Source organism: Burkholderiales bacterium, from assembly GCA_015075645.1.
GTDB lineage: Bacteria > Pseudomonadota > Gammaproteobacteria > Burkholderiales > Casimicrobiaceae > VBCG01.
Window position 1 is genome coordinate 56,010 of sequence record JABTUF010000004.1, and the last position, 230,686, is coordinate 286,695.

General features: G+C 70.7%; 206 protein-coding genes, 3 pseudogenes and 2 riboswitches (2 of these 211 only partly in view). Of the genes and pseudogenes, 114 read left to right on the plus strand and 95 right to left on the minus strand.

What is annotated here, in order from left to right; genetic code table 11:
* The 3 genes from HS109_10615 to HS109_10625 form a co-directional block, all read right to left on the minus strand.
* Positions 1–412: the 5' portion of an anaerobic ribonucleoside-triphosphate reductase activating protein gene (locus HS109_10615; protein ID MBE7522822.1), read on the minus strand. The gene continues 278 nt to the left of window position 1, outside the view; only the first 412 of its 690 coding nucleotides appear in the window; its start codon is at positions 410–412; its stop codon lies off the left edge, out of view.
* Positions 413–519: 107 nt separating this feature from the next.
* Positions 520–705, minus strand: a complete 186-nt coding sequence (locus HS109_10620; GenBank protein ID MBE7522823.1) for a hypothetical protein — start codon at positions 703–705, stop codon at positions 520–522.
* A gap of 81 nt (positions 706–786) precedes the next feature.
* Positions 787–2,817, minus strand: coding sequence for a ribonucleoside triphosphate reductase (locus HS109_10625; GenBank protein ID MBE7522824.1), 2,031 nt, complete (start codon positions 2,815–2,817; stop codon positions 787–789).
* A 219-nt stretch (positions 2,818–3,036) separates the two neighbouring features.
* On the opposite strand from HS109_10625, the gene HS109_10630 reads away from it, so the two are divergent.
* Positions 3,037–3,513, plus strand: a complete 477-nt coding sequence (locus HS109_10630; GenBank protein ID MBE7522825.1) for a copper chaperone PCu(A)C — start codon at positions 3,037–3,039, stop codon at positions 3,511–3,513.
* Between the two features lie 192 nt (positions 3,514–3,705).
* On the opposite strand, the gene HS109_10635 is transcribed toward HS109_10630, so the two are convergent.
* Positions 3,706–4,020 (minus strand): cupin domain-containing protein, encoded by a 315-nt coding sequence (locus tag HS109_10635; protein ID MBE7522826.1) that lies wholly within the window; start codon positions 4,018–4,020, stop codon positions 3,706–3,708.
* A gap of 365 nt (positions 4,021–4,385) precedes the next feature.
* Here HS109_10635 and HS109_10640 point away from each other — a divergent pair, with 365 nt between their 5' ends.
* Positions 4,386–5,579, plus strand: coding sequence for a mandelate racemase (locus HS109_10640; GenBank protein ID MBE7522827.1), 1,194 nt, complete (start codon positions 4,386–4,388; stop codon positions 5,577–5,579).
* Between the two features lie 31 nt (positions 5,580–5,610).
* Here HS109_10640 and HS109_10645 read toward each other — a convergent pair whose 3' ends face one another.
* Positions 5,611–6,276 carry a hypothetical protein gene (locus HS109_10645; protein ID MBE7522828.1) on the minus strand — a complete coding sequence of 222 codons (666 nt, stop codon included), beginning with the start codon at positions 6,274–6,276 and terminating at the stop codon, positions 5,611–5,613.
* 285 nt (positions 6,277–6,561) lie between these two features.
* On the opposite strand from HS109_10645, the gene HS109_10650 reads away from it, so the two are divergent.
* Complete coding sequence (locus tag HS109_10650; GenBank protein ID MBE7522829.1) at positions 6,562–7,209, plus strand: hypothetical protein; 648 nt, start codon at positions 6,562–6,564, stop codon at positions 7,207–7,209.
* Positions 7,210–7,378: 169 nt separating this feature from the next.
* Here the strand turns inward: HS109_10650 and HS109_10655 are convergent, their stop codons facing one another.
* From HS109_10655 to HS109_10680, 6 genes are all read right to left on the minus strand, one after another.
* Positions 7,379–8,554: a VWA domain-containing protein gene (locus HS109_10655; protein ID MBE7522830.1), complete on the minus strand. Its 1,176-nt coding sequence runs from the start codon at positions 8,552–8,554 to the stop codon at positions 7,379–7,381.
* A 48-nt stretch (positions 8,555–8,602) separates the two neighbouring features.
* Positions 8,603–9,496: a prenyltransferase gene (locus HS109_10660; protein ID MBE7522831.1), complete on the minus strand. Its 894-nt coding sequence runs from the start codon at positions 9,494–9,496 to the stop codon at positions 8,603–8,605.
* 31 nt (positions 9,497–9,527) lie between these two features.
* Positions 9,528–10,121 (minus strand): GNAT family N-acetyltransferase, encoded by a 594-nt coding sequence (locus HS109_10665; GenBank protein ID MBE7522832.1) that lies wholly within the window; start codon positions 10,119–10,121, stop codon positions 9,528–9,530.
* Between the two features lie 180 nt (positions 10,122–10,301).
* A complete protein-coding gene (locus HS109_10670) occupies positions 10,302–11,144 on the minus strand; it encodes a MoxR family ATPase (GenBank protein MBE7522833.1) in 843 nt (280 codons plus the stop codon).
* Positions 11,145–11,199: 55 nt separating this feature from the next.
* A complete protein-coding gene (locus HS109_10675; GenBank protein MBE7522834.1) occupies positions 11,200–11,529 on the minus strand; it encodes an AzlD domain-containing protein in 330 nt (109 codons plus the stop codon).
* The gene (locus tag HS109_10680) at positions 11,514–12,221 is read right to left on the minus strand and encodes an AzlC family ABC transporter permease (GenBank protein MBE7522835.1); all 708 of its coding nucleotides are present in this window, start codon (positions 12,219–12,221) and stop codon (positions 11,514–11,516) included. The genes HS109_10675 and HS109_10680 overlap by 16 nt, the downstream gene beginning before the upstream one ends.
* Before the next feature lie 295 nt (positions 12,222–12,516).
* Between HS109_10680 and HS109_10685 the strand changes: the two genes are divergently transcribed.
* From HS109_10685 to rsmA, 7 genes are read left to right on the plus strand one after another with little or no spacing between them, the layout of a single operon-like run.
* Entirely contained in the window at positions 12,517–12,888 is a 372-nt protein-coding gene (locus HS109_10685) for a hypothetical protein (protein ID MBE7522836.1), read from the plus strand.
* Between the two features lie 11 nt (positions 12,889–12,899).
* Positions 12,900–13,703 carry an HpcH/HpaI aldolase/citrate lyase family protein gene (locus HS109_10690; protein ID MBE7522837.1) on the plus strand — a complete coding sequence of 268 codons (804 nt, stop codon included), beginning with the start codon at positions 12,900–12,902 and terminating at the stop codon, positions 13,701–13,703.
* A gap of 19 nt (positions 13,704–13,722) precedes the next feature.
* A complete protein-coding gene (locus HS109_10695; GenBank protein ID MBE7522838.1) occupies positions 13,723–14,661 on the plus strand; it encodes an aldose 1-epimerase in 939 nt (312 codons plus the stop codon).
* Positions 14,658–15,536, plus strand: coding sequence for an SMP-30/gluconolactonase/LRE family protein (locus HS109_10700; protein ID MBE7522839.1), 879 nt, complete (start codon positions 14,658–14,660; stop codon positions 15,534–15,536). The genes HS109_10695 and HS109_10700 overlap by 4 nt, the downstream gene beginning before the upstream one ends.
* Complete coding sequence (locus HS109_10705) at positions 15,536–17,740, plus strand: glycoside hydrolase family 31 protein (protein MBE7522840.1); 2,205 nt, start codon at positions 15,536–15,538, stop codon at positions 17,738–17,740. The genes HS109_10700 and HS109_10705 overlap by 1 nt, the downstream gene beginning before the upstream one ends.
* Before the next feature lie 16 nt (positions 17,741–17,756).
* Positions 17,757–18,776, plus strand: coding sequence for a 4-hydroxythreonine-4-phosphate dehydrogenase PdxA (gene pdxA / locus HS109_10710; protein MBE7522841.1), 1,020 nt, complete (start codon positions 17,757–17,759; stop codon positions 18,774–18,776).
* A 20-nt stretch (positions 18,777–18,796) separates the two neighbouring features.
* Positions 18,797–19,600, plus strand: coding sequence for a 16S rRNA (adenine(1518)-N(6)/adenine(1519)-N(6))-dimethyltransferase RsmA (gene rsmA / locus HS109_10715; GenBank protein ID MBE7522842.1), 804 nt, complete (start codon positions 18,797–18,799; stop codon positions 19,598–19,600).
* 139 nt (positions 19,601–19,739) lie between these two features.
* Here rsmA and HS109_10720 read toward each other — a convergent pair whose 3' ends face one another.
* From HS109_10720 to HS109_10735, 4 genes are all read right to left on the minus strand, one after another.
* Positions 19,740–20,039, minus strand: a complete 300-nt coding sequence (locus tag HS109_10720) for a YggU family protein (protein MBE7522843.1) — start codon at positions 20,037–20,039, stop codon at positions 19,740–19,742.
* A gap of 2 nt (positions 20,040–20,041) precedes the next feature.
* Complete coding sequence (locus tag HS109_10725; GenBank protein ID MBE7522844.1) at positions 20,042–20,623, minus strand: YggT family protein; 582 nt, start codon at positions 20,621–20,623, stop codon at positions 20,042–20,044.
* A 9-nt stretch (positions 20,624–20,632) separates the two neighbouring features.
* A complete protein-coding gene (locus HS109_10730; protein ID MBE7522845.1) occupies positions 20,633–21,454 on the minus strand; it encodes a pyrroline-5-carboxylate reductase in 822 nt (273 codons plus the stop codon).
* A gap of 126 nt (positions 21,455–21,580) precedes the next feature.
* Positions 21,581–22,288, minus strand: a complete 708-nt coding sequence (locus tag HS109_10735) for a YggS family pyridoxal phosphate-dependent enzyme (GenBank protein ID MBE7522846.1) — start codon at positions 22,286–22,288, stop codon at positions 21,581–21,583.
* A 141-nt stretch (positions 22,289–22,429) separates the two neighbouring features.
* Here HS109_10735 and HS109_10740 point away from each other — a divergent pair, with 141 nt between their 5' ends.
* From HS109_10740 to HS109_10755, 4 genes and pseudogenes are all read left to right on the plus strand, one after another.
* Positions 22,430–23,473, plus strand: coding sequence for a type IV pilus twitching motility protein PilT (locus HS109_10740; protein ID MBE7522847.1), 1,044 nt, complete (start codon positions 22,430–22,432; stop codon positions 23,471–23,473).
* 19 nt (positions 23,474–23,492) lie between these two features.
* A complete protein-coding gene (locus HS109_10745) occupies positions 23,493–24,668 on the plus strand; it encodes a PilT/PilU family type 4a pilus ATPase (protein MBE7522848.1) in 1,176 nt (391 codons plus the stop codon).
* A gap of 42 nt (positions 24,669–24,710) precedes the next feature.
* Positions 24,711–25,056 (plus strand): annotated as a pseudogene (locus tag HS109_10750) (DDE-type integrase/transposase/recombinase).
* 35 nt (positions 25,057–25,091) lie between these two features.
* Positions 25,092–26,126, plus strand: a complete 1,035-nt coding sequence (locus HS109_10755; protein MBE7522849.1) for an IS66 family transposase — start codon at positions 25,092–25,094, stop codon at positions 26,124–26,126.
* A 109-nt stretch (positions 26,127–26,235) separates the two neighbouring features.
* Here HS109_10755 and HS109_10760 read toward each other — a convergent pair whose 3' ends face one another.
* From HS109_10760 to HS109_10800, 9 genes are read right to left on the minus strand one after another with little or no spacing between them, the layout of a single operon-like run.
* Entirely contained in the window at positions 26,236–27,492 is a 1,257-nt protein-coding gene (locus HS109_10760) for a radical SAM protein (GenBank protein MBE7522850.1), read from the minus strand.
* A gap of 38 nt (positions 27,493–27,530) precedes the next feature.
* The gene (locus HS109_10765) at positions 27,531–28,556 is read right to left on the minus strand and encodes a hypothetical protein (protein ID MBE7522851.1); all 1,026 of its coding nucleotides are present in this window, start codon (positions 28,554–28,556) and stop codon (positions 27,531–27,533) included.
* Positions 28,543–29,295, minus strand: coding sequence for a molecular chaperone TorD family protein (locus tag HS109_10770; protein ID MBE7522852.1), 753 nt, complete (start codon positions 29,293–29,295; stop codon positions 28,543–28,545). The genes HS109_10765 and HS109_10770 overlap by 14 nt, the downstream gene beginning before the upstream one ends.
* Positions 29,292–30,566 (minus strand): nitrate oxidoreductase subunit beta, encoded by a 1,275-nt coding sequence (locus HS109_10775; GenBank protein MBE7522853.1) that lies wholly within the window; start codon positions 30,564–30,566, stop codon positions 29,292–29,294. Before HS109_10775 ends, HS109_10770 begins: the two co-directional genes overlap by 4 nt.
* Positions 30,559–30,813 carry a hypothetical protein gene (locus HS109_10780; protein MBE7522854.1) on the minus strand — a complete coding sequence of 85 codons (255 nt, stop codon included), beginning with the start codon at positions 30,811–30,813 and terminating at the stop codon, positions 30,559–30,561. The genes HS109_10775 and HS109_10780 overlap by 8 nt, the downstream gene beginning before the upstream one ends.
* Entirely contained in the window at positions 30,810–34,343 is a 3,534-nt protein-coding gene (locus tag HS109_10785; protein MBE7522855.1) for a molybdopterin-dependent oxidoreductase, read from the minus strand. The genes HS109_10780 and HS109_10785 overlap by 4 nt, the downstream gene beginning before the upstream one ends.
* 5 nt (positions 34,344–34,348) lie before the next feature.
* Positions 34,349–35,122: a cytochrome c gene (locus HS109_10790; GenBank protein MBE7522856.1), complete on the minus strand. Its 774-nt coding sequence runs from the start codon at positions 35,120–35,122 to the stop codon at positions 34,349–34,351.
* On the minus strand, positions 35,119–35,937 hold the full coding sequence (locus HS109_10795) for a c-type cytochrome (protein MBE7522857.1): 819 nt from the start codon (positions 35,935–35,937) through the stop codon (positions 35,119–35,121). The genes HS109_10790 and HS109_10795 overlap by 4 nt, the downstream gene beginning before the upstream one ends.
* Positions 35,934–37,616 (minus strand): cytochrome ubiquinol oxidase subunit I, encoded by a 1,683-nt coding sequence (locus HS109_10800; protein ID MBE7522858.1) that lies wholly within the window; start codon positions 37,614–37,616, stop codon positions 35,934–35,936. The genes HS109_10795 and HS109_10800 overlap by 4 nt, the downstream gene beginning before the upstream one ends.
* A gap of 394 nt (positions 37,617–38,010) precedes the next feature.
* On the opposite strand from HS109_10800, the gene HS109_10805 reads away from it, so the two are divergent.
* The 3 genes from HS109_10805 (at position 38,011) to HS109_10815 (ending at position 44,309) form a co-directional block, all read left to right on the plus strand.
* The gene (locus HS109_10805) at positions 38,011–39,276 is read left to right on the plus strand and encodes a universal stress protein (protein ID MBE7522859.1); all 1,266 of its coding nucleotides are present in this window, start codon (positions 38,011–38,013) and stop codon (positions 39,274–39,276) included.
* 1,240 nt (positions 39,277–40,516) lie between these two features.
* Entirely contained in the window at positions 40,517–42,823 is a 2,307-nt protein-coding gene (locus HS109_10810; protein ID MBE7522860.1) for a PAS domain S-box protein, read from the plus strand.
* 43 nt (positions 42,824–42,866) lie between these two features.
* Positions 42,867–44,309, plus strand: a complete 1,443-nt coding sequence (locus tag HS109_10815; protein ID MBE7522861.1) for a sigma-54-dependent Fis family transcriptional regulator — start codon at positions 42,867–42,869, stop codon at positions 44,307–44,309.
* Positions 44,310–44,432: 123 nt separating this feature from the next.
* Here HS109_10815 and HS109_10820 read toward each other — a convergent pair whose 3' ends face one another.
* A complete protein-coding gene (locus HS109_10820; protein MBE7522862.1) occupies positions 44,433–44,630 on the minus strand; it encodes a hypothetical protein in 198 nt (65 codons plus the stop codon).
* Between HS109_10820 and HS109_10825 the strand changes: the two genes are divergently transcribed.
* The 3 genes and pseudogenes from HS109_10825 to HS109_10835 all read left to right on the plus strand — a co-directional run bounded on the left by HS109_10825 (position 44,620) and on the right by HS109_10835 (position 46,326).
* Positions 44,620–45,765 (plus strand): hypothetical protein, encoded by a 1,146-nt coding sequence (locus HS109_10825; protein MBE7522863.1) that lies wholly within the window; start codon positions 44,620–44,622, stop codon positions 45,763–45,765. The genes HS109_10820 and HS109_10825 overlap by 11 nt on opposite strands.
* A gap of 18 nt (positions 45,766–45,783) precedes the next feature.
* A pseudogene (locus HS109_10830) lies at positions 45,784–46,082 on the plus strand (IS5/IS1182 family transposase).
* A gap of 43 nt (positions 46,083–46,125) precedes the next feature.
* The gene (locus HS109_10835; GenBank protein ID MBE7522864.1) at positions 46,126–46,326 is read left to right on the plus strand and encodes a hypothetical protein; all 201 of its coding nucleotides are present in this window, start codon (positions 46,126–46,128) and stop codon (positions 46,324–46,326) included.
* 500 nt (positions 46,327–46,826) lie between these two features.
* Here HS109_10835 and HS109_10840 read toward each other — a convergent pair whose 3' ends face one another.
* The gene (locus tag HS109_10840; GenBank protein MBE7522865.1) at positions 46,827–48,422 is read right to left on the minus strand and encodes an MFS transporter; all 1,596 of its coding nucleotides are present in this window, start codon (positions 48,420–48,422) and stop codon (positions 46,827–46,829) included.
* Positions 48,423–48,517: 95 nt separating this feature from the next.
* Between HS109_10840 and HS109_10845 the strand changes: the two genes are divergently transcribed.
* The 9 genes from HS109_10845 to ubiB all read left to right on the plus strand — a co-directional run bounded on the left by HS109_10845 (position 48,518) and on the right by ubiB (position 58,304).
* Positions 48,518–48,895 (plus strand): DUF971 domain-containing protein, encoded by a 378-nt coding sequence (locus HS109_10845; protein ID MBE7522866.1) that lies wholly within the window; start codon positions 48,518–48,520, stop codon positions 48,893–48,895.
* 66 nt (positions 48,896–48,961) lie between these two features.
* On the plus strand, positions 48,962–49,696 hold the full coding sequence (ubiE, locus tag HS109_10850; GenBank protein MBE7522867.1) for a bifunctional demethylmenaquinone methyltransferase/2-methoxy-6-polyprenyl-1,4-benzoquinol methylase UbiE: 735 nt from the start codon (positions 48,962–48,964) through the stop codon (positions 49,694–49,696).
* A gap of 47 nt (positions 49,697–49,743) precedes the next feature.
* The gene (locus tag HS109_10855; GenBank protein ID MBE7522868.1) at positions 49,744–50,766 is read left to right on the plus strand and encodes a Tim44 domain-containing protein; all 1,023 of its coding nucleotides are present in this window, start codon (positions 49,744–49,746) and stop codon (positions 50,764–50,766) included.
* Between the two features lie 8 nt (positions 50,767–50,774).
* Positions 50,775–51,383, plus strand: coding sequence for a hypothetical protein (locus HS109_10860; GenBank protein MBE7522869.1), 609 nt, complete (start codon positions 50,775–50,777; stop codon positions 51,381–51,383).
* A gap of 43 nt (positions 51,384–51,426) precedes the next feature.
* Complete coding sequence (locus HS109_10865; protein MBE7522870.1) at positions 51,427–54,621, plus strand: hypothetical protein; 3,195 nt, start codon at positions 51,427–51,429, stop codon at positions 54,619–54,621.
* A gap of 341 nt (positions 54,622–54,962) precedes the next feature.
* The gene (locus HS109_10870; protein ID MBE7522871.1) at positions 54,963–55,787 is read left to right on the plus strand and encodes a hypothetical protein; all 825 of its coding nucleotides are present in this window, start codon (positions 54,963–54,965) and stop codon (positions 55,785–55,787) included.
* Positions 55,788–55,809: 22 nt separating this feature from the next.
* Positions 55,810–55,959, plus strand: a complete 150-nt coding sequence (locus tag HS109_10875; protein ID MBE7522872.1) for a hypothetical protein — start codon at positions 55,810–55,812, stop codon at positions 55,957–55,959.
* A 115-nt stretch (positions 55,960–56,074) separates the two neighbouring features.
* A complete protein-coding gene (locus HS109_10880; protein MBE7522873.1) occupies positions 56,075–56,527 on the plus strand; it encodes a cytochrome C in 453 nt (150 codons plus the stop codon).
* Between the two features lie 232 nt (positions 56,528–56,759).
* Entirely contained in the window at positions 56,760–58,304 is a 1,545-nt protein-coding gene (gene ubiB, locus HS109_10885) for a ubiquinone biosynthesis regulatory protein kinase UbiB (protein MBE7522874.1), read from the plus strand.
* 46 nt (positions 58,305–58,350) lie between these two features.
* On the opposite strand, the gene HS109_10890 is transcribed toward ubiB, so the two are convergent.
* Positions 58,351–59,091, minus strand: a complete 741-nt coding sequence (locus tag HS109_10890; GenBank protein MBE7522875.1) for a hypothetical protein — start codon at positions 59,089–59,091, stop codon at positions 58,351–58,353.
* A 187-nt stretch (positions 59,092–59,278) separates the two neighbouring features.
* Between HS109_10890 and HS109_10895 the strand changes: the two genes are divergently transcribed.
* From HS109_10895 to HS109_10980, 18 genes and pseudogenes are all read left to right on the plus strand, one after another.
* The gene (locus tag HS109_10895) at positions 59,279–60,364 is read left to right on the plus strand and encodes an ABC transporter ATP-binding protein (protein MBE7522876.1); all 1,086 of its coding nucleotides are present in this window, start codon (positions 59,279–59,281) and stop codon (positions 60,362–60,364) included.
* Between the two features lie 11 nt (positions 60,365–60,375).
* Positions 60,376–61,275, plus strand: a complete 900-nt coding sequence (locus HS109_10900) for an ABC transporter permease (GenBank protein ID MBE7522877.1) — start codon at positions 60,376–60,378, stop codon at positions 61,273–61,275.
* A gap of 19 nt (positions 61,276–61,294) precedes the next feature.
* The gene (locus tag HS109_10905; protein MBE7522878.1) at positions 61,295–62,053 is read left to right on the plus strand and encodes an ABC transporter permease; all 759 of its coding nucleotides are present in this window, start codon (positions 61,295–61,297) and stop codon (positions 62,051–62,053) included.
* Positions 62,054–62,057: 4 nt separating this feature from the next.
* Entirely contained in the window at positions 62,058–63,140 is a 1,083-nt protein-coding gene (locus HS109_10910; protein ID MBE7522879.1) for a spermidine/putrescine ABC transporter substrate-binding protein, read from the plus strand.
* A gap of 55 nt (positions 63,141–63,195) precedes the next feature.
* Entirely contained in the window at positions 63,196–63,825 is a 630-nt protein-coding gene (locus HS109_10915; protein ID MBE7522880.1) for a GNAT family N-acetyltransferase, read from the plus strand.
* A complete protein-coding gene (locus HS109_10920) occupies positions 63,822–64,946 on the plus strand; it encodes a VanZ family protein (GenBank protein MBE7522881.1) in 1,125 nt (374 codons plus the stop codon). The genes HS109_10915 and HS109_10920 overlap by 4 nt, the downstream gene beginning before the upstream one ends.
* A gap of 64 nt (positions 64,947–65,010) precedes the next feature.
* A complete protein-coding gene (locus tag HS109_10925; GenBank protein ID MBE7522882.1) occupies positions 65,011–65,319 on the plus strand; it encodes a (2Fe-2S) ferredoxin domain-containing protein in 309 nt (102 codons plus the stop codon).
* Entirely contained in the window at positions 65,316–65,960 is a 645-nt protein-coding gene (locus tag HS109_10930; protein MBE7522883.1) for an alpha/beta hydrolase, read from the plus strand. The genes HS109_10925 and HS109_10930 overlap by 4 nt, the downstream gene beginning before the upstream one ends.
* Entirely contained in the window at positions 65,960–66,922 is a 963-nt protein-coding gene (locus tag HS109_10935) for an ATP-binding cassette domain-containing protein (protein MBE7522884.1), read from the plus strand. The genes HS109_10930 and HS109_10935 overlap by 1 nt, the downstream gene beginning before the upstream one ends.
* Positions 66,919–67,731 (plus strand): ABC transporter permease, encoded by an 813-nt coding sequence (locus tag HS109_10940; protein ID MBE7522885.1) that lies wholly within the window; start codon positions 66,919–66,921, stop codon positions 67,729–67,731. Before HS109_10935 ends, HS109_10940 begins: the two co-directional genes overlap by 4 nt.
* A gap of 73 nt (positions 67,732–67,804) precedes the next feature.
* Positions 67,805–68,227 (plus strand): CopD family protein, encoded by a 423-nt coding sequence (locus HS109_10945; GenBank protein MBE7522886.1) that lies wholly within the window; start codon positions 67,805–67,807, stop codon positions 68,225–68,227.
* 4 nt (positions 68,228–68,231) lie between these two features.
* On the plus strand, positions 68,232–69,374 hold the full coding sequence (locus HS109_10950; protein MBE7522887.1) for a class I SAM-dependent RNA methyltransferase: 1,143 nt from the start codon (positions 68,232–68,234) through the stop codon (positions 69,372–69,374).
* Positions 69,375–69,454: 80 nt separating this feature from the next.
* Positions 69,455–69,631, plus strand: a pseudogene (locus HS109_10955) (type II toxin-antitoxin system HicA family toxin).
* A gap of 19 nt (positions 69,632–69,650) precedes the next feature.
* Positions 69,651–69,863, plus strand: a complete 213-nt coding sequence (locus HS109_10960; GenBank protein MBE7522888.1) for a type II toxin-antitoxin system HicB family antitoxin — start codon at positions 69,651–69,653, stop codon at positions 69,861–69,863.
* Between the two features lie 62 nt (positions 69,864–69,925).
* On the plus strand, positions 69,926–70,129 hold the full coding sequence (locus tag HS109_10965; protein MBE7522889.1) for a DUF3460 family protein: 204 nt from the start codon (positions 69,926–69,928) through the stop codon (positions 70,127–70,129).
* 8 nt (positions 70,130–70,137) lie between these two features.
* A complete protein-coding gene (locus tag HS109_10970; protein MBE7522890.1) occupies positions 70,138–70,617 on the plus strand; it encodes a GNAT family N-acetyltransferase in 480 nt (159 codons plus the stop codon).
* 226 nt (positions 70,618–70,843) lie between these two features.
* A complete protein-coding gene (locus HS109_10975; GenBank protein ID MBE7522891.1) occupies positions 70,844–73,318 on the plus strand; it encodes a hypothetical protein in 2,475 nt (824 codons plus the stop codon).
* Complete coding sequence (locus tag HS109_10980; GenBank protein MBE7522892.1) at positions 73,315–74,541, plus strand: acyltransferase; 1,227 nt, start codon at positions 73,315–73,317, stop codon at positions 74,539–74,541. The genes HS109_10975 and HS109_10980 overlap by 4 nt, the downstream gene beginning before the upstream one ends.
* Positions 74,542–74,816: 275 nt before the next feature.
* Here the strand turns inward: HS109_10980 and HS109_10985 are convergent, their stop codons facing one another.
* The 3 genes from HS109_10985 to HS109_10995 all read right to left on the minus strand — a co-directional run bounded on the left by HS109_10985 (position 74,817) and on the right by HS109_10995 (position 81,155).
* Entirely contained in the window at positions 74,817–76,985 is a 2,169-nt protein-coding gene (locus HS109_10985; GenBank protein MBE7522893.1) for a beta-galactosidase, read from the minus strand.
* A gap of 394 nt (positions 76,986–77,379) precedes the next feature.
* Complete coding sequence (locus HS109_10990; protein ID MBE7522894.1) at positions 77,380–78,783, minus strand: peptidylprolyl isomerase; 1,404 nt, start codon at positions 78,781–78,783, stop codon at positions 77,380–77,382.
* A gap of 8 nt (positions 78,784–78,791) precedes the next feature.
* The gene (locus HS109_10995) at positions 78,792–81,155 is read right to left on the minus strand and encodes an LPS-assembly protein LptD (protein MBE7522895.1); all 2,364 of its coding nucleotides are present in this window, start codon (positions 81,153–81,155) and stop codon (positions 78,792–78,794) included.
* 132 nt (positions 81,156–81,287) lie between these two features.
* On the opposite strand from HS109_10995, the gene HS109_11000 reads away from it, so the two are divergent.
* Genes HS109_11000 through HS109_11015 form a run of 4 tightly spaced genes read left to right on the plus strand, consistent with a single transcriptional unit; the run spans position 81,288 to position 85,802 of the window.
* Positions 81,288–82,334, plus strand: a complete 1,047-nt coding sequence (locus HS109_11000) for a phosphotransferase (protein ID MBE7522896.1) — start codon at positions 81,288–81,290, stop codon at positions 82,332–82,334.
* A gap of 20 nt (positions 82,335–82,354) precedes the next feature.
* A complete protein-coding gene (locus HS109_11005; GenBank protein MBE7522897.1) occupies positions 82,355–83,080 on the plus strand; it encodes an NTP transferase domain-containing protein in 726 nt (241 codons plus the stop codon).
* Positions 83,081–83,131: 51 nt separating this feature from the next.
* On the plus strand, positions 83,132–85,186 hold the full coding sequence (locus HS109_11010) for a M3 family metallopeptidase (GenBank protein MBE7522898.1): 2,055 nt from the start codon (positions 83,132–83,134) through the stop codon (positions 85,184–85,186).
* Positions 85,187–85,196: 10 nt separating this feature from the next.
* Complete coding sequence (locus HS109_11015) at positions 85,197–85,802, plus strand: glutaredoxin family protein (GenBank protein ID MBE7522899.1); 606 nt, start codon at positions 85,197–85,199, stop codon at positions 85,800–85,802.
* Between the two features lie 2 nt (positions 85,803–85,804).
* Here HS109_11015 and HS109_11020 read toward each other — a convergent pair whose 3' ends face one another.
* The gene (locus HS109_11020; GenBank protein ID MBE7522900.1) at positions 85,805–86,635 is read right to left on the minus strand and encodes a c-type cytochrome; all 831 of its coding nucleotides are present in this window, start codon (positions 86,633–86,635) and stop codon (positions 85,805–85,807) included.
* A gap of 146 nt (positions 86,636–86,781) precedes the next feature.
* Between HS109_11020 and xth the strand changes: the two genes are divergently transcribed.
* On the plus strand, positions 86,782–87,552 hold the full coding sequence (gene xth / locus HS109_11025) for an exodeoxyribonuclease III (GenBank protein MBE7522901.1): 771 nt from the start codon (positions 86,782–86,784) through the stop codon (positions 87,550–87,552).
* On the plus strand, positions 87,549–89,246 hold the full coding sequence (locus HS109_11030) for a hypothetical protein (protein ID MBE7522902.1): 1,698 nt from the start codon (positions 87,549–87,551) through the stop codon (positions 89,244–89,246). Before xth ends, HS109_11030 begins: the two co-directional genes overlap by 4 nt.
* An 86-nt stretch (positions 89,247–89,332) precedes the next feature.
* Here HS109_11030 and ntrC read toward each other — a convergent pair whose 3' ends face one another.
* From ntrC to glnA, 4 genes are all read right to left on the minus strand, one after another.
* Positions 89,333–90,787 (minus strand): nitrogen regulation protein NR(I), encoded by a 1,455-nt coding sequence (ntrC, locus tag HS109_11035; GenBank protein MBE7522903.1) that lies wholly within the window; start codon positions 90,785–90,787, stop codon positions 89,333–89,335.
* The gene (locus HS109_11040) at positions 90,774–91,892 is read right to left on the minus strand and encodes a PAS domain-containing protein (protein ID MBE7522904.1); all 1,119 of its coding nucleotides are present in this window, start codon (positions 91,890–91,892) and stop codon (positions 90,774–90,776) included. Before HS109_11040 ends, ntrC begins: the two co-directional genes overlap by 14 nt.
* Before the next feature lie 97 nt (positions 91,893–91,989).
* On the minus strand, positions 91,990–92,517 hold the full coding sequence (locus tag HS109_11045; GenBank protein MBE7522905.1) for a DUF4124 domain-containing protein: 528 nt from the start codon (positions 92,515–92,517) through the stop codon (positions 91,990–91,992).
* 98 nt (positions 92,518–92,615) lie between these two features.
* On the minus strand, positions 92,616–94,028 hold the full coding sequence (gene glnA / locus HS109_11050; protein ID MBE7522906.1) for a type I glutamate--ammonia ligase: 1,413 nt from the start codon (positions 94,026–94,028) through the stop codon (positions 92,616–92,618).
* Positions 94,029–94,496: 468 nt separating this feature from the next.
* Between glnA and HS109_11055 the strand changes: the two genes are divergently transcribed.
* Positions 94,497–95,147, plus strand: a complete 651-nt coding sequence (locus HS109_11055) for a transposase (GenBank protein ID MBE7522907.1) — start codon at positions 94,497–94,499, stop codon at positions 95,145–95,147.
* Here the strand turns inward: HS109_11055 and HS109_11060 are convergent.
* Together HS109_11060 and HS109_11065 are read right to left on the minus strand one after the other, a co-directional pair.
* Complete coding sequence (locus tag HS109_11060) at positions 95,123–95,911, minus strand: hypothetical protein (GenBank protein MBE7522908.1); 789 nt, start codon at positions 95,909–95,911, stop codon at positions 95,123–95,125. The two genes, HS109_11055 and HS109_11060, sit on opposite strands and share 25 nt — an antisense overlap.
* A gap of 44 nt (positions 95,912–95,955) precedes the next feature.
* Positions 95,956–98,007 carry a M13 family metallopeptidase gene (locus HS109_11065; protein MBE7522909.1) on the minus strand — a complete coding sequence of 684 codons (2,052 nt, stop codon included), beginning with the start codon at positions 98,005–98,007 and terminating at the stop codon, positions 95,956–95,958.
* A gap of 182 nt (positions 98,008–98,189) precedes the next feature.
* On the opposite strand from HS109_11065, the gene HS109_11070 reads away from it, so the two are divergent.
* From HS109_11070 to HS109_11100, 7 genes are all read left to right on the plus strand, one after another.
* Positions 98,190–99,170 carry an AraC family transcriptional regulator gene (locus HS109_11070; GenBank protein MBE7522910.1) on the plus strand — a complete coding sequence of 327 codons (981 nt, stop codon included), beginning with the start codon at positions 98,190–98,192 and terminating at the stop codon, positions 99,168–99,170.
* Positions 99,171–99,462: 292 nt separating this feature from the next.
* A complete protein-coding gene (locus tag HS109_11075) occupies positions 99,463–100,170 on the plus strand; it encodes a beta/gamma crystallin family protein (protein ID MBE7522911.1) in 708 nt (235 codons plus the stop codon).
* A 103-nt stretch (positions 100,171–100,273) separates the two neighbouring features.
* Positions 100,274–100,729, plus strand: a complete 456-nt coding sequence (locus HS109_11080) for a hypothetical protein (protein MBE7522912.1) — start codon at positions 100,274–100,276, stop codon at positions 100,727–100,729.
* Positions 100,730–101,001: 272 nt separating this feature from the next.
* Positions 101,002–101,709 carry a hypothetical protein gene (locus HS109_11085; GenBank protein ID MBE7522913.1) on the plus strand — a complete coding sequence of 236 codons (708 nt, stop codon included), beginning with the start codon at positions 101,002–101,004 and terminating at the stop codon, positions 101,707–101,709.
* Positions 101,710–101,797: 88 nt separating this feature from the next.
* Positions 101,798–103,906, plus strand: coding sequence for a M13 family metallopeptidase (locus HS109_11090; protein ID MBE7522914.1), 2,109 nt, complete (start codon positions 101,798–101,800; stop codon positions 103,904–103,906).
* 49 nt (positions 103,907–103,955) lie between these two features.
* Positions 103,956–104,702 carry a hypothetical protein gene (locus tag HS109_11095; GenBank protein MBE7522915.1) on the plus strand — a complete coding sequence of 249 codons (747 nt, stop codon included), beginning with the start codon at positions 103,956–103,958 and terminating at the stop codon, positions 104,700–104,702.
* Between the two features lie 50 nt (positions 104,703–104,752).
* Entirely contained in the window at positions 104,753–106,210 is a 1,458-nt protein-coding gene (locus HS109_11100) for a transposase (GenBank protein ID MBE7522916.1), read from the plus strand.
* A gap of 123 nt (positions 106,211–106,333) precedes the next feature.
* Here HS109_11100 and HS109_11105 read toward each other — a convergent pair whose 3' ends face one another.
* From HS109_11105 to HS109_11135, 7 genes are all read right to left on the minus strand, one after another.
* On the minus strand, positions 106,334–107,182 hold the full coding sequence (locus HS109_11105; GenBank protein MBE7522917.1) for a DUF3426 domain-containing protein: 849 nt from the start codon (positions 107,180–107,182) through the stop codon (positions 106,334–106,336).
* Positions 107,183–108,076 carry a 50S ribosomal protein L11 methyltransferase gene (gene prmA, locus HS109_11110; GenBank protein MBE7522918.1) on the minus strand — a complete coding sequence of 298 codons (894 nt, stop codon included), beginning with the start codon at positions 108,074–108,076 and terminating at the stop codon, positions 107,183–107,185.
* A gap of 24 nt (positions 108,077–108,100) precedes the next feature.
* Entirely contained in the window at positions 108,101–109,480 is a 1,380-nt protein-coding gene (gene accC / locus HS109_11115) for an acetyl-CoA carboxylase biotin carboxylase subunit (GenBank protein MBE7522919.1), read from the minus strand.
* 113 nt (positions 109,481–109,593) lie between these two features.
* Positions 109,594–110,055, minus strand: coding sequence for an acetyl-CoA carboxylase biotin carboxyl carrier protein (locus HS109_11120; protein MBE7522920.1), 462 nt, complete (start codon positions 110,053–110,055; stop codon positions 109,594–109,596).
* A 369-nt stretch (positions 110,056–110,424) separates the two neighbouring features.
* Positions 110,425–110,958 carry a TlpA family protein disulfide reductase gene (locus HS109_11125; protein ID MBE7522921.1) on the minus strand — a complete coding sequence of 178 codons (534 nt, stop codon included), beginning with the start codon at positions 110,956–110,958 and terminating at the stop codon, positions 110,425–110,427.
* A 38-nt stretch (positions 110,959–110,996) separates the two neighbouring features.
* Positions 110,997–111,491: a hypothetical protein gene (locus tag HS109_11130; GenBank protein MBE7522922.1), complete on the minus strand. Its 495-nt coding sequence runs from the start codon at positions 111,489–111,491 to the stop codon at positions 110,997–110,999.
* A 4-nt stretch (positions 111,492–111,495) separates the two neighbouring features.
* Positions 111,496–111,822 carry a divalent-cation tolerance protein CutA gene (locus tag HS109_11135; protein MBE7522923.1) on the minus strand — a complete coding sequence of 109 codons (327 nt, stop codon included), beginning with the start codon at positions 111,820–111,822 and terminating at the stop codon, positions 111,496–111,498.
* Positions 111,823–111,831: 9 nt separating this feature from the next.
* Here HS109_11135 and HS109_11140 point away from each other — a divergent pair, with 9 nt between their 5' ends.
* A complete protein-coding gene (locus HS109_11140; GenBank protein ID MBE7522924.1) occupies positions 111,832–112,212 on the plus strand; it encodes an FxsA family protein in 381 nt (126 codons plus the stop codon).
* A 295-nt stretch (positions 112,213–112,507) separates the two neighbouring features.
* Here HS109_11140 and HS109_11145 read toward each other — a convergent pair whose 3' ends face one another.
* Positions 112,508–113,326: a prolipoprotein diacylglyceryl transferase gene (locus HS109_11145; protein ID MBE7522925.1), complete on the minus strand. Its 819-nt coding sequence runs from the start codon at positions 113,324–113,326 to the stop codon at positions 112,508–112,510.
* Entirely contained in the window at positions 113,323–114,213 is an 891-nt protein-coding gene (locus HS109_11150; GenBank protein ID MBE7522926.1) for a LysR family transcriptional regulator, read from the minus strand. Before HS109_11150 ends, HS109_11145 begins: the two co-directional genes overlap by 4 nt.
* A gap of 89 nt (positions 114,214–114,302) precedes the next feature.
* Between HS109_11150 and HS109_11155 the strand changes: the two genes are divergently transcribed.
* The 5 genes from HS109_11155 to HS109_11175 are packed head-to-tail and all read left to right on the plus strand — an operon-like array spanning position 114,303 to position 118,844.
* The gene (locus HS109_11155) at positions 114,303–115,292 is read left to right on the plus strand and encodes a DMT family transporter (GenBank protein MBE7522927.1); all 990 of its coding nucleotides are present in this window, start codon (positions 114,303–114,305) and stop codon (positions 115,290–115,292) included.
* A gap of 44 nt (positions 115,293–115,336) precedes the next feature.
* Complete coding sequence (gene ilvD / locus HS109_11160; protein ID MBE7522928.1) at positions 115,337–117,016, plus strand: dihydroxy-acid dehydratase; 1,680 nt, start codon at positions 115,337–115,339, stop codon at positions 117,014–117,016.
* 4 nt (positions 117,017–117,020) lie between these two features.
* On the plus strand, positions 117,021–117,575 hold the full coding sequence (locus HS109_11165; protein ID MBE7522929.1) for a hypothetical protein: 555 nt from the start codon (positions 117,021–117,023) through the stop codon (positions 117,573–117,575).
* Positions 117,572–118,060 (plus strand): YbaK/EbsC family protein, encoded by a 489-nt coding sequence (locus tag HS109_11170; GenBank protein ID MBE7522930.1) that lies wholly within the window; start codon positions 117,572–117,574, stop codon positions 118,058–118,060. The genes HS109_11165 and HS109_11170 overlap by 4 nt, the downstream gene beginning before the upstream one ends.
* Before the next feature lie 55 nt (positions 118,061–118,115).
* The gene (locus HS109_11175; protein MBE7522931.1) at positions 118,116–118,844 is read left to right on the plus strand and encodes a hypothetical protein; all 729 of its coding nucleotides are present in this window, start codon (positions 118,116–118,118) and stop codon (positions 118,842–118,844) included.
* A gap of 7 nt (positions 118,845–118,851) precedes the next feature.
* Here HS109_11175 and metF read toward each other — a convergent pair whose 3' ends face one another.
* From metF to HS109_11195, 4 genes are all read right to left on the minus strand, one after another.
* Entirely contained in the window at positions 118,852–119,694 is an 843-nt protein-coding gene (gene metF, locus HS109_11180) for a methylenetetrahydrofolate reductase [NAD(P)H] (protein MBE7522932.1), read from the minus strand.
* A complete protein-coding gene (locus HS109_11185; protein MBE7522933.1) occupies positions 119,691–120,068 on the minus strand; it encodes a phage holin family protein in 378 nt (125 codons plus the stop codon). The genes metF and HS109_11185 overlap by 4 nt, the downstream gene beginning before the upstream one ends.
* Before the next feature lie 73 nt (positions 120,069–120,141).
* Positions 120,142–121,581 (minus strand): adenosylhomocysteinase, encoded by a 1,440-nt coding sequence (locus HS109_11190; GenBank protein MBE7522934.1) that lies wholly within the window; start codon positions 121,579–121,581, stop codon positions 120,142–120,144.
* Between the two features lie 73 nt (positions 121,582–121,654).
* Positions 121,655–121,739: riboswitch (S-adenosyl-L-homocysteine riboswitch) on the minus strand.
* A 237-nt stretch (positions 121,740–121,976) separates the two neighbouring features.
* On the minus strand, positions 121,977–122,516 hold the full coding sequence (locus tag HS109_11195; protein ID MBE7522935.1) for a hypothetical protein: 540 nt from the start codon (positions 122,514–122,516) through the stop codon (positions 121,977–121,979).
* Positions 122,517–122,922: 406 nt separating this feature from the next.
* Here HS109_11195 and HS109_11200 point away from each other — a divergent pair, with 406 nt between their 5' ends.
* Positions 122,923–124,089 (plus strand): FAD-binding oxidoreductase, encoded by a 1,167-nt coding sequence (locus tag HS109_11200; protein ID MBE7522936.1) that lies wholly within the window; start codon positions 122,923–122,925, stop codon positions 124,087–124,089.
* Positions 124,090–124,098: 9 nt separating this feature from the next.
* Here HS109_11200 and HS109_11205 read toward each other — a convergent pair whose 3' ends face one another.
* The 6 genes from HS109_11205 to HS109_11230 form a co-directional block, all read right to left on the minus strand.
* The gene (locus HS109_11205) at positions 124,099–124,947 is read right to left on the minus strand and encodes a DUF429 domain-containing protein (protein ID MBE7522937.1); all 849 of its coding nucleotides are present in this window, start codon (positions 124,945–124,947) and stop codon (positions 124,099–124,101) included.
* Positions 124,948–125,040: 93 nt separating this feature from the next.
* Positions 125,041–125,250 carry a BrnA antitoxin family protein gene (locus HS109_11210; GenBank protein ID MBE7522938.1) on the minus strand — a complete coding sequence of 70 codons (210 nt, stop codon included), beginning with the start codon at positions 125,248–125,250 and terminating at the stop codon, positions 125,041–125,043.
* 8 nt (positions 125,251–125,258) lie between these two features.
* The gene (locus HS109_11215; GenBank protein MBE7522939.1) at positions 125,259–125,537 is read right to left on the minus strand and encodes a BrnT family toxin; all 279 of its coding nucleotides are present in this window, start codon (positions 125,535–125,537) and stop codon (positions 125,259–125,261) included.
* A 120-nt stretch (positions 125,538–125,657) separates the two neighbouring features.
* Entirely contained in the window at positions 125,658–126,728 is a 1,071-nt protein-coding gene (locus HS109_11220) for an NADH:flavin oxidoreductase/NADH oxidase (protein MBE7522940.1), read from the minus strand.
* Positions 126,729–126,805: 77 nt separating this feature from the next.
* On the minus strand, positions 126,806–127,234 hold the full coding sequence (locus tag HS109_11225; GenBank protein ID MBE7522941.1) for a protease inhibitor I42 family protein: 429 nt from the start codon (positions 127,232–127,234) through the stop codon (positions 126,806–126,808).
* Between the two features lie 48 nt (positions 127,235–127,282).
* Positions 127,283–128,449 carry a methionine adenosyltransferase gene (locus HS109_11230; protein ID MBE7522942.1) on the minus strand — a complete coding sequence of 389 codons (1,167 nt, stop codon included), beginning with the start codon at positions 128,447–128,449 and terminating at the stop codon, positions 127,283–127,285.
* 107 nt (positions 128,450–128,556) lie between these two features.
* Here HS109_11230 and HS109_11235 point away from each other — a divergent pair, with 107 nt between their 5' ends.
* The gene (locus HS109_11235) at positions 128,557–129,549 is read left to right on the plus strand and encodes a threonylcarbamoyl-AMP synthase (protein ID MBE7522943.1); all 993 of its coding nucleotides are present in this window, start codon (positions 128,557–128,559) and stop codon (positions 129,547–129,549) included.
* Positions 129,550–129,562: 13 nt separating this feature from the next.
* Positions 129,563–130,717 carry a glycerate kinase gene (locus HS109_11240; GenBank protein MBE7522944.1) on the plus strand — a complete coding sequence of 385 codons (1,155 nt, stop codon included), beginning with the start codon at positions 129,563–129,565 and terminating at the stop codon, positions 130,715–130,717.
* A 16-nt stretch (positions 130,718–130,733) separates the two neighbouring features.
* Here the strand turns inward: HS109_11240 and HS109_11245 are convergent, their stop codons facing one another.
* Complete coding sequence (locus HS109_11245) at positions 130,734–132,005, minus strand: hypothetical protein (protein MBE7522945.1); 1,272 nt, start codon at positions 132,003–132,005, stop codon at positions 130,734–130,736.
* A gap of 93 nt (positions 132,006–132,098) precedes the next feature.
* Here HS109_11245 and HS109_11250 point away from each other — a divergent pair, with 93 nt between their 5' ends.
* Positions 132,099–133,589 (plus strand): malonyl-CoA synthase, encoded by a 1,491-nt coding sequence (locus HS109_11250; protein ID MBE7522946.1) that lies wholly within the window; start codon positions 132,099–132,101, stop codon positions 133,587–133,589.
* Between the two features lie 37 nt (positions 133,590–133,626).
* Here the strand turns inward: HS109_11250 and HS109_11255 are convergent, their stop codons facing one another.
* A complete protein-coding gene (locus tag HS109_11255; GenBank protein MBE7522947.1) occupies positions 133,627–134,169 on the minus strand; it encodes a cytochrome b in 543 nt (180 codons plus the stop codon).
* Between the two features lie 136 nt (positions 134,170–134,305).
* On the opposite strand from HS109_11255, the gene HS109_11260 reads away from it, so the two are divergent.
* From HS109_11260 to HS109_11275, 4 genes are all read left to right on the plus strand, one after another.
* Positions 134,306–135,310: an NAD(P)H-quinone oxidoreductase gene (locus HS109_11260; GenBank protein ID MBE7522948.1), complete on the plus strand. Its 1,005-nt coding sequence runs from the start codon at positions 134,306–134,308 to the stop codon at positions 135,308–135,310.
* Positions 135,311–135,734: 424 nt separating this feature from the next.
* Positions 135,735–136,736, plus strand: a complete 1,002-nt coding sequence (gene dctP, locus HS109_11265) for a TRAP transporter substrate-binding protein DctP (protein MBE7522949.1) — start codon at positions 135,735–135,737, stop codon at positions 136,734–136,736.
* Positions 136,737–136,893: 157 nt separating this feature from the next.
* Complete coding sequence (locus tag HS109_11270) at positions 136,894–137,313, plus strand: TRAP transporter small permease (GenBank protein MBE7522950.1); 420 nt, start codon at positions 136,894–136,896, stop codon at positions 137,311–137,313.
* On the plus strand, positions 137,310–138,626 hold the full coding sequence (locus HS109_11275; GenBank protein ID MBE7522951.1) for a TRAP transporter large permease: 1,317 nt from the start codon (positions 137,310–137,312) through the stop codon (positions 138,624–138,626). The genes HS109_11270 and HS109_11275 overlap by 4 nt, the downstream gene beginning before the upstream one ends.
* Before the next feature lie 30 nt (positions 138,627–138,656).
* Here the strand turns inward: HS109_11275 and HS109_11280 are convergent, their stop codons facing one another.
* A complete protein-coding gene (locus HS109_11280) occupies positions 138,657–139,367 on the minus strand; it encodes a GntR family transcriptional regulator (GenBank protein ID MBE7522952.1) in 711 nt (236 codons plus the stop codon).
* 295 nt (positions 139,368–139,662) lie between these two features.
* Positions 139,663–139,959 carry a hypothetical protein gene (locus HS109_11285; GenBank protein ID MBE7522953.1) on the minus strand — a complete coding sequence of 99 codons (297 nt, stop codon included), beginning with the start codon at positions 139,957–139,959 and terminating at the stop codon, positions 139,663–139,665.
* A 183-nt stretch (positions 139,960–140,142) separates the two neighbouring features.
* On the opposite strand from HS109_11285, the gene HS109_11290 reads away from it, so the two are divergent.
* From HS109_11290 to fdhF, 9 genes are all read left to right on the plus strand, one after another.
* Positions 140,143–141,090, plus strand: coding sequence for a LysR family transcriptional regulator (locus tag HS109_11290; GenBank protein MBE7522954.1), 948 nt, complete (start codon positions 140,143–140,145; stop codon positions 141,088–141,090).
* 301 nt (positions 141,091–141,391) lie between these two features.
* The gene (gene oxc, locus HS109_11295; protein MBE7522955.1) at positions 141,392–143,164 is read left to right on the plus strand and encodes an oxalyl-CoA decarboxylase; all 1,773 of its coding nucleotides are present in this window, start codon (positions 141,392–141,394) and stop codon (positions 143,162–143,164) included.
* Between the two features lie 52 nt (positions 143,165–143,216).
* A complete protein-coding gene (gene frc / locus HS109_11300) occupies positions 143,217–144,464 on the plus strand; it encodes a formyl-CoA transferase (GenBank protein ID MBE7522956.1) in 1,248 nt (415 codons plus the stop codon).
* A gap of 13 nt (positions 144,465–144,477) precedes the next feature.
* Entirely contained in the window at positions 144,478–146,610 is a 2,133-nt protein-coding gene (locus tag HS109_11305; protein MBE7522957.1) for an acetate--CoA ligase family protein, read from the plus strand.
* A 119-nt stretch (positions 146,611–146,729) separates the two neighbouring features.
* Entirely contained in the window at positions 146,730–147,737 is a 1,008-nt protein-coding gene (locus tag HS109_11310) for a tripartite tricarboxylate transporter substrate binding protein (GenBank protein ID MBE7522958.1), read from the plus strand.
* A gap of 146 nt (positions 147,738–147,883) precedes the next feature.
* Positions 147,884–148,357, plus strand: a complete 474-nt coding sequence (locus tag HS109_11315) for a tripartite tricarboxylate transporter TctB family protein (GenBank protein MBE7522959.1) — start codon at positions 147,884–147,886, stop codon at positions 148,355–148,357.
* Between the two features lie 159 nt (positions 148,358–148,516).
* Positions 148,517–150,043, plus strand: coding sequence for a tripartite tricarboxylate transporter permease (locus HS109_11320; GenBank protein MBE7522960.1), 1,527 nt, complete (start codon positions 148,517–148,519; stop codon positions 150,041–150,043).
* Positions 150,044–150,068: 25 nt separating this feature from the next.
* On the plus strand, positions 150,069–151,769 hold the full coding sequence (locus HS109_11325) for an NAD(P)H-dependent oxidoreductase subunit E (GenBank protein ID MBE7522961.1): 1,701 nt from the start codon (positions 150,069–150,071) through the stop codon (positions 151,767–151,769).
* 10 nt (positions 151,770–151,779) lie between these two features.
* Positions 151,780–154,575, plus strand: a complete 2,796-nt coding sequence (fdhF, locus tag HS109_11330) for a formate dehydrogenase subunit alpha (GenBank protein MBE7522962.1) — start codon at positions 151,780–151,782, stop codon at positions 154,573–154,575.
* A gap of 20 nt (positions 154,576–154,595) precedes the next feature.
* Here fdhF and HS109_11335 read toward each other — a convergent pair whose 3' ends face one another.
* The 8 genes from HS109_11335 to HS109_11370 all read right to left on the minus strand — a co-directional run bounded on the left by HS109_11335 (position 154,596) and on the right by HS109_11370 (position 162,327).
* A complete protein-coding gene (locus tag HS109_11335) occupies positions 154,596–155,399 on the minus strand; it encodes a sulfite exporter TauE/SafE family protein (GenBank protein MBE7522963.1) in 804 nt (267 codons plus the stop codon).
* Positions 155,400–155,472: 73 nt separating this feature from the next.
* Entirely contained in the window at positions 155,473–155,955 is a 483-nt protein-coding gene (locus HS109_11340) for an EVE domain-containing protein (GenBank protein MBE7522964.1), read from the minus strand.
* A gap of 327 nt (positions 155,956–156,282) precedes the next feature.
* Positions 156,283–156,639 (minus strand): cell division protein ZapA, encoded by a 357-nt coding sequence (locus HS109_11345; protein MBE7522965.1) that lies wholly within the window; start codon positions 156,637–156,639, stop codon positions 156,283–156,285.
* Positions 156,636–156,830: a hypothetical protein gene (locus HS109_11350; GenBank protein ID MBE7522966.1), complete on the minus strand. Its 195-nt coding sequence runs from the start codon at positions 156,828–156,830 to the stop codon at positions 156,636–156,638. The genes HS109_11345 and HS109_11350 overlap by 4 nt, the downstream gene beginning before the upstream one ends.
* A gap of 15 nt (positions 156,831–156,845) precedes the next feature.
* The gene (gene greB / locus HS109_11355; protein MBE7522967.1) at positions 156,846–157,472 is read right to left on the minus strand and encodes a transcription elongation factor GreB; all 627 of its coding nucleotides are present in this window, start codon (positions 157,470–157,472) and stop codon (positions 156,846–156,848) included.
* Between the two features lie 526 nt (positions 157,473–157,998).
* On the minus strand, positions 157,999–158,910 hold the full coding sequence (locus tag HS109_11360) for a cobalamin-binding protein (GenBank protein ID MBE7522968.1): 912 nt from the start codon (positions 158,908–158,910) through the stop codon (positions 157,999–158,001).
* Positions 158,911–158,987: 77 nt separating this feature from the next.
* Entirely contained in the window at positions 158,988–160,862 is a 1,875-nt protein-coding gene (locus HS109_11365; GenBank protein ID MBE7522969.1) for a TonB-dependent receptor, read from the minus strand.
* Between the two features lie 165 nt (positions 160,863–161,027).
* A riboswitch (cobalamin riboswitch) is annotated at positions 161,028–161,246 on the minus strand.
* 124 nt (positions 161,247–161,370) lie between these two features.
* A complete protein-coding gene (locus tag HS109_11370) occupies positions 161,371–162,327 on the minus strand; it encodes a tripartite tricarboxylate transporter substrate binding protein (protein ID MBE7522970.1) in 957 nt (318 codons plus the stop codon).
* 428 nt (positions 162,328–162,755) lie between these two features.
* Here HS109_11370 and HS109_11375 point away from each other — a divergent pair, with 428 nt between their 5' ends.
* The 7 genes from HS109_11375 (at position 162,756) to lnt (ending at position 171,860) form a co-directional block, all read left to right on the plus strand.
* Entirely contained in the window at positions 162,756–163,697 is a 942-nt protein-coding gene (locus HS109_11375) for a transposase (protein ID MBE7522971.1), read from the plus strand.
* Positions 163,698–163,853: 156 nt separating this feature from the next.
* On the plus strand, positions 163,854–165,182 hold the full coding sequence (miaB, locus tag HS109_11380; GenBank protein ID MBE7522972.1) for a tRNA (N6-isopentenyl adenosine(37)-C2)-methylthiotransferase MiaB: 1,329 nt from the start codon (positions 163,854–163,856) through the stop codon (positions 165,180–165,182).
* 31 nt (positions 165,183–165,213) lie between these two features.
* On the plus strand, positions 165,214–167,979 hold the full coding sequence (locus HS109_11385) for a zinc-dependent metalloprotease (GenBank protein MBE7522973.1): 2,766 nt from the start codon (positions 165,214–165,216) through the stop codon (positions 167,977–167,979).
* Positions 167,980–167,995: 16 nt separating this feature from the next.
* Positions 167,996–168,964, plus strand: coding sequence for a PhoH family protein (locus HS109_11390; GenBank protein ID MBE7522974.1), 969 nt, complete (start codon positions 167,996–167,998; stop codon positions 168,962–168,964).
* On the plus strand, positions 168,936–169,418 hold the full coding sequence (gene ybeY, locus HS109_11395) for an rRNA maturation RNase YbeY (protein ID MBE7522975.1): 483 nt from the start codon (positions 168,936–168,938) through the stop codon (positions 169,416–169,418). Before HS109_11390 ends, ybeY begins: the two co-directional genes overlap by 29 nt.
* A 5-nt stretch (positions 169,419–169,423) precedes the next feature.
* Positions 169,424–170,296 carry a CBS domain-containing protein gene (locus tag HS109_11400; protein ID MBE7522976.1) on the plus strand — a complete coding sequence of 291 codons (873 nt, stop codon included), beginning with the start codon at positions 169,424–169,426 and terminating at the stop codon, positions 170,294–170,296.
* Between the two features lie 37 nt (positions 170,297–170,333).
* Positions 170,334–171,860, plus strand: a complete 1,527-nt coding sequence (gene lnt / locus HS109_11405) for an apolipoprotein N-acyltransferase (GenBank protein ID MBE7522977.1) — start codon at positions 170,334–170,336, stop codon at positions 171,858–171,860.
* A 31-nt stretch (positions 171,861–171,891) separates the two neighbouring features.
* On the opposite strand, the gene HS109_11410 is transcribed toward lnt, so the two are convergent.
* Entirely contained in the window at positions 171,892–173,469 is a 1,578-nt protein-coding gene (locus HS109_11410; protein ID MBE7522978.1) for an NAD(P)/FAD-dependent oxidoreductase, read from the minus strand.
* Positions 173,470–173,595: 126 nt separating this feature from the next.
* Here HS109_11410 and HS109_11415 point away from each other — a divergent pair, with 126 nt between their 5' ends.
* Both HS109_11415 and HS109_11420 read left to right on the plus strand, forming a co-directional pair.
* Entirely contained in the window at positions 173,596–174,804 is a 1,209-nt protein-coding gene (locus HS109_11415; protein ID MBE7522979.1) for a hypothetical protein, read from the plus strand.
* On the plus strand, positions 174,801–176,204 hold the full coding sequence (locus tag HS109_11420) for a hypothetical protein (protein ID MBE7522980.1): 1,404 nt from the start codon (positions 174,801–174,803) through the stop codon (positions 176,202–176,204). Before HS109_11415 ends, HS109_11420 begins: the two co-directional genes overlap by 4 nt.
* Here the strand turns inward: HS109_11420 and HS109_11425 are convergent.
* Positions 176,120–177,181 carry a glycosyltransferase gene (locus tag HS109_11425; protein MBE7522981.1) on the minus strand — a complete coding sequence of 354 codons (1,062 nt, stop codon included), beginning with the start codon at positions 177,179–177,181 and terminating at the stop codon, positions 176,120–176,122. The genes HS109_11420 and HS109_11425 overlap by 85 nt on opposite strands.
* A 204-nt stretch (positions 177,182–177,385) precedes the next feature.
* On the opposite strand from HS109_11425, the gene HS109_11430 reads away from it, so the two are divergent.
* The 6 genes from HS109_11430 (at position 177,386) to HS109_11455 (ending at position 184,229) form a co-directional block, all read left to right on the plus strand.
* Entirely contained in the window at positions 177,386–178,951 is a 1,566-nt protein-coding gene (locus HS109_11430; protein MBE7522982.1) for a cytochrome P450, read from the plus strand.
* An 85-nt stretch (positions 178,952–179,036) separates the two neighbouring features.
* A complete protein-coding gene (locus tag HS109_11435; GenBank protein ID MBE7522983.1) occupies positions 179,037–179,957 on the plus strand; it encodes a glycine--tRNA ligase subunit alpha in 921 nt (306 codons plus the stop codon).
* A complete protein-coding gene (locus HS109_11440; protein MBE7522984.1) occupies positions 179,954–182,044 on the plus strand; it encodes a glycine--tRNA ligase subunit beta in 2,091 nt (696 codons plus the stop codon). Before HS109_11435 ends, HS109_11440 begins: the two co-directional genes overlap by 4 nt.
* 114 nt (positions 182,045–182,158) lie before the next feature.
* Positions 182,159–182,740 carry a D-glycero-beta-D-manno-heptose 1,7-bisphosphate 7-phosphatase gene (gene gmhB / locus HS109_11445; GenBank protein MBE7522985.1) on the plus strand — a complete coding sequence of 194 codons (582 nt, stop codon included), beginning with the start codon at positions 182,159–182,161 and terminating at the stop codon, positions 182,738–182,740.
* A gap of 98 nt (positions 182,741–182,838) precedes the next feature.
* Complete coding sequence (locus HS109_11450) at positions 182,839–183,483, plus strand: 1-acyl-sn-glycerol-3-phosphate acyltransferase (GenBank protein MBE7522986.1); 645 nt, start codon at positions 182,839–182,841, stop codon at positions 183,481–183,483.
* Positions 183,441–184,229, plus strand: coding sequence for a M48 family metallopeptidase (locus tag HS109_11455; GenBank protein MBE7522987.1), 789 nt, complete (start codon positions 183,441–183,443; stop codon positions 184,227–184,229). The genes HS109_11450 and HS109_11455 overlap by 43 nt, the downstream gene beginning before the upstream one ends.
* 49 nt (positions 184,230–184,278) lie before the next feature.
* Here the strand turns inward: HS109_11455 and cyaY are convergent, their stop codons facing one another.
* Positions 184,279–184,617 (minus strand): iron donor protein CyaY, encoded by a 339-nt coding sequence (gene cyaY, locus HS109_11460; GenBank protein MBE7522988.1) that lies wholly within the window; start codon positions 184,615–184,617, stop codon positions 184,279–184,281.
* A 43-nt stretch (positions 184,618–184,660) separates the two neighbouring features.
* Between cyaY and HS109_11465 the strand changes: the two genes are divergently transcribed.
* The 3 genes from HS109_11465 (at position 184,661) to HS109_11475 (ending at position 186,653) form a co-directional block, all read left to right on the plus strand.
* Positions 184,661–184,903, plus strand: a complete 243-nt coding sequence (locus HS109_11465; GenBank protein ID MBE7522989.1) for a hypothetical protein — start codon at positions 184,661–184,663, stop codon at positions 184,901–184,903.
* Positions 184,900–186,147 carry a diaminopimelate decarboxylase gene (gene lysA, locus HS109_11470; GenBank protein ID MBE7522990.1) on the plus strand — a complete coding sequence of 416 codons (1,248 nt, stop codon included), beginning with the start codon at positions 184,900–184,902 and terminating at the stop codon, positions 186,145–186,147. The genes HS109_11465 and lysA overlap by 4 nt, the downstream gene beginning before the upstream one ends.
* Before the next feature lie 200 nt (positions 186,148–186,347).
* Positions 186,348–186,653 (plus strand): hypothetical protein, encoded by a 306-nt coding sequence (locus tag HS109_11475; GenBank protein ID MBE7522991.1) that lies wholly within the window; start codon positions 186,348–186,350, stop codon positions 186,651–186,653.
* Between the two features lie 111 nt (positions 186,654–186,764).
* On the opposite strand, the gene HS109_11480 is transcribed toward HS109_11475, so the two are convergent.
* Both HS109_11480 and gloB read right to left on the minus strand, forming a co-directional pair.
* On the minus strand, positions 186,765–188,291 hold the full coding sequence (locus HS109_11480) for a transglycosylase SLT domain-containing protein (protein MBE7522992.1): 1,527 nt from the start codon (positions 188,289–188,291) through the stop codon (positions 186,765–186,767).
* 100 nt (positions 188,292–188,391) lie between these two features.
* On the minus strand, positions 188,392–189,174 hold the full coding sequence (gene gloB, locus HS109_11485) for a hydroxyacylglutathione hydrolase (GenBank protein ID MBE7522993.1): 783 nt from the start codon (positions 189,172–189,174) through the stop codon (positions 188,392–188,394).
* Between the two features lie 28 nt (positions 189,175–189,202).
* Between gloB and HS109_11490 the strand changes: the two genes are divergently transcribed.
* Together HS109_11490 and rnhA are read left to right on the plus strand one after the other, a co-directional pair.
* Positions 189,203–189,934, plus strand: a complete 732-nt coding sequence (locus HS109_11490) for a class I SAM-dependent methyltransferase (protein MBE7522994.1) — start codon at positions 189,203–189,205, stop codon at positions 189,932–189,934.
* A complete protein-coding gene (gene rnhA / locus HS109_11495) occupies positions 189,931–190,371 on the plus strand; it encodes a ribonuclease HI (GenBank protein MBE7522995.1) in 441 nt (146 codons plus the stop codon). Before HS109_11490 ends, rnhA begins: the two co-directional genes overlap by 4 nt.
* A gap of 21 nt (positions 190,372–190,392) precedes the next feature.
* On the opposite strand, the gene HS109_11500 is transcribed toward rnhA, so the two are convergent.
* The 14 genes from HS109_11500 to HS109_11565 form a co-directional block, all read right to left on the minus strand.
* Positions 190,393–190,854, minus strand: a complete 462-nt coding sequence (locus HS109_11500) for a hypothetical protein (protein MBE7522996.1) — start codon at positions 190,852–190,854, stop codon at positions 190,393–190,395.
* Between the two features lie 263 nt (positions 190,855–191,117).
* A complete protein-coding gene (locus HS109_11505; GenBank protein ID MBE7522997.1) occupies positions 191,118–192,158 on the minus strand; it encodes a hypothetical protein in 1,041 nt (346 codons plus the stop codon).
* On the minus strand, positions 192,151–192,717 hold the full coding sequence (locus HS109_11510; protein ID MBE7522998.1) for a chalcone isomerase family protein: 567 nt from the start codon (positions 192,715–192,717) through the stop codon (positions 192,151–192,153). Before HS109_11510 ends, HS109_11505 begins: the two co-directional genes overlap by 8 nt.
* Positions 192,718–192,744: 27 nt before the next feature.
* Positions 192,745–193,938 (minus strand): acetyl-CoA C-acyltransferase, encoded by a 1,194-nt coding sequence (locus HS109_11515; protein ID MBE7522999.1) that lies wholly within the window; start codon positions 193,936–193,938, stop codon positions 192,745–192,747.
* Positions 193,939–193,942: 4 nt separating this feature from the next.
* The gene (locus tag HS109_11520) at positions 193,943–196,351 is read right to left on the minus strand and encodes a 3-hydroxyacyl-CoA dehydrogenase/enoyl-CoA hydratase family protein (GenBank protein MBE7523000.1); all 2,409 of its coding nucleotides are present in this window, start codon (positions 196,349–196,351) and stop codon (positions 193,943–193,945) included.
* 104 nt (positions 196,352–196,455) lie between these two features.
* Positions 196,456–197,865 carry an outer membrane protein transport protein gene (locus HS109_11525; GenBank protein ID MBE7523001.1) on the minus strand — a complete coding sequence of 470 codons (1,410 nt, stop codon included), beginning with the start codon at positions 197,863–197,865 and terminating at the stop codon, positions 196,456–196,458.
* A gap of 174 nt (positions 197,866–198,039) precedes the next feature.
* Positions 198,040–198,375, minus strand: coding sequence for an acyl-CoA thioesterase (locus HS109_11530; protein ID MBE7523002.1), 336 nt, complete (start codon positions 198,373–198,375; stop codon positions 198,040–198,042).
* Positions 198,376–198,439: 64 nt separating this feature from the next.
* Entirely contained in the window at positions 198,440–200,116 is a 1,677-nt protein-coding gene (locus HS109_11535) for a long-chain-fatty-acid--CoA ligase (GenBank protein ID MBE7523003.1), read from the minus strand.
* Positions 200,117–200,245: 129 nt separating this feature from the next.
* Positions 200,246–202,207 carry an enoyl-CoA hydratase/isomerase family protein gene (locus tag HS109_11540; protein ID MBE7523004.1) on the minus strand — a complete coding sequence of 654 codons (1,962 nt, stop codon included), beginning with the start codon at positions 202,205–202,207 and terminating at the stop codon, positions 200,246–200,248.
* 41 nt (positions 202,208–202,248) lie between these two features.
* Positions 202,249–203,574 (minus strand): acetyl-CoA C-acetyltransferase, encoded by a 1,326-nt coding sequence (locus HS109_11545; protein ID MBE7523005.1) that lies wholly within the window; start codon positions 203,572–203,574, stop codon positions 202,249–202,251.
* 1 nt (position 203,575) lies between these two features.
* Positions 203,576–206,119: an acyl-CoA dehydrogenase gene (locus tag HS109_11550; protein ID MBE7523006.1), complete on the minus strand. Its 2,544-nt coding sequence runs from the start codon at positions 206,117–206,119 to the stop codon at positions 203,576–203,578.
* 31 nt (positions 206,120–206,150) lie between these two features.
* Positions 206,151–206,879 carry a TetR/AcrR family transcriptional regulator gene (locus tag HS109_11555; GenBank protein ID MBE7523007.1) on the minus strand — a complete coding sequence of 243 codons (729 nt, stop codon included), beginning with the start codon at positions 206,877–206,879 and terminating at the stop codon, positions 206,151–206,153.
* A 248-nt stretch (positions 206,880–207,127) separates the two neighbouring features.
* Positions 207,128–207,874, minus strand: coding sequence for a hypothetical protein (locus HS109_11560; protein ID MBE7523008.1), 747 nt, complete (start codon positions 207,872–207,874; stop codon positions 207,128–207,130).
* A gap of 185 nt (positions 207,875–208,059) precedes the next feature.
* Positions 208,060–210,837 (minus strand): AAA family ATPase, encoded by a 2,778-nt coding sequence (locus HS109_11565; GenBank protein ID MBE7523009.1) that lies wholly within the window; start codon positions 210,835–210,837, stop codon positions 208,060–208,062.
* Between the two features lie 370 nt (positions 210,838–211,207).
* Between HS109_11565 and HS109_11570 the strand changes: the two genes are divergently transcribed.
* The 3 genes from HS109_11570 to HS109_11580 all read left to right on the plus strand — a co-directional run bounded on the left by HS109_11570 (position 211,208) and on the right by HS109_11580 (position 214,728).
* On the plus strand, positions 211,208–211,441 hold the full coding sequence (locus HS109_11570) for a hypothetical protein (GenBank protein MBE7523010.1): 234 nt from the start codon (positions 211,208–211,210) through the stop codon (positions 211,439–211,441).
* A gap of 38 nt (positions 211,442–211,479) precedes the next feature.
* Complete coding sequence (locus tag HS109_11575) at positions 211,480–212,043, plus strand: hypothetical protein (GenBank protein ID MBE7523011.1); 564 nt, start codon at positions 211,480–211,482, stop codon at positions 212,041–212,043.
* Positions 212,044–212,172: 129 nt separating this feature from the next.
* Positions 212,173–214,728, plus strand: a complete 2,556-nt coding sequence (locus HS109_11580) for a hypothetical protein (GenBank protein ID MBE7523012.1) — start codon at positions 212,173–212,175, stop codon at positions 214,726–214,728.
* Between the two features lie 115 nt (positions 214,729–214,843).
* Here the strand turns inward: HS109_11580 and HS109_11585 are convergent, their stop codons facing one another.
* The 6 genes from HS109_11585 to HS109_11610 form a co-directional block, all read right to left on the minus strand.
* Positions 214,844–216,757, minus strand: a complete 1,914-nt coding sequence (locus HS109_11585) for a TRAP transporter fused permease subunit (protein ID MBE7523013.1) — start codon at positions 216,755–216,757, stop codon at positions 214,844–214,846.
* 75 nt (positions 216,758–216,832) lie between these two features.
* Complete coding sequence (locus tag HS109_11590) at positions 216,833–217,822, minus strand: TAXI family TRAP transporter solute-binding subunit (GenBank protein MBE7523014.1); 990 nt, start codon at positions 217,820–217,822, stop codon at positions 216,833–216,835.
* 46 nt (positions 217,823–217,868) lie between these two features.
* On the minus strand, positions 217,869–219,146 hold the full coding sequence (locus HS109_11595; protein MBE7523015.1) for a CoA transferase: 1,278 nt from the start codon (positions 219,144–219,146) through the stop codon (positions 217,869–217,871).
* Positions 219,089–220,276, minus strand: a complete 1,188-nt coding sequence (locus tag HS109_11600) for a CoA transferase (GenBank protein MBE7523016.1) — start codon at positions 220,274–220,276, stop codon at positions 219,089–219,091. Before HS109_11600 ends, HS109_11595 begins: the two co-directional genes overlap by 58 nt.
* Positions 220,277–220,292: 16 nt before the next feature.
* Positions 220,293–221,867 carry a UbiD family decarboxylase gene (locus HS109_11605; protein MBE7523017.1) on the minus strand — a complete coding sequence of 525 codons (1,575 nt, stop codon included), beginning with the start codon at positions 221,865–221,867 and terminating at the stop codon, positions 220,293–220,295.
* Positions 221,868–221,935: 68 nt separating this feature from the next.
* A complete protein-coding gene (locus HS109_11610) occupies positions 221,936–222,529 on the minus strand; it encodes a UbiX family flavin prenyltransferase (protein ID MBE7523018.1) in 594 nt (197 codons plus the stop codon).
* Positions 222,530–222,685: 156 nt separating this feature from the next.
* Here HS109_11610 and HS109_11615 point away from each other — a divergent pair, with 156 nt between their 5' ends.
* Entirely contained in the window at positions 222,686–223,501 is an 816-nt protein-coding gene (locus HS109_11615) for an IclR family transcriptional regulator (protein MBE7523019.1), read from the plus strand.
* A 56-nt stretch (positions 223,502–223,557) separates the two neighbouring features.
* Positions 223,558–223,959 (plus strand): pyridoxamine 5'-phosphate oxidase family protein, encoded by a 402-nt coding sequence (locus tag HS109_11620; GenBank protein ID MBE7523020.1) that lies wholly within the window; start codon positions 223,558–223,560, stop codon positions 223,957–223,959.
* A 159-nt stretch (positions 223,960–224,118) separates the two neighbouring features.
* Here HS109_11620 and HS109_11625 read toward each other — a convergent pair whose 3' ends face one another.
* The gene (locus HS109_11625) at positions 224,119–225,789 is read right to left on the minus strand and encodes an AMP-binding protein (protein ID MBE7523021.1); all 1,671 of its coding nucleotides are present in this window, start codon (positions 225,787–225,789) and stop codon (positions 224,119–224,121) included.
* A gap of 113 nt (positions 225,790–225,902) precedes the next feature.
* Between HS109_11625 and HS109_11630 the strand changes: the two genes are divergently transcribed.
* Positions 225,903–226,259, plus strand: a complete 357-nt coding sequence (locus HS109_11630; GenBank protein MBE7523022.1) for a polyhydroxyalkanoic acid system family protein — start codon at positions 225,903–225,905, stop codon at positions 226,257–226,259.
* Between the two features lie 12 nt (positions 226,260–226,271).
* Here the strand turns inward: HS109_11630 and HS109_11635 are convergent, their stop codons facing one another.
* Positions 226,272–227,012, minus strand: a complete 741-nt coding sequence (locus tag HS109_11635) for a hypothetical protein (GenBank protein MBE7523023.1) — start codon at positions 227,010–227,012, stop codon at positions 226,272–226,274.
* Between the two features lie 150 nt (positions 227,013–227,162).
* On the opposite strand from HS109_11635, the gene HS109_11640 reads away from it, so the two are divergent.
* From HS109_11640 to HS109_11655, 4 genes are all read left to right on the plus strand, one after another.
* Positions 227,163–227,687 carry a hypothetical protein gene (locus tag HS109_11640; protein ID MBE7523024.1) on the plus strand — a complete coding sequence of 175 codons (525 nt, stop codon included), beginning with the start codon at positions 227,163–227,165 and terminating at the stop codon, positions 227,685–227,687.
* A 4-nt stretch (positions 227,688–227,691) separates the two neighbouring features.
* The gene (locus HS109_11645) at positions 227,692–229,317 is read left to right on the plus strand and encodes a GMC family oxidoreductase (protein MBE7523025.1); all 1,626 of its coding nucleotides are present in this window, start codon (positions 227,692–227,694) and stop codon (positions 229,315–229,317) included.
* Positions 229,318–229,455: 138 nt separating this feature from the next.
* Positions 229,456–229,917 (plus strand): phasin family protein, encoded by a 462-nt coding sequence (locus HS109_11650; GenBank protein MBE7523026.1) that lies wholly within the window; start codon positions 229,456–229,458, stop codon positions 229,915–229,917.
* Between the two features lie 58 nt (positions 229,918–229,975).
* A protein-coding gene (locus HS109_11655) for a patatin-like phospholipase family protein (GenBank protein ID MBE7523027.1) crosses the window boundary here: on the plus strand, positions 229,976–230,686 show its 5' portion. Its footprint extends 585 nt past the window's final position; 711 of the gene's 1,296 nt are visible here — the first part of the coding sequence; it begins with the start codon at positions 229,976–229,978; its stop codon lies off the right edge, out of view.

Below are 230,686 nucleotides of genomic sequence, written 5' to 3' on the forward strand. Positions count from 1 at the left end.
CATCGCTGCCGGCGACGCCGGTGACCGCCGCGTATCCGCCCGAAGGCGCCTTCGCATCGAAGCCGATCCAGTCGACGAGCGGCAGGACCTCGGCCAGCCGGCGCGGGTACGCTCCGCCGGTGTGCAGCCCGATCGCGAATCCCCGATCGCGCACCTCGCCGATCGCGTCGTGCAGGCCAGCGTGCGCCGTCGGTTCGCCGCCCGAGAACACGACCGCATCGAGGAGGCCCCGTCGCCCGTCGAGCCAGCGCAGGATCGCGTCGAAGGCGATCTCGTGTTCGCCGCGCGAAGGCTGCAGGTGCGGGTTGTGGCAGTACCCGCAGCGCCACGGACATCCCTGCAGAAAGAGAACGGCCGAAAGCTTTCCAGGGAAATCGACCGCCGTGAACGGCACGAGCCCGCCGACCGGCAGCCGCGGCGAATCGCCGGCCGAAGAGCGTCGGCCTGAAGGCCGACCCACGAACGCACCGCCCGCGCGAGGCTCGGCCACCGCGTCGCGCGGGACCGGCGCCGCAACGGTCACAGGTGGCGCGTCGCGCACGACTCGCGGAAGAACCGCCGCTCCGCGTGCTCGCCCTTCTTGCCGATGTTGAACGACGCCACCGGTCGGTGGTAGCCCATCACGCGCGTCCACACCTCGCAGCGCTGCCGCTCGTCGTCGGTCAGCGTGATGCTCGCTTGCGCGATGCGGTGGAGTTCGGTCATGTCGTTCATCGTGTCCTCCTGTCGGGTCGCGCCGGCGTCGGCCGGCTTCCTGTCGTGCCGCGGGCGACCGCGGCCTGTGGTTCACGCGGCGAGCCGCCGCCGCTTCTCCTCGAGCCGCTCGTCGTCGCAGCTCGGGCAGAATTCGTGCTCGCCGGCGAGATAGCCGTGGGTCGGGCAGATCGAGAACGTCGGCGTCACGGTCAGGTACGGCAGCCGGAAGCGCTCGAGCGCCCGGCGCACCAGCGCCTTGCACGCGGCGGCCGACGAGATCCGCTCGTTCATGTACAGGTGCAGCACGGTGCCGCCGGTGTACTTGCGCTGCAGTTCGTCCTGGCGCGCGAGCGCCTCGAACGGGTCGTCGGTGAAGCCGACCGGAAGCTGCGAGCTGTTCGTGTAGTAGGGCGTCGCCGGCGTGCCCGCCTGCAGGATGTCCGGCCAGCGCTTGCGGTCCTCCTTCGCGAACCGGTAGGTCGTCCCCTCGGCCGGCGTCGCCTCGAGGTTGTACATGTGGCCGGTCTCCTCCTGGAAGCCGCGGATGCGCTCGCGCAGGTGGTCGAGCAGGCGCAGCGCGAACGCGGTGCCCGCCTCGGTCGTGATGTCCTCGGCGTCGCGCGTGAAGTTGCGGATCATCTCGTTGATGCCGTTCACGCCGATGGTCGAGAAGTGGTTGCGCAGCGTCCCGAGCCAGCGCTTCGTGTACGGGAAGAGCCCCTGGTCGATCAGCCGCTGGATCAGCTTGCGCTTGACTTCCAGGCTGTCGCGCGCCCAGCCGAGCAACTCGTCGAGGCGGGCGTAGAGCGCCGCCTCGTCGCCGGCGTGGAGGTAGCCCAGGCGCGCGCAGTTGACGGTCACGACGCCGAGCGAACCGGTCTGCTCCGCGCTGCCGAAGAGCCCGTTGCCGCGCTTCAGGAGCTCGGTCAGGTCGAGCTGCAGCCGGCAGCACATCGAGCGGATCATGTTCGGCTTCAGCTCGGAGTTCAGGAAGTTCTGGAAGTACGGCAGCCCGTACTTGGCGGTCATCGCGAACAGCAGTTCGGCGTTCGGGTGGTCCCAGTCGAAGTCCGGCGTGACGTTGTAGGTCGGGATCGGGAAGGTGAACACGCGCCCCTTCGCGTCGCCCTCGGTCATCACCTCGATGTAGGCGCGGTTGATCATGTCCATCTCGGCCTGGAGGTCGCCGTAGGTGAACGGCATCTCGCGGCCGGCGATCACCGGCACCTGCTCGCGCAGGTCGTCGGGACAGGTCCAGTCGAAGGTCAGGTTGGTGAACGGCGTCTGCGTGCCCCAGCGCGACGGCACGTTCAGGTTGTAGATCAACTCCTGGATGCACTGCTTGACTTCGTCGTAGGCCATCGCGTCGGCGCGGATGTAGGGCGCCATGTAGGTGTCGAACGAGCTGAACGCCTGCGCGCCGGCCCACTCGTTCTGCAGCGTGCCGAGGAAGTTCACGATCTGCCCGACCGCGCTCGACATGTGCTTCGGGGGGCCCGCCTCGACCTTGCCCGGCACGCCGTTCAGCCCCTCGAACAGGAGCCGGCGCAGCGACCAGCCGGCGCAGTAGCCGGCGAGCATGTCGAGGTCGTGGATGTGGACGTCGCCCTCGCGGTGCGCGCGTCCGATCTCCGGCGAGTAGACGTGCGAGAGCCAGTAGTTCGCGACGACCTTCCCCGACACGTTGAGGATCAGCCCGCCGAGCGAGTAGCCCTGGTTGGCGTTCGCGTTGACGCGCCAGTCGCGCTGCTCGAGGTACTCGTCGATCGACGCCGCGACGTCGACGATCGTGCGCTTGTCCTCGCGCAGGCGCGCGTGGCGCTCGCGGTGGACGATGTAGGCGCGAGCGGTCTCGAACCAGCCTTCGGCGACGAGCGTCCGTTCGACGGCGTCCTGGATCGTCTCGATGCCGGGCGTGCCGCCGGCATCGTGCGCCGTGACGGCCCGAACGACGAGCGTGGTCAGCCGGGCCGCCTCGTCGGCGCGAAACTGCCCGGTCGCGGCGCCCGCGCGCTCGATCGCCGAGGCGATCTTCGAGGCGTCGAACGCCACGCGGCGCCCGTCGCGCTTGACGATGGCCTGCGGTGACGCGGCCGCTGCGGCCCCGGTCGGTGCGCTCATCCTGCTTCCCCCTTGCCGGCGTCCGGCGGCGACAATCCCCGCCGGACCACCATCCCTTGTGGTCCGGGTCGAGCCTAGCCCCACGATGTTGGGGCGGCAACCGGGCCTCGGCGCCAACCCCCGAATTCTTGATCCGGGTCAAGACTGCGCGGGACCGGACCATCATGGTTCTCGTTCGGCGCGGATCCGGCGGAAGTCCGGGTCCGATAGAATCGGCCGATGCATCGCGCTACCGCCACCCGACTCTTCCCCCGCCTCGCGTTCGCCGCGCTGGCTTTCGCGTTCGCGCAGCCTGCACTGGCCCAGGTCGCGGTCCACGACCCCTGGGTCCGGGGCACCGTCCCGGCGCAGAAGTCGACCGGCGCGTTCATGCGGCTCGAGGCGTCCACCGACGCAGCGCTCGTCGGCGCGTCGTCGCCCGCCGCGGCCGTCGTCGAACTCCACGAGATGAAGCACGAGGGCGGAGTGATGCGCATGTCCGCCGTGAAGCGCCTCGACCTTCCCGCCGGCCGGAGCGTCGTGCTGGAACCGGGGGGCTACCACGTGATGCTGATGGGACTGAAGGCGCAGGCGCGCGAAGGCGACAGGATCCCGGTCACGCTCACGTTCGAGGACAAGGCCGGCAAGCGCTTCACGATCGACGTGCAGGCGCCGGTGCGCGCGCTCACCGCCGGCGCGCCGCCGGCGAAGCACTGATCGCATCAAAGGGGTCAGACTCGATTGTTCGACCCCCGCGATCGCTCCGATCAATTGCGATCGATCGAGTCTGACCCCTTTGCCCTTTTCCGCAAGAACCGCACGTCGCCGGCCGCACCGACGCAGCAGGATCGATGAGGCCGGAAACGATCGAGGCATCCCGCGGCCGATCCGTACCCGGCCGAAGCCGCTTCAGTCGACCGGGGACGCGAGGGGCTGTCCCTTCTCCACGACGTAGGTCGCGATGACCCGGGCGCCCTCCGGCCCGGCCTTGGCGTCGTGCACCGTACGCGCCGGAATGACGTAGGAGTCGCCCGCCTCGAGGAGCCTCGGCGGCTGGCCGTCGATCAGCATTTCTGCGCTGCCCTCGATCACGTAGCCCGACTCCACCCCCGGATGGACGTGGCGGCCGATCGACACGTTGGGGGCGATCACCGCCATGCCGATCACCGTCTCGTAGGCGGTGCCCGGGACGTCGAAGCGCTGCAGCGGGATCCGCTGTGTCAAAGGGGTCAGACTCGATTGTTCGACCTCGCGCGATCGCTCGGATCAATCGAGTCTGACCCCTTTACTCCTCGACGACAGCGTCCCCGCCGGCTACGAATCGATCTGGGTCGCCATGGACATCGAAAGAGACTGCAGCGACGAGGATTTGGCGGAACTCATCGCGTTCGCCCAACGGCACTCGCCGGTGTGCAACACGATCTGCCGCCCCGTGCCCGTGACGGTCGAGCGCGTCGTTGCCCGGCGAGGGCAGGCCGAGGCGTGCGCGGCATGACCCGCCTCCCCGATCCGGCGAGTCCCGCAGGTCGGCGAGGCTTGCCATGTGCCGATCATCGAATTGCGTGGATCCTCACTCCACTTGTCCTATCATGACCCGCGCGTTGCGTTTGTCCGCGCGCCGGCCGGCGCGAACGCGGCGTGGCGCCGCACATGAGCGCGGTTCTTCCCCGGCAGAGGAGGCCATCGTGGGTGCAGCAGGCAGGTTGACCATCCGCAATCTCGCCGTGCGCGCCGTGGACGTGCCGATGCGGCGGCCGCTGCAGACGAGCAACGGCTCCGTCCGCACCGCGCCGCTCGCGCTGATCGACCTGCACACCGACGAAGGCATCACGGGACGGACCTACCTGTTCTGCTACACGCCGCTCGTGCTGAAGCCGGTGTGCGACCTGCTCGCCAACCTTGGGCCGGTGCTCGCCGGGTGTTCCGCGGCGCCGCTCGAGATCAGCCGGCTGCTCGGCGCGCGATTCCGCCTGCTGGGCACGACCGGCGTCGTCGGCATGGCGCTCGCCGGCATCGACATGGCGGCGTGGGACGCGCTCGCGAAGGCCGGGCAACAGCCGCTGGCGCGCGCGCTCGGCGCCGATCCGGTGCCCGTTCCGGCCTACAACAGTTGCGGCCTGGGACTCATCGGCGCCGACGCCGCGCCCGCCGAGGCCGAGGCACTGGCCGGCGCGGGGTTCGCGGCGATCAAGGTGCGCCTTGGGTACCCCGACCTCGCCACTGATCTCGCGGTCGTTCGCGCCGTCCGGTCCGCGATCGGTGGCGGAGTTCGCCTGATGTCGGACTACAACCAGGCGTTGTCGGTCGCCGAGGCCGAACTTCGCGTGCGCGCGCTCGCGGACGAGGGACTCGAATGGATCGAGGAACCGTGCCTCGCGCACGACTACCGCGGCTACGCCCGGGTCCGCGCGCGATCGACCTGTCCGATCCAGATGGGCGAGAACTGGTGGGGGCCGGGCGAGATGGCGGCGAGCCTCGACGCCGGTGCCTCGGATCTCGGCATGCCCGACGCGATGAAGATCGGCGGCGTCAGCGGCTGGATGCAGGCGGCGTCGCTCGCGGACGCCGCGGGCATGCCGATCTCGACGCATTTGTTCCCGGAGGTCAGCGTGCACCTGATGGCCGCGACGCCGACCCGGCACTGGCTGGAGTTCGTCGACTGGGCGTCGCCGATCCTCGCGGAGCCGCTGGAGATCCGCGACGGCATGGCCCGCGCGCGCGAGATCGCGGGGACGGGCATCGAGTGGAACGAAGCCGCCGTCAGAGGGTTGCTCGCGCACTGACGGCCGGTCGCTTCCCCGCGCGCGAGCGACGTCAGCGCGCGGTGGAGCCCGGCGGCTTCGCCTTGTCGGGGAAGAACATCCGGTTCGCGCGCTCCGGGAACATCCGGAACCACACGGTCGCGCCGCAGTAGACGATCACGATCAGCGCGCCGCCGAACCGCTCGCCGAGGAAGCTCGCGACGCCGAGGAACACGACGCCCAGCACGACGACCCAGCGCGCGACGAGGAACTGGAACTCGCGCTTCAGCACCGCGTCGTCGTCGCTGCGCTCGCCCAGCATGCGGTGCATCGAGACCAGCGACCAGGCCGATCCGGCGGCCTGCGCCGCGAGCGCGCCCTGGAAGCCGCGGTCGAGCCACGGCTTCGAGAGCGCCCACGCACCCTCGCCCAGCATCAGCACCATCGGGCCGACGAGGATCGCCGTGAGGAGCGTGCCCAGGAAGAGCGCGGCGAAGCCGAGCTTGGCGACGCGCACGACGCCGCGATCCGGCGAGTTGGCCTCGGTGATGTGCTCCATCACCAGCCACACCAGCGCGAAGGTCGCGAGCGCGGTGTCGACCGCGTAGAGCGCGACCAGCGAGGGCGGCGACCAGCCGAGGAACAGCATCCCGGCGATCGGCGCCACGTTCGCCGCGATGAGTGGCAGCAGGTCGACGCGCTCGGGCTTCGTCGGAGCAACCACCGCGGGTTCGGTCATCGCCGGCAGTTCCGTCGAAGCATCGGCGCGACGATACGCCGGCTCGGCCGCGGGGTCGATACCCGGTCCGACCGCGTTCGGGTCATTCCGGTGGATGAACTGCATTGCCGCCGATGTCCGCTGGATCGCGACCAGGCGGCGCAACCCCGAAGGTCGCCAGCCTCAGGCAGCCTCCGGACCGTCTCGCGATCGGAGCCAGCCCTCAGGTACGCCGCTGGCGAAACCGGTTGCAATCCTCGCCGCCGCCGGGACAATCCAGTCCACCCCTCCTCCCGCGCCGCTTCGATGACTCCTGCCGTCGTCCTCGGTGTCGTCCTGCTCGCGATCTACTGGGCGTGGATCGCGCTCTTCTTCGCCCGCGTGCGGCCCTGGCTGATGGCGCGCCTCGGCAGCCGGCTGGGCGTGCGCGTGCGCGAATCGTTGAACCCGCTCGACGCCGGCACCTGGGGCGCGTCCGGCCGCGGCGCGTCGCTGCCGAAGTCCGGCATCGTGATGGCCGCGGACCTCGCGATCCTGCTCGTCGGCGTGGTGGGCGTCGCCGCGCTGCTCTTCATCCCGGCGTTCCTCGTGGCCGACAGCGGCGCGCTGCTGCCCCTCGAGGCGCGACTCACCGGGCGCGGTGTGGAACTGCGCGTGTCAGGCACGGCCGAGATGACCTCGGCGCATCCGGTGGCGCCGTTGCCGGTCGAGGTCGCGAACAGTGGTGTCGAACCGCTGCGCGACTGCTACGCGATGGTCGACGGGTATTCGGCGCAGAACGGCTACCTGCACGGCCGCTCCGCACGCTTCGATCTCGCGGTCGGCGGGCGGATTCGCGTGCCGCTCGCGCTGGAGGCGATGCGGCCGTCAGCGGGTTCGTACGACTTCCGGCTCAAGCTCGAATGCGCGAACGAACGGCTCGCGACGGCGGGGGCAACGCTTCGCGTGCGCTGACGCGATTCCGTGGGTCGGCCTTCAGGCCGACACCGCATCCCGTAGGTCGGCCTTCAGGCCGACGCCTTTCGCTGCCATGCGCACGAACTCCGTCGGGCTGAAGCCCGACCCACCCCTCCCCGTGGGTCGGCCTTCAGGCCGACGCCTTGCCTTCAAACCGAGCCCTTCGCTACTTGCGCAACGCGTCGATGCCTTCCGCGACGCCGGAGAGCGTCAGCGGGAACATCCGCGGCCCGAGCGTCTTCAGCACGATCTGCGTCGAGCGCGTGTACTCCCACGCGCGCGGCGGCTCCGGATTGAGCCAGATGCGGTGCCGGAAGTGCTCGAACAGGCGCGTGAGCCACGCGAGTCCCGGCTCGTCGTTGTCGTACTCGACGCTGCCGTGCGTCTCGAGGAGTTCGTAGGGACTCATCGCCGCGTCGCCGACGATGACGACGCGCCAGTCGGGGCCGTAGGTGCGGATCAACTCCAGCGTCGAGGTGCGCTCGCTGCGGCGGCGCTGGTTGTCGCGCCACACGTGGTCGTAGATGCAGTTGTGGAAGTAGAAGTGCTCGAGGTGGCGGAACTCGCTCTTCGCCGCCGAGAAGAGCTGCTCGCAGGCCTCGACGTGCGGATCCATCGACCCGCCGACGTCGAGGAACAGCAGCACCTTCACCCGGTTGCGCCGCTCGGGCTGGAGCTTCAAGTCGAGCCAGCCGGCGTTGCGCGCGGTGCCCTCGATCGTGCCGTCGAGGTCGAGCTCCTCCGGCACGCCCTCGCGCGCGAACTTGCGCAGGCGCCGCAGCGCGACCTTGAGGTTGCGCGTGTTGAGCTCGACGTCGCCGTCGAGGTTCGCGAACTCGCGCGCGTCCCACACCTTGACCGCGCGGCGCGAGCCGCCCTCCGACTGCCCGATGCGGATGCCTTCCGGGTGGTAGCCGTAGGCGCCGAACGGGCTCGTGCCGCCGGTGCCGATCCACTTGCTGCCGCCGGCGTGACGCTTGCGCTGCTCGGCGAGCCGCTCCTTGAAGCGCTCCATCAGCTTGTCGAGGCCGCCCAGCGCCTCGACCATGCGCTTGTCCTCCTCGGAGAGCGTGCGCATGAACTCGCGCTTCAGCCACTCCTCGGGGATCTTCGCGCGGATGTCGAAGATCGCGTCCACGCCCTTGAAGTAGCTGCCGAACGCGAGGTCGAAGCGGTCGAAGTGCTGCTCGTCCTTCACCAGCGTCGCGCGCGCGAGCGTGTGGAAGTCGTCGATCGACAGCGAGACGACGCGCGCCTCGAGCGCCTCGAGCAGCGTCAGGAATTCCCGCGTGCTGACCGGCAGCCGGAACGACTTGAGGTGCAGGAAAAAGTCGACGAGCACGATGCGCATGGTGCGGAAGGGCGCGAGCGATTGTACGCCGGGGGGGCGTCAGAGGACGAGGCCGAGCGCCACCAGGGCCGGCGTCGAGAGGCACACGATCGCGTTGCGGCCCAGGGCCGGCGCGAGCGCCGCCGGATCGTCGGCGTGCTTCACGGCGTCACGCGTCACCAGGAGCGCGAGCGGAGAGGTGAGCAACCCCAGCAGGCACGGCAAGGGCAAAGCGTTCCAGACGACGGCGGCGGCGAGTATCGTCGCGTAGGCGAGCGCGTACAGCGCCGCGAGCACCCGCGCGGCGCGTGGCCGACCCCACGCGATCGGCGCGTGGCGCCGGCCGGCGATGCGGTCCGCCTCGACGTCGGGAAACTGGTTGAGCAGCAGCAGCGCGTCGACCAGGAAGAACGGTACGAGCGCGGCGACGCCGGCGATCGCGTCGTAGCGCTCCGCGGCCGCGATGTGCGTTCCGACGACGACGAGCGGCCCGAATCCCAGGCCGGGCGCGATCAGGCAGGCGACCGGGTGGCGCGTGAGCCAGGTCGTGTACGCGAGCACGAGCGCGACTCCCATGACGCCGAGCGGAACGAGTGCCCGCCCCCGCTCGGCCACCAGCCACAGGCCGCTCGAGACCGCCACGACGAGCGCGAGCACCGCGACCGCCAGCGCGATCGGCGCGGCCGAAGGATCGGCGGGAAGCGTGCCGCTCCCGCCCGAGTACGGCGTGCGCGCAGTGCGAAGGTCGAGCCCGCTGCGGAAGTCGAGGTACTCGTTCAGCGCGTTGACGCTGACATGTGCCGCGAGCGCGGCGATCAATGCCAGGGCGGCGTGGCGCCACGCGACCTCCCCGGTCGCCTGATGGGCGGTCGCGATGCCGAGCCCGACGCACACGACGGTGAGCGCGAGGAACGGCACGCGCATCGGACCGAACAGACGCCTGGTCGCGTTCATCGCGGCGCGCCGCCTGCGCCCGGGCCCCGGTTCAGCGCGGCTTGTCGAGCTGGAAGCTGAGGTGCCGCTTCACCGCCGGCCACTCGCCGTCGATGATCGAGAACACCACGGTGTCGCGCCTCGACCCGTCGGCGAGGAGCTGGTGGTTGCGCAGCACGCCGTCCTGCTTCGCGCCGAGCCGCGCGATCGCCTCGCGGCTCGCGAAGTTGAACCAGTGCGTGCGGAACTCGACCGCGATGCAGCCGAGCGTCTCGAACGCGTGCGTGAGCAGCATCAGCTTGCACTCGGTGTTCACCGCGGTGCGCTGGACGCGCTTCGCGTACCAGGTGTGCCCGATCTCGAGGCGGCGGTTCGCGGCGTCGACGTTGAAGTAGCGCGTGCACCCCGAGACGGCGCCGGACGCGTCGCGCACCACGAACGGCATCGCGCCCAGGCGCTCGCGCATGTCGAGCGCCGCCGCCACGTACTGCGTCATCCGGTCCGGCGCGGCGACGCCGGTGTACCAGAGCCGCCACAGCTCGCCGTCGGAGGCCGCCGCCGCGAGCGAATCGGCGTGCGTTGCCGCAAGCGGCTCGAGCGTCGCATGGCGCCCCTTCAACGTGACCGGCTCGATGAAACGCGCCATTCCTTCTCCCCGTGGGCCGGCGTTCAGGCCGGCATTGCCTCGTCCCGTCGGGCTGAAGCCCGACCCACCGCCCCATCCTGTGGGTCGGCCTTCAGGCCGACACTGCGTCGCGCCGTCGGGCTGAAGCCCGACCCACAACGGCCAATTGCGTCGGGCTGAAGCCCGACCCACAGCAGCGTCCTACCGCCCCGCCCGCGCCATGAACGCGACCCGCTCGAACAGGTGGACGTCCTGCTCGTTCTTGAGGAGTGCGCCGTGCAGCGGCGGGATGACCGCGCGGCGGTCGGCGCTGTGCAGCGCCTCGGGCGGGATGTCCTCGGCGAGCAGCAGCTTCAGCCAGTCGAGGAGCTCGGAGGTCGACGGCTTCTTCTTGAGCCCCGGCACCTCGCGCAGCCCGAAGAACACCTCCAGCGCCTCGGCGAGCAGCGCCTTCTTCAGCCCCGGGTAGTGGACGTCGACGATCTTCGTCATCGTCTCGCGGTCGGGGAAGCGGATGTAATGGAAGAAGCAGCGGCGCAGGAACGCGTCTGGCAGCTCCTTCTCGTTGTTCGACGTGATGACGACGAGCGGCCGGTGGCGCGCCTCGATCGTGCGGTGGAGTTCGTAGACGTAGAACTCCATCCGGTCCAACTCGCGCAGCAGGTCGTTGGGGAACTCGATGTCGGCCTTGTCGATCTCGTCGATCAGCACGACGGCGGGCGTCTCGCACTCGAACGCCTCCCACAGCACGCCCTTCTTCACGTAGTTCGCGATGTCGGCGACCTTCGACTCGCCCAACTGCGAATCGCGCAGCCGCGACACCGCGTCGTACTCGTAGAGCCCCTGCTGCGCCTTGGTGGTCGACTTGACGTGCCACTGGTAGAGCGGGCGCCCGAGACTGCGCGCCACCTCGATCGCGAGGAGCGTCTTGCCGGTGCCCGGCTCGCCCTTGACGAGGAGCGGGCGCTCGAGCGCGATCGCCGCGTTCACCGCGAGCTTCAAGTCGTCGGTGGCGACGTAGGAATCGGTGCCTTCGAAGCGCATGGCGGAAACGATCGCGGGGGAAACGCCGATGATACCGCGCCGTCGATCTCGCGCTTCAGCCGGCGACGGCCTGGAGGAGCCAGAGCGTCGCCATGCCGGCCGCGAGCGTCTTCAGCGTGCTGTGCGTGAAATACGCGACGACGGCTGCGAGGATCGCCGCGGGGATGCGCGGATTCATCCCCGCCAATGCACCGGCCGCCGAAGGTGTCAGCACCATCGGCAGCACCAGCGCGGTGAGCATCGCCGCCGGCACGTAGCGCAGGGCACGCGCGAGCAATGGCGGCATCTCGCGGTTCGCGAAGAACGCGATGAACGACAGGCGCGACAGGTAGTTGAGCGCGCCCACCGCGAGGATCACGATCCAGAGCGTCAGCGAGTCTTGCATCGTTCCGCCGAGAGGTCGACGAGCGTGCCCGCGACGATGCCGATCAGTCCCGCCGCGACCAGGTTGAGACGCATCGGGAGCCCGGCGAGCGCGAGCACCGCCGCACCGGCCACGGCCGCGGCGATGATCGACGGCACGCTGCGGAAGAGCGGCGCGACCAGCGCGATGAAGCACAACGGCACCGCGAAGTCGAGCGACCACGACGCGGGGATCGACGCTCCGGCGAAGTACCCGGTCATGTTGGTCACGATCCAGTTCAGGTAGATCGCGACGCCGCTGCCGAGGAAATGGAGCCCGCCGCCGCGCGGGTCGTCCTTCGCGTGGAACCGCCGGATCGCCGCCGCGAACGCCTGGTCGGTGAGCAGGAACGCGAGCCCGCGCTGCCACGATTTCGGCAACGGTCGCAGGTACGGCGCCATCGACGCGCTGTACATCAGGAAGCGCAGGCCCAGCACGAAGCAGGTGAGCACGATGATCGCGACCGGCGCGTTCGCCGCGTAGAGCTGCGCCGCGAGGATCTGCGCCGCGCCCGAGAAGATGACGAGCGCCATGCCCAGCGCGACGAGCCAGTCCGCGCCCGCCGACGCCGCGCCGACCCCGCACACGACGCCGAACGGGGCGAGCCCGACGCAGGCGGGCAGCATGTCGACGAAGCCCTCGCGGAAGTCCTTGGTGGCGACGAGGTGGCGCATGGGAAGAGAACGCGAGGATCGCGAGAGGGTGGAGCCGCACCCTCCGCGCGTCGGGAAGTCGAATGTTACGTGAGCCCCGCCTCGCGGCGGCCGTCGGCCGACCATCGACCGCCAGCCCGCCTTCGGCCACGTCTCGCACTCGCCGACGCCGAACGCGGACGCGATCGGCGAACGCCTGCTCGGCGTGCCGTTCCATCCCGGGCTCTCCGACGATGCGGTCGGTGAGATCGCCGCGGCGCTCGCAAGCGCCTTCGGCTGATATGCTGCGGGGCTTCGCATCCCGCGTGCCCGCGCCATGGCAACGAGCCCCGATTCCGGCCAGATCCGCTTCGAACTGAACGAGACGCGCGAGCGCGTCGTCCTGCAATTGCCCGGCGGCCCGATCACCCTGGGCGCCGCCGAGGTCGAGCGCCTCGCGCTGCAGTTGGGCGATCTTCGCGCGACGATGAACCCGGGGGTCGGCCCGAATCCGACCGAAGGTTCGTGCCCCGCGCTCGACACGCCGCTCTTCGCCGCGCAGATCACGCCCGACCAGACGCGCGTCGCGCTCGGCGTGCGCACGCCGACGTTCGGCTGGATCGCGCTCATGCTCGACCGCGGACAGGTCGAGGGGCTCGGCAAGTTCCTCTCCGACACCGCGCCGACGATGGCGCCGCGTCCCCACTGACGGAGGCCGCGATGGACCTGCCGCGCAACGCCTTCAAGCACGCGATCGCCGCCGGACGCACGATTTACGGCGCCTGGCTCATGAGCGGCGCGCCGTCGACCGCCGAGGCGCTCGGCTGCGCGGGCTTCGACTTCCTCGTCGTCGACATGGAACACGTGCCGGTCGACCCGCCGCAGATGATCGAACTGCTGCGCGCGGTCGCGGGGACGAACGCCTCGCCGGTCACGCGCGTGCCGTGGAACGACGCGGTGATGGCGAAGCGCGCGCTCGACGCCGGCGCGCAGACGCTCCTGTTCCCGTTCGTGCAGGACGCGCGCGAGGCCGCGCGCGCGGTCGAGGCCACCCGCTATCCGCCCGACGGCATCCGCGGCGCGGCGGGCGTGCACCGCGCGAGCCGCTACGGGACGGTGCCCGACTACTTCCGGGTCGCGGCGAGCGAGATCTGCGTCGCCGTGCAGGTCGAGACGCAAGCCGCCCTCGACCAAATCGAGGCGATCGCGCGGGTGCCGGGCGTCGACACGATCTTCGTCGGGCCGGCCGACCTGTCCGCCTCGATGGGACTGCTGGGCGACGCCGCGCACGCGGACGTGCAGGCGAAGCTCGCCCACGCCGCGCAGGTCTGCAAACGCCTGGGCAAGCCCGCCGGCATCATCGGCCCGAATCCCGACATGGTCGCGCGCTACGTCGGCTACGGCTACTCCTGGGTCGCGATCGGCTCGGACATGAGCATGATGATGGGCCGCGCGCAGGAGTGGCTCGGCCAGGCGCGCGGCACGCCGCACGCCTCCGCGCCCTCCGCGCAAGGGTCCTACTGACCGCCGGGGTGTCAGGCGCGTGTCTGACACCCGCGGTGAAGCGTTCGCACTCGCGGCGGGCGACGCGGTCGTCGAAATTGCGCCGGCCGTCGGCGGGTCGGTCGCGTCGTTCACGCTCGCCGGCGAGGCGATCTTCCGGCCGACGCCCTCCGACGCGCGCGCGTCGCTCGACGTGCGGCGCCACGCCTGCTATCCGCTCGTCCCCTACTCGAACCGCATCGCGCAGGCGAGGCTCGCGTTCGACGGGCGCGCGTTTCCACTCGCGCGGAACTTCGGCGATTCGCCGCATTCGATTCACGGCCTGGGCTGGCAGCGCGCGTGGACGGTCGTATCGCGCTCCCCGGGCGACGCGCTCCTCGCCTGCGAGCACGACGCGCGCGACACTGCCGCATGGCCGTGGCCGTTTCGTGCGACGCAGGCGTTCTCGCTCGCGGCCTCCGGCGGGCAGGCGTTCCTGACGCTCCGCCTCGCGATCGAGAACCGCGCGGCCGAACCGTTTCCGTTCGGGCTCGGCTGGCACCCGTTCTTCCCCAAGACGCCGGACACGACGATCGCCTTCGACGCGGCGCGGGTGTGGCGAACCGACGCGACGCTCATTCCGGTCGCGTGCGAGCCGGTCCCCGCGGTGTGGCGGTTCACGCCGCCGCGTCCGTTGGGCGATCTCGTGCTCGACCACGTGTTCGAGGGGGCCCGCGGCCCCGCCACGATCGCGTGGCCCGGACGCGGCCTGGAGGTGCAGATCGCGGCCGACAGCGCGCTCGACCGCCGCGTCGTCTACGTGCCGGAGGGCCGCGATTTCCTCGCGTTCGAGCCGGCGAGCCACATGACCGACGCGTTCAACCGCGCCGCGCGCGGCGAGGCGGCCACCGGCACGAGGATCCTGCCTCCCGGAAGCGCGTTCTCCTGTACGATGCGCATCCACGCGAGGTCCTCGCGGCCGCGCGAATCGACCCGATGACCGACACCCCGTTCCGCTGCGTGCTCGACCTCAAGGCGTCGCTGGGGGAGTCCCCGACCTGGTCGGCGGACGAGCAGGCGCTCTATTTCGTCGACATCCTCGCGCCCGCGCTCCTCCGCTTCGATCCCGCGGCCGGCGCGCTCACGTCGACGGCAATGCCGTCGTCGATCGGCTGCATCGGCCTGCGCGAGCGCGGCGGTTTCGTCGTGGCGTTGCGCGACGGCGTCTGGCTCGCCGACGCGCGCGGACAGCTCGAACGCAAGCTCGCCGACGCGCCGTACGATCCGGCGCACCACCGCTTCAACGACGGCCGCGTCGACCGGCAGGGCCGCTTCTGGGTGGGCTCGATGAACGAGAAGCGCGACGCGCCCTCCGCGGCGCTCTACCGGCTCGAGCGCGACGGTCGCCTCGCCCATGTGCTCGACGGCTTCACCGTGTCCAACGGCATCGCGTGGAGCCCCGACGGGCGCACGATGTACCACGCGGACACGCCCGCGCACATCGTGCGCGCGTACGACTTCGACCCGGCGACCGGAAGTCCGTCCGCCGTGCGCACGTTCGCGCGCTGGCAGGGCGACACCGACCGCCCCGACGGCGCGGCGGTCGACAGCGCGGGCAACTACTGGATCGCGTTCTTCCGCGGCGGCAAGGTGCTGCAGCTCTCGCCGCAGGGGAGCTTGCTCCGCGAGGTGCCGTTCCCGGCCGCCTGCCCGACGATGCCGTGCTTCGGCGGTCCCGACCTGAAGACGCTGTACGTGACGAGCGCGCGCAACGAGCGCCCCGCCGACGAACTCGCGCGCTTCCCGCATTCGGGCGGCCTCTTCGCGATGCGGGTCGACGTGCCCGGCCTGCCCGAACCGCGCTGCGCGCTCTGATGGCGATGATCGACCCCTCCGCATTCCTCGGACTCGACGCGCTCAACAGCCTCGGCGCGACGTCCACCGGCGCGTCGTTCGCGACCTCGACCGGCGACATCCTCGAGGTGTCGTGCTTCGGTCCGGGCGTGTTCCGCGTGCGTGCCGGCCCGAACACGAGGCCGGACTACGGCATCGTCAGCGGGCGCGCGAAGGCCTGCACGGTGGCGCAGCCGGCGCCCGATGCGTGGACCTTCGCCTCGGGCGAGGCGACGCTCGAACTCTCCGGTTCGCCGCTGCGGTTCCGCCTGATGTGGAAGGGTCGCGTGGTAGCCGAGTCGAGCACCGACCGGCACGTGCGCGGGTCGCCGCGGTTGCGGGCGTTCGGCCGCGTCCGCGGCGCGCCCGCGTGGATCGCCTCGATCGCGCTCGCCTCGGGCGAGGCCGTGTACGGACTGGGCGACAAGCCCGGACCGCTCGACAAGCGCGGCCAGCTCCTCCACTCCGACGTGCAGGACGCGCACGGCTTGCACGCCGGGCTCTCCTCGAAGGGCATCCCGTTCGCCTGGAGTCCGGGCACGGGCGCGGGCGCGTGGGGCGTGTTCGTCAACACGCCCTCGCGCGTGACCCACGGCGTCGGGCATCCGGATTGGTCGCACCGCAGCTACGCGCTCCTCGTCGCCGACGAAGCGCTCGATCTCTTCGTCTTCGCCGCGGCCGCGCCCTCCGACATCCTGGACGCGTTCACGCAGCTCACCGGCCGCTCGCCGGGCGTGCCGCGCTGGAGCCTCGGGTTGTGGATCTCGCGTGCGTCGTACAAGACGCCGGACGAGGCCGCCGCGGTTGCCGCGCGATATCGCGCGCGCAAGCTGCCCTGCGATGTCCTCACGCTCGACGCGAGCGCCGCCTGGCCGAAGGAGACCGGATTCTCGTTCCGCTTCGACCCGGAGCGCTTCCCCGATCCGCCCGCCGCGCTCGCGAAGATCAGGGCGCAGCACCTGCGCGTGGGCGTCAGCGAAGCGCCCTACGTGTCGGTGAATGACCCGCTGTTCGCCGAACTCGCGCAACGCCACTACCTGCTGACGACGCCGTACGGCGAGCCTTGCGTGATCCGTTCGGAGGCCGGCGTCGCCCCCGGCGCAACAGGCGACGCGCGCGCAACGCCCGCCGACAGCGGCATCGTCGACTTCACCAACCCCGCGGCGTTCGCGTGGTGGCGCGACCAGCATCGCTCGCTCTTCGCCTGCGGCGTCGACGTCATCGACAGCGCCGGCGGCGAGCACGTCCCCGACGACGCGCAGGCGTTCAACGGCGACTCGGGTGCGCGCCTGCACAACGTCTACCCGCAGCTCTACCACCAATGCGTGTTCGAGGCGACGACGCGCTACCAGCCGAAGGACGCCGCCCCGCCGTTCTCGTGGGGCCGCGCGGGCTGGTCGGCGAGCCACCGCTATCCGCTGAGCGCCGGCGCGGATGCGCAGAGCGACTGGGAGGGCCTCGCCGCGGCGATTCGGGGCGCGCTCTCGCTCGGCATGAGCGGCACGCCGTTCCACGGCATGGACGTCGGCGGCAGCCACGGCGCGGCATCGGATGCCGAACTCTTCCTGCGCTGGCTGCAGGCGGCGGTGTTCGGCTCGCACCTGCGCATTCACGGACCGGGCGAGCGGGAGCCGTGGACCTTCGGCACGGAGACCGAGGCGATCGCGCGCAAGTGGCTCGCGTTCCGCACCCGGCTCATCCCCTATCTCGAGCGCGCGGTCGTGCAGGCGACGCGCACCGGGTTGCCGGTGATGCGCGCGATGCCGCTCGCGTTCCCGGGCGTCGCGCTCACGCGCCACGCCGACACGCAGTTCCTGTGCGGCGAGTCGATCCTCGTCGCGCCGATCGTCGCGCCCGGCGGAGAAGTCGAGGTCGCGCTGCCGCCCGGCGCGTGGTACGACCTCAACACGCGCGTGCGCCACGCCGGACGGCAGGTGCTGCGCTACCGGGCCGGACTCGACCAGTTCCCGGCGTTCGGCCGCGAAGGCCACGCGCTGCCGCTCGGACGCGCCGTGCAGCACACCGGCGAGATCGACGCCGCGAATCCGCTGGAGCAGCTCTGGGTGTTCGGCACGTCGGCGAATTCGCTCGACGGGTTCACGCAGGCGCGCGTCGAGGCCGACGGCGAGGGCGGATTCACGCTGCGCACCGCGCCGGGGGTCGACGTCGTGACCTTCGGCGGCTGAGCGCCACGATCGCGTCATGGACGGCTGGCCCGCGATCGCGGTCACCTCGGGGGAGCCCGCGGGCATCGGCCCGGAACTCTGCGCGATGCTCGCGTTGCGCCATGCGCGCGCGCCGTTCGACGCGCGCATCGTCGTGCTCGGCGACCGCGACCTCCTGGAAGCGCGCGCCGCACGCGCGGGCCTCACGCCGCGCTACGCCGACTACACGGCATCGACCAGCGGCCCGCCGGGAGCGATCGAGGTGTGGCACCACCCGCTGGTCGCGCCGGTCACGCCGGGCCATCCCGATCCCTCGAACGCCACGGCGGTGGTGGAATCGCTGCGCGATGCCTGCGACGCCTGCGCCTCCGGCGCGTTCGACGCGCTCGTCACCGCACCGGTGCAGAAGAGCGCGATCCTCGACGCCGGCGTGCCGTTCACCGGTCACACCGAGTATTTCGCCGCGCGCACCGGGACGCGTCGCGTCGTGATGATGCTGAACGGCGGCGCCGTGGATGCCCCGCTGCGCGTCGCGCTCGTCACCACGCACCTGCCGCTCGCCCGCGTGCCAGAGGCCATCACGAGGACCGCCGTGCGCGAGACGATCTCGATCGTCGCATCCGCCCTCGCGCAACCATTCGGCATCGCCGCGCCGCGCATCGCGGTGTGCGGGCTCAATCCGCACGCCGGCGAAGGCGGTCATCTCGGCAACGAGGAGCATGAGGTCATCGCGCCGGCCATCGCCGAGGCGCGCGCCGAGGGCATCGACGTGCACGGACCGCTCCCCGCCGACACCGTGTTCGTGCCGGCGCACGCGAGAGGCTTCGACGCGATCGTCGCGATGTACCACGACCAGGGACTGCCCGCGCTCAAGGCCGCGAGCTTCGGGCGCGGCGTCAACGTGACGCTCGGCCTGCCGTTCCCGCGCACGTCGGTCGACCACGGCACCGCGCTCGACCTCGCCGCCGACGCGAAACGCGCCGCGGGCGCCGACCCCGGCAGCCTGTTCGAGGCGGTCGACCTCGCGATCGCGCTCGCCCGCGGCGCGGCGCGCTGACCGCCGCCGCGCGCGAACCGATGGCCCGAGCGAGCGGCCGCGTCGTCGAAGGCCACGTCGCGCGCAAACGGTTCGGCCAGAACTTCCTCGCCGACCCGCACTACGTCGCGCGCATCGCCGACGCGGTGGCGCCGCGCCGCGGCGAGACCGTCGTCGAGATCGGCCCGGGACTGGGCGCGCTCACCGGGGCGCTCATCGCGCGCGCGGGACGCATCGTCGCGATCGAGATCGACCGCGATCTCGCCGCGCGGTTGCGCGAGCGGCACGCGCCGGAGGCCCTGACGCTGATCGAAGGCGACGCGCTCGCCTTCGACTACGCCTCGCTCGGGCGCGACCTGCGCGTGGTCGGCAACCTGCCCTACAACATCAGTTCGCCGCTCCTGTTCCAACTCGCCGCGCACGCGGACCGGTTGCGCGACGTGACCGTGATGCTGCAGAAGGAAGTCGTCGCGCGGATGACGGCGGCGCCGGCGACCGCCGAATACGGCCGGCTCACGGTGATGCTGCACTCGGTCTTCGCGATCGAGAAGCTGTTCGTCGTGCCTCCCGGCGCGTTCCGGCCCGCGCCGAAGGTCGATTCCGCGGTCGCGCGCCTGGTGCCGCTCGGGGACCGGCGGCCGCGGATCGGCGATCCGCATCGCTTCGCGTCGATCGTGGCTGCCGCGTTCGCGCAGCGCCGCAAGACGCTGCGCAACGCCCTCGCGGCGTGGGTGCCGCCTTCCGGATTCGCCGCCGCGGGCATCGATCCGCAGAGGCGTGGCGAGACCCTGTCGGTCGACGAGTTCGTGCGCCTGGCCGGCGAGGCGCGCCCGCTCGACGGATGACGCGGCGAACCCCGTCGGGCTGAAGCCCGACCCACCACCCCCACGTAGGTCGGCCTTCAGGCCGACGCGGTTGCAGCGAAATGCACGTGTCGGGCTGAAGCCCGACCCACGACGATGGCGCGATCGGCTGCGGAGAGGCTCACTCCTTCCCGCCGCCCCAATCGCGATCCGGCCTGCGGGCCGGTGCGGCGATCCGCACGACCTTCCGGCGCGAGGTCTCGCCGCGGACGATCGCGACCTGCCTCTGCGCGACGCCGAACGCCTGCGCGAGGAACCGCACGAGTTCGTCGTTCGCGCGGCCTTCGATCGGCGGTGCCGCGAGCCGGACCTTGATCGCATCGCCGTGGACGCCCGCGACTTCGCTCCTGCGCGCGCCCGGTTGCACGTGAACGGTGAGCACGAGCGCGCCCGCCTCCTCGCGCAGCCACGCAGGCGCCATCGTCAGCGCATCAGCGTCGCCACCGCGTGCTCGAGCCAGCGGACCGGCAGCATCAGGATCAGGTTCAGGATGACGATGAGGATCAGCGGCGAGAGGTCGAGCGTGCCGCCGATCGGCGGGATCACGCGTCGCAGCGGCCGCAGGAACGGGAAGGTCATCGCGTTGAGGAGTCCCGACAGCGGGCCGTCGGGCGCGACCCAGGAGAGGAGCGCCTGGACGATGACGACGACGATCAGCACCCACACCACGGCCTTCATGAGTTCGATCGCCGCGGAGGCGAGCACGAACAGCGCTACCGATCCGTTCACCGACGCGAAGCCGCTGCCGAAGACGGCGAACATCGCGACGATCAGCGCGACCTGCGCCAGGTAGGCCGCGACCAGCGAGGCCCAGTCGCAGCCTCCCGCCCCCGGGATCACGCGGCGCAGCGGCTTCACCGCCCAGTCGGTGAGCGCGACGATCGCCTGCCCCGCGGGGTTGCGGAACGGCGCGCGCATGACCTGCATCAGAAAGCGCAGCAGGAAGCCGTAGATGAAGAGCCCGAAGAACACTTCGAGCACGAATCCGAGCGCCTGGCTGGCCATGTCGTCCTTTCAGTCGTCGCGGCCGAGGAGGACGCCCATCTCGGCGGCGCGCCGCGTCGCCGCGTCGACCGCGGCGGCGATCGCCTCGCGCACCTTCCCGGCCTCGAGCGCCGCGATGCCGCGCTCGGTCGTGCCGCCTTTCGACGTGACGCGCATGCGCAGCGTCGCGGGATCCTCCGGGCTCGCCTGCGCGAGCTTGACCGCGCCGTCGAAGGTCGCGTACGCGAGCCGGCGCGCGTCCTCGGCATCGAATCCGTGCGCGCGCGCCGCCGCCTCGAGCGCCTCGATGAAATAGAACACGTAGGCGACGCCCGAGGCCGCGATGCCGGTCACCGCGTCGAGCGCCTCTTCCCGGTCGACCGGCACGACTTCGCCGCAGGCCTCGAGGATCGCGACCGCGGACGCGCGGCTCTTCTCGTCGACCGACGGCGCCGACCAGACGCCCGCGATGCCGGCGCCGACGAGCGACGGCGTGTCGGGCATCGCGCGCACGATGCGCGCGTAGCCGCGAAGCCAGCGCGAGATGTCGGTGCTGCGCGAACCCGCCGCGATCGACAGCACGACCGGGACCGGCGCGACGAAGGGCGCGAGCGCCGTGCAGGCCTCGCGCATCTGCTGCGGCTTGACCGCGAGCACGACGACACTCGTGCCCGCGACCGCCTCGGCGTTGACGGACGCGAACGTGCGCACGCCGGGCAGCGCGCGTTCGAGCTTCGAACGCTGCGCGTCGACCGGATCGACGATCGCGATGTCGCGCGCCGGACGCCCGCGCGCGACGAGGCCGCCGGCGATCGCGTTCGCCATGTTGCCGCCGCCGATGAACGTGATCATGGAGAGATGTCGTGGATGAATGTCGGATGAAACCTGTCGGGGAACAGCCGCCGCGCACCGCACGTCGCGCGCGGCCATCGTACCGTCATTGTCGCCGACCTGTCCTGTCCGCCGCGCGCTGCGCGTTCATGCCGGCCCGCGCGAGGGTGAACGCGTCCGCTCGCCGAAGAGCGCGGTGCCGAGCCGCACCTCGGTCGAGCCTTCGAGGATCGCGGATTCGAGATCGCCGGTCATCCCCATCGACAGCACGCGCGCGTCGAGCCCCGCGTCGAGCGCTTCGTCGCGGCAGCGTCGCAGCCGCGCGAACTGCGCGCGCTGCAGGCGCAGGTCGTCGGTCGGCTCGGCGATGCCCATGAAGCCGGCGAACGCGAGACCCGGCAGCGACGCGACGACCCGTGCGAGCGCGAGCGCGCCCTCTGGCGCGACGCCGCTCTTCGACGCCTCGCCGCTGATGTTGACCTGGACCAGCGCCTCGATCGGCGTGCGCCCGGCCCTCGCCGTCGACAGACGCTGCGCGATCTTCGGCCGGTCGATCGACTCGACCGCGTCGAACACTTCCGCGGCCAGCGCCGCCTTGTTGCTTTGCAGCGGACCGATCAGGCGCCATTCGAGGCCGGCCAGTTCCGGAAGCGCCGCCCGCTTCTCCGCCGCCTCCTGCACGTAGTTCTCGCCGAAGCAGCGCTGTCCGAGGCCGAATGCCTCGCGGACCGCCTGCGCCGGCCGGGTCTTGGACACCGCGCACAGCCGGATCGCCGCCGGGTCGCGGCCGGCCGCCTCGGCAGCCCGGACGATGCGCACCCGCGCGTCTTGCCATGCCTTCTCGTCGAGGCCCATAATCGGATGACGTTGGCATCGCGCGCCGGACGGCACGCTTCGTGCTTGCGGGAATCTGCTGCGCTGCCGCCGTCGGAAACGGGAATGCGGTTCGCGCCCAACCGTCGTTGATCAGAGTCCGGGGATTATAGGGCCCCCACCATGGACATCACCGAACTCCTCGCCTTCGCGGTCAAGAACAAGGCGTCCGACCTGCACCTCTCGTCGGGGCTGCCACCGATGATCCGCGTCCACGGCGACATCCGGCGCATCAACCTGCCGCCGATGGAGCACGAAGACGTGCACGCCATGGTGTACGACATCATGAGCGACGCGCAGCGGAAGATGTACGAGGAGACGCTGGAGTGCGACTTCAGCTTCGCGGTCCCCAACCTCGCGCGCTTCCGCGTCAACGCGTACAACCAGCAGCGCGGCGCGGCGGCGGCGTTCCGCACCATCCCGTCGAAGGTCCTGTCGCTCGAGGAGCTGAACGCGCCGAAGATCTTCGCCGACCTGACGACGCGCCCGCGCGGCCTGATCCTCGTGACCGGCCCGACCGGCTCGGGCAAGTCGACGACGCTGGCCGCGATGGTCAACCACGTCAACGAGAACGAGTACGGCCACGTGCTGACGATCGAGGACCCGATCGAGTTCCTGCACGAGTCGAAGAAGTGCCTGATCAACCAGCGCGAGGTCGGCCCGCACACCATGTCGTTCTCCAACGCGCTGCGCGCGGCCTTGCGCGAGGACCCCGACTACATCCTGGTCGGCGAGATGCGCGACCTCGAGACCATCCGGCTCGCGCTCACCGCGGCCGAGACCGGCCACCTCGTGTTCGGCACGCTGCACACGAGTTCGGCGGCCAAGACCATGGACCGCATCATCGACGTGTTCCCGGCGGCCGAGAAGGACATGGTCCGCGCGATGCTCTCCGAGTCGATCGTCGCGGTGATCTCGCAGACGCTGCTCAAGACCAAGGACGGACAGGGGCGCATCGCGGCGCACGAGATCATGATCGGAACGCCGGCGATCCGGAACCTGATTCGCGAGAACAAGGTCGCGCAGATGTACTCGGCGATCCAGACCTCGCAGGCGATGGGCATGCAGACGCTCGACCAATGCCTGGTCGAGATGGTCCGGCGCAACCAGGTCTCCGGCGCCGAGGCACGCGCACGCGCCGTCAACAAGGACCTGTTCGCGGGCTGACTCCGACGGGGATACCGCCATGGAACGAGAACGCGCCACCAAGTTCATCCACGAGCTCCTCGACCTCCTGGTCAAGCAGAAGGGCTCGGATCTCTTCATCACCGCGGACTTCCCGCCCGCGATCAAGGTGGACGGCAAGATCACGCCGGTGTCGAAGTCCTCGCTCACGCCGCAGCACACGATCGAGCTGGTGCGCAGCGTGATGAACGACAAGCAGGCGGCCGAGTTCGAGTCGACCAAGGAGTGCAACTTCGCGATCAGCCCGCCGGGCGTCGGACGCTTCCGCGTCAACGCGTTCGTCCAGCAGGCGCGCGTGGGCATGGTGCTGCGGACCATCAACACCAACATCCCGAAGTTCGAGGACCTCGGGCTGCCGCCGGTGCTGAAGGACGTGATCATGAGCAAGCGCGGCATCATGCTGTTCATCGGCGCGACCGGCTGCGGCAAGTCGACGTCGATGGCGGCGCTGCTCGGCTACCGGAACGAGAACAGCTTCGGCCACATCATCACGATCGAGGACCCGATCGAGTTCGTGCACGGCCACTCGAACTGCATCATCACGCAGCGCGAGGTGGGCGTCGACACCGACGGCTGGCAGATCGCGCTCAAGAACTCGCTGCGCCAGGCGCCCGACGTCATCCTGATCGGCGAAATCCGCGACCGCGAGACGATGGACTACGCGGTGGCGTTCGCCGAGACCGGCCACCTGTGCCTCGCGACGCTGCACGCGAACAGCACCAACCAGGCGCTCGACCGCATCATCAACTTCTTCCCCGAGGAGCGGCGCAGCCAGCTCCTGATGGACCTCTCGCTCAACGTGCGCGCGTTCGTCGCGCAGCGCCTGATCCCGCGGCGCGACGGCAAGGGCCGCGTGCCCGCGGTCGAGGTCATGCTGAACTCCCCGCTCGTCTCCGACCTGATCTTCAAGGGCGACGTCGGCGGCATCAAGGACATCATGAAGCGCAGCCGCGAACTCGGCATGCAGACCTTCGACCAGTCGCTCTTCGACCTCTACGAGGGCGGCCTCATCAGCTACGAGGACGCGCTGCGCAACGCCGACTCCCTCAACGACCTGCGCCTCACCATCAAGCTCGAGGGCAAGGAGGCGAAGAACCGCAACGTGTTCTCCGGCCTCGGCAACCTCGACATCGTTCCCGATGCGCCGACGCCGGCGTCGGGAACAGTTTTCAGATGACAGGAGTCAGTTGACAGTTGCGACGGAGACTCCGGTGGCTGCGCGTCGAGCGCGGGCACGCGACGCAGCAAACCGGCGCCGGACTTGGTGCAGCGGGCATTCACGGCGCCGGGACCGAATCAGCTGTGGGTTGCCGACATGACGTACGTGCCGACCTGGGATGGCTTCATCTATCTCGCGGTGGTGCTCGATGTCTGGAGTCGGCGTATCGTCGGCTGGGCCATCGGCGAATGCATGACGGCCGACCTCGTGCTGGCGGCGTTGAACATGGCCCTTGCGCAGCGGAAGCCGAAGCAGCCGGTCATCCATCATTCGGACCGTGGGTCGCAACCCGGCGCTGGCGTTCGGCAAGCGGTGCAGGGAGATGGGCGTCCACCCGTCGATGGGCAAGTCCGGGGGGTGCTCGAGGGCAGCCGTGCCGACGTGAGCCTGCTTGCCGGCCTGCTGATCGACAAGATGCAGTGGCACCTGCCGCTGCACCGGCAGCACCAGCGCATGGTGCAGGCCGGGATTCGGGTCAGCCGCGGCTGGCTCACCGAGATCACGGCGCAGGCGGTCGGGCTGCTCGAGCCGATCTACGACGCACAGCTCGAATCGATCCGCGGCTCGCGGGTGAAGGCGATCGACGAGACGCCGATCAAGGCGGGGCGCTCGGCGCCGGGCAAGATGAAGGCCTGCTACTTCTGGCCGGTGTACGGCGAGCTCGACGAGGTGTGCTTTCCGTTCTTCGCGACCCGCGCGCACGCGAGTGTCGAGGCGATCCTGGGCTTGCAGCCGCGCCGCGATGCGGTGCTGCTGAGCGACGGCTACGGCGCCTACGCGGCCTACGCCGAGAAGACCGGCATCGCTCACGCACAGTGCTGGGCGCATTGCCGGCGCGAGTTCTTCAAGGCGCAGGCGGTGGAGCCCGAACTCGCCGGCCAGGCGCTGGCCCGGATCGGCCGGATCTACGAGATCGAGGAAGACATCCGCACCCGCAAGCTCGCGGGTGCCAACAAGCACCTGCATCGACTGACGCACTCGAAGTCAGAGGTGGAGGCCTTCTTCGAGTGGGTCCGGCAGCGGCTCGAGGACCAGGCGCTGTTGCCGACCAGCCGGTTCGTGCAGGCGCTGGGCTACGCGCACGCGCGACGACACGCGCTGTCGCTGTTCCTCGGCGATCCGGAGTTGCCGGTCGACACCAACCACCTCGAACGCAGCCTGCGTCCCATCCCGCTCGGTCGGAAAAACTGGATGTTCAGCTGGACCGAGCTCGGTGCCCGGCAGATCGGCATCGTGCAGAGTCTGCTCGTGACCTGCCAGTTGCACGACATCAACGCCTACGATTACCTGGTCGATGTCTTGCAGCGTGTCGACCGCCATCCCGCGACCGAGGTCGAGCAACTCACGCCGCGGCTGTGGAAGCAGCACTTCGCCCACCAACGGCTGCGTTCCGAGATCGAGCGCCTCGCGCTCTGACAAGTACGCCGCTCGGCGAGCGGTTACACTGAATGAACGTTTCGCGCTATTTCATGGCGAGCGCCATCCGTCAACCCTGAGATCGGCCGAGCCCGAGCCCGGGGCGCCCTTACCGCGCGACCGTCGATGCTCCCGGCGGGCCGCCCGGCGGCCGGTGCGCCGCCATGAACGCGCCGGTGATGACGCCCACGCCCTCGCGCCGGGCGTGCTCTTCGAGGCGGCTGCGGATGCGCTCGCGCAGGAACGCGGGGATGCGCTGCAGCCGGGTCTCGGCCTCGGGCTCCCAAGCGATGGCCGCGCTGGCGGCGCTGCCCGCGCAGGAAGCGGGCGGTGGCTCGGGCGGACGCGCCGGCGCCCGAACGTGCCGGCAATTCGGATCCTCGCCCATCAGGTCGCGATGACGCGCGAAGGCGCGCGCACGGCAGCCGCCGCAGCTATAGCGAAAGTCGCAGTCGGCACATCGCCCGCGCGGCAATTCGCTGCGCAGCCGCACGAGCGTCGGGTGCTGCTCCCAGATCGTGCGCAGCGACTCCTTGCGCAAGTCACCGACGACCTCCGGGATATAGGGGCACGGTGTCACCGTCGCCTGCGGGGTGATGCGCAGATAGCGCCGGCCGGCGAGGCACGCGCTCGACCAGTCCGCGAAGTCGCCGCGGGCCTCGGTCGCCTGCAGCCCCAGCACGCGGCGCAGGTACGGCGCGCAGCGCGCGCGCACCTTCATCTGCGGTTGCGCGCGCTGGAGGTGCACGATCTGCGCCAGCGTCTGCTCGTAGGCTTCGGGGGACAGATCGGTCTGCGTGGCGCCACGGCCGGTGCAGACGAGAAAGAACACGTTGAACGCGATCGCACCGCTCGCCACCGCCAGGTCCGCGATCGCCGCGAGCTCGCGCCGGTTCTCTTCGAACACCGTCGCCTGCACGAGCAAAGCGAGGCCGGCCGCGCGCGCCGCCGCCATGCCGCGCAGCGCGCCCGCCCAGGCGCCCGGCTGGCCGCGCAGGCGGTCGTGAAACCCTGCCGTCGCCGAATCCAGGCTGACGCCCACCCCGAGCGCGCCGGCGGCGCGCAGGGCCGCTGCGCGCCGCGGGTCGAGCAGCGTGCCGTTGGTGCCGACCACGGGCGCGAGGCCGCTGGCGGCGGCGGCCCGGATCAGTTCGGGCAGATCGCGGCGCATGAGCGGCTCGCCACCGGTGAGCACCAGCATCGCTCCGGGGGCGAGGGGCGCGATCTGCGCGATCACCTCGCGGGCGGCGTCGCTGTCGACGTCGTCGCGCGCCTGGCCGCGCTGCACGGCGTCGAGGTAGCAGTGCGCGCACGCGAGGTTGCACCGCCGCGTGAGGTTCCACGAAATGAGATGGGGCGCGGGCACGCTCGCGGCCCCGCGCTCCGGCAAGCCGGGCGGCGCGCTCAACTCCCGTCCGCGCTGCGGGAGCGGCCTCGCAGCCGGCGCAAGCCGGCGACCTGGGCGGCGAACACACCGGCGATCACGGCCAGCGGCGCGAGGTAGGTCGCGACGCCGGTGGGCTGCTCGAGGCTCAGGAAGTACCAGGTGGAAACCGACTTCTCGCCGCCCCGCTCCATCTTCTCGCCGTTCCAGGCCGCGAACGCGACCGGGAAGGTCTTGCCGCGGTCGAAGCTGAACGCGTCCTGAGCGCGCGGGATCGAGATCACGGTCTTCCAGACGCCGTCCTTCCATAGCGCCTTCGCTTCGGCGTCCTGCGCATCGGCGGCGACCGGCTCGAGCGTGCCGAAGCCGTGCGCGACGAGCTTTTCGGCGGCGTGCTTGCCTGCGAGCGCGGGGTCCATCAGCGGATTGCCGACCCAGCGGCTGGGCACGAACGCCTTGTCTGCGCCGTCCTTGCCGTAGTCGGCTGCCTCGGCGATCTCGTTCGCGGCGCGCGCGGAGAACGGGTACCAGTCGACCGCCATCTGCGGGTACTTCTCGTCGACGTCCGGGGGCGCGTCTGCCGCCCAGTCCGCCTTCCATTGGTAGATCACCACCGGGCGTTCGCGCTCACCCATGCCGAAGAAGGGAATGCCCTTGGCCGGATCGTAGGGAAACTCGATCGCGACCGCGTCGCGGAACGCCTGCGCCCCGCCTTCCATCGCGTTGCGCTCGGTGTCGCGCCACTCCAGGCGCAGGCCGAGGCGCTCGGCGCTGTACAGCGCGCGCACCGTGAGCGCCTTCACTCCCGCATCGTAGCGGCGCGGCTTGACGACCGCCTGCGCAGCGAGCGGCACGTCGAGCACGTCGGACTCCTGCCAGGCCTGCGCGTCGGGGTCGTCGGGGATCTTGTCCACCGGCCGCGCGAGCAGACTTGCCTTGTCCGCGGACTGCGCGCGAGCCGCCGGCGACGCGAGCCAGCCGCCGAGCGCGGCAAGCGGCATGGCGAGCCACGAGCGGCGCCCGCTGTTCGGCCTAGATGCACGCATGGTTCACCTCGCTTCCTCCGGCCGCCGCCGGCGCGCCGCATCGCGCCGCGCACGCTCCGTCGGACGCTTCCGGTGCCTCGTTCAAGCGGCCGCCTCCGCCTTCCGGCACCTCGAGCCGCGCCGCCTCGGCGGCGACGAAAGCCTCCAGCAGCAGCGCGAGCGACCGGTACGGCCCCTCGCCGGCGACCACGGCGAGGCGCTGCGCGAAGCCACGCGTCCAGGTCGCAAGGTGCTGCCCGAGGAACTTGGCCTGCGCCGCGCGGCATTGCGCGGCGCGGTCGGACGCTTCCCCGCGCTCGGCCGCGTGCGCCTCCTTCAGACACAGGAAGTGCATGAATTCGAGCTCGACGCTCACATGGTCGGCGCGTTCGTGCAGCGCCGGTGCGGTCTGCAGGCCGAACGCGCGGTAGAAGCCCGCGATATCGGCGAGCGTCTGCGTCTTCTGGAACAGGTTGGCCTGGTCGTATTCGGCCGCGTACGGCGGGCATTCCTTCGAAATCGCGTGGCCGAAGCACTGCACGTGCGCCGCGAGCCAGCGCCGCGGCCGCAGCCGCGGCAGGAGCGTCCGCCACGCCCGCGCCTGCGCGAGCGCCACCGCGTCGCCGAGCGTGCGGAGGTCCGACTCGAGTCCGGCCACCTCGCGGCGCAGCTCCGCGAGCTGCGCGGCTTGCGGGTCCGCGAAGGCGAGCGACAGGTAGCGGTAGACGCTGCTGCGGTGCGGCGCGAGCGAAGCCTTCATATCGAGTTGTAGTGCTTGTCGGAACGCACGATCTTCGGCTCCTCGACGGTCACGCGCGCGACCTCCTTGCCGCTGCGGCCGTAGCCGATGACGGTGTCGTTGTACATCTCCCACTTGCGGCCGCCCACGGTGGCCTCGAACACCTTCGGGCCGGGAACGATCTTGTAGCGCGACACCACGGTCTGGCTGGCGCGGAAGAGCTGCAGCACCGCGAGCAGCTCGCGCGAGGGGCGGGTGTAGCGCTCGATCGCCTCGTCCACGCCCGGTCCGAACATCTGTCGCAGGTAGGCCCGCGGCGCCCAGCGCGGCGGGATGTAGTAGCCGTTCGGCCCGGTGCCGAACTGCGGGTACAGCGGCAACGCCACCTTCTCCACCTTGACGAGGAAGTAGAGCGGGTTGTCCGGCTGCTCGACCCAGGCGCCGTCGGTGCCGATCTCGACCAGCCCCTGCATGCGGATCTTGCCCACACAGGCGGCCATGCAGCGGGTCTCCATCGGCTCGCCTTCGGTGAGCGCATCCTTGCCCTCGATGCGCGGGTAGCAGGCGATGCACTTTTCCGACACCCGCGTGGTGGCGCGGAACATCGGCTTCTTGTAGGGACAGGCCGCCACGCACTTGCGATAGCCGCGGCAGCGCTTCTGGTCGATCAGCACGATGCCGTCCTCGCCGCGCTTGTAGATCGCGCGGCGCGGGCAGGCGGCGAGACAGGCCGGGTACGCGCAGTGGTTGCACAGCCGCTGCAGGTAGAAGAACCAGGTCTCGTGCTCGGGGAGCACGGCGGCTTTGAGGTTGAGCGAGGCCCGCTGGTTCTGCGAGCCGGTGGCGGTGTCCTCGTAGATGTTCGGGAAACGCCATTCGAGGTCGGTCGGCTCGTAGCCCAGCGCGACCGCATCGCGGCGGTCCGCGGCGCGCGCCGCCTCGAACACCGTCATGCCTTCGTACACGCCGTACGGACCGGTCTTCGGGTCCTGCTTCGACGGGTCCCATGCCGCCTCGCGTCCCGCGTCGCGGTGCGCGGCGTCGAGCAGCTCGAGCAGCTTCGCGTCCCAGAACTGCGGGTAGCCGCCGTAGGGCTTGGTCTCGACGTTGTTCCACCACATGTACTCCTGGCCCTTGGAGAAGGTCCAGGTGGACTTGCACGCCATGGTGCAGGTCTGGCAGGCGATGCAGCGGTTGATGTTGAAGACGAACACGAATTGCTCGCGCGGATGCGCCGCGCGGTAGGGGTACTCCATCGGCCGGCCGAGCTGCCAGTTGTGGACCTTAGGCATCGCGGGTCCCCCATTGCGCGAAGACCTCGCCGATCAGCGCGCGGAAGCGCTCCTCGCCGAGCGTGCGGTACAGCCCGTGCGTGGCGCGATAGCCCGGACGCGCGAACAGCGCGCCGATCCGCCGCTCGTCCCAGCCGAGCAGCAGATACTCCTCGATCAGGCAGCGCGCCATCGCCGTCGGGTCGCCCGCCGGAACGCTCACGCCCACCAGCGCCATCGGGTCGCCCTGCTCCGCCGGTTTCGTCACGCCTTGCCTTTCACTTTGACCGCCTCGCCCTTGAGGTAGCGCGCGGCGAACGCGCTTTCGTGCGCCGGCGAGTACCCGCTCGCCGCCGGCTCCCACACGCCGCTGCCGCCGAGCCCGCCGGGCTCCGCCTTCTGAATGCGCACCAGCGTCTCCTTGGGCACGGTGTTCACCGCGTGGTTGTCGACGTCGAAGCCGAACACGAAGCCCATGCCGCCGACCTTCTTGTGGAACAGGCTGTCGGTCTGGTGCATCGGCGGCGCCCAGCCGCGCGTCACACTCTGGTGCGAGCCGTAGCGGAAGTTCGACTGGTAGCCGGTGTCGGCCGCGAGCGCGCGCTTGTCGGGCCGCGTCTCGTGCGCCTTGACCGTGCGCTCGCTGGCGATCCAGGCGCTGTGCTTGGTCATGACCACGTTGTACGGATACGCCGGGTTGTACTTCACGCGCGTCAACAGTCGGAACGCCTTGTAGCGCGGGTCGGATTCCTTCCAGCCGGCGAACGGCCGGTCGACCGGGTTGGCGTCCACGTGGATGTAGTCGCCATCCTCGATGCCGAGGTCCTTCGCCGCCTGCGGGTTCATGTGCACCTGCCAGTCGCCGACGCCGGGCTGGCGCGTGTCCATGCGGTACGGGTCGCCGAAATTGGTGCTCCAGATCCAGTTCCAGTCCACCGTCGCCCACGAGGAGTGCGTCGTGTGCCGGCTCTTGGGCGTCATGCAGTAGAAGCGGTAGCCCTGCTCCCACAGCGGGTTCTTGGTCGCCTTGACCTCCTTCCACGGCAGCTTGTTGTTGGCCACCGCCCGCAGGTCCGCGTCGAGCGGCTTCGCCTGCAGCATCTGCGGCGTCACGCCGTAGTTGTTCGGCCGCACGAAGGGACTCGAGGAGACGATCACGCCCGGCAGGTAGGGCGTGGCCTCCGGCGCCTCGCGGTGCACGACCAGGTTCTCGCCGTACTCGATCGCCTCGGGAATGTCGGTGTACGCGTTGAGCCGCCCGGTGTCGGTGTAGAAGGGCAGGCTGTCGTGGATCTGTTCGTAGAACGCGACCCGCGGGTAGGTGCGGAACAGCAGCAGCGCCGCGCCCGGCTCGCCGTACTTGCCGGCGAGGATGTCGCTCACCTGGTAGCCCTGGGTGGTGCACGAGGCATCGAGCACGCGCTGTATGTACACCTCGGGCTTGCCTTCCAGCATGAACTTCCAGTAGTCGCGGAAGCGCTGCTCGCCGGTGAGCTTGGCGAGCTTGTCCGCGACGAGGGCGAAGATCATGCCGTCGTCCTTGGAGTCGTACAGCGGCTTGATGCCGTCGCCGCCCCAGATCTGCAGGAACGGGTTCGAGCACGAGACGCCGCACTCGCGGGTCTCGAACTCGAGCCAGGTGTTCGCCGGCAGGACCACGTCGGCGTACTCGGCGGAACCGGTCCACTCCACCTGCTGATCGATGATGCAATCGATCTTCGGGTTGACGTTGACCAGCAGGTGGTAGATCCACTTCGCCTGGTTCATCAGGTTCGCGTTGTTGTACCACATGAGCTTGGTCGGGCTCGGCATGTGGGTCTTGCCGGTGAAGTTCCTGCGGCCCGCGGGGGTCTGGACGATCAGCGGACGCTCGCCGAAGCCCCAGTAGCTCATCTCCTCGCCGTGCAGGCACTCGCGAACGTTTTCCCGGCCGATCTTCGCCTTGGGGTCGAGCACCGGCTTGAACGGATCCTCCTCCACGTACGCGCCGCCCACGCCCGGGCCCGACCACAGCGAGCCCTGGAACAGCGCCCCCTTGTAGTTGCCCGCCCAGGTGTGCGCGCCGGAGCCGGGAATGCCGATGCTGCCCACCAGCATCAGCGGCAGGCACACCGCGCGGTTGTGCAGCGTGGCGTGGAAGTAGTGGTTGATCCCCTCGCCGTAGTGGACCGCGATCGGGTAGGCCTCGCGCGGCTTGCCCTTGTAATCCGGGTCCCAGAAGCGGCGGCCGAAATCCTTCGCCAGCTGCTCGAGCAGGTCCTTCGGCGCGCCGCTGATGTCGCTCGCGGTGTCGAGGTCGTAGTCGCGCAGGTGCACGCGGTACATCTCCCACACCGTCATCGCCTCGACTTCCTTGCCGTCGACGAGGCGCAGCTTGCCCTTCCAGTCGAGCCGCGGCTCGATGCCCTGCGCGGCGAGGTGCTTGCCGACGTCGTCGCGGCTGACCGGCTTGACGCCGCCCGCCTTGCCGTCCCAGACCAGGAAGTCGCCGACCCGCTCGCGCTGCTCGGCGGTCAGGCCGTGGATGGCCATTCCCGGGCCCTTGGAGATGTCCTTGTTGCGGTAGCCGGCGATGACCTCCTGCGGCTTCACCCGCTTGAGCGTGTCGGTGCGCACGAGCAGCGGAAAGTCGGTGAACTGCTTGACGTAGGCCTCGTCGTACCAGCCCTTGTCCATCAGGTAGCGCGTGACGAACAGGAAGATCGAGGTGTCCGACAGCCCGGGGCGCACCGAGATCCAGTAGTCGGCCTTGCTCGCCGCCGGGTTGTACTCCGGCGCGATGACCGCGATCCGCCCGGCGCGCTCGATGATCTCGGTGAGCCAGTGCGCCTCGGGCATCTTGTTCTCGATCAGGTTCTTGCCCACCTGCACGGTGAACTTGGTGAAGCGCAGGTCGTTGAGGTCGATGTCCGAGGTCTGCAGGCCATGGACGAACGGCTGGCCCGGCGCCTGGTCGCCGCGCCAGGTGTATTCGGACCATTCGCGCGCGCCCTTCGCCTTGTCGGGGCCCACCTTGCGCACCTGCGCGTCGAGCAGCCCGAGCATGTTGGCCATGCGAAAGGTGCCGAACTTGCCGATCACGCCGTGCGGCGGCAGCGAGCTGCCGAGCTTCATGGTGCGCGTGCCGGCCTCGTCCCAGTGCTCGAGCATGTCCTCGGGGTAGCCGTCGTCCTTGACCAGCCGGCGCCTGCCCTCCGCGCCGCTGTACGTGCGCGCGATCGCGATCAGCGCCTTGGCGACGTAGGTCGTCGCCTCGTCCCACGACACCCGCACGAAGGTGTCGGTGCCGCGCGCGTCGAAGCGGTACTGGCTGCGCAGCTTCGGGTTGTCCGACAGCGGCGGAAAGCCCGCGTCGGCCCACTGCCGCCAGCCGCTGCGGATCATCGGTCCCTTGGCGCGGTAGGGCCCGTACACGCGCCGATGCATGGTGAAGCCCTTGAGGCACATGCGCGGGTTCCAGGCCGCCGTCGCCTGGTTGCCGTACAGGTCCTTGTAGCGGTGGTGGTCGTAGTTCTGCTCGATGCGCGTCACCACGCCGTTGCGCACGAACGCGCGCACGCGGCACATGTGGGTGTCGTTGGGGGCGCAGATGTAGGTGAAGCTGCGCTCGTACGCGTACTGGTTGCGGTAGACCTCCTCCCAGTCGCGCTCCGGATAGTGCTCGAGCGGGTTGTCGATCCCCGGCGCGGCGACCAGCGTGCGGCCGGCAAACGCACGCTCGGTCGCCGCCAGCCCGGCGAGCGCTCCGCCGGCGGTCGCGGCGCGCTGCAGGAACTGCCTGCGCGTGAGCTTGCTCATGGACGCTATTCCCTGCGCGGTTCGAAGTTGCTCGCGCGATAGATGTAGAGGATCGCCTGCCACGCCTCGTCGGGCGAGAGGTCGTTCGCGTGCAGCGTCGAGGCGTCGGGCTCCTCGTCGCCGGCCACCCATTTCGGCATGGCGCTGTTGAACTGGTTCTGGAGGCCGCCGATGGTCAGCCGCCAGTACACGTAGGGCAGCGTCAGTTGCGCGATGGTGCCGGCGTCGGTGAAATCCGCCGGCCGGATCGGGTAGCGGAAGGCGTCCGCGGCGGGGCCCCGGCCGTCGAGCTTCTCGCCGTGGCAGACCGCGCAGTTCGCCTCGTAGACGCGCTTGCCGGCGGCGACGTCCTCGGCACGCCACTTGGCCGGATCCGCCGCCCAGGCCGGCACCGCGATGCGCTTGAGCACCTCTTCGCCCACGGTCGGGTGGCGCTGGAAGATCTCTACCGGCGGCGCGTAGTGCGGGCGCAGTGCGTCGTAGACCCACCAGCCGAGCACCAGCGGGAGTACCGCGAGCAGCGCCCAGCGCTGGCCACGGATCGCGCGCGGCTCGCGCTCGGGCACCTGCACGAAGAAGTCGACGAAGCGGCGGATGCGCGCATCGTCGAGGGTGACGTGGATGATCGCGCCGGCGATGACGAACCCCATGTACAGCAGGATCACGCTTCCCGGAATCACCGGGCGCACGAGCTTCAGCCCGACGTAGATCGCCGCCACCACCAGGACCACGCCGGTGGGCAGCGGCAGCTGCGCCCACGCCGCGCGCAGCCGCTTCATGGCTTGCTCCCGGCGAGGTACTCGATGAGCGACTTGAGCTGCGCGGCCGTCAGCATGCTGCCGTATTCCTGCGGCATCATCCCCGCAGGGAACTCCTTCGCCTCGTACGCCTTCGGATCGACGATCGCCTCGACCAGGAAGGCTTCGAGACTCATCTTGCGCCCCGCCGCGACCTGCCGCAGCCCGCCCGCCTCGAGGCTCGGCCCCAGCACCTTCTTGCCGGCCTCGAGGCTGTGGCAGCCGAGACATCCGAGCGTGCCGAGCAGCGCCTTCGCATCCAGCGTCGCGGCGGCGGCCGGCGCCGGGGCGGCGGCCGCGCCGGCCGGCCGCGGTAGTTCGCCGATCTTGGCCGACGGCTTCCCTCCGAGCGACTGGAGGTAGTTGACCACGGCGACGATCTCCTCGTAGCTGAGCTTCGCGGGCACGCCGGTCGAGCGCGGCATGATGTTGGTGTAGCCCTCGACCACGTACGCGCCCGGCTCGTACAGCGCCTGCACCAGGTACTCGACGAGGCCGCCCGGGCCGCCGGCCGCGCCCCTGGCGCGGCGCGTGGCGACGTCGGCCAGGTTCGGCCCGCGGCCGCCGCCCTTCACGCCCGCGCCGGGCTCGAGGGTGTGGCAGGTCATGCAGCCGCGCTGGCGAACCAGCGTCGCGCCGAGCGCAGCGAGCTCCGCGGGGGTCATCGCTTCCGTGATCGCGAGCTTCTGCGGCGGCTGCCAGCGCGTCTGCGGAATCCAGTTGGCGAACCAGACGAAGAATCCGACCACGATCACCGCCGGCAGCGCCGGCGCGGCGTACGCGGCGGCGCTCCTCACTGCGGCTGTCCCTGCGGAGCGAGGTCGACCAGTGTGCGCTCCTCGGTCCGGTGCGCCATGCCGGCGATCGCGAACGCCACCGCGAGCAGCGCGAAGAAGATCGCGGTGATCAGCGTGATGACCAGCGCCGCCTCGCCGAGCGAAGGCAGCCCCGCGCCGGGCGACGTGTCTTCCACGATCCCGAACACATGCCAGTTGAGCCGCGCGCCGCTGCGCGCGTAACCCATGAGGCCCATCAGCCACACGATCACGACCGCGAGCAGCACCAGCACGTACTGGCCGCGGCGCGGCAAGGTGCCCCAGCGCACCGCCGCGACCGTCCTTGCCCCGCGCAGCAGCGCCTGGTCGAGCGCGAAGGTGACTGCGATCCCGCCGATCAGCACGTAGATCTGCCAGATCGACGTCTTGATGCGGATGTGCGCCGGCGCGAAATAGCCGTAGATGCCGAGCGCGGTGATGGTGAGCGCCATCAGGCCGACGAGCCCCCACTCCACCCTCGTCCCGGTGCGCGCCCAGGCGACCGCCGGCTCGCGCCCGGCCCGGCGGTACAACAGGTAGCTCGCGTACAGCACCACCAGCACCAGCGTCACCGCGATCATCTTCGGCGCCATCACGCCGAGCGCCCCGAGCACGGGATGGAAGCCGCCGGTCGATTCCTCGATGCTCGCGGCCATCGTGTGCGGCGTGGCCCAGACCGCGAAGCCCGCGATGAGCAGCACGTTGAACACCGGACTCCAGCGCTGCTGCGCCTGCGAGCCGGGGATGCGCAGCAGCCCGAGCCAGGAGTAGTACGCCGCACCGATGAACAGCACCGCGATCACGATCGCCTGGATGATGAACAGCCACGAGAGCACGCCGCCCATCAGCGTCACGCCGTAGGTGGCGGAGAACGCGAACAGCTCGAAGCCGAAGTAGTAACCGGCAAACGGCAGGAACAGCATCGTGAACAGCGCGATCAGGTTGCCCGTGTAGCCCATCCAGTCGTACAGCGCCCGCTCGCGGGCGTCTTCGCTCAGCAGCAGCCGGTACGCGGCGTAGGCCGAGCACAGCAGCGCGCCGAAGGTGACGTTGGCGACCAGGCGGTGGATGTTGAGCGGCATCCAGCCGGGGTTCCACACGGCGTCGAACAGGCTCACGAGCTGGCCCTGCTCGTTCACGCCGGCGGGGGTCATCATGTACGTCGCCCACGCATCGGCGATGAACATCACGATGGTGCCGAAGACGTTGAGCAGCAGCCCGAGCAGCAGGTGGAACCATTTCCAACGGCCCTGCCACCGCTTCCACCCGTAGTACCAGAAGTACAGGCACAGCGTCTCGGCGATGAAGAACAGCGGATAGACGACGAAGGTCGGGCCGAACACCCCCGTCATGTGGCGCATGAAACCCGGATACGCGGCGAACAGCAGGAAGCCGAGCAAAGCGCCGGTGATCGCGGTCAGCGAGTACGCAACCGGCAGCAGGCTCGCCATCTCGTGCGCGAGCCAGTCGTGGCGGCGCGCGGCGACGCGGTCGGTCTTCTCGGCCCGCCACCCCAGGTACTCGATGAACAGCGCGAACATCGGCACCGCGAGCACGAACGCCGCGAACTCGAGGTGCAGTTGCGCCGCGATCCAGGCCGCGAGGCGGCTGTCGATACCGAGGATCGTGGCATAGGCGGCCGACTCGGGCGTCTGGGCCAACGCCGCGCCACACAAGACGGCCGGCGCGGCGCCCAGCATACGCGCGGCGCCGCGCCGCCAGGCTCGAGTCGCATTGCCTGCCGCCATTCGCTCCCCCGCGCTCGCTTCCCCCACGGCGGGCGCGTGCAACATTCGGACCAGACGTCCGCGGCCACCACCGTCGCGTTTCGCGGTCGCCGATTGAACGAATTGCTCAATCCGCAGCGCGAATGTCGGCGCGCGACGGAACGATTCGTTCAACGCCACGCTGCCCTCACGGCGAATCGCACTGCACGATCTCGCGCCCTTGCTGGCACGATCTCTGCCTCAAGCGCGCAGACACTTGCCGACGGGGTCTGAAGCGCTCATGAGCCAGTCTGTCGCCGATCACGCGGCCGCGCCCGCAGCGCGCGCCATGCCGAGCGAATCCGCCGCCGCACCCGGGTACCGGGCCGTTCTCGCCGCGCTCGACGGCTCGGACCGCTCGGACCGTGCGCTCGCCGAAGCGCTCGCGCTTGCTACCGCGTTCGGCGCCCGGCTCGCCGCGGCGCACATCTACGCGGCGCGCCTGCACGACCTGCGTTTCCGCCAGATGGAGGGCGGGCTACCCGAGCCGTACCGCGAAGACGAGCGGCTCGGCGAGCAGCGCGCGGTGCACAACGAGCTCATCGAGCGCGGGCTGCGGCTGATCTCCGACTCGTATCTGGACGCCGCCGCAAGCGCCTGCGCGGCGCGCGGCATCGCGTTCACGCCGCTGAGCCTCGAGGGCAAGAACTACCGTGCGTTGCTCGACGAGGCCAACTCGGGGCGGCACGACCTCGTCGTGCTCGGCGCGAACGGCCTCGGCGCGAGTGCCGATGGCGAGCTCGGCACGGTGTGCGAGCGCGTCGCGCGCCGGGCCGCGATCGACTGCCTGATCGTCAAGGAGCCGCAGCGCGCGCTGGCGGAGGGCGCGCTCCTGGTCGCGCTCGACGGGTCGGCGCAGTCCTGGGGCGCGCTGCGCTGCGCGCTCGCGCTCGCGCGGCACCTGCGCGCGCCGCTGCACGCGGTGTCGGCCTACGATCCGCACTTCCACTACACCGCGTTTCGCCGCCTCAACAGCGTGCTCTCCGACGAAGCGCGGGCGCTGTTTCGCTTCGAGGCCCAGCAGCGCCTGCACGAGGAGATCATCGACGGCGGACTCGCGCGCATCTACGAGGGCCACCTCGCGGTGGCGGAGTCGATGGCGCGCGAACACGGCGTGCCCATCCAGACCCGACTGCTCGAGGGCAAGCCGTGCGTGGCCATCGCGCGGCACGTCCGGGAGCTGCGGCCCGCGCTGCTCATGGTCGGCCGCCTCGGCGTGCACGCCGACGCCGGGCTCGACATCGGCGGCAACGCGGAGCGCCTGCTGCGCGCGGTCGACTGCGCCGTGCTGTTGGGCGCGCGAGCGCACCGGCCGCCCGCGGAGCTTCTCGCCGAAGCGACCATCGGCTGGACCGCGCAGGCCGAGCAGCGCCTGGCGCGCGTGCCCGAGTTCGCCCGCCCGATGGCGCGCCTCGCGATCCTGCGCTTCGCCCAGGAACGCGACCACACGATCGTCACCGGGGATCTCGTGCTCGAGGCCGTGAATGCGCTGTGCCCCCATCTGCGCCACGCCGCGCCCGCGTCCGCGCGCCCGGCCGGCGAGAGCGACCGTTGAACCCCGAAGTGCTGGTCGTCGGCGGCGGGATCTCCGGCTTGTCGGTCGCCTGGTGGCTCGCGCAGCGCGGCGTGCCGGTGGAGGTCTGGGAGCGCGCCGGCGCACCCGGCGGGGTCATCCGCACGCACCGGGCGGGCGGCTACGCGATGGAGACCGCCGCCTCGCTGATGCTCAATTTCCGTCCCGAGGTCGCCGCGCTGCTCGCGCAGTCCGGGCTCGCGTCCAGGAAGCTCTCGCTGCCGGGCAACCTGCCGCGCTTCGTGATGCAGCGCGGGGCGCTCGCCCGGGTGCCGATGCGCGCCGGCGCGCTCGCCTGCGCGCCGTTCTGGAGCTGCCGGGGTCGGCTGAGGCTGCTCGCCGAGCCGCTGGTCCCGCGCGGCGGCCACGAGGATGAAACGGCAAGCGCCTTCATCGAGCGCCGCCTGGGCCGCGAGGCGCTGGACAAGATCTTCGAGCCGTTCCTGGCGAGCACGTTCGGCTGCGACCCGGATCGGGCGCAGGCGCGGGCGGTGCTGCCGCGGCTGGCGGCGCTCGAGGACCGCTACGGCAGCATCGCAGCCGGCGTGATCGTACGCAAGCTCCGGCGCGAGGCCGCTCCGGCCATGGAGCTGTTCTCGTTCGAGGGCGGCATGCGGACCCTGGTCGACGCGCTCGCGCTCGCACCGGGCGTGCGGCTGCGCACGCACTGCGCGGCGGTCGCGCTCGTGCGTCAGGCGGGAGGCTGGCACGCGCAGGGGCGCGGCACGACGGGCGAGCGCAGCGTGCACGCGCGGCACGTCGTGCTGAGCGTCCCCGGCGCGGAGGCGGCGGCGTTGCTCGGGCCGAGCGACCCCGCCCTCGCCGGCTTCATTGCGCAAATCGACTACGCGCCGCTCGCCGTGGTGCATCTCGGTTTCGACCGCGCCGCGGTCGCCAGCCGTCTCGACGGCATGGGCTTTCTCGCCCCGCGCGCGGAAGGCGGTGCGCTGCTCGGCTGCCAGTGGACGAGCGGCGTGTTCAGCGGCCGCGCGCCGGCCGGCAAGGCGCTGCTCAGTGCGTACCTCGGCGGCGCGCGCGCCGCGCACATCGGCGCCTGGGACGAGACGCGGCTGGCCGACGCGGCGCTGCGCGAACTCGCCCCGGTGCTCGGGCTCCGGGGCACGCCGGAAACGGTGTACGTGGCGCATCACCGGCGCGCCCTGCCGCTGTACCACGGCGCCCACCTGCAACGGGTGCGACGCATCCGCGAACGGCTGCGGCTGTGGCCGGGCCTGCACCTGGCCGCCAGCTACCTCGACGGCGTCTCGACCCGCGAGCGGATCGTGAGCGGGCATGCCGGCGCCCGCGAAATCTGTTCGCAGTTGTGCCAGGACGGCGCGATGGGGTGGGACGCGCGCGCCAACGCACACGCCCCGCCCCGCCGGGAACCAGCGCCGGCGACTACAATGTAGAGCGTTGGCACCTTGTCGGAGCGGTCATGCCGATGGCGTTTGGACCCTCCAGTCTGCAACGGCAGAGCCCGGCCGCGTGCGTTCCGCCGGTGAACTCGGCCGGGAGGGGCGCGCGCTGGTTCGCTTCGCGCTGGCTCGCCTGGCTGATCGGGTTGACGGTGAGCGCGGCGACGCTCGGTCTGTGGGCGGCGCTGCTCGCCCAGGAGCAGGCGCAACTCAGCCGCGCCACCGCGCTCCAGCTCGAGCGTGTGCGCAACGAGCTTCGCGTGCACCTGGAAGCGCGCATCCTCGCCCAGCTGCGCATGGCGCGGCGCTGGGAAGCGCGCGGCCAGCCGCCGCGCGAAGAGTGGGAATCCGACGCCGCGCACTACATGCGCCACTACCGCGGCCTCCTGAGCATCGCGTGGGTGGATCCGCTGCTCCAGGTGCAATGGGAAGTGCGGTCGGCCGACGCCGCCGGCGCGCTGCTCGACCCGGGATCGGCTGCCGTGCAGGCGGCGTGGCGCGCCGCGCTCGGACGCGGGCAGGTCGCGCTCACCCGCTTCGTCGCGGGTCCTGCGGGCCAGCAGGTCCTGATGGTCGACGTGCCGATCCTCGGCGGCCACGGATTCGGCGGGCTGATCGTCGCCGCGTACGGCGTGCAAGCGCTGCTCGACGAAATCCTGCGCGAGGACATCGCCCCCGGGTACGGCATCCGGATCCTCGAGGGCGAGCGCACGATCTACCTGCGCGGGCAGGCGCTCGACGATGCCGATTCGCCGTTCGAGCAAGAGACGGCCATCCGGCTGGCGAACGCGGACGGCCGGATGCGCATCTGGCCGCAGGCCGGGACCCGCGCCGCGATGCGCTCGCCGCTGCCCCAGGCGGTGCTTGCCGGAGGGCTCACCCTCGCGCTGCTGCTCGCGCTCGCGACCCGCCTGACGCGGATCGCGCGCGCGCGCGAGACCGAGGCGGAAGCCGCCAACCGCGAGTTGCAGCGCGAGATCGCGGCGCGCCACACGGCGCAGGAGCGGCTGAGGAAGCTTTCGCGCGCGGTCGAGCAGAGTCCGACCATGGTGCTGATCACCGATACCGCCGGCACGATCGAATACGTCAATCCCAAGTTCACGCAAGTGACCGGCTACACGCTCGACGAGGCGAGGGGGCGCAATCCGCGCATGCTGAAGAGCAACCAGACGCCGCGGGAGACCTACGACAAGCTGTGGGCCACGATCCGCGCGGGGGCGGAATGGCGGGGCGAGCTGTGCAACCGCAGGAAGAACGGCGAGACGTACTGGGAGCACATCGCGATCTCGCCGATCCGCGACGAGCGCGGGGCCGTGACCCATTTCCTGGCCGAGGCCGAAGACATCACCGAGCGCCGGCGGCTGCAGGAGGAGGTCGCGGCGAGCAACCGCCGGCACGCCGAAACGCAGGCGCTCGCGGCCATGGGCCAGGCGGCGAGCATGATCGCGCACGACCTGCGCAACCCGCTGTCGACCATCAAGATGAGCCTCGGTATCCTCGGCAAGCAGACCGGCCGGCCGCCGACCGACAGCGAGCACGAGATCAACCGCATCGCGCTCGACCAGGTGCGCTACATGGAGGAGGTTCTGTCCGACCTGCTGACGTATTCGCGCCCGGACGCCTTGCAGCCGACCTGGCTCAGTCTGGGCAAGCTGCTCGACGCCGCCGTGCTGCTCGCCCAGCGCGAAATCGAGGAGCGCAAGGCGCGGGTCGAGACCCGCTGTGAACCCGGCCTGCCCACGCTGCACGGCGACGCCAACAAGCTGCGGCAGGCATTCTCCAACCTCATCATGAACGCGGTGCAGGCGACCGAGGGTGTCGCGGGTCGCACCCCCGAGGTCGTGGTCAGCGCCCGGCTGCGCCTCGGGCCGCAGCCGGCCGAGATCTGCGTCGAAGTCCTCGACAACGGCTGCGGAATCCCGCCGGCGCTGCGCGAGCGCGTCTTCGAGCCGTTTTACACGAGCCGCGCCAAGGGGACCGGCCTCGGCCTGTCCATCGCCAAGCGCATCGTCGACCAGCACCGCGGCCGGCTCGAGCTGCGCGCCGCTCCACACGGGGGGACCTGCGCGACGGTGACCCTGCCGGTCGGTCCGGTGGGGGATGCGGCGTGAGCCCGAGGGCTTTGGCCTTGGCCGCGGCGCAGGGGGTCGTCGCATGAGCGCGGTCCTGATCGTCGACGACGACCTCGCGAGCTGCCGCACGCTGCAGCTTCATCTGCGTGCCCAGGGCCACGCGGCCCACGTCGCGCACAGCGCGGAGGAAGGGCTCGCCGCGGCGAGGGCGCTGCGTCCCGACCTCGTGGTTCTCGACATCCGCATGCCGGGGCGCACCGGCCTGCAGGCCCTGCCCGAGTTCAAGCGGGTCTGCCCCACCGCGCCGGTCATCATGATCACCGCGTTCCATGAAATGGAGAGCACCATCCAGGCCATGCAGGGAGGCGCCACCGATTACATCCAGAAACCGATCGACATCGACGAGCTGGACGCCGCGGTCGCCAAGGCGCTGCGCGCGCACGACGCGGACGCAGACAGCGTGCTGGTCGTTCCGGCGCCGGGCGGAGCGCGGCCCGGCGGCGAAGTCATGGTCGGACACAGCCGCGTGATGAAGGAGGTGTTCAAGACCATCGGCCTTGCCGCGCAGAGCACGGTCACCGTCCTGATCACCGGCGAATCGGGCACCGGCAAGGAGCTGGTGGCGCGCGCCATCCATCGCGCGGGCGCCAATCCCTCCGGACCGTTCGTCGCGGTCAACTGCGCGGCGCTCGTGGATACGCTGATCGAGTCCGACATGTTCGGGCACGAAAAGGGCGCCTTCACCGGCGCGGTGGAGCGGCACGCGGGCAAGTTCGCCATGGCGAACAACGGCACGATCTTTCTGGACGAAGTGAGCGAGCTGTCGCCCGCCGTCCAGGCGAAGCTCCTGCGCGTGCTCCAGGAGAGGGAATTCGTGCCGCTGGGGGGCCGGACTCCGCAGAAAACCAACGCGCGCGTGATCGCGGCGACCAACGTCGACCTGCGCGAGCGCGTCGCGCAGGGGGCGTTCCGCGAGGACCTGTACTACCGCCTGCAGGTGGTGACGATTCACCTGCCGCCGCTGCGCGAGCGGCGCGAGGACGTGCCCGAGCTGGTGCAGGCGTTGCTCGTGCGCATCAATCGGGAAGTGCGGCACGGCACGGTGCGCATGCATCGCGACGCGCTGCGCTGCTTCCAGGCGTACGATTGGCCGGGCAACGTGCGCGAGCTCGAGAACGTGCTGATGAAGGCGGTCGCCTTGTCCTCGTCGGAGACGATCGGCTGCGACATGCTGCCCGCGCACCTCTGCTCGCACCCGGGCCAGATCGCGAAGCCGGCCGAGCCCGTCGCGCAACGCAGCCTGCTCGAGATCGAGAAGGCGCACGTCCTGCGCGTGCTGGAAGCCACGGGCTGGCACCGCGGACAGGCCTGCGAGATCCTCCGGGTATCGCGGCCGCGCCTGCGCCGCATGATCCGGCAGTTCGGCTTCGTCGCCCCCGCGGACGCGCCACCGGACGAAAGTGAATCGCACGAGGAGCACTCTGAGCTTTCCCTCGAAATTCGTCTTCCAAGGGTCTTTGGATAGGATAGGCGAAATGGAGGTTGGGAATGTTGCATTGCTCGTCGGTGCTGCTTCTGGAGCTGCTGGTCTTGCATTCCGCACATCGCCGGACGCATTTCCCGGTAATTTCCGGAGCGCTCGCCGGGATCAGTGATCGCGAGGCGCTTCGGCCTCGATGAGTCGTTCGGTTTCGCTCTCCCAGGCACGCAGTAGCTTCTTGACCTTGCGGTAGTTGGCGAGGGCCTGACGCATGAGCCGGGCCTGCTCGGCCGAGAGACGGCGGCGCACGAGCTTGCCACGCCGACAGGAGACGGTCCACGGTTTCGCCGCGGGGATGTTCGGCATCGACGCCGACCAGATGCGGCGATTGTCAGACGACCGCATCGGCCGCGCCCTGGATCGACTCTTCGACGCCGACCGCGCGGCGCTGCTCACCGAGGTGGTGGTCGCGGTGGGGCGGCGCTTTGGCGTGACCTTTGATCGGCCGCACGACGACTCGACCTCGGTGGCCTTCTGCGGCCGGTACCGCGCGGTGGCCGGCCGGTCCGATTTCCTGTACGTCGCCGACCCCAAGCTGTGCTCGTACGCGAACATGCAGCACATCGACGCTGCGGGCGGGCGCTTCGTCACCGTGATGCCGCGAAGCCGCCAGGAGGATGCGCGCTTTCGCAAGTGGATCCAGTCCCACACCCCGGACTGGGAACTGGTCCGGGAGCGGCCGAATGTCCGGCACGCCGACGGCCCGCGGGATTGCTGGTACGTGTACCGGCCGCAGTTGTCCTCGATGGAGGGCTGGCCCATCCCCTGGGTGTGGAGCACGCTGCTCACCCTGCAGCAGCGCGCCGCCCGCGACCGCCGGGTCGCCGCCGCCACCGAACAACTCGAGCAGCTGCACCGGCGCCTCGCCGGCGCCCGGGCGCGGTTGCGCGGCGCCGCCGAGATCGACCGCCGCGTGCAGGAAATCCTCGAGCAGTACCGGGTCGCCCGCTACCTGAAGGTGCAGCGCGTGGTGCGCGAGGAGCACAGCTTCAAGCAGGCCCGGCGTGGCCGCCCCGGTCCTGACACCGCCTACCGCCGCATCACCCTCCGCCGCTTCGACATCGAGTATCGCCTCGACGAGGACGCCGTCGCCTACGACCGCAGAAGCGACGGGATGTGTCCGCTACTCAGCAACCACCGCAACCTCACCGCCGCCCAGGTGCTCGAGGCCCACAAGGGCCGGTCCACTATCGAGAAGCGCTTCGAGCAGGTCAAGACCGTGCGCGAGATCGCCCCGGTGTTCCTCAAGAACGAGGGACGCATCGAGGCTTCACGCCATACTTCTTTGCGCTGCTCGCCCAGGCGCTTATCGAGCGCGAACTACGCGGCGCGATGCAGCGTGAGAACATCCGACGCTTCTTGCAACCGACAAGTACTTCGCGCACGCCGCCAAGCACTGCCCGCTTCGCGTTTGGCCGGCGAGGGCGCGCGCAAGGCGTGATGCCTGAGAGGCTGTCAAGCGGTGTGGGATCACTCGGCCTTCTCCAGGGGCCGCGCCCGGCTGCTGGCGCACCGGGTCGTGGAGGGGTTCTTCGCCGAGGTCCTGCGCTTGGCCGATCGGCAGGGCCTGCTGTCGATGGAGCACTACCCGGTCGACGGGACGCTAAACCAGGCGTGGGCGAGACAGAAAAGCTCCGACCCAAGGACGGGTCGGACGACCAGCGGCCAGGCGACGGCGGGCGCAATGCCCTGGCCGACTGGAAGGGCCGGCCGCGAAGCAACGACACCCACGCGAGCACCACCGATCCAGGCGCCCGCGCCTGCCGCTGCAATGGCGGCGCGGTCGGAGGAGAACTTCGCCATGACTGACATCAGAGCGATCGAGCGGGAGATCGAGCGCCTTGATGACAAGACGTTCGCTGCATTTCGTGATTGGTTCATCGCGTACGAAAATGCGCGGTGGGATCGGCGGATCGAAGCTGATGCCGCTGCGGGAAAGCTCGATCCGTTGGTTGAGGAGGCGCTAGCCGAGCATCGCACAGGAAAGACCCGGCCGATGTGAAACACTCGGCGTCGTCGCGATTCCGGGCGCAGTACAGCGCATTGCCGACGGAGGTTCGTGAACTCGCGGACAAGAACTTCCGGTTGCTGAAAACGGACTCGTCGCATCCGTCGCTACATTTCAAGAAGCTCGGGAGTGTGGTCCGCGCGTGTTGGCCTGCACTATCGTGCGCTTGCGGTGGAGGTCGACGGCGGTTGCCTGTGGGCGTGGATCGGCAGCCATGCCCAGCATGACAAGATGCCGTGATGTCGATCGCAGCGTCTCCTGACGTCGCAGTTCTGCGCATGGATGCGAAGGGCGTCCGGCTCAAGCCGGACCCACGAGGATCTTCGGCCCGATCCGCGAGGATCGCGCATCGGCGCTCGATGCGCCGCCACCGGAATCTCCGCCGCATCTGACTTCTGTCGCCCGACTCCTGACTCCTGAACCCGGCGCTCGATGCGCCGCCACCGGACGCTCCGCCGCCCCTGTCAACTGCCAACTGTCAACTGACAACTGAATCAATCGACCCCGATGAACCGCGACACCCGCAGCGGCACCTCGGCCGACTGCAGGTCCTGCGCCTGCGAGAGCACGGCGCGGTCGGCCATCGTCATGCGCGAGCGCAGCCGCAGGTACTCGGCCCAGGACTCGACGACGTAGCGCTCGACGTAGCGGCCCTCGACGCCGATCGCGCGGAACACGCGCCAGCTCGTCGCGCCGTTGCGTCGCCGCGTCGGCCCCACGCGGCGGATCGCGTCGACGAAGGCCTCGCGGTCGGGCGGGTCGATCTGGTACTCGATCTGGATCAGCACCGGCCCGTCGTCGGGGCCGGGTTCCTCGTCGATCCCGAGCGCGTCGAACGTGCCCGGCGTCACGTCGGCTTCGCTTCCCATGCGCACGCGCACGCGGCGGTTGAGCAGCACGAGCGTGAGCAGCATCGCGGCGGAGAGCGCCATCGCGACGCGCGTGTCGAAGGCCGCGGCGACCGCGCCCCAGACCGGGCTCCCGAGCGCGAGGCAGGCCTGCACGGCGACGAGGTTCATCGCGACCGCGCGCGTGCGCACCCACGCCGGCGCAGTGGTCTGCGTTCCGGTCGACAGGCTCGCGTGCACGGTGACCCACGCCGCGCCGCAGCCGAACGCGCCGGCCGCGGCGAACGCGACCTCCAGCGTCACCGCGATCAGCACGCTCGCGGCGGCCCACAGCACCATGCCGCTGAACACGGTCCGGTTGAGCGTGCGCACCTTGAGCTGCGCGGGCATCGCGATCGCGCCGGTCACCGCGCCGAGGCCGAACATGCTGAACAGCAGGCCGTACCCGCCGGCGCCGAGCGCGAGCTGGTCGCGCGCGATCACCGGCAGGAGCGCCCACAGCGCGCTCGCGCACACGGAGAACGAGAGCGTGCGGATGATGAACGCGCGCATCGCGGGTGAATGGCGCACGTAGCGCACGCCGCTCTGCACGCCCGAGAGCAGGCGTTCGGGGACGCCCAGGTGCGCGGGTGGACGCACCGGGAGCCTGCGCGCGGCGAAGATCATCACGACGAAGAACGCCGCGCTCGCGAGGAGCGCACTCCCGGTGCCGACCCACGCCGTCAGCGCCCCGGCGAGCGCGGGCCCGAGCGCACGCGAGACGTTGAACGCCACGGCGTTGAGCGACACCGCCTGCGGCAGTTCGGCGCGCGACACGAGGTCGTTGACGCTCGAACTCTGCGCGGGCTGGTAGAACACGAACGCCGCGCCGATCAGGAACGTGACCGCGAGCAGCGCGGCCGGTCCGACGAGTCCGGCCAGCTCGGCGACGCCGAGCAGCGCGGTCAGGGCCACCAGCACGACGTGCGTGACCACGATGATGCGCCGGCGGTCGATGATGTCGCCCATCGCGCCCGCCACGAGGCCGAACACCAGCGCCGGCGCGGTGCTCGCGGTCTGCACGAGCGCGACCATCACCGCCGACGGCGTCAGCGTCGCCATCAGCCACGCGGCGACCGTCGTCTGCATCGTGTAGCCGAGCGCCGCGGCGATCGACCCCGCGTAGAACGAGCGGTACGCGGCGTGGCGCAGCGGCGATCCGGCGAAGAACGAATTCGCGAGCGAGGCCAGGCGTTCCTGCACGCCGGAAGTCTAGCCTCATTCGCGCGGACCGACCTCCCGGCGCCCGTCGTACAATCGAGCCATCCCGCCTTCGCGCCCTTCGTGCCATCCGCTCCATGACCGGACTCGATCCTTCCACGCCGCGCCCCAGAGCGATCACGCTGCACCAGGCCTCGCGCGTGCTCGAGATCGCGTTCGACGACGGCCGGTCCTTCCGGCTGCCCTGCGAGTACCTGCGCGTCTACTCGCCGTCGGCCGAAGTGCGCGGGCACGGCCCCGGACAGGAGACCCTGCAGGTCGGCAAGCGCGAGGTCGGCATCTCGGAGATCGAGGCGGTCGGCCACTACGCGATCCGCCCGACGTTCACCGACGGCCACGCGAGCGGCATCTTTTCCTGGGACTACCTCTACGACCTGGGCGAGCGGCAGGACGAGAACTGGGCGCGATACCTCGAGCGGCTCGCCGCCGCGGGAGCGTCGCGTGACCCCCGATAGCCGCAGCCCGCGTCGCGCACGCGCCTCCGCAGCGCGCGCCGCGGCAACGATCGCCGCACCGTCGCGATGACCGATCCGGTCGACTTCGGCTACGAGCGCGTCTCGCCCGACGAGAAGACGCGCCGCGTGCGCGGCGTGTTCGACTCGGTCGCGCGCCGCTACGACCTGATGAACGACCTGATGTCGGGCGGGCTGCACCGGCTGTGGAAGCGCTACGCCATCGGCGTCGCGGCGGTCCGCGCGGGCGCGCGGGTGCTGGACCTCGCCGGCGGCACCGGCGACCTCGCGCGGCTGTTCGCGCAGGCGGCAGGTCCGACCGGACGCGTGGTGCTCACCGACATCAACCACGCGATGCTGGCCGAGGGCCGCGACAAGCTCCTCGACGCCGGGATTCAACTGCCGGTCGTGCAATGCGACGCGGAGCGGCTGCCGTTCCCCGACCGGTCGTTCGACCGCGTCTCGATCGCGTTCGGTCTCCGCAACGTCACGCGCAAGGAGGCCGCGCTCGCCGAGATGCGGCGCGTGCTCGTTCCGGGCGGCGCGGCGCTCGTCCTCGAATTCTCGAAGGTCGCCGCGCCGCTCGCGCCGGCCTACGACTGGTATTCGTTCAAGGTACTGCCGCGCCTCGGCGCACTGGTCGCCGGGGACGAAGCGAGCTATCGTTACCTCGCCGAGTCGATCCGCATGCACCCCGACCAGGAAGCCCTGAAGTCGATGATGGAACAGGCGGGCTTCGACGCGGTCGAAGTCCACAACCTCACCGCCGGCGTGGTGGCGCTGCACGTCGGGCGGGTCTACTGAAACATCGGGGGAACACCCTCGCGCGGCGCCCCGCCGCCCGTCACACGATGGAGTCGAACGTGAAACAGCTCACCGTCCTCGGAATCCTCGCCGTCGCCACCGCGCTCGTCGCGGCCGACGTCGCCGACGCACGCCGGCTCTCCGGCGGCCGCAGCCTGGGCGCGCAGCGTCAGGCCGCGCCCCCTGCGCAGTCGCCCGCGCCTTCCGCGCCCGCCGCGAGCCCGGCCGGCGCGTCGACCTCGAACGCCGCAGCGGCCACGCCTCCGGGCGCGGGCCCGGCGAGCAATCCGGTGATGGCGCCTCCCGCCGGCGGAGCCAACGCCCGTCCGGCGGCGGCCACCCAAGGCGCGGCGAACACGGCCGGGGCGGCGCAGGCAGCCTCGGGCCGGTCGCGCTGGCTCGGGCCGATCGCCGGCCTCGCGGCAGGCCTGGGTCTCGCCGCGCTCGCGTCGTACCTCGGGTTCTCGGAAGAACTCGCGAGCGTCCTTTTGATCGCGCTGTTCGTCGTGGCCGCGATCGCGCTGCTGCGTTTCGCGTTCGGCCGGCGCGCCCCCGCGCGCGCCGCGATGCCCTACGCCGGCGCCGGCGCGGGGCTCGGCTCCACGCCGGGCGGCTACGAGACGCAGGTCCCGCCGCGCACCGCGCGCGTCGAGCCGGCGTACGGCGGCGTGCCCGCGATGGGCGCCGCGCCGCACGTGCCCGCGGGCTTCGATGCCGCGGGCTTCGCGCGCGAGGCGAAAAGGCAGTTCCTCGCCGTTCAGGCCGCCCACGATCGGCACGACACGAAGGCGCTCGCCGATGTGATGACGCCCGAATTGCTGCGCGAACTCACGCGCGAGATGGACCTCTCCGGCGCGGCGCGGCCGACCGAGATCGCCGAGGTCGACGCCGAGGTCATCGACGTCGCGACCGAGGGCCGCAACCACTGGGTGAGCGTTCGCTTCTCGGGCACCGCGCGCGAGGGAGGGGTGCTCGAGCCCTTCGACGAGGTGTGGAACCTGGTGAAGCCGGTCGACGGCAGCGCCGGCTGGCGGGTCGCCGGCATCCAGCAGCAGGTCGTGCCCTCGTGAACGCAGGCATGTCGCCGGAGGATCTGGCGGCGGGCCTCGCGAACCGGGCGCTGGCGCGCGAGGACTGGGCACGCGCCAAGCTCGCGGCGTTCGCCGGACGCAGTTTCGCGCTGACGGCGGGTCCGCTGTCGGCGACCTTCGCGATCGGCAGCGACGGTGCGCTCGCGCCCGCGCCCGCCGGCGCGGCGCCGGCCCTCACGGTGACGACCTCGCCGTTCTCGCTGCCGCTCATCGCCTCCGACCCCGCTCGCTGGAGCGAACTGGTGGAGAACGACGGCGATCCCGCGCTGGCGGCGACGCTGGGGGAACTGGCGCAAACCTTCCCGTGGGTGGTCGAGCGAGCGCTCGCCTCCGCGTTCGGCCCGATCGCGGGACAGGCGATCGCGGACGCCGGGCGCTCGCTCCTCGGCGTCCCGGCCGCGTTGTCGAAGCACGCGGCGTCGAGCTTGGGCGAGTTCGCCGCGGAGTCCGAGGTCGTCGCGCGGCGCGCCGACTTCGATGCGTTCTCCTGCGGCACGGCGGAAGCCGAGGCGCGCGTGGACGCGCTCGCCGAGCGCATCGCCGCGATCGAATCGACCGGGCCGCGCCCACGGCGGCGCCCGAAAGCGGTAACGTAGCGGGTTTTTCCGGGCGGACTCCGAGCCCGGCAATGCCCGCACGATGGCTCCTGCTCCCACGCTCGCGAAGTTCAGCCGGCCGCGCCTGTACGCGGTCGTCAAGCGCGAGCGCCTGTTCCGCCTGATCGACGACGCGCGCGCGCACCCGGTCATCTTCATCGCCGGTCCGCCGGGCGCGGGCAAGACGACGCTCGTCGCGAGCTACGTCGAGGTGCGGCGCACGCCCGGACTCTGGTTCCAGGCCGACGCAGGGGACGCCGATCCGCCGACCTTCTTCCACTACCTCGCTGTGGCGGCGGCGTCGATCGGCGGCAAGGCCGCGCGCAAGGCATCCTCGCTGCCGCGCTGGAACCCGGGGTACGCGAACGAACTCGCGGCGTTCACGCGGCGGTTCCTGCGCGAGTTCTTCGCGCTGTTTCCCCCCGGCTCGCTCTTCGTCGTCGACAACTTCCACGAGGCCGCCGGCAGCCAGGAGTGGCGCGCGGCGTTCATCGAAGCGCTCGCCGAGATCCCCGCCGGCATCAACCTGATCTTCCTGTCGCGCGTCGACCCGCCGCCCGAGATGAGCCGGCTCGTCGCGACGCAGGCGATGGTGTCGCTCGGCTGGGAGTCGCTGCGCTTCACCGAGGACGAGGCCGCCGCGGTGGTCGGCAAGGTCGGCGAGTCGCCGGCGATCGTCGAGGCCATCCACCGCGCGAGCGACGGCTGGGCGGCGGGGCTCGTGCTGATGCGCGAGTCGATGAAGCGCCTGTCGCTCGCCGACGCGGGCGCGCTGCGCAGCACCTCCGCCCTCGACGACAGCCGCGAGGCGGTGTTCGCGTTCTTCACCGGCGAGATCTTCGCGCGCGCGCGCCCCGAGAATCGCCAGACGCTGATGCTGTGCGCGTTCCTGCCGTCGGTCACCGCCGACGAGGCGCAGGCGCTGTCCGGCAACCCCGATGCGCTGCGCCTGCTGGAGCACCTGTACCGCCGCCACATGTTCGTCGACCGGCGGCGCGCGGGAGATCGCACGAGCTACCACTTCCACGCGCTGTTCCGCGAGTTCCTGCTCGCCGAGGGACGCAAGCGGCTCGATCCGGTCGAGCGGCGCGCCGCGCTGGCGCGCGCGGCGAGGACGCTCGCCGAGCGCGGCGACGTCGAGGCGGCCGCGGCGTTGTATCGCGACGCCGGATCGTGGAAGGAACTCGCCTCGCTCGCGTGCCAAGTCGCGACCCGCCTGATCGGAGAAGGGAGGCACGAGACGCTGCGCGAATGGATCGAGGCGCTGCCGGAGTCCGAGCGCGAGCGCGAGCCCGAACTCGTCTACGCGCTCGCCACCACCTGCGCCTACGGCGACCCGGCGCGCGCGAAGGCGCTCTTCGCCCGCGCGCACGACGCCTTCGCGGACGCGGGCGACACGCGCCACGCGATGCTCGCGGCCGCCGCGTCGATCGACTGCCACTACCACGAGTGGGCGGACTTCGCGCCGCTCGACCGCTGGATCGAAGTGATCGAGCGCGGGCTCGCGGGCCCGCCGGTGCTGCGCGACGCGGCCGAGGAACTCCGCGTGCGCGCGAGCCTGCTGCTCGCGGTCCTGTTCCGCCAGCCGAACCATCCCGAACTCGCGCGACACGCGCAGGCGGTCGCCGCGCTGCTCGCGAGCCGCGAGATCGCCGCCACGCCGGTCAACCTGCGGCTGTCCGCGGCCTCGGTGCTGTTCAACTACGGCAACTGGGCGACCAAGGGCGAATCCGCCGACGCGCTGATCGCGCTCGCGCTGCCCTGGCTCGACGATCCGCAGGCCACGCCGCTCAACCGCGTGTGGTTCCTCGTGCATCTCGCGTTCCACGAACAGATCACGCGCCAGTACGCGAAGGCGCGCAAGCGCATGGCCGAGGCCGAGGCGATCGCGCGCGAGCACGGCCTCGCCTCGGTGCTGTTCGAGATCTACCACGCCGACGTGAGCGCGGCGTCCGCCGCGCGCGACGTGCCCGGCGCCCAGGCGGCGCTCGATCGCCTGCGGACCGCGCTCCGGCCCGCGCGCCGGATGGACGTCGCGTACTTCCGCCACCAGGAGGCCGGCGTGCACCTCATCTCCGGCCGCGCGCGCGAGGCCGCCGCCGCGTCGCGCGAGGCGGTCGCGGCCGGACGCGAGGCGGGCATGCCGTCGATGCAACTGCCGCACCTGATGGCGCTCGGCGCGCACGCGCTGGTCGCCGTCGACGACCGCGAAGGCGCGATCGCCGCCTACGACGACGCCATCGCGATGGCGGCCCCGGTCGACGCCCGCAGCTTCCGCCACCATCGCGAGTTCGCCCGCGCGATCTTCGCGCAGCGCGACGGCCGCGACGACGCGTTGCGCGCGATCGTGGCGCCGCTCTTCCGCGCCTGCCGCGAGGCGGGCTTCCACGGCTTCATCCGCCAGCCGCCCGGCGACGTCGCGAAGGTCGTCGCGTTCGCGCTCCGTGAGGGCATCGAGCCGGAGTACGCGCGCGCGCTCGCCCGGGCGCGGAAGCTCGCCGCGCCTTCGCCCGACACGATCGACTGGCCGTGGCCGCTCGCGATCCGCACGCTCGGCGCGTTCGAACTCCGCCGTGACGGCGAACCGGTCGTCTCGAAGGGGAAAGCGCAGAAGAAACCGCTCGAATTGCTGAAGGCGGTCGTCGCCCACGGCGGCCGACGCGTCGATGCGGCGATGCTGACCGCGCTCCTCTGGCCCGACGCGGAGGGCGACGACGCGAAGGCGTCGTTCGACAGCGCGCTCTACCGGCTGCGCAAGCTCTGCGGCGTCGAAGGCGTGCTCGTGCTGTCCGAGGGCAAGCTCACGCTCGACCCCGGGCTCGCCTGGGTCGACGCGCGGGCGCTCGAACAGATACTCGACGAATCGCCGGTGCCGGTCGCACGGGCACTCGCGCTCGCGCGCGGCGACTTCCTCGCCGACGAGGGCGCGGTGCCCTGGGCCGCGCGGGAACGCGATCGCCTGAAGGCCCGCCTGCTGCGCGCGGTCATCGCCGAGGCCGGCGAGCACGAGGCCCGCGGTGATTTCCACGCGGCGCGCGCGCTCTACGAAGCCGCGCTCGAACGCGACAACCTGGCCGAGGCGGTCTACCGCCGGCTGATGGTCTGCCAGCGCGAACTGGGCGACGCCGCGGGCGCCCTCCTCACCTACCGCCGCTGCCGCGAACTCCTGTCGATCGTCCTCGGGCGCACGCCTGCGCCCGAGACCGAGGCGGTCCGGCGCACGCTCTCGACCGCCTGACGCCCGTCTCCCCGGCCGGCGCCGGCGCGCGGGCGCCCCAGGGTCCCGGCCATCGGGGAACTGCCAGGCGATCGTCCCCGTCGGCCTTCGGAGGAATCGAGGCCGGGAGACGGCCGCCAGCCTCCGGTCAGTCATCCGTCAGTCGATCCGAAGCCCCATCGGCGGGCCGACCTCGAGCCCGGGCGCTCGGGCGATCCGCGCGGCCATGTCCCTGTTTTTCAATTGGTTAAGTGACCACTCCACGATCGGAAGCCCCGGCCGGGCGAACCGTGAGTCATGCGCCAGATGCTGCATAGCAACATGCGCCTCGTCCAATCGATGCCACGAAGATGAGGAACACCATGCAAACGCCCGCTGACCTCCGCTCCGGATCGCACCTCACGTCCCTGCCGATCGTCGGCCGGACGGGCGAACCGGTTTCGATGCCCTGGCTGCCGTTCGCGGTCCGCCACAAGCCCGAGGCCAGGTCCGCCGCCGGCGCGATCGCATTCGCGGTCCAGATGGCGCGCGAGGTGCTCGAACGGCGGATCGGCGCCGTCGTCCCGGTACGCGTGCTCGTGGTCGACGGCCCCTGCGCCGCCGATTCGCATGCGCTCCGGCCGGAGTCCACGCTGTGGATCGCCTCGGAGCCGTGCGCCGGGTGGAACGAACTCGCCCGGATGCTCGACGACCGCCTGCCGCAGCGCTCGCGGCTGCTGCTGCGGAAGGCGATGGGACGCGCTGCCGGTCCGCTCGACCTCACGCCGGTCGCGCACACCTTCGCCATCGACACCTACGCGGGGGCGCTCGCCCGCGCCTCGGGAACGCGGTTTCCGCGGCGCTGGATCGCGAACGCGTTCGCGGCGTATGCCCGCGTGGTGACGTTGGCGGAAGGCGACCCGGACGCGCTCGCGAGCCAGGCGCATCTCGCGGAAGTCGTCGGTGCCGTGCTGCCGCCGTCGTACGCGCTGGCCGACCCCGACGTGCGCGCCGTCGTCGAGCGCATCGAGGCGACGCGTGACGCGGTGCATGCGCACGCGCGCCTCGGCCATGCACCGCTCGCGCGATTCCTGCGCGCCTTCCCGCGCGGCATGGCGCCGCGCACCGACAGCGAGCTCGCGCGCCTCGTGCTGCGCGAACTCGGCGACGCCGCGTTCCTGCCCACGATCGAGGCGCTCGCGGCGTAGACCGACCCTCTGGAGACACGACATGCAAGCGAACCCCCCATGCTGCCGCGCCAGCCTGACCTGCGCGGCCGTGATCATCGCGCTGTGCGCGCTCGCCATCGGCGTCGCGGCGTCGACCATCGACCCGCGCGTCGCCGAGATCGTCGCGGTCGCGATGAAGCCGATCGCCTGAAGAGGAGACCAGGATGAACACCGTTTCGAAATGGGTCGCGGCCACGGCGTTCGGCGCCCTCGGCGCCACGGCCGTGCTCGCGCCGTTCCTACTCTCGCTCGGCCGCGACGACACCGTGGCGTCCGATGCGACGAGTCTGATCGCGACCGCCGACGCAGCGGGGCCTGCGGACGGCGTCGCGCGCGGGCGCTACGTGATCTCGATCGCGGGCTGCAACGACTGCCACACGCCGGGCTTCGCGATGAACGGAGGCAAGACGCCCGAGCAGGCGTGGCTCACCGGCGACGCGCTCGGCTGGCAGGGGCCCTGGGGCACGACCTACGCGCCGAACCTGCGGCGCACCTTCGCCTCGCTCGACGAGACGTCATGGCTCGCCATGGCGCGGACGCGCGAATTCCTGCCGCCGATGTCCACCCCTTCGCTTCGCGCGATGAGCGACGACGACCTCCGCGCCGTGTACCGCTACGCCCGCTCGCTCGGCGTCGCCGGCGAGCCTGCGCCGGCGAACCTGCCGCCCGGCCAGTCGGCGCGCGGACCGGTCGTCGCCTTCCCCGCGCCGCCGCAATGACTGCCAGGTCATCGAAGCCGAAGGCGCGTTCGCGACGCTCCGGCCTCCGGGTCCGCGCGAAGCGCAGGCGCCGGCCGCGATTCGTGCTGTAAGCCGGCCTGCAGCATCCATCTTCTGTCCTCCGGTCCTCGACCCCCGAACCCGGCGCTCGATGCGCCGCCACCGGTGACACCGGCAGTACTGTCAACCGACAACTGTCAACCGACACCTGCCCGCTTAGAATCGCGGGATGCTGCGCATCCTGCGCCTGGCGCGAATCGTCCAGGTCGCGCTCAGGCACGGCCTGGACGAGTTCCTGCTCGGGCACGAGCGCGTCCGCGGCCTGCGGCCGTTCGTCAACGGCGTGCTGTTCTGGCGCGATCTCTCGCAGCCGCGCGCGGAGCGGCTGCGCGCCGCGCTCGTCGACCTGGGCCCGATCTTCGTCAAGTTCGGGCAGGTGCTGTCGACGCGGCGCGACATCCTGCCGCCCGACATCGCGGACGAACTCGCGACGCTGCAGGATCGCGTGCCGCCGTTTCCGAGCGAGCAGGTGGTCGCGACGCTCGAGCGCGTGTACGGCCGACCGGTCGACAGCGTGTTCGTGTCGTTCGAGCGCGAGCCCGTGGCGAGCGCGTCGGTCGCACAGGTGCATTTCGCCGAGCTTCCCCCGAAGGACGGGGGCGCGCCGACGCCGGTGGCGGTGAAGGTGCTGCGCCCCGAGATCCGCAGCGTCATCGAGAAGGATCTCGGCCTGATGCACACCGGCGCGGTCCTGGTCGAGCGCCTGTGGTCCGACGGCAAGCGCCTCAAGCCGCGCGAGGTGGTCGCCGAGTTCGAGAAGACCATCCGCGACGAACTCGACCTCACGCGCGAGGCCGCGAACGGCTCGCTCCTGCGACGCAACTTCCGCCACTCGCCGCTGCTGCTGATCCCCGAGGTCCACTGGGACTACACCGAGCCGGAAGTGCTCGTGATGGAGCGGATGGCGGGCATCCCGATCGGCCGGATCGACGAGCTCAAGCAGGCGAACGTCGACCTGAAGCGGCTGTCGCGCGCGGGCGTCGAGATTTTCTTCACGCAGGTGTTCCGCGACGGCTTCTTCCACGCGGACATGCACCCGGGCAACATCTTCGTGGCGACCGATGCGGCGAACCACGGCAAGTACGTCGCGCTCGACTTCGGGATCGTCGGCACGCTCTCCGAGACCGACAAGCGTTACCTCGCGGTGAACTTCCTCGCGTTCTTCCGGCGCGACTACCGGCGCGTCGCCACCGCGCACGTCGAGTCGGGCTGGGTGCCCCCGGGCACGCGCGTCGACGAACTCGAAGCGGAGATCCGCGTGGTCTGCGAGCCGATCTTCGACCGGCCGCTCTCCGAGATCTCGCTCGGCAAGGTGCTGCTGCAGCTCTTCCGCGCGTCGCGGCGCTTCAACGTCGAGATCCAGCCGCAGCTCACGCTGCTGCAGAAGACGCTGCTCAACGTCGAGGGGCTCGGCCGCCAGCTCGACCCCGGACTCGACCTGTGGACGACGGCGATGCCGTTCCTCGAACGCTGGATGGAGGACCAGATCGGGCCGCGCGCGCTCGCGCGCCGTCTGGAAACCGAGGCGCCCTACCTGATCGCCACGCTCCCCGAACTGCCGCGCCTCATCCACCGCAGGCTCTCCGGCCCGCCCGCGGCCTCCGACGAGGTGCTCAAGGTTCTCGCCGAAGCGCAGCGCGCGCGCAACCGCTGGCTCGCGATCGTCGCGGCGCTCCTCGTGCTGGTGGTGGTCGAGCTCTTCGTGCGGCGCACCTGACGCCGCGTCTTTCGACGGGATGCCCGGCCCCCGCCGGACACCCGCACTACCGGGGCCGGACGGTCTTCTCGATCCGGTAGACCTCCGGGCCGGCGACGTCCGGTGTCCGGCGGGCGGCGCCGATCCCGGCGAGCGGCGCGCGCCGCAGGAACGTGTTCGCCTCGCCCATGATGAGGCGCACCATGTCTTCCAGCGCGGGCTCCTCGAGGGCTCCGGCCGAGAACTCGAGCGTCACCGCCTCGAACCGGTCGACGTTGCGCATCGTGACCTCGACGGTCTGCCGCCTGTAGTCGGGCACGAAGCGCACCATCGCGACCACCATCGGCTCGACCGTGAACACGCCCTGCCGCAGCGGGTCGACCTCGGTTCGGTACTTGAAGCGGAGCTGGCAGGCGTTCAGCCGGCTCTCGGTCGAGGCCACCGCGGCCGGCGCGACCTTGAGCACGATCGGCTTGTCGCCGGCGAGCTTGTAGAAGAACTCGATCTGCTCGATCACCTCGGAGACCCCGAGGGACTTGCGCCGGAACGACAGGAACCCGCTGTCGAACCTGGGCGAGGCGATGGTCACGAGGTCGTCGGCGCGGAACTCGTGCGCGACGACCGGCTTGATCACCTCGAGGTGCGCGACCGCCTCGTCCAGCCACTTGAAGGCGCGCCACAGACGGCGGTCGATCTCGCGGATCGACTCCTCGAGCGGGCGCCGGGCGGCTTCTCCCTGCCCCCGGACGGCATCGGACTGGGCCCGGAGCGTCTCGAGGAGCGACCCCGAAGTCTTGTTCGTCGACATCGTCTCGAAGGTATCACAAGGGCCGACGCCCCGATCTCGGCCGTTCGGACAGGGCGCTCCCGCGCCTCGAACGGCCGACCCGCCGGACCATGCAAGGGACGTGCCGGGCGTCTCGCCGGATGATGCACTGCGCCATGCCTTACAATCCGCGCACCGTTCTTCCCAGCCGGTCCGGAGGCTCGCGCCCGTGGCGCTGCTCGACATCCAGGGGGTCACGCGCCGCTTCGGCGCGTTCACGGCGGTCGACCGCGTCGGCCTCGCGATCGAGGCCGGGGAGTTCTTCACGCTGCTCGGGCCCTCCGGCTGCGGCAAGACGACGCTGTTGCGCATGATCGCCGGATTCGACCTCCCGGACGAAGGCCGGATCCTGCTCGACGGGAAGGACCTCGCGGCCGACCCCCCCGAACGGCGCCCGGTCAGGACCGTGTTCCAGAGCTACGCGCTGTTCCCGCACATGACCGTCGAGGGCAACATCGCGTTCCCGTTGCAGATGGCGCGGACACCGCCCTCCGCGATTCCCGGCAAGATCGCCGAGGCGCTCGAGGACGTGCGGCTCACCGGCTTCGGCAAGCGCATGCCGCACGAACTCTCCGGCGGGCAGCGCCAGCGGGTCGCGATCGCGCGCGCGCTCGTGACCCACCCGCGCGTGCTGCTGCTCGACGAACCGCTCGCCGCGCTCGACGCGAAGCTCCGCGAGGAGATGCAGATCGAGCTCATCAACCTGCAGAAGGAGGTCGGCATCACGTTCGTCTACGTGACGCACGACCAGACCGAGGCCCTTGCGCTGTCGCACCGCATCGCGGTGATGAACCGCGGCCGGGTCGAGCAGCTCGACGAGCCGTCGCGCATCTACGGCTCGCCCGCGACGCGCTTCGTCGCCGACTTCATCGGCCAATGCAACCTGCTGTCCGGCCCGGTCGTGGCGCACGAGAACGGCGTCCTGTCGCTCGACGTGCCCGGGATCGGCGTGGTCCGCACGTCCGCGCCGGAGGGCACGAGCGCTCCGGCGCAGGGCACGGTCGCGCTGCGGCCGGAGAAGATCCGCATCGTCGCGCGGGCGCCGGAAGGCACGCCGGACAACCACGTCCGGGGCAGCGTCGCCGACCTCCTGTACATGGGCGATGTCACCGTCTACAAGGTGGAGACGCCGGGCGGCGCGCGCGTGGAGGCGCTGCTCGCGAACTCGCAGAGCGGGCGCGCGAAGTTCTTCGAGGTGGGCGACGCGGTCGAGATGAGCTGGGCGGTCGACGCCGGCCACTTCATCGCCGGTTGAGCGCTCGAGCGATGGCCGCGCGCGGACGCGTCGACTGGGGCAAGTGGGCGGTGAGCGGCCCGCCGCTCGCCTACCTGCTCTTCTTCTTCGCGATCCCGACGCTCATCATGCTCGCGGCGTCGTTCCGCACGCCCGGCGACTTCGGCGGCCTCGCGCCGCTCGTCGGCGCGGACGGACGGCTCGACCTCAATCTCGAAAGCTACGCGCGACTCGCCGAGAGCACCGTCTACCTCGAGGTGTTCCTGAAGTCGGTCGCCTACGCGCTCGTCACGACGATCGCCTGCCTGCTGCTCGCCTATCCGCTCGCGACGCTCATCGCGCAGAGCCCGAGGAAGTACCGCGACCTCCTGCTGCTGCTCGTGATCCTGCCGTTCTGGAGCAACTTCCTCATCCGCATCTACGCCTGGATGATCATCCTCGGGCCCAACGCGGCGCTCGCCCGGGGCGTGAACGCGGTGCTGGCCCTGTTCGGCGCCGAGCCGGTCCCGCTCTTGTTCAGCGCGTTCGCGGTGCTCGTGTGCCTCGTCTACGTGCACCTGCCGTTCATGGTGCTCCCGCTCTACGCGAACCTCGAGAAGCACGACCGCGCGCTGCTCGACGCGGCGCAGGACCTCGGCGCCAGCGGCTGGCAGCGGTTCTGGCGGATCACCTTCCCGCTGTCGCTGCCGGGCGTCTACGCGGGCGCGGCGCTCGTGTTCATCCCCGCGCTCGGCATCTTCGCGATTCCCGACATCCTCGGCGGGCCGAACGACAGCCTGATCGGCAACCTGATCAAGCAGCAGTTCCTCGAATCGCGGGACTGGCCGTTCGGCAGCGTGCTGTCGATCGTGCTGACGGCCGCGGCGCTCGGGCTCGCCGGGCTCGCCGCCTGGGTCGGACGTCGCGGCGGCAGGGGATCGTCCCGTGCGTAGAAGCGGCACGCGCATCGCGTTGTGGGCGGCGGCGATCGTCGCCTACCTGTTCCTGTACCTGCCGCTCGCGATCGTCGTCGCGTACTCGTTCAACGACTCGCGGCTCAACGCGGAGTGGGTGGGGTTCACGTTCGACTGGTACCGCAAGCTCGCGCAGAACGAGGAGATGATCACCGCGGCCGTGAACTCGCTCGCCATCGCGCTGGCCGCGAGCGTCGTGTCGACCGCGCTGGGCACGATGGCGGGCGTCGCGATGCATCGCTACCGCCTGAGGCTGCTCCCGGTCCTGGTGCTGACGCCGATCGCGATCCCGGAGATCCTGATGGGCGTCGCGCTCCTGATCTTCTTCGTGATGCTGAACTTCACGCTGGGGTTGGTGTCCGTGGCCATCGCGCACATCGCGTTCTGCATCGGGTTCGTGGCGATCGTCGTCCGGGCACGCCTCGCCGGCATGGACGAGAGCCTCGTCGAGGCCGCGCGGGACTGCGGCGCGACGCCCTGGCAGGCGTTCCGGCGCGTCACGCTGCCGCTGATCATGCCCGGCGTGATCGCGGGCGCGCTGATGGCCTTCACGCTGTCGATCGACGACTTCGTCATCACCTTCTTCACGGCCGGCGCCGGTACGGTTACCCTTCCGCTCCAGATCTACTCGATGATCAAGATCGCGGTCACCCCCGAGGTCAACGCCGTGTCGACGCTGCTGATGCTCCTGACGCTCGTGCTGATCGTGGTGGCCGCACGCCTCTCCCCCAGCCTCCTTCGCACCGAATCGGACTGACGCCATGACTTCTCGCCTACTCGCTTCCGCCCTCGCGGCGGCCCTCGCCTCCCTCGTCGCGGCCGCGCCGGCCGGCGCCGCCGACCAGCTCCATCTGTACAACTGGAACAACTACATCGCGCCGGAGACGGTCAAGCGCTTCGAGGCCGAGTGCAAGTGCGAGGTGGTCCAGACCTACTACTCGGACAACGAGGAGCTGCTCGCGAAGCTCGCGGCGGGCGCGAAGGGCTACGACGTGATGGTGCCGACCGGCGGCACGGTCCAGGCGCTCATCCGGGGCGGCCAGCTCCAGCCGATCGACCTCTCGAAGCTCCCGAATCTGAAAAACGTCGACCGCGTCTACCTCGACACCCGGTTCGATCCGGGCAACAAGTACTCGGTGCCCTACGCGATGTCGACGACGATCATCGGGTACAACGACCAGAAGATGAAGGAGCTGGGGCTTCCGACCGACACCTGGGCGGTGATCTTCGACCCGAAATACCTCGCGAAGGTCAAGGGCCGCGTCACGGTGCTCGACAGCCCGGCGGAGCTCTTCGCGGCCGCGCTCAAGTACCTCGGCTACTCGGCCAACGACACGAACGAGAAGCACTGGCGCGAGGCGGCCGACGTCATCAAGAAGGCGAAGCCCTACTGGGCCGCGTTCAACGCGTCGTCGTACATCAAGGAACTCACGGTCGGCAACATCTGGCTCGTCCACGGCTACAGCAACGACATCTTCCAGGCCGACCTCGACGCGCAGGCCGCGGGCCGCAAGTTCCGCATCCTGCAGGGGATGCCGAAGGAGGGAGCGGTCCTCGCCGTCGACAACATGGTGATCCACAAGAACGCGCCGCGCCCCGACCTCGCGCACCGGTTCATCGACTTCATGCTCGACGGCCGCAACTCCGCCGAACTCACCAACCTGATCGGGTCGGGCAACCCGAACCTCGACGCGGCGAAGTACATCAAGCCGGAACTGAAGGCGCTGCCGGCGGTGTTCCCGCCGAAGGACGTCGCCGCGAAACTCGAGCAGTTGCAGGACCTCACGCCGGCCCAGCGGCGCCTGCGCAACAAGCTCTGGACCGAGATCAAGGCCGCGCGGTAGACGTCGCGTCCCCGATGCCGGGTGCGTGCCCGGCGGCGGAGGTTAAGATGACGGAATGCCGAGCACCGGCATCTCCGTCGTCCGCCTGTCGCCGGCCGCGCGCGAGGATTATCTCGCGTTCTTCGATCACGAGCGCGGGCCGGCGTTCTCGGACAACCCCGAGTGGGCGCGCTGCTACTGCCAGTTCTACCGCGTCCCGCGCGCGCTCGACTGGACCGCGTTCACCGCCGGGCAGAATCGGATCGCGGTGTCCGCCTCGATCGACGCGGGTGAAGCGGAAGGCTACCTCGCGCGATCCGGCGGCGAGACCGTCGGCTGGCTCCACGCCGCGCCCCGGCACAAGCTGCCGCACTGCTTCGAGCGCCTGAACGTCGCGCCGACGCCGATCGACGTGCCGCCGCAGGACGCCGCGGTCATCGTCTGCTTCGTGATCGCGCCGGCGTGGCGGCGGCGCGGCGTCGCCGGCGCGCTCCTCGACGGCGCGCTCGCCGACCTGCGCGAACGCGGCATCGCGCTCGTCGACGCGTTCCCGTTCAAGGCGGGCGACAGTACGAAGGCCGGCGACCACTACCACGGCCCTTCGTCGCTCTTCGCGTCGCGCGGTTTTCTCCCGATCGGCGAGACCGCGGATCTCACCGTCGTGCGCAAGTGGCTGACGGCCCCCGCGCCCGCCGTGGAGCCATGAACGATCCGGCGGGATGGGACGCGTCCGGCGCGGTCCACGGCCGGCCCCGGTCGCTCCTCCCGCACGCGCTCGCCGGGATCTACGCGCTCGCGATCGTCTATGCGAGCCTGCAGCCGTTCGGCGACGTGCTGGCGCCGCCCCCCGACGCTCCGTTCTGGCTGTTCTCGCCCGGGCGCCTGCGCTGGCCGCGCTACGACGTCATCGCGAACTTCATCGCGTACCTGCCGCTCGGCGCCTTCGTCGCCTTGATTCCGAGGCGCGCATCGCCGGCGCGGCGGATCGCGCTCGGCGCGATGGCGGGCCTCGCGCTGTCCTTCGCGATGGAGTCGCTGCAGGCGTGGATCCCGCCGCGCGACGCGAACGTCATCGACCTCGCGTCCAACACGCTGGGCGCGCTCGCCGGCGCGGCGGTCGCCGCAGCGCTCGCGCGACGGCCCGACGCCCGCGCGCGCCTCACCGCGTGGCGGCGCGGGCTGTTCCTGCGGGGCGCGCTGGGCGACATCGGCCTCGCGCTGCTCGCGTTGTGGCTCGCGGCGCAGCTCAATCCCGCGATTCCGCTGTTCGCGATCACGTTCGACCCGGCGACGGAGCGGCTCGTCGCGGAGGTGCCCGGATCCGACTCCGCGTCCATCGTCATCGAGGCCGCGGAGAGCGCGTTCCAGCTCCTCGGCGTCGGGCTGTTCCTGACGCTCCTCCTTCGCCACAGGCGACACGCCGGCGTGGCGGTGCTGCTCCTGATCGGCACCGCGCTGCTCCTGAAGGGCGTCGCCGCCCTGCTCCTGCTCAAACCCGCGGCGTGGGAAGGGTGGCTGCGGCCCGGCGTGTCGATCGGAGCCGCCGCGGGCGCGCTCGCGCTGCTCGCCGCGATCGCGCTGCCGCGGCCGGCGATGATCGCGCTCTGCGGCGTCGCGCTGCTGACCTCGCTTCTGACGCCGGTGCTCGCCTCGGACGTCCTCGATGCCCGGGCCCCGCTGACGCTGTTCTCGTGGCGCTACGGCCACCTGCTCAACTTCAACGGCCTGACGCACACGGTGCTGCTGCTGTGGCCCGTCGCGGCCGCGGGCTGGCTCTTCGCGCTGTCGGGCCGCCCGGCCTGGGGCGCGCCCGGGGATTCGGACTGAACGCCGCCTCCGGGACCGCCCGTCCCGCGGCTACAATGTTCGTTTGCCCGGGCCTGCACCGCCGATGAGCTACTACCAGCGCCACGTCTTCTTCTGCCTCAACCAGCGCGACGCGCCGGAGAAGTGCTGCGCGAGCGCCGGCGCGGCCGCGCTGCAGAAGTACGCGAAGGACCGCGTGAAGTCGCTCTCGCTCTCCGGCCCGGGCAAGGTCAGGATCAACCGCGCGGGCTGCCTCGATCGATGCGAGGAGGGGCCCTGCCTCGTGGTGTACCCGGAAGGCGTCTGGTACACCTACGTCGACCGCGACGACATCGACGAAATCGTCGACCGCCACCTCGTCGGCGGCGAGATCGTCGAGAGGCTGCGCATTTGACGTCGGGATTCGCCGCCGCGACCGAGCGCGTCGTCGCCGACGGCCCCGCCGGCGCGCTGGAGATCGTCGCGAACGCGCCGTCGTCCGTGCGCCGGGGCATCGCTCTCGTCGCGCATCCGCACCCCGAGCAGGGCGGCACGCTCGACAACAAGGTGGCGCAGACGCTCGCGAAGGCGTTCCACGCGCTGGGCTACGTCGCCGTGCGTTTCAACTTCCGCGGCGTGGGCGCCTCCGAGGGCCGCTTCGACGGCGGCATCGGCGAGACCGACGACGCGCTCGCGGCACTCGGATGGGCGCGGCAGCGGTTCGGCGCGCACTCGCCGGTCGCGCTCGCCGGGTTCTCGTTCGGCTCCTACGTGCAGACGCGCGTCGCGAAACGCGTCGACGCCGAGCGCCTCGTGCTGGTCGGGCCCGCGGTGAAGCGCTTCGCCGTCGAGCCGGTTCCCGCCGACACGATCGTCGTCCACGGCGAGTCCGACGAGGTGGTGCCGCTCGCCGACGTGCTCGACTGGGCGCGCCCGCAGGCGCTGCCGATCGTCGTCTTCCCCGGCTGTTCGCATTTCTTCCACGGACGCCTGCCGCAGTTGCGCGACACGATCGTCGGCATGTGGCATCGCGCGCGCGCGGGCGGAGGCGAATGATGGCGTCGATCGTCGATCGGGTGCTGCCCGGACTCGCGGCGGGCCGGCGCGATCGCGTGCTCGCGGTCGACGGACTCGTCAAGCGCTACGGCGGCAACGAGGTCGTGCGCGGCCTGTCGTTCCAGATCCGTCGCGGCGAGTGCTTCGGACTCCTCGGGCCCAACGGCGCGGGGAAGACCACGACGCTGCGCTGCTGCCTCGGACTCATCGAGCCCGACGGCGGCACGATCGAGCTGTGCGGCGAGCCGGTGCCGAAGGCCGCGCGAGCGGCGCGCGTGCGCGTGGGCGTCGTGCCGCAGATGGACAACCTCGATCCCGACTTCACGGTCACCGAGAACCTCCTCGTCTACGGACGCTACTTCGCGATCGACCGGACCACGCTGGAGCGCCGCCTGCCGCGGCTCCTGGAATTCGCCGGGCTCGCCGCGAAGGCGCACGCCCCCATCCGCACGCTCTCGGGCGGCATGAAGCGGCGCCTGACGCTCGCGCGCGCGCTCGTCAACGATCCCGAACTCCTCATCCTCGACGAGCCGACGACCGGACTCGATCCGCAGGCCCGCCACCTGATCTGGGACGGCCTGCGCCAGTTGCTGACGCAGGGCAAGACGATCCTGCTCACGACGCATTTCATGGACGAGGCCGCGCGGCTCGCGACCCGGCTCGCCGTCATCGACCACGGGCGCATGATCGCCTGCGACGCGCCGCGCGCGCTGATCGCCGAGCACGTCGAGCCCGAGGTGGTCGAGGTCTACGGCGACGGCGCACGGGCCTGGGCCGATGCGCGGGGACGCAAGCTCGCGAAACGCCTCGAGATCGCGGGCGAGACCGCGTTCTGCTATGCGATGGACGCGCAGGCGCTCGTCTCCGACCTCGCGACGCGCGGCGGCGTGCGCTACCTGCACCGGCCCGCGAACCTCGAGGACCTGTTCATCAAGCTCACCGGCCGCGAGCTGCGGGACTGACGGTGCGGGCGATCTCCCTCGGCCTCCCCGCCCACCTGGCCGCGCCGCCGTCGTTCTCGCTGCGCTTCGTGCCGGTGTGGCGGCGCAACCTGCTCGTCTGGCGCAAGCTCGCGCTCGCGAGCGTGCTCGGCAACATCGCCGACCCGCTGTTCTACATGCTCGCGCTCGGCTACGGCCTGGGCGCGCTCGTCGGCGAGGTCGGCGGGATGCCCTACGTCGCGTTCATCGGCACCGGGATGGTCTGCCAGAGCGCCATGTTCACCGCGTCGTTCGAGGGCATGTATTCGGCGTTCTCGCGGATGCACGTGCAGCGCACCTGGGAGGGCATCATCAATGCGCCGATCTCGCTCGACGACGTGGTGTTCGCCGAGTGGATCTGGGCCGGCACCAAGGCCGTGATGTCGACCGCCGCCATCCTCGCGGTGGTCCTGGCGCTCGGATTCGGGCACACGTGGTTCGCGGCCTTCATCCTGCCGCTCGGCTTCCTCGTCGGCCTCGTGTTCGGCGCGTTCGGCCTCACGATGACCGCGCTCGCCCCCAACTACGACTTCTTCACCTACTTCTTCACCCTCGTGATCACGCCGATGCTGCTGCTGTCGGGCGTGTACTTCCCGGTCGACCAGATGCCGGGCGCCCTCGCGGCCGCGGCGAACGTCCTGCCGCTCAAGCACGCGATCGACCTCGCCCGCCCGCTGATGCTCGGGCGCGTGCCCGACGCCGTCGCGCTGCACCTCGCCGTGCTGGCGACCTACGCCGCCGCCGCGTACTGGCTGGCGCTCGTTCTCACCCGGCGCAGGCTCCTCAAGTGACCGCCGCGCCCGGGGCGTCCGTCATGGGTCCGGCACTTCGCTGCGCCGGACGAGATTGCACGGGGAGGCCGCGATGCTGACGGTCAAGGCGCTGCACATCGTCTTCGTCGTCGCGTGGTACGCGGGGCTCTTCTACCTGCCGCGGCTCTTCGTCTACCACGCCCAATGCGCGCCCGACGACCGCGTCGGCAGCGAGCGCTTCAAGGTGATGGAGCGGAAGCTCTACCGCGGCATCATGACGCCCTCCGCCGTGCTGGCGATCGGGTTCGGGTCGTGGCTGTGGCTCGGCTACGGGATCTCGGGCGGATGGCTGCACGCGAAGCTCGCGCTCGTCGTGCTGCTCGTCGCGTTCCACGTCTACCTCGGCCGCCTCGTCCGCGCGTTCGCGCAGGACCGCAACCGGCACGGGCACGTGTTCTACCGCTGGCTGAACGAGATTCCCGCGCTGCCGATCCTCGTCGCCGTGGTGTTCCTCGTCGTCCTGAAGCCGTTCTGACCGCGTGGAAGCCTTCTTCGCGCCCTGCCCGCGCGGGCTCGAGGCCGCGCTCGGCGCGGAACTCGAGCGTCTCGGGGCCGCCTCGGTCGCTCCGGTCGACGGCGGCGTCGGCTTCGCCGGCGCGCTCGAGTTCGCCTGCCGCGCGAACCTCGAATCGCGCCTCGCGAGCCGCGTGCTGTGGAAGGTCGGCGGCGGGGCCTGCCGCGACGAGCGGGAACTGAATGCGCTCGCCCGCTCGATCGCATGGCCGAAGCACTTCCGCGTCGACCGCACGATCCGCGTCGACGTCGCGGCCACGCGCTCGCCGCTCCGAAGCCTGGAGTTCGCCACGCTCACCGTGAAGGACGCGGTCTGCGACCGCTTCCGCGACGAACAAGGCAAGCGCCCGTCGGTCGACAAGCGTGCTGCGGAGGTCCGCGTGCACGCCTACCTCACCGAGCGCGAGGCGACGTTCTACCTCGACACCTCGGGCGAGCCGCTCTTCAAGCGCGGCTGGCGGCGCGACACCGAGGAAGCCCCGCTGCGCGAGAACCTGGCGGCCGGGCTCATCGCGCTGTCGGGCTGGACGCCGGACCTCGCGTTCCTCGACCCGATGTGCGGCAGCGGCACGATCGCGATCGAGGCCGCGGCGATCGCGGCCGATCGCGCCCCCGGACTCACGCGCACGTTCGGCTTCCAGAAGCTCGCGTGGTTCGACGGCCCGACCTGGCAGCGCATGAAGCAGCGCGCGCGGGACCGCGTGAAGCCGCCCCCGGAGCGCCCGACGATCCACGCGAGCGACCGCCTGCCCGCGGCGGTCGCGAAGACGCGCGCGAACGCGTCGCTCGCGCAACTCGACGGCCATCTCGCGATCGAGCAGGCCGACGCGCTCACGCGGCCTGCCCCGGCACCTTCCGGTGTCATCGTCACCAATCCGCCCTACGGCATCCGGCTCGAGGACCAGGAGCGCGTGGCCGCGATGTACCCGAAGTTCGGCGACGCGCTCAAGGCCCGATTCGCCGGCTGGTCGGCGTTCCTGTTCTCGGGGGATGCCAACCTCCCGAAGAAGTTCGGCCTCAAGGCCGAGCGGCGCACACCGCTGTGGAACGGCGCGATCGAGTGCCGGCTCTACGCCTACCGGATCGTCGCGGGCAAACTCGAGCGTTGAGCCGGCCGCGCGCCGTCGCGTCCGGCATCGTCCGTTGGTACCATCGCGAAATCGGGACGGGCTCCTGCACGCTCCCGTCGATGAAAGTGAGGGAGCTCGTCGACCGCCTGAAGCTGGACGGGTGGAACCTGGTCCGCTTGCGAGGCCGTCACCGTCAGAATCGACACCCGGTCGAGCCCGGCAGGGTCACCGTGTCCGGCAAGTCGAGTGCGGACGTTCCGATCGGACCGCTGAAGAGCGCGTTGAAGCAAGCGGGCTCCTGCGAAAGGATTGACCATGCGCTATCTCGTCGTCGTCGAAAAGGGACCGGCATCCTGGGGCGCGCACGTGCCCGATGTTCCCGGCTGCGTCGCTGCCGCAGAGAGCCGCGAAGCGGTGCTCGAACTCATTCGCGACGCCATCGCGTTTCATGTCGGGGGCCTGCGCGCGGAGGGCGAAGACGTTCCGGTTCCGGCCTCGTCCGCCGAAGTCGTGGAGGTCGACGCGTAGCCGCAGCCTCCGCCTACGCTAGAATTGCGGTTCCGAAAGCCCTTGCCCGCCCTGCCATGGGAATGCTCCCCGCCCGCCACTACGTTTCCGAGCACACGCAGTTCATCCGCGAGGTGCTCGAGCAGAAGCCTAACGTCGTCGACGAGCAGCGCAAGGGTCGCGCGATCTGGTGGGACAAGCTGCCGCGCGATCTGGCCGAACGCCGCAGGATGGATCAGGGCAGCGTGCCCCAGCCGGCGTACGTCTACTTCAGCCAGACGCGATAGCGTCTCCGATGCGCCCCTGGCGCATCCGTCGCGCCGTCCCCGCCGATGCGGCGGCGATCTGGGCGATCCACACGCGCGCGATCCGGGAGGTCGCTTCCGCGCACTACGATCCCGGGACCGTCGACGCCTGGTCCAGCCGGACGTCTCCGGTCTCCTTCGCCGCCTCGATCGCCACGCACGTCCTCGTCGTCGCCGAGGACGACGATGGCCGCCTCGCCGGCTTCGCCGAACTCGATCCGCATGCCGGGATCGTGCGCGCGTGCTACGTCGATCCCGATTTCGTCCGGCAGGGCGTCGGACGCGCGCTGATGGGCGCGATCGAGGACGCGGCGCGCGCCCATGGCCGCTCCGCCCTTCTCCTCGATGCGTCGCTCAACGCGGCGGCGTTCTACGAATCGCTCGGGTGGCGCGCCGAGACGCGCGCGCGGCATGCGCTCGGAGGGGGCGAGAGCTTCGAGTGCATCGTCATGACCAAGAAGATCGCGTGATCTCCGACGCAAGGCTGCCCGGGACTCTCCCTGATGCCGGTCCCGACCCATGCGGCCGATACAATGCCGCGCGGGGCCTGCGGGGCCGCGAACCCGGATCCGCCAGGCCGGTCGAACGCCGATCGTCGCGCCGCATGCCCTCTCGACCATGTCTTCGCCCGAATCCCAGGATCCGGCCAGCATCCGTGGGCGTCCGCCCGCGTGGCTGCTCCGGGCGTTCCGCGCGATGACGCCGAAGCTGCCGCGCTGGTTCATCGGCATCCTCGGCGCGATCGCCGCGCTGGTGGCGGTCGAGTTCTACGCGATCCAGAAATACGGCCGGCTGCGCGCACCCGAGCCCACGCCCGCGGCGGTGACACCTGCCGCCGCCCCGGCAGCCCCCGTTCCCGCGCCCGCCGTCGCGCAGCCGAGCGCGCCGGAGGGCTGGCTCGACACGCCCGCCGACGAGGCGATCGTCGGCACCAAACTCGCGCTCGCAGGCTGGGCGCTCGCGAAGGACGGCATCGCGCGGGTCGAGGTGCGCGTCGACGAGCGCACCTACCAGGCGCGGATCGGCCTGCCGCGCGAGGATGTCGCGAAGGAGAAGCCGGGCTTCCCCGACAATCCGAACGGCGGCTTCACGTTCGAAGGCGACTTCGGCGACCTCGCGCCGATGCGGCACAACGTGACGGTCGTCGCGATCGGCAAGGACGGTCGCGAAGCGGTCATCGCGCGCAGGAGCCTCATTCCCCCCGCGGCGATGACGCAGTGGAGCGCGCTCCTCGACGAGCGTCCGGAACTCGCCGCCCGCCGGTTCTATTTCCTGATGATGACCTCCGGTGTCGCGCTCGGCGGCGCGGACGAGATCGCCGAGCAGTACGTCGCCTACCAGTCGCGCACGCAGAAAGTCGGCATGAGCGTGCCGGTGCTCTACATGCGCACGACCAAGGGCGCTCAGCACGACTGGGTGTTCGATCCCGACTTTCCGATCGACGGCCCGAAGTGCGGCGACCGGCGCATCGCCGACGATTCGCTCGACGGCGTGCTGCGCTACGCGGTGGCGAAGCGCCTGCCGGTGAACGTGATCCTGAACGGCGGCATCTGGGGCGACGCGTCCTGCGATTCGCCCGCGTGGGACCTCAACGATCATCTCGAGCAGGACCGCGCCAACGTCCAGTGGGACCAGCACGACAAGGAGCATCCCGACGACCTGATGAAGGACGTGCCCGGCTCGCTCCCCGGCCCGCAGCTCGGCCGCTCGCTCACCTACCACGTCTACGCCCCGAAGATCCGCGCGTACAAGAAGCGCAACCTGCAGGCCGCGGCAAAGCGGCTCGCGGCGTTCTACCGCGAGCACCCGGACCTCCTCGTCGGCGTCACGCTCGACGCCGACACCTACATGAATCCGTTCCTCGGCGGTGGCTACCGGTTCGACTACAACCCGGGCATGCTGCGGCAGTTCCGCGAGTGGCTGCGGGGCACCGGTCCGTACGCCGGTCGCGGCGGCCCGGGCGTGCCCGACCTCCGCTCGTTCCGCCGCCCCGGTTCGCTGACGCTCGCGCAGGTGAACGCGCTCGCGCGCAAATCGTGGACGTCGTGGGACGAGGTCGAGCCGCCGCGCGAACTCGTCGGCGTCAACAGCCTGAAGGTGCCCGAGGGCGAGACGCCGTTCTGGCTCGACCCGTGGTACCTGGAGTGGGACGCCTTCCGCAAGCACGTCGTGCACCTGCACTACGTCGAACTCGCGGACTGGGTGTACGCGATGGGCATTCCCGCCGATCGCATCTTCACCGCGCAGGCGTTCACCGCGCCCGACCCGGGCCTGCGCCCGGTGTCGATCAAACTGCGCGGCTGGACGCCGGACTACGATTCCGCCGGCGTGTCGATCGAGGGCTCGGTGCCGCGCCACGGCCATCTCGGCACGCTCATGTACGGGCTCTCGGCGCAGGACCGCCACGGCATGGCGAACGGCCGCGGCGTCTACAGCAACATCGCGCGCTACGACGACGGCTGGGCGATCGTCGAGTCCAACGCGACCGACCTCAAGATGCCCAGGCGCAAGCCCGACTACGAGGCGTCGTACCGGATGTTCCGCAGCATCGCGAACTACGACGGCCGCCAGATCGCGCTGATGGCGTGGAACGGCTCGAACGGGTTGTTCGAGAACGATCCGGATTTCGTGCCCTACACCGCGTTCCGCAACACCGATTCCGAGCGCGCGATGAAGGACTCGATGGTCGCGCGCGCCGACCTGCCGCGCGGTTCGCGCCTGTGGACCTTCGGCGCGGCCGGATTCGCGAGTGACGACGGCTGGACCACCTCGCGCGGCACGCTCTCGGAAGGCGAGGGCTACATCGGCGTCGCGCCCGACCGCGGCGTCGTCGAACTCGTCTCGCCGCCCGACCAGGTGCTCCGGCCGAACCGGCTCGATCTGGCGATAGTGCGCGCGTTCGCAGGACCGAAGCCGCGTTCGATCGCCGTTCATGCCCGGCTCGAGCAGGGCGATCGCTGGACCGAGATCGGCCGGTCGCAAGGAAGCGAGCGCGTGGCGCTCTCCTGGCCGAAGGCGTGGGGCGACGCGATCGCGAGTCAGTTCCGGATCGACCTCGACTACGCGCCCGATGTCGCGACCGCGCGCGTCGACCGCGTGCTGCTCTACCCTGCGCGCGACGCCTACCACAGCGGTCAGGCACGCGCCGGGAAACCCGGGGCGAATCCGTGACGCTCCGGCGCGCCGACGTCCCCGCGCTTACGGGGGTCCGCGCGCTGGCCGCCCTCTGGGTCGTCGGATACCACGCGTGGATCGCGACCGGCCGTCCGGTGCTGGGCGGGGCAGGCGCATGGCGCCTCGATCCGTTGCTGGCCTCGGGCTGGCTCGGCGTCGATGTCTTCTTCGTGCTGTCGGGCTTCGTCCTCCAGTGGCAGGTCGAGCATGAGCGCGACCGCGCGATGTTCCCCTGGCTCGGCGCGCGCGCGTACGGTCGCTTCCTGGGCCGCCGCGTGCTGCGAGTTTTCCCGGCGTACCTCGCCTGTCTCTCGATCCTGCTGCCGCTCGCCTGGCTCCGCGTCGGCCGCTGGACGCCACCCGAACTCCCCGACGTCGCGCTGCATCTCGCGATGACCCACAACGCCGTGCCGGCCTACGTGAGCACGATCAGCGGCGTGTTCTGGTCGCTGCCGATCGAGTGGCACTTCTACCTCGTGTTCCCGCTCGGCGCGTGGCTCTTGTCCGGAGGCCGCACGTGGCTGCTGGTGGCGCTCGCGCTCGCCGTCACGCTCGCCGTCCATCGCGCGGTGATCGCCCTGCCCGCGCTCGAATGGCTCCTCGCCTGGACGCCGTTTCGCGCCATCGAGTTCGCGAGCGGGATGGCAGCCGCGGCGTGGGCGAGGCGTTCCTCCGGCATGCCGGCCGCCGCCGCCGACGCGCTCTTCGTCGCGGGCGCGCTCGCGCTTTTCGCCATCGGCTACCTGTGCGGCCGCTACGACATCATGTGGTGGACGAACGACGCGCGGACTTTCGCGCGCATGCTCGGGCTCTCGCTCGCCATCGCGACGATGCTCTACGCGCTGGCCATGCCCGGCGCGTCGCGCATCGGCGCCGCCGTCTTCGGCAATCGCCTCGCGGCGTGGATCGGCACGGTGAGCTACAGCCTCTACCTGTGGCACTTCTCGGTGATCGAGTTCGTGGTCGACCACCGGCTCGTCCCGCACCGCGGCGACGCGTCGCTGCACGACTTCGCGGCGATGGTCGCGGTGGTCCTTCCGCTCGCGCTCGCGATCAGCGCGGCCTCCTACTACGCGGTCGAGCGCGTGTTCCTCGACCGGGCGCGCTGGCCCGCGCGCGTCGACGACGGCGTGAACTGGATGCGACGACCGATCCTGATCGTCGTCGGGTGGGCGCTCGCGCTGCTCGCGGCGGCGGCGGGCGGTGCCTCGCTTCGCTGATGCCTCGTGGGTCGGCCTTCAGGCCGACGGGTTCCGATGCTGTAGGTCGGCCTTCAGGCCGACGCCGTTCCCGCGCATCGGCACCAACCCCGTCGGGCTGAAGCCCGACCCACAGGCGCTTCGCTTGTCGGGCTGAAGCCCGACCCACAGGTGCTTCGCTTGTCGGGCTGAAGCCCGACCCACAGGCGCTTCGCTTGTCGGGCTGAAGCCCGACCCACAGGCGCTTCGCTTGTCGGGCTGAAGCCCGACCCACCAGGAAGGCGGGCGCGCAACCGTCACTGGAGCGGCAGGCCGTTCACCCAGCTCGTGAAGTCCTTGAACGCGCTGCGCACCTTCTTGACCTGTCCGTCGGCACGCACGAGGCCGGTTCCCGTGAGAAACGAGAGAAAGGGGTCGTCACGACCGTAGTCGTCCGGATCGACGTGCACCCAGTAGTAACCTCGCACGAAGGGCAGCGCGTAGAGCGCGCGCAGCGTGCCGTCCGCCCACTCGTACTGGGCCTGCTGCGTGAAGCCGCCGTGCCAGCCGGTCTGCGCGGGGATGCCGTAGTCCTCCGTCCGCGAACTGAAGCCGGTCTCGCCGAGGACGATCGGCACCTTCACGATGTCGTGGGTCTGCTGCAGCACCTCCTGGAAGCGCTGGAGGTCGATCGGCGCGAAGATCGTGCCGTACTGCATCTGGAGCCCGACGAAGTCGAAGTCGATCGCGTTCCAGCGGAGGTAGGCGAGCAGGTCGGTGCCCGAGAAATGCTCGGGCGAGGGCGGGACGTTCATCTGGTACCCCACGTACGCCGACGCGCTCATGTAGATGCCGAACGGCGTGCCGGGAGAGGCCGAGCGCGCGCCTGCGAGCGACTGGCGCGCGAGTTCGGCCGCCTGCTCCATCGAAAGCCCCTTCGTGGCGAGTTCCATTTCGCCGCACGCGTAGTAGACCGAGACCTTCGACCCGTACCGCTGCACCACCATGCGTGCCTGGTCGTAGTACAGGGCCTTCAATTCGTCGAAGCCGAGGCTCCAGGTCCAGGCGGGCAGGCTGCCGAGCCCCCAGTTGACCTGCAGCGCCACCTTGAAACCCATCTCGCGTGCGCGGTCGATCTGGTAGTCGAGGTAGGAGAAATCGTAGGTGCCGCGCGAGGGCGAGACGATCTTCCAGTCGATCGCCGTGTAGACGGACTGGAAGCCTGCGTCCTTCGCGGTCGCATAGGTCAGGGCGTTCGAGGCCTCCGTCCAGCTCCCGAATCCCTCGTAGTTGAGATCGAAATCGGCACGGCGTCCGCGGGCCACGATCGAGCGGTTCGCGTTCTCGACGACGATGCGCTCCTTGAGCGGCATGACCAGCGAGAGCGCGGTGTACGACGCCTGCGCGCGCGCCTGCGGCGTCGCCGCGGCCTTCGCGGCGTCGACGGCCGCCGCTGCCTGCGCGAGCAACGCCTGCACTCCTCCGGAGAGCGGCTCCGCGGGCAGCAACCGCTTCGCCTGCTCGAACTCCGACAGCGCGAAGTGATACGGGATCTCGATCGTCTGCGACTGACCCGGCTGCACGACGATCCCCGCCCCGCCGTTGTCCGCGCGCATGAACGCCGCACCGATCACCGGCGCTTCCCACAGGGCGGTGAAGTAGAACGGCTCCGCTGCCGGCACGTCGAAGCCGATGTAGTCGACCCCTCCCTCGAAGACCGGGCCGGGGCCCAAGCCCGCCTGCGGCGAGGCCGGCAGCCTGCCCATCGGGTAGACGCCGTAGTTCCCGTAGTTGACGAGGTTCCCGCTGCGACTGACGAGGGTCGTGAAGTCGCCCAGGGTCGCCGGCGCACCGTCCGGCTTCCAAGCGCGCACCAGCAACCGGCCCTTGCCCGGATCGACGCTGCACATGATCACCGCGCCAGGGCCGTAGCCTTCCGCGACCCAACCCATGGCGACCATCCGGTCGCGCACCTTCAGGTCCGTCGTGTAGCGGTGGTTCGTGTCCGGCCGCCGATTCCAGACGCGATAGACGGGGAGCGTGCCCGCGGGACACGCGCCGGTCGTCGTGTCCGGCAGCCTCATGTACATCACGTTCGGCGATTCATGGATGAACTCCGGGAACAGCGCCGCCGCCAGCGCGCACTCGTCGGGCGACGCGGAGTAGAAGTGCGAGTTGCCGTGCCCGGGCGGCAGGTAGAAGCGGCACACCGGGTTGGCGCCGGCCGTGGGCGTCACGTAGGCCTTGAACGACGCGCCGGTGCGCGCCCAGCCCGCGACGCCGCCCGCGTCGAGGATCGCGATCTCGGCGGGCGCCGCGGTCATGAAGTAGTGGTCGACGTCCGCGTCGTAGTACTCGACCACTTCGACGGGTTGGGCGGCGATTCCGCCGATGCCGGCCACGAGCGACAGCGTCGCGAGCATCCACCGGCTCCGGAAACCCGCCAGCAGACGCCGGCCGATCAACCCCGACATTCCCGACTGCATACGCCCTCTCCTCGCCGCACGCGTGACATGTGCCGCAGACGTCGTCCGGCGACCCGGCGGCGCGGCGATCTTACCAAGGGCCAACCCGGTGCCGAAGGCGCGGATCGGCGCGCACCCATCGGCCGATGAGCGGCTGCCCGGCCACCTGATGGCGAAGTGGCAGCTCGCGAGCCCGCGACGGCTGGCGATTCGCGCCTGGCGCGGGCTGCGGTGGGAGTGGCGCGATTCGCGTGCGGGGCGACGTTAGACGTGTCGCCTGCGACGGCGCACCGAAACACGAGCCTTGCGAACGTCAACCGGGCGATCGGGCGCCGATGCCCGTACGGCAGGACTTCGGGCCGGGACCGACCCGCCCGTGCGTACGCGGCGCGCGTCCGTCAGGCGATCGGCAGGCCTACCGCTCGTCGGCCTTGATCTCGACGTACGCGCGATCGCGCGTCTGGCGCACGAACTCGGCGAACTGCTCGTCCGCCTTGCGCTGGCGCAGCGCGAGGCGCGCCTGGTCGCGCTGGCGGTTCTTCGAGACGTCCTGCTGGCGCCGCTCGACCACGAGGATCAGGTGCCAGCCGAACGGCGAGCGCACCGGCTGCGAGAGTTCGTCGATCTTGAGCTTGTCCATCGCGACCGCGAAGTCGGGCACGAGGTCGCCCGGGCTCACCCAGCCCAGGTCGCCGCCCTTCGCCGACGACGCGTCCTCCGAATTGAGGCGCGCCTGGTCCTCGAACTTCGCGCCCGCCTCGATCCGCTCGCGGATGCGGTCGATCTTCGCCTTCGCCTCGACGTCGGAGTTGAGTTCATTCACCTTGACGAGGATGTGGCTCACGTGGGTCTGCTGCACGACGTCGGGCTGGTTGCCGCCGCGGACATCGACGACCTTCACGATGTGGAATCCCGCCGCGCTGCGGAGCACCGGCGAGACGCCGCCCTTCGCGAGCGCGCGCACCGGATCGACGAACACCGCCGGCAACCGCGCCGGCGTGCGCCAGCCGAGGCTGCCGCCCTGCTGAGCGTCGGGCGAGTCCGAGAACGTCGCGGCGGCCTGCCCGAAGTCCTCGCCCGCCTTCACCTTCGCGAGCACGTCCTCGGCGCGAAGCCGCCTCTGTTCGATCTGCTCGGGCGAACTCTGCTCGGGCACGCGCACCAGGATGTGCGAGACCAGGTATTCGTTCTCGCCCCCGCCCTGCGCGTTGACGGTGGCGAGGTAATTGTCGACCTCCGCGTCCGAGACGAAGATGCGGTTGTCGACCTCGCGTTCGCGCAGCCGCTGCACGATGAGCTGCCGGCGGATGTCTTCGCGGTACTTCGCGTAGGGGATGCCCTCGCGATCGAGCGCCTTGCGGAATTCGTCCGGCGTCATCTTGTTCTCCTGCGCGATGCGCAGCACCGTGCGCTCGACGGTGGTGTCGTCGACGCGGATCCCGGTCTCCTTCGCGTACTGCAGGAGCGCGCGCTCGGTGATCAGGCGGTCGAGCACCTGGCGGTCGAGGACGTCGGCGGAAGGCGGTTGCAGCCGCGACTCGCGCAGCTGCTGCATCAGCACCTGCTTCTGCTGGTTCATCTCGAACTGGGTCAGGGCTTCGTCGTTGACGACCGCCACGACGCGGTCGAGGCCGACCGGCGCGTTCGACGTCACCGGAGGCGCCGCGCGCGCAGCGGCCGGCGGGCCGAGCCGCAGCCCGGTCCCCGGTGTCCCGCCGCTCCCCGGCGGTCGCGGGCCCAGCGGCGTTTGCGGCTGCGCGAAGGCGAGCGATGCCGCGGCGGCGAGAACGGCGCAGGCGATGCGCGGGAGGATCGTCATCGTGAGCCTCAGAATTCGGGCAGCGGGTCCGAGGTGCGGTCGCGCTGCGTCAGCAACGGGTCGTTCACCGGGACGTAGCCCGGGATGCTGCGGCGAAGCAGATCCAGCGGACTGGTTCCGACCCGCGCGAGCCCGTTGAGTTCCAGCTGGATGAAGAACGAGGTGTTGGTCTGGTCGACCGTCGTCGCGAGCCGGTGGAGCACGGCGCGCAGGACCCAGCAGTCGCCATTGTACTCGACCCCCGCGATGCCCTCCAGCAGCTTGCTGTTGGCGAGGTCGTAATTGTAGCGGCCGATCAGCGTCCACTGCGGCGTGACCGGCCACTCGGCCGCGAGGTCGATCTGCTTCAGCTCCTGGCCCGGTCCGGTGGGGTCGGAGAATTGCCGCGTGTACCGGTAGCTCGCGGAGAGCACGCGGCCGAGCGACGGCGTGTAGCGGACGGCGAGGTTGAACTGCTCGTTCTGTCCGGCGTCGAGGTTCTGCTGCACGAGGCCCGCCACCGCCCACGCATCGGTGATGCGGCCTTCGACCGCGAGCAGGACGTCCGACGACGACGCGGAGCGCGGCGTCTCGTTCAGCGTGACGCGCTGGTCCTCGAAGTAGAAGCGCTGGGCGATCGCGACGCGCAGCCGCTCCGCCCCGGTGCCCGGCTGCAGGAGCCGCGACGTGACGCCTATGGTGAGCTGGTTCGCGTCGCCGATGCGGTCGTCGCCGAGGTAGCGGTTCTCGGTGAAGAGCTGGCCGAAGTTGTAGTCGTCGGTCGCCGAATCGAACACCGGCAGCGAGTTCTGGTCGTGGTACGGAATGTAGACGTAGTAGGCGCGCGGCTCGAGCGTGTGGATGAAGTCGGTGCCGAAGAGCTTCCAGTCGCGCTCGAACACGAGCCCCGCGTCGAGGCTCGAGATCGGGATCGCGAAGTTCGGCCGCAGGTCGCCGGTGGCCGGCGGTTCGAGGTCGTACTGGCGCAGGTGGATGCCGGTGCGCGCGGCGAGGAACCAGCCGGGCGTCGACAACTTCCACGCCACTTGCGGATAGAGCACGGCGCGCGAACCCTGCGGCTGCGTGTCGGAGCGGAACCGCGCGAACTCGCCGAAGCCCGACCACCACAGCCCCGCCCACTCGGTCTCCGCCAGGTTGCCGATGACCTGGGGCTCGCGGTTGTACGGCGGAACGATCGGCGCGTTGGGATCCTGCAGCGTCTGGAACGACTGCACGCGCGCGAGGAAGGTCCACGGTCCGTTCGCGTAGGTGAGGCCCGCCTCGCGCGGCAGCGTCGTCTGCGAGGTGATCGCGATGCGGTCGGCGAGATCGGCGAAATACAGGTCGTCGGACACCTTGTTGAGGTCGAGGTATCCGCCGAGTCCGGGAACGCCGAGCTGCTGCTGGTGCCGCCACACCAGCGCGTAGCGGGTCGTGTGGGTCTGCCGGTCCTCGGGCAGCACCTGCACGTCCGCCTCGCCCGCGTTCTGCCACAGGTCCTGCCCGAGCAGGTAGCGGAACTGCGTGCCGATCTGCAACCCGCGCTTGGTCATGATGCGCGGGGTCACGGTCAGGTCGTAGTTCGGCGCGAGGTTGAAGTAGTACGGCAGCGCGAGCTCGAACCCCCGCGTGCCGGAACTGCCGGCCGTGGGCACGAGGAAGCCGCTCTTGCGGTCGTTGTTGAGCGGGAACTCGAGGTAGGGCCAGGCGAAGATCGGCGCGCCCATGAAGCGCACCGTCGCGTCGCGCGCGCTGCCCACCTGGCGCGCCATGTCGAGGTCGAGTTCACGCGTCTCGAGGTACCAGTCCTCCCTCGGCGCGACGCAGGTCGTGTAGCGCCCGTCGCTCACCAGGTAGCGGTCGGGTCCCTTGAACTCGATCTTCGACGCGTCGCCGCGCGCGCCGGTCGCGCCGATGTGGAACTCCGGCCCGCGGAACGTGCCGGTCTGCGTCGCGCGGCGGTAGGTGAGCTCCGGCCCGGTGACCCAGTCGATGCCCTTGCGCAGCACGACATCGCCCTCTGCGTGCACCTCGTCCTGCAGGAGGTCGTAGGCGAGCCGTTCGGCACGCACGGTCTCGCCGTGCGCGCGCAGCTCGACGCGTCCCGACGCCTCCACCGACTTGCCCGCGATGCCCTCGAGACGGTCTGCGCGCAGGAACACGACGCCCCGCTCCGCGTCGTCCTCGACGAGTCGGAGGCGCTGCGGGCGCGACGACGGCGCGCCCGGAGAGGCCGGTTTCGTCGCGGGCGCGGCCGGCGCGATCTCGCCCGCCGAGCGCAGCTTGAGCGGCACCTCCGGCACCATGATGTCCTGCGCGAGCGCGCCTCCCGCGAGTGCGGCGGCGATCGCAGCGGCCGCGGCACGCGCGCGAGGGCGGCGGAGGAGGAGCACGTGAGGAAGCGTGTGGCGCCTTTGCTAGAATGGTCCATTCTACCGAAGCCGCTCGCCGTCGCCGGACCGCGATCCCGAAGCGATGCGGCAGCGAAGCGCACGACATCCGTCTCCGCCGCGGCCGCGCCGCCGATGACCGCCGACGACCGACTCGCGCTGCTCGACGCCTGGCTCGCCTCGACGCTCGGGGTCAACGGCCACGCCCTCGCCCCCGCGTCGGCGGATGCGAGTTTCCGCCGCTACTTCCGCGTGACGCTCTCGCGCGAGGCGCACGGCGCGCGCACGCTGATCGCGATGGACGCACCGCCTCCGATGGAGGATTGCCGGCCGTTCGTGCAGGTCGCGCGATTGCTCGCCGATGCGGGTGTCCACGCGCCCCGCGTGCTCGCGCAGGACCTCGAGCGCGGCTTCCTGCTCCTGACCGACCTCGGCACGACGACCTACCTCGACGCGTTGACGCAAGGCGCGCCGCACACCGCCGGGCTCGGGGGGGATCACGCCCAGCGACTCTACCTCGACGCGATCGACGCGCTCGTGCGCTGGCAGGCGGCCTCGCGCGACGGAGCGCTGCCTCCCTACGACGAGACGCTGCTGCGGCGCGAACTCGACCTCTTCCCCGACTGGTACCTCGCGAGGCACCTCGGCGTCGAGGTCGACGCAGCGCTGCGGGGCACGCTCGACGAGACCTTCGCGCTCCTCGTCGCGAACGCGCTCGCGCAGCCGCGCGTCTACGTGCACCGCGACTACCACTCGCGCAACCTGATGGTGACCGCGCCCAATCCCGGCGTACTCGATTTCCAGGACGCGGTGTTCGGGCCGATCACCTACGACCTCGTGTCGCTCCTGCGCGACGCGTACGTCGGATGGGACGAGGAGCGAGAGCTCGACTGGGCGGTGCGCTACTGGGAGCGCGCGCGCCGCGCGCGGCTTCCGGTCGACGCGGACTTCGGCGCGTTCTGGCGCGACTTCGAGTGGATGGGCGTGCAGCGACAACTCAAGGTGCTCGGCATCTTCGCCCGGCTGTGGCATCGCGACGGCAAGCCGGGCTACCTCGCCGACATGCCGCGCGTCATCGGCTACCTGCGCGGCGCGTGCCGACGCTACGCAGCGTTCACCCCGCTCCTGCGCGCGCTCGACGCGATCGAGGGCCGCGCCGCGGTCGTCGGGACGACCTTTTGACGCCGCGCAAGGCGACCGCGATGATCCTCGCCGCGGGCCGCGGCGAGCGGATGCGCCCGCTGTCGGACACGACGCCGAAGCCGCTCTTGAGCGTCGCGGGCAAGCCGCTCGTCGTCCACCAGATCCAAGCGCTCGCGCGCGCGGGGCACCGCGACATCGCGATCAACGCGTCGCATCTCGCGCGCGCGCTCACCTCCGCGCTCGGCGACGGCAGCGCGCTCGGCGTGCGCCTGCACTGGTCGATCGAAGCGGAACCGCTCGAGGCCGCGGGCGGCATCGCGACCGCGCGTCCGCTCCTCGCCGACGGCGCGGTGCTGATCGTCTCCGGCGACGTGTGGACCACCTACGACTACGCGGCGCTGGAACCGCTGCGACCGGAGATCGGCATCGCGCGCGGGCGCGCCGTGCATCTCGTGATGGTGGCCAACCCGCACTACCACCCGCAGGGCGACTTCGCCGTCGCGCCGGTTCAAGGCGACGGCGGCGCCCCGCGGCGCGTGCTCGCGCGGCAGGTCGACCACGCGGACGATGGCCGGGGGCGCCTCACCTACGCCAACATCGGCCTCTACGACAGCGCGCTCTTCGACGAACTTCCGCGCGGCGCGAAGCTCAAACTCCTGCCGCTCCTCGAAGAGTGGATCGGTCGGGGCTGGGTGACAGGCGAGTATCATGCCGGTCCCTGGGCCAACGTCGGCACCCCCGACGACCTGGCCCGGCTGAACGCCGCGCTCGCGAACCGCGCCTGACGCCGCCGTGCAACCCGCGCCCCGATCCGGACGCGATCCGAAGGACGCCGCATGAACGACAATCCGCTGCTCGACTTCTCGGGACTCCCGCGCTTCGCCTCGATCCGCGCCGAACACGTGACGCCGGCGGTGGAGCGCCTGCTCGCCGAAGCGCGCGCGACCATTGACCGGGTCGCGGCCGACACGCGCGCTCCGTCCTGGGCGACCGTCGCCGAGCCGATCGCCGACGCGCTCGACCGCCTGCATCGCGCCTGGGGCGCGGTTCGGCACCTGAACGCGGTCGTGAGCACGCCCCCGATCCGCGACGCCTACAACGGCAACCTGCCGGCGATCACCGCGTTCTACACCGACCTGGGCCAGGACGAGCGCCTGTACGCGAAGTACCGCGCCCTCGCCGCGTCGCCGTCCTACGCGGAACTCGACCCGGCGAAGCGCCGCGTGATCGACAACGAGCTGCGCGACTTCAAGCTCTCGGGTGCCGAGCTCCCGCCGGCCGAGAAGGCCCGCTTCAAGGCGATCCAGGAGGAACTCGCGTCGCTCTCGGCGCGCTACGACGACCACGTGCTCGACGCGACCAACGACTACGCGCTCCACGTCGACGACCCGAAGCGCCTGGCCGGCCTCCCCGACGACGTCGTCGCCGAGGCGCGAGAGAACGCGAAGGCCGAGGGCCGCGACGGCTGGAAGCTCACGGTGCGCATGCCCTGCTACCTGCCGGTCATGAAGTACGCGCACGACCGCGAGCTGCGCGCCGAGCTCCACCGCGCGCAGTCGACGCGCGCCTCCGACCTCGGCGCGAAGCGCGAGTGGGACAACGGGCCGCTGATCGAACAGGTGCTCGGGCTGCGCCGCGAGGCCGCGCGCCTGCTCGGCTACCCGCACTACGCCGAGGTCTCGCTCGTCCCCAAGATGGCGAAGGACACCGCCGACGTGCTCGCGTTCCTGCGCGACCTCGCGCGGCGCGCGAAGCCCTACGCCGAGCGCGATCTCTCCGAACTCGCCGCATTCGCGCGCACCGAGCTAGGCGTCGCGAAGCTCGAGCCCTGGGACATCGCCTACGCCACCGAGAAGCTGCAGAACGCGCGCTACGCGTTCTCGGACGAGGCGGTGCGCCAGTATTTCCCGGAGGACCGCGTGCTCGCCGGCCTGTTCCGCGTCGTCGAGACGATCTACGGCGTGCACATCCGCGAATCGCGGGCGGAGGCCTGGCATCCGACCGTGCGCTTCTTCGACATCGCGGACCGCCACGGCGCCACGATCGCGCAGTTCTACTTCGACAACTACGCGCGCGAAGCCAAGCAGGGCGGTGCGTGGATGGACGACGCGATCAACCGCCGGCGCCGCGCCGACGGCGTCCAGATCCCGGTCGCCTACCTCACCTGCAATCTGCCTGCCCCGGTCGCGGGCAAGCCGGCGCTGTTCACGCACGACGACGTGATCACCGTGTTCCACGAGTTCGGCCACGGCCTCCACCAGATGCTGACGCAGGTGGAGGTGCTGGGCGTCTCGGGCATCGAGGGCGTCGAATGGGACGCGGTCGAGCTGCCGTCGCAGTTCATGGAGAACTTCTGCTGGGAGTGGGAGGTGCTGCGGCACATGACCGCGCACGTCGACACCGGAGAACCGCTGCCGCGCGCGCTCTTCGACCGCATGATCGCGGCGAAGAACTTCCAGAGCGGGCTCGCGACGGTGCGGCAGCTCGAGTTCGGTCTCTTCGACATGCTCGTCCACAGCGACTACGTGCCGGGGGGCGGCGGTCGATACGCCTCGCCGCAGGCGGTGCTCGACGCGGTGCGCTCCGAGGTCCGGGTGCTGCCGGTCGCGCCCTACGACCGCTTCATGCACGCGTTCGCGCACGTGTTCGCCGGCGGCTACGCGGCGGGCTACTACAGCTACAAGTGGGCCGAAGTGCTCTCCGCCGACGCGTTCAGCCTGTTCGAGGAACTCGGGGTGCTCTCGCCGGAGGCGGGCGCGCGCTTCCGCGACGAGGTCCTCGCGAAGGGCGGCAGCCGGCCGGCGATGGAGTCGTTCGTCGCCTTCCGCGGGCGCGAGCCCCAACTGGACGCGCTTCTGCGGCATAATGGGATGACAACGTCATTGGCCTGAAGGAGTTGCCATGGCCCGTGTCCGACCGTCCCGTCGTTTCCTCGCTGCCGGCGCCGCCGGCGCGATCGCGGCCGCGCTGGCCTCGGGCGCGCTCGCGCAAGGCCAGGTCTACCGCTACGAAGATGCGCAGGGGCGCGTCGTCTACTCCGACAAGCCCCCGCCCACCGATGCGAGGAAGGCGCAGCAGAAGCGCATCGGCGCCAACTACATCGAGACCGAGCAGGCGCCGCTCGAGTTGCAGCAGGCGACCGAACGCTTCCCGGTCACGCTCTTCACCTTCGCGTGCGGCGACGTCTGCCAGAAGGCCGAGGCGCTGCTCAACCGGCGCGGCGTGCCCTTCTCGACCGTCAACGTCGAAGATCCCGCGAACGCGAAGCGCCTCGAGGCGCTGACCGGCGAGATGACCGCGCCTGTGCTGCAGGTCGGCGACAAGCTCGTGGCCAAGGGCTTCAACGAGGCGCGCTGGACCGCGATGCTCGACGAGGCGGGTTATCCGAAGGCTCCGGCGCCGCGACGCACCGTCGCAGGTCCGCGCGCCCCCGAGCCGCCGCCGTCCGCCGTGACGCAGACCGCCCCGCCACCGCCCGCCAAGGGCACCGGCTACCCGGCCCAGTAGCGCTATCTCGGCGACGCCGGCCGGCCGCCCGCCCGATAGTCGCCCGCCTTGCCCGCGAACGCGGGCCGCGGTGCGCCGGTCACGAGCGCCGCGATGTCCCAGGCGTCCTGATCGGAGAGCGAACCGCCGCGGCCGAGCGGCATCTTCGCCTGGATGAACGCCGCCGCGGTCGCGGCGTGCGACATGCCCGCGCCGTCGTTGAACGATTGCGGCCCCCACAGCGGCGGAATCGCGTAGCCGCCCGACGCGAGCGGCGAACCGCCGCCGTCGACGCCGTGGCAGCTCGCGCAGCGCTGCTCGTAGAGCGTCGCGCCGCGCCCCGCATCGGGCGCGCGCGCGGGGGCGCTCATCGCGCGGAAGCCGCGCCCCTCGACGCTCGCGCCGACCGGCACTCCGGTCGAGAGCCACGCGACGTAGGCCATCAACGCCCGCATCGGCGCGCCGTCGACGTCGATCGGCCTGCCGTTCATCGAGCGGCGGAAGCAGTCGTTGACGCGGTCGGCGAAACCCTCGACGCGTCCGCTCCGCGCGAAGTACTCGGGATACACGCCCCACACGCCGACGAGCGGCGCGGCGTAGGCGACGGTGCCGCCGTTCAGGTGGCACGACGCGCACGCGAGACCGTTGCCGACGTTCTCCGGCAGCGCCGCCTTCGTCGCGTTGATGATCGACAGTCCCTGGCGCACCGCGTCGCCGAGCGGCCCGTCGGGCATCGTCTGCGGCGCGGGGACGACGAGTGGAACCCGCTTCGGTACGACGTCGGCAGCGTCCACGAGCGGCGCATGCGCGACGGCCTGGACGAGCGCTACGGCGACGACGGTGGCGATCCTCATGGCGGACTCCGCAACGACACGGGCGAAGTGTACCGTCGCGCATGCGTCCCGGGGCATCCCGGGCGCGCGCACCGGGCGGTGCCCTCCGTCGCGTCCCCGCGGCGCGACGATGGCATGATGACGGGCCACGCCGTTCGGAGCCGCTCGTGAAGCTCGCCACCTGGAACGTGAATTCGCTCAATGTGCGGCTGCCGCGCCTCCTCGCCTGGCTCGCCGGGCACGCCCCCGACGTCGTCTGCCTGCAGGAGACCAAGCTCGAGGACGCGCGATTCCCGCATCGCGAACTCGAGGACGCGGGCTACGCGGCGCAGGCGTCCGGCCAGAAGACCTACAACGGCGTCGCGATCCTCACGCGCGGCGAGCGTGTCGTGACCGACGTGTCGGTCGGCCTGCGCGGCTTCGACGACGATCAGAAGCGCCTGATCGCGGCGACCGTCGACGGCGTGCGCGTGGTCTGCGCCTACGTGCCGAACGGGCAGTCGGTCGACTCCGACAAGTACGCCTACAAACTGCGCTGGTGCGAGGCGGCTACCGCGACCTTGCGCGACGAACTCGCGCGCCATCGGGAACTCGCGTTCTGCGGCGACCTCAACATCGCGCCGGAGGAGCGCGACGTGCACGATCCGGCCGCGTGGGAAGGGCAGGTGCTGTTCTCCGCGCCGGAGCGCGAGGTCTTCGCGCGCTGGGTCGCGCTCGGGTTGGAGGACAGCTTCCGGCTGTTCGACCAGCCGCCGAAGACGTTCTCGTGGTGGGACTACCGGATGCTCGCGTTCCCGAAGAACCGGGGCCTGCGCATCGACCACATCCTCGTCTCACGCGCGCTCGCCTCGCGCTGCCGCGCCTGCACGATCGACCGCGGGGAGCGCAAGGGCGAGAAGCCCTCCGACCACGCGCCGGTCATCGCCGAATTCGCGTGAGGCCGCCCGCGTCCGCGGTGTTCGGCGCGCTCGCGGGCGTCGTGCTGTTCTTCCTCGTCCTCGATCCGCGCATCCTCGACCCCGGGTACTGGATCTGGTTGCTGGATGGCGATCCCGCGACGCAGTACCTCGGCTGGCGCTTCTTCCGCTCCGAGGCGTGGCAGTGGCCGCCGGGGGCGCTCAGGAGCTACGGCCTCGAGGTCGGCAGCGCGATTCCCTACCCGGACTCGCTGCCGCTCCTCGCGTTCCCGGCCAAGCTCCTGCGCGGCGTGTTGCCCGATCCGTTCCAGTACTTCGGGTTCTGGATGCTCGCGTGCTTCGCGTTGCAGGGCTTCTTCGGCGGGCTCCTCGCCGCGCTCGCCTCGGAGCGTCCGGTCGAACGCTACGCGATCACGCTCCTGTTCGTCGCGAGCGTGCCGCTGCTCGACCGCGCCATCGGCCACTACGCGCTGATGTCGCACTGGATCGTGCTGTGGGGGCTGTGGCTCGCGCTGCGCCCGCAGCGCGAACTCGCCACCGCGCAGTGGGCGACGCTCGCCTGCCTCGCCGCGCTCGTGCACGCGTACCTGCTCTACCTGGCGCTCGCGCTGTGGGTCGCCGACGTCCTGCGCCGGCGTCACTTCGACCCCCAGCCGCGGCCGGGTTTCGGCGCGGCGTTCCGTCACGTGACGATCGTCGCGATCGCACTCGGCGCGACGATGGCGCTGGCCGGGTACTTCGTGCTCCCCGCGCACGGGATCTCCGGCGGCGGCGCCTACTACGGCAAGTTCGCGACCAACCTGAACGGGTTCTGGAACCCGGGCTGGGGATCGGCGTTCCTCCCTGGCCTGCCGGTGATGAAGGGCGCGGAACTCGAGGGGCACGCCTACCTCGGCCTCGGGGTTCTCGTGCTGCTCGCCGCGGCGGCGGTCGCACTCGTCGCGCCAGGGACGCCGCGCGCGAACCTGAAGCCGTACCTGCCGCTCGTCGCGATCGGCTTCGGGCTCTGGCTCACCGCGCTCTCGCACCAGGTCGCGTGGGGCGATCATGTGGTCCTCGAGATCCCGATTCGCGGGAAGCTCCTCGAACTCTTCGGCACGCTGCGCGCCTCGGGGCGCCTCGCGTGGGTCGCGATCTACGGCCTCACGTTCGCGGCGGCGGCGATCGTCGCGGCGCGCTACGCGCCCCGCGCGGCGACCGCGCTCGTCGTGTCCGCGGTCGCGCTGCAACTCGTCGACCTCGCTCCGCGTTTCACCGCGATGCGCGGCTACCTCGACGAGCGCTACTTCACCGTGCCCGCGGAACGCAAGAGCCCGCTCGCCTCGCCGTTCTGGGCCGAGGCGGCGAAGCACTACCGCACGATCCGGGTGGCGCCGGCCGCGAACATGGCCCGCGGCTGGCCGTGGCTCGCGCTCTACGCCGTCGACCACGGCATGGCGATCAACACCGGGCAGTTCGCGCGCATCTCGGGTCCGAACATCGCGGAGGCGAACCGCAAGCTCGCCGTCGCGCTCGCCGACGGGCCGCTCGATCCGCACACGCTCTACCTCCTCTGGTCGTCCGACGCGCGCTTCGACTGGCGGATCGGCCCCGACGACGGCATCGGCGTGTTCGACGGCTACGTCGTCATCGCTCCGGACTGGTTCGCGGTGCCTCGCGGTCCGATCGCGCCCGACTATCTGGTGCGCGGGCCGCGGCGCGGCGTCGCTCCGTAGAAAGGGGTCAGAGCCGCAATACTCGCGCGATCATTGATGACCTGGCGCCGTCGAGTCGCGCGAGTATCGCGGCTCTGACCCCTTTGTCACCCGCCCTTGCGCAACTCCTCCTCCATCCCGAGTTCGCGGATCTTGCGCGTGAGCGTGTTGCGGCCCCAGCCGAGCCATTGCGCGGCGTCCATGCGGTGCCCGCCGGTGTGCATCAGCGCGCGCCGGATCAGCGTCATCTCGAACTCGCGCTCGAGCCGGTTGCCGGCGGATTTCTCGCCGCGCGCGAGCGCCTGGGCGAGTTCGCGGTCGAGGGCGTGCTGCCAGCTCGCCTCGCCCGGGCGCACGCCCGGCAGCGTCGCGGGCTCGCGCACCTCCGGCGGCAGGTCCGCCGCTTCGATGCGCTGCCCGGGGGCCATCACGGTGAGCCAGTGGCAGATGTTCTCGAGCTGACGCACGTTGCCCGGGAACGCGAAGCCCTGCAGGACCTTGATCGCGTCGTCGGAGAGCACCTTCGGGTCCACGGCGAGTTCACGCGCGCTCTTCTGCATGAAGTGCCGCGCGAGCGGCGGGACGTCCTCCGGACGCTCGCGCAGCGGCGGCAGGCGCAGCCGGACGACGTTCAGCCGGTGCAGCAGGTCCTCGCGGAACAGGCCGCCGCGCACGCGTTCCTCGAGATTCTGGTGCGTCGCCGCGATGACGCGCACGCTCGAGCGCAGCGGCGCGTGGCCGCCGACGCGGTAGTACTCGCCGTCCGAGAGCACGCGCAGCAGGCGCACCTGGAGGTCGGCGGGCATGTCGCCGATCTCGTCGAGGAACAGCGTCCCGCCCTCGGCCTGCTCGAAGCGCCCGCGACGCGCGCTCTGCGCGCCGGTGAACGCGCCGCGCTCGTGGCCGAACAGCTCGCTCTCGAGCAGGTCCTTCGGGATCGCCGCCGTGTTGATCGCGATGAACGGTCCGGCGGCGCGCGGGCTGTGGCGGTGAAGCGCGCGGGCAACGAGTTCCTTCCCGGTGCCCGACTCGCCGGTGATCAGCACGGTCGCGTTCGATTGCGAGAGTCGGCCGATCGCGCGGAACACCTCCTGCATCGCCGGCGCCTGCCCGAGGATCTCCGCGGGTTCGCCGAGCGTGCCCGCGGTCGGCGCCACCGCCGGCGACTGCGACATCGCGCGCCGGATCAGCGCGATCGCGTGATCGACGTCGAAGGGCTTCGGCAGGTACTCGAACGCCCCGCCCTGGAACGCCTGCACCGCGCTCTCGAGATCCGAGTAGGCGGTCATCACGATGACCGGGAGCTGCGGGTGCCGCTCCTTCACCTGGTTCAAGAGCGCGATGCCCGACTCGCCCGGCATCCGGATGTCGGAGACGAGCGCCGCCGGCCTGTCGACGGCGAGCGCCTGCATCACCTCGTAGGCCGAGCCGAAGGTCCGGTGCGGCACGCCCTCGCGCGCCAGGGCCTTCTCGAGCACCCAGCGGATCGATCGGTCGTCGTCGACGATCCACACGCTCCGGCCGGATTCGCCGCTCCGCGGCGTGTCGTCAGCGTCGTGCATCGGCGTCATCCCGGTTCTGGTGCGCGTTGTGCGGAGACTCGAACGGCAGCGCGATGGTGAACACGGTGCGGCCGGGCGCGCTCTCCCAGTCGATCGTGCCGCCGTGCTGCGCGACGAAGGTCTGCGCGATCGTGAGCCCGAGCCCGCTCCCGCCGTCGCGCCCCGACACGAGCGGATAGAACATCCGGTCGCGCAGCGCCTCCGGAATGCCCGGACCGTTGTCCTCGATCCTGATCGCGACCGCGACACGATGCACCCGGCGCGCGACCATCAGGTTGCGCGCGATGCGCGTCGACACGACGATGCGCGGGTCGGGCGTCGTTCCGGCGAGCGCCTGCGCGGCGTTGCGGACCACGTTCAGGACCGCCTGCACGATCTGCTCGGGGTCGACCTCCGCCTCGGGCAGCGACGCGTCGAAGTCGAGCACGACCGGAACCTGCGGGAACTCCGCCTGCACGACGCCCTTCACGCGCAGCAGCACCTCGTGCACGTTCACGCGCCGGTACGCGGGCAGGCGGTGCGGCGTCAGGAGCCGGTTGACGAGCGACTGCAGGCGGTCGGACTCCCCGATGATCACCTGCGTGTATTCGCGCAGGCGCGCATCGTCGAGCTCGCGTTCGAGCAGTTGCGCCGCGCCGCGGATGCCGCCGAGCGGGTTCTTGATCTCGTGCGCGAGGTTGCGGATCAGCTCGCGGTTCGCCTGCTGCTGCTCGTTCAGCCGCTCCTCGCGCGCGATCCTGAGCTGCTGGTCGATGTGCCGGAACTCGAGCAGCGTCGCAACTCCCGCCATGTCGACCGGCGTCACCGTGCAGGCGAGGTGGAGCTTCGCCTTGCCGGCCACGCCGAGTTCGAGCGCCTGCTCGGTGTACGACGCGCCGCTCGCGACCGCCCGGTCGATCGCGGCGGCGAGCGCCGCCCCTCCGACGAACGCCTGCACCGGCACGAGGCCGACGAGCCGCTTCCGCGACAGCTCGAAGAGATTCTCCGCCGCGGGATTCGCCCATTGCACGCGAGCGTCGCCGTCGAGCAGCAGCACGGCCGTCGCCAGCAGATCCAGCCCCGCTAACGGGTCCGGCCTTCGCGGATCGGGCGCCGTGGCGCGAATCACCCGGCCCCCGCCGCCATCGTGCGCGGCGCGCGGCCCCGGCCGGAGGACGGGCAACCCGCGACGTGCTGCGCTTCCGCGCGAACGAAGGCGCGCGTCAGCGCGACCCGATCTCGCGCTTCAGCGCCGCGACATTGCGCTCGTGCAGTTGCACCGCCTGGCGCAGCCGCGCGAGGCGGTCGGCGTAGGCCTGCGCGTTCGCGCGCTCCTCCGGCAGCGGCGGCGGCGCGCCGTCGCCCCAGGCCTTCTTCGCGTCGGCGAGGAGCTTCTCCTCGCTCGCGAGTTCGTCCTGCAGCACCTTGCGGCGGAGGTCGTCGCGCGACTTCTGCGTGCCGGAATCGATCCTCGGGAATCCGGCGGGCGAGGGCACGGCGACCGAGCGCGTGACCGTGGATTTCGGAGGCGCCGCGGGCTCCGATGAGGCTTCGGGCACGTTGAAGAACGCCTGTGCGCCGGTCCTGGTCGCGCACTTCCACGTGTCCGATCCCGCGACGCGCACCGGCTTGTCGGTGCAGCCGGAGTCCTTCGCCGTCTGCGCGAGCGTCGCCGCGGGCGCAAGGCCGCTCGCGCATCCGAGGAAGGCGGCGACGCAGCATGCGAGGACCCGTTCCGGGAGGAAGGTCATGCGTCGCAGTGTATCGGAGCCGGCGATGACGACGATAGGGGCGGACCTCGGGCCCGCCCCCGCCGCCATGCGGACAACGCCCGCGACGCTGGCGCGGTTTACAGCGAGTAGTACATCTCGTATTCGACCGGGTGCGTCGTCATCCGGAAGCGCGTGACCTCCTCCTCCTTGAGCTCGATGAACGCGTCGATCATGTCGTCGGTGAACACGCCGCCCTTGGTGAGGAAGCCGCGATCCCGGTCGAGGTAGTCGAGCGCCATGTCGAGCGAACTGCACACCGTCGGGATCTTCTTGTCCTCCTCGGGCGGCAGGTCGTAGAGGTTCTTGTCGGCGGGGTCGCCGGGATGGATCTTGTTCTGCACGCCGTCGAGGCCCGCCATCAGCATCGCCGCGAACCCGATGTAGGGGTTGCAGGTCGGATCCGGGAAGCGCACCTCGATGCGGCGGCCCTTCGGGTTCGACACGTAGGGGATGCGGATCGACGCCGAGCGGTTGCGCGCCGAGTAGGCGAGCTTCACCGGCGCCTCGAAGCCGGGGACCAGGCGCTTGTACGAGTTCGTGCCCGGATTGGTGATCGCGTTCAGCGCGCGCGCGTGCTTGATGATGCCGCCGATGTAATAGAGCGCGAACTCCGACAGACCCGAGTAGCCGTCGCCCGCGAACAGGTTCTTGCCGCCCTTCCACACCGACTGGTGGCAGTGCATGCCCGAGCCGTTGTCGCCGACGATCGGCTTCGGCATGAACGTCGCCGTCTTGCCGTACGCGGCCGCGGTGTTGTGCACGACGTACTTGAGGATCTGCAGCCAGTCGGCGCGCTGCACCAGCGGCGCGAACCTGGTGCCGATCTCGCACTGGCCCGCGTTCGCCACTTCGTGATGGTGCACCTCGACCGGCACGCCCATCTCCTCGAGCGCGAGGCACATCGCCGAGCGGATGTCCTGCAGCGCGTCGACCGGCGGCACCGGGAAGTAGCCGCCCTTCACGCCCGGGCGGTGGCCCATGTTCCCGCCCTCGAACTTCTCCGCGGACGACCACGCCGCCTCGCTCGAGAACACCTTGCAGTAGCTGCCGGACATGTCGACCGACCACTCGACCGAGTCGAAGATGAAGAACTCGGGCTCGGGACCGAAGTAGGCGACATCGCCGATGCCGGTCGACTTGAGGTAGGCCTCGGCGCGCTTCGCGATCGACCGCGGATCGCGCTCGTACCCCTTGCCGTCGGAGGGTTCGACGACGTCGCAGGTGAGGAGCAGCGTCGTCTCGTCGAGGAACGGGTCGAGGTTCGCGGTGGCCGGATCGGGCATCAACAGCATGTCGGAGGCCTGGATGCCCTTCCAGCCCGCGATCGACGATCCGTCGAACGCGTGTCCGTCCTCGAACTTGCTCATGTCGAACATCTTCGCGGGCACCGACACGTGCTGTTCCTTGCCGCGGGTGTCGGTGAAGCGGAGGTCGACGAACCGGACCTCCTTCTCCTTGATCATCTTGAGGACGTCTGCGCCTGTGGTCATGCCAATCTCCTGGGGGCCGGATAACGGGAAAACGGGGGTTAGTGCAATGCAATATCGCCGCCGGACAGGTTAGCGAGTTCCATGCCATGCGGCAGCACCCGCCAACCCATTGTTTACAAGGACATTAATCCTGGCCGCCCGCACCTGGGGCCGCCGATTGCCCCATGATAGTGCAACGGTGAAATCGCCGCGCATCGTTTTGGACGCGCTCGCGGTACATCACATCGGCGCTTGTATGTTGTCCACTCATCGGGTGACTCCGAGGAGAATGGACAGCGACGGAATCCGGGAGAGGGTCGCCGCAGCGCGCTCGAGGTCACGTCCTCGGCATTGAGATTGGCGCCCTCGACCGGTGCTCAGTGTCCGGACGGTATCCCGGGGCCGGCAACGCCGTTTCCTCGCATGCACAAGCGTGGACTTGAGCACCGGCTCCGAGGCTCCCGACTTCCTCCGTCGCCAGGAGGTCGTATGCACTTCGCCGGAATCGACATCGCATCGGCTACCCACGTTATCGCCATCGTGGATAGCGACTCGGCCGTCGTGCTCAAGGCCACGCCGTTCGCCGAGGATGCGCTCGGCTACGAGAAGTTGCTCGGCCTGCTCGGCGCCTCCAGCGACCTGCTCATCGCCATGGAGGCGACCGGACATTACTGGAAAAACCTGTTCGCCACCTTGGCCGCCGCCGGCTACCGCGTGGCGCTGCTCAACCCGCTGCGCACCCATCGCTTCGCCAGCGAAGAGCTCGCGCGCACCAAGACCGACGCCATCGATGCGCTCGGCCTCGCCCGCTTCGCCGCCCAGAAACGCCCCGCCCCCGCCGGCGGCGGACAGTGGGATCACCGGAAACAGCACTGCCGGGATCAGCGCGCCGAGCGGGCCGCCGGGCCAGGGGATCGGCAAGACCAGCACGAGGAAGCCGACCACGACCGCCGCCATGACGAACAGCCACTGCGAGCCCGAGATGGACACCGGCACGCCGTTGTAGAAGGGGAAGTCACGGACCCGGTCTTCCAGCCGGCCAAGCAGTTGCTCCGGTGCCAGGGCGGGCGAAGTGTTCAAGGTCACGGGGGCGTTCCTTCCGGTTGCCGTTGTGGTCACTTCAGCAGCGCCAGGCAATAGTCGGCAGTGATGGGCACCAGGTACTGGCGGAAGCGCGGGGAGTCTTGTTCGTAGCGCCCTTCGCCCAGGTAGACCGTGTTGGTCAGGCCCAGGCGCGCCATGTCGGCCAGCGAGAAGCCCCAGCCGATCTGTCCGGCATAGCCCGATCGCTTTTCCAGCACATCGCCGACCGCACAGGCGGCGAAGGCGTCGTTGAGTCCCAGGCTGGCGTAGAACGCGGCCTCGTCCTTCTGGGTCACCGCGAACGAGCGCAGGGCCTCCTGGACGAAGGCAGCGCGCGGCCCGGGCGCGACGTCCGCCGGCGGGACGGTGGCCAGTTGATCCGCCACGCTAATTCCCGTGCGCGCGGCCAGCACGTCGAACTGCCGCTCGTTGCCGTGCCAGCCGACGAAGGCATCGGCACGGATCACGCGTGCCCGGCCGGCGGGGAACACGTAGTCGGCGCAGGAGGAGAAGCAGATGACATCGACTTCGACGACCAGGGCCCTGTCCCGCACCCAACGGCCGACATGGCGGCCTTCGACCGTATCGCCCCCGCCGGAGCTGATGACCAACCGCGTGAGCTGGCCGCGGCTGATGCCGGCCACCGCGGCGTCGAAAGCCGCGGAACTGGCCTTCGAGAAATTGCCGGTGTAGTAGATGGTGTCGCCCTGCACGCGGACGGTGGCCGGTTCAGCCCTGGCGCGCTCGATCTCCGGCGGGCGCGGCTTTTGCGCTGGGTCGGCGCCCGCCGTACCCGCCAGGCAAAGCAGACCGGCTGCCAATGCCGCTGCGGCGGGCCAGAGCCTACCCTCTGCCAAGGCGCGCCTCACCAGAGCACCACCCGCTGCTGCGGCTCACGCCACATCGGATCGCCCGGCCGGGTGCCGAAAGCTTCGTGGAAGGCGTCCAGGTGCAGCAGCGGCGCCACGGCGCGCACCGACGCAACGGCGTGCACGTCGATCGACACCAGATAGCGCAGCCGCTCCGACCGCGCCTTGAAAGCCCACATCTGCGTCCAGGCCACGAAGCAACGCTGGTCGGCGTTCAGCCCGTCCACCTCGGGCAACGGGTTCTTCGCCGCATAGCGCCGCAGCGCCGCGTGGGCCAGCGTGATGCCGCCGAGGTCGGCCGTGTTCTCCGTCACGGTCATGGCGCCGTTGTGCATCAGGCCGGGCAGGATCTCGTAGCGGTTGTACTGGTCGATCAGCACGTCGGTGCGCTGCTTGAACCGGCGGTCGGCCTCGTCCGACCACCAGTTGCGCAGGTTGCCCTGCGGGTCGAACTGGCGGCCCAGGCTGTCGAAACCGTGGGTGATCTCATGGCCGATCACTGCACCGATAGCGCAGTAGTTCGCCGCGACATCGGCGCCCGGCTGGTAGAACGGCGGCTGCAGGATCGCCGCCGTGATGTCGATGGTGTTGGTGGTGAAGTTGTAGGCCGAATTGACGGCGATCGGCGTGGTCTTGGTGGCCACCGCGAAGCGGTTGCCGAGCACCGGCTTGCCGATCTGGCTGATTTCGCGCTCGAACGCAAATCGGGCGGCGCGCTGCACGTTGCCGAAGTGGTCGTCGGGGCGGATGTCCAGCGCGCTGAAATCCACCCATTCCTTGGGGTAGCCGACCTGGATGTCCATCCTGCCCAGTTTCTCGAGCGCCGCCTGGCGGGTGGCGTCGTCGAGCCAGTCGTTGCGGCGCAGGCGGCTCGCGAACTCGTCCTTGATGTGAGCGACCATCTCGGTGATCTCGCGCCGGGTGGCGTCGGGGAAGTTGGCCTGCACGTACAGCTGCGACAGCGGGTGGTACAGCTGCGCGCCGATCTGCTGCGTGACCACGCGCTGGCGCCCCGGCGGCTCCTTCAGGCCCTTGCGCAGCCGCGTGAACTCCTCCTCCAACGCCTGGTGCCCCCCGCCGAGCTCCGCCGCGCGCGCGGCCAGCGTGAACCAGCGCAACAGCAGCTTTACGTCTGCGGCCGGCGTCTGCTCGAGCAGCCGCTGCAGCGCCTTCATCGCGTTGGGGTCGGCGACCTGGACGCGCGCCGGCGCCGTGATGCCCAGCGCGGTCAGGAAGGCGCGCAGGTCGATCGCCGGCACCAGCGCCTGTGCCTGCTCGAGCGTCATCATGTTGTAGGTGTTGGCCGGCTCGCGCATCTGCAGCGGTGACATCATGGCCGCCGCCATGCGCGACTCCAGCGCCACGACGCGCGCGGCATCAATGCCCGCTGCGTCGACGGAATCGCCGGCGCCGTTCAGCAGCGCCACGACGTACATGCGGTAGAACTCGCGCAGCTTCTGGTACTCGGGCTTGGCGTACTCGTCCTGCTCGAGCATCTGCGCGCCCGGCGCCAGCACCAGCACATAGGTGCTGCTGTCCTTGGCGTCGGGCATTGCGGCCGCGTTGATCAGCGGCGAGGCGCCATAGCCGTTCTGCACCCGTCCGGCCAGCGTGCCGTAGTCGGTCGGCGTTCCGGTGGCCGCGGCGATGCGCTGCAGATCGGCCTGCAGCGGCTGCAGGCCCACCGTATTGCGCCGCGCGATGTCCATCGCCGCCCTGTAGAAGTCGCCGACCTGCTGGCGCGGGGTGCCCTTCGGTGCACCGGTCGTCGCGGCGGCTTGCTGGATCAGGGTCAGCAGCTGCCGGTCCAACTGCTCGGCCAGCAGCGTGAAGCCTCCCACGTCGGGGGCGCTGGGTGCGATCTCGGTGCGCTCGAGCCACTTGCCTGCGGCGTACCGGTAGAAATCCTGGCGCGGGTCGACCGATCGGTCCATGTTCTGCGGCGAGTAGCCCAGAGAAGGCACGTCGGCGGGAATGGTCCCGGACCAGGCTTGCTGCCCGACGAGGCCCACGAGAAACGCCGCAATTGCCGGCTGGAGTCGCTTCACGAGTTTTCGTTTCCGCTTTCTAAGGAGCCCAGGTTTCCGGCCATGTCGGTCCCTGACTGGGGCAAGGGCCGCAAAACCCGCTACATTAGTCGGCGGCATTCTCGATGGCTATCCGCTTTGCGAACAATATGGCTCACACTACAGAGTCCGCAATGCCATTTGCAGACAAGTCTCCCGCTCCAATGAAATCGCTCTCGGCACCGCCCTGGGCCAATTCCTTCCGCTCCGACAATCTCGACGAGATCAGGGCGTTCATCGGTAACAAGGACGGTTGGCATTCGCGCGTCGCGCGCCGAGATGTGCCGATGGGTTATTCGATGTACGTGTTGAACGGACAACTCACGACCTGCGGTGGCTCCGAGTCGGCCGTTGAGCAGACCGTGCGTGGCTTTGTTCTCGGCCCGATCCTGTATCTGTCGGTGCCGACCGGCAGCACCTATCGCGTAGGGCGACGTGTCTCGCCGCCGGTTGCCGCGAATGCGGTGGTCATGACACCGGCCGGGTGGGAATACACCCGGACCAGCCCGCCCGGCAGCCTGTTTGCCGTCGAAGTCCAGCAGGTTGCATTGACCAGGGAACTGGAGGCGCGGCGACCGCAAGGAGACGCGGGATGGGTGCGACGCCTGGAAATTCTGGAGCTTGCATCGGCGCATCGAGCCGCCCTCGTCGGTGCGGCGCTTGAATTGATGGATGCGACGCGGCCCGGGAGTGATTCACGCAAACTCGCCGTGGCCGAGGGGCGGGTGGTCTCGCTTGTGGCCGACCTTGCGCTGCGGGAATCGGTGATTGATCGTTCTGGCGGCCTGGCCCAGTGCCGCGCCAATGACTTGGAGGGCTGGATCGACGCGCACGTTGATGAACCGATCACGCTGGGGCGGCTATGTGAGGTCGCCGGGGTAGGTGCAAGGTGTCTGCAGAAGACCTTCGAAATCCGTCGTGGCACTTCCCCGATGCGTTTCGTCACTGAACGGCGACTGATGGCGGCCCACCATCGCCTCGATCACGCTACCGCCGATGCGAGTGTGACCAGTGTTGCGCTCGACCTTGGGTTCGCGCATTTGGGACGTTTCGCGCAGATGTATGCTGAAGTCATTGGCGAATCGCCGTCGGATACACTTGCGAGGCGGCGTACAGCTGCCGCCGCAACAGTCGTAAATAGATAACCTCTGCCGATCGGAGCTTCGCGATGTCGCCAGATGCTGGCGGCACCGTCGCGATTCCCCGCTCGCATCGCGACCCGCGTTTGGCCGAGCGAGCTTCGGTGTCCACGACGCGGACGAGCCTTCGGCCTTCCGCCGTTCGCTTTTCGGATAGCCCGTTCCAGGTGCAACCGAATACGATCGCAGGTTTACGCGCCGGCAGGTCCTGCCCCCGAACCCCATTACCTGCCTGCCCGCGCATTTCCTTTTTTTTTTCATCGCCTACGGAACTCGAATGAAGATTGCATCCTGCTGCATGGGCATCCTGCTGCTGTCGGCCACTGGCGCGGCATCTGCCCAGATCATCCTGTACGAAAACGACAACTTCAACGGGCGCAACTATCGCGCTTTCAACAGCGTATCGAACCTCAACGATGGCGGCTTCAACGACAAAGCCTCGTCGGTGCGGATCAACGGTGGCCGGTGGCAACTGTGCGCCGACACGTACTTTCGTGGCAACTGCGTGACCCTTGGTCCTGGCGAATACTCATCACTTCGGGCAATGGGCATGAATGACAAGCTGTCGTCGGTACGGGAACTCGGCTGGACGCCGGACGGCGGCGGTGGCTGGAACAGCAACAACCGCTACGACTCAAACAGTAGCGGCAGCTACAACAGCAACAGCAGCTACGACTTCAATCGGTGGGGCAGCGGCGGCAACTGGGGCTCCGGCTCTCGCGCGGTCCTCTATTCGGGCTATAACCTCTCGGGCGAGACCTTTGTCGTCGGTCCCGGTGGCGTCGCCAATCTCGACCGCGTCGGCTTCAACGACAAGGCCCGCTCGCTGCGGATCGAGTCGGGTTACTGGCTGTTCTGCACCGAAGCGGGCTTCCAGGGCAACTGCCACACCTACGGGCCCGGCGACTATCCGAACCTGCCTTTGGGGCAGGACCACCGCATCTCCTCGGGCCGCCAGGTATCCAACAACTATCCGTATCGCAGCAATCCCAGCTGGAGCAACTGACGCCGCCAGGCCGCCATGGACGGCCGTGCTTCGGGCACGACCGTCGGCGCGAGACGGCGGGCGCGCTGACGCGCGTTCCTGTTGCACTCATGGAGCAGTGGCAATGAGCACGGGCAAGAACGAGGTGTGGGTGATCGCCGCGGTTTGCCTCGGACTGGCAAGCACGCCAGCGTTGGCTGCCGATGGAATCCGCGAGACGGCGGTGCAGTTCGCGAAGGGCGAGAGTGCGGCGACGCTGAAGGACAAGGTCAAGGGTGACGAAAGCGTCGACTATCGCCTCGGCGCAACCGCCGGGCAGACGATGACCGTCACGCTGAAGCCGTCGAATCGCTCGACGTATTTCAACGTGATGGCGCCCGGCGAGGACAGTGCGATCTTCATCGGGTCAACCGAGGGGAACAAGTTCTCGGGCAGGCTGCCGAAGTCCGGCGACTACGTCGTGCGCGTTTACCTGATGCGAAACGCTGCGCGCCGCAACGAAACGTCGAGCTACAGCATCGAGTTCAAGATCGCGGCCGACGTGCCAGGTGCCGCGGCGGCGCCGGCGCCCAAGCCTTAGCCGGGGGTGCGACGGCAACGGCCTTCAATATGCGGGCGCCGAATGGACTCGCCTGCATTCTGCTCGCCGCCGCGGGCACGGCCTTCGGCCAGACGCCGCCTCCTGACATCGCGTCGCTGGTCAGCGGCGCGCGGCTGGGTTCCGGCTACGCGCAGATGATCGGGCTGGCCGCGACGCCCGACGTTTCGGCTGCGTCCTACGAGATCCAGTCGAGCGATCCCAAGCCCAAGCTCGATGTTTTCAGGGCGCCCTACCAGGCGAAGTGGCTCGCGTTGTCGCCCGACGCCGACCTGTATTGGAAGGCGGCCGGCGGCTACATGCGGTACAAGGACGGCTTCCCGACCACGAGCGCGGCCGGCGAGAGCGGCAATGTCGGAAGCCGCTGGACCGGGTACAGCGCCGGCGGCGGAATGCTCGTCAAGCTCCGGCTCGGCAGCGGCTTCACGCTGGAGCCGGCGCTCGATGTCGCGGTCGCCCGCCTCGAAAATTCCGCGGACTATTCGGGGGCCGCCGCCCCGCTGCAGCCGCTGTTCGATGGACTGCTGTTCAACTGGCAGACCAATGCGTGGCTGATCACGCCGTCCATCGGACTCGACTGGTCGCATGTGATCGGCGACGCGAAGCTCGACCTCCGCGGCCACGTCGCACGGTCCTGGATCGGGAGCTTCGGCGAGTCGACGACCTTCCAGTCGTTCAGCGAGGCCGCAAACGCCTACTCGATCCGGGCCGATTTTGCGCAACCAACGTCGTATCGGATCGCCGACCGCGCGCTGCCCTGGGTCGCCTACGGCGGTTATTCCGGCTTCTTCGGCGCCAATCGCGATGCGCTCGGCTTCGACGCCGTCGCCGAGGTAGGCGGCGGCCTTGAAGTGCCGCTTCATGCCGACCGGCCGGACTCCGAGCGCGTGCGCCTTGCCGCCGGGTGCCTCTTCGGTCCCGACGTGCGGGGCTGGACACCCGGCCTGAGCCTCCAATACTGACCTGGCGTCGGTGCCCGTGGCCGTCCGGCCCCGGACAGCGCCGCCGGTCCGGACTGCCAACCATCGACCATAAGGACAGGGAAGAAGCATGAACGGAATCTCTCGCAGCATCGCCCGCGCCGCGGGTCTCGGTCTCGTCGCTGGCGGCGTCGGGCTTGCGGTCGCGCAGTCGCCGGCGGGCGGCAGTGCCGATCCGGTGGCGCCGTCGATCAACAACAACTTCGGCTATCCGATCGGGTTCTCGGTCGAGAAGATGGACCCGAAGGCGGACCCCCGCCGCGACTTCCGCCGCTATGCCGCAGGTCGCTGGACGGATGCCGCGGTGATTCCGGCTGACAGCCTGCGCGTCTCTGGCATCGACGTGCTGAAGAAGCAGGTCGAGGTCCAGATCGGTACGCTGCTCGACGAGGCGGCGCGCGCGAGTGCCACGGCCGCCCGTGGCAGCCCGACGCAGCAGGTTGGCGACTTCTACGCCTCCGGCATGAACGAAAAGCGACTGGCCGAACTCGGCGTCGCGCCGATCAAGCCCGATCTCGCTCGCATCGCCGCGATCGACGGCCGCAAGTCATTGGCCGAAGCGCTCGCCCGGCTGGCCGTCGCCACCAACGACCCTGTCCTGATCGGCGCCATCGTCGGCACCGACACCGTCGACCGCCGGCGCTACACGATTTACGTCGGCGACAGCGACCTGCCGCTGGGCACCGACAACTACCTGAAGCCTGAGTTCGAGAAGATCCGCGAGGGCTACCTTCGCCAGGTGGCCGACTATCTGGTCATTGCCGGCAGCACATCGGCAGACGCGAGGTCCGCTGCACAACGGATCCTCGCGATCGAGACGCGCATCGCGGCGAAGAAGCTGACACCGGTGGAGCAAAGGGATCCGGCGAAGCGCTTCCAGAAGATGCGCTACGACGACCTGAAGGCGATGGTCGGCAATGTCGATCTCGACGCCTATTTCGGCGCCCTCGGCCTGCCGACCGGCGGTGAGGTCATCGTCGTGGAGGCGGCGGCGCTGCGCGAGCGCAACGCGCTGCTCGCCGAATTGCCGCTGGCCGACACCAAGGTCTACCTCGACTGGGAACTGGTGCGGCGCGCGGCGCCCTACCTGACGCCAGCATTCCTGGTGCCGGGCAAGGCGTTTGCCGAAGTGCTCTACGGCAAGTTCGAGCTGCCGCCGCGCGACCGCCTGGTCGCGCAACAGATTTCGGGCAAGCTCGGACATCCGCTCGGGCAGCTGTACGTGGCGCGGTATCTCTCGCCGGACGCCATCGCGGCGGCGGAGGACCTGGTGGCGCGCATCAAGTCGGAGTTCCGCGGACGGGTGGAGAAGAGCCGCTGGGTGGCGCACGCCACGCGCCGCGAGGCACTCGCCAAGTTCGACACGATGAAGGTCGGCGTCGGACGCCCTGCGCAGTGGATCGACTACGCGGCCGTCGAAATCCGTCGTGACGACTACTTCGGCAACGTCGCCCGGATCAACGAATTCCGGGTGCGCCGGGAACTCGCCCGGTTCGGCAAGCCGGTGCAGCAAGACGGCTTCGCGGTACCGAACGCGACGCAGCCGACCGACATCAACGCCGCCTACCAGTCCGACAAGAACAGCATCGAGATCCCGGCGGCGTTCCTGCAGCCGCCGTTCTACGATCCCAAGGCCGACCCGGCGCTCAATTTCTGTTCGCTGGGCGCGGTCATCGGGCACGAGTTCACGCATGGCTTCGATTCGTCGGGTCGCCTCTACGATTCGCAAGGCAACGTCCGCGACTGGTGGACGGCGGCCGATGCGAAGCACTTCGAGCAGGAGACGCAGAAGCTCGTGCGGCAAGCCTCGGCGGTCGAGATCCTCCCCGGCCTCCACATCAACGGTCAGTTGTCGGTCGGCGAAAACCTGGCTGACGTGGGCGGAGTTTCGCTCGGCGCCGCCGCACTGAAGCGCTACCTGCACGACCACCCGCAGCAGAACCGGAAGATCGATGGCCTGACCCAGACGCAGCGCTGCTACCTGGCGTGGGCGCAGGTGTGGGCCGACAAGGCGAACGAGGGCTGGCTGCGGCAGGTCCTGCCGGTCGATGGTCATCCTCCGGGCGTCTACCGGATGCTCGCGCCGGCGCAGCACGAGCGAAGCTTCTACGAGGCGTTCGGCATCCGCGCCGGCGACCCGGCCTGGCTCGAACCGAAGAATCGGGTCGCGCTCTGGTGACCGACGCCGCTGCCGCCATGAAGCGTCATAGCCGATCAGCGAGGAAGCCGTGACCCACCGCATTGTCGCTGCGTCGCTGCTGTTGCTGGCAGTCAACGCCGCGCTGCCGAGCCACGCCGCCGGCATCTCCGCCATCCGCAGCGAGACCGTCCGATTCGCCAAGGGTGCGACGACGGCGCAGATCCGCGGCTCGATCAAGGGCGATGCAAGCGTCGATTACAGGATCGACGCGCGCGCGGGCCAGATGCTGACGGTGGCGATGAAGACTTCGAACGAATCGGCCTATTTCAACATCAACCCGCCGGGCTCGCAGATGTCGATGTTCGTCGGCAGCACGACGGGCACCGATGCGACCGTCATGTTGCCCACCGACGGCACCTACGTCTTGCGCGTCTACCTGATGCGCAACGCCTCCCGGCGCAACGAGATGGCCAGCTACACGCTGACGGTCGGTGTCACCGGCCGCGCGCTGCCGCCGCTGCCCGCGGCGCAGGACGCTCTGATTCCCGGCACAAAATTCCATGCGTCCGGCGAGGTGCGGTGCCTGCCGCCGTTCGAGACGAAAGCGCAGCGATGCGACGCCTTCGTCATCCGGCGGGGCGTCGACGGCACGGCAACGGTCGAGGTCCGGGGTCCGAACGCGCTGCGGCGGCGCATCCTGTTCGTCGCTGGCGTGCCGGTCGCCTCGGATGCAACCGAGCCGTTGACGCATGCGCGCGAGGGTGATCGCACCGTGGTCAAGCTGGGCACGGACGAGCGCTACGAAATACCGGATCCACTGGTCCAGGGCGGGTGACGCCGACGGAAAGCCATGCGCCGCGGGCGGCGCGGCGAGAAGGAGACGCAATGCGAAACCGGATCGCTGGCGCGTTGATGGTCGTGGGGCTGTGCGCGCTGCCACTATCGGCGGCGGCGGAACCCGCCTGGGTCGCCGCCAGCAACGCCAACACCGAGCTCGTGCTCGAGGTCGAGGGCCGATTCGATCCGGAGCAAATGTCCGCCTTCGGCATGAGCCAGTTCGACGGGCTGGTCGCCGATGTCGCCCCGGGGCGCAATGAGCGCCTGGTGGTCGCGCTCGAATCGCTGCAGGGTACGTTGAAGCAACGGCTCGCCGTCACGACCGACGGGAATGTTCGCCAAGACCTCGAAATCCTGCTTGCGTCGGTCGCGCGCGACATCACCGGCGCCCGCCTCGCGACCAAGTACTACCGGACCTGTGTCGACGTACCAAAGGCGGTCTTTTCCGGTGTGCAGGGCTTGCTGAACGACCAGGTGGCACCGGAGCGACGGGGCAAGGTGGTCGAACTGCTGCAGCGCCACGCCGGCCAGTATCCGAACACCTGGCCTACGACCGAGCTCAGGCGGGAGAGCTTCCGGCAATCCGGCGGCAACGGCCGGCAGGGACCGTTCCGCACCGGTGTCGACGAATCGCTCGCCAATGCGCCGATCTATCTGCAGGGTATCCGCGCCGCCGGCCTGCCCGACAGCGCTACCGAGGAGCTGCGCGAACTGGTGCGCTTGCGCGCGCGACTCACCCAGGACTTCGGCGATCGCGTGCGCCAACTGCACCGCCTGGTCGACCTCGGCTTCCCCGAGTTCACCCGCTACGTCAAAGGCCTCGACAGCGAGCTCGCCAGCGCCATCCTGCATGATTACCCCACCGCGCAGGCGTTCCGCGGCGTCTCGGTCAAACGCCTGGCCGCATTGCGCTACGACGGCCGCCATCTCGTCGGCCTCGACCTCGCCCGCACCCTCATCGACGCCGCCCGCCGCTCGGTCGGCCAGCACCACAGCGCCGCCTACCGCGTCCAAGTCCGCTACGCCTGCCAGGACCTCGACCTGTTGCGCCGCCGCCTGCGCGAGCTCGACCACGACATCGACGGCAAGCTGCGCGAGCACGACGTCGGCCGCCTGCTCACCACCATCGACGGCATCGGACCGCACACCGCCGCCTGCGTCATCGCGCACGCCGGCGACCCCGCCCGCTTTCGCAGCGCCGCCGCCTTCGCCGCCTACGTCGGTGTCGTTCCCGGACTCAAACACTCCGGCAAGCACACCCCGGCGCGCGCCGCACTGACCCCGCTCGGCAACGCGCAACTGCGCGCCGCCTTGTGGATGCCCACCCTCACCGCCGTGCGCCGCAATCCGTGGCTGCGCGCCCATTACGAGCAACTGCGCGCCCGCGGCAAGCTGCCCAAGGTCGCCTTGGTCGCCTGCCTGCACAAATTGCTGCTGGCCATCTACAGCGTGGCAAAACACCGCCGCCCGTTCGTGCCCAACCTGACCGCCCCCGACACGCGATGAGAAAAACACTTGACGGAGATCACGGTATCTCAATGCGCCGCCACAGGAGACGCCGGCGCTACTGTCAACTGACAACCGACAACTGACTCCTGTCATCGCACCATAATGGTGCGATGACAGGATTCACGGATAGAACAGGTACAGTCGGTAGCCCGCCTGCGTCGTCGCGCTCGCGTCGATGAAGAGCTTGATCGGGATTTCACCTTGCGGGGCGATGCCGCGGGCGACATCGGCCGTCCCGCCGGCGAACTCGCCGGGCGCGAAGGCGCGGCGCACGACCGGCTGATCCTGGGCGTCGGTGAGCGTGAGTTCGAGGTACGGGAAGGCGATCGCGTGGTTCGCGCGATTGCGCACCGTCGCCGCGAGGATCAGGAGTCCGCGGTGCGCGGCGTCCGCCTGCAGGTCGGAGGACTCGATCGACAGCGCGGCGACGTCGCGCAACGGTCGGATCGTGCACCCGGCGTACGCGCACGCCCGCACGAGCGCCGGGCGCAGCGCCGGAGCGTGCGCGGCGATCGCATCGCGGAAATGCCACAGCGCCTGCCCCGCGAGCAGGACCGCGAGGAGCACGGCTCCGGTCGCGACGAGCGGCGTGCGTCGCCGCTCGCGCGGCTTGTCCCACGCGAAGCGGTTCTCCCAATCGTCGTCCGCGCGCGCCGCGCCGGGCGTGATCGTCGGCTGCGGCGACGACTGCTGCGTCGTGGCGGCATGCGTCGCCGTCGCAGGTGCGGCGGTGTCGTCGGCGGCGCGCAACGCGTGCGCCGGGCGCAGCGTCACCGTGGGCGGGCCCGGGTCGGCCTCGACGTCGCGCGCCTCGTGCGCCTGCGGCGCGAGCGAGACGCGTTCCGCGGTGCCGTCGAACACGGTCCGACAATGCCCGCAACGCACCTGCCCGCCCTTCAGCGCGAGCTGCTGCGCCGTGACGCGGAAGATCGTCCGGCACCCGGGACAGCGCGTGTACTGTTCGTCCATTCAGGTCGCGCGGCGTTCGCCTGCGAGCAGCACCCAACCGTCGAGTCGCCGCGCGTGCGCGAGTGTAAACCACGGCTCGTAGGCCGCGGCGACCGCGCCGCCCTGCGGTTCGAGGATGCCCGAGAGCGCGATCCTCCCGCCGGGTCGAACCCGCGCCGACAGCGCAGGCGCGAGCAGGATCAGCGGGTTCGCGAGGATGTTCGCCACCACGACGTCCGCGGGCTCGGTGCGCAGGCGCGAAGGCTCGACGAACCGCGCCTCGACACCGTTCGATGTCGCGTTCGCGCGGCTCGCCGACAGCGCCTGGGCATCCACGTCGGTGCCCGAGACGTCGGCGGCGCCGAACTTCGCCGCCGCGATCGCGAGGATGCCCGAGCCGCAACCGTAGTCGATCACGCGCTCGCCGCCGCGGATCGTCTCGCGCAGCCATTCGAGGCACAGGCGCGTCGTCGGATGCGAGCCGGTGCCGAACGCGACGCCCGGATCGAGCCGCAGCACGATCGCCGCGTCGCGCGGCGCTTCGCACCAGGTCGGCACGACGAAGCATCCCGCGCCGAGATCGATCGGGCCGAACTGCGCCTGCGTGGCGCGCACCCAGTCCTCGTCGGCGATCGCGCGCGTGCCGTGGCGCGGCGCCGGCACGCCGATGACCTGCGCGGCCGCGGCGAACGCCTGCGCGGCGTCGACGCCGTCGGCGAAGAGCGCCTCGATGCGCGACACCGCCCAGTAGCCGGCGTCCGGTTCCCCGGGCTCGGCGTAGCGCGCGGCCTCGCGCTCCGTGCCCGCGTGCGGATCGGACACCTCCACCGACAGCGCGCCCGCCTCGAGCAGCGCGTCGCACCAGCGCTCGGCGTCGGTGGCGTCGGATTCGAATCGCAGCGCGAGATACGGCATCGGGACCAAGACCGGAATCCGGCCCTACTTCCCCCCCGTCCGCTTCGCGATCTTCTCTTCGAGGTAGTGGATCGAGGTGCCGCCGCGCAGGAACTTCTCGTCGATCAGGAGTTCCTGGTGCAGCGGAATGTTCGTGCGGATGCCCTCGACCGCCATCTCGGAGAGCGCGATCCTCATGCGCGCGATCGCCTGGTCGCGGGAGTCGCCGTACGCGATCACCTTGCCGACCATCGAGTCGTAGTACGGCGGCACCACGTAGTTCGCGTAGACGTGCGAGTCGACGCGGATGCCGGGGCCGCCGGGCGCGTGGTAGTTCGTGATGCGGCCGGGCGAGGGCACGAACGTGTACGGATCCTCGGCGTTGATCCGGCATTCGATCGCGTGGCCCTTGCGCACGATGTCGCGCTGGCGGAACGCGAGCTTCTGGCCGGCCGCGATGCGGATCTGCTGCTGCACGATGTCGATGCCCGTGGTCGCCTCGGTCACCGGGTGCTCGACCTGCACCCGCGTGTTCATCTCGATGAAGAAGAACTCGTCGTCCTGGAACAGGAACTCGAACGTGCCCGCGCCGCGGTAACCGATCTTGCGGCAGGCGTCGGCGCAGCGGTCGCCGATGCGCGTGACGAGCCGCGGGGCGATGCCGGGCGCCGGCGCCTCCTCGATGATCTTCTGGTGGCGGCGCTGCATCGAGCAGTCGCGCTCGCCCAGCCAGACCGCGTTCTTGTGCTCGTCGGCGAGCACCTGGATCTCGATGTGCCGCGGCGTCGTCAGGAACTTCTCCATGTACACGGTCGGATTGCCGAACGCCGCCTGCGCTTCCGAGCGCGTGAGCGACACCGCGGAGTTGAGCGCGGCCTCGGTGTGCACGACGCGCATGCCGCGCCCGCCGCCGCCGCCCGCCGCCTTGACGATCACCGGATAGCCGATCGCGCGCGCGATCCTCACGATCTCCTTCGGGTCCTCGGGCAGCGCGCCCTCCGAGCCCGGCACGCAGGGCACGCCGGCCTTGGTCATCGCGGCCTTGGCGCTCACCTTGTCGCCCATCAGGCGGATCGTGTCGGCGCGCGGGCCGATGAACACGAAGCCCGAGCGCTCGACCTTCTCGGCGAAATCCGCGTTCTCGGAGAGGAACCCGTACCCGGGATGGATCGCCTGCGCGTCGGTGACCTCGGCCGCCGCGATGATCGCCGGGATGTTGAGGTAGCTCTGCGCCGACGGCGGCGGGCCGATGCACACCGACTCGTCGGCGAGCCGCACGTACTTCGCGTCGCGATCGGCCTCCGAGTGCACCACCACGGTCTTGATGCCGAGTTCGCGGCACGCGCGCTGCACGCGCAGCGCGATCTCGCCGCGGTTGGCGATCAGGATCTTGTCGAAGAGCTTGTCGGACTTGGGAGGAGGCACGGCGTGCGTTCGTCAGGCGGACCAGCCCGCGGCGGCGCGGGACGGCTCCGGAAGGACCCGGGCAGGGGTCCGGTGGTGCCGGGAACGCGCCACGACCCCGGAGTCGTGCCCGTTCAGGCGATCACGAACAGCGGCTGGCCGAACTCGACCGGCTGCCCGTTCTCGACGAGGATCGCCTTCACGACGCCCGCCTTGTCGGATTCGATCTCGTTCATGAGCTTCATCGCCTCGATGATGCAGAGCGCATCCCCCTCCTTCACCGTGTCACCGACCTCGACGAACGGCTTCGCGCCGGGCGAGCCGGAGCGGTAGAACGTTCCGACCATCGGGCTCTTCACCAGGTGGCCGTCGGGAGCGAGCGAGGCCGGTGCTTCGGCGTTCGGGACCGTTCCTGCCGGCGCAGCAGCGCTGCGCTCGACGGCCGGAGCCGGTGCTGCCGGCGCGGCATGGACGGCCGGCGCCGACGGTCGGGACCGCGTGATTCGCACGCGCTCCTCGCCTTCCTGAATCTCGAGTTCCGCGATACCCGAGGTCTCGACCAGGTCGATCAGCGTCTTGAGCTTGCGCAGGTCCATGGCGTCACCCCAGCGATCCGAACGCCAACGGGTCGGGCGCGGATCCGGCGGCGACGTTGCGGACGACGATTCGGGGGTTCGGGACCCTGCGAGCGGCACCGTCGGTACGCGCCGACAGCGGCTTCCTGGGTGAGGCGGCGAACATCGGACGCCTGCCTTCCTGCGGTCGAAAGGCAGGGAGTTTGCCGCAGATCGCGGCGAATTGTCCAGTCTTGGCCGAAGTAGGCGGCGGGCGCTCCGGCATTCCCTCACGGCCTCGGGACCTGGAGGTTGCCCCGGATCGCGGCGCACCGCGATCAACCATGGCCCGATGCCTGCCATCGATGCCCCGGCCGATGTCAAATCGGAACGCGACGTGTTAGGCGATAATCACAGAAGTTGCTTCAGGATAGTCGCTAGTTGAGTCTCTTTCAACGCACCGAGCTGCGTGTGCGCCACCCGGCCCTCCCGGTCCACGATGACCGTGAACGGCAGCGCCATGACGGAGTTTCCCATCACCTTGGACAGCTCCATGGCGCCATAGCCGCCGATCAGCGCTGGGTAGTTCAGCTGGAGCTCACCCGCGAATTGCTTCACTTTGTCGGGTTGATCGACGGCGATGCCGACGAATTGCAGGCCTTTGGGGCCGAGTTCCCGCTGGAACCGCATGAACATCGGCATCTCTTCGCGGCACGGCGCGCACCAGGTCGCCCAGAAATTGACCACCAGCACCTTGCCCTTCCACTGCGACAGCGGGTGGTCCTTGCCGTCCGGATCGGGCAGCGTCGTCCCGACGAGCGCCGCGGCGGACTGTCCGACCGCGGACGAGCCTCCGCCGAGTGTGGACCACGCGTACCAGACGCCTGCGACGAGCGCGACGACCGCACAGACGATGACGAGCGTTCGGGATGCCAGGCTTGTCATGGCGCTCTGCAGCGCAAGTAAGCGCCCACCTCTAGCCTTCAGTTGAAATAGGACTTCTTGCGCGGCGCCGCTTCCACCGGAGGCCCGGGAGGTGCCCCAGCGTTCGGCAGGACGATCTGCAGCGTCTGTCGATGCGGCGGATAGCACACGCCCGCATCGGCGCAACCCTGCGAATCCGCGACCAGCGTGATCCGGTCGCCGGGCTTCGCCGCCGTGATCGGCAGCCGGATGACGGCCGGTCCCCGGTAGATCGTCGACGTGCCGAAGAACGGGTCTTCGTGGAGCTTGCCGGAGGGGAGCACCGGCGCGAGCGCGCCGATGGGCGCGGGCTCGACGACGAACCGCAACTTGTCGCGGTACAGGTAGTAGCCGTCGGCCACGTCGTAACGGATCTCGACGGTCTTCGCGTCCAGCGCCCGCGCCGAGAGCCGGAACGCCTCCTCGGCCGGCAGGAGCTTCGGTCCGGCCGCCGACACCGCGGACGCGAGCGTCGCGAGCGCCACGGCCGCCAGCCGTCGGCCGCCGATGAGCATGCGCTCACTCCGGGCGGGTCTGCGCGTCGATCCAGTCGAGGTATCCGGGCAAGCCATCGATGATGGGGACCGCGACGATCTCGGGAAGTTCGTAGGGGTGGCGTTCACGGATCGCGGCCAGGAGGGCCGGCCAGGCCGCGGCGGTGGTCTTGATGACGAGCGGGATCTCGTTCGCCGTTTCGAGCCTGCCCTGCCAGTGATAAAGTGACTCGACGGGCGCGCCGACCTGCACGCAGGCCGCGAGCCTCGCTTCGATCAACCCCCGCGCAAGACGACGCGCGGTGTCCGCATCGGGCAGGCTCGTCAGCACCAGGATCGCCGCGGCCGCCAAGGAGCCCCCATGCGCTTTCTCGCCGCTGCGATTGTACTGAGTTTCCCGGTCCTCGATCTCCTCGCGACCACGCGCTTCGCGCGCTGGTCCGGCCTCTCGGTCTGGATCTGGCTCGCGGTCGGACTCTTCGCCGGTCTCGCGCTGCTGCGCAACGAACGCGTCGCGTTCCACGCCCGCACGGTGGCGGCGATGCACGGCGAGGCGTCGATCCTGCGCGAACTCCTGGACAGCGGGCGCAAGGTCCTCGCAGGCTTCCTCTTCCTCCTGCCGGGCGTCGTGAGCGACCTCGCCGCGCTGGGACTTTTGCTCCTTCCGATCAACACCGGGCTGCGCACGCAGTCGGTGGCGCGCAGCGGGGCGATCGACGGCGACTATCGCCGGCTCGACTGATTCCCGCCGAACCGGTCGCGGCAAACGCTCGCCGCTGCACCGTCTTCGCGGGCCAGACTTCAGTGTCCGGTGGTCGGGCTTCGGCCTCCGGTGGGTCGAGTTTCAGTCTGACGACTTTCGCTTCGATGCCACGAACCCCGTCGGGCTGAAGCCCGACCCACAGGGAAGGCGAGGCGTCTCGGGTCATGCGTGGGTCCGGCTTCCGCCGGACGATTTTCGCTCCGAACCGACTCCGCCCGCGAGGTGAGCGGCGCACGTTGTGCGTCCGCTCGACCGAGCCCCACGAAGCCAAAAACTACTTCATGCGGTCGAGAATCGTCGGATGCGCCTTCCCCGCGCGCGCGTACGCCCACGCCATCATGATGACGCCCGCCGCGATCATCGGCACGCTCAGCCATTGGCCCATCGAGAGCCCGAACGCGAGCGTGCCGAGGAACGCGTCGGGCTCGCGCGCGTACTCGACGACGAAGCGCGCGACGCCGTAGCCCGCGAGGAAGAGGCCGGACACCGCGCCCATCGGCCGCGGGCGGCCGCCGAAGGTCCAGAGGATCGCGAACAGCGCGAGTCCCTCGAGCCCGAACTCGTAGAGCTGCGACGGATGGCGCGGCAGCGCGTCGACCTGCGGGAACACCATGCCCCAGTTCGCGCCGGTCGGACGGCCCCACAGCTCGCCGTTGATGAAGTTGCCGAGCCGGCCCGCCGCGAGCCCGAGCGGCACGAGCGGCGCGACGAAGTCGGTGACGTCGAGCCAGCGCTTGCCGCGCCGCCGCGCGTAGAGCCACAGCGCGACCAGCACGCCCAGGAGCCCGCCGTGGAAACTCATGCCGCCCTGCCACACCGCCGCGATCTCGAGCGGGTGCGCGAGGTAGTACAGCGGCTTGTAGAACAGGACGTAGCCGAGCCGGCCGCCGAGGATCACGCCGAACACGCCGTAGAACAGCATGTCGTCGACGTCCTGCGGCCGCCAGCCGGTCAGCAGGTTGCGGTTCGCGCGCACGCGGCCGAGCATGAGGAAGGCCACGAACCCGACCACGTACATGAGCCCGTACCAGCGCACCGCCAGCGGTCCCAGGTGGATCGCGATCGGATCGAATTCCGGATGGACGATCGTCATCGGCTCGAAGGGTGCGCGGAAGCCTCGTGCGCCTGCGCCACGAACGCGCGCGTGAGCGGCGCGTCGTCCGCGGCGCGCCACGCGAGCCCGGTCTCGACGCCGGGGCTGCGTTCCGCCAGCCGGCGGTATACCACACCGTCGCGCCGGAGGCGGCCGAGCGAGGCGGGGACCAGCGACACGCCCATCCCGCCCGCCACGAGGCTCACGATCGTCTGCATCTGGATCGCCTCCTGTCCGACCTGCGGCGAGAACCCCGCCGTTCGGCAGAAGGCGAGGATCGCGTCGTGCCAGACCGGCGCGACCTCGCGCGGGAACAGGATGAACGTCTCGCGCGCCAGGCGGCGCAGCGACACCCGGGACGGCCAGCGTCGTCGCGCCGGCAGCGCGGCGATCAGCGGCTCCCGGTGGAGCGGCGCGTAGGCGAGTTCCCGGGGCAGCGGCCCGGCGGTCACGAAGCCGACGTCGAGGTCGCCGGCGACGAGCGCGGGCACCTGGACATCCGACGTCGCCTCGCGCAGCACGAGGCGCACGCCCGGTCGCCGGGCGCGAAACGCCGGCACGATGCCCGGGAGCACGTTGTACGACGCCGTGCTGACGAAACCGATGGCGAGCGTGCCCGCCTCGCCGGCGGCGTACTGGCGCGCGTTCTGGCGCAGCGTCTCGGCGTCGCGCAGCAGCCGCCGCGCCTCGGGCAGCAGCGCCGCGCCCGCGCGGGTCAACGTGACCCCGCGTGCGCTGCGGCGGAAGAGTTCGACGCCCAGTTCCTCCTCGAACCCCCGGATCGCGCGCGACAGCGGCGGCTGCGCGATGTGCAGCGCGAGTGCCGCGCGGCCGATGTTCTGCGCGTCGCCGACCGCGACGAAATAACGCAGGTGGCGCAGCTCCATGGGGCGGCAGCATACCCCATAGGTATGAGACGCGACATCGTATGTATTGGACGGTATGGCGAGACTCCGGGCACACTGGCGCCGCGATCATGTCCCCCTCCCCGACGTCGCGCGCGCTGCCTTACGGGGCGCTCGTGCTCACCTCCGCGCTGTGGGCGACCAGTTCGGTCACGGCCCGCGGCCTGCTCGACACGCTCGCCCCGGCATGGCTTTCCGCCCTGCGCTGGGCCGTCGTGCTGCTGGCGCTCGCGCCTGTCGCGTGGCGCGACCGGCGTGCGATCGCCGACGCGTTTCGACGGCACTTCGGTTCGCTCGCGCTCTTCGCGCTCGTCGGATTCGCGCCGCAGACCTGGCTCGTCTACGTCGGCCTCGCCGGCTCGTCGGCGATCAACCTGGCGCTGCTCAACTCGGCGATCCCGGTGCTGATCGTGGCGGTCGCGGCGCTGCTCCACCGCCGCAAGCCGAGCGCGCTCGAACTCGCGGGCATCGCGATCTCGCTCGCGGGCGTGCTCGTCATCGTGGCGCGCGGGCGGCCGGAGACGCTCGCCGCGCTCGCCGTGAACGGCCACGACCTGCTGATGCTCGTCGGCATGGGCGTGTGGGCCTGGTACACGGTGCGGCTCGCGCGCCGCGACGACGCCCTGCCGTTTGCGTCGTTCATGTTCGCCGCGGGGCTCATCGGTCTCGCGCTGATCGTGCCGGCGGTCGCGTGGGAGGCGGCGACGCAGCGCATCGCGCTGCCGGGCGCGGGCGCCGCCGCGGGTGTCGTCTACCTGGGCGTGCTGCCGACGATCGCCGCGATGACCTTGCTCGCCTACGGCATCCGCCGCGTCGGGCCGGTGCAGGCCGGCCTGTTCACCCACCTCGTCCCGGTGTTCGCCGCGCTCCTCGCGACGATCTTCCTCGGCGAAACCCTGCACGTCTTCCACGCGGCCGGCTTCGCGCTGGTCGCCGGCGGCGCGATCCTGGGCTGCCTGCGGCCGGAGCGCGACGGCGCGGATCCTTCGCTCCCGCTCCCGCTCGCGGCCGGCGCAACACCGTCGTCCTGCGCCGCGGGCCGGTCCGCCACCGCGGCGTAGAATCGCCACGCCTCTTTCCATCCGCATCCCCCCGGAGTCGACCGATGGCGCTCAACCGACGTTCCCGCCTGATCACCCACGGCGTCGCCCGCTCGCCGAACCGCGCGATGCTGCGCGCCGTCGGCTTCGGCGACGGCGACTTCGAGAAGCCGATCGTCGGCGTGGCCAACGGACACTCGACGATGAACCCCTGCAACGCGGGCATCCAGCCGCTCGTCGACCGGGCGATCGGCGCGCTCTTTGAGGCCGGCGCGATGCCGCAGGTGTTCGGCGTGCCGACGGTGACCGACGGCATCGGGATGGGCACCGAAGGCATGAAGTACTCGCTCGTCTCGCGCGAGGTGATCGCCGACGCGATCGAAACGTCCGTGAACGGCCAGTGCATGGACGGCATGCTCATCGTCGGCGGCTGCGACAAGAACATGCCGGCCGGCGCGATGGCGATGGCGCGCATGAACGTGCCCGGCATCTACGTGTACGCCGGCACGATCAAGCCCGGCGACTGGAAGGGCCGCGCGCTCACCATCGTCTCGGCCTTCGAGGCGGTCGGCGCGTTCACCGCCGGCACGATGTCGAAGGAGGACTACGACGGCGTCGAGCGTCACGCCTGCCCGTCGGTGGGCGCGTGCGGCGGCATGTACACGGCGAACACGATGAGTTCGTCGTTCGAGGCGCTCGGCATCTCGCTCCTCGGCAGCTCGCAGATGGCCTCGCCCGACGCCGAGAAGGCGGACTCGGCGGCGGCGTCCGCGAAGGTGCTGGTCGAGGCGATCCGGCGCGACCTGAAGCCGCGCGACATCATCACGCGACGCTCGATCGAGAACGCGGTCGCGCTCGTGATGGCGACCGGCGGGTCGACCAACGCGGTGCTGCACTACCTCGCGATCGCCGCGGCCGCGGGCGTCGAGTGGACGATCGACGACTTCGAGCGCGTGCGCAAGCGCGTCCCGGTGATCTGCGACCTCAAGCCCTCGGGACAGTACGTGGCGACCGACTTCCACGCCGCCGGCGGCGTGCCGCAGGTGCTGAAGATGCTGCTCGCGCACGGCCTCGTCCACGGCGACTGCATGACGATCACCGGCAGAACGCTCGGCGAGGAACTCGATCGGGTGCCCGCCGAGCCGCGGCGCGACCAGCAGGTGATCCGCCCGTGGTCGAACCCGATGTACGCGCAGGGCCACCTCGCGATCCTCAAGGGCAATCTCGCGCCCGAGGGCTGCGTGGCGAAGATCACCGGCCTCAAGAGCCCGGCGATCACCGGGCCCGCGCGCGTGTTCGACTCGGAGCCGCAGTGCATGGAGGCGATACTCGCGAAGAAGATCCGCGCGGGCGACGTGATCGTGATCCGCTACGAGGGCCCGAAGGGCGGCCCGGGCATGCAGGAGATGCTCGCGCCCACCTCGGCGCTGATCGGCCAGGGCCTGGGCGAGTCGGTCGGGCTCATCACCGACGGACGCTTCTCCGGCGGCACCTGGGGCATGGTCGTCGGCCACGTCGCGCCCGAGGCGCAGGCCGGTGGTCTCATCGCGCTCGTGCACGAAGGCGACTCGATCACCATCGACGCGCACCGACTGCTGATCCAGTTGAACGTCGACGACGCGGAGATCGCGCGGCGGCGCGCAGCGTGGCGCCCGCCGGCGCCGCGCTACACGAAGGGGCTGCTCGCGAAGTACGCGAAGCTCGTGTCGACCGCGACCCGCGGCGCCATCACCGACGGAGACTGAAGCCGTGCGCATCGCGATCCTCGCGTGGTGCGCGGCCGTCGCCCTGCCGGCGTTCGCCGCGCCGATCCCGCTCGTCAACCCCGGCTTCGATGCGAAGGAATCGGGCGAGCAGGGCAACCCGAAGGGCTGGTACAACGCGCAGCACACCGGCAGCGTGTCCTACGACTTCGCGCTCGACAGCGGTCGCCGCAAGGACGGCAGCCACGCGATGCGCATCACGAACATCGGCCCGGAACCCTGGGGCACGCTCGCGCAACGCCTGCCGGCCGCCGCCTACGCCGGCAAGACCGTGCGCCTGTCGGCGTGGATCCGTACCGAAGGCATCCCCGAGGGTCGCGACAACGGCGTGTCGCTGCTGCTGCTCGCCCAGCGCGGCGGAGCGCTCCTGGCGCACGTCCCGGCGAAGAACTCGCGCGTGCGCGGAGACACCGACTGGAAGCGTCACTCGGTCGAGCTCGAGCTGCCGCCCGGGACCAACCGACTCGAGGTCGGCGTCACGCTCGAGGGCAAGGGCAAAGCCTGGGTCGACGGCTTCGAGCTGGAGACGGTCGAGCCGTGAGCGGCGCGTTGTCGCCATCCGCCCGCCGCGTGCAGGACGCGCTCGAGGCGAAGGGTCTCGACTGCCGCATCGTCGAACACGCGGCGTCGTCGCGGACCTCGGCCGAGGCCGCGGCGCTCCTCGGATGCGCCGTGGCGCAGATCGCGAAGTCGCTCGTGTTCCGTCGCGGCGACGGCGCCGGCGCGGTCCTCGTGGTCGCGAGCGGAGCGAACCGCGTGGACGAGGCGAAGATCGCATCGATCCTGGGCGAGCCGATCGGCCGCGCCGACGCGGCGTTCGTGCGCGAGGCGACCGGCTACGCGATCGGCGGCATCCCGCCGCTCGGCCACGCGACGCCGATGCCGGTGCTGGTCGACCGTGACCTGACGGCCTTCGAGGTCGTCTACGCCGCCGGCGGAACGCCCAACGCCCTCTTTCCGATCGCGCCCGACGATCTCGTCGAGGCGAGCGGCGGGCGGGTCGCCGACGTCGCACAACGCGGCTAGCCTCGGCGGACCGCGGCGCTATGATGGCGCCGATCCGCACCCGACGAGGTTCGACATGACCGACCCACGCGACCCGGCGCGCCGCCGCCTGCTGCTCGCCGCCTCCGCGGCGCCGCTGGCTTCGCTGCTGGGCGCCTGCGCGGGCACGCCGGGCGCGAGCGACGGCCCGCCCGCACCCGCACCGGTCTACAAGGCCGGCGACCGCTGGGTCTACCGCGTCACCGACGGGTTCCGCAACCCGGCGGTCTACGACGAGACGCGCGAAGTGGTCTCGGTCGACGCGCGGGGCATCGCGATCCGCGTGTCGCGCAACGGCCCGAACGGCGACACGACGCGCGTCGAGCAATGGACCTCGCCCGGCGACCTGTCGGTCGGCGCGATCTTCAACGACGAGACGCGGCGGTTCACGCCGCCGTTGCCGCGCTGGCAGTTCCCGCTGACGCCGGGCGCACGCTGGGGCCTGTGGGCGCCGCAGATCAACGAAACGGACCGGCGCGAGGGCCGGATCAACTACGACGCGCGCGTCGGCGGATGGCGCTCGTTCACCACGCCCGCCGGAACCTTCGATGCAGTGGGCGTGCGCATCTTCATGATCCTCGACGACGAGGAGTTCTGGCGGACCGCGACCCAGGTCAACCACCTGCTGTGGTGGTCGCCCGCCGTGGGCAACACCGTGCGCGAGGAACGGCAGGCGGAGTACCGGGACAAGGGCGATCCGTTCTCGACCTTCAACCACCGCACGCAGAACGCGACCTTCGAACTCACGTCCTGGCGGCGCGGCTGAGTTCGAACTACGGCTCCGACCCCAGCTTCAGCCTTCGCCAGAGGGCGGCGGTGAGCGACGCCTGGTTCAGCGTGTAGAAGTGCAGTCCGGGCGCGCCGCGCGCGAGGAGCGTCGCGCACAGGTCGGTGACCACGTCGAGGCCGAAGGCGCGGATCGACGCGGTGTCGTCGCCGAAGCCCTCCAGCCGGCGGCGGATCCAGCGCGGGATCTCGGCGCCGCAGGCATCCGAGAAGCGCGCGAGCTTCGACGCGCTCGCGATCGGCATGACGCCCGGAACGATCGGCGCGTCGATGCCGAGCGCGCGGCAATCGTCGACGAACCGGAAGTAGGCGTCCGCGTTGTAGAAATACTGCGTGATCGCGGAGTTCGCGCCCGCGTCGATCTTGCGCTTGAAGTTCTCGAGGTCGCGCATGGGCGAGAGCGCCTGCGGGTGCATCTCCGGGTAGGCGGCGACGTCGATGTGGAACCAGTCGCCGGTCTCGCGCCGGATGAACGCGACCAGCTCGTTCGCGTAGCGGAACTCGCCCGCGTCGAGCGTGCCCGACGGCAGGTCGCCGCGCAGCGCGACCAGATGGCGAATGCCGTGTGCGCGGTACTGCGCGAGGACCGCGGCGATGTTCTCGCGCGTCGAGCCGATGCACGAGAGGTGCGGGGCCGCGGGCACCCCCTCGCCGCGGATCTCGAGCACCGTCTCGAGCGTGCCCTCGCGCGTCGACCCGCCCGCGCCGAAGGTGACCGAGCAGAACGCGGGCTTCAGCGTCGCGAGCGCCGCGCGGGCGGCGCGCAGCTTCGCGACGCCGTCCGGCGTGCGCGGCGGGAAGTATTCGAGGCTGAACGGGCGCGCGCTCATCGGCGGTCGGCCGGCGGCATGCTCCGCCGCGGCATCACCAGCGCGGAGATCGCCATCGAGATCAGGCTGTAGACGATCGCCCCGAAGAAGCCGGACCAGAACCCCGACACGCGGAAGCCCTCGAACCACGAGCCCACCATCCAGAACAGCAACCCGTTGATCACGAAGATGAAGAGTCCGAGCGTGAGGATCGTCGCCGGCAGCGTGAGCAGGATGAAGAGCGGGCGGACGAGCGCGTTGACGAGGCCGAGCACGAGCGCGGCGAGGAGCGCCGTGACCATCGAGTCCACCTGCACCCACGGGAAGACCCAGGGCAGCACGAACAGCGCGATCGCGTTGATGAGCCAGGCGACGACGACGTGGTAACGGAACATGGCGATCCCGAGAGCGTGGGGCGAACGCGCGGGGTCGGGCGCGCGAACGCCCGGCCTCGCGATCGCGCGACGGTCAGTACCGGTAGTGGTCCGGCTTGTACGGACCGCGCCGGTGCACGCCGATGTAGCGCGCCTGCCGGTCGGAGAGTTCGGTCAGCTTCGCGCCGAGCTTCGAGAGCTGCAACCGCGCGACCTTCTCGTCGAGATGCTTCGGCAGCACGTAGACGCCGACCGGATAGCGGCCGTCGTTCTCGCGCGCGCTCGTCCACAACTCGATCTGCGCCATCACCTGGTTCGCGAACGAGCTCGACATGACGTAGGACGGATGCCCGGTCGCGCAGCCGAGGTTCACGAGCCGCCCCTCGGCGAGCAGGATGATCCGCTTGCCGTCGGGGAAGATCACGTGGTCGACCTGCGGCTTGATGTTCTCCCACCTCATGCCCTTGAGGCCCGCGACGTCGATCTCGTTGTCGAAGTGGCCGATGTTGCACACGATCGCGTTGTTCTTCATCCGCTTCATGTGCTCGACCGTGATCACGTCGATGTTGCCGGTCGCGGTCACGAAGATGTCGGCCTTGTCGCAGGCGTCGTCCATCGTCACCACGCGGAATCCCTCCATCGCCGCCTGCAGCGCGCAGATCGGGTCGATCTCGGTGATCCACACCTGCGCCGCGAGCGCGCGCAGCGCCTGCGCGCTGCCCTTGCCGACGTCGCCGTAGCCCGCGACGACGGCGACCTTGCCGGCGACCATCACGTCGGTCGCGCGCTTGATGCCGTCGACCAGCGATTCGCGGCAGCCGTAGAGGTTGTCGAACTTGGACTTGGTGACCGAGTCGTTGACGTTGATCGCCGGAAAGCCCAGCTTCCCCTCCTTCGCCATCTGGTAGAGGCGCTTGACGCCGGTCGTCGTCTCCTCGGTGACGCCGCGGATCGCCGCCTTGCAGCGCGAGTAGAACGTCGGGTCGGTCGCGAGCCTGGCCTTGATCGACGCGAACAGCGCGCGCTCCTCGTCGCTCGCCGGGTGCGTGATCGAGGCAGGATCGCTCTCGGCCTGCGCGCCCAGGTGCACGAGCAGCGTGGCGTCGCCGCCGTCGTCGAGGATCATGTTCGGCACGCCGCCCGCATCGGGGTGACCCCCCCATTCGAAGATGCGGTGCGTGTACGCCCAGTACTCGTCGAGCGTCTCGCCCTTGACCGCGAACACCGGCGTGCCGCGCGCGGCGATCGCGGCGGCCGCGTGGTCCTGCGTCGAGTAGATGTTGCAGGAGGCCCAGCGCACGTCGGCGCCGAGGGCCTGCAGCGTCTCGATCAGCACCGCGGTCTGGATCGTCATGTGCAGCGACCCCGCGACGCGCGCGCCGCGCAGCGGCTGCTGCGGCGAGAATTCCTCGCGGATGGCCATCAAGCCGGGCATCTCGGTTTCCGCGATCGCGATCTCCTTGCGGCCCCAGTCGGCCAGCGCGAGATCGGCGACGTGGAAATCCTTCACGGCGCGTTCGTTCGGTGCGTTCATCGTCGGTCACTCCTCGTCGGGCGACCTCGTGGACGGCGGGGGCTTCGCGCGCCCGCCGCCCGCGGGCATCGCGGGTCAACGAGCGCCGTTGCAACGGGAAGGCTCCGAGCCTGGTCGGCGCCCGGGCGGGCGGTCCGATTGCAGCGCTCCTCGGAGGGATGCGATTGTACCGCAGGTCGCCCGTCGCCCCGGTAGGTCAGCCGTCAGGCTGAAGAGGTTCGATGATCCGGGCCGAAGCGAACGGCGTTCGGCTGAAGCCGAACCCACGGACCAGACCCACGAGCCGCCGGACCGGCGTGGGTCGGGCTTCTGCCGCCGGACCGGCGTGGGTCGGGCTTCTGCCGCCGGACCGGCGTGGGTCGGGCTTCTGCCGCCGGACCGGCGTGGGTCGGGCTTCAGCCCGACGAGGTTCGCGCCCCCCGCGCGGGCGGCGGGTCGGCCATCAGCGCGATCAGCGCGTTCGCGAGCGTCGACTCGCGCTTGTAGAACCCCTCGGTGTGGAACGTCTCCGCGAACTCGTACATCTCGTAGTCGAGGTGGTGGCCGATCTCGTGCACGAGCGTGCGCAGGAACGAGCGGAACGCGACGACCTGCCGGCGCTGCGCGGTGCGCATCCACACCGTCACCGTCGCGGGCGCACGGCCCTCGGCCGGCTCGTAGAGGCCGTGCAGTTCGCCGTAGTCGTTCGACGGGCGCTTCGCGAGCACCTTGACGCGGATCGGCGGCACCGCGTAGCCACGCGCGAGCGCGTCGGTCAGGCGTTGGCATGCGCGCTCGCAGGCCGCGCGATCGTCACCGGCGAGGGCGGCGGCGATCTCGTCGACGGCGGCGCTCTCCGAGAACCCGGCAGGCAGGTCGAGCCGCTCGATCGCGTCGCTCGCGCGGTAGGTGCGCTGGTCGGCGGCGGAGAGCCTGGCGTAGTAGGCGAAGGGCATCGGTCGGTTGCGGGTGCGCGCGAGCAGATGACGCCATGGTCCACCCGCGGCGCAAGGCCAGGGGGGATCGGGAACGCTCGACGCGGCCGGCGAACGCCGCATGCCAACAAAAAGGCCGCCCGAAGGCGGCCGCGTCGGTCGTTGCCGTGCCGGTCAGCTCTTCTTGATCTTCTCGAGCATCTTGAAAATGCCCTTCGGACTGCCGACGAACATGCGCTTGAAGGTCTTGGGCAGGCAGCGCCGCTCGAGCGTGTTGCGGCGGGTGCGCTTGATTTCGGCCATGATCGGAGTCTCCGGTGCGTGGGCGCGGGTCGGTGGCCCTCGCCGGGGGAAACCGGTATTTTAGGACAGGTTCGCACGAAGCGCCAGCCGCCCGACGCAACTGTCGTCTCCCAGGCCCTCCCCCATGCCGCGCCACGACGTCGTGATCGTCGGCGGCGGAATCGTCGGTTCCGCCGTCGCGTACTTCCTGAAGACGCTCGCCCCGGCGATCGACGTCGCGGTGGTCGAGCCCGACCGCACCTACGAGTTCGCCTCGACCCCGCGCGCGTCCGGCGGCGCGCGTCGGCAGTTCTCGTGCCCCGAGAACATCGAGATGTCGAACTTCTCCATCCCGTTCATCGAGACCGCGGACGAAACGCTCGCGGTCGACGGCGAGCGCGCACACGTCGAGTGGCGCCGCGGCGGCTACCTGTTCATCGTGGGCCCCGAGCACCTCGGCATCCTGCGCGACAATGCAGAAGAGCAGCGTTCGCACGGCGTGCGGGCCGAACTCCTCGACCGCGACGGCCTCAACGCACGCTTCCCGTCGATGAACCTCGACGGCATCGCGGGCGGCGTGCACACGCCCGACGACGGCTGGTGCGATCCGACCGGCCTGCTGCAGGGGTTCCGCCGCAAGGCGCGATCGCTCGGCGCCGTCTACGTCGAGGATCGCGTCGCTGCGATCGACCACGACGGCGCCGCCGTCCGGGGCGTGCGTCTCGCTTCGGGGGACGCGATCGCGGCGGACCACGTCGTGAACGCCGCGGGGGCGTGGGCGAAGGAGATCGCCACGATGGTCGGCATGCCGCTGCCGATCGAGCCGCTGCGCCGCTTCGAGCACTACTTCGAGACGCCGAACGCGATCGAGCCGCTGCCCTACGTGAAGGACATGGCCCGCCTCGCGTTCCGCCCCGAAGGACGCGGCTACTCGGGCGGGCTCGTCGACGGCGAGGCGCCGCGCGGCTTCAACTTCGACGTCGACCACGATTACTTCGAGCGCGTCGTCTGGCCCGCGCTCGCCCTCCGCTTCCCGGCCTTCGAGGCCTGCCGCTGCAAGCGCACCTGGTCGGGGCTCTACGAGCAGAGCGAACTCGACGGCAACCCGATCATCGGCAACTGGGCGGATCGCCTCCCGAATTTCCACGTGGTCGGCGGCTTCTCCGGCCACGGCATGATGCACGCGCCGGCGGCGGGCCGCGCGATCGCCGAGCTGATCGTGCACGGGCGATTCACGACGATCGACCTCGCGCGCCTGGGATACCGGCGCGTCGTCGAGAACGCGCCCTACCCCGAGCGCGGCATCGTCTGACTCGCGCGCTCAGGCCCCGACGATCCACCCCTCGACCGGGTCGATCCTCGCGGGCAGGCCGTAGTTGCGCGACGCGCGTGCTGCCGCCCACCCGGCGAGCATCGCGCACGCGATCGCGTCGAGCGTGTCGCCGCTCGCGTCGTCGATCGCCGCTTGCGCGAGCCCCATCGGCAGGTCGACGCGCAGCGCGTACGGATGCGCGCCCTCGACGAGCGCCCACAAGAGGCCCACGCGCGCGTCGCGGCGCGCCGCTGTCCACCCCGACCGGGCATCGCTCTTGTACGAGGGCGCCCGCGTCTCGCCGCGCGATTGCGCGATCTTCCGCATCACGAGCCCCGGATAGGCCTCGAGCGCGACGCGCGAGCGATCGCCGCGCGACAATCCCGGCAGGTGCAAGCCCGCGGCGACGAGGCGCGGCACGCCTTCGTGCAGCATCCAGCCGACCGGCGGATTGACGAGTTTCATCGACGAGCGGGCGCCGGCGGCGAGTTCGGTAGCGCGGTGCGCGTACTTCGCGCCCGCAGGTCGGCGCGCGCGAAACCGGGCGAAGCGCTTCGCGACCGCCTCGCGATCGAGCTTCGCGAAGCGCGCGATCGTTTCGCGCCACGCGCGCTGCGAGCGCGAATCCGCCCCCGGCCAGCGCAGCGCCTCGACGAGTTCGCGCGGCAGTCCGAACGGGAAGTCGAACGCGCCGACCCAGGGGCCCGGCGTCGCGAGCAGCGCGTCGAACGCATCCCAGTCGACCAGCGCGTCGACGCGCTCGACGACGACCCTCCCGCCGTCGAGGTGGCCGTGCGCCGCGGTGATCGGCTTGCGCCGCGACGGCGCGCTGGTGAAGTCGACGCCCGCGACGCGCATTGGCCGGTGGGCCGATTCAGAAGTTCGCTCGATGGCTCGCGATGCCGTCGACCGCCGCGGCGCCGACCCTGCGCCCGGTGATTGGCGCGCGGCTCACTTCCACGCGAGGCTCAGCTTCTTTCCCGAAACGGCACACTCCTTCAGGTACAGATTGATGAGGCTCTGGTAGGGGATGCCGGTTTCCTCGGACATCTCTTTGAAGTAGGTGATCGAATGCTGGTCGAGCCGGATCGTGACCGGCTTCTTGAGTTGCGAGGCGTAGGGATTCTTGCGCGAGCCGCTGAAGTCGTATTGCTTTCGCATGACGGCACCTATGGGTAGTAGCGCTGTTCCTCGCGCGTGGCCTTGCGCGCGGAGACGATGCGAACGGTGTTCCCGCCGGCGCGATAGCAGTGCGCCACTACGAGCAGACGCACGTTGCTGTCGAGGCCGAGCAACAAGAAGCGCTCCTCGACGGCGGAATGATCGGGGTCGTCGATGAGGCGCGCGCGCTCATCCGAGAATACGGACTCGGCATCCTCGAACGAGACGCCGTGCTTGCGCAGGTTGGCGGCCGCCTTCCGCAGGTCCCACTCGAAGGCGAGACTCATGCGCATATTGTACGTACGACGTACAGGTCGCGCAAGGACCGGCGTGGCCGATGACTTCCGCGATGCGGCGCAGGTGCCGGATCTGCGGTCCCGGCGCGAACGCCGGTCGACGAAGGCCGATCAACCCCGCGGCACCGCGCGACGGTACTGGGGCGGGACGGCGACCGCCGCGCCGAGCGCCTGCGCGGCGTGCCAGGGCCAGCGCGGGTTCCACAGGATGCCGCGCGCGAGCGCGACGAGGTCCGCGTCGCCGTTCGCGACGATGGCGTCGGCCTGCGCGGGCTCGGTGATGAGCCCGACCGCGATGGTCGGCATCCGCGCCGCCTCCCGGATCGCGCGCGCGAACGGCACGTGCAGGCCCGGCTTCGACTCGATGCGCTGCGCGGGCGAGAGGCCCGCGCTCGACACGTCGATGAAGTCGCAGCCGCGCGCGGCGAGTTCGCGCGCGAGCGCGAGGGTGTCGTCGAGCGCCCAGCCGCCCTCGACCCAGTCGGTCGCCGACACGCGCACGCCGACCGGCCGGCCCGCCGGAGTCGCCTCGCGCACCGCGTCGAACACCTCGAGCGGGAAGCGCATGCGGCACTCGCGCGCACCGCCGTACGCGTCGTCGCGCCGATTCGAGAGCGGCGACAGGAACTCGTGCAGCAGGTAGCCGTGCGCGAGGTGCACCTCGATCGCGTCCGCCCCGGCGCGCGCGGCGCGCCGCGCCGCTTCGGCGAACGCGTTGCGAATCGTGACGAGTCCCGCGCGGTCGATCGCGTGGGGCACCGGGTGGCCGGCGTCGAACGCGACGGCCGAGGGCGCGAGCGTCGTCCACGCGGACGCTCCGCGCAGCGGCCCGCCGCCCTCCCACGGCACCGCGGACGAGGCCTTGCGCCCCGCGTGCGCGAGTTGCACGGCGACCGGCGCGGGCGGCGCGAGCTTGCGCGCCCTGGCGAGGATGTCCGCGAACGCACGCTCGCAGGCGTCGTCGTAGAGCCCGAGGCAGCCGTGGGTGATGCGCCCGTCGCGCGCGACCGCCGTCGCTTCGACGAAGACGAGCGCCGCACCCGACTGGAGCATTTGCGTCCAGTGCGCGAGGTGCCAGTCGCCGGCGCGGCCGTCGTCCGCCGAGTACTGACACATCGGCGACACCACGATCCGGTTCGCGAGTTCGAGGCCCCGCAGCGTGAAACGATCGAAGAGCGCCATGGCGATGCGGCTGCTGTCGCGCGTCGCGTCCGTCGCGATCCGATCGCCGCGCGACGGTCCCCGACCGCGACCGCGGATCAGGGAACGGCGATCTCGAAGCGGACCACGCGCGCGGGCGCCTCGCCGGGTTCGAACGCGCGCCGATAGGCGAGTTCGATGCTCGAAGTGCCGGCCTTGACGGCGCGGAACCGGAACGTCGTGTGCCCGGGCGCCCCGACCTTCGGTACGCCGGCGGCGGTCTCCGGCTGGTAGTCGGGCAGGCCGACCTGCACGACCGAGGCGCCCGCGAGACGCGCGAGTTCCCAGCGGTAGCCGGTCGACGGCGCCGAGTCGAGGTGCACCGCGAGCGTGTCGCCGCGCTTCACCGTCTCGCTGCGGCCGTCGATCGACGCGTCGGCGTTGCGCACGATCGGCGCCCGGTTCCATCGATCGGCCGCGGGATCGGACGAGCAGGCGGACAGCGAGAGCGCGAGGAGCGAGAGCGCGACGAGTCGAATCGGGTTCATGGGGCCTCCTGTGCGGCGCGGTCGCGAGGGCGGCGGCGAGCCGCGTCGTCAGACGCCCGCGGCGCGCCGCAGGGCCTGCGCGCGGTCGGTGCGTTCCCAGGTGAACTCGGGCTCGTCGCGACCGAAGTGCCCGTAGGCCGCGGTCTTGCGGTAGATCGGACGCAGGAGGTCGAGCATGCGGATGATGCCCTTCGGGCGCAGGTCGAACTCCCGCTGCACGATCTCCGAGATCCGCTCGTCGGGGATCTTCCCGGTGCCGTTGGTGTAGACGGTCACGTTCATCGGCTTCGCCACGCCGATCGCGTAGGCCACCTGCACCTCGCACTGCCGCGCGAGGCCGGCGGCGACGACGTTCTTCGCGACGTAGCGCGCGGCGTACGCGGCCGAACGGTCGACCTTCGACGGATCCTTCCCCGAGAACGCACCGCCGCCGTGCGGGGCGGCGCCGCCGTAGGTGTCGACGATGATCTTGCGGCCGGTGACGCCCGCGTCGCCGTGCGGGCCGCCGATCTCGAAACGGCCGGTCGGGTTCACGAGGAAGCGCGTGCCCGAGATCAGGTCCTTCGGCAGCACCGGCCGGCAGATCTCCTCGATCACCGCCTCCGCGAGTTCCGCCTGCTTGTCGTTCATGCCCGGATGATGCTGCGTCGAGAGCACGACCGTTTCGATCTCCGCGGGCTTGCCGTCGCGGTAGCGCACGGTGACCTGCGACTTCGCGTCGGGGCGCAGGAACGGCAGGCGGCCGTCGCGGCGCACCTCGCTCTGCCGCTGGACCAGCCGGTGCGCGTAGTAGATCGGGAACGGCATCAGCGTCGGCGTCTCGTCGCAGGCGTAGCCGAACATCAGGCCCTGGTCGCCGGCGCCCTGGTTCAGGTAGTCGTCGGACGCGCGGTCGACGCCCTGCGCGATGTCGGGCGACTGCTTGCCGTAGCAGACCATCACGGCACAGCCGTCGGCGTCGAAGCGCAGCGACGGATCGTTGTAGCCGATCGACCGGATCGTTTCGCGCGCGACGCGGGCGAAGTCGACGCTCGCCGACGTCGTGATCTCGCCCGCCAGCACGACGAGGCCGGTCGACACCAAGGTCTCCGCGGCCACGCGTCCGGTGGGGTCTTGCTCTAGAATCGCGTCGAGCACCGCGTCGGAGATCTGGTCGGCGACCTTGTCCGGATGGCCTTCCGACACCGACTCCGACGTGAACAGGAATTCGCTCATGGTTTCCCTTGCGCAGACGATCCACGCGGCCCGGACGGCCGTGCGGCGAAGCGGCGAATTCTAACATTTCGGGCCATGCGCCCCGTCGGCACGCGGCCCTCGTCCCCATGACCGCAACCGTCGTTTCCGCGACCGCGGACGCCATCGACCGCGCCGCCGGCCTGCTCGCGCGCGGCGCGCTCGTCGCGTTTCCGACCGAGACCGTCTACGGCCTGGGCGCGGACGCGGCGAACCCCGAAGCGGTGCGCGCGATCTTCACCGCGAAGGGCCGGCCGAGCGACCACCCGCTGATCGTGCACCTGCCCGACGCGTCGCATCTCGACGCCTGGGCGCGCGACGTACCCGCGGGCGCGCGGGCACTGGCGCGCGCCTTCTGGCCCGGGCCGCTCACGCTGATCCTGCCGCGCACGCCGCTCGCCGGCGACACGGTCACCGGGGGGCAGGACACCGTGGGCCTGCGCGTCCCCGCGCATCCGGTCGCCCGCGCGCTCCTCGCCGCGTTCGCGGCGCGCGGCGGCCACGGTGTCGCCGCGCCGTCGGCCAACCGCTACGGCCACGTCTCGCCGACCACCGCCGCGCACGTCGCCGACGACCTGGGCGCGCAGGTCGCGATGATCCTCGACGGCGGCCCCTGCGCGGTCGGCATCGAGAGCACGATCGTCGCGTTCGACGGCGAAGCGCCGCTCCTCGTGCGCCCGGGCGGCGTCGGCGCCGACGCGATCGCACGCGTGCTCGGCCTCGCGCCGGCGGCAGCGACGGCAGGTGCGCCGCGCGCCTCCGGCACGCACGCGTCGCACTACGCGCCGCGCACCGCCGCATTCCTCGTCGACGCGCGCTCGCTTCCCGCTGAACTCGTGCGTCTCGCCGAGCGCGACGAGGCCGTCGCCGTGCTCGCACGAAGCCTCACGCGCCCGCCGGAGTTCGAAGGCCGGTGGATCGAGGCGCCCGGGGATGTCGACGGCTATGCGCGCGACCTCTACGCGAACCTGCGCGCGCTCGACGCGGCGGGCGCCGACGCGATCCTGATCGAGGCGCCGCCGCTCGACGCGGCCTGGCTCGCGGTGCGCGACCGACTCGCACGCGCCACGCATCGCGATTGACGAGGTTCGCGCGATGCGCGTGGTCGTGGCCCCCGATTCGTTCAAGGGTTCGCTCGACGCCCCCGGCGCGGCCGCCGCGATCGCCCGCGGCGTTGCCCGCGCGATGCCCGATGCGGTCGTGGTCGAGTGCCCGATGGCCGACGGAGGTGAAGGCACGCTCGACGCCGTGCTCCGCGCCTGCGGCGACGCCGCCGCGCGGGGAACGCTCGAGGTCGGCGGCGCATCGGGCGCGCGCCTCGCCGCGGGCTACGGCATCGTCGAGCGCGACGGCGCGCGCATCGCCGTGCTGGAGGCCGCGCAGGTCGTCGCGATCACCGACCGCGACGGCATGGCCGCACCGGTCGCCTCGCGCTCGACGCGCGGCCTGGGAGAGCAGGTCCGAGCGCTCCTCGACCGCGGCGTGCGGCAGTTCATGATCGGACTGGGCGGCAGCAGCACCAACGACGGCGGCGCGGGATTCCTCGCGGCGCTCGGCATGCGCTTCCTCGATGGACGCGGAGCCGACGTCGCGCCGACACCCGAGGGTCTCGCGCGCCTCGAGCGCGCGGACGCCTCCCCGCTCGACGCGCGACTCGCGGCCTGCTCGATCACGGTCATGTCGGACGTCAACAATCCGCTCGCCGGTCCGCGCGGCGCGACCGCGGTCTTCGGTCCGCAGAAGGGCGTGGCGCCAGCCGAGATCGCGCTCGTCGACGCGACGATCGCGCGTTACGCCGGGATCGTCGAGCGCTCGCTCGGTCGCGCCGCGTCCGACCGCTCCGGCGCCGGTGCCGCGGGCGGCCTCGGCTTCGCGCTGATGCTCGTCGGCGGAACGATGCGCTCGGGGGCGGAAGTCGTCGCCGACCTGATCGGCCTCGACGCCGCGCTCGACGGCGCGGCCTGGGCGATCACCGGCGAAGGCCGCAGCGACGCATCGACGCTGCTCGCGAAGGCGCCCTCGGTCGTCGCGGATCGCGCGCGGCTGCGCGGCGTGCCGGTGTCGCTCGTCTCCGGCGCGATCGACGCGACGGCGCTGCCCGCGCTCTCCGGGCGCTTCGACGGCTGCTTCGCGCTTCCCGCGGGACCCGCGACGCTCGACGCCTGCATTCGCGACGCCGCGACGCTCCTCGCCGATCGGGCGGACGCCATGGCGCGGGTCTTCGCCGCTGCGGCGCGGATGCGGCAGTAGCGCGCCGTCTCCCGGATCAGCGCGGATCGGCCGCGCCGTCCTCGCCGGGCACCACGCTCGCCCCGCCCAGCGCGGCGAGATGGCGCACCGGATGGCCGAGCAGCGGATCGTCTTCGACGAGCGCGGCGAGCTGTCCGGGATCGAGACGCAGCACCCGTGCCATCGCCGGCAGGTCCATCGCGACCACGCGCGCGCCCGGAAGCGCGGTCACGCGATCGGCCTGCAGCGCGCTCGCGAAGAACGCGGCGCTGTGCCCGATGCCGGTGAGGAGCGCGTCCACGCGAACGCCGCGCGCGCGCAGGAGTCCGAGCAGCGAGGCGTGGTGCGCGAGGCATTGCGACAGCCCCGCGCGCTCCGCCGCGAGCGTCGGCTCGTGGCCTTCGGAGTCCTCGCGGATCACGAGCGCCTCGAGTCCGCCGCCGTCGAGGCCGGCGAGGAGTTCCGCGTCGATGGCCACCACGTCGCGGGCGCAAAGCGTCCGGCCCACTTCGCGCAGCACCGCGCGCGACCCCTCGAGCGCGACCCAGGGCGTGTCGAACGTCCCGAAACCGATCCGCTCGACAAGGCGCGTCTGCATCGCCCGCACGCCGCGCTCGAACGGCTCGGCATCGCGGATCGCCGCGCCGATCCACCCGCGCAGCGTGTCCGTGTCGTCGACGACGAGATCCGCGACGCCGCCCGCCGCGCGCGCCGGAGCGCCGAACACCGCCGCCACCGCGGTAGCGTCGCCCGCGTCGAGTTCGTCTCGGCCGCGCGCGGCCTCGATCACCGCCGGCCCCGACAGCCCGAACCGCACCGGCGGCAGCAGCGCGAGGCGGTCGCTCGCGCAGGCGAGCACCGACGCTCCGCCGAAGACGTCGCCCGCGCCGATCGCGACGACGGGCACGCCGGAGGCGCGCGCATCGACCTGCGCCTGCAACGCGCGCGCGAGCGCGAGTTCCGCGGCGTTCGCCTCGTGCAGCCGCACGCCGCCGGAGGCCATCACGAGCACCACCGCGGCAGGACGCTCCGCGCGCGCGCGCGCGAACAGCGATGCGAGCGCGCGGCCATGGTTCGCGCCGACCGCTCCGCGCAGGAATCGCTCGTCCTGCGCCGCGACGAGCACCTCGCGGCCTTCGATCGCGGCGCGCCCGCAGACGATGCCGTCGTCGTCGCGCGCGGCGATCCCGAACCGCGTGAGGCTTTCGCTCGGTCCGACCGGCGGGTCGGCGACGAAGCTGCCCGCGTCCGCCAACGCCCGCAGCCGCTCGTCCGGCGGGAGATCCGCGATCGCGGCTGCGTGCGTCATCGGAGCTGTCGTATAGTTCGCGTTCGCGGGCCCGGAAACGCTTGCGCGGGCCCGAGCGCAAGGTAGCACGCGGCGCCGCGCCGCGCCCCATCGATGGACGCCAACCTCGCCGCCCTGTTCGAGCGCCACGTCGCGGACCCGGCGGCGCCCTGCCTCGTCGTTCCCGGCGGCCCGGTCGTCACCTACGGCGAGATCTCGGCGATCTCCGCGCGCATCGCGCACGCATTGGTCGACGCCGGCGCGCAGCCGGGAGACCGGGTCGCGGTGCAGACGGACAAGCATTGGACCGTGCTGCCGCTCTACCTCGCGACGTTGCGCGCCGGGCTCGTCTACCTGCCGCTCAACACCGCCTACCAGCGCGCCGAACTCGAGCACTTCTTCGGCGACGCGACGCCGCGCGTCATCGTGTGCGGCAGCGAGCGGCTGGGCGTGGCGGTGGCGGCCGCGCGCAACGCGACCGTGCTGACGCTCGATGCGGGCGGCGGCGAACTCCTCGACCGCGCCGAAGGGAAGCCGGAACGCTTCGAGACGGTCGCGCGCGCGCCGGACGATCTCGCGGCGATCGTCTACACCTCCGGCACGACCGGACGCTCGAAGGGCGCGATGCTCACGCACCGCAACCTGGCCTCGAACGCGCTCACGCTCGTGGACGCCTGGGGATTCACGCGCGGCGACGTGCTGTTGCACGCGCTGCCGGTCTACCACGTCCACGGGCTCTTCGTCGCGATCCACTGCGCGCTGCTGTCGGGGTCGCGCATGCTGTGGCTGCCGAAGTTCGACGCGCGCGAAGTCGCCGCGCTGCTCCCGAAGGCGTCGGTGATGATGGGCGTGCCGACGTTCTACACGCGGCTCCTCGCCGAGCCGTCGTTCGACGCCCGCGCGAGCGATCCGGTGCGGCTGTTCGTCTCAGGCTCCGCGCCGCTCCTGCCCGAAACCTTCCGCGAATTCGAGGAGCGCACCGGCAAGCGCATCCTCGAGCGCTACGGCATGACCGAGACCGGCATGATCACGTCGAATCCGCTCGACGGCGAGCGGCTGGGCGGCACGGTGGGGCCGCCGCTCCCCGGCGTCTCGGTGCGCATCGTCGGCGGGGACGGCGCGATGTGCGCGGCCGGCGCGATCGGCACGATCCAGGTGAAGGGCCCGAACGTGCTGAAGGGCTACTGGAACCTGCCGGAGAAGACGCGCGAGGAGTTCACCGCCGACGGCTGGTTTCGCACCGGCGACCTGGGCGAGTGGACGCCCGAGGGCTACGTGAAGATCGTCGGCCGCGCGAAGGACCTCATCATCAGCGGCGGGCTCAACGTCTACCCGAAGGAGATCGAGGAGCGCATCGACGCGATCGACGGCGTGGTCGAGAGCGCCGTCGTCGGCGTCCCGCACCCGGATTTCGGCGAGGCGGTGATCGCGGTCGTCGTCGCGAAGCCCGGCCACGCGCTCGACGAGGCCTCGATCATCGCGGCGCTCAAGGCCGACATCGCGGGCTTCAAGGTGCCCAAGCGCGTGCTGTTCGCGATCGAATTGCCGCGCAACGCGATGGGCAAGGTGACCAAGGCCGCGTTGCGCGAGCGCTACGCGCGCTGAGTCGGCGCGCGACCGAGCCGATTGCGCGGCCTCCCGGTCAGCCGCGATCGGGCAGCATGCGCGCGAGCGTGCCGTCGCGCAGGCCGAAGTGGTGCCAGAACGCCGCCGCGACGTGCAGCGCGACGAGGCCGGCGAAGGCCCACGCGAGACGTTCGTGCAATCGATTCAGCCGTTCCGCGAGCCCGGCGTCGGTCGCGATGAACTCGGGGGCCTCCCAGCCGAAGAACGCCACGCCGTAGCCCTTCGCGTCCATCATCGCGTAGCCCGCGACCGGCACCGCGATCATCAGCAGGTAGAGCGCGCCGTGCGCCGCCTTCGCCGCGGTGTGCTGCCACCCAGTTCCTTCGGGCGCCGGTCCCGGATGCGCACGGTTCCAGGCGAGGCGCGCGAGCACGAGCAGCAGCGCGACGATGCCCAGCGTCTCGTGGGCGTCGAAGGCGAAGCCGCGCAGCGGCGAGGTCCTCGGCACGCGGTCGAGCGCGAGGCCGCCCGCGACCTGCACCGCGATGATGGCGAACATCGCCCAGTGCAGCCACCGGGCGAGCGCACCGTAACGTTCCCGGGTCGAATGCGGGTCCATCGCTCTCTCTCGTGGGTATTTCATCGTCAATTGCGTCCTTTCGACGCCGTCCGCAAGCCGAAGTTCGCCGCCGGGCTTGACCCGGATCACGTTCGCGCCGAAAACACCGGACGCGCGGTTCGGCGATAATGTCGCGATGACGACACTTCCCGACACGATGCGCTACGCGGCGATGCGCGAACCGGGCGCGCCCGGGGTGCTCGCGCTCGCCCAGGGCCCGGTGCCGCGGCCCGGTCCGGGCGACGTGCTGATCCGCGTGCGCTACGCCGGCGTCAACCGCCCCGACTGCATCCAGCGCGCGGGGAACTACCCGCCGCCGCCGGGCGCCTCGCCGATCCTCGGGCTCGAAGTCGCGGGCACGGTCGCGGCGATCGGTGCGAACGTCGTGGACTGGCGGGTCGGCGACGAACTGTGCGCGCTCACGCCCGGCGGCGGGTACGCCGAGTACTGCGCGGCGCCCGCGGGCCACTGCCTGCCGGTTCCACGCGGACTCTCGCTGCTCGAGGCCGCAGCGCTGCCCGAGAACGCGTTCACCGTCTGGCACAACGTGTTCGAGCGCGGGCGGCTCGCCGCGGGCGAGACGATCCTGATCCACGGCGGCACGAGCGGCATCGGCACCACGGCGATCCAGTACGCGAAGGCGTTCGGCGCGAGGGTGGTGACGACGGTCGGCAGCGACGACAAGGCGGCGTTCTGCCGCAAGCTCGGCGCCGATCACGCGATCAACTACCGCACGGCCGACTTCGTCGCCGAGGTCGCGGCGATCACCAGCAAGCGCGGCGTCGAGGTCGTCCTCGACATGGTCGGCGGCGACTACCTCGCGCGGAACCTGCGCTGCGTCGCGGTCGACGGGAGGATCGTCATCATCGCGTTCCTGCGCGGCAGCAAGGTCGAGGTCGACTGGATGCCGATCATGCTGAAGCGCCTGACGGTAACCGGTTCGACGATGCGCGCGAGTCCCGCGGAGCGGAAGGTGGCGATCGCGGCGGCGCTGCGCGAGCGCGTCTGGCCGCTCTACGCGTCGGGACGGATCGCGCCGGTCGTCCATCGCGTCTTCCCGCTGGGCGAGGCCGCGGCCGCGCACGCGCTGATGGAGAGTTCGCAGCACGTCGGGAAGATCATGCTCGACGTCGGCGCCTGACCGCCGCGCCGATCTCCGTGGGTCGGGCTTCAGCCCGACACCGGGAACGCTTCCCGGCGCTCGATGCGCCGCCGCGGGAATCGCCGGCGCGACTGTTCTCTGATTCCTGTTTCCTGATTCCTGATGTCGGCCTGAAGGCCGACCCACAACGGCGCGATGTCGGCCTGAAGGCCGACCCACGACCTCACCACGTGGGTCGGGCTTCAGCCCGACGGCATTCGCTTCAGCCCGACGGCATTCGCGTGAGCCCGACGATGCGTGGGCAGACGCGCATTGACAGTGCCGGACCTGTTGCCCTAGGTTACGCCCGTGCGGGCTCCGAGTTGTCCCGGTCGCCTCCGCAACGAACGAGTTCCCGGTGCGATGCTGTGAACCGGTCGCATAACGGGACGCGATCCCGCAGGTCCACCAGGAGGAGGGCAGGATGAAGATGACGATGCGAGTTCCGCTGCTGGCCATGCTCGTCGCGTTGTGCGTCGCGGGCACTGCGGCGGCCGCGCCGGTCGTGTTGCGCGCGTCGCACCAGTTTCCGGGCGGCAAGGGCGACGCGCGCGACGAGATGGTGCAGATCATCGCGCGCGAGGTGAAGGCCGCCGGCGTGGATCTCGAGATCCAGGTCTATCCGGGCGCGTCGCTCTTCAAGCCGACCGAGCAGTGGAACGCGCTCGTGAACGGCCAGCTCGACATCTCGTCGTTCCCGCTCGACTACGCGAGCGGCAAGGAGCGCGCGTTCAGCGCGACGCTGATGCCCGGCCTCGTGCGCAGCCACGATCGCGCGCGCCGGCTCAACGATTCACCGTTCATGAAGGACATCCGCGCGACGATCGAGAAGGCCGGCGTGATCGTGCTGGCCGACGCCTGGCTCGCGGGCGCGATGGCGTCGAAGAAAGCGTGCATCCGCAAGCCTTCCGACGTCAAGGGCGTGAAAATCCGCTCGGCGGGCCCGACCTTCGCGGCGATGTGGCAGGAGGCCGGCGCGTCGATCGTCTCGATCCCGTCGAACGAGGTCTACAACGCGCTGCAGACCGGCGTCGCCGAGGCGACGGACACGAGCGCCGGCAGCTTCGTGTCGTTCCGCCTCTACGAGCAGGTCAAGTGCATCACCGCGCCGGGCGACAACGCGCTGTGGTTCATGTACGAGCCGGTGCTGATGTCGAAGAAGAGCTTCGAACGGCTGAACCAGGCGCAGCAGCAGGCGCTGCTCGCGGCGGGCCGCAAGTCGCAGGCGTTCTTCGAGCAGGCGGCGAAGGGCCTCGACGACGCGATGGTGAAGGCGTTCAAGGACCACAACGTCGAGGTCGTCACGCTCACGCCCGCCGAGTTCGACGACTGGATCCAGGTCGCGCGCAGGAGTTCCTACGCGCAGTTCGCGAAGGACGTGCCGACCGGCAAGAAGCTGATCGACGAGGCGCTCGCGGTCAAGTAGCCCCGTGTCGGGCCGTTCCCCGGAGTCGCCGGCGCCGTCCGTCGCGGCCGCGGCGCCCGCGCGCGGGAGTTTCGCGCGCGCCGTGCGCGCCGCCTCGCGGCTCGCCGGGGCCGTCGCGGCCGGCCTCATCGCCGCGGCGGTGCTCGTCGTGTGCCAGATGGTGATCGTGCGCTACGTGTTCGGGCACAGCACCATCTGGCAGACCGATTTCACGATCTACTGCCTGATCGCGGCGACCTTCGTCGGCAGCCCCTACGTGCTCCTGACGCGCGGCCACGTCAACGTCGACGTGCTGCCGCAGTACCTCGGCCAGGCCGCGCGCTACCGTCTCGCGCTGTTCGCGCAGGCGGTCACGATCGCCTTCGCGACGACGCTCGCGGTGCTCGCGTTCCTGTTCTGGAAGGAGGCCTTCGACAAGGGCTGGGTGTCCGACACGATGTGGCGCGCGCGGCTGTGGATCCCCTACGCGTCGATGCCGATCGGGCTCGGCCTGCTGGCGCTGCAGGCGGCGGTCGACTTCGCCGACCTGGCGGCCGGACGCGCCGCCCCGTTCGGGATGGGCGAAGCGCGGCGATGAGTCCGGCGCTCCAGGGCGGCATCGTCTTCTTCGTCACGCTGGCGATGCTGATGTCGGGCGCGCCGGTCGCCTTCGCGCTCGGCGCGGTGTCGATCGTGTTCGTCGTGCTGTTCCAGGGCTTCGGCGCGCTGCACGTCGTCGCCGAGACGTTCTACGCCGGGCTGTCCGACTTCACGCTCGTGTCGATCCCGATGTTCGTGATGATGGGCGCGGCGATCGGATCCTCGCCCGCGGGCCGCGACCTCTACGAAGCGCTCGACCGCTGGCTGTACCGGCTCCCCGGCGGTCTCGCGATCTCGAACCTCGGCGCCTGCGGATTGTTCGCCGCGCTGACCGGTTCGTCGCCCGCGTGCTGCGCGGCCATCGGCAAGATGGGCATCCCCGAGATGCGCAAGCGGGGTTATCCCGACGACGTCGCCACCGGGTCGATCTGCGCCGGCGGCACGCTCGGCATCCTGATCCCGCCGTCGATCACCTTCATCCTCTACGGCATCGCCACCGAGACCTCGATCGGGCGGCTCTTCCTCGCCGGCGTGCTGCCCGGACTGCTGCTGCTGGGACTGTTCATCGCGTGGACGCTGTTCCTGCTCTGGAAGCGCGGCTTCCGGTCGCACGCGCCCGACTTCCGCTACACCTGGCGGCAGAAGTTCGAGTCGGTGCCGAAGATCGCGCCGTTCCTGCTGATCATCGCGGGCGTCATGTACGTGCTCTACGGCGGCGTGGCGACACCGTCGGAGGCGGCGGGCGTGGGCGCCGCGCTGTGCGTCGTGTTCGCGGTCGTGATCTACCGGATGTGGAAGCCGCGGCACTGGTGGGAGATCCTGCGCGACACGACGCGCGAGTCGGTGATGATTCTGATGATCATCGCCGCGGCGGTGCTGTTCGGCTACATGCTGACCTCGCTCTACCTCACGCAGACGCTCGCGCAGGCGATCGCCGACGCCCACCCGAATCCCTGGGTGCTGATGGGCCTCATCAACCTGTTCCTGGTGGTGTGCGGTTTCTTCATCCCGCCGGCCGCGATCATCCTGATGACGAGCCCGATCCTGTTCCCGATCGTCAAGGCCGCGGGGTTCGACCCGGTGTGGTTCGGCGTGATCATGACGATCAACATGGAGATCGGGCTCATCCACCCGCCGGTCGGGCTCAACATCTACATCGTGAACTCGATCGCGCCCGACGTCCCGGTGCAGCGCGTGATGTGGGGCACGCTGCCCTACGTCGGCTGCATGATCCTCGCGATCGTGATCCTGTGCGTGTTCCCCGGCATCGCCACCTGGCTGCCGGACACGCTGATGGGGCCGGCCCGTTGACACCGCCTCGGCGGGATCGCCACCGTCCCGCTAATCCAGGAAGTCGCCGTGCTTCTCGACGTAGGCCGCGAGGTCGAGCGAGTGCTGGCGCACGAGCCGCTCGGCGAGTTCGGTGTCGCGCTTCTCGAGCGCCTCGATGATCCGCATGTGATCGACGATCGAGCGTGACGCGCGGTCGGCCTGCGAGATCGTCACGCGGCGGATCGCGCGGACGTGGATGAACAGGTTCTCCAGCGTCTGGCCCATCAGATGCGACCCGGACAGGCGGATGATCGCCTGGTGGAACGCGATGTTCGCGTCCGAGTATTCGCCGATGTGCTCGGCCGGCGCGGCGTTGCGGAAGTCGTCGAACATCCGGCGCAATCCCGCGATGTCCTCGTCCGAGGCGTTCACCGTCGCGAGCCGGGCGGCCATGCTCTCGATCGCCGCCCACATCTCGATCATCTCGACGATCTGGCGCTTCGTCTTGCGGACGATGAAGATGCCGCGCCGCGGCGCGGTACGCAGGAGCCCCTCCTGCTCGAGGAGCGTCATCGCCTCGCGGATCGGCGTGCGCGACACACCGAGCGAGCGCGAGAGCTGGCGCTCGTCGATCCGCACCTCGCCGGGGTGCGAGTACACGTCGGCGTCGATGATCGCCTGCTTCAGCGCCGCGTAGGCCCGATCGCGCAGACTCGCTCCCGCCGTGAGCGGCGCGAGCGGCAGCGGGGTCTTGGGGACGGCGATCCGGCCGGGGGGCATCGTCGCTACGCGCCGGAGCATCGCATTGCCGCGCCGTGCGGACGCACGTCGCGGGGACGGCCGAGGCTCCGGAGACGCGGCCGGGACTTCGTATCTTATATATCAGGAACCACGCAGGTCCAAGCCGCGCGGCGGTTGCCCGGGCGGGTTGACACGAACGAAGCGCTGCCGCGCTCGACCGGCAGCGCGTCGGTTGGAGCGACGGCCCTGCTGATCAGGCCCGTCGCGTCGGGGTCATCGATCCGGGCGGCGCACCGACGCGCGGACCGCGCTTCGAGCGGATTGCCGCGTCGAGTCAGTGCCGGTGGGGCGACGTGGCGCCGACGCGCAGGCGGTCGCGCGCCTCGACGATCTCCCGCGCCAGGGCGTCGACGTCGTAGGCCTTCGCGAGATGCGGCCGGTGCCGGCGCAGCCATCCCGCGATCCGCTCGGCCTCGCTGCCCGGGCCGACCAGTTCGCGCATCGTGGCGCTGTCCCAGTGCCAGTCGAGTTCGAGTTCCTCGAACGCCGCGTTGTAGGCCTCGAGTTCGGGATCGGTCTCGAGGATCGGGCGCGCGGGAGCGTGGTGGAAGATCGTGGAAGGGCGGGTCATCATGGCGGCTCCTGGGGTTGCTGTCCGACGAGCGAACCATGGTTCAGCACGAACATAACGTACAGATTAACGCTGTTCTATAATATATAATGTATTGCTTATATTTACTTCGCCGCTCAACCCAACGGACCCCGCGCGCCTCCGAAATGGCCGACGCGTGACCGGGCCGACGCCGAGCCGACGATGAAGCATGCGACGCTCCGCCAGTTCAAGGTGTTCCAGACCGTCGCCCGGCACCTGAGCTTCTCGCGCGCCGCCCTGGAACTGCACTTGACGCAGCCCGCCGTCTCGGCCCAGATCCGTGAACTGGAGGGCCACGCGGGGCTGCCGCTGTTCGAGCGGCTCGGCCGGCGCATCTACCTGACCCCCGCCGGGCGCGAACTGGTCGAGCAGAGCGGGGCCATCCTGCAGCAGTTCCGCGCGGCCGAGGAGGCGATGGACCGCCTGAAGGGCGTCGAGGGCGGCGTCCTGTCGGTCGCGGTGATCAGCGCCGGCGACTATTTCTTCCCGCGCCTCCTCGCCGCGTTCGCGCACGAGCACGCGGGTGTGCGGATCGAACTCGCCGTGCACAACCGAGAGGGGCTGCTGCGGCGACTCTCCGACAATCTCGCCGACCTCGCGGTCATGGTGCGCCCGCCCGAGGAGGAGGACCTCGTCGCCGAAGCGTTCGCGCCGCACGCCTATGTCATCGTCGCCGCGCCCGACCACCCGCTCGCCGGCGCGAAGCGCATCCCGTTCGCGCGCATGCTCGCCGAGCCCTTCGTCGTGCGCGAGCGCGGATCCGACACCTGGAACTCGATGCGCGATGCGTTCGGATCGCGGTTCGGCGCGGTGAAGGTCGCGATGGAGATCGGCAGCAACGAGACGATCAAGCAGTCGGTCATCGCCGGGTTCGGACTGGGCTTCCTGTCGTCGCACGCGATCGCGCTCGAGCGGGCCGTGGGTGCGCTCGCGGTGCTGGACGTGGTCGGCTTTCCGGCGATGCGCCATTGGTACGTCGTGCGCCACCGCCGCAAGCGCCTGCCGCCGGTGGCCGCGGCCTTCAAGGCCTTCCTGCTGGAGCACGGGGAGCGTCTGATCGACGGCTACCTCAAAGCGAGCGGTTCGCCCGCCGGCACGTCGGCCGCCTGATCGCGCTCCAATGTCGATCGGGCGCCTCTATTGCGCCGCAGCATCGGAACCGCGAACTCCTGCGTCAATGCGTGCTGCATTGCCGCATCGCATTTCCGGCACTTCCGCGTCGAATCGCGTTGACACCGCGCTGATATATCAAATACCTTATCTCGGAACGCCGGGGTGTTCGATGTCCTTGCCGTTGTCGCGTGCCCGGCCGCGAACGAACCCCGATCCACTCGCCTGACTACGCCGCACGCCCGAGTTCGATCCCGGCACGGATCGGGACCGGCGCGCGGCACCGTCGCCGGAGGAGCGCATGAACGACCACGCGGTGAAGTCCGCCCCCGCAGCAGCCCCCGCGACGCACGCGGCCGCGGCGCCGGCGCAGGAGACCGACGGTTTCCAACTCGTCATCGACGCGCTGAAGCTGAACGGCATCGACACGATCTTCGGCCTTCCCGGCATTCCGATCACCGACCTCTCGCGCCGCATGCAGAAGAGCGGCATGCGCGTGATCGCGTTCCGGCACGAGCAGAGCGCGGGCTACGCGGCGTCGATCGCGGGATTCCTCACGCAGAAGCCGGGCATCTGTCTCACGGTGTCGGCGCCCGGGTTCCTGAACGGACTCACCGCGCTCGCGCACGCGACGACGAACTGCTTCCCGATGATCCTGTTGAGCGGCAGCTCCGAGCGGGAGATCGTCGACTTGCAGCAGGGTGACTACGAGGAGATGGACCAGCTCGCGATCGCGAAGCCGCTCGCGAAGGCCGCGTTCCGCGTGCTGCACGCCGAGGACATCGGCGTGGGCGTCGCGCGCGCGATCCGAGCGGCGGTGTCGGGACGCCCCGGCGGCGTCTACCTCGACCTGCCGGCGAAGCTCCTCCCGCAGGCGATGGACGCCGTCGCCGGCAAGGCCTCGCTGATCAAGGTCGTCGACCCGGCGCCGCGCCAGATTCCGGCGCACGACGCGATCGTGCGCGCGGTCGACCTGCTCCGCTCCGCGAAGAAGCCGCTCATCATCCTCGGCAAGGGCGCGGCGTACGCGCAATGCGACGCCGACGTTCGCGCGCTGGTCGAGCGCACCGGCATCCCCTACCTGCCGATGTCGATGGCGAAGGGCCTCTTGCCCGACACGCACGAACTCTGCGCGTCCGCCGCGCGTTCGTTCGTGCTGCCCGAGGCGGACGTCGTGGTTCTCGTCGGCGCGCGCCTCAACTGGCTCCTGTCGCAGGGCAAGGGCAAGACCTGGGGCGCCGCGAAGCCGAAGGCCTGGGGCGGGCAGACGTTCGTGCAGATCGACATTTCGCCGCAGGAGGCCGACAGCAACGTGCGCATCGACGCGCCGGTCGTCGGCGACCTCGGGTCCTGCGTGGCGGCGATGCTGAAGGAGATCGGGTCGTCGTTCCCGAAGCCGCCCGCCGATTGGCTCGCCGCGGTCGCGGAGCGCAAGGCGAAGAACGTCGCGAAGATGGCGGAAACGCTCGCGAAGAATCCGTCGCCGATGAGCTTCCAGAGCGCGCTCGCGGTGGTGCGCGACATCGTCCGCGCCAATCCCGACGCGATGCTGGTGAACGAGGGCGCGAACGCCCTCGACTTCACGCGCTCGATCGTCGACATGCACCAGCCGCGCAGGCGCATCGACGTCGGCACCTGGGGCATCATGGGCATCGGCATGGGCTACTGCGTGGCCGCGGCGGTCGTGACCGGGAAGCAGGTCATCGCGATCGAGGGCGACAGCGCGTTCGGCTTCTCCGGCATGGAGACCGAGACGATCTGCCGCTACGGCCTGCCGGTGTGCATCGTCGTCATGAACAACAACGGCGTGTACCGCGGCGACGAGAAGAGCTACGGCGGCAGCGCCGATCCGTCGCCGCTCGTCTTCGTCAAGGACGCGCGCTACGAGAAGATGATGGAGGCCTTCGGCGGCGTCGGCGTGCACGTGAGGACGCCCGACGAGCTGCGCCGCGCGATGGAGGAAGCGATCCGCACGCGGCGCCCGACGCTCGTCAACGCGGTCATCGACGAAGGCGGCGGCACCGAGAGCGGCCGCATCACCAGCTTGAATCCGACGGCCGCGAAGAAGGCGTGAGGCCCGCGCGGCGGCCGGACGATCGCAAACACGTCATCGCATAGGGGAACGCATGGGCAAGGCACTGGACGGCGTCCGCATCCTGGACTTCACGCACGTGCAATCGGGACCGACCTGCACGCAACTCCTCGCGTGGTTCGGCGCCGACGTGATCAAGATCGAGCGGGCGGGCGAAGGCGACATCACGCGCGGGCAGCTCCGCGACATCCCGAACGTCGACAGCCTCTACTTCACGATGCTGAACCACAACAAGCGCTCGATCACCGTCGACGCGAAGCATCCGAAGGGCAAGGCGGTCATCGAGTCGCTGGTGAAGCATTGCGACGTGCTGGTCGAGAACTTCGCGCCCGGCGCGCTCGACCGCATGGGCTTCACCTGGGAACACATCCAGAAGCTCAACCCGCGGATGATCGTCGCCTCGGTCAAGGGCTTCGGGCCCGGTCCCTACGAGGACTGCAAGGTCTACGAGAACGTCGCCCAGTGCGCCGGCGGTGCGGCCTCGACCACCGGCTTCGACGACGGTCCGCCGCTCGTGACCGGCGCGCAGATCGGCGACTCGGGCACGGGCCTCCACCTCGCGCTCGGCATCGTCGCCGCGCTCTACCAGCGCAAGACGACCGGTCGCGGCCAGAAGGTGCTCGCGGCGATGCAGGACGGCGTGCTGAACCTGTGCCGCGTGAAGCTGCGCGACCAGCAGCGCCTCGATCGCACGCACGTGATGGAGGAGTACCCGCAGTACCCGAACGGCAAGTTCGGCGAGGCGGTGCCGCGCGCGGGCAACGCGTCGGGCGGCGGACAGCCGGGGTGGATCCTCAAGTGCAAGGGCTGGGAGACCGATCCGAACGCCTACATCTACTTCATCACGCAGGCGCCGGTGTGGAAGGACATCTGCGAGGTCATCGGGCGGCCCGAGTGGCTGTCCGACCCGCGCTACGCGACGCCGAAGGCGCGCCTGCCGCACCTCTCGGAGATCTTCGGCGAGATCGAGAAGTGGACGATGACCAAGACCAAGTTCGAGGCCATGGACATCCTGAACGAGCACGACATCCCCTGCGGCCCGATCCTGTCGATGAAGGAGATCGCCGAGGAGCCGTCGCTGCGCAAGACCGGCACCGTCGTCGAGGTCGATCACCCGACGCGCGGCAAGTACCTGACGGTCGGCAATCCGATCAAGCTCTCCGACAGCCCGACCGAGGTCAAGCGCTCGCCGCTCCTGGGCGAGCACACCGACGAGGTGATGGCGGAGCTGGGCTACACGAAGGATCAGGTCGCGGCGCTGCGCGCCGAGAACGTCATCTGAGGGAGACGCATTCATGGCCGCTTCGAAGAAAGCCACCGTCCGCAAGCTGCTCGACGCGGTGAGAGCCGCGGGACGCGATTCGCTCACCGCGCCCGAGGGCAAGGCGGTGTGCGACGCGTACGCCATCCCGGTGCCGCAGGAAGGGCTCGCGAGGACCGCCGCCGAAGCGGCGAAGCTCGCGACGAAGATCGGCTACCCGGTCGTGCTGAAGATCGTCTCGCCGCAGATCCTGCACAAAACCGAGGCCGGTGGCGTGCTGGTCGGCGTGAAGAACGCCGCCGACGTGAGGAAGGGCTTCGGGGCGATCATGGCGAGCGCGAAGAAGTACGACCGCAAGGCCGAGCTCGTCGGCGTGCAGGTGCAGCAGATGGTCGGCGGCGGCCAGGAGGTCATCGTCGGCGCGGTCACCGACCCGTCGTTCGGCAAGCTCGTCGCGTTCGGCCTGGGCGGCGTGCTGGTCGAGGTGATGAAGGACGTGACCTTCCGCCTCGCGCCCGCGTCGAAGGAGGACGCGCTGTCGATGCTCGACGGCATCGCGGCGGCCGAGATGCTGAAGGGCGTGCGCGGATCCGAGCCGGTGAACCGCGCGGCGCTCGCGACGCTGATCCGCAACGTGAGCCAGCTCGTCGCCGACTTCCCCGAGATCTCGGAGATGGACCTGAATCCGGTGTTCGCGACGAAGAAGGGCGCGATCGCCGCGGACGTGCGCATCGTGTGCGACTGGAATCCGCCCGCGCCGCGCTACCGGCCGAAGCACGACGACATCGTGCGCGACATGAACCGGATCATGAAGCCCGACGCGGTCGCCGTCATCGGCGCGTCCGGCGAGGCCGGCAAGATCGGGAACTCGGTCATGAAGAACCTGATCAACGGCGGCTACCGGGGGAAGATCTACCCGATCAACCCCTCGGCCGACGAGATCATGGGGCTCCAGGCGTACAAGAGCGTCAGGGACGTCCCCGGCGCGATCGACGTCGCGGTGTTCGCGATCCCGGCGAAGTTCGTCGCCTCGGCGCTCGTCGAGTGCGGCGAGAAGAAGATTCCCGGCGCAGTGCTGATCCCGTCGGGCTTCGCCGAGACCGGCAACGTCGAGGGCCAGCAGGAGATCCAGGCGATCGGGCGCAAGTACGGCGTGCGCCTGATGGGGCCGAACATCTACGGCTTCTACTACACCTGGAAGAACCTCTGCGCCACGTTCTGCACCGCCTACGACGTCAAGGGCCACGCGGCGCTGTCGTCGCAGTCGGGCGGGATCGGGATGGCGATCATCGGCTTCTCGCGCTCGGCGAAGATGGGCGTCTCGGCGATCGTGGGCCTCGGCAACAAGTCGGACATCGACGAGGACGACCTCCTCACGTTCTTCGAGCAGGACGACAACACCCACATCATCGTCCAGCACTGCGAGGACCTGAAGGACGGCCGCGCGTTCGCCGAGGTCGCGAAGCGCGTCAGCCGCAAGAAACCGGTCGTGGTGCTGAAAGCGGGCCGCACCAGCATGGGCGCGAGGGCCGCGAGCTCGCACACCGGCGCGCTCGCCGGCAACGACAGGATCTACGACGACGTGTTGCGCCAGGCCGGCGTGATCCGCGCGAAGGCGCTGCGCGAGATGCTCGAGTACGCGCGCGCGATCCCGAAGCTGCCGACGCCGAAGGGCGAGAACGTCGTCATCATCACCGGCGCGGGCGGCTCGGGCGTGCTCCTGTCGGACGCCTGCGTCGACAACGGACTCAAGCTGATGGCGATGCCGGGCGATCTCGACGCGGCGTTCCGCAAGTTCATCCCGCCGTTCGGCGCGGCCGGCAATCCGGTCGACATCACCGGCGGCGAGCCGCCGAAGACCTACCAGAACACGATCCGGCTGGGCCTCGAGGACGACCGCATCCACTCGCTCATCCTCGGCTACTGGCACACGATCGTGACGCCGCCGATGGTGTTCGCGAAGCTCGTCGTCGAGGTGGTCGACGAGTTCCGCGCGAAGGGCATCCACAAGCCGGTCGTGGTCTCGCTCGCGGGCGACGTCGAGGTCGAGGAGGCCGCGGAGTATCTGTTCGACCACGGCATCCCGGCGTATCCGTACTCGACCGAGATGCCGGTGATGGTGCTGGGCGCGAAGTACCGGTGGGCCCGCGGCGCGGGACTCGTGTGACCGCGGGGCACGGGGCGTCTTCGAATGCGTTAACGTGTGCGGTATCCGCGTGCCGCGGACCGGAACGGGTCCAGAAAGTCCGCACGGCGGCCAGTGAAGCACGAACCCCAGGAGGATTCATGGAACGCAAAGCATTTCGCCGGGCCGCGGTCGCGGCCGCACTCGCTGTCACAGCCGCCGCGTGGCAGGCGCCCGCGCTGGCCTGGGAACCCACCAAGCCGGTCGAGTTCATCGTGCCCGCGGGCACCGGCGGCGGGGCCGACCAGATGGCGCGCTTCCTGCAGGGCGTGGTCGCGAAGCACAACCTGATGAAGCAGCCGTTCGTCGTCGTCAACAAGTCGGGCGGCGCAGGCGCGGAAGGCTTCCTCGACGTCAAGAACGCGAAGGGTGATCCGAACAAGATCATCATCACGCTCTCGAACCTGTTCACGACGCCGCTCGCCACCGGCGTGCCGTTCAACTGGAAGGACCTGACACCGGTCGCGATGCTCGCGCTCGACGAGTTCGTGCTGTGGGTCAACGCCGAGACGCCGTACAAGACCTCGCAGGACTACGTCGCGGCGATCAAGGCGGGCGACAGCGGCAAGTTCAAGATGGCCGGCACCGGGTCCAAGCAGGAGGACCAGATCATCACGGTCGCGCTCGAGAAGGCGGTCGGCAAGAAGCTGACCTACGTGCCGTTCAAGGGCGGCGGCGACGTGGCCGTGCAACTCGTCGGCAAGCACGTCGACTCGACCGTGAACAACCCGATCGAGGCGATCGCGCACTGGCGCTCCGGCGCGCTGCGTCCGCTGTGCGTGTTCGACACCAAGCCGATGCCCTATCCGGCGAAGGTCACGGCGACGATGTCATGGCAGGACGTCCCGACCTGCAAGTCGCAGGGTCTCGACGTCGAGTACACGATGCTGCGCGGCATCTTCATGCCGCCGGGCGTGCCGCCGGAGGCGGTGGCGTTCTACGTCGATCTGTTCAAGAAGGTGCGCGAGCTGCCCGAGTGGAAGAAGTACACCGAGGACGCCGCGTTCAACACCACCTTCATGACCGGCAAGGAGTTCGTCGACTGGGTCGGCAAGGCCGAGACGACGCACAAGCAACTGATGCAGGAAGCCGGGTTCCTGGCGAAGTGACCGGCGCCGCGGGCGGCGGGGTCCTGCCCCCGCCCCCCGCGCGCCATCGGTGGATCGCGCCGCGGCGACGCGGAAGCGGCCAGCATGGAGGAGAAGTCGCCGTGAGCGAACCGTCACAGGAGGTTTCCGCCGCCGGCCGCGGGCTCATGACCCGCTGGGTCGAACTCGTGTTCGCGCTCTTCATCATGCTGGGCGGCGCGATCGTGGTGTTCGACAGCGTCCGGCTCGGCGCGAGCTGGGGCAGCGACGGTCCGCAGTCCGGCTACTTCCCGTTCCTCGTCGGGATGGCGCTGCTCCTTTCCAGCGCGTGGATCGCGGGTTCGGTACTCGTCCGCTGGCGCGCGCTCGCCGACAGCGTGTTCGTCGAGTGGAACGCGTTGAAACCGGTGCTGAAGATGCTGCTGCCGACCGCTGCGTACGTCATCGTCATCCGGCTCCTGGGTCTGTACGTGGCCTCGGCGATCTTCATCGGTTTCTTCATGATCTGGCAGGGCCGCTACCGGATCGCCACGGCGCTCGGCGTCGCGATCGGCGTTCCGGTGCTGCTGTTCCTGCTGTTCGAGGTGTGGTTCCTCGTGCCGCTGCCCAAGGGCCCGGTCGAGAATCTGCTCGGTTATTGATTGACGCGCCGATGAAGCACGACCGGCCCCCGGAGGGCCGCACGATCTTCGTTTCCGGCGGGCGCGGGTCGCCGCCGCGAAGCGACGCATGGAAGACAAGCCGAGCGCCCGGCCACGGGGCCGGCATCGGACGCACGTTCACTCCTCGAGGCTGAGCCCTTGGAAGACATCGGCAACCTGCTGCACGGTTTCGCGGTCGCCCTGACCTGGCACAACCTGCTGTTCATGCTCGTCGGCATCCTGCTCGGCGTGCTGATCGGCGTGCTGCCCGGACTGGGCGGGGCGAACGGCGTCGCGATCCTGCTCCCGCTCACCTTCTCGATGTCGCCGACCTCGGCGATCATCATGCTCTCGTGCATCTACTGGGGCGCGTTGTTCGGCGGGGCGATCACCTCGATCCTGTTCAACATCCCGGGCGAACCCTGGTCGGTCGCCACGACCTTCGACGGCTACCCGATGGCGCAGCAGGGCCGCGCCGGCGAAGCGATGACCGCGGCGTTCACCTCGTCGTTCGTCGGCGCGTTCATCGCCGTGCTGGTCATCACCTTCCTCGCCCCGCTGGTCGCCAAGTTCGCGCTCAGGTTCGGACCGGCCGAGTACTTCTCGGTCCAGTTCCTCACCTTCTGCAGCTTCATCGGCATGAGCCGGGAGCCGGCCGCGAAGACGATCGCCGCGATGATGATCGGGTTCGCGCTGGCCGCGGTCGGCCTCGACACCGTGACCGGCCAGCTCCGCATGACCTTCGGCCACACCGAACTCCTGCAGGGCTTCGACTTCCTGATCGCGGTCATCGGCCTGTTCGGCCTGGGCGAGATCCTGCTCACGATGGAGGAAGGGCTCGCGTTCAAAGGCGCGAAGGGCCGCATCAGCCTGGGCGTCGTGCTCGAGACCTGGAAGAAGCTGCCGCGCTACTGGATGACCTCGCTGCGAAGCTGCCTGATCGGCTGCTGGATGGGCATCACGCCCGGCGGCGCGACCCCGGCCTCGTTCATGAGCTACGGCATGGCCCGGCGCATGTCGAAGGACCGCGACGCGTTCGGCAAGGGCAACCTCGAGGGCGTGGTCGCGCCGGAGACCGCCGCGCACGCCGCCGGCACCAGCGCGCTGCTGCCGATGCTGACGCTCGGCATCCCCGGCTCGCCCACCGCCGCGGTGCTGCTGGGCGGCCTGCTGATCTGGGGCCTGCAGCCCGGGCCGCTGCTCTTCGTCGAGAAGAAGGAGTTCGTCTGGGGCCTGATCGCGAGCATGTACCTCGGCAACCTCGCGGGCCTCCTGATCGTGCTGACGACCGTGCCGTGGTGGGCGGCGATCCTGCGCATCCCGTTCTCGATCATCGCCCCGGTCATCGTGGTCATCTGCGCGGTCGGCGCGTACACGGTCCACAACAACATGTTCGACGTCTACATGATGGTGGTGTTCGGCGTGGTCGGCTACTTCTTCAAGAAGCTCCGTTATCCGCTCGCCCCGCTGGTGCTGGCATTGGTGCTGGGGGACATGGCCGAGACGGCGTTCCGGCAGGCGATGCTGCTGTCGAACGGCAGCGTCGCGATCTTCTGGTCGAACGGACTGGTCGGGTCGATCATGACGCTCGCCCTCGTGCTCCTGTTCTGGCCGGTGGTGTCCGGCGGCCTGGCCGCGTGGCGGCGGCGCCTGCGCGCAGCCGAGAATGCCGCGCCGGTCGACTGAAGGCCGTGACGGCGGAACTCCGACGATGACGCGCTCCACGGTGGTCGACACCTCGATGATCGACGCGCGACGCGACCGGCGCGGCGCGCCGAAGGGCCGCGTCGTCGATCCCGCCGCGCTCGGCGAGATTCGCGCACTGCTCGCCGACGCCCCGCGCCGCCGCGACCTCCTGATCGAGTTCCTGCACAGGATCCAGGATGCGCACGGCTGCCTCTCCGCGGACCACCTGGTCGCGCTCGCGCACGAATTGAAGCTCGCGCCGACCGAGGTCTACGAGGTCGCGACCTTCTACCACCACTTCGACGTGGTGAAGGAGGGCGACGCTCGCCCGCCTGCGATCACCGTGCGCGTGTGCGAGACGCTGTCGTGCAGCATGGCCGGTGCGCCGGCGCTGCACGCGGCGATCGAGCGGCTGGGACTGAAGGACGTGCGCGTGATCGGCGCGCCCTGCGTCGGGCGCTGCGAGGAGGCGCCGGTCGCGGTCGTCGGCCGCCACGCGATCGGTCGCGCGTCCGCGGACGCGGTGGCCGACGCGGTGCGCGAGCGCCGGCTCGAACAGCCGATCCCGCCCTCGGCCATCGCCTGTGCCGACTACCGGCGTGACGGCGGCTATCGCACGCTCGTCGAGTGCGTGAACGGCGAGCGTTCGCCGGACGCCGTCATCGCGGAACTCGAGCATTCGTCGCTGCGCGGACTCGGCGGCGCGGGATTCCCGACCGGGCGCAAGTGGAAGATCGTGCGGGCGGAACCCGCGCCGCGCCTGATGGCGGTCAACATCGACGAGGGCGAGCCGGGCACGTTCAAGGACCGCCACTACCTCGAACGCGATCCGCACCGCTTCCTCGAAGGGATGCTCGTCGCCGCGTGGGCCGTCGGCGTCGATGCGGTCTACGTGTACCTGCGCGACGAATACGCCGGGTGCCGCGCGCTGCTCGAACGCGAGATCGCCGCGTTGCAGCGCGACCCCCCCTGCGCGCTGCCGGAGATCCACCTGCGCCGCGGTGCCGGCGCGTACATCTGCGGCGAAGAGTCCGCGATGATCGAGTCGATCGAGGGCAAGCGCGGGATGCCGCGGCTCCGCCCGCCCTACGTCGCGCAGGTGGGGCTGTTCGGCCGGCCGACGCTCGAGCACAACATGGAAACGCTCTACTGGGTGCGGGACATCCTCGAGAAGGGCGCCGAGTGGTTCGCCGCACAGGGGCGCCACGGGCGCAAGGGCCTGCGCTCGTTCTCGGTGTCGGGCCGGGTGAAGACGCCCGGCGTGCACCTCGCGCCGGCGGGCATCACCGTGCGCGAACTGATCGACGAATACTGCGGCGGCATGGCCGACGGCCACACGTTCTACGGCTACCTGCCCGGCGGCGCGTCGGGCGGCATCCTGCCCGCGTCGATGGGCGACCTCCCGCTCGACTTCGACACGCTGCAGCCGCACGGCTGCTTCATCGGCAGCGCGGCGGTCATCGTGCTCTCGCAGCACGACCGTGCGCGCGATGCCGCGGAAAACCTGATGCGCTTCTTCGCCGACGAATCCTGCGGCCAGTGCACGCCCTGCCGCGTGGGCACCGAGAAGGCCGCGACGCTGATGGCGCGGCCGCGCTGGGACACCGCGCTGCTGGGCGAACTGTCGCAGGCGATGGCGGATGCGTCGATCTGCGGGCTCGGGCAGGCGGCGCCCAACCCCCTCGCCTGCGTGGTCAAGTACTTCCCGCACGAGCTGGAGGCGTAGACTCTCCCGCATGAACGCCCCGCACGAAGCGCTGCTCGCGCAGGAGACCGTCACGTTCAGGCTGAACGGGGCCGAGGTCGGCGCGGCGCCGGGCGAGACGATCCTCGAGGTCGCCGATCGCCTCGGCGTCGAGATCCCGCGCCTCTGCTACAAGAAGGGCCTGCGGCCCGACGGCAACTGCCGCTCGTGCATGGTCGAGATCAAGGGCGAGCGCGTGCTCGCCCCCTCGTGCTGCCGCGCGCCTACCGCCGGGATGGAGGTTTCGACCGACAGCGCGCGCGCGAAGCACGCGCAGAAGCTGGTCGTCGAACTCCTCGCCTCCGACGTGCCCGACCGCGTCTACAAGCCCGACTCCGAGCTCGCGCACTGGCAGCGCCGCCTGGGCATCGCCACACCCCGATTCCCCGTGCGCGCGCAGCCGAAGGCGGACCTCTCGCACCCGGCGATGGCGGTGAACCTCGACGCCTGCATCCAGTGCACGCGCTGCGTGCGCGCCTGCCGCGAGGTGCAGGTGAACGACGTGATCGGCTACGCGCACCGCAGCCACCATTCGGCGATCGTGTTCGACCTCGACGACCCGATGGGCGCGTCGTCGTGCGTGGCCTGCGGCGAGTGCGTGCAGGCCTGCCCGACCGGGGCGCTCGCGCCGGCGAACGACGCCTACCTCGCCCGCATCGACCGGAAGGTCGATTCGGTCTGTCCCTACTGCGGCGTCGGCTGCCAGATCACCTACCACGTCGGCGACGGGAAGATCGTCCGCGTCGAGGGACGCGACGGTCCGGCCAACCGCGAGCGCCTGTGCGTGAAGGGCCGCTTCGGCTTCGACTACGTCGCGCATCCGCAACGATTGACCAAGCCGCTCGTCCGCCGCGAAGGCGCGCGGAAGGATCCGCACGCGAAGCTCGATCCCGCGAATCCGCTCGCCGCGTTCCGCGAGGCGACGTGGGAGGAGGCGATGGCGCTCGCGGGCGGCACGCTGAAGCGCATCCGCGACGAGCGCGGGCCGCGCGCGCTCGCGGGTTTCGGCTCCGCGAAAGGCAGCAACGAGGAGGCGTACCTGTTCCAGAAGCTCGTGCGCACCGGCTTCGGCAGCAACAACGTCGACCACTGCACGCGCCTGTGCCACGCCTCCTCCGTCGCGGCGCTGCTCGAGGGCATCGGCTCGGGCGCGGTGTCGAATCCGGTGATGGACGTGCTCGAGGCCGACGTGATCCTGCTGATCGGCTCGAACCCGATCGTCAACCACCCGGTCGCGGCGACCTGGATCAAGAACGCCGTGAAGCGCGGCACGCGCCTCATCCTCGCCGACCCGCGCCGCTCCGAACTCGCCCGGCACGCGTGGCGGACGCTGCAGTTCAAGCCGGGCGGCGACGTATCGCTGCTGAACGCGATGATGCACGTGATCGTCGACGAGGGCCTGGTCGACCGCGCGTTCGTCGCGGACCGCACGAGCGGCTACGAGGCGCTCGCGAAGAACCTCGCCGCGTTCAGCCCGGAGGCGATGGCGGGCGAATGCGGGATCCCCGCGGAGACGATCCGCGAGGTCGCGCGCGCGTTCGCGACCTCGAAGGGGTCGATGATCCTGTGGGGCATGGGCGTGTCGCAGCACGTGCACGGCACCGACAACGCGCGCTGCCTGATCGCGCTCACGATGCTGACCGGCCAGGTCGGCCGGCGCGGCACCGGATTGCACCCGCTGCGCGGGCAGAACAACGTCCAGGGCGCGTCCGACGCCGGACTGATCCCGATGATGTATCCGGACTACCGCCGCGTCGACAACGCCGATGCGCGCCCGATCTTCGAATCGCTCTGGGGCCGCACGCTGGACGACCAGCCGGGGCGCACCGTCGTCGAGGTCATCCACGCGATCGACGCGGGCGAGATCCGCGGCATGTACATCATGGGCGAGAACCCCGCGATGTCGGATCCGGACGCGGGCCACGCGCGCGAGGCGCTGGCGAAACTCGAGATGCTGGTCGTGCAGGACCTCTTCCTCACCGAAACGGCGTACCTCGCCGACGTGATCCTGCCGGCGTCCGCGTTTCCGGAGAAGACCGGCACGTTCACCAACACCGACCGGACGGTGCAACTCGGGCGGCAGGCGCTCCCGCCGCCCGGTGAAGCGCGCCAGGATCTCGCGATCATCGTCGACATGGCGCGCCGGCTCGGACTCGACTGGCGCTACGAACATCCGCGCGACGTGTTCGCCGAGATGCGGCTCGCGATGCCGTCGATCGCCGGCATCACCTGGGAGCGTCTCGAGCGCGAGGGATCGGTCACCTATCCGTGCGAGCGCGAAGGCGACCCGGGCGAGCCGGTCGTGTTCGTCGATCGCTTCCCGACCGCGAGCGGCAGGGCGAAGCTCGTGCCCGCCACGCTCGTCCGGCCGGCCGAAGTGCCCGACCACGAGTACCCGTGGGTGCTGATCACCGGACGGATGCTCGAGCACTGGCACACCGGCAGCATGACGCGCCGCACGCAGGTGCTCGACGCGATCGAGCCCGCACCGGTGGCATCGGTGCATCCGGACGACCTCGCCGAGATGGGCGTCTCGCCGGGCGGCGCGATCACCGTGACGACCCGGCGCGGCGAAGTGGCGCTCTACGCACGCGCCGATGCGGGCATGCCGCGTCACGCGATCTTCCTGCCGTTCTGCTACTACGAGGCCGCGGCGAACCTGCTCACCAACCCGGCGCTCGACCCGTACGGCAAGATTCCCGAGTTCAAGTACTGCGCCGTGCGCGTGACGGCGGGCGGTGCGCCGGTCGAGCGTTTCGGTTACGCGGAAGCGGGGTCAGAGCCGTAGTCGCGGCCGGGGCCCGCTTGCTACCCGAGCGCCTTGAACCACATCCAGGCGCCGAGCACGAAGAGCATTGCGGCGAACGCGCGCTTCAGCCGCGCCACCGGCCACGCATGAGCGACCTTCGCGCCGAGCGGCGCGAGCATCATCGTCGCGGCGGCGATGCACAGTAGCGCGGGCAGGTTCACGTAACCGATCGAATACGCCGGCAGGCCGTCGTGCCGCCAACCCGCGAACACGTAGCCGATGGTCGCGGCGAGGGCGACCGGCCAGCCGATCGCCGCCGACGTGGCGACCGCCGTGTGCACCTTCACGTTGCAGCGGGTCATGAACGGCACGGCGAGGAACGCGCCGCCGGTGCCGACCATCCCGGCGACGAGCCCGATCAGCGAACCCATCGCGAACATCGCGATCTGCCCGGGCAGCTCGCGCGTGGGATGGGGACGCGTGTTGCGCAGCATCTGGACCGCCGTGAGCCAGGTGAAGCTGCCGAAGCAGGCCGCCATCACGCGCATCGGCAGCGCGCTCGCGATCTGCGCGCCCACGAGCGAGCCGATGACGAGGCCGGGCGCCATCGCCCACACGATCGGCCAGGCGACCGCGCCGCGCTTGTGGTGCGCGCGCGCGGAAGCGAACGCGGTGAAGCAGATCGTCGCCGCCGACGTGCCGATCGCGAGCGGCAGGAGGTGCGAGCGTTCGACGCCCTGGTGGGCGAACACCTCGACGAGCACCGGGACGATCGTGAAGCCCCCGCCGATGCCGAGCAGCCCGGCGAGGAAGCCGACGAACGCGCCGAGCGCGAGGAAGATCGGAACCAGCGCGAGATTCATGGCCGCGGTCCGACGTGCCGATCCCCGGCGCACTGCGCGCCTCGGCGGCGCGCTGACGCCATCGCACCGGTGGTCACGGGCGCTTCGCCTTCGACGGCGGCTTCGCGAGCTTCAGCGCCGCCTGCCACTCGGCTGGCGTCACCGGCGTGATGGACAGCCGGTTGCCTCGTTGGAGCGTCACCATGCCGACGAGCGCCTTCGTGGCGCGCATCTCGGCGATCGTGACGAACCGCGTCTTCTCGACCAAGGTCACGTCGACGCACATCCAGCGCGGCGCGGCGCGCGTCGCCTTCGGGTCGTGGTAGCCGCTCGCGGGATCGAACTGCGTCTCGTCGGGGTGCGCCGCCGACGAGACGCGCACGATGCCCGCGATGCCGGGCTCCGCGCAGCTCGAATGATAGAAGAACGCGAGGTCGCCGACGCGCATCGCGTCGCGCATGAAATTGCGCGCCGTGTAGTTGCGCACGCCGGTCCACGGCGAAGTCTTCCCGGGCAATCGCGCGAGATCGTCGATCGACATCTCGTCGGGTTCGGACTTCATCAGCCAGTACGACATGGGTGCGCGCGGTCCCGGAGGGGGTCGAGGGCGGTTTCGTCTCGCGCCGGGCTTCACGCCCGGCCTGTCGCACCACCCATCAAACGCGAACGGCGCCCAAGGCGCCGCCCGCGTTCAAGGGTCCCCGCAGGTGCCGTCCGACCTTGTCCTGAACCGGGGTTCAGGGTGGCCGCCTGCCGGAGCCATCAGGCGCTTCCGCGTGGGAGCGCACACCGGCTCACTGGAGGCGCGGCGGCCTCGCCAAGTGGCATTGGTTCAAGGAACGTGAGGCCGGTTGTCGAACACCGCAGGGGATGGAGCGTTGGCGATCGCGCGGAGCGACCGCCGTCACAGAAGCTTGTCCTGCCCCGCCATCACCTGGTCGATGGCGGACTGCATCGCGTGGATTCTACGCTCCGCGCGGGGGTCGTCAATCGGCGCGGCCGCGGACGGCGATGCCGACGGCGATTCGGCGCGCGCGCGCAGGAGTTCGTTGGCGAGGTTCAACGCCGCCATCACCGCGATGCGGTCGACCGCCGCGACCTTGCCCGTGTCGCGGATCTCGCGCATCCGCCCGTCGAGCAGCGCGACCGCGCGCATGAGTTCCGCGCGCTCGGACTCGCGGCACGCGATCTTGTAGTCGCGCCCGAGGATCGTGACGTCGATCTGCGCCGGCTTCTCGGCCGTGCCGCCCTTCGCGCTCATTCGGCGGGCAGCTTCGCGAGCAGCGAATCGAGGCGGCCCGCCGCGACGCGCATCCGCTCGTCGAGGACGCGCTCGTGGGCATGGGCCTGCGCGAGCTTCGCACGCAGGTCGTCGTTCGCCGCGCGCAGCGCCCGCGTGTGCGCGATCAGCACGGCGAGCTTGCGCTCGAGTTCGGCCAGTTCGGCGTCCATCGGGCTATGGTGCGGTCAACCGCCCGCGCGCGTCAACCGGGCCGGCTGGACGGCGTCCGGGGCAGTGCCGGTGGCGAGCGGCAGGTACCGGACCTCGAGGACCTCGACCTCCTCGACGCCCGCGGGCGTGCGGAACGAGACGACATCGCCTTCGCGCGCCTTGGTGAGCGCGCGCGCGATCGGCGCGATCCACGACACGTAGCCGCGCGCGGTGTCGGTCTCGTCGATGCCGACGATACTGATCGTGCGCCGCTCGCCGGCGTGCGTCGCGTAGTCGACGGTCGCGCCGAAGAACACCTGGTCGACGCCGTCGCGCGCGCGCGCTTCCGGATCGACGACCTCCGCTGCATCGAGGCGCTTGACGAGGAAGCGGATGCGCCGCTCGATCTCGCGCAGCCGCCGCTTGCCGTACTGGTAGTCCGCGTTCTCGGAGCGATCGCCGTTCGACGCGGCCCAGGCGACGGTCGCGATGAGTTCGGGCCGCTCGACGGCGACGAGTCGGTCGAGTTCCGCCTTCAACCGGGCGAAGCCGCCCGGCGTCATGTAGTTGCGCGATCCGGCGGGCAGCGGCGGCGCCGATTCGATCTCGTCGTCGTCCGCGTCGGCCGCCGCGTCGTTCTCGCGCGTGAAGGCCTTGTTCATTGCAGGCGCGTTGTCTCGTAGCGCGGCCGATTCTACGCCCGTGGGTCGGGGCTTCCGCCCGAAAACGCGCGTGCCGATGCGACGGAAAGGCGTCGGCCTGAAGGCCGACCTACGACGGCGCGATGCGATGTCGGCCTGAAGGCCGACCCACGGGGAGGGGCGGGCTTCCAGCCCACGGAGACGCCGCCCGGCGCTCGACGCGCCGCCGCGGGAATCTCCGGCGCGACTGAACCTTCGATCCCCGATGTCGGCCTGAAGGCCGACCCACGGGGAGGGGCGGTGGGTCGGGCTTCAGCCCGACACGGGAGACGCTGCCCGGCGCTCGATGCGCCGCCGCGGGAATCTCCGGCGCGACTGTCCTCTGATCCCTGATGTCGGCCTGAAGGCCGACCCACGGGGAGGGGCGGTGGGTCGGGCTTCAGCCCGACACGGGAGACGCTGCCCGACGCTCGATGCGCCGCCGCGGGAATCTCCGGCGCGACTGTCCTCTGATCCCTGATGTCGGCCTGAAGGCCGACCCACGGCACTACTGGGCTGCCTTCGCGATCGCCGCGCACAGTTGCGCCACGCCATCGACGAAACGCGGACCGGGACGATGCAGGAAGTCGGCGTCGACGACCGCGAGGCCGTCGTCGCGCGCCGCGGCCAGTCCCGGCCAGCGCCGCCAGTCGTCGAGCCAGCGCGGGCGCACCGCGCCCGAGGTGCCGGTGACGATCAGCGCGGGCCGTTGCGCGAGCACTTCCTCGACGTTGACCACCGGCGCGGGCACGTCGAGCGTCGCGAACACGTTCACCCCTCCGCACAGCGCGATCGCCTGGGTGATCGTGTGGTCGCCGCCGATCGTGTAGAGCGGCGCGTCCGAGAGCTGATAGAACACGCGCACCGGCACGCCCTTCCAGGCCGAGGCGCGCAATGCCGCGACGCGCTGCCGGAACGATTGCGCCGAGCGCGCGGCGCTCGCCGAGGTTCCCGCCAGTGCTCCGATGGCTTCGATGTCGCCGGCGATCGCGTCGATCGTGCGCGACGCAGACGTGAACACCGCGATGCCCCGCCGGCGCAGCGCCTCGACCTGGCTCGGCGCCGCCCAGGGCCAGGCGACGACGAGATCGGGAGCGAGCGCGACTATGCCCTCGATGTCGATCGCGTTCGAGTCTCCGATCACCGGCAGCGCGCGGGCCTCCGGCGGCGCGTCGGTGTGCGCGCCGACGCCGACGAGCTTCGCGACCGCCCCCGCTGAGGCCACGAGTTCCGCGGCGTGCGGCGCGAGCGTCACGATGCGGCGGGCCGGCGCGGCGAGTTCCACCGTCATGCCGGCGTCGTCGGTCACTCGGATCGCGTGCGCGGGCACGCTCGCCAGCGCGGCGAGCACGAGCAGAGTCTCGCGCATCCGCACGGTTGCGAGGAGCTTCGCCGCGAGCGCGGCGAGGAAACCGGCCACGCCCCGGATCGCCGCGCCGGGCCATGCGCGACCACACCGAGTCACGGTGCCCGCGCACGACATGGCTGCGCGTCGACTCACATCGCCCATCGCACGCCGCCGAAGACCTGCGCGCCGCCGGTCGCGTAGCCGGCCGCCAGTTCGTAGTCGCGGTCGAACACGTTGTCGGCGCGCACGAACAGCGTGACACCGTGGCCGGGTGTCCACTCCGCGGTGAGGTTCACGATCGCGTACCCCGCCATCTCGCGCGTGTTCGCGGCGTCGTCGTAGCGCTTCGACGCGGCGACCAGTTCGAAGCCGAGCGTGGCCGGACCGGCGCGCTGCAACAAGGAGAGCGCGCCGTAGGTCCGCGCCCGGCGCGGCAACAGGTTGCCGGTCTCGTCGTCGACCGGATCCTGAAGGTTGATCGAGCCGCGGACCGTGGTGTCGCGCCAGGCGAGATCGCCGGCGAAGGTCACGCCTTCCAGCGTCGCGCGCGCGACGTTCTGCGGCGCGCAGACGAAGTTCGCGTCGCACTGGAACACGATCAGGTCGGAGACGCGATTGTGCCAGCCGGTCGCGCTCGCGCCGACGCGCGCCTCGCCGAGCGTGCCGTTCCACGAGACCGAACCCTCGAAGTTGCGCGCGGTTTCCGGCTCGAGGTCGGGATTCGAGAAGCCCGGGAAGTAGAGATCGTTGAAGGTCGGCACCTTGTACGCCGTGCCCCCGCTCGCGGTCAGCCGCCATCCCGGCGCGAAGCGCCAGCCGGCCGCGAGCGTGCCGGTGGTGCGGCTGCCGAACTGCGACGAGTGGTCGTAGCGCAGGTTGCCCTGCAACGCGTAGGGTCCGGACACGAGCCGGTAGATGCCGAACACCGAGTCCGTGTCGCGTGCGGTCACCGGGAACGACACGTCTTCGTCGACGCGCTCCTCCCGCCGCACGTAGCCCGCCGAGAGTTCGCCGGCGGGCAGCGTGAGGTCGTTCTGCCAGGTGAACTGCGTGTCCTCGGTGCGGAACGGCGACGATCCGAACGCGATCGTCGTCGTCGAGTCGTCGACGCTCCGCCCGACGACGAGCGACGAGCGCCAGTTCGCGGCGAGGCGGTTGCGCGAGTCGACCTGCCAGGCCTCGACGATCGTCACCGTGCGGTCGTCGTACGCGTCGCCGGCATCGAATTGCGCGTTCAGCCGGTTGCGGAAATAGCGTGCGCCGAGCGACTGCTCCTTCGCCCAGTCGAACCCGACCGACGCGCTGACGTTCTCGGCGCGAAACCCGTCGCGATCCGGATCGTACGACCAGTTCGCGGTGTCGACGAGCGCGTTGAAGCCGTCCGAGCGCTGCGCGCCCGCCTGCAGCGAATAGCGCAGCGCCCCGGCGGAGCCGGACACGCCCGCGCTCCCCTTGGCGGTCGAGTGCGTGCCGTAGCCCGCGCTGGCGTTCGCCGCGAGCGTGTCGCCGCCACGGCGCGTGAACACCTGGATCACGCCGCCGATCGCGTCCGCGCCGTAGAGCGCGGAGGCCGGCCCGCGCAGGATCTCGATGCGCTCGATCTGGTCGAGCGGAATCGCTTCGAGCGATGCCGCGCCGGTGGTCGAGGATTCGAGGCGGATTCCGTCCAGCAGCACGACCGTCTGGCCGCGGTTCGCGCCGCGGATGAACACGCCCGACGTCGAGCCGGGGCCGCCGTTCTGCACGATCTCGATCCCGTGGTGGCGCGAGAGCAGCTTCGCGAGGCCGTCCGCGCCGCTCCGCGCGATCTCGTCGCGGCCGATCACCGTGAGGTCGGCGAGCAGATCCTCGATCGCCTGCGGGCCGCGCGCGGCGGTCACGACGACCGGGTCGAACGACGCCGCCTTCGGCGCGGGCGGCACGGGTTGCGCATGGGCGCAGGCGGCCGCGATTGAGGCGCATGCAATGAAGAAGCGCGCGGCGGCAACGCGCGCGCGGTACGTGGTCGACGATTCGGTGCTCATTCCCTGCCTTCCGCGTCGGGCCGGCGTCCCCGCTCGGCCATGGGTTACGGAAACGCGGCTGCGGGAGACGGGGCGCGGGCGAGGCTCGTGCGCACGGGCGCGCACGTCGGCGACCGAGCCGGCGCCTTCCCGCGCCACGCTGTGGACGCGCATGCGCCGTTCGGGCGCGCACGCGCGGTCGCAGGCCGGTCTCCGGGCTCGCCATGCGGGCCGCCCGCCTTCCCGCCGCGCTCGCGCGGCAGTGGCGTGTGGGCGGCCCTCGAAGGCTTACCGTTGCGGGGGCAGCTGCGGAATCCGCGCGGCACGAGGCCGGCGCGTCACCGCATTCCCGTTTCACCCGCCGCGAGGAACTCCGCGGCGGACACCTGCAGCCATGATGATAGCCGAACCGCGCCGACGGCTTGCGCGTCCGGGTTCAAGGCGAGTTTCGCTCATCACTTCGCGAGCGCATTGGACGTGCCCCGCACGAACATCCGGGGGCACGCCTTGTACGAGCGGAGGTCGGGACTCACTGCGCGCGAATGCCCGCCTGCTTGAGCCACGGAATCCACCGGTCGAAATCTGACGCGAGCTTGGCCCTGAACGCCGCGCTGTCGCGCGGACCCGCGAACCCCGCGTCGGCGAGGCGGGCCGCCACGTCGGGCATGCGAACGACCTGGGCCAGCGCGTCCTCGTACTTGCGCTTGATGTCCGCAGGCACGCCCGACGGCGCGAGCACGCCGTACCAGTTGGAGAGCATCAGCGCGGGCATGCCGGCTTCGACCGCGGTCGGAACGTCCGGCAATTGCGGCGACCGCTTGGTGTCGTAGATGACGATGGCTTTCAGCCTGCCTTCCTTCACGTAGGGCTTCAGCACCGGAACGTCGGCGTTGAGGAGATCGACGTTGCCCGCCAGGAGGTCGGTGATCGCCGGGGCGGCGCCGCGGTAGGGAACGTGGACCATCTCCACCTGCGCGGATCGCGCGAAGAGCTCGGCGCCGATGTGCATCGTCCCGCCGACCCCGGTCGAGCCGTAGTTGAGCTTCGTCGGCCCCTTCGCCTTCGCCACCAGCGCGGCGAGGTCGTTCGTGCCGAGCGACGGGCGGGTGACCAGCATGGTCTGGACCTCGCCCAACAGGAAGATCGGGTCGAAATCCTTTCGCGGGTCGTAGGAGAGATCGGCCGTGGTCCCCGCCGTGATGACGAGGCTCGACGTGGTGAGCAGCAGGGTGGACCCGTCGTTGGGCGCCCTCGCCGCTGCGGCGGTCCCGACGACACCGCCGGCGCCGCCGCGATTCTCGACCAGGACCTTCTTGCCGACCAGATCCCCGAACGGAACGGAGATGATGCGGGCGATGAGATCGGTGGGCCCGCCCGCGGCGAACGGCACGATGATCTTGATCACGTCCGAGGGCTGCGCTTGCGCGGGAACCGCCAGCGGCAGGCCCAGCGCGAGACCAAAAGCGAATCGCTTCCAGCTCTTCATGTTCACCTCGCGTGGTTCGAACGTGCACCCCGGATTTCCGCCGCGCATTGTACGGGCTCGGGCTTCGGCTGGAAACGCCGCCGGACCCGGGCCTCGCGACGACCGAGGCGGTCGCGCGCCGGACCTTTCGCCGACTGTCCGCGAACTCCTTCAAGGTGGGTCAGCCTTCAGGCTGACGGGATTCGTCGAATCGAAACGGTCGGCCGGATCGAAGCAAATGTCGTCAGGCTTGTATGTTGTTGGCAGACCGGCGCGGTAGAGTGTGGAGGAGAAGTCCGGACTCGGACGCGCAGCCTGTTTCCGGCCAGGGTAAGTCGAACCCGTGCTTCAGTCCATGGCGCGCGGCCGCGCCGGTCTTCGTGAACTCGAACGGTTACGTGCGCGGCCGTAAGGCCAGCGCGCATTGACAAGCACGAGGTGCGAAGACCATGTCCGAAATCAAGGTGGTGGTGGGGATCGATGTGGCGAAGGCGAGCGTCGAGGTGGTGACGCTGGGCGGTACGGGGCCGGCGGGGGAGTTCGGGAACGATCCGGAAGGGCACACGGAGCTGGTGGCGCAGGTGCCGGCGGGGGCGCTGGTGGTGATGGAGGCCACCGGAGGCTATGAAGCGCCGCTGGCGTGTGCGCTGCAGGCGGCGGGGCTGGCGGTGGCGGTGGTCAATCCGAAGCGGGCGCGGGACTTTGCCAAGGGGGTGGGCTCCGGGGCGAAGACGGACCGGATCGATGCGCGGGTGCTGGCCGAGTTCGGGCAGATGCTGAGGCACAAGCCGGACTTCCAACGCTACCTGAAACCGCCGGTGGACGAACAGGTGCAGGACTTGGCGGCTTGGGTGACGCGCCGGCGCCAGCTGCTGGGCATGTTGCTGTCCGAACGACAGCGCCTCGAGTCCTCGCGGCCCAAGGTGCGGCCGAGCATCGAGGCGATGATCGAGTCGATCAAACGCCAGCTCGACCAGATCGACCGGCAGATGCAGACCCATGTGGCGCACCACCACGAGGAACTCGACCGGTTACTTCGGTCGACCCGAGGCATCGGGCCGGTAGCCAGCGCGACGCTGATCGCTGGGTTGCCGGAACTGGGACGCTTGAGCGGGGCCGAGATCAGCGCGCTGGTGGGGGTCGCGCCGATGGCGCGAGACTCGGGGCAGAAGAAAGGACGCCGCTGGATCCAGGGGGGCCGCTTCGAGGTTCGCCGCGTGCTCTACATGGCCACGCTGACGGCGATCCGCAGCAATCCGGTGATCCGGGTTTTCTATCTACGCCTGGTGGCTGCCGGGAAGGTCAAGAAGGTCGCGATCGTGGCGTGCATGCACAAACTCCTGCGCATCCTTAACGCCATGGTTCGCGATCATCAGCCCTTCCAGGCTTGACATCCAACACGGTTACTGAAGCCTGACCTACCATGAACTCGCATCGGTGCTCGGTGCGCTGCGCGCCGAAGTCGGCACGCCCCCCTGCTATACTCGCCGCCCTTCCGGACCTCCACGGCGCCCCCCGGCTATCCCCGGCCCCGGCCCCGCAGCGACGTGACGCGCAAGCTCTACATCCGCACGTTCGGATGCCAGATGAACGAGTACGACTCGGACCGCATGGCCGACGTGCTCGGCGAGAGCGACGGTCTCGCGCCGACCGACCGTCCCGAGGACGCGGACGTCATCCTGTTCAACACCTGCTCGGTGCGCGAGAAGGCGGCCGAGCGCGTGTTCCACGACCTGGGGCGCGTGCGCGCGCTCAAGGACGCGCGGCCCGACCTCATCATCGGCGTGGGCGGTTGCGTCGCGTCGCAGGAAGGCGGCGCGATCGTGAAGCGCGCGCCGTTCGTCGATGTCGTGTTCGGACCGCAGACGCTGCACCGGCTGCCCGCGCTGATCCGCGCGCGTCGCGCCACCGGCCGCCCGCAGGTCGACACGAGCTTCCCCGAGATCGAGAAGTTCGACCACCTGCCGCCTCCGCGCGTCGACGGCGCAGCCGCGTTCGTCTCGGTCATGGAAGGCTGCAGCAAGTACTGCTCGTTCTGCGTCGTGCCCTACACGCGCGGCGAGGAAGTGAGCCGTCCGCTGCCCGACGTGCTGACCGAGATCGCGGACCTCGCGCTCGCGGGCGTGAAGGAAGTCACGCTGCTCGGCCAGAACGTGAACGCCTACCGCGGCGCGATGGACGAGACCGGCGCGATCGCCGACTTCGCGACGCTCCTCGAGCACGTCGCCGAGATGCCCGGCATCGAGCGCATCCGCTACACGACCTCGCACCCGAAGGAGATGACGCAGCGCCTGATCGACGCCCACCGCGACCTGCCGCAGCTCGCCTCGCAGCTCCACCTGCCGGTGCAGTCGGGGTCCGACCGCGTACTCTCCGCGATGAAGCGCGGCTACACCGCGCTCGAGTACAAGTCGATCGTGCGCCGGTTGCGCACCGCGCGCCCCGGCCTCTCGCTCTCGTCGGACTTCATCGTCGGCTTCCCCGGCGAGACCGACGACGACTTCGAGCGCACGATGCGGCTCATCGACGAGGTGCGCTTCGACGGCGCGTTCTCGTTCCTCTATTCGCCGCGGCCCGGCACGCCGGCCGCCGAGTTGCCCGACCCGGTGCCGCAGGCGGTCGCGCAGGCGCGCCTCGAACGCCTGCAGGCGGCGATCGAGGCCCATTACCGCGAGGCGTCGGAGGCGATGGTCGGCACGCGCCAGCGCGCGCTCGTCACTGGACCGGCGGCGCGCGATCCGGGTGAGCTCGCCGCGCGCACCGACAACCATCGCGTCGTCAACTTCGCGGGCGACCGGTCGCTCGTCGGAACCTATGTCGATGTCGTCGTCACCGGCGCGCGCTCGCACTCGCTGCGGGGCGAATGCGCGCGCTGACGGCGCCTCCCTCGTATTCCGAAAGGCCGTCATGCCCAGCACCACGCTTCGATCCGCCGCTGCCGCGATCGCCGCGCTCGCCCTCGCGGGCTGCGCCACGACCGCCGCGAGCCCCGAGGCGACGCCCGCCGAACCGCCGAAGTCCGCGTCCGCCGACGCCATGCGGAGCGGCGCACGCATTGCGCAGCCGGGCATGCCGCCGGGGGCGAACGCCCGCCCGGCCGGCGCATCGCCTTCCTCGGCCGCCGCTCCGGGGAGCCCGCCGACGCCGCCCGCCCGACCGTTCGCGGATGTGATCAAGGACGCGAAGGAGTCGAGGGGCCTGTTCACGGTGTGGACGAAGGACGAGAAGGCGTGGATCGAGATCGCGCCCGACCAGTTCGGCAAACCGATGTTCTTCTCGGTCAATCTCGAGACCGGCATCGGAGAGCGGTTCCTGTTCGGCGGGCTGATGGGCCGCTCCCATCTCGCGGAGTTCCGCAAGATCGGCAACACCGTGCAGCTCGTCGCGCGGAACGAGCACTACTTCGCGCAGCCGAAGACACCGGAGGCGATCGCGGTCGCCGAGGCGTTCTCCGACAGCCTGATCGCGTCCGCGCCGGTCGCCTCGCTGCCGCACCCCGAGCGCAAGACCGTGCTGGTCGAACTGAACGCGCTCCTGTTCGCCGACATCCCCGGCGCCTACGCAGCGCTCGACCGGGCCTACCGGCAGCCCTACGCGTTCGACGCGCGCAACAGCTCGATCGCGCGCACGCGCGCCTCGCCGGACGCGCTCGGCGTGCTGGTCAACGCGCACTACGCGCTGTCGCGTCTGGTGCAACCGCCGCCTGTGGCGACCCCCGGCGCGCCGGTCCCGAGCGTGCCGTCGACGCTGCCCGATCCGCGCAGCCTCTTCCTCGGATACCAGTACAACCTGACGAAGCTCCCCGACGAGCCGATGCGCCCGCGCGCGGCCGACGCCCGCGTCGGCTTCTTCACTGTCGCGCGGTTCGACTACTCCGACAACCTCGCGCTCACGCCGCGGGTGAGCTTCGTGAAGCGCTGGCGCCTCGAGAAGAAGGATCCCTCGGCGGCGCTCTCCGAGCCGAAGCAGCCGATCGTGTTCTGGATCGACCGCAACGTGCCGTTGCGCTACCGCGACACCATCGTCGCCGGCGTGCTGGAGTGGAACAAGGCGTTCGAGCGCATCGGGTTCAGGGACGCCGTGCAGGCGAAGATCCAGCCCGACGACGCCGACTTCGACACGCTCGACGCGCGCCACGCGTCGATCCGCTGGATGACGACCGCGCGGCCGGCGTTCGGCGGCATCGGACCGTCGCAGGCCGACCCGCGCACCGGCGAGATCCTCGACGCGGACGTCGGCATCGACCCGGTCCGGCTGCGCTTCGCGCGCTTCCGGCTCGCCGATTCCGCGGTGCCGTCGAAGGCGTCGCCGGCGTCGCCGCTCGGCTTCCCGCAAGGCCACGGCGAGGAGTGCATGATCGAGGACTTCATCGCCGAGGATCGCGGCTTCGCGGGCGACCTCCTCGCCGCGCGCGGCGTCATCGCCCCCGACAGTCCGCAGGCCGAAGCGTTCGTGCTCTCCGACCTGAAGGAGGTCATGATGCACGAGGTCGGCCACGCGCTCGGGCTCACGCACAACTTCCGCGCCTCGACCGTCTACACGCAGGCGCAGTTGAACGACGCCGAGTTCACGCGCACGCACGGCATCTCGGGCTCGGTGATGGAGTACACGCCGATCAACCTCGCGCTGCGCGACGAGCCGCAGGGGTCGCTGTCGATGACGACGCTCGGTCCCTACGACTACTGGGCGATCGAGTATGCGTACCGGCCGCTCGCCCCGGAGACCGAGCGTGAGGAACTCTCGAAGATCGCCGGGCGCAGCAACGAGCCGCTCCTCGCCTACGCCTACGACGACGAGTCGAATCTCGCGATCGACCCGGACGCCACGCCCGGCGACCTGGGGAGCGATCCGCTCGCCTTCGCGGCGCGCCGCATCGAACTCGCGAAGGAACTGTGGGAGCGCTGGGAGGCGAAGCCGCTCGCCCCGGGCGAGCCCTACGCCGCGCTCCGGCGCAACATCTCGCGCGGCATCACGCAGATGCGCGAGAGCGGCCAGCTCGCCGCCCGCTACATCGGCGGGACGAGCGTGCTGCGCGACGCCGCGGGTTCGGGGCGCACGCCGCTCAACCCGGTCGCGCCGGCGAAGCAGCGCGACGCCCTGAAGCTGATCGAGACCGGCGTGTTCGCCGCCGACAGCTTCCGCTTCCGGCCCGAGTTCCTGCGGAGCCTCTCGGTCGACTTCCTCGACCGCGGCGATGTCTTCGATGTCGGGATCGCGTCCCCCGGCTTCGACTTCTCGCTGCCGATGCAGGTGCTCGCCGCGCACAAGGCGGTGCTCGACCGCGTGCTGGCCGACGCCGTCGCGCAGCGGCTCATCGACGCCGAGGGCAAGGTGGACCGCCCGGGCGAAGCGCTGCAACTCGCCGAGGTCTACGCGTCGCTGCACCGCGCGATCTGGAGCGAGCTCAAGGGCTCGCGCGACATCCCGCCCATCCGCCGCAACCTGCAGCGCGAGCACGCCGCGCGCATCGCCAACGCGCTCGTGCGGCCGTCGCCGACGCTCCCCGCCGACGCGAAGGCCCTCCTGCGCGCCGAGGCGAAGGCGCTGCGCTCGGAGATCGCGGCCGCGGCGGCGAAGCCGGGCTGGACGCCTGCCGCCGCCGCCCACCTGGCCGAATGCCAGTCCGTACTCGACGAGGCGCTGAAGGCGCCGCTCCTGCGCTCGGGCGTCTGACGCGGGGAACGACGACGTGGCCACCCGCCGATCGCCGCATTCGCTGACGCTCTCGCCGCTCGACAATCGCGCGCTCGCGAACCTGTGCGGGCCGCTCGACGTGAACCTGCGCCAGATCGAGGCCGCCTGCGATGTCGCCATCGCGCACCGCGGCGGCACGTTCACGATCTCCGGCGACCCGGACCGCGTCGCGCACGCGAGGACCGCGATCGAGCGCTTCTACGCCGCGGCGGAAAAGCCGCTCTCGGTCGACGACATCCAGCTCGGACTGGTCGAGATCGCGACGCGCGATTCGCGCGGATCGGCGGCCGGGGGCGATGACGACGGCCCCGCATTGCGCACGCGCCGCGCCGACCTGCACGGGCGCACGCCCAACCAGGTCGCCTATCTTTCCGCGATCGCCTCGCACGACATCACGTTCGGCATCGGTCCGGCCGGCACCGGCAAGACCTACCTCGCGGTCGCCTGCGCGGTCGACGCGCTCGAGCGCGACGCGGTGAAGCGCCTCGTGCTGGTGCGCCCCGCGGTCGAGGCGGGGGAGCGCCTGGGGTTCCTGCCGGGCGACCTCGCGCAGAAGGTCGATCCGTACCTGCGCCCGCTCTACGACGCGCTCTACGACCTGATGGGCTTCGACAAGGTGTCGAAGCTCTTCGAGCGCCAGACGATCGAGATCGCGCCGCTCGCCTACATGCGGGGGCGCACGCTGAACCACAGCTTCATCATCCTCGACGAGGCGCAGAACACCACGCCCGAGCAGATGAAGATGTTCCTGACCCGCATCGGCTTCGGCACGCGCGCCGTCATCACCGGCGACGTCACGCAGATCGACCTCGCCCGCGGCAGCAAGAGCGGGCTCGTGGAGTCCGCCCGCATTCTGAAGGACGTGCGCGGGCTCGCGTTCTGCCGCTTCACCAGCGCGGACGTCGTTCGCCATCCGCTGGTGCAGAAGATCATCGATGCCTACGAGCGCGACGCGCCCGGCTAGACGCGCGCGCGAGGCGCGGCGGCTCGCGTTCACGGTGCAGTACGCGGTCGCGCGAACGGGGCTGCCGGTGCCCGCGACGCTCAGGCGCTGGGCGACCGCCGCGCTGGAACGCGACCTGCGCGCGACGCTGCGCTTCGTCGGCGCGGCCGAGGGGCGCACGCTCAACGCCGTCTACCGCGGCAAGGACCACGCGACCAACGTGCTCACCTTCGTGTACGATGACACCGTCCCGCTCGCGGGGGACATCGTGCTCTGCGTTCCGGTCCTCCGGCGCGAAGCGCGCTCGGGCGGGAAGACCCTGCGCGCGCATTGCGCCCACCTCGTCGTGCACGGCATGCTGCATCTGCAAGGCCACGACCACATGAAGCCGCGGGAAGCCGCGCGCATGGAGGCGCGCGAGTCCGCCATCCTCGCCGGGCTCGGCTACGCCGACCCCTACGCACCGGGACGTTGACCGCGATGGCACGCCCGCTCCCCGATCCCGACGAAGCCGACGAGGCGCGACCCTCGCTCCTCGAGCGGCTGACCGCGCTGATCACGCGCGAGCCCGAGGACCGGCAGGAACTCGTCGAACTGCTGCGCGGCGCGTTCGAGCGCCGCCTGCTCGACGCCGACGCGCTGTCGATGATCGAGGGCGTGCTGAACGTCTCCGAGATGACGGTGCGCGACGTGATGATCCCGCGCTCGCAGATGGACTGCGTGTCGATGGACGACGAGCCCGCCGCGTTCATCCCGTTCGTGCTCGAGACGCGGCACTCGCGCTTTCCGGTGGTCGGGGAGAGCAAGGACGACGTCGTCGGCATCCTGCTCGCGAAGGAGCTCCTCAGCTACTACCGCAACCCCGAGAGCTTCAGCCTGCGCGACACGCTGCGCCCCGCGGTGTTCGTGCCGGAGTCCAAGCGCCTCAACGTGCTGCTGCGCGAGTTCCGCAGCAACCGCAACCACATCGCGATCGTCGTCGACGAGTACGGCGGCGTGTCGGGGCTGGTCACGATCGAGGACGTGCTCGAGCAGATCGTCGGCGACATCGAGGACGAGTACGACTTCGACGAGACCGAGGACAACGTCATCGCCGAGGGCGGCGGGCGCTTCCGCGTCAAGGCGCAGACCGAGGTCGCCGACTTCAACGCCCGCTTCGGCAGCCAGCTCGCCGACGACGCGGTCGACACGGTCGGCGGTCTCGTCGTCCACGCGTTCGGCCGGCTGCCCAAGCGGGGCGATACGGTGACGATCGGCGAGTTCCGCTTCCGCATCGTGCGCGCCGACAGTCGGCGCATCCACACGCTGCAGGTCGAGAAGATCGCGGCGGCGCCCGACGCGAAGGAAAAGTAGGGTCAGACTCGACTTTCCCGAACTTCACCATCCCACCATCGGAAAGTCGCGTCTGACCCTCCTGTCCCTCGCCGCCTTCGCCGGTGCCCTCACGGTCTTCGGGTTCGCGCCCTTCGGCGCCGCGCTGCTGCCGATCGCCACGCTCGCGCTGCTGTTCCTGCTGTGGCGCGATGCGCCCACGCCTCGTCGCGCGGCCGCGCTCGGGTTCGCGTTCGGGCTGGGACTCTTCGGCGCGGGCGTCTCGTGGATCTACGTCGCGTTGCAGACCTTCGGCGGGATGCCCTCACCGCTCGCCGCGCTCGGCATCGCGGGCTTCTGCGCGTACCTCGCGCTGTGGCCCGCACTCGCGGGATGGGCGGTCGCGCGCGCCGCGCCGGCCGGATCCGCCGCCCGTCTCGCCGCCGCCGCCGGCGCGTGGACGCTCGCCGAGTGGCTGCGCGGCTTCGTGCTCACCGGTTTCCAGTGGCTCTCGGTCGGCCACGCCGAACTCCCCGGCAGCAGCCTCGCGGGGTACGCGCCGGTCGGCGGCATCTTCCTCGTGTCGCTCGCCGTGGCTGCCGTCGCGGCGTTCGCCGCGCTCGCGATCGAGCGGCTCGCCGCGTCGCGCCGCTCGCGGGCGGCGCTCGTGCTGCCGCTCTCGGGCATCGTGGCGATCTTCGCCGCCGGCGCGCTCCTCGACCGCATTGCCTGGACGACGCCGAACGCCACGCCGTTGGCGGTGACGCTGGTGCAGGGCAACATCCCGCAGGAGCAGAAGTTCGATCCGGACCTGCGCGAACGGGCGTTTCGCCTCTACACCGGCCTCGTCGCGGCGAGCGAAGGGAAGCTCGTCGTGCTGCCCGAGAGCGCGTTCCCGGTGTTCGCGCACCAGGTGCCGGAGGCGACGATCGACGCGATCGCCTCGACGATGCGCGCGCGCGGCGGCGACGCGCTCCTCGGCGTCTTCATCGCGCTGCCCCCCGCCGCCGGCGAATCGGGACCGAGGCTGCACAACAGCGTCGTGTCGCTCGGATCCTCCGACACGCAGGTGTACCGCAAGCGCCACCTCGTGCCGTTCGGCGAGACGATTCCCGCCAAGGGCATCCTCGGGCCGCTGATCGAAAGCGTGCTCGCGATTCCGCTGTCGGACCAGGCCGCCGGTCCCGCGGACCAGGCGCCGCTCGCGCTGGCGGGCGAGAAGGTGCTCGTCAACATCTGCTACGAGGACGCGTTCGGCTCGGAACTCGCGCGCTGGGCGCGCGGCTCGACGCTGCTCGTCAACGTGACCAACGACGCGTGGTACGGCCGCTCGATCGGCCCGTGGCAGCACGCGCAGATCGCGGCGATGCGCGCGAAGGAGACCGGCCGGCCGATGCTCCGCGCGACCAACACCGGCATCACCGGCGTCATCGACGCGGACGGCACGCCGCGCGTGCACCTGCCGTGGTTCCGCCGCGGCCTCCTCGAAACGCAGGTGACCGGCCGCAGCGGCGACACGCCGTTCATGCGCTACGGCGATGCGATCGCGGCGGGCCTCGCCGCGATCGTGCTCGCCGCGGCGTTCGCGCTCGGGCGCCGCCGGTAGCGCGCGGCGGGCGCGCTCCGGTCCGGGCGCGTCACTTCTCCTCGAGATAGTCGTCGTCGACGTTGATCGCCCAGAGGTTCGCCTTGTCGGTGCGGCCCGAGGCGATGTTCTCGACCGCCGCCTTCGCGGTCAGCATCGAGTGGTCCTGGTTGTTGTAACGGTGCATGCCGTTGCGCCCGACGAGGAACAGGTTCGGAATCGCGTCGAGCCAGGCGCGCACGACGCCGAAGTGCTCGTAGGCGCCGACGTAGGCCGGATACGCCTTCGGCACGCGGACGACGACGCCGTCGAGGACGTCCGCCGAGACCACGAGTCCGATCTGCTGCAACTCGCGCTTCGCGAGCGCGACGAGCCCCGCGTCGGATTGCGACCAGAGGTCGTCGCCCTCGGTGCAGAAGTACTCGAGCCCGAGCCAGACGCTCTCCGGATCCGGCACGAGTCCGGGACTCCAGTTGTTGAACACCTGCAGCCGCCCGAGCCGCACGTCGGGCTCCTGGATGTAGATCCAGTTGTCCGGCGGCATCACGGTGTCGCCGCGTCCCACGCGCTCGCCGATCGCCGCGGTGCGCACGACGAGACCCACCACGATGAAATCGCGGTACGGGAGCCGCGCGGCGATCGCGCGCACCTCGGCGGGCGCGGGCGGGTCGAGCCGCTCGACCAGGTCCTTCACCGGCATCGACGAGATCGCGTAGTCGCAGGTGCGGGTCTCGACGGCACCGGACGCCGCGTCGCGCACGTCGACCGCGACGACGCGCCCGTCGCGCAGCACGATGCGCTCGACCGGCCGCTCGAACTCGATGCGCCCGCCGCGCTCGCGCACCTGCCGCGCCACCTCCTCCCAGAGCTGGCCGGGGCCGTACTTCGGGTAGAGGAAGCGCTCGATGAGGCTCGTGTGCGCGGTCTTCGGCGCGAGACCGAGCGCGCGCTGCGCCGCGTGCACGAGCGCGCGCGTGAGCGACAGGCCCTTGATGCGCTGGGCACCCCAGGCGGCGCTGATTCCCGTGCAGGGCACCCCCCAGACCTTCTCGGTGTACGACTTGAAGAAGGTCTCGTAGAGTTCGCGCCCGAAGCGGTTGACGAGGAAGTCCTCGAGATTGTGCTCGGGCGTGCGCGGAAACGCATGCGCGCGCAGGTAGGAGAAGCCCGCGCGCATCGAGCGGACCACGCCGAGGTTCAGGATCGTGCGCAGGTCGAGCCGGATCGGGTAGTCGAAGAACCGCCGCCGGTGGTAGATGCGCGACAGGCGGTTTCGCACCAGCATCACCCGATCCGGATCCGCCGGTGCCCGCGTCACCTCGACGTCGCGCTCCTGCGCGCGGTAGGCGATGCGCAGCCGCGCGCCCTCTTCGGCGGCTTCGGGGTCGATCGGCAGGATCGCCTGCCACCAGTCCATCACCCAGTCGGAGCGCGAGAAGAAGCGGTGCCCGCCCAGGTCCATCCGGTAGCCGTGGTGGTTCACGGTGCGCGACAGCCCCCCGACGACATCGGTCGCCTCGACCACCAGCGGCGTCACCTGGGTGTGCCGCAAGAGTTCGAGCGCCGCCGTCAGGCCGGCGGGACCGGCGCCGATGACGATCGCGGACGCGGGGGACGATGAAGCAGCCAAGAGTGGGCGGCGAGAAGCGCGGACGCGAAGTATATCGACGACAGGTCCGATACGGCCGCTCCCGGGCCACGACAACACCGCGGGCTGCGCTAGACTCGGCGGGCCGCGCCCGCCCCGGAGCCCCGCTTGCCCGACACCGTCGTCGTCGCGACCTCAGCCGATCGCCGCGGGAGCCCGGCTCGGCTCGCGCTGGTGTTCGCAGTGGCGTTCGTCGTCGCGCTCGCCGGCGCGGTGACGCTGAAAGCCGGGCCCAAGTTGACGGCCGGGCAGGAGACGATCGGCGTTCCGGCGAGCGCGATGCAGGTGGTGCGCGGCCGCGGGCACCAGGAGGGCGATCGCCTCGTGCTCGACGGCCTCGACGCCGAACGTACCGCGGTGGCGTTCGCCACGACGACCCCGTTCGCGGCCGCCGACTACACGCGCGCGGTCTGGCGTCTCTCCGCCGCCGCGCCGCCGGGCGCCCAGTTGGGCATGGTGTGGCGCACGCGCGAGGAGCCGCGTCGCACGTTCACGCTGCCGCTCGAGACCACCCGCGGCTCGATCGAAGTCGACCTTTCGGGCCAGCCGGGCTGGAAGGGAACCATCGTCGCCGTCGGGCTCGGCGTGCGTGGCGCGCTCGATGCTCCGTTGCTGATCGAGGCGTTCGAGGTCCGCTCGAACGCATGGACCACGACGCTCGCCGACGTGCTGCGCGACTGGAGCGAATCCCCGTACGGCGAACATCGCACCGCCATCGCGCAACTGAGCTTCGAGGAACGCCACGTCGCCCCGTTTGTCGCCGTCGTCGCGGCGGCGCTCGCGCTCGCGCTGGCGTGGCTCGCGTTCCGGGGCTGGCGGCGCGGGACGCCGGTGGCCTCGTGGGCATTCGCGGCGCTCTTCCTCGCGGCGTGGCTCGCGGTCGACCTGCGCTGGCAGACGCTGATGTGGCGCGAGCACGCCGCCGCATGGTCCGCATTCGCCGGCAAGCCGCTCGACGGCAAGCTCGCCTCGATGGGCGACGCGGCGATCTTCGAGGTCGCCCGCAAGGTCCGCGACGCGCCGCGGCCGCGCGACGCACGCATCCTCGTCGTCGCCGACAGCAGCCACCTGCGCCAGCGCGTCGCGTGGTTCCTCTACCCCGAGAACGCGTACGCGCCCTCGGATCTCCAATTGCGCGGCGCGCGCCTCGCCCCCGGGCAGCTTCGCGCCGGCGACCAGGTCCTCCTGTTGCTCACGCGCGCGATCGCCTGGGACCGCGACCGGCACCTGCTGGTGTGGCCCGACGGCGCGACGCGCGCGGGGCGCGAGATCCTCTCCGATGGGCCCTCGCTCTCGCTCGTCGAGGTCGCGCCGTGATCGACGCGATCGGCGCGCTCGCGAGCGTGCTCCTGCCGTGGGCGGCGGGAACGTTCGCGGTGCGCGCGTTGTGGCGTCCCGGACAGGGTGCGCCGAGCGCCGCGCTCGCGCTGGGCTACGGCTATCTCGTCGGGCTCATGGTCGCGACTGCGACGATGCGCCTCTGTTCGCTCGCAGGGGTCCGCTGGTCGCTCCCGCTCCTCGCCGGCGCGATCGTCTTGCTCGGCGCGATCGCCGCGTGGCTCGCGCGCCGCGCGGGACCGCCGGCTTTCGCGCCCGAGCATCTGCGCAGCGAACTCGCCTCCGCGCCGTTCGCGATGCGCGCGCTCTTCTGGGTCGCCTTCGCGCTCGTCGCGGTGCGCGTGGCCGGGATCGCGGTCGAGGTCGCGGTGAGTCCGTTCCGGGCCTACGACGCCTGGGCGCACTGGGGCACCAAGGCGATCGTGTGGCTCGACCAGGGCAGGATGGTGCCGTTCGTCTCCCCGGCGGCCTGGCTCGCGAGCGCGGACGCCACGACGTTCACCGACGGCAACCCCGGCCATCCCGCGAACGTGCCGCTGATGCTCGCGTGGTCCGCCACATTCCTCACCGGATGGAGCGAGTCGCTGGTGAACGTCCCGTGGATCGCGCTCGCCCTCGCCCTCGCGCTGGCGTTCTACGCGCAGGCGCGCCACGCCGGCGCCGGGGCGCCGCTCGCGATGGCCGGCACCTGGCTCGTGATGTCGCTGCCGATCCTCGATCTCCACGTGGCGCTCGCCGGGGCCGCGGACTTCGTGCTCGGCGCGGCGTACGCGCTGGCCGCGATGGCGATGTGGCGCTGGGCGGTCACGCGCGAGCGCGCGATGGCCGCGCTCGCCATCCTCGCCGCCGTGTTCGCGGCCGGCGTGAAGGTCGAAGGCGCGCTGTGGGCGGCGACGCTCGCCCCCGGAGTCATCGTCGCGCTCCACCGTCGCGCGGGATTCGCGCTCGTGGCCGCCGCGGCAACGGCCGCGGTGGCCTACCCGGTCTTCGGACCGGATTCCCTCCCGGTGCTGGGCTACGTCCTGAAGTCGAAGCCCTACAACGTCCTGCCGGCGCTGCGCGACCACCTGTTCGTGTTCGACAACTGGCACCTGGGCGCCTACGCGTTCGTCGCGATCGTCGCGTGGCGCTGGCGGATCCTCCTCGCGCCGCGCGTCGCGCCGATGACCGTCACCGTGCTCGCCGGACTGGGGTTCATCGTGGTCGTCTACTTCTTCACCTCGGCCGCCTGGGGCGTGCTGAACGAAACGCTGGTCAACCGGATGCCGCTGCACCTCGCCCCGGCGATCGCGTTCTACGCACTCGTGCTGGTGGTCGAGGGGCGCGACCGGCCGGGCGTCCAGCCGAGCCTGCAGGCGACGAATGCCGCCGACGCGTAGAGGTAGTGGAACTGGTGGAACGCGATCGCGCCGAGCGCGAAGAGCGTGCCGTTCACCCGGCGGAACAGCGAGAACAGCGGCAGGTTCACCGCGATCGCCGCACCGAAGAGGGCGGCGACCCACCATCCTGCCAGGCTCCGGACGAGGAATGCCGCGATCGCGCATGCGAGCGCCCAGGCGAGGCCGGCCCGTAGCCGCTCGCCGATGCCGACGTTGAGCGTCGGCGGCAGCCGGTGTTCGCGCATCAGCTCCGCCCAGGGATACGCGCGCTGCACGATGTCGGTGCGGAGCAAGCCGGCGAGTCGCCACTCCTTGAGATGGCGCGACTGCAACTCCGGCTCGATCAGGATGCGGTAGCCGTGGCGCCGCAGGCGGATGCCGAGTTCGATGTCCTCGATCGACGGTTCGCGGTAGCGTTCGGCGTCGAAGCCTCCGATGCGCCGGAACGCGCCGGCGCGCACCGCCCCGCAGCCGGCCCAGAAGGTTTCGGCTTCGCGCTCGGCGTGCACGTGGTGGTGGCGGTGCGCGAGGTTCTTGTACTGCGACAGGAAGTTCGTCGCGGCCGGGAACTCGTCGTAGGTGCCGAACACCGCCGCAGCGTCGCTCCGCGCGAGGACGTCGCGCAGCACCCGCGCCGCATCCGGGTGCACGACGACATCGGCATCGACGAACCAGAGCACGTCGCCCGAGGCGACCGACGCGCCGCGGTTGCGCGCCCCTCCGGGTCCGAGCCTGCCGCCCGAGGGCATCACCTTGGCCCCGCCCTGCGTCGCGACCCAGGCGGAGGCATCGGTCGAGCCGTCGTCGACGACGATGATCTCCGCGATCTCGTGGTCCCCGAGCATCCGCGCGAGCGGCTCGAGGCAGCTTCCGAGCACGCGATCGCCGTTGTAGGCCGGCACGATCACGCTGATCGTTGCGGACCGCGGCATGTCGGCAGCGCCGCGCATCGAGATGTCGTCCCGCGGGTCCGTCATCGGCGAAAGCTTACGCCATCGGCATCCGAACTTCCGCCCGCTGGCCCGTTCGGGACTTCGCGTCGAGCCGGACGACACCGGTGCGGCCGATCCTCTTCGCAGCGCCGGCCTGCGCTATCCTGACGGCGCATCCGGCGCGCGACACGCGCCTGGCGGTCGTCGCCGGGACGACAGGAAGGGGCCCCGATCGACATCCTGCTCACGATGGTCGAGATCGCGGTGTTCGCGATCGCCGCCGCGCTCGCGCTGCGGGTGCTCGCGACGCGCGCAGTCCGGCGCGAGGCCACCGAACACCCGTTCGCGGCGTTCGCGCTCGCCGCTGCACTCGTCGGATGCGTCACCGCGCTCGCGTGGGTCGCCGTCGTGTCACCGCCGCTGCGCCACGTCGCCGCCGCGGCGACGTTCGTCCTGGTCTTCGTCGCGTGGTGGCGTTCCCGGGTCGACTACGGATCGGGGGTGCGCCAGCCGGCGGGTTCGCTCGGCCTCCGCGCATCGCTCGCGGCGATCGACGATCGGAGTTTCTACCGCGGAGAGGCCGCGCGGCACGGGCCGGTATTCAAGATGAGCCAGTTCGGTCGTCCGGTCGCCTGCGTCGTCGGACTGGAGCGCGCGCACCGGATCCTCGTCGACCACGCGGACGCCCTCGCGCCCGCGGTATTGCCGTACAACCGCCTGCTGTCGAAGGGCGTCCTGCGCTACATGACCGGCGCCGACCACAAGGCCGAGGCCCCGGCGTTTCGCGCGGCGTTCGCGAAGATGGACCTCGCCGGCGCGGAAGACACCCTGCGCGCCGACCTGCGCCGGGAGCTCGCGTCGCTCGCCGAGGAGTCGTCGCGCACGCCCGGAGGCTGCGCCGCCCGCCCGGCGTTCGAGCGCTGGGTCGTCGCCGCGATCGCCCGCGTGTTCATCGGCTTCGCGCCCGATGCCCCCCGCGTCGACGCCTTTCGACGCCGGGTCGCGCAACTCGTCCACCAGCGCCGCGGCGGCGCGCGCTGGCGCGCTACGCTGCAGGAGGGACTCGCGGGCGTCACGACCTTGCTGCGCGACGCCGACCGCGAACATCGCGCCGGTTCGGCCTCGATCGCCGGAGGGACCGCCCTCGCGCTGCTCGTGGCGTCGGACCCGGATTCGCTCGACCGGCCCGCGCGCGCGGAGAACCTCGCGATGATCGCGCGCGTCGCGTCCTCCGACCTCACCGGGCTCATGGACTGGATCGCGTGGTTCCTCGCCGGCGCACCCGCGTGGCGGGACGCGGTGTGCGCGCACGGCCGCACCGCCGGCGTCACGGGCGGTTCGCTGCCGCTCGACCCCGCGACGGCGATCGTGATGGAGACGTTGCGGCTCGAGCAGAGCGAGCACCTGTACCGGCGCACGGTGAAGCCGTTCGAGGTCGACGGCCGCGTGATTCCGGCCGGCTGGATCCTGCGCATCTGCGTGAACGAGTCGCACCGCGACCCGTCGATCTTCCCCGATCCGCACCGCTTCGACCCGTCGCGCTTCGTCGACCGCACGTACACGCGCCGCGAGTACTCGCCGTTCGGCGGCCACACGCACGGCTGCATGGGCGGCCATCTCGCGATCTTTCTCGGGCGGCTCCTGGTCGAGGAACTCGCGCTCGGCTACGACGTCGACGTCGTGCGGGACGGTCCGTTCGAACGGGCCAATCGCCACCGCGATCACTGGCATCCGAGTTCCGCGCGCCGGGTGGTGCTCAGGCCGCGCTTGGCCTCCACGCCGGTCCGCGAAACACCCGCCGTCACGGTCCCCTGAACCCTCGCGGCGCTCGGCGCCGAAGGGCCGCCGCGGAGCGAGCCGGTAGAATGGCCGGTCCGCCCGCGCCCGTCCGCCGTCCACGATGCTCACGTTCCAGCAAGTGATCCTGCGGCTCCAGGAATACTGGGGCTCGCGCGGCTGTGCGCTGCTGCAGCCTTACGACATGGAGGTCGGGGCCGGCACCTCGCACACCGCGACGTTCCTGCGCGCGCTCGGCCCCGAGCCGTGGCGCGCCGCCTACGTGCAGCCGTCGCGCCGCCCGAAGGACGGGCGCTACGGCGAGAATCCGAACCGCCTGTTCCAGCACCACCAGTTCCAGGTCGTGCTGAAGCCCTCGCCGCCGGACATCCTCGACCTCTACCTGGGCTCGCTCGTCGCGCTGGGCTTCGACCTCGCGCGAAACGACGTGCGCTTCGTCGAGGACGACTGGGAGAACCCGACGCTCGGTGCGTGGGGCCTGGGCTGGGAGGTGTGGCTGAACGGCATGGAGATCACGCAGTTCACCTATTTCCAGCAGGTCGGGAGCCTCGACTGCGACCCGATCACCGGCGAGATCACCTACGGCCTCGAGCGGATGAGCATGTACCTGCAGGACGTCGAATCGGTCTACGACCTCGCCTACACCGACACGATGAAGTACGGCGACGTGTTCCTGCAGAACGAGGTCGAGCAGACGACCTACGCGCTCGACGCCTCGGACGCGCAGAAGCTCTTCGGCCAGTTCGCGCTGTTCGAAGGCGAGGCGAAGCGCCTCCTCGCCGCGGCGTTGCCGCTCCCCGGCTACGAAATGATCCTGAAGGCGGCGCACACGTTCAACCTGCTCGACGCGCGCGGCGCGATCTCGGTCACCGAGCGCGCAGGCTACATCGGCCGCATCCGCGCGCTGTCGCGGCTCGTCGCGACCGCGTACCTCGACGCCCGGCGTCGCCTGGGCTTCCCGATGCTCCCGGAGCGCGAGCGCGCGGGCCTGCCGGAACGCTACGCGAAGGCGCAGGAAGCATGAATACCGCGCGTACGCTGCTGGTCGAACTCGTCACCGAGGAGTTGCCCCCCAAGGCGCTCGCCGCGCTCGGCGAAGCGTTCGCCCGCGAACTCGCGACCGGGCTCGTCCGGGCGGGATTCGCGCCGGAAGGCGCGCCGTTCGCGAGCTACGCGACGCCGCGGCGTCTCGCCGTGTCGATCCCCGAGGTCGCGCCGCGCTCGCCCGACCGGCCGTTCCGGCAGAAGGTGTTGCCGGTCACGGTCGCGTTCGGTGCCGACGGCGAGCCGACCGCCGCGCTCGACAAGAAGCTCGCCGCGCTCGGCCTGTCGATCGCGGACGTCGCATCGATGACGCGCGAGACCGACGGCAAAGCCGAAGCGCTGTTCCACACCGGCACGAAGCCGGGGCTCGCGCTCGCCCAAGGCCTGCAGGCCGCGCTCGACGACGCGATCGCGAAGCTCCCGATCCCGAAGGTGATGGGCTACTCGGCGGGCGGGTACTGGAACGACGAGAAGTTCGTGCGCCCGGCCCATGGCCTCGTCGCGCTCTTCGGCCCCGACATCGTGCCCGTCCGAGCGCTGGGTCTCGAAGCCGGGCGCACCACGCGCGGCCACCGGTTCCTGTCGCGCGGTGCGATCGAACTCGCCACCGCGGAGGCCTACGCGCCGACGCTCGAAGCCGAAGGGAAGGTGATCCCGTCGTTCGGCGCGCGCCGCGCCGCGATCGAGGGGGCTCTCGCCTCGGCCGCCCAGGGCGACCGCGTCGTGATGCCCGAAGCCTTGCTGGACGAGGTGACCTCGCTCGTCGAGTGGCCGGTGGTCTACGCGGGCACCTTCGACCCGGCGTTCCTCGCCGTGCCGCAGGAGTGCCTGATCCTGACGATGCAGCAGAACCAGAAGTACTTCGCGCTCACCGACGGGCAGGGGAAGATGCGCGCGCGCTTCCTCGTCGTGTCCAATCTCGCGACCCGCGACCCCTCCGCGATCGTCGCGGGCAACGAGCGCGTGCTGCGCGCGCGGCTCGCCGACGCGAAGTTCTTCTTCGACCAGGACCGCAAGGAGCCGCTGGAGGCGCGCCTGCCGAAGCTCGCGTCGGTCGTCTACCACCAGAAGCTCGGCACGCAGGGCGAACGCGTCGAGCGCCTGCGGGCCATCGCCCGGGCGTTCGCGCCCGCGCTGCGCGCCGATTCCGCGCTCGCCGACCGGGCCGCGCAACTCGTCAAGGCCGATCTCGTCACCGACATGGTCGGCGAGTTCCCGGAACTGCAGGGCACGATGGGGCGCCACTACGCGCAGCACGACGGCGAGGGTGCGGCGGTCGCCGACGCGATCGCGCAGCACTACTGGCCCCGATTCGCCGGCGACGCGCTGCCGGACGGCCCGGTCGCGCAGTCGGTCGCGCTCGCGGACAAGCTCGAGGCGCTCGCCGGGCTCTTCGGCATCGGCCAGGTGCCCACCGGCGATAAGGATCCGTTCGGATTGCGGCGCGCCGCGCTCGGCGCGATACGCATCCTGGTCGAGAAGAAGCTCGCGCTGCCGCTCGCCGACGCGATCGCGACGGCGTTCGACGCATTCGCCGCGGCGCCCGGGGTCACTCGCGCCTCCGCCGAGGTCGAGTCGTTCATCGTCGACCGGCTCCGCGGCTACCTGCGCGAGCTGGGTGGCAGCGCGAACCAGGTCGAGGCGCTGATCGCCCGCCGTCCGGCGACGCTCGCGTCGCTGCCCGAGCGGCTCGCCGCCGTGCAGGCGTTCGAAACGCTGCCGGAAGCCGCGGCGCTCGCCGCCGCCAACAAGCGCATCGTCAACATCCTGCGCAAGTCAGGCGCGGAAGCGGCGACCGTGGTCGATCGCGCGCGGCTCGCCGAGGGCGCCGAACACGACCTCTACGCCGCGTTCCAGGCGCTCGCGCCCTCGGTCGCCGCCCGCTGCGACGCCGGCGACTACGCCGGCGCGCTCGCGTCGCTCGCGTCCGCGAAGCCGGTCGTCGACCGTTACTTCGACGACGTGATGGTCATGGCCGAGGATCCGGCGGTGCGCGCGAACCGGCTCGCGCTGCTCTCGGGCGTGGCCGAGGCGATGAACCGGGTCGCGGATCTCTCGAAGTTGTAGCGTCGTTCGTGTCGGCACAGGGTGTTGCGCCCGCCGCGGCCGCGCCCGGCTCCGGAAGCCGCGTCCGCAAGCGGCGCTCGCCTTCGCCCCCGGTTTGTCGCTAGAGTTACGCCCGTGGTCCAGTTCGCCAACGAGACCGTCGCCCCGACGCGCACCGCGCGGCTGGTCATCCTCGACCGCGACGGCGTCATCAACCACGACAGCGACCAGTTCATCAAGTCGCCCGAGGAGTGGCGCCCGATTCCCGGCAGCCTCGAGGCGATCGCGCGCCTGACGCACGCGGGTTTCCGCGTCGCGGTGTGCACGAATCAGTCCGGCATCGGCCGCGGCTTGTTCGACATGGCGACGCTGAACGCGATCCACGACAAGATGCACCGCGCGCTCCTCCAGGTCGGCGGGCGCATCGACGCGGTGTTCTTCTGCCCGCACACCGCCGACGCGCGCTGCGAGTGCCGCAAGCCGCGGCCCGCGATGATGATCGAGGCGGGACGCCGCTTCGGCGTGGACCTCGCGACCGTGCCGTGCATCGGCGACAGCCTGCGCGACCTCCAGGCGGCCGACGCCGCGGGAGCGCAGCCGGTGCTGGTGCTGACCGGCAAGGGCGAGACGACGCTGCGCGACGGCGGCTTCCCGAAGGCCACGATGATCTGCCCCGACCTCGCGTTCGCGGTGTCGGCGCTCCTCGGCCGCGACTGACAGCCGGCGACGGGCCCCTTGTGAACGCGATCGAAACCCTCCGCGGCGCCGCCTTCCTCGCCTTCCAGGTCGTGGTCACGTCGGTCTACGCCGCGCTGATGCTCGCGACGTTCTGGCTGCCGCGGGTCGCCCGCTACCGGATCGCGGCGAACTGGTGCCGCGTCGTGCTGGCCGGCGCGCGCCGGATCTGCGGCGTGCGCTGGCGCGTCGACGGGACCGGGCGGCTGCCGACCACCCCGCACGTGGTGATGGCGAAGCACAGCTCGACCTGGGAGACGCTCGCGCTCAATCTCTACCTGCCGCCGCTCGCGTTCGTCGCCAAGAAGGAACTCCTGGGCATCCCGTTCTTCGGCTGGGGCTTCGCGCTCGCCTCGCCGATCACGATCGACCGCAGCCGCGGCACCGACGCGATGGAGCAGATCGTCACGCAGGGACGCGAGCGCTTCGCGCAGGGCTTCTGGATCGTCGTCTATCCGGAAGGCACGCGCATCCGCGCGGGCACGCGCGCCAAGTACAAGACCGGCGGGGCGCGGCTCGCGATCGCGCTGGATGTGCCGATCCTGCCGGTCGCGCACAATGCGGGCTGGCTGTGGCCGAAGGGGTCGCTCGGCAAGCGCGCCGGCGAAGTCACGATGGTGTTCGGAGAGCCGATCGCGTCGCGCGGCAAGGATGCCGCCGCGCTCACCGCGGAGGTCGAGGCGTGGATCGAAGCCGAAGTCGCAAGACTGGGCGCTCCGGGCTGACCGGACGCCCGTCGGGCGGCGCGAAGGGCGAGGGCGCCTCGCCGTCGCGCCGGATCGCGCTCGCCGGCCAGAGCGTCGACTACCGGCTGTTCCGCGCGCGGCGCCAGACGATCGGCATGGCGGTCGACCTCGACGGCCTGACGGTGCGCGCGCCGCGCTGGGTCACGCTGCGCGAGATCGAGGAGGCGCTGACCGAACGCGCGCTGTGGATCGTGCGCACGCTGGCCGAGTGGCGCTCGCGCCAGCGCGACGTGCTGCCGCGCGAATGGCGCACCGGTGCCCCGATCCTCTACCAGGGCGAGGAACTCCGGCTCGCGGTCTTTCCCTCGCGCACCACGCTCGTCCGGCCGGATCTCTTCGACCTCACGGTGCTGCACCCGGACGCGCACGACGAGCGCGCGGTCGCCGACACGGTGTCCCGGTGGCTGCGCGACGAGGCCGCCCGGCGCGTGCTGCCGCGCGTCGCCCACTACGCGCAGCACCTCCCCGCGGCGGTTCCGCCGGTCCGGCTGTCGAACGCGCGCAGCGAATGGGGAAGCTGCAACCACAAGGGCGAGATCCGCCTCAACTGGCGGCTGATCCAGCTCCCCCCGGCGCTCGCCGACTACGTGGTCGCGCACGAGGTCGCGCACCTGGTCGAACTCAACCACTCGCGCAAGTTCTGGGCGCTGGTCGAGTCGCTCCTCCCCGGCCACGACGCCCATCGCAAGGAACTCGAGGACTGGACGGCGCTGCTCGCGGCTTGACGCGCCCGACGCGCCGGAATACGCGGGCGAACCGGCATCGGCCCGGACGCTACGACCGCAGGTCCAGCGACACTTCGATCGCGGCCTGATCGCGCAGGATCGCGGCGAGCGCCGCGCCGAGTTCCCGGCCGCTGCGCGAGTCGCGCCAGCGGCCGTCCGCGGCGCGGAAGTGGAAGCCGCCGCTGCGCGCGGCCACCCACAGCTCGCGGTTCGGCGCGTGGCGGTTGACGATGACCTTGCTGCCGTCCTCGCAGGCGATCTCCAGGATGCCGTCGACGAGGCTCCAATCGAGGTCCGCGTCGGACGCATCGAGCGCGCGGTCGAGCGCCGCGCCGATCGCGGCGAGCGCGGCGTCCGCGGCGGCGAGGAAGGTCGCGTCCTCGCTCATGCGCGACCGATCGACATGGGGGTGCGTGCTACCATCGACGCCGATGGTACGCGATCGCAGCGGCGCCCGGTACGCGACGACGCGCCGCGTGGCGGCGCTCTCGCTGGTCGCCTGCGTCGCCCTCGCCGGATGCGGGATCAAGGGTCCGCTGAAGCGCGTCGATGCGGCCGCGACGCCTCCTGCCGCGGCCGCGACGCCACCGGCCCCCGCGCCGACGCCCGCACCACCCGCCGCCGCGACGCCGCCCGCGCCCGAGTCCCTGCCGTCCAAGCCGCGCCTCCCGTGAACGCCTTCGTCTTGCGCGACGGCGAACTGCACGCCGAGCGCGTCTCCCTCGCGTCGATCGCGGAGCAGTTCGGCACACCCTGCTTCGTGTACTCGCGCCGCGCGCTCGAGAGCGCATGGCGGGCGCTCGACGAGGCGCTCGCGAGCGTCCCGCACCTCGTCTGCTACGCGGTGAAGGCCAACTCGACCCTCGCGGTCCTCGACGTCTTCGCGCGGCTCGGGAGTGGCTTCGACATCGTGTCCGGCGGAGAACTCGCTCGGGTCGTCGCGGCGGGCGGCGATCCGGGCCGCACCGTGTTCTCCGGCGTCGGCAAGTCCGCCGCCGAGCTGCGAACCGCGCTCGACGCCGGCATCCTGTGCTTCAACGTCGAGTCGGAGGCGGAACTCGAGCGCCTCGATGCCCTCGCCCGCGAGCGCGGCGTCCGCGCTCCGCTGAGCCTGCGGGTCAATCCCGACGTCGATCCGCGGACCCACCCGTACATCTCGACCGGCCTCAAGGAGAGCAAGTTCGGGATTCCCCACGACGATGCGCTCCGCCTCTACCGGCGCGCCGCGGCGATGCCGGGCATCGCGATCCGCGGGATCGACATGCACATCGGCTCGCAGGTCACCGAACTCGGTCCGTACGAGGAGGCGGCCTCGAAGCTCCTCGGCCTCGCCGACCGGCTCGCGGCGGAAGGGATCGGACTCGACCACATCGACGTCGGCGGCGGACTGGGCGTGCGCTACCGGGACGAGACGCCGGTGCCGCCGGGCGACTACGCGGCGCTCCTCCGCCGCCTGTTCGCCGGGCGGCGCGAGACGCTCGTGCTCGAACCCGGGCGCTCGCTGGTCGCGAACGCCGGCGTGCTGGTCGCGCGCGTCGAGTACCTGAAGCGCGGTCCGGACAAGGGCTACGCGATCGTCGACGCGGCGATGAACGACCTGATCCGCCCCGCGCTCTACGACGCCTGGCACGCGGCCGAACCGGTCCGTCCGCACAGCGGCGCCGTCGCGCGCTGGGACCTCGTGGGCCCGGTGTGCGAGAGCGCGGACTTCCTCGCCCTCGACCGCGGACTCGCGCTCGCCCCCGGCGATCTCGTCGCGTTCCGGTCCGCCGGCGCGTACGCGATGGCGATGAGTTCGAACTACAACTCCCGTCCGCGGGCGGCGGAAGTGATGGTGGACGGCGATCGCGCGCACCTCGTGCGCCGGCGCGAGACGATCGCCGAATTGTTCGCCTCCGAAGCGCGCCTGCCGCGCTGATCGACGCAACCGGCGGGTGTGCGAATACGCAACACGCGCGTTCCGGCGCGCTAGCAGACGCGCGCGTTTCTTGCAAATCGTTGAAACTTGGCTAGAATGCAGGCAGCAGGTGCCATGGCTTTTGTCAAGAGGTCCGTGAACCGGACGACGCCTGCGGAGAAGTCACACATAACATCCAGCAACTCAGACAGGAGAACACGATGTTGGCAGACATGATGTCGATGATGGCGCCGGCGGCCGCGTCGCCCGCGCCGAAGAAACGCAAGGCGGCGAAGCGCAAGACGGCCAAGAAGGCGAAGAAGGCGGCCCCGAAGCGCAAGGCGAAGAAGGCCACGAAGAAGAAGGCCACCAAGCGCAAGGCCAAGAAGGCCACGAAGAAGAAGGCCACCAAGCGCAAGGCCACCAAGCGCAAGGCCAAGAAGGCCACGAAGAAGAAGGCCACCAAGCGCAAGGCCAAGAAGGCCACCAAGCGCAAGGGCAAGAGGAAGGCCGCGAAGAAGAAGTAAGGCCTCAGGGCCGAAGAAGTCCGCCGCAAGCGTGCCGCGGACCCACGGAAACGGGCGATGCCGATGCATCGCCCGTTTCGTTTCCGGAAGTCGACGCGCCGGTGGGCACGCTCAGCGAGTGTGGCTGCGCCCTGCCGGCGCGTGGTGAGCCGCTGTCGTGGTGCCCCCGCCGCCCGACGCGCTCGCGATGCCGTGGGTGCTGGCAGGCTTGGCGGAAGCACGCTTCGGCGCCTTGCCGCCGGTCACCACGTCGGAGGTCACGCGCAAGCGCTGCCCGATCTTCACGCCGCTCTGCGCCATCCCGTTCCAGCGCCGCAGGTCGTCGGTGGTCACCTGGTAGCGGCGAGCGATCGTGCTCAACGACTCACCCCGCCTGACCGTGTGGTAGAAGGTCCGGCCCGAGGGCACGGTCGTGAACACCGTGTTCACGAGCGAGTCGACCGTCGCGTCCGACGGACGCTGCGCCGGCACCAGCAGCGCGTGGCCGGCCGGCAGCGTCGTCCTCTTGCCGAGACCGTTCACCGCGCGCAGCGACTCGGGAGGCAGGTCGAACCGGGCGGCGACCTGCGACACCGTCTCGCCGGGCTTGGTTCGGTAGGCCTGCCAGCTCACGAGCGGTTGCTGTGACAACTCGAGCTTGGCCGCGAACATCTCGGCGCGGTCGATCGGCAGCAGGATCGACTGCTCGTCGCCGCCGGCGATGACCGGCCGGTTGTGCTGCGGATTGAGGGTCAGGAACTCGTCGACCGACATCTCGGCCAAGTCGGCCGCGACCTTGACGTCCATCTTCCGCGTGGTCTTCACGATCGTGAAGTAGGGCGAGTCCGGAACGTCGGCGAGCACGAGCCCGTACTTCTCCGGGTCGCGGACGATGTTCTTCACCGCCTGGAGCTTCGGCAGGTAGTTCCGCGTCTCCGCAGGCATCTTGAGCGAGGCGTAGTCGGCCGGCTTGCCCTGCGCCTTGTTCTTCGCGACCGCCTTCGCGACGTTGCCCTCGCCCCAGTTGTAGCCGGCGAGCGCGAGCTGCCAGTCGTCGAAGTCCTCGTGGATCTTCGCGAGGTAGTCGAGCGCCGAGTCGGTCGCCGCCACGATGTCGCGCCGCGAATCGACCCAGAAGTTCTGGTCGAGGCCGTAGTGCCTGCCGGTCGACGGGATGAACTGCCAGATGCCGGCGGCGCGCGCCCGCGAATACGCGTTCGGGTTCATCGCGCTCTCGATCATCGGCAGGAGCGCGAGGTCGAGCGGCATCTGACGCGATTCGATCTCGCTCACGATGTGGTAGAGGTAGCGGCGCGACCGGTCGACGATGCGCGAGACGTAGTCGGGGCGGTCGGCGTAGAACTGCTCCCACTTCGCGACCAGCGGGTCGTCGACGAGATCGGGGATCGCGTAGCCCTTCACGATGCGCTCCCACAGGCTCGCCGCGGGCGGCGGCAGCGGTTCGAGTTCGGCGCCCGCAGCGGCGGGGAACGGGTCGGCGACGGCGAGCGTCGGGGGCAGCGAGGGGAGTCTCGAGACCGCCGACGCAGGCACGGGCGGCGGCAGCGGAGGTGGCAGCGGCGCTTCGGGCGGCGTCCCGGTCGTGGCGCAACCGGCGAGCGCGAGGACACAGCAGAGGGTCGTCAGTCGTCGTCGCAAGCCTGCTCTCCCCGGGGCGACGCGTAACCCCGTGCCCGGCACGCGATGTTAGGCGCCCCCCGGGCGAGGCGCAACCCGACGCTGTCCGACACTGCCGCGGTCAGGACGCGTTCTTCCACTCGCGCAACGCCGCGAACACCGCGACGTCGTCGGCGAGCGGGTGACCCGATCGCGCCTCGGCGATGGCCCGGACCTGCGGTTCGCGGGCGCGCAGGAACGGATTGGTCGCGCGCTCCTCGGCGATGGTCGAGGGGAGCGTCGGCAGGCCGCGCTCGCGCTTCGCGCCCTCGCGCGCGATGCGCTCGGCGATCGCCGGACGCTGCGGCTCGACCGCGGCGGCGAAGCGCAGGTTCGCGAGCGTGTACTCGTGCCCGCAGCACACGCGCGTGTCGCCGGGCAGCGCCGCGAGGGCGCAGAGCGACGCCCACATCTGCCCGGGCGTGCCTTCGAACACCCGCCCGCAGCCGGCCGCGAACAGCGTGTCGCCGCAGAACACGATCGGGCCGCCCCACGCTTCGCCGCGCCCGACGAACGCGACGTGGCCGGCGGTGTGCCCCGGGATGTCGAGCACGTCGAGCGCCAGCGCGAGACCGGGCAATTCGACCCGGTCGCCTTCGCCGACCGCGAGTGTGCGGCCGGGGATGGCCTCGCGCGCGGGACCGATCACCGGCACCGGCGCGTCCCGCAGGAGGTCGACGATGCCTCCGGTGTGATCGCGATGGTGGTGGGTGACGAGGATCGCGGCGAGCGCCGCGCCTTCGCGCTCCAGCCATTCGCGCACCGGGGCGGCGTCGCCCGGATCGACGACCGCCGCCCGGCCGCCGTCGCGGATCGCCCACACATAGTTGTCCGTGAAGGCGGGCAACGGGATAATCTGCGGCATGGACGCATCTTCGGAGGGCGCGGCCGGCATGTCAACGACGCTCGCCGACTGGTTCGCCACCCCGCTCGGTCACTATCTTCGCGGGCGCGAGCAGGCGTATTTCGACCAGACGGTCGCCGACATCTTCGGCTACTACGCGATCCAGATCGGCCTCCCCGAGTACCCGACGCTCGGAGAGTCGCGCATACCGTCGCGCTACACGCTCGACTACGACCCGCCCGCCGAACTCGTCGCCGACCCGCACGCGCTCCCGTTCGCCGAGAACACGGTCGACTTGGTCGTGATGCCCCACGCGCTGGAGTTCACCGACGACCCGCACCTGATGCTGCGCGAGGCCTGGCGCGTGATGCGGCCCGAGGGCCAGATCGTGATCGCCGGCTTCAATCCGTTCTCGCTCTACGGTGCGAAGCGCTATTTCGGCCGCGAGCAGACGCCGCCGTGGAACGGCAACTTCATCGGCCTGTGGCGCCTCAAGGACTGGCTCGCGCTGCTCGGGTTCGACGTGGTCGGCGGCCGCCTCGACGGCTACGCGCCGCCGTTCGCGAGCGAGCGCTGGCTGCAGCGTTTCGCCTGGCTCGAGAAGGCGGGCGACCGCTGGTGGCCGATCGCCGGCGGCGTGTACTTCCTCCGCGCGACGAAGAAGGTCGCGGGCATGCGCATGATCACGCCGGCGTGGGAGCGCCGCGAGCGGCGCAAGAAGGCGCTCGCCCCCGCCGCGCGCGCGAAGGAAAGCCTCACCGCCGGGCGTCACGTCCCATGACGGGGGCGGGCGGCGTCGTCGTCTACACCGACGGTGCATGCAAGGGGAACCCCGGCCCGGGCGGCTGGGGCGCGCTCCTGATCGCGGGCGACCGCGAGAAGGAGTTGTGCGGCGGCGAGCCCGCGACGACGAACAACCGCATGGAACTGACGGCGGTGATCCGCGCGCTGGAAGCGCTGAAGTCCCCGTGCGAGGTCGATCTCCACACCGATTCGCAGTACGTGAAGAACGGGATCGAGACCTGGATCCACGGCTGGAAGCGCAACGGCTGGAAGACCGCCGACCGCAAGCCGGTGAAGAATGCCGACCTGTGGCGCGAACTCGAAGCGCTCGCGTCGCGCCACCACGTCCGCTGGCACTGGGTCAAGGGGCACGCGGGCGACGCCGGCAACCAGCGCGCCGACGCGCTCGCGAACCGCGGCGTGCCCGCGCGCTGAAACCGCGCGCCGCGGCGGAAGCTATTTGCGGACGAGTTCGCCGGACTCGCAGTCGACGCGCCGGAACGGATAGATCACCTTGTGCTCCTTGCCCTGCGCGGTGCCGGCCACCTCGACGTAGAGCCATCCCTCGCTGCCGCGCCGATAGGTGATCCGCGACGGGAAATCGTTGCCGGCGACGGTGAAGTCGAACAGATCGTCGCCGCGCTCCTTGTCCTTCGTCGTCGACGTGAGCTTGAACGCGGCCTCCGGCTTGCCCTTCGGCGCCGCGACGTAGTAGACGCCGTCGGGACGCTGTTCGAGCCGCAGGTATTCGTAGCTGATGACCTTGTCCGGATAGGCCATGCGGCTCACGCCGACCATCATGTCGCCGCGCAGCGGGTGCCAGTACTCGCGGAACTCGTGGCGGTTGACCTCGCCCCACCAGCAGCCGGAGAGCCACGCGAGCGGTCCGAGCGGACCTTCGGGCGGCGTCGCCGGCACCGCGGGCGGCGCGCTGCTCCTCTGCGAAGGGGCGGCTCTCGCGGCGCCGCGCGCACCGCTCTTCGCGGCGTCCGAGGGTGCGGAGGGGGCGGCGGCGTCCTTCGCCGCGCCCTTCGCTTCCGATGGGGATCGCGGGGCGGCAGGGGCTTCGGCCGGCGAGGAAGGCGCAGGGGCTTGCGCGAATGCCAGGCACGACGAGAGGAGGCCGAGCGCGAGCCGGCACGCGTTCCGCGCGCCAATGGTGTATCGGGTGGGGGGCATGATCATTGCGGCCGCGAAAGCGGCAGGTTCAGGAGGAGGTTCTGCGGCTTGAGCCGCAGGCGGCGGCGTTCATCGATCGCCATCGCGAGGTAGACCGGTCGGCCCGCGATCGCCGCGCGCATGTCGGTCGGCCGGACGAAATCGAGGCGGAACAGCGCCAGCAGGCGCTCCATGCGCTCGTCGTCGACCTCGACCTGATTGTACAGGTCGTTCAGGAGGCTCGTGGCCTGCGCGTCGAGGCCGACGTGCCATACCCAGCGGTCGTCCTCGATCCGGCGTTCCGGCACGATCGTCACCTCGACGTCGAGAAAGTGGCGCACCCATCGCTCCAGCACGCGACACAGGGCGTCGAGCGCGGCCTGGCCCCGGTTCAGGCTGATCGACAGGTCGTGGCGCTCGTCGCGGCGCCAGTATTCGTCGGCGTTGTCGCGCGAGAGCACGTCGAGGTCGACGGTGCGCATCGGGGTCTGGTTGGACGCGAGGAGTTCGCCGAGGTTCCCGAACCCGCCGGTCGTCGCGTACAGCTCGACGATCGACTCGTCGGCCGCCATCACCGCGCCGTCCTCGAGGACGGCCACGGTCTGGGTGCGGAACAGCATCTCGGCCGCCCGCGCCTCGATCGGATCCACGCGATCGCCCAGGATGTGGCGCAGCAGCACCTGCGTGAGTTCGTGGACGAACTGCGGCGGGACGTCGACCCCGTCGCCCCGGAAGAGCTGCAGGTACGCGGCCTCGAGCGACGGCGCCGCGACGAGGCGGTCGCGGAACCGGAGCCAGATGCGGTAGTTCTCGCGCCCGTCGTCGTCGCGCAGCGCGGAGATCTCGCGTTCGGCGACCGCTCGTCGCGGATTCGCGACGAGCGATTCGTGCAGCGTGCGTTCGGCGTCGCAGGACTCGGACAGCGGCACAAGCTCCGGGCGGAGCAGGTAGCCGCGCAGGAACGCGTCGGTGACGGTGAGCCGGCGGTCCGCGCCGACGGTCAGATGGCGGTAGCCGCAGGACGGCCAGAAATCCCGGGCCGCCGGATCGTCCCGCTCACCCACCCAGCATCGCCTTCTTGAGGTCGTCCTGCGCGGGTTTCTCGCCCAGCCACACCTTCGTCAGCGCGGCGTTGAACGCCTCGCCGGGAATCGACGCCTTCGCCTGGCCGTTGAGGCCGATGTGCGTCGCCCCGTTCGCGAAGTCGATCGCGACGACGTCCTTCTCCTTCACGTCGCCGAACCCCTTCATCGTCGCGACCATCTGCTCCTGCTGCGCCTTCACGGCGGCGAGCTCCGCGTCGCTGTTGTTCGCCTTGAGGCCGTCCACCAGCGCGTCGACGAGCTGGTCGGGCGTGAGGTTGCGCAGCAGCGTCATCTGGATACGCCGCGGCGCCTTCGCGAGCACCTCGGGAAGCGTGCGCGCCTTCGCCGGCAGGTAGAGTGCGCCGACGTAGACCTTGAACACCACGCGCGTGCGCACGCCCGCGCCGTTCAGCACCAGATCCGTGCCGGCGACGACCGCCTTGTCGGGGATCGTCACGCCGCCGACCTCCATCGCGCCCACGCCCGCGCTCCACGCAAGCGACGCCGCCGCCACCCAGCCGATCCCGATTCCGCGCATCGCCCCTCCCTGCACCGCAATCCCGGTTCACAGCCGCTCGAAGATGCCGGCGGCGCCCATACCCGTTCCCACGCACATCGTGACCATGCCGTAGCGGCCACTGGTTCGTTTCAGCCCATGCAGGATCGTCGCCGTGCGGATCGCCCCGGTCGCGCCGAGCGGATGGCCGAGGGCGATCGCCCCGCCCGTCGGATTCACCTTCGCCGGATCGAGACCGAGGTCGCCGATCACCGCGAGGCTCTGCGCGGCGAAGGCCTCGTTCAACTCGATCCAGTCGAGGTCCTGCGACCGGAGTCCGGCGAGCGCGAGCGCCTTCGGAATCGCCGCGATCGGTCCGACGCCCATGATCTCGGGCGGCACGCCCGCCACCGCGAACGCGACGAAGCGCGCGACCGGCACGAGGCCGTGCGTCCGGCACGCGGCTTCCGACGCCACGATCACCGCGCCCGCGCCGTCGGAGGTCTGCGAACTGTTGCCCGCCGTCACCGAGCCCTTCGCCGCGAACACCGGGCGGAGCTTCGCGAGCACCTCCGCGCTCGTGTCGGCGCGCGGGCCCTCGTCGCGCGCGACGACCTTGTCGTGGACGCTCGCGCGGCCGCCCTCGGCCGGCCGGTGCTCGTGCACGGTCAGCGGCGCGATCTCGGCGTCGAACGCGCCGGCGGCCTGCGCCGCGATCGCGCGCCGGTGCGACTCCAGAGCGAACGCGTCCTGCGCCTCGCGCGAGACCTTCCAGCGCTCGGCGACCTTCTCGGCGGTGAGTCCCATCCCGTACGCGATGCCGAGGTTCTCGTCCCCTGCGAACACGTCGAGGTTGAGCGCGAGGCGGCCGAGCATCGGGATCATGCTCATGCTCTCGGTCCCCGCGGCGATCACGATCTCGGACTCGCCGGTGCGGATGCGGTCGGCGGCGATCGACAACGCGTTCAGGCCCGACGAGCAGAAGCGGTTGACCGTCATGCCCGGCACGGACTTCGGCAGTCCCGCGAGCAGCAGGCCGATGCGCGCGACGTTCATGCCCTGCTCGTATTCGGGCATCGCGCAGCCGACGACGACGTCGTCGACCGCCTTCGCGTCGAGCGACGGCGCACGCGAGAGCACGCTCCGCAACACGTGCGCGAGCATCGTGTCCGGCCGCGTCGTGCGCAAGGCGCCGCGCGGCGCCTTGCCGACCGGCGTTCGCGCCGTGGCGACGATGAAGGCGTCCCGCAAGGTCCCGGCCATGGCGTCAGTTCCGCAGCGGCTTGCCGGTGGCGAGCGTGTGTGCGATGCGCGCCTGCGTGCGGGCATCCTGCGCGAGCCGCATGAACTCGGCGCGCTCGAGGTCGACGAGCCAGCCTTCGTCGACGGTGGTCCCGGCATCGACCTCGCCCCCGCACAGCACGCGCGCGATCGCGCGCCCGACGACGAAATCGTAGGCGGAGACGAAACCTCCGTCGCGCAGGTTGACGAGCATCATCTCGAGGGTGGCGATGCCGGTGCGGCCGGCGACCGGAATCGCCCGCGGCGCGAGCGGAGGCCGGTAGGACGCGTCGGCGAGCGAACGCGCCTGCCCGATCGCGACGTGCAGGATCTCGTGCGGATGCATCGTCACGACGTCGGCGGGGCGCAGGAACCCCAGCGCCTTCGCCTCGATCGCGCTCTTCGCCACCGTCGCCTGCGCGATGGTCTGGAACGCCGCGCGCAGGAAAGGAAAATGGTCGGCCTGGCCGCCGGTCGGCGCGTGCTTCACGGCCTCGGCCGCGCGCAGCGCGAACTCCTTCGTGCCGCCGCCGCCCGGCAGCAGGCCCACGCCTGCTTCGACGAGTCCCGGGTACGACTCGAACGCCGCGACCGCGCGGTCGCAGTGCAGGATGAACTCGCAGGATCCGCCGAGCGCCATGCCGCGAACCGCCGCGACCGTCGGCACGAGGCTGTAACGCAGCGCGAGCGAGGTCCGCTGGAACTGCGCGACGACCGCCTCGACCTCGTTCCAGCGGCCGGAGGTCACGGCCGGCGCGAGCGCCGAGAGATCGGCTCCGAACGAGAACGGCTCGGAGTCCTGCCAGATCACCAGTCCGGCGAAGCCCCGCTCCGCCTCGCCCAGCGCGCGCTCCAGGCCGTCGAGCACCGCGGGGCTCACCGTGTGCCGCTTGGTCTTGAACGACACGATCGCGACCTCGCGCCCGAGATGCCACATGCGCAGCGCATCGGTCTCGAACACCGTGGTGCCGCGGTCGAAACGCTCGCCCAGCACCGCATCGGGGAAGCATTGCCGGCGGTAGACCGGCAGCGTCGAGCGCGGAACGAAGCGTTCGCCCGACGCCGACCACGCGCCTTCGCGCGTGTGCACGCCCTTCGCGGCACTCACCGGTCCGCCGCGTACCCACGCGGGCAGCGGGGCCTGCGACAGCGCGCGCCCGGCGGCGACGTCCGCGGTGATCGCGGACGCCACCTCGTCCCAGCCCGCGGCCTGCCAGGTCTCGAACGGCCCCATCGTCCAGCCGAAGCCCCAGCGGATCGCGAGATCGACGTCGCGCGCGTTGTCGGCGATCGAGGCGAGGTGGAACGCCGCGTAGTGGAACGTGTCGCGGAAGATCGACCACAGCAGCTCGGCCTCTCGGTGGGGTGAGGCGCGAAGCTTCGCGAACCGCTCGCCCGGCGCCTCGATCGCGAGGATCGCGGAGACCTCCGGCGCGATCTCGCCTGCGCTCGGCCGATAGTCGCCCGAGGCCGCATCGAGCACCTCGACCTCGCGAGCGCGCTTGCGGTAGAAGCCCGCCCCCGTCTTCTGGCCGAGCGCGCCCTTCGCGACCAGCGCCGCGACCACCGGCGGCAGGTCGAAGTGCGGGTGCCAGGGGTCGTCGGGGAGCGTGTCGCGCATCGTCCCGACCACGTGCGCGAGCGTGTCGAGTCCGACCACGTCGGCCGTGCGGAACGTCGCGCTCTTCGCGCGACCGATCGAAGGTCCGGTGAGCGCGTCGACCGTGTCGAAGCCCAGTCGCAGGCGAGCGGTGTGGATCATCGTCGCGAGCACCGAGAACACGCCGATGCGGTTGGCGACGAAATTCGGCGTGTCCTTCGCCCGGATCACGCCCTTGCCGAGCGTCGAGGTGAGGAAGGTTTCGAGCGCGTCGAGGAGCGCCGGCTCGGTCGCGGGCGCGGCGACCAGTTCGACCAGCGGCATGTAGCGCGGCGGATTGAAGAAATGGATGCCGCAGAAGCGCTGCCGGCGCCCGGGCGGCAGCGACTGCGCGAGCGCGGCGAGCGACAGGCCCGAGGTGTTCGACGCGAGCACCGCGTCCGGCGCGAGGTGCGGCACGACCTTCGCGTAGAGGTCGCGCTTCCAGTCGAGCCGCTCGGCGATCGCCTCGATCACGAGGTCGCAGGAGGCGAGCTTCGCAAGGTCGCTTCCGTATTCGGCCGCGTCGATCGAGCGGGCGAGATCCTTCGTCGCGAGCGGCGCCGGCGCGAGCTTCGCGAGGCCGTCGATCGAGCGCTCGACGATGCCGAGCGGATCGCCTTCCTTCGCCGGCAGGTCGAAGAGGACGACCGGCACGCCGGCGTTGACGAAGTGCGCGGCGATCTGCGCGCCCATCACGCCGGCGCCCAGCACGGCTGCGCGGCGGACGATGAAGGGGGATTCGACGGGGGACATGCGCAAGTCGCGCGCGGGCCTCGAAGCCGCGGTGAATGTGTAGCGTACCGCAGAAATGCGCGGGCCGGCGCGAGGCCGGCCCGCATGCATTCCTGCGGCCCCGGTCAGAACGTGTAGGTCGCCTGCAGCGAGAAGATCGTCACGTTGGCGTCGTAGCTGCCGGACACGAGCCCGTTCGCGGCCTGATTCCCGGCGGCCTCGTGGATCGACGCATCGCGCACCCAGATGTAGCTGAAGCCCGCGTCGAACTTGAGGTTGTTCGAATGCTTGTACTGCGCGCCGAGCGCGAGCCACCAGCGGTCGTCGTCGGGCAGGCGCACGGTCCGGAACGCCGACTGCACCGGCGACTGGTCCCACGCGACGCCGCCGCGGAACTTCCACCGGTCGTTCATCCGGTAGTTGGCGCCGGCCGAGATCCGCCACGCATCGTCGAAGTTCTCGGGCGTGTTCTGCAGCACCACGCCGTCGTTGCGCACGAACTTGAGTTCCTGGATCGACGACCAGCCGGTCCACTGGACGTCGGCCATCACGTCCCAGCGGTCGTTGATCCGCGAGAAGATCGACGCATTGACGATCGCCGGCAGCGTGATGTCGGAGGTGACGCCGCTGTTGTAGAGCTGGGTGGAGTTGATCGCCGCGGTGAGCGCACCGACGACCGGCGCGAGTTCCGGCGGCACGGTCGGCGTCGGATTGTCGAAGCTCGCGTTGCCCGAGACCTTGTACTTGATCTCGGAGCGGTAGGACGCCCCGAACTGCGTGTTCTTCGTGAGGTCGACCAGCACGCCCAGGTTCCAGCCCCAGGCGCTGTCGTCGCCGGTGATGTTCGCGCTCGTGTCGAGGCCCGGCGTCGCGGCGATGACCTGCGGCACGACCGCGGGCGGGATCAAGCCGTTGGCCGCCGACATCTGCGCCGCGGTGGCGATCGCGCCCGAGTAGTTGACCCGGCTCGTGAACTCCGCGTCGACCTTCTGCCAGTTGGCGCCGACGCCGATCGCGAAGTTGTCGGTCGGCTTCCACGAGATCGCCGGATTGACGTTGATCGTCTTCACGTCCGACTTGATGCCCTGGTAGCGGCCGAGCCAGTCGCTGTCGTATTCGGTCACGAGGCCGAACGGCGCGTTGACGCCGAGGCCGAACACCCACTGCTTGTTGATCGGGACGGCGATGTACATGTTGGGCACGAACGCGGTGCTTCCCGCGTCGCCGCCGTCGCCGCCGAGCGGCTGGTTGAACGCGGGCAGCGAGCCGTCGTTGCGGAACTTCATCGACGGCGTGATGATGTGGAGCGCGCCCGCGGCTTCGATCGACATGCGCTTCGAGAGCGTCGCGGCGTTCGACCACATCGAGGACGCGTCCTCGGTGACGGCGGCGCCGCCGGCGAACGCGTTGCCGAGGCCGCTGCCGCTGTTCTCCTGCAGCGCGAACCCGGCGCCGAGCGCCGGTCCGGCCGCGAGCGCGAACACGGACGCGACGGCGGCGGCGACACGGCGGGACCGGAAGGTCGGGGTGGTCATGGTGCGGGCTCTCCTCTCTGTCGGCGGGACGTGGCCGTCCCGCGCTCGGTGGGCGTCATCGTGCGGGCGGGTGTCGCAAACGAGTCGCATGTGCGTTCCGGCAGGACCGGGGGCGCAAGGCAGGCGAATCGACTATACACGGGGGCATCACGGCGGGCATGGTGCGGCGCATCATCACCCGGGGATCGGTCTCGGCCGGCGGTCCTCGCCCACCGCGACGTAGGTGAGCGAAGCCTCCGTCACCTTGACGGTGACGAGTTCGGTCGGATTGCGCTGCGCGTACACCTCGACGTCGACGGTCAGCGAGGTTCGCCCGACGCGCGCGATCACGCCGTAGAACGACACGACGTCGCCGACGAGCACCGGCTGCTTGAACGTGAACGAGTTCACCGCGACGGTGGCGACTCGCCCCAGGGCACGTCGCGCGGCGAGGACGCCGCCGACGATGTCGACCTGCGACATGATCCAGCCGCCGAAGATGTCGCCGTGCTGGTTGACGTCGGCCGGCATCGGCACGACGCGCAGCACCGGCTCGCGGTCGGGCAGGACGACGCTCACGCCGCTCGCGCCCGCGTCACAGCAGCTCCTTGCGCGCGACCTCGCGCAGTTCGCGCCGCAGGATCTTGCCGACGTTCGACTTCGGCAGTTCGTCGCGGAACATGACCTCGCGCGGGCACTTGTATCCGGTCAGGTGGTCGCGGCAGTACTTCATCACGTCGGCCGCGGTCAGCGCGGGATCCTTCTTCACGACGTACAGGCGCACGGCCTCGCCCGACTTCTTGTCCGGCACGCCGACCGCCGCGCATTCGAGCACGCCCGGGTGCTGCGCGACGACGCCCTCGATCTCGTTCGGGTACACGTTGAAGCCGGACACGAGGATCATGTCCTTCTTGCGGTCGACGATGCGGATGAAGCCGCGCTCGTCCATGATGCCGATGTCGCCGGTCATGAAGTAGCCGTCTTGCGTCATCACCTTGGCGGTTTCGTCGGGCCGGTTCCAGTAGCCCGCCATCACCTGCGGCCCCTCGATGCAGATCTCGCCGGGGGAGCCGAGCGGGACGTCCTTGCCCGCGTCGTCGCGCAGCACGATCGACGTCGACGGAATCGGCAGTCCGATCGATCCGTTGTACGCGGTGAGGTTCAGCGGATTGATCGTCGCCGCCGGCGAGGTCTCGGTGAGGCCGTAGGCCTCGATCAGCGGGACGCCGGTCACCTCCTTCCAGCGCTGCGCGACCGCCTCCTGCACCGCCATGCCGCCGCCCAGCACGAGGCGCAGCGACTTGAACGAGAGCCGCGCGAAGTTCGGGTTGTTGACGAGCGCGTTGAACAGCGTGTTGACGCCGGTGAACGCGGTGAACGGCACCTTGCGCAGCGTCTTCACGAACCCCGGGATGTCGCGCGGGTTCGGGATCAGCAGGTTCTCCGCGCCCAGCGTCATGAACACGAGGCAGTTCGCGGTGAGCGAGAAGATGTGGTAGAGCGGCAGCGGCGTGACGATGATCTCGCGCTGGTTCGGATCGAGCACCGGCGAGACCCAGGCGCGCGCCTGCAGCAGGTTCGCGATGATGTTGCGGTTGAGCAGCATCGCGCCCTTCGCGACGCCGGTCGTGCCGCCGGTGTACTGCAGGAACGCGATGTCGTCGTGTCCGATCGCGACGCGCTGCAGCGTGCGCCGGCGGCCTTCCGAGAGCACGTCCGACAGGTGGACGGTATCGGCGATCGACCAGGGCTTCACCATCTTCTTCACGCGCCGCACGACGAAGTTGACCAGCACGCCCTTCATGCCGAGCAGCTCGCCCATCGACGTGACGATCACGTGCTTCACCTTGGTCTTCTTCACGACCTCGGCGAGCGTGTGCGCGAAGTTCTCGAGCACGACGATCACTTCGGCGCCCGAGTCGACCAGCTGGTGCTCGAGTTCGCGCGCCGTGTAGAGCGGGTTGACGTTGACGACGGTCGCGCCCGCGCGGAGCGTCCCGAACAGGCAGACCGGGTACTGCAGGATGTTGGGCATCATCAGCGCGACGCGCGTGCCCTTGCCGCCGCCGATGCCCTGCAGCCAGGCGCCGAACGCCGCCGACAGCGTGTCGAGTTCGGCGAAGCTGATCGACTTGCCCATGCAGGTGAAGCTCGGTCGCGAGGCGAAGCGGGCGACGCTCTCGTCGAAGACGTCGCGCACCGACGCGTACTCGCCGACGTCGATCTCCGCCGGAACGCCGGGCGGATACTGCTTGAGCCAGATCTTGTCCACGTCTCCTCCCGGACCCGGCGTCGCGATCGACCGCCACGGTCGCCTGGGTCGCGTTGCGCGCGACGGCGGGCCGCCGTCACGATGGCGGCACGATCCTACACCGGAATCGCGCCGCGACTGGGGTCCGCCCTAGCTGGTCTGACCGCCTTTCGCCGGCGGGTCCTGGGCATAGTGCAGCGGTCCTCCGCGAAACGGCGCGAAACCGGTGCCGAAGATCGCCCCGGCGTCCACCAGGTCCGCGTCCGCGACGATGCCGTCGGCGAGCGCCGCGCGTGCCTCGGCGACGTACGGCCCGACCAGGCGCTCGGCGAGCCCTGCGGGGACCATGCCTGCGGCGCCCTTCACCGGCTTGCCGGCCTCCCAGCGGTAGTAGCCCTGACCGGTCTTCTTCCCGAGTTCGCCCGCATCCACGTGCCGCATGAGTTCGCGCGGCGGGACGGCCTCGCCGCCGAGGAGCTTGCCGACCGCGACGCAGATGTCGAGGCCGACGGTGTCGGCGAGTTCGATCGGACCCATCGGCATCCCGAACGCGAGCGCGGCTTCGTCGACGGTCTCGCGCGCGATGCCCTCGTCGACCGCGCGCATCGCGGCCATCAGGTAGGGCGCGAGCACGCGGTTCACGAGGAAGCCGGGTGCGCTTCGCACCGGCAGCGGCAGCTTGTCGATCCGGCGCACGAACGCGGCGGCCGGCGCGACCAGGTCGGGCCGCGTCGTGGTTCCGACGACGATTTCGACCAGCATCATGCTCTTCACCGGGTTGAAGAAGTGCAGCCCGATGAGGCGCGACGGATCGGCGAGCGCCGAGGCGATCGATTCGAGCGGTATCGACGAGGTGTTGGTCGCGAGGATCGCGCCGGGCTTCGCCTTCTTCTCCAGCGCGGAGAACACCGAGCGCTTCGCGTCGACGTTCTCGAAGATCGCCTCGACGATCACGTCCGCGCGCGCCGCGCCCTCGCCGGCCACGTCGGGAATCAGGCGGTCCATCGCGTCGCGGACGCGCCGCGGGTCCTTCAGCCGCTCGCCGTAGAGCTTCGCCGCGCGCGCGATCGCCGGGGCGATCCGCTCGGGCGCCTGGTCCTGCAGCGTCACGGTGAGCCCGCGCAGCGCGCACCACGCCGCGATGTCGCCGCCCATCGTGCCGGCCCCGACCACGTGGACGTGCGCAGCGGCGGCGGCGTCGGATGCCTTGCCCAGGGCCTTCAGCCGCTCCTGCAGCTTGTACACGCGAATCAGGTTCGCGGCCGTCGGCGAGCGCACGAGCGTGACGATGCTCGCCGGATCGCCGGCCGGCGGCGCGAGCGCGTTGCCGTCGAAGCGCTTGAACAGTTCGAGGATCGCCCAGGGCGCCGGATAGTGCTCGCGGCGCGCGCGCTTGCCGACCTCCTTCGCCGCCTGCGAGGCAATGAGCCGCCGCGCGATCGGATTCAGCGTGAGTTCGAGCGCGAACGGCAGCTTGCGCGGCGGGGGCAGCGCGGCGAGCACGCCGCGCGCGGTGTTCTCCATGATGCGCAGCGGCACCGCCTCGTCGACCAGCCCGAGCTTCTTCGCGCGGCGCGCGTCGATCGTCCTGCCCGAGAGCATCAGGTCGAGCGCGGCGGGCGCGCCGACGACGCGCGGCAGCCGCTTGATGCCGCCCCAGCCGGGCACGATGCCGAGCAGCACCTCGGGGAGCCCCATGCGCGTGCCCGGCTCGTCGATCGCGACGCGGTAGCGGCAGGCGAGCGCGAGTTCGAGCCCGCCGCCGAGGCAGAAGCCGCGCACGAGCGCGAGCGTCGGATAGGACACCGCGGCCAGCCGCTCGAACGTGTCCCACCCGCGTTTCACCAGCGCGACCGCGCCCGCCTCGGTGGCGATCGCGCCGAACTCGTCGATGTCCGCGCCGGCGATGAAGCCGCTCGCCTTGGCGGAGCGGATCAGGAGCGCGCGCGGCTTCTCCCGGTCGAGGAGGTCGAGCGCGAGATTGAACTCCGCCATGGCCTCGGCCGACAGCGTGTTGGCGCTCGCGTCGGCCTGGTCGAACGCGAGCACCGCGAGGCCGTCGGCTTCGCGCGTGAGCTTCCAGTGCCGCAGTTCGGCCTTCGGCGCAGGCATTCGCACGAGGGTCGCTTCCAGATCGATCGTCTCGGCCATGGTCAATGTTCCTCAACCGCGGCCGCCGACGGCGCGGCGTCGCCCACCCGTTCCACCAGCATCGCGCCGCCCAGCCCGCCGCCGATGCAGATCGCCGCCATGCCGCGCCTGCCGCCGGTGCGCTCGAGCGTCTCCAGCACGTGCAGCACGATGCGCGTGCCCGACGCCCCGACCGGGTGGCCGAGCGCGATCGCGCCGCCGTCGGCGTTGAGCTTCGCGCGGTCGAGCGTGCCCATCGCGCCGGGCAATCCGAGTTCGGTGCGGCAGTAGTCGTCGCTCTCCCAGGCCGCGAGGCACGCGAGCACCTGCGCCGAGAACGCCTCGTTGATCTCCCACGCGTCGACGTCGTTCAGGCCGAGAGCGTGGCGCGCGAGGATCGGCGTCGCCGCATGCACCGGCCCCAGTCCCATCTGCGCCGGATCGAGCCCCGCCCACTGCGAATCGACGATCCGGCCGCGCGGCGAAAGCCCGTGCTCGTCGACGGCGCGCTGCGAGGCCACCACGACCCAGGCGCCGCCGTCGGTGACCTGCGAACTGTTGCCGGCAGTCACGTTCCCGTACTTGCGGTCGAAGAACGGCTTGAGCTTCGCCAGGTTCTCGGGCGTCGAGTCCTCGCGCACGCCGTCGTCCGCCGCGTAGACCTTGCCGGACCGGTCGTAGAGCGGCACGAGTTCGCGCGCGAAGTGCCCGGCGGCCTGCGCGGCGAGCACCTTGCGGTGGCTCTCCGCGGCGAACGCATCCATCTGCGCGCGCGTGATGCCGAAGCGACAGGCGAGGTTCTCCGCGGTCTGGCCCATCAGGAGCCCGACGACCGGGTCGGTGAGCCCCTTCATGAGGCCGATCACCGGCGCGAGGAACTGCGGCCGGAACTTCGCGACCAGCGCCGCGCGCTCGCCCACCGACTTCGCCGCGTACCAGTTGGAGAGCCACAGCACCATCGCGTCGTTGAAGAGGAGCGGCGCGCGCGACAGCGCGTCGACGCCGCCGGCGAGCACGAGGTTCGAGCGGCCGGTGCGGATCTGCGCGATCGCCGAGTCGATCGCCTGCATGCCCGACGCGCAGTTGCGCATCACCGTCCACGCCGGCACTTTCTTGCCGCACCCCATCCGCAGGGCGGCGACGCGGCCGATGTTGACCTCGTCGGGCGAGGGCGCCGCGCAGCCGAGGATGACTTCGTCGAGGGCGTCCGGCGCGAAACGCCGGCGCAGGAGCAGCGCGCGCCCGGCGTCGGTCGCGAGGTCGGACGCGGCGAACGGACCCGGACGGTTGCGGGCCTTGAGGAACGGCGTGCGCGCGCCGTCGACGAGGTAGACCGGTTCGTTCCGCATGTCAGGACCTCGCGGCCTGCGGCACGCGCGGGGGCGTGCCGGCGTCGTTCGATGCCGACGGCTCGCCGGGCGCGGTCACGCGCAGGAGGCTCGTGCCGAGGTCGGGCGCGAAGTCGTCCACGCGGACGACCTTCGCGACGAGCGTGCGCTGCGCGACCAGTGCGCGCCCCTCGCCCGCATCGATGACACCCGCCGAGATGGCGCGCGCCGCGAGTTCCTCGACGCCCTCGCCCGGCGCGAGGTTCGCGTCGAAGGCGCCGGATTTCGCGGCCGCCTTGAGCTTCGCCTCGACCGGCTCCACCGCGACGGTCGCCGCGAGCGCGCGCTCGATCAGTCCCGTCGGATCGTCTTCTTCGTTCGACACGAACATCGGCATCGTCAGGCGGTCGCGCGTGGCCGACGGCTCGATCAAGAGGCGCGCCACCTCGTGGCCCAGCCGGTCCGACGGCACGACGTAGGGTCGCCCGAGCGGGAACACGATGCGCCGCATGAGGGTGCTGACGATGCGGTTCGGGAAGTTCGAGACGACGCCCTCGAACGCGTTCTGCGCCTGGAACATCGCGTCCCAGATCGCCCAGTGCATCAGCGGCGCGTCGGCGGCCTGCCGGCCCTCGCGCTCGTAGCGCGCGAGCGTGGCCGAGCACAGGTAGAGCGCCGAAAGCACGTCGCCCAGGCGCGCCGAGAGCTTCTCCTTGCGCTTCAGCGCGCCGCCGAGCGTCCCCATCGACACGTCGGCGAAGAACGCGAGCGCCGACGAGAAGCGCGTGAGCTGCTGGTAGTAGCGCCGCGTCTCGGGCGCCACGCCGTCGGGCACGCGCACGAAGTGCGAGCCGGTGAGCCCGGTCACGAGCGTGCGCGCGGCGTTCGACAGCACGAAGCCGACGTGGCCCCACAACGCGTGGTCGAACGCGACCGACGCCTTCGCCGGATCCTCCTCGCGCGTCGCCGCCATCTCCTTCAGGATGTACGGGTGGCAGCGGATCGCGCCCTGGCCGAAGATGATCAGGCTGCGCGTCAGGATGTTCGCGCCCTCCACCGTGATCGACACCGGCATCTGCATGTACGCCGCGCCGAGGAAGTTCGACGGCCCGAGGCAGATGCCCTTGCCGCCGACGATGTCCATCGCGTCGTTGATGATCGCGCGGTTGCGCTCGGTGATGTGGTACTTGGCGATGCCGGAGAGCACCGCGGGCTTCTCGCCCAGGTCGACCGCCGCGGCGGTCAGCACGCGCGTCGCGTCCATCATGTACAGGTTGCCGCCCATGCGCGCGAGCGGCTCCTCGATCCCCTCGAAGCGGCCGATCGCGGTCCGGAACTGCGTGCGCACGCGCGCGTAGCCGCCGGTCGTGCGGACCGCGAGCTTCGCCATGCCGGTGTTCGACGACGGCAGCGAGAGGCCGCGCCCGGCGGCGAGGCACTCCATCAGCATCCGCCAGCCCTTGCCGAGCATCGGCTGGCCGCCGATCACCCACTCCATCGGGATGAACACGTCGTTGCCGTGGTTCGGGCCGTTCTGGAACACGCAGTTCAGCGGCATGTGGCGCCGGCCGATGTGGACGCCCGGATGGCTCGTCGGGATCAGCGCGCAGGTGATGCCGAGGTCCTCGCGGTCGCCGAGCAGCCGGTCGGGGTCGTGCGCGCGGAACGCGAGGCCGAGCAGCGTCGCGACCGGGCCGAGCGTGATGTAGCGCTTGTCCCAGGTGAGCCGCAGGCCCAGCACGCGCTTGCCCGCGTGCTCGCCGAAGCAGACGATGCCGTAGTCGGGGATCGCCGCCGCGTCGGAGCCCGCGTTCGGATGGGTGAGCGCGAAGCACGGGATCTCCTGCCCCTTCGCGAGCCGCGGCAGGTAGTAGCGCTTCTGCTCGTCGGTGCCGTAGTGGAGCAGGAGTTCGCCCGGCCCGAGCGAGTTGGGCACCAGCACCGACACCGCGACCGAGCCGGAGCGCGTCGAGAGCTTGGTGATCACCTGCGAGTGCGCGTACGCCGAGAAGCCCAGGCCGCCGTACTCCTTCGGAATGATCATTCCGAGGAAGCCCTTGTCCTTGATGAACTGCCACGCGTGCGGCGGCATGTCCTTGTAGACGTTCGTCGTCTCCCAGTCGGAGACCATCGCGCACAGTTCCTCGACCTCGTGGTCGAGGAAATGCTGCTCGTCCGCGGTGAGCCCGGGCGCGGGAAGCGACAGGAGCTTCTTCCAGTCCGGCTTGCCGCTGAAGAGTTCGGCGTCCCACCACACCGTGCCCGCCTCGATCGCCTCGCGTTCGGTCTGCGACATCGGCGGCATCACCTTGCGGAACGCGCCGAGCAGCGCGTCGCTCACGAGATGGCGCCGCAGGCCCGGGACGAGCGCGGGAATCGCGACGAGCACGCCCACGACGGCGAGCGCCAGCGAGAGCCACCGCGGCACGAGCGCGCCGACCCACGCGGCCGCGACCAGCACGGCGAACGTGCCGACCCACGCGATCGCGCGCGCACGCACGCAGGCGAGCGCCAGGAACGCGAGGAAGGCCCCCAGCAGCCAGAGGAGCGAGGTGACGAGGATCATCGTTTCGTCCTTTCCACGTCGGGCGCGCCGTTCAGCGGGCGCGTTCCGCTGCGATCTCGCCATCGAGGTCGCGCGAGACTTCCGAGAGATCCGGCAGCGGCGCCTTCAGGCCCGCGAGCAGGAACGGCGCGAGCCGGCGCAGGAGCACCTCGTCGTTCGAGGTCTCCTTCGGATTGAGTTCCGCGATCAGCTTGAGCGCGTCGGTGCCGGCCAGCGTGTAGGACAGCGCGCCCATGATGAAGTGCAGCCGCCACGACAACTCCTTCGCCGGCAGGTGCGGCAGCGCGCGGCCGAACGCGGCCTTGAAGCGGACGATCATCGGCGCGTACTGCTCGGACAGGAACCGGCGGATGAACGGCGCCGGGTCGGCGTAGGCGCGGCCGAGGAGCTTCAGGAAGTTCTTGCCGCCGAGTTCGCGGTCGCGCGCGAGTTCGAGCGCCGGCACGAACAGCGCGACGATGATCCGCTCGCAGGAGAGCGGCGGCGTCGCGGCCTCGCGCTCGAACCGGTCGAGCAGGTCGACGCGGCGCTGGTTCATCGGATCGAGCCGGCGCGTCAGCACCGCCTGGAACAGTTCTTCCTTGCTGCCGAAGTGGTAGTTGACCGCCGCGAGGTTCACCGCCGCCGCGGCGGTGATCGCGCGGAGGCTCGTCGCCTCGAAGCCGTGCTCCATGAACAGCGTCTCGGCCGCATCGAGGATGCGGTCCTTCGTCGCCGTCGTGGTCCGGCCGTCGTGCAGCGACACCACCGTTCCGCCCATGCGGTTCCCCCGGGGTTGGCGGGCCGCGGCCGGGAGTCGGGCGCGGCCTCAATCAAACGATCGTTTCAATCTTATGTTCGTTTGACTCCAGGGTCAAGCAACAGGTTCCGCGGGAACTGGACGTGATCAGGAGGCGCCCGGGTCGTGAGGCCCACGATGTGCCCGGCGGCCGCGGATGTGATGGCCGGCAGGCCCCGTAGTCCGGGGCCGCGCGCCCGGCTGCGCCAGCCCCCGCCCGGATCGGCCGCTCAGCGACCGAAGCGGGCCGCCAGTTGCGCGACGGCGTCTTCGATCGCCGCACGCAGCGCCGCGTCCGCGCCTTCGGCCTTGCGCTGCGCGGCGTACAGGTCGGGGGCGGCCGCGACGTTGCGCGGGCGGTGACCCAGCGCGCCGGAGAGCCCGGCGCCGGAGAGGCCGACGCTCGTTTCCGACGACTTGATCGGTTTCTTCACGTTGACGGCATCGAGGATGTCGCCGGTGCCGGAGTCCACGATGCGGACGTCGATCGCGATCGAGTCCGTGATGCTCGAACCTCCGAAGCTCACGCCGGCGATGCTGATGCTGCCCGTGCGCTGCTGCTCGGCGGCGTTCACCTCGGACACGATGCCCTCGAAGACGAACTGCGCGCCGCGCATCATCTGCTGCGCGGCAGCGCCGGTCGTGTAGCCCTCGGCGTTGAGGAGTTTTTCCTTCATCACGCCTTCGCTCAGGCGGCTGCGCTCGACCACCCGGAAGCGGCCGGTCTTCACCAGCGCGGTCTTGAACATGTCGGTCGCGGCCACGCCGCTCACGCCCGGCAGCATCGACCGGAACTCGAAGATGGTGACCGACACGCGCTCGCCGCCGGGAAGCGGCGCCGGTGCGGCGGCCGCCGTCGCCCCGGCATTCGCGTTGGCGTCGGCGGGCGATGTCTGCGCGTTCGCCGGAAGCGTCGCAGCACAAAGCGCCGACGCCCCCAGGATGGCCCAAGCGGGCGCGACCGTTCGCCGGAACATGCGGACCTCCGAGAGGCCGGCCCCGCGCAAAGGCGCAGCCGGGTTGGCGACTGGGTCGCAGCTTGAGCCGCACCGTGTTACATCCGCGTCACACGCCTTCGGGGAACCGATCGGGCGACGCGGTTTCGCACCGGTACCAAAGTCGACGGCGCCGGCCTCGAGGCAACGAAGGAGTCGCCGTTGCCTCAGGGTTGCGTCGCGTCGCGCCCGTCGGCGGCGTCGAGTTCGCTCTGCCAGCGCGCTGCCGCGGCGGCGTCGCCTCGAACGCGGCAGTGCGCTACCAGTTCCGCCACGAAACCCCGCAGGAGCGGCACGCTGCCGATCGCTCGCGCTTCGCGCACCGCGTCCTCGAGCAGCGCCACCGCGCGAGCGGACTCGCCGCGGCGCCGCGCCACGTCCGCGAGCGTGGAGAGCGTCAGCGCGTGGCCCCGACGGTGGCCCACCTGTCCGGTCATGCGCAGCGCTTCCTCCGCGTGGACCTGTGCGGTCTCGAGGTCTCCCTGTTCGATCGCGCAACGGGCGAGCCAGTACGCGCAGTTCGCCACCTTGAGCGGGGCGTTGCCGCGAAAGCGTTCGATCGCCGTCGAAAGGTGCGCCTTCGCATCGTCGAACCGGCCGAGCGCCGTGCAGGTCGCGCCGATCTCGAGCAGCAGCGCGGCGTCCGCGGCCTCGTCGAGCTGTCCGCGCAACCGCGCGCGCGCCTCCTCGGCGATCGCGAGCGCGGCGTCGTAGCGGCCGCCTTCGAACGCCGCCACGGTGCGCTTGATCGCGAGCTCCGCTTCGAGGGCCGGGTCGCCGATGCCGGTGACGAGCGACGCCATGGCCTCGATCGCGCGCGCCCGGCCAGCCTCGTCTCCGAGGTTGCGGAACAGGTCGACGCAGGCGGCATGGATGCGAAACGCCGCCGCGCCACCGGCGCCGTCCGCGAGCGCGGCATCGTAGTGGGCGATGGCTTCGCGCAACGCGTGGACCCGCGCGGCCGCTTCGGCCGCCCGCGTCCTGGCGCCGACCGCCTCATGGGCCCGGCCTCCGTCCTCGAGGTGCCGGGCGATCCGCGCCGGCGGCCCGTCGGCGAGCGCGAGCGCGGCGGCGAGCCGTCGATGCATGAGGCGCGTTCGCTCCGCCGACATCGCATCGGCGAGCGAACGCCTGATCAACTCGTGCGCGAACCGATAGCCCTTGGCATCGGGCAGGACGAACTGGGCGCTCGTCGCGGCGTCGAGCGCTTCGACGACGGCCCACTCGTCCACCGCGATAGTGGTCGCGATCATGGCGACGTCGAAGCTGTCGCCCGCGAGACTGGCCGCCTCGAGCACCCGGCGCACCGGCTGGCCGAGCCGGTCGACCCGTCGCAGCACCGCCTCGCGCACGTTGGGCGAGATCGGAAGCTCGCGATAATCCTCGGTGTCGTCGTCGTAGGGCGTCGACCACGTGCCGCCGTCGCGCCAGAGCACGCCCGCACCGAAGAGGTCGCGCAACGTTTCCATGATGAACAACGGATTGCCGGCCGTCGCCGCGTGCAGACGCCGCGAGAAAACCGCTGCGCCGGTGCTGCCGGACAGAGCGCGCACCAGTTCGAGCACGTCGGGCGCGGTCAGCGGCTCGAGCGCGATCCGCTGGAGGAGGCCATCGCGTTCGACCGCCGCCAGTGCGCTCTGCACGGCGGCGTTGGCCGCGAGGTCGGGTTGCCGTGCCGCGGCGAAGAGCCGGGTTCGCTGCGCTCGCCGCACCACGTGCGCGAGGAGCTCGGCGCTGGCGCCGTCGAACCATTGCAGGTCGTCGAACACCAGCGAGCCGTCGCCGGCCGCCGTCAGCAGCGCGGCGGCGAGTCCCTCGAGGAATCGCCCCTTCGCCTCGGCCAACGGAAGCTCCGCGTTGGTTCCGTCGCCGGAGAGCGCCGGCACGAGTCGCGCGACTTCGGATTGCCAGACCGGGTCGAGCAGCTCGAACCAGCGCGTGTCGTCGCGATACGCCGACCAGATCGCCTCGGCCACCGGGTAGTACGGCGTGTCGCGCGAGATCTCCCGCCCCTCGAGCACGATCGTCCGGCCGTGCGATCGGGCGAACTCGACGACGAGCCGGCTCTTGCCGAGTCCGGGATCTCCGGTCACCAGTGCAAGACCTCGTCGAACCGCGGCGAGCGTGGACCAGGCAGCGTCGCGACCCACCAGCGGCGGCGCGAGCGTCGGCGTCGCGTCGTCGGCGTCGGGCGGCACGGGCGTTGCCGCGGGCGTCTCGAGGCGACGAGCCCACGCGATCGTCTCGTCGCCGGGAGCGACACCGAGTTCGCGCGCGAGCAGGTCGCGGCAGCGCTCGAACTGCGCGAGGGCCGCGCGGCGATCGCCGGCCCGATAGAGGAGTCGCATCAGCGTCCGATGGCGCGCCTCGTCGAGCGGATCGTCGTCGAGGAGCGCGCGCGCGAGGTCCAAGGCGCCGGCGATGTCGCCGTCGCGCTCGCGCGCCGCGGCTTCGCGTGCGAGCGAAGCCCGCCACAGCCTCGCGACTTCATCGCGCTCGGCGGCGAGCCACTCGGCGAAGCCCGCGGCGCCCTTCAGGTCGACATCGGCGAGCAGCGGACCACGATGGATCGCGAGGACGTCCGCGTCCCGATGGTCCGCCGCGGCGCGTCGCAGCCGGTCGACGTCGATGTCGGCGCCCGGGCGGAGCGCGAGTTCGTCTCCGCGCGTCTCGATCCAGTCGCCGAGGGCCGTGGCGTGGATCCGGTGCAGTTCCTGACGAAGATTGCGCCGGGCGTCGACGTCGTCGCGGTCGGACCACAAGAGCGCGCCCGCGCGAGGCCGCGAGACCGGTCCGTGAACCGCGAGGTAGGCGACGAGCGCGAGCGCCTTGCGGGTGGGAAGCTCGATCGGCTGGCCGACGCGGATCCTCGGCGGCCCGAGGAGGTCGAGCGCCAGCGTGTCCGCCGACCGGTGCTGCGTCTCGTCGCCTGGCGCCCTGGACATGCGATCCCCGCGCGTCGGCCGCGTCCCCGGCACGCTCGAAACAGCCATCCTCCGCCCGCGACTGCGTGAAAAACCTTGCGGTCAATCAAGAAGTCGTCAGGCAGGACCTCCGCGTTCGTCCCGCCACCGTGTGCGCATCGCACGTCCCGGCCGAACCGCTGTAACGCCCGACGCTCCGCGCCGTGACGCCGGGATAACGCCGCGCGGCCTATCGTCTCTTGCAGGCGCCGGGATCGCCGGGGCCGCAGGGATTGGCCACGACCATGCCGCCGCGATCGCTCGATGATCACGCTCCGCCGGGTGGAGCGCGCGCGCCGTCCGCCTGCTGCCTGACCCGGCCGCCACTCCCTGTCCGCGCAGGGGACCCTCGATGACGAACGACTGCAAAGCTCCGCTCGATGCGCGCGATGCCAACGCGATGCCAACGTCGGACTGCAAAGCGGACGGGCCGCTTCGCATCGAACTCGCGCGAAGTGGCGGCCGTTGGCAGGCGGTGATCGTGCGCGAGCATCACGCGCCCGAGGTGACCACGCTGCACCAGTTGATCCGCTGGCTGGCCGCCCTGTCGGCCGGCTCCGAACGACCGCCGGGCGGGCTGCGGTGAGCCGCGCGCCGCACGGGCCCGAGCCGAGGAGGCCGACGATGACCACGATGCGCACCCTGCACCGATCCATCAGGCCACTGCCGGCAGTCCGGCTCATGTGCTTCGTCTTCGCATTGACCGTGCCCGCCGCGTTCGCCGCAGAGACCGCCAAGACCGCGATCGGCCGGGCCGGCCCGGTCGCCGCGACATGGCGGGCCGATGCGCGACTGACCCACGTGTCCACGCTGCGCGGACAGGCCGACGGCCGCGCGGTGCAGTGGCTGTGCACCTACTACTCGCCGGCGGCGAAGAAGAGCGCGATCGTCACCGTGCGCGCCGGCGGCAAGGTCGAGATCGATGCAGACGTGCGCAACACCTCGGTCGATGCGCTCGGCGCCGATTTCGTCGACAGCGACCAGGCCGTGGCCGCAGCGGCCAAGGCAGGGTTGACGTTCGCGAAGGACGCCAGGGATCTGGGGCTCGGCCTCGTCGTCGGCAACCAGGCGACGGGCAAGCCGCAGGCGTTCTGGTCGGTCATGGTCAGCGACGACAAGGGCATGGCATCGGTGACGCTCGCCGCCCGCGACGCCGCGTTCGTCAAGCGCGACAACGTCAAGTACTGATGGCAAGTCCCGGGACACGCTGCGGCAGCAGGCGCGAGGCGCTGACCGATGCGCGATCGCACCGGCGCTGGAACGGTCGCCGAACCATCGCACTCGGCATCCGCTGATCGTTCGAACGAGGCGCCCCCCATGAACAGGAACCGGCAACGCCTCTGCATCGCCATCCTTCCGTTGGCGGGGATCTGGTGGTCCGCGATGGCAGCGCTCGCCGCCGACGCTCAGCGCGCGCCGACGGCCGCATCCACCGCCGGCACGACCCGTCCTGCCCTGCCTCCTGTCGACCGCGACCAGAGGAGCGGATCGGCGGTGGGGAGCACGATCGCCCCCGTTCCGGGCAACCTCGCGCCCAGCGTGCGTCAGATCCGGCCGGCGACCGTGAACGCCGGGCAGACGCTGGACTTGCTGTTGATCGGCGCCGGTTTCGGGACGCGCACGCAGGTGACCTTCGGCGCAGGGGTCGAGGTCGTCGACGCGCCGCAGGCCGTGGGCGAAGGCCAGTTGCGCATTCGGGTACGGGTGGCGACCGACGCCGCGCCCGGCCCGCGCATGCCGAGGCTCGTCAATGGCGCACTCGCCGGATCCGGACCTGCCTCGCTCACGGTGCTGGCCACGCGTGCAGCACCGGCCGCCCGACAGTCTCGTCCCGCCGAATACGCCAGCGGGCTCTCCCGCTCGCCGTCGCAAGCCGACGCGGCGACCCGGACCGCGCCGTTCGAGGCCATGCCTCCCCCACCCCGACGCGCCGACCCGGCTGCTCGGACGGCACCCCTCGCGGGCATGCCGCCTCCGCCACAGCGCGCCGATCCGGCAACGCGGACTCTCCCCCTCGCGGTCACGCCGGACCGATCCGCCCGGGCGGACTGGCCGGCCCCGCCGGATTCATCGCGCAGGGGCACGCTTCCGCCGCCTTCCAACCTGTCCCGCGCGGGCAGCACGCCGATGCAGCGAGTTCCTGCCGCGACGGTGAAGCTCGCGTTCGGAAAGATCGTGCCCGATACCAAGAAGCCGGCGTGGGGCGGAACGGAGCGAACCTTCGACAAACTTTCGGCGAACGCGACGCTGGTCTGGCAGACCGCCAACCCCGAGGCGCACTCGTGGCGCTGGCAGATCTCGGCCCAGCCCTTCCCCGCCGATGCGGCCGTGCAACCGCCTGCGCTGCTGAACGAAGGCGACGCCGTCTACGATCATTTCAAGCTGGACCTGCTGCCCTACGTCCCGGCTACGGACGCAAGCCCACCGAAGAAGACTCCGACGAAGAAGCTCCCGAGCAAGGCGCCGGGCAAGGCCGCGTCCCAGTTCGGCCAGCAGGGCGCGGTGCCGGTCGTCGACCCGCAGCAGGCGCCGGTGGCGCCGATCATCAAGCTCTACATCCGCGTCGTGAGGCTCACGGATGGCAAGCCCGCGGGCGCGCCATCCAACACCGTCATCGCCACCTACGAGCCGCGTGCCAACGACGAAGCCCTGGAGGCACTGGGCGAGGCTCTGGGAGATGTCCAGAAGGCGAAGGCCATGGCCGATCAGGCCGCGAACATGTTCGCCCTGAAGATCGTCCACTTCGAGCCGGCGGTGTTTCCCGATCCCAACCGCTGGGGCTGCGTCGAGCTGCTCGAGAATCCCTATCAGCACACCAGCCGACTCGGCACGTTTCATCCGCTCCACGGCTATGCCCCCGGCGAGCACTGTCCCAAACCCAAGGACATGCAGAAGGACTGGTTCGACAAGTGGGTGGTGGGCGCGATCGAGGGCTGGGCTCTCTCATGGAACAAGCTCACCGGGTTCTACAACGGGGCGAAGAGCTGGATCGCGAGCCAGATCGTCGGTCAGATGCCCTGCGAGTGGCTGGGCGAGAAGCTGGAGGACGAATGCCAGGCCGCGGCCCAGGTGATGGTGGAGGGCGCGCTTTCAGCCGGCATGGCGGCGGCAGGCATGCCCCCCAGCCTGCCCGATCTGGACGCCTTGAGCGCTCTGGGCAAAGGCAAGATCGCTGAAGCCGCGGTGAACACCAGTTGCGACGCCATCGAGAGCAACGGCGGCGTCTGCACGCCGGAGATGAAGGCGAAACTCGCGGACTACTACAGGCAGGGTCTCGACGAGTTGCAGAAGCAGATCGAAAAGCAGATGAAGTACGAGGCGCGCGAGCCGGGCTGCCGCAACGCACCCGACGCCGCCGAACACGCCGGCCTCGACCTCCTTCCCTGTTTCAGCGACTACCCCGGTACCAAGGTGGTACCCGCCAAGGGCGCGGTCTACGCACCGCCGACGGTGAAAGTCCGGGTCACGCGCAAGCAACCCCAGCCCGCGCACATCAAGGGCTGCGATCGGGTGTCCGTGGGCATGGACCTCACGAACACGTTCCCCGGCGGGTACCTCAGCGGCAAGAACCTGCCCCCGGCCCCGGTCGCCGGCCCGCTCTACATCCCGGCGAGCGAATCGGTGCCGCAACTCGGCGCGGGCGAGTCGGTAGAACTCCTGCTGGTCCTGTCGAAGATGGCCGTAGTCGAGGTGCCGGGAAACCACTACGGCAAGTTCTACCTTCCGAACTGGCAAGTGCTCTACCGAGGCGGCAAGGGCACGCTGTGGGCGTCGATGGCGGCAGCGGAGATCGCGACCGGACTGCAGACTCAGAAGGCGGTGTCAGGCCCCTGCTCGGCCGGAGACAGCGTGGCGTTGCAGATCCCGAAGTAGCTCCGAGACCGCCGTGCGGGTCGCGGGACGTCCGGGGCCTGCCGCGTCCTGGCGGCGACGTGGACAGCGGCGTGCGGGCGTCGTCGCGCGCTCGCCATGCCGCCGCTTCAGTTCCTCAGGACTCCACCGCTGCCGCCCGACCCGGCGCCTGCCGCAGCACCAGCAACAGCGCCACCGCGCCGAGCAGCGCGCCGACCCCGCGCGCCACGAGCGACGGCGACATCAGCCCGACGCCGGCGGCGAGGAACAGTGCGCGGCTGGTCCACCCGAAGCGCTGGCGCCAGAAGCCCTCGACCGCGAGGCAGAGGCAGGCGACCGACGCGAATGCGGCAACGATCGCGATCGCGACGCGCCAGGATTCCCCGATGAGCAGCAGTTCGCGACTGTAGATGAACGCGAACGGCACGAAGAACCCGACGATCGCGATCCGGACCGCGGCGAGCCCGATTCCGATCGGATTCGCGTCCGCGATCGGCGCCGCGGCGAACGCCGCCACCGCCACCGGCGGCGTCATCGCCGACAGGCTCGCGTAATAGACGAGGAACAGGTGCGCGGCCATCATCGGCACACCGAGCTTCAGGATCGCCGGCGCGATCAGCACCGCGGCGAGAATGTACACGCTCGGTGTCGGCATCCCCATGCCGAGCAGCAGCGTGACCAGCGCGGCCAGCACGAGCGTCGCGAGCGGGTTGGAACCCGCGACGAGGAAGATGAGGTCGGTGAACTTCGCGCCCAGTCCGGTCATCGACAATCCGCCGACGACGAGCCCGGCGGCCGCGCAGGCCGCCACGACCGGCACGACGCGCGTCGTCGTCTCCGCGAGCACCGAGTAGATCATCGCGACGCTCGGGCGCGTGCGCGACGACAGCGCGGCGGCGGCGAGGATCGCGAGCGTGCCGAACGCCGCGACGTAGTTCGGCGAGTAGCCCAGCAGCAGCGCGGTGACCAGCGCCACGAGCGGCAGCAGGAACACGCCGCCGCCGCGCAAGGTGTCGCGCAACTTCGGGATTCCGCTCTCGTCGAGTCCCCGCAGCCCCAGCTTCACCGAGTTGAGGTGCACCTGGTAGTACACGCAGAAGTAATACAGGGCCGCGGGCACGATCGCGGCGAGGGCGATGTCCACGTAACGGATGCCGGTGAACTCGGCCATGATGAACGCCGCCGACCCCATGACCGGCGGCAGGATGCTTCCCCCGGTGGAGGCCGCCACCTCGACGCCTCCGGCGAGCGTGCCCGAGTAACCGAGCTTCTTCATCATCGGGATCGTGATCGAGCCGGTGGCCACCACGTCCGCGGTCGGACTGCCGGAGATCGTGCCGTACAGCCCCGACGAGACGACCGCGATCTTCGCCGGCCCGCCCGGACGACGCCCGGTCAGCGCCGCAGCCGCATCGAAGAAGAAATCGCCGCCTCCGGCCCGCGACAGGAACGTGCCGAACATGCCGAACAGGAACACGTAGGTGAGCGCGACGCGCACCGGCACGCCGTAGATGCCGTCGGTCGTGAACACCAGGATGTCGAGGAAATGCCGGTAGTCGATCGGACCGTGGCCGAGCACGCCGGGGAGCCGGTCGCCCCACAGGTTGTAGGCGAGGAAGACGAGCACGATCACCGTCAGCCCCGGGCCCACGGTGCGCCGCGTGGCCTCCAGCGTGAGCAGCAGGAGCACGCTGCCCGAGACGACGTCGGCGGTGGTCAGCGGATCGAGCAGCGTGATGCGGGTGATGATGCGCTCGTTGTGCAGCCAGAAGTACGCGCTGCTCGCCAGCGCGGCGCCGGCGAAGAGCAGGTCGAACCAGGGCACGCGGTCCTTCGAGGACTCCGTGGTCGCGCCGACGTACAGGAAGACGAGCGCGAGCATCAGCCCGAGGAAGACGATGGTCATCGCGAACACGTCGACGATCTCGATCGTCGTCGTGTAGACGATGCCGAGCGCGACCAGCGCCGAGTACGGCTTCGCGATGCGACCCACCCAGCCCTCCGGCGTGCGGCGGGAGCCGGTGCCGAGGAACGCGGAGAGCGCGGGCATGGGGGTCGCGGGGGTCACGCAGCGCCGCCCGACCCTCGCGGCCTCGAAGGGCCGGGACCGGGCGGCGCGTTCGTCCTACTTGAGGAGCCCGGCTTCGCGGAAGAACTTCGCGGCGCCCGGATGGTAGGGGATCACCTGCTGGCTCGCGAGGAACTGCGGCGTGATGTCCTTGAACGTGCTGTGCGCGGTCTTGAACTTGTCGATGTGGGTGGCGAGCGCCTTGGCGAGATCGTAGGCCACCGCATCGGGCATCTTCTCGCTCGCGAACAGGATCGCGGAGAGCGCGACCGTGGGCACGTCCTGCGGCTGCCACGCGTAGGAACCGCCCTTGACGACGAACGGCCGGACGGAGAGCTCCTTCACGACCTTCTGCACCGTGCCCTCCGACACCGGCAGCAGCACCGAGGGCACCGCGTCGCCGGCCTGCACGATGAAGCTCGTGCGCACGAACACGCCGTTCGCGAACATGTCGATGCGGCCGTCCTTCATCAGATCGCCCTGCTCGTTGGACGCGGCGTAGACGACGTGTCCGCCCCACTTCTCGATGTCCGCGAGACTCACGCCGATCGCGGCGAACATCCGGACCGCGACGTGCTCGGTGATGTTGCCGCGCTTGTTGAACGCGACCCGCAGCGGCGGCTTCTTGGCGGCGATGTCGTCGAACGTGCGGATCGCGTACTTGTCGGCGAACGCCTTGCTCATCACCATCTGCATCGGCGCCCAGTCGTACATCAGCGCGATCGCGCGCAGGCTCGTGACCGGCTTGGTGAACGGCGCGGCGCCCTCGAGCGCGAGGCGGAGCTCCGCGTCGTGCGCGAGCCCGAGCTCGGCCTTGCCCTGCTCGACGATCCCGATGTTGGCGAGGCCTCCGCCGGAGGTCTGGTAGGTGACCGTCGAGCCGGGGAACGCAGCCTTGACCGCGCCGTCGATGCCGACGCCGAGAATCGTCCACAGGCCGCTCGGGCTCGCGCCGGAGAGCGTCAGCTTGTACGGGGCCTGCGCCCACGCGATCGAACTCGCCAGCGCGAACGTGATTCCGAACAGAAGCTTCCTTGTCGCGTGCATGGATCCTCCTCGTCGTCTCGCGCGGGCGCGGTTCGCCCGCCGTCCTTCAATCGAATGCGCCCTTCGCCGCGCAGTCCGCGTACTCCTCGCCGGTCAGCCCGAGGAACTCGCGGAACACGACGTCATTGTGCTCGCCGAGCCGCGGCGCCGGTGCGGTCACGTCGCCCGGCGTGCCGGACAGGTCGAACGCAGGGAACGCGCAGGTCTGCTCGCCCATCACCGGGTGACGTCGGACGCGCCATGATCCGCGATCCACGAGAGCCGGATCGCGGAAGAGGTCGTCGACCGCGTTGACGCGATACGCATGCACCCCCGCATCCTGGAGCGAGCGTGCCGCGTCGTCGCTCCCGCGGGCGGCGCACCATGCGGCGAGCGAAGGCTCGAACTCGGCGAGGTGGCGCCTGCGCGCGTCCGACGACGCGAATCGGGCGTCTTGCGCGAGTTCAGGCCGTCCGACGGCCGCGCACAGGCGCGCGAACTCGTCGTCGGACCAGCACGACAACGCCACCCATTCGTCGCCCCGGCAACGGTACGCTCCGTGCGGCACGGCGCGCGGATCGTCGTTGCCCGAGCGCTCGGCGATCCGGCCGCCGACGTGATAGTCGAGGAGCTGCGGCGCGACGAAATGCAGGCCGGTCTCGTACTGCGACACGTCGATCCACGCCCCGAGGCCCGTCTCGCGCCTGCGCACCAGGGCCGCGAGCACCGCGGCCGCGCCCATCGTCGAGGCCACGAAGTCGATGTAGGGGCCGTACAGCAGCATCGGCGGGCCGTCGGGCGACCCGGTCAATCCGCAGAAGCCGGCCTGCGCGGAGAGCAGGGAGCCGAAGCCCGGCGTGTTCGCGCGCGGACCGGTCTGCCCCATGTTGCACGACGAGAGCATGACGATCGCGGGCTTCTGCGCCGACAGCGCGTGGTAGCCCAGACCGAGGCGGTCCATCACGCCCGGCCGCATGTTCTCGATCACGACATCGCTCCACAGCGCGAGCCTGCGCGCGAGCGAGACGCCCGCGTCGTTCTTGAGATCGAGCGTCACCCCGTACTTCGAATCGTTGAAGTAGGCGAAGCAGCCGCCGCGGTCGACGCCCGGCTCGCCGTCCTTGAACGGCGGGTACTCGAGCCGGAAGCCGTCCGGCCGCCTGCGGGACTCGACGTGCACGACGCAAGCGCCGTAGTTCGCGAGCATCTTCCCGATGTGCGGGCCCGCGGCGTAGCTCGCGAACTCCACGACCTTGACGCCCGCGAGCGCCCGTTCGACCGGGCTCGTCACGCAGCCGCCCTTGCGGGAAAGCCGCCCGCGTCGGCCGCCGGCCGTGCGCTCCATTGCGCGAGCAGTTCGTCGGCGATCACCTCGTGCCCCGGCGCGCAGGCGAGCGGCGCGCGCACGCCGTCGACGAGCGCGAATGCGCCGCAGTGCCGCTGCCGCGATCCGTCGGGGAGCACGACGTCGCGCCAGAAATCGCGCGCTGCGAGCTGCGGGTCGGTCGCGATGTCGTCCATCGTCGAGACCGGGTAGCCCAGGATCTCGCGCGCGCTCGCGCCTTCGAGGAACGCGCGCTTGGTCAGCGTCGCGAAGAACGCCGCGATCGGCTGCTCCAGCCGATCGACGCTCGCCTGGTCCTGCGTCTTCGGATCGAACCGCGTCCAGTCGACGTCGGCGAGTGCGCCCAGCGCGAAGCCCGCTTCCCGCATCCAGCGCACGAGCATCTGCGAACTCCGCCGCCCCGCCGCCCCGCCGTAGAGCACGAAGTTGAGGTAGCCGTCGGCGCAGCGCCAGAATGCACGGAAGCGCGCGCCGGTGAGGGCGCGCCCGGTGATGAACGCGCCGCAGCGCGTCGGCACGACGCCGTTCAGGTCGACGAACGTCGGCGCGTGCGCGATGGCCGCGATGACCGCCGCCTGCGCCGACACGTCCACGGCCTGGGTCCTGCCGGTCGTCTCGCGGTACAGCAGCGCGACCAGCGCGCCGACCGCCGCGTGCGCACCGGCCCACGCGCGCGCCTGCGGCGCGGACACGCGCACCGGCGTGTCGCCCGGTTCGCCCGCGAGCGACATCGCGCCGCCCGCGGCCATCAGCTCCAGGTCGGAGGCCAGCCAGCGCGCGCGCGGCCCGCTCGCCCCGAACGGAGTGACCCGCACATGAATCGCCTGCGGGCCGACCCGGCGCAGATGGGCGTCGTCGAACAGATCGCCGAGCGGCGCGCCGGGCGCGAACGAGTCGAGGACGACGTCGGCGTGCGCGACCAGGCGCTCGAAGCTCGCGCGGTCCCCATCACGGTCGAGGTCGAGCCGCAGGAGCCGCTTGCCGACGTTGCCGGCCTGCCAGTCGACGCCGCCGACTTCGGCGGACCGCGGTTCGACCTTGACGACGTCGACACCGAGGTCCGCCAGCATGCGCCCGGCGAGCCAGCCCAGTTCGCCGCTGCAGTCGAGCGCGCGATAGCCCGCCAGCATGGCTGCTGCCGGCGTCCTAGCGCCCGGTGCGCGCGAGCGAGAGCACCCAGCCCGCCATGCGCGCCTTCATCGCCTGGATCTGCTTCGCGTCGAAGAAGTCCTCCGGCTTGACCCGGTCGACCGGATAGACCGGCCGGTGGAAATCCTGCTCGTAGCCGAACGGCACCGTCGCGTCGATCCCCATGCCGCCCTCGAACATCGTGTTCGACGCGGTCCACTGCTTGTCGCCGGCGGTCATGCGCTCGGCCGGCATGAAGGTCTGGCCGCGCCCGCCGGGGATCGGATTCAGGATGTCGTTGCGCGGGTTCACGCGCGTGGTGAGGCACCACATGATGTCGTCCATCGAGTAGATGTCGACGTCCTCGCTCACGGCGATGGCGAGCCGCATGCCCTGCGAACAGGACAGGATCGCCGACAGGAAATTGCGCTGCCAGCCCTCCTCGATCTTGTTGCGCTTCTTCACCTGGATGATGCAGCCGCCCCAGTCGGTCATGCAGTAGGGGATGTGCACGTCCTGGATGATGCCCGGCTGCAGGCGCTCGCACAGTTCGAAGATCGCGGCTTCGCGGATCGTCGTGTCGATGTTCGAATCGTCGAACATGTGCACGCCGAGCGGGAAGATGATCGGCTTCGACTCGGGCCTGCGCATCGTGATCGCGGTCACGTGGAAGGTCGGCGCCTTGTACGCCTTGCCCATGTAGCCGGCCCACTCGGGGTGGAAGAAGGTCTTGCCCTGCACGCCGATGCGCTCGGCCTCGGCGGTCTCGTAGCGCTTGTCGCGCGGGACGACGTAGCCTTCGAGGACGTACTCGGCGTCGGCGAGCGCGTAGGCGTCGACCGTCTTCGCCTTGACGAGGCGCACCGGCGAGCCCTGGATCGCGCCGGCCACGCCGACCTCGTCGCAGCCCTTCGGGAGGATCACGTAATCGAAGCCGGCGCCCGCCATCATCGTGCACGCGGGCGGCACGCCGAAGTTCATCGTGATCGGGATGCGCTCCTCCTGGTAGTGCTCGGTGAACACCTGCCACATGTGCGAGCCGGGGGAGATCTGGAACGTGCCGACGTTGCCCCACCGGAAGTTCATCCGGTTGTAGCCCATGTCGGTGCCGCCGTCGAAGTGCTTGCCGCTGATGAGGCGGATCCCGGAGCCGATGGTGAGCTCGGACTCGAGCGCCGTGTGGCGGATGGTCATGATCCACCGGTTGACGTCGATGTCCTTCGTGATCACGTGCTCCTGCACCGGAGCGTCCTTGCCGTCGACCACCACCGGCGGCAGCGGCCGGTTGAGCGCCTTCGCCAGCGCGCGCGTGCGCTGCGTCGGGTCGGTGAACCCGAACATCCGGTCGACGATGCGGATGTCGCCGAACAGGTTGGTGATCGCCCGCGCGTGCGGATAGCCCTTCACCTGGTTGAAGAGCATCGGGCAACTGCCGTCGAAATGCTTCTGCAGGCCGGTCAGCTCGAGATCCCCGCTCACCGGCTCGTCGGTCTCGACCAGCAGTCCCTCGGCGCGCAGCCAGTCGACCGTCGACCGCAGGCTCGTCACGTCCTTGGTCGCGTCCGGCTGCTTGCGCTTGGCTACGTCGTTCATCGCTGCGTCCTTTCCTCTTCTCTTGATGGCGGTCGGTGCGTCCGCCGATTCGTCGTCGCTTCGCGTCGTCACTTCGGCCCGAGGCGCGCGACCTTCGCGCGCATCTCGCCGGTCCAGCGTTTCGCGAAGCTCGCGGGCAGGGCGAACTGGTCGAGGACCCGCGCGACCACGTGCTCCACGATGTCGTCGACCGATTGCGGATGGTTGTAGAACGCCGGCATCGGCGGCATGATCGTCACGCCCATGCGGGAGAGCTTGAGCAGGTTCTCGAGGTGGATGTCGGAGAGCGGCATCTCGCGCGCCACCAGCACGAGCCGGCGGCGCTCCTTCAGGACGACGTCCGCGGCGCGGTGGACCAGATGGTCGCCGGTGCCGTGCGCGATCGCCGCGACGCTCCGCATCGAGCACGGGATGATGACCATCCCCTCGGTGACGAACGAGCCCGACGAGATGGCCGCGCCCATGTTCCCCGCCTCGTAGACGACCGAAGCGAGCGCCCGGACCTCGCCCAGCGTGTACGTGGTCTCGTGCTCGATCGTCTGCAGCGCCCACTTGCTCAGGACGAGGTGGGTCTCGACGTCCGCCTCGCGCAGCGCCTCGAGCAGGCGGATGCCGAGGATGGCGCCGGTGGCGCCGGTGATGCCGACCACGAGCCTGCGCATGGATGTCCTCCGGGCGGTCTTCGGCGCTGCACAATGTGGCGCTGGACCGCTCCGACGCTCCGGTGTCCCGGATTCGCGTCTAGAATGGGTCCGAATCTAGCGCCTCGCGCGGATCGGCGCCACCGTCGCCGCGCGAAAATGTTCCACATGGTGGCCATGCGAGCGAACGCGTCCTCCCAACCCGTTGCAGGCGATCGCCCCGCCCGTCCCGGTACGCAGAGCATCCAGCGCGCCGCGCTGCTCGTGCGCACGGTCGCGGCGCGCAGTTCCGCCGGAGTGCGGCTCGCCGATCTCGCGCAGCACGCGCACCTGGAGCGATCCACCGCGCGCCGCATCCTGAAGTGCCTGGTCGCCGAGGGCTTCCTGATGCAGGACGCCGCGACGCACCGCTACTTCCTCGGGCCGCTGGTGTTCGAACTCGGGTTCGCGGTGGCGCCTCAGTTCAACATCGTCGACATCTGCCGCAGCGCGCTCGAGCGCGTCGCCGAGCGCACCGGAGACACGGTCTTCCTCGTCGTGCGCAGCGGCTACGACTCGGTGTGCGTCGACCGCAAGGAAGGCTCGTTCCCGATCAGGACGCTGATGCTCGACGTCGGGACCCGGCGGCCGCTCGGCGCCGGCGCGTGCGGCCTCGCGCTCCTGATGGGCCTCTCGGACGAGGCGGTCGAGGAAATCGTCGCCGCGAACGCCCGGCAGTTCGCCACCTACAACGGCCTCAACGTTCCGGCGCTCCTGCGCCTCCTGCGCCGCGCGAACACGCTCGGCTACGCCTTGAACGATATCCACATCACGCCGGGCGCGGTGTCCGTGGGGTTGCCGATCAGGAGCCGCTTCGGCACCGCGTTCGCCGCGGTGAGCGTCGGCGCGATCGCCGGCCGCATGGGGCCCGCGCGCCAGCGCGAGATCGCGGGCATCCTGCGCGCCGAGATCGCGGCGCTGGAAGACGTCGCCAACCGGGCGGCGCAGCCGTGAGCGCCGACGCCGCCCTCCGGGAGCGCGTGCTCGATTATCTGCGCGCGCACCACGTGATGACACTCGCCACGCCGGAACCGTGGGCGGCGGCGGTCTTCTACGTCAACGAGGATTTCGCGCTGCACTTCCTCTCCGCCGCGACGACGCGTCACTGCGTGCGGCTTCGCGCCGACCCGCGCGTCGCGGCCACCGTGCAGGACGACACCGGAAACTGGCAGGCCATCAAGGGTGTGCAGCTCGAAGGCACGGTCGCGCCGGTGCCGGGTCCGTCGTTGAAGCGCGTCCAGGCGCTCTACGCCCGCAAGTTCCCGTTCGCCGGCGCGGACGCGCCCGCGCCGCTCGCGCGCGCGCTCGCCCGCGTCGATTGGTACACCGTCACGCCGACCGGCGTGTGGTTCGTCGACAACGCCCGCGGGTTCGGGCACCGCGACCACATCGCGCTGCAATCCGGCGGGTGAGCACTCGGCTCGTGAAAGGCGTCCGGCTTCAAGCCGGACCCACGGGGAATGCGGCGCGCTCCCCGATCCTCGTGGGTCAGACTTCAGTCTGACGGGGTTCGCCACGACGACACGACAGACGTCCGGCTGAAGCCGGACCCACGGGGCATCGTCGCGAAATCACGCCGGATTCTGCGACTGGTACGCGGCCTCGATCCGCTCCTTGAACCGCGCGAGGAGCATCGGCCGCTTCAGCTTCAGCGTCGGCGTCAGGAGTCCGTTGTCGACGCTCCAGGGCTCTGGAGTCGCAATGACGCGCCGCACGCGCATCCAGCGCGGGAACGCCTTCAACTGCTCGTTGGCGCGGCGGACGAGCGTCTTCTCGTCGGCTTCCTGCGACACCGCCAGCAGGACGACGTAGGGGCGGCCCTCGCCGACGAGCATCGCCTGCTCGAACACCGGATCGTGCAGGATCGCGAACTCGCAGTCCTGCGGCGGCAGCTTCTCGCCGTTCGACATCACGAGGATGTCCTTGGCGCGACCGCGGATCGCGATGCGGCCCTCGCGGAACTCGGCCAGATCCCCTGTATGCAGCCAGCCGTCGGCGTCGACCGACGCGCGGGTCGCCTCCTCGTTCTGCCAGTAGCCCAGCATCACGTTCTCGCCGCGCGCGAGGAGTTCGCCGTTGTCGGCGAGCTTCGTCTCGACGCCGTCGAGCGCGCGACCGACGGTGTCCGGCCGGTTGTCGGAGAGGCGGTTGACCGAGATCACCGGCGAGGCCTCGGTCATCCCGTAGCCCTGCAGCATCGGCAGTCCGAGCCCGATGAACGTGCGCGCGAGCGAGGGATCGAGCGCGGCCCCCCCGACGACGACGAGCCGCAGCCGGCCGCCCATGCGCGCGAGGATCGGCTTCGCGACGAAGCGGCGCAGCGCGCGCAGGATCAGCCGGTCGCGCAAGCGCGGGCGACCCTGCTCGACGATCCAGCCGCGCGCGACGCAGGCGTCGAACAGGCGCTTCTTCGCCGGAGCATTCGCGAGCGTCTGGTCGATGCGCTGGGCGAACTTCTCGAAGATGCGCGGCACCGCGAACATCGCGGTCGGCGCCTGCGACGCGAGGTCCTCGGCGATCTGCGGCACGCCGCGCGCGTAGGCGACCTGCGCGCCGACCGCGAGCGGCAGGTAGTAGCCGCCGGTGCGCTCGAACATGTGCGACAGCGGCAGGATCGACAGGAACCGGTCGTCGGCGCGCGCCATGCCGGTCGCGATGCACATGTCCACGTTCGAACGGATGTTCCGGTGCGAGAGCATCACCCCCTTCGGCCGGCCGGAGGTGCCCGAGGTGAAGCAGATCGTCGCGAGCGTCTCGGGCGCGACCCCCCGCACCTCGAACGGCCGGTCCGCCGCGGGCAGGAAGCGCTCGACCGTCGTGTCGGGTTCGTCCGCGTCGGCGCGCAGCACGACGATCGGCGGGATCGCGTGTTCTCCCGCGAGCTTGCGGATCGCCTCGGCCATGCGGCTGCCGTCGACGACGAGGAGCCGCGACTGCGCATGCGCGGCGCACCACGCGATGTTGTCGGGATTGTCGTCGACGTAGAGCGGCACGACGACGAGCCCCATCCCGAGCGCCGCCTGGTCGATCGCGATCCACTGCACGCCGTTCTTCACCGCGAGCGCGACGCGGTCGCCGGGGGCGAATCCGTCGCGCCGGAACGCCGCCTGCCACTCTGCCGCGCGCGCCGCGACCTGCGGCGCGGTCACGTCCTCCCAGCGCTCGCCGGTCCAGTGGCGCCAGAGCGCGCGTTCCGGTCGGGCGAGCGAACGTTCGAGCAGATGCGCGAGGTTGTCGTTCATCGCAGGCGGGGCTCCACGGGGGTCGCAGCGATTCTGCCGCATCGCCGCCGCGCGCGCCACGCCGGCGGGATCGCTATACTCGCCTTCGTCGCAGCGCCGCCACGAAGGCACCCATGGCCACGATCCGCGTCGTCAGGAAGCACGGTCTCACGCAGGCGAAGGCGAAGCTCGCCGCGGAGAAGATGGCGAAGGACCTCCACCGGCGCTTCGACCTCGTGTGCACCTGGGACGACGACTACTGCCGATTCGAGCGGTCCGGGCTCAACGGCAACATGCGGGTCGACAAGGAGGAGATCACGCTCGACGTGAAGCTGGGCTTCCTGCTCTCGGCGGTCGCGCCGTCGATCGAGCGCGCGATCCACGAAGAACTCGACGAACTCGTCGGCGAACCGGGCGCGAAGGCGCCGAAGGCCGCGCCGAAAGCATCGCCGAAGGCTGCCGCGAAACCGTCGTCGAAACGGAAGGGCTAGCTGTTCCGCGCGCTACGGCCCCCGGGGCTTTCGAGGCAGCGGTGGCTCGGGAAACGGCGCATTCGCGCCGCCGAGGATCGCCTCGACGAGCGCCGTCTCGCGCCTGGCGATCGTCGCGAGGAAGGCATCCGCCCCGCCCATCCGGCGGAACGCGTCGAAGCCGCGTTCGAGGAACGACTGGAGTTCGGAGAGGCCCGCGAGGTTCGCGGGGCGCCGCATCAGCGTGAGCGCGCTGCGCAGCATCGGCCGCTTCACGTAGCGGTCGAGCGCCGCGCCGACTTCGCCGATCAGCGCGATCTGGCGGCGGCGATCGGGCGCGCGCCCGGTGCGCCGGAACGCCCGGCAGTACTCCTCGACGGTGAAATGCGCGTCCGCCCGCGGCAGATGGTCGAGGAGCCTCGCGTCGAGTTCGTGCGACAGCGCGTTCAGCTCCATCGCCCGCGCCACCGTGCGGATCACGCTCTCGGGCAACAGGCGCGACATCGCGGGCACGATGCGCTTCAGGTCGGCGTCGCGGCGGCTGAAGTCCCGGTCGCCGTAGAGGTCGTCCTGGAAGAACGCGATCGCGTCGGCGTAGCGCGGATCGCGCGCGAGATCGGCGTAGGTCGACGCGAGCCGCCGCGACTGCCAGGACGCGAGCCGTTCCAGCGCTCCGGCGAGGATCGGATTCGACGCGCGCGCGGCATGCAGCGCTTGCACGCGCTCGAGTTCGGCGACGAGTTCGGCGATGGCCGTTCGCGGGGGAGGCGTCATCGTGGATCGCGCGCGCCGCGACGGCGCGCGGTGCGAGTCTAACGCCTCGACCCGATCCGTCCCGGGGATTTAGGTTGATTGCTCTAGCCCCCCGGGCTAGCGTCCGCGGTGTGATCACGCCAAGCGTGGCGACATGAGCATGTCCCGATGATCCGCATCACCCGCCGACGATTCCTGGCGGTCGGCGCCGCCGGCGGTGCCGCGCTCGCGCTCGCCGGCGGATACGCGTGGATGCGCGGGCGGCGCGCGTCGCCGGAGATCCGCCGGCTCGACGCGGATGCGCTCGCGATCATCCGCGCGATCGTGCCGGCGATGCTCGCCGGTGCGCTGCCCCCCGCGAGCGCGGCCCGCGCGAGCGCGATCGACGAGACCGTCGACGCGGTGCGCCGCGCCATCGCCGGCCTCGCGCCGGCGGCGCAGGATGAACTCGCGCAACTCTTCGGCCTCCTGGCGACCGGAGTCGGCCGGCGCCTCCTCGCCGGCGTCGCCTCCTCGTGGCCGGACGCGACGCCCGCCGAAGTCGACGCGTTCCTCGTCGCGTGGCGCGACAGCGGCTGGGCGCTCAAGCGCAGCGCATACGACGCGTTGCACCAGTTGACCTTCGCCGCGTGGTACGCGAACCCCCGCTCGTGGGGCGCGATCGGCTATCCGGGACCGCCGGTCCTCGGCGCGTGAGACGATGAGCGCCGCTCCCCTCGCGCGCATCGCGGATCCGATCCGCACCGGCCTCGCCGGCGGCTGGGACGTCGTCGACGCCTCGCGCCTCGCGCAGGACCTCGCGATCGAGGCCGACGTCGCGATCGTCGGCAGCGGCGCGGGCGGAGGCGTCGCGGCGGAGACGCTCGCGCTCGCGGGGTTGCGCGTCGTGGTCCTGGAGGAGGGGCCGCTGCGCTCGTCCTCCGACTTCCACATGCGCGAATCGGAGGCGTATCCCGACCTCTATCAGGAATCGGCGGCGCGCAAGACGCGCGACCACGCGATCAACATCCTGCAGGGCCGCTGCGTCGGCGGCGGCACCACGGTCAACTGGACGAGTTCGTTCCGCACGCCGGACGTGACGCTCGAGCACTGGGCGCGCAGGTTCCACCTGCCGGGATACTCCACCGACGACCTCGCGCCCTGGTTCGCCCAGATGGAGGCCCGGCTCGGCATCGCGCCCTGGGAGATCGCGCCGAACGCGAACAACGCCGCGCTCGCGCGCGGCGCGGCGAAGCTCGGCATCCCGAGTGCGGCGATCCGGCGCAACGTGCGCGCCTGCTGGAACCTCGGCTACTGCGGCGTCGGCTGTCCGACCAACGCGAAGCAGTCGATGCTGGTCACGACGCTGCCCGCCGCCCTCGATCGCGGCGCGAAGCTGGTGACGCGCGTGCGCGCGGAGCGGTTCGCGATCGAAGGCGGCCGCGTGACGCGGCTGGAGGCGCGCGCGCTCGATTCCGCCGGCATCGCGCCGACGGCGCGACGCGTGTCCGTCCGCGCGTCCACATACGTCTGCGCCGCGGGCGCGATCGGCACGCCGGCGCTGCTGCTGCGGAGCGGCGTGCCGGATCCGAACCGCCTCGTCGGCAAGCGCACGTTCCTGCACCCGACGGTGGTCTCCGCCGCGCTGATGCCGGAGCGCGTCGACGGCTTCGCCGGCGCGCCGCAGACCGTGTACTCGGACCATTACCTCGACAGCCTGCCTCCCGGAGGCCCGGCCGGATTCAAGCTGGAGGCGCCGCCGGTCCATCCGGTCCTCGCGGCCATCACGCTGACCGGCCACGGCGAGGCGCACTCACGCTGGATGCGCGCGCTGCCGAACATGCAGGTGCTGATCGCGCTGGTGCGCGACGGCTTCTACGCGGAGAGCCCGGGCGGCTCGGTCGCGCTGCGCGACGACGGCACGCCGGTCCTCGACTACCCGCTCAACGCCTACCTGTTCGACGGCATCCGTCGTGCGTTCCGCGCGATGGCCGAGATCCAGTTCGCCGCCGGCGCCCGGCACGTGATGCCGGTCCACGGCGACGGCGCGTCGTTCGACAGCGCGGCGGGCGCCCGCGCCGGCATCGACGCCTTCGCGCTCGCGCCGCTCGTGACGCCGGTGGTGTCCGCGCACGTGATGGGCGGCTGCCCGATGGGCCCCGATCCCGCGAGTTCGGTCGTCGACCCCTCCGGCCGGCACCACGCGCTCGCGAACCTCCACGTCATGGACGGCTCGATCTTCCCCACCTCGGTCGGCGCCAATCCGCAGTTGTCGATCTACGCGTTCGCCGCGAAGCTCTCCGCCGGACTCGCGGCGTCGCTCACCCGGCGTCCGCCGGCCGCGTGAGGCATCGCGCCAACGCGTCGGGCGCCGCGGATCCCGGCGCACCCGTCTTTAGGATGTTTCCTCTAGCGCGCTCCCGCTAGAGTGGATCGTCGCCCCGGACCTTCCGGGGACCCGCTCACGTTTTCCGAGGAGATTCCGATGGCTGCCCAGCATTCCCCCCGCAATGTCCCCACCGGCGAAGCGCTGTTCGCCGCCTCGCGCCAGGTCTGGCTCGCCGGCCTGGGCGCCGCGGTCGTGACGCGCGACTGGGCGCAGAACGAAGCCGGCGCGCTGTTCCGCACGCTGGTCAAGGAAGGCACCGCGGTCGAGTCCCGCACGTTCCGCCTCGTCGGCGAGCGCGTCGAGTCGTCGATCTCGCTCGCCAACGACCTGTGGCGCCAGACGCGCGGCAGCGTCACCCGGACGGTGAAGCACGCCGCCGACAGCGCGACGACGCTCGTGCGCGAAACGCTGCCGAAGCGGCTCCCGAAGGTCGAACTGCCGACCGCGTTCCGGGCGAAGCCCGCCGGTACGCGCGCGGCGAAGGCCGTGCGGACGCGCGCCAAGCGCGCCGTCAAGGGCGCGAAGCGCACCGCCAAGCGCGCGGCGAAGCGCTCGTAGTCCGCGCCTTTCGGTGCGACACGACGGCCGGCGGCGCGTCCGCGGGCCGTCGACGCGCATGTCCCGAGGCGGCACGAAAACCCGCGAGCGCCCGGCGCGCGCACCGCTCACGAAGCGGAGCGCACGCCGCCGGCGCATCGGTCTCGCGCTCGCGGGCGGCGGACCGCTCGGCGGGATCTACGAGATCGGCGCGCTGCTCGCGCTCGCCGATTCGCTCGAGGGCCTCGACCTCAACGACCTCGAGGTGTACGTCGGCGTGTCGTCCGGCGGCTTCGTCGCCGCCGCGCTCGCGAACGGCATCTCGCCGGCGCAGATGTACCGGCTCTTCATCGACGACGGCGCCGACGCCGCGCTGAAGCCCGAGGTGTTCCTGAAGCCCGCGCTGGGCGAGTTCCGCCGGCGCGCGGCGGTGTTCCCCCGCCTCGCCTTCCGCGCGGCGCTGCACTACCTGCGCGACCCGTTCCGCCGCGGCGTGATGCGGAGCTTCTCGACGCTCGCGAGCGCGGTGCCGACCGGCATGTTCGACAACGGCGCGATCGACGCCTTCCTCGCGCGCGTGTTCTCCGCGAAGGGCCGCACCAACGACTTCCGCCGTCTCGGCCGCAAGCTCTACCTCGTCGCCACCAACCTCGACACCGGCCTGTCGGTGACCTTCGGCCGGCCCGGCCACGACCACGTGCCGATCTCGCGCGCGATCGAGGCGTCGAGCGCGCTGCCGGGCCTCTTCCCGCCGGTCGAGATCGACGGCGATCACTACGTCGACGGCGCG

Coding starts and splice junctions, on each gene's coding strand:
- HS109_10665 (MBE7522832.1), bottom strand. CDS start 10,121: ATGGCGCGTTTCATCGAGCCGGTCACGTTGAAGGGGCGCCATGCGACG.
- HS109_11515 (MBE7522999.1), bottom strand. CDS start 193,938: ATGGCCGGGACCTTGCGGGACGCCTTCATCGTCGCCACGGCGCGAACG.
- HS109_11605 (MBE7523017.1), bottom strand. CDS start 221,867: ATGAACGACGTAGCCAAGCGCAAGCAGCCGGACGCGACCAAGGACGTG.
- HS109_10860 (MBE7522869.1), top strand. CDS start 50,775: ATGTCGCCGGAGGATCTGGCGGCGGGCCTCGCGAACCGGGCGCTGGCG.
- HS109_11245 (MBE7522945.1), bottom strand. CDS start 132,005: ATGACGCACGCAGCCGCGATCGCGGATCTCCCGCCGGACGAGCGGCTG.
- HS109_10960 (MBE7522888.1), top strand. CDS start 69,651: ATGCGCTATCTCGTCGTCGTCGAAAAGGGACCGGCATCCTGGGGCGCG.
- cyaY (MBE7522988.1), bottom strand. CDS start 184,617: ATGAGCGAGGACGCGACCTTCCTCGCCGCCGCGGACGCCGCGCTCGCC.
- HS109_10855 (MBE7522868.1), top strand. CDS start 49,744: ATGGAGTCGAACGTGAAACAGCTCACCGTCCTCGGAATCCTCGCCGTC.
- HS109_10645 (MBE7522828.1), bottom strand. CDS start 6,276: ATGACCGAACCCGCGGTGGTTGCTCCGACGAAGCCCGAGCGCGTCGAC.
- HS109_10690 (MBE7522837.1), top strand. CDS start 12,900: ATGGACCTGCCGCGCAACGCCTTCAAGCACGCGATCGCCGCCGGACGC.
- HS109_11250 (MBE7522946.1), top strand. CDS start 132,099: ATGGACGCCAACCTCGCCGCCCTGTTCGAGCGCCACGTCGCGGACCCG.
- dctP (MBE7522949.1), top strand. CDS start 135,735: ATGAAGATGACGATGCGAGTTCCGCTGCTGGCCATGCTCGTCGCGTTG.
- gloB (MBE7522993.1), bottom strand. CDS start 189,174: ATGCCGCAGATTATCCCGTTGCCCGCCTTCACGGACAACTATGTGTGG.
- HS109_11385 (MBE7522973.1), top strand. CDS start 165,214: ATGCCCAGCACCACGCTTCGATCCGCCGCTGCCGCGATCGCCGCGCTC.
- HS109_11620 (MBE7523020.1), top strand. CDS start 223,558: ATGACACTCGCCACGCCGGAACCGTGGGCGGCGGCGGTCTTCTACGTC.
- ntrC (MBE7522903.1), bottom strand. CDS start 90,787: ATGCACGACGCTGACGACACGCCGCGGAGCGGCGAATCCGGCCGGAGC.
- HS109_11435 (MBE7522983.1), top strand. CDS start 179,037: ATGCTCACGTTCCAGCAAGTGATCCTGCGGCTCCAGGAATACTGGGGC.
- HS109_11585 (MBE7523013.1), bottom strand. CDS start 216,757: ATGCCCGCGCTCTCCGCGTTCCTCGGCACCGGCTCCCGCCGCACGCCG.
- HS109_11615 (MBE7523019.1), top strand. CDS start 222,686: ATGCGAGCGAACGCGTCCTCCCAACCCGTTGCAGGCGATCGCCCCGCC.
- HS109_11365 (MBE7522969.1), bottom strand. CDS start 160,862: ATGAGCACCGAATCGTCGACCACGTACCGCGCGCGCGTTGCCGCCGCG.
- HS109_10845 (MBE7522866.1), top strand. CDS start 48,518: ATGACCGGACTCGATCCTTCCACGCCGCGCCCCAGAGCGATCACGCTG.
- HS109_11175 (MBE7522931.1), top strand. CDS start 118,116: ATGACCGACCCACGCGACCCGGCGCGCCGCCGCCTGCTGCTCGCCGCC.
- HS109_11185 (MBE7522933.1), bottom strand. CDS start 120,068: ATGTTCCGTTACCACGTCGTCGTCGCCTGGCTCATCAACGCGATCGCG.
- HS109_11375 (MBE7522971.1), top strand. CDS start 162,756: ATGTCCGAAATCAAGGTGGTGGTGGGGATCGATGTGGCGAAGGCGAGC.
- HS109_11215 (MBE7522939.1), bottom strand. CDS start 125,537: ATGAGTCTCGCCTTCGAGTGGGACCTGCGGAAGGCGGCCGCCAACCTG.
- HS109_11105 (MBE7522917.1), bottom strand. CDS start 107,182: ATGGACGAACAGTACACGCGCTGTCCCGGGTGCCGGACGATCTTCCGC.
- HS109_11220 (MBE7522940.1), bottom strand. CDS start 126,728: ATGGCGCTCTTCGATCGTTTCACGCTGCGGGGCCTCGAACTCGCGAAC.
- HS109_11525 (MBE7523001.1), bottom strand. CDS start 197,865: ATGACCACCCCGACCTTCCGGTCCCGCCGTGTCGCCGCCGCCGTCGCG.
- HS109_11635 (MBE7523023.1), bottom strand. CDS start 227,012: ATGACGCCTCCCCCGCGAACGGCCATCGCCGAACTCGTCGCCGAACTC.
- HS109_11560 (MBE7523008.1), bottom strand. CDS start 207,874: ATGTTCCGGCGAACGGTCGCGCCCGCTTGGGCCATCCTGGGGGCGTCG.
- HS109_10935 (MBE7522884.1), top strand. CDS start 65,960: ATGGCGTCGATCGTCGATCGGGTGCTGCCCGGACTCGCGGCGGGCCGG.
- HS109_11465 (MBE7522989.1), top strand. CDS start 184,661: ATGGTACGCGATCGCAGCGGCGCCCGGTACGCGACGACGCGCCGCGTG.
- HS109_11055 (MBE7522907.1), top strand. CDS start 94,497: ATGCACTTCGCCGGAATCGACATCGCATCGGCTACCCACGTTATCGCC.
- HS109_11270 (MBE7522950.1), top strand. CDS start 136,894: ATGGTGATCGTGCGCTACGTGTTCGGGCACAGCACCATCTGGCAGACC.
- HS109_10925 (MBE7522882.1), top strand. CDS start 65,011: ATGAGCTACTACCAGCGCCACGTCTTCTTCTGCCTCAACCAGCGCGAC.
- HS109_10785 (MBE7522855.1), bottom strand. CDS start 34,343: ATGAGCAAGCTCACGCGCAGGCAGTTCCTGCAGCGCGCCGCGACCGCC.
- HS109_11090 (MBE7522914.1), top strand. CDS start 101,798: ATGAACGGAATCTCTCGCAGCATCGCCCGCGCCGCGGGTCTCGGTCTC.
- ybeY (MBE7522975.1), top strand. CDS start 168,936: ATGCCTACGAGCGCGACGCGCCCGGCTAGACGCGCGCGCGAGGCGCGG.
- HS109_11430 (MBE7522982.1), top strand. CDS start 177,386: ATGGTCGAGATCGCGGTGTTCGCGATCGCCGCCGCGCTCGCGCTGCGG.
- rnhA (MBE7522995.1), top strand. CDS start 189,931: ATGACGGGGGCGGGCGGCGTCGTCGTCTACACCGACGGTGCATGCAAG.
- HS109_11130 (MBE7522922.1), bottom strand. CDS start 111,491: ATGCTCATCGGCGGCCGACGGCTGGCGGCCGTGGCGCTCGCGACGCTC.
- HS109_10765 (MBE7522851.1), bottom strand. CDS start 28,556: ATGCGTGCATCTAGGCCGAACAGCGGGCGCCGCTCGTGGCTCGCCATG.
- HS109_11045 (MBE7522905.1), bottom strand. CDS start 92,517: ATGACCTTCCTCCCGGAACGGGTCCTCGCATGCTGCGTCGCCGCCTTC.
- HS109_10775 (MBE7522853.1), bottom strand. CDS start 30,566: ATGCCTAAGGTCCACAACTGGCAGCTCGGCCGGCCGATGGAGTACCCC.
- HS109_10745 (MBE7522848.1), top strand. CDS start 23,493: ATGGAACGAGAACGCGCCACCAAGTTCATCCACGAGCTCCTCGACCTC.
- HS109_11015 (MBE7522899.1), top strand. CDS start 85,197: ATGGCCCGTGTCCGACCGTCCCGTCGTTTCCTCGCTGCCGGCGCCGCC.
- HS109_10740 (MBE7522847.1), top strand. CDS start 22,430: ATGGACATCACCGAACTCCTCGCCTTCGCGGTCAAGAACAAGGCGTCC.
- HS109_11010 (MBE7522898.1), top strand. CDS start 83,132: ATGAACGACAATCCGCTGCTCGACTTCTCGGGACTCCCGCGCTTCGCC.
- oxc (MBE7522955.1), top strand. CDS start 141,392: ATGAACGACCACGCGGTGAAGTCCGCCCCCGCAGCAGCCCCCGCGACG.
- HS109_10700 (MBE7522839.1), top strand. CDS start 14,658: ATGACCGACACCCCGTTCCGCTGCGTGCTCGACCTCAAGGCGTCGCTG.
- HS109_11575 (MBE7523011.1), top strand. CDS start 211,480: ATGACCACGATGCGCACCCTGCACCGATCCATCAGGCCACTGCCGGCA.
- HS109_11610 (MBE7523018.1), bottom strand. CDS start 222,529: ATGCGCAGGCTCGTGGTCGGCATCACCGGCGCCACCGGCGCCATCCTC.
- HS109_11225 (MBE7522941.1), bottom strand. CDS start 127,234: ATGAACCCGATTCGACTCGTCGCGCTCTCGCTCCTCGCGCTCTCGCTG.
- HS109_10900 (MBE7522877.1), top strand. CDS start 60,376: ATGGCCGCGCGCGGACGCGTCGACTGGGGCAAGTGGGCGGTGAGCGGC.
- HS109_11545 (MBE7523005.1), bottom strand. CDS start 203,574: ATGCGGAACGAACCGGTCTACCTCGTCGACGGCGCGCGCACGCCGTTC.
- HS109_11510 (MBE7522998.1), bottom strand. CDS start 192,717: ATGCGCGGAATCGGGATCGGCTGGGTGGCGGCGGCGTCGCTTGCGTGG.
- HS109_11305 (MBE7522957.1), top strand. CDS start 144,478: ATGGCCGCTTCGAAGAAAGCCACCGTCCGCAAGCTGCTCGACGCGGTG.
- HS109_11120 (MBE7522920.1), bottom strand. CDS start 110,055: ATGGACCTGCGCAAGCTCAAGACGCTGATCGACCTGGTCGAGACCTCG.
- HS109_11425 (MBE7522981.1), bottom strand. CDS start 177,181: ATGACGGACCCGCGGGACGACATCTCGATGCGCGGCGCTGCCGACATG.
- HS109_11235 (MBE7522943.1), top strand. CDS start 128,557: ATGACCGCAACCGTCGTTTCCGCGACCGCGGACGCCATCGACCGCGCC.
- HS109_11140 (MBE7522924.1), top strand. CDS start 111,832: ATGCGCTTTCTCGCCGCTGCGATTGTACTGAGTTTCCCGGTCCTCGAT.
- HS109_10770 (MBE7522852.1), bottom strand. CDS start 29,295: ATGAAGGCTTCGCTCGCGCCGCACCGCAGCAGCGTCTACCGCTACCTG.
- HS109_11565 (MBE7523009.1), bottom strand. CDS start 210,837: ATGTCCAGGGCGCCAGGCGACGAGACGCAGCACCGGTCGGCGGACACG.
- HS109_11490 (MBE7522994.1), top strand. CDS start 189,203: ATGTCAACGACGCTCGCCGACTGGTTCGCCACCCCGCTCGGTCACTAT.
- HS109_10675 (MBE7522834.1), bottom strand. CDS start 11,529: ATGCAAGACTCGCTGACGCTCTGGATCGTGATCCTCGCGGTGGGCGCG.
- HS109_11285 (MBE7522953.1), bottom strand. CDS start 139,959: ATGACCCGCCCTTCCACGATCTTCCACCACGCTCCCGCGCGCCCGATC.
- HS109_10650 (MBE7522829.1), top strand. CDS start 6,562: ATGACTCCTGCCGTCGTCCTCGGTGTCGTCCTGCTCGCGATCTACTGG.
- HS109_11595 (MBE7523015.1), bottom strand. CDS start 219,146: ATGGAGCGCACGGCCGGCGGCCGACGCGGGCGGCTTTCCCGCAAGGGC.
- fdhF (MBE7522962.1), top strand. CDS start 151,780: ATGAACGCCCCGCACGAAGCGCTGCTCGCGCAGGAGACCGTCACGTTC.
- HS109_10835 (MBE7522864.1), top strand. CDS start 46,126: ATGACTGACATCAGAGCGATCGAGCGGGAGATCGAGCGCCTTGATGAC.
- HS109_11195 (MBE7522935.1), bottom strand. CDS start 122,516: ATGCCCTTCGCCTACTACGCCAGGCTCTCCGCCGCCGACCAGCGCACC.
- HS109_10720 (MBE7522843.1), bottom strand. CDS start 20,039: ATGGCGCCTGCGTGGCTGCGCGAGGAGGCGGGCGCGCTCGTGCTCACC.
- HS109_10685 (MBE7522836.1), top strand. CDS start 12,517: ATGGCAACGAGCCCCGATTCCGGCCAGATCCGCTTCGAACTGAACGAG.
- HS109_11310 (MBE7522958.1), top strand. CDS start 146,730: ATGGAACGCAAAGCATTTCGCCGGGCCGCGGTCGCGGCCGCACTCGCT.
- HS109_11155 (MBE7522927.1), top strand. CDS start 114,303: ATGTCCCCCTCCCCGACGTCGCGCGCGCTGCCTTACGGGGCGCTCGTG.
- HS109_11625 (MBE7523021.1), bottom strand. CDS start 225,789: ATGAACGACAACCTCGCGCATCTGCTCGAACGTTCGCTCGCCCGACCG.
- HS109_11400 (MBE7522976.1), top strand. CDS start 169,424: ATGGCACGCCCGCTCCCCGATCCCGACGAAGCCGACGAGGCGCGACCC.
- ubiE (MBE7522867.1), top strand. CDS start 48,962: ATGACCGATCCGGTCGACTTCGGCTACGAGCGCGTCTCGCCCGACGAG.
- HS109_10660 (MBE7522831.1), bottom strand. CDS start 9,496: ATGAACGCGACCAGGCGTCTGTTCGGTCCGATGCGCGTGCCGTTCCTC.
- HS109_11070 (MBE7522910.1), top strand. CDS start 98,190: ATGAAATCGCTCTCGGCACCGCCCTGGGCCAATTCCTTCCGCTCCGAC.
- HS109_10790 (MBE7522856.1), bottom strand. CDS start 35,122: ATGAAGCGGCTGCGCGCGGCGTGGGCGCAGCTGCCGCTGCCCACCGGC.
- HS109_10920 (MBE7522881.1), top strand. CDS start 63,822: ATGAACGATCCGGCGGGATGGGACGCGTCCGGCGCGGTCCACGGCCGG.
- HS109_11600 (MBE7523016.1), bottom strand. CDS start 220,276: ATGCTGGCGGGCTATCGCGCGCTCGACTGCAGCGGCGAACTGGGCTGG.
- HS109_11200 (MBE7522936.1), top strand. CDS start 122,923: ATGCCGCGCCACGACGTCGTGATCGTCGGCGGCGGAATCGTCGGTTCC.
- HS109_11340 (MBE7522964.1), bottom strand. CDS start 155,955: ATGTCGTACTGGCTGATGAAGTCCGAACCCGACGAGATGTCGATCGAC.
- HS109_10725 (MBE7522844.1), bottom strand. CDS start 20,623: ATGGCCAGCCAGGCGCTCGGATTCGTGCTCGAAGTGTTCTTCGGGCTC.
- HS109_11450 (MBE7522986.1), top strand. CDS start 182,839: ATGCTCGCGACGTTCTGGCTGCCGCGGGTCGCCCGCTACCGGATCGCG.
- HS109_11555 (MBE7523007.1), bottom strand. CDS start 206,879: ATGGGCGGAACGGTGGTGTCGCTGCACGACGGCCGGACCACGACGGCG.
- HS109_10865 (MBE7522870.1), top strand. CDS start 51,427: ATGGCTCCTGCTCCCACGCTCGCGAAGTTCAGCCGGCCGCGCCTGTAC.
- HS109_10990 (MBE7522894.1), bottom strand. CDS start 78,783: ATGACGATCCTCCCGCGCATCGCCTGCGCCGTTCTCGCCGCCGCGGCA.
- HS109_11370 (MBE7522970.1), bottom strand. CDS start 162,327: ATGAAGAGCTGGAAGCGATTCGCTTTTGGTCTCGCGCTGGGCCTGCCG.
- HS109_11075 (MBE7522911.1), top strand. CDS start 99,463: ATGGGCATCCTGCTGCTGTCGGCCACTGGCGCGGCATCTGCCCAGATC.
- HS109_11335 (MBE7522963.1), bottom strand. CDS start 155,399: ATGAATCTCGCGCTGGTTCCGATCTTCCTCGCGCTCGGCGCGTTCGTC.
- HS109_10670 (MBE7522833.1), bottom strand. CDS start 11,144: ATGCGCTTCGAAGGCACCGATTCCTACGTCGCCACCGACGACTTGAAG.
- HS109_11315 (MBE7522959.1), top strand. CDS start 147,884: ATGACCCGCTGGGTCGAACTCGTGTTCGCGCTCTTCATCATGCTGGGC.
- HS109_11210 (MBE7522938.1), bottom strand. CDS start 125,250: ATGCGAAAGCAATACGACTTCAGCGGCTCGCGCAAGAATCCCTACGCC.
- HS109_10680 (MBE7522835.1), bottom strand. CDS start 12,221: ATGCGCCACCTCGTCGCCACCAAGGACTTCCGCGAGGGCTTCGTCGAC.
- HS109_11240 (MBE7522944.1), top strand. CDS start 129,563: ATGCGCGTGGTCGTGGCCCCCGATTCGTTCAAGGGTTCGCTCGACGCC.
- HS109_10730 (MBE7522845.1), bottom strand. CDS start 21,454: ATGATCACGTTCATCGGCGGCGGCAACATGGCGAACGCGATCGCCGGC.
- HS109_11100 (MBE7522916.1), top strand. CDS start 104,753: ATGCGAAACCGGATCGCTGGCGCGTTGATGGTCGTGGGGCTGTGCGCG.
- HS109_11280 (MBE7522952.1), bottom strand. CDS start 139,367: ATGCCCCCCGGCCGGATCGCCGTCCCCAAGACCCCGCTGCCGCTCGCG.
- HS109_10915 (MBE7522880.1), top strand. CDS start 63,196: ATGCCGAGCACCGGCATCTCCGTCGTCCGCCTGTCGCCGGCCGCGCGC.
- HS109_11475 (MBE7522991.1), top strand. CDS start 186,348: ATGTTGGCAGACATGATGTCGATGATGGCGCCGGCGGCCGCGTCGCCC.
- HS109_11630 (MBE7523022.1), top strand. CDS start 225,903: ATGGCCACGATCCGCGTCGTCAGGAAGCACGGTCTCACGCAGGCGAAG.
- HS109_11275 (MBE7522951.1), top strand. CDS start 137,310: ATGAGTCCGGCGCTCCAGGGCGGCATCGTCTTCTTCGTCACGCTGGCG.
- HS109_11550 (MBE7523006.1), bottom strand. CDS start 206,119: ATGATCCTCGTCACCTCGCTCCTCTGGCTGCTGGGGGCCTTCCTCGCG.
- HS109_10890 (MBE7522875.1), bottom strand. CDS start 59,091: ATGTCGACGAACAAGACTTCGGGGTCGCTCCTCGAGACGCTCCGGGCC.
- HS109_10870 (MBE7522871.1), top strand. CDS start 54,963: ATGCAAACGCCCGCTGACCTCCGCTCCGGATCGCACCTCACGTCCCTG.
- glnA (MBE7522906.1), bottom strand. CDS start 94,028: ATGACCACAGGCGCAGACGTCCTCAAGATGATCAAGGAGAAGGAGGTC.
- HS109_11650 (MBE7523026.1), top strand. CDS start 229,456: ATGGCTGCCCAGCATTCCCCCCGCAATGTCCCCACCGGCGAAGCGCTG.
- HS109_11190 (MBE7522934.1), bottom strand. CDS start 121,581: ATGAACGCACCGAACGAACGCGCCGTGAAGGATTTCCACGTCGCCGAT.
- pdxA (MBE7522841.1), top strand. CDS start 17,757: ATGGACGGCTGGCCCGCGATCGCGGTCACCTCGGGGGAGCCCGCGGGC.
- HS109_11290 (MBE7522954.1), top strand. CDS start 140,143: ATGAAGCATGCGACGCTCCGCCAGTTCAAGGTGTTCCAGACCGTCGCC.
- HS109_11345 (MBE7522965.1), bottom strand. CDS start 156,639: ATGAGCGCGAAGGGCGGCACGGCCGAGAAGCCGGCGCAGATCGACGTC.
- HS109_11000 (MBE7522896.1), top strand. CDS start 81,288: ATGACCGCCGACGACCGACTCGCGCTGCTCGACGCCTGGCTCGCCTCG.
- HS109_11520 (MBE7523000.1), bottom strand. CDS start 196,351: ATGTCCCCCGTCGAATCCCCCTTCATCGTCCGCCGCGCAGCCGTGCTG.
- HS109_10640 (MBE7522827.1), top strand. CDS start 4,386: ATGACCCGCGCGTTGCGTTTGTCCGCGCGCCGGCCGGCGCGAACGCGG.
- HS109_10825 (MBE7522863.1), top strand. CDS start 44,620: ATGTTCGGCATCGACGCCGACCAGATGCGGCGATTGTCAGACGACCGC.
- HS109_11005 (MBE7522897.1), top strand. CDS start 82,355: ATGATCCTCGCCGCGGGCCGCGGCGAGCGGATGCGCCCGCTGTCGGAC.
- HS109_10875 (MBE7522872.1), top strand. CDS start 55,810: ATGCAAGCGAACCCCCCATGCTGCCGCGCCAGCCTGACCTGCGCGGCC.
- HS109_11125 (MBE7522921.1), bottom strand. CDS start 110,958: ATGACAAGCCTGGCATCCCGAACGCTCGTCATCGTCTGTGCGGTCGTC.
- HS109_10620 (MBE7522823.1), bottom strand. CDS start 705: ATGACCGAACTCCACCGCATCGCGCAAGCGAGCATCACGCTGACCGAC.
- HS109_11080 (MBE7522912.1), top strand. CDS start 100,274: ATGAGCACGGGCAAGAACGAGGTGTGGGTGATCGCCGCGGTTTGCCTC.
- rsmA (MBE7522842.1), top strand. CDS start 18,797: ATGGCCCGAGCGAGCGGCCGCGTCGTCGAAGGCCACGTCGCGCGCAAA.
- HS109_10945 (MBE7522886.1), top strand. CDS start 67,805: ATGCTGACGGTCAAGGCGCTGCACATCGTCTTCGTCGTCGCGTGGTAC.
- HS109_11325 (MBE7522961.1), top strand. CDS start 150,069: ATGACGCGCTCCACGGTGGTCGACACCTCGATGATCGACGCGCGACGC.
- frc (MBE7522956.1), top strand. CDS start 143,217: ATGGGCAAGGCACTGGACGGCGTCCGCATCCTGGACTTCACGCACGTG.
- HS109_11350 (MBE7522966.1), bottom strand. CDS start 156,830: ATGGACGCCGAACTGGCCGAACTCGAGCGCAAGCTCGCCGTGCTGATC.
- HS109_11645 (MBE7523025.1), top strand. CDS start 227,692: ATGAGCGCCGCTCCCCTCGCGCGCATCGCGGATCCGATCCGCACCGGC.
- HS109_11020 (MBE7522900.1), bottom strand. CDS start 86,635: ATGAGGATCGCCACCGTCGTCGCCGTAGCGCTCGTCCAGGCCGTCGCG.
- HS109_11230 (MBE7522942.1), bottom strand. CDS start 128,449: ATGAGCGAATTCCTGTTCACGTCGGAGTCGGTGTCGGAAGGCCATCCG.
- ilvD (MBE7522928.1), top strand. CDS start 115,337: ATGGCGCTCAACCGACGTTCCCGCCTGATCACCCACGGCGTCGCCCGC.
- HS109_10975 (MBE7522891.1), top strand. CDS start 70,844: ATGACGCCGAAGCTGCCGCGCTGGTTCATCGGCATCCTCGGCGCGATC.
- HS109_11205 (MBE7522937.1), bottom strand. CDS start 124,947: ATGCGCGTCGCGGGCGTCGACTTCACCAGCGCGCCGTCGCGGCGCAAG.
- HS109_10630 (MBE7522825.1), top strand. CDS start 3,037: ATGCATCGCGCTACCGCCACCCGACTCTTCCCCCGCCTCGCGTTCGCC.
- prmA (MBE7522918.1), bottom strand. CDS start 108,076: ATGCCGTATCTCGCGCTGCGATTCGAATCCGACGCCACCGACGCCGAG.
- metF (MBE7522932.1), bottom strand. CDS start 119,694: ATGAGCGCGCGCCCGTTCAGCCTCGAATACTTCCCGCCGCGCACGCCG.
- HS109_11580 (MBE7523012.1), top strand. CDS start 212,173: ATGAACAGGAACCGGCAACGCCTCTGCATCGCCATCCTTCCGTTGGCG.
- HS109_10965 (MBE7522889.1), top strand. CDS start 69,926: ATGCTCCCCGCCCGCCACTACGTTTCCGAGCACACGCAGTTCATCCGC.
- HS109_11150 (MBE7522926.1), bottom strand. CDS start 114,213: ATGGAGCTGCGCCACCTGCGTTATTTCGTCGCGGTCGGCGACGCGCAG.
- HS109_11570 (MBE7523010.1), top strand. CDS start 211,208: ATGACGAACGACTGCAAAGCTCCGCTCGATGCGCGCGATGCCAACGCG.
- HS109_10910 (MBE7522879.1), top strand. CDS start 62,058: ATGACTTCTCGCCTACTCGCTTCCGCCCTCGCGGCGGCCCTCGCCTCC.
- HS109_10970 (MBE7522890.1), top strand. CDS start 70,138: ATGCGCCCCTGGCGCATCCGTCGCGCCGTCCCCGCCGATGCGGCGGCG.
- HS109_10735 (MBE7522846.1), bottom strand. CDS start 22,288: ATGGGCCTCGACGAGAAGGCATGGCAAGACGCGCGGGTGCGCATCGTC.
- HS109_11590 (MBE7523014.1), bottom strand. CDS start 217,822: ATGCACGCGACAAGGAAGCTTCTGTTCGGAATCACGTTCGCGCTGGCG.
- HS109_11530 (MBE7523002.1), bottom strand. CDS start 198,375: ATGCCGGCCGACGTCAACCAGCACGGCGACATCTTCGGCGGCTGGATC.
- HS109_11540 (MBE7523004.1), bottom strand. CDS start 202,207: ATGCCTGCGCCGAAGGCCGAACTGCGGCACTGGAAGCTCACGCGCGAA.
- greB (MBE7522967.1), bottom strand. CDS start 157,472: ATGAACAAGGCCTTCACGCGCGAGAACGACGCGGCGGCCGACGCGGAC.
- HS109_11440 (MBE7522984.1), top strand. CDS start 179,954: ATGAATACCGCGCGTACGCTGCTGGTCGAACTCGTCACCGAGGAGTTG.
- HS109_10625 (MBE7522824.1), bottom strand. CDS start 2,817: ATGAGCGCACCGACCGGGGCCGCAGCGGCCGCGTCACCGCAGGCCATC.
- HS109_10815 (MBE7522861.1), top strand. CDS start 42,867: ATGAGCGCGGTCCTGATCGTCGACGACGACCTCGCGAGCTGCCGCACG.
- HS109_10985 (MBE7522893.1), bottom strand. CDS start 76,985: ATGCAGTCGGGAATGTCGGGGTTGATCGGCCGGCGTCTGCTGGCGGGT.
- HS109_10705 (MBE7522840.1), top strand. CDS start 15,536: ATGGCGATGATCGACCCCTCCGCATTCCTCGGACTCGACGCGCTCAAC.
- HS109_11145 (MBE7522925.1), bottom strand. CDS start 113,326: ATGACGATCGTCCATCCGGAATTCGATCCGATCGCGATCCACCTGGGA.
- HS109_11260 (MBE7522948.1), top strand. CDS start 134,306: ATGACGACACTTCCCGACACGATGCGCTACGCGGCGATGCGCGAACCG.
- HS109_11255 (MBE7522947.1), bottom strand. CDS start 134,169: ATGGACCCGCATTCGACCCGGGAACGTTACGGTGCGCTCGCCCGGTGG.
- HS109_10805 (MBE7522859.1), top strand. CDS start 38,011: ATGCCGAGCGAATCCGCCGCCGCACCCGGGTACCGGGCCGTTCTCGCC.
- HS109_10820 (MBE7522862.1), bottom strand. CDS start 44,630: ATGCCGAACATCCCCGCGGCGAAACCGTGGACCGTCTCCTGTCGGCGT.